Source organism: Cupriavidus sp. HE11, from assembly GCF_056097175.1.
In genome coordinates this window covers 57,672-287,062 of the sequence record NZ_CP184464.1, presented here as the reverse complement: position 1 = coordinate 287,062, position 229,391 = coordinate 57,672, and the positions used below count along the sequence as shown (strand labels likewise).

The following is a 229,391-nucleotide window of genomic DNA, read 5'->3' as shown; positions in this document are numbered from 1 at the left end:
GGCTCGCTGCAATGCAAGAATCCATGCCGAAGTCTGTCATAATCCGATATCTTATAGCTTTTGCCTCCCGGTCTGCCACGCTCGACTGCTGCCCAGCGACGCGCGCCGCCAGACGTCCAGGTCAATCCAGAAGATTCCCAAGACCGCTGCCGCAGAGACCGGCAGCTTGCCCTGACATCGCCGAAATCGCCGTGAAACCCATCCAGAAATCGAACAAGCTCCAGAACGTTTGCTATGACATCCGCGGCCCGGTGCTGGAAAAGGCCAAGCAGATGGAGGAAGAGGGGCACAAGATCATCAAGCTGAACATCGGCAACCTGGCCGTGTTCGGGTTCGATGCGCCGGAGGAAATCCAGCAGGACATGATGCGCAACCTGCCGAATTCGGCAGGTTATTCCGATTCCAAGGGCATCTTCGCCGCGCGCAAGGCGATCATGCACTACACCCAGGAAAAGAAGATCCAGGGCGTGGAGCTGGACGACATCTACGTGGGCAACGGCGCGTCCGAGCTGATCGTGATGTCGATGAACGCACTGCTGAACAGCGGCGACGAAGTGCTGGTGCCGGCGCCCGACTATCCGCTCTGGACGGCTGCGGTGAGCCTGTCCGGCGGCACGCCCGTCCACTATGTGTGCGACGAGGCCAACGAGTGGATGCCCGACCTGGACGACATCCGCCGCAAGATCACCCCCAATACGCGGGCCATCGTCGTCATCAACCCGAACAACCCGACCGGCGCGCTGTATTCGGACGAGCTGCTGCAGTCGATCGTCACCATCGCGCGCGAGCACGGGCTGATCATCTTCGCCGACGAGATCTACGACAAGGTCCTGTACGACGGCAACGAGCACACGTCGATCGGCTCGCTGTCCACCGACGTGCTGACCGTGACCTTCAACGGCCTGTCCAAGAACTACCGCTCCTGCGGCTACCGTGCCGGCTGGATGGTGGTGTCGGGCGACAAGCGCCCGGCGCAGGACTATATCGAAGGCCTGAACATGCTGTCGTCGATGCGCCTGTGCGCCAACGTGCCGGGCCAGTGGGCGATCCAGACCGCGCTGGGCGGCTACCAGAGCATCAACGACCTGGTGGCCGAAGGCGGCCGCCTGCGTCGCCAGCGCGACCTGGCCCACGAGCTGATCACGCAGATTCCCGGCATTACCTGCGTGAAGCCCAAGGCGGCGTTGTACCTGTTCCCGAAGCTCGACCTGTCGATGTATCCGATCCAGGACGACCAGGAATTCATCTACGAACTGCTGCAGGAATCCAAGGTGCTGCTGGTGCAGGGCACCGGTTTCAACTGGGACGCGCCGGACCATTTCCGGATCGTGTTCCTGCCGCACGAGGAAGACCTGCGCGAGGCCATCAGCCGCGTGGCGCGCTTCCTTGAGAACTATCGCAAACGTCACGGCACGGCCTGAGCCGCCGGGGCGCCCCCCATTTTCGTATCAAGCAACCCAGAGTCAGACGTCCATGAATCCCATCAAAGTCGGCCTTCTCGGCATCGGTACCGTCGGTAGCGGCACGTTCAACGTGCTCAAGCGCAATCAGGAGGAAATTCGCCGCCGTGCAGGCCGCGGCATCGAGATTGCGGTGGTGGCCGACCTCAACACCGAACGCGCCCGCGAACTGACCGGGGGTGCCGTGGACGTGGTCAGCGACGCCAACGACGTGGTGACGCGCCCGGACATCGACATCGTCGTCGAGCTGATCGGCGGCTATGGCATCGCGCGCGAGCTGGTGCTCAAGGCCATCGAGAACGGCAAGCACGTGGTCACCGCCAACAAGGCGCTGCTAGCCGTGCATGGCAACGAAATCTTCGAAGCCGCCCGCAAGAAGGGCGTGATCGTGGCGTTCGAGGCGGCCGTGGCCGGTGGCATCCCCATCATCAAGGCGCTGCGCGAAGGCCTGACGGCCAACCGCATCCAGTGGATCGCCGGCATCATCAACGGCACCACGAACTTCATCCTGTCCGAGATGCGCGACAAGGGCCTGGACTTCGGCGCCGTGCTCAAGGAAGCGCAGCAGCTGGGCTATGCCGAAGCCGATCCGACCTTCGATATCGAGGGTATCGACGCCGCGCACAAGGTGACGCTGATGAGCGCGATTGCGTTCGGCATGCCGGTGCAGTTCGACAAGGCCCACGTGGAAGGCATCACCAAGCTGGCCGCCATCGACATCAAGTACGCCGAGGAACTGGGCTACCGCATCAAGCTGCTGGGCATCACGCGCCGCCGCGACGAAGGCGTGGAACTGCGCGTGCATCCGACCCTGGTGCCGGCCTCGCGCCTGATCGCCAATGTGGAAGGCGCGATGAACGCCGTGCTGGTGCAGGGCGACGCCGTGGGCGCCACGCTGTACTACGGCAAGGGTGCCGGCGCCGAGCCGACCGCGTCGGCCGTGATCGCCGACCTGGTCGACGTGACCCGCCTGCACACCGCCGATCCGAACCATCGCGTGCCGCACCTGGCGTTCCAGCCGGACGAACTGTCGAGCGTGCCGGTGCTGCCGATCGACGAAGTCACCAGCTCGTACTACCTGCGCATGCGCGTGGCCGACCAGACTGGCGTGCTGGCCGAGATCACCCGCATCCTGGCCGAAGCCGGCATCAGCATCGACGCGATGCTGCAGAAGGAATCGCGCGAGGGCGAGCCGCAGACCGACATCATCATCCTGACGCACCTGACGCGCGAAAAGCACGTCAATGCGGCCATCCGCAGCATCGAAGGCTTGCAGACCGTGCTGTCGCCGGTCACGCGCCTGCGCATGGAAGAACTGAACTAAGACGCCGAAACTGGACGAATTGCCATGAAATACCAGTCGACGCGCGGCCATGACATGCCGCAATCGTTCTCCGAGATCCTGCTCGGGGGCCTGGCTCCGGACGGCGGCCTGTACCTGCCGAAGCAGTATCCGCAAGTCACGGCCGACGAACTCGAAGCCTGGCGCAAGCTGCCGTACGCCGACCTGGCGTTCGAGGTGCTGTCGCGCTTCTGTGACGATATCCCGGCCGAGGACCTGCGTGCGCTGACGCGCAAGACCTATACCCCCGAGGTGTACTGCAACGCGCGCCCGGGCGACAACACCGCCGATATCACGCCGCTGCGCACGCTGGGCGAAGAGGGCGGCACGAAGCTGCAATTGCTGGGGCTGTCCAACGGCCCGACGCTGGCCTTCAAGGACATGGCGATGCAGCTGCTGGGCAACCTGTTCGAGTACGCGCTCAAGCGTGCCGGGCTGAAGCTCAACATCCTGGGCGCGACCTCGGGTGACACCGGCAGCGCCGCCGAGTACGCGATGCGCGGCAAGGAAGGCATCCGCGTGTTCATGCTGAGCCCGCACCGCAAGATGAGCGCGTTCCAGACCGCGCAGATGTTCAGCCTGCAGGACCCGAACATCTTCAATATCGCCATCGAAGGCGTGTTCGACGACGCGCAGGACATCGTCAAGGCCGTATCGAACGATCACGCGTTCAAGGCGCGCCAGTGCATCGGCACCGTGAACTCGATCAACTGGGCGCGTGTGGTGGCCCAGGTGGTTTACTACTTCAAGGGCTGGCTGCTGGCGACCGACGGCCCTGGCCAGAAGGTGTCGTTCTGCGTGCCGTCGGGTAACTTCGGCAATGTCTGCGCCGGCCATATCGCGCGCATGATGGGCCTGCCGATCGACAAGCTGGTGGTGGCCACCAACGAAAACGACGTGCTGGACGAGTTCTTCCGCACCGGTACGTACCGCGTACGCACATCGGCGCAGACGTACCACACGTCGAGCCCGAGCATGGATATCTCGAAGGCGTCGAACTTCGAGCGCTTCATCTTCGACCTGCTGGGCCAGGACGGCGGCAAGCTGGCCGCGCTGTTCCGCGACGTGGATACCAAGGGTGGGTTCGACCTGTCCGGCACGCCGGAATTCGACCGCATCCGTCAGTTCGGCTTTGTCTCGGGCCGCAGCACGCACGATGACCGCGTGGCTACGATCCGCGACGTCAAGCAGCGCTACGACGTGACGATCGACACCCATACCGCCGATGGCGTGAAGGTGGCGCGCGAGCACCTGTCGGCTGGCGTGCCGATGGTGGTGCTGGAAACCGCGCTGCCGGCCAAGTTTGCGGACACGATCCGCGAGGCGCTGGGCCACGAGCCCGAGCGTCCGTCGGCATTCGACGGCATCGAGAAGCTGCCCCAGCGCTTCGAGGTCATGCCGGCCGATACCGACACGGTCAAGGCGTACATCGTGCAGCACACGGGTCTGTAATAAGGGGTATTGCCCCGGACACCTGTGGTTCCCGCGCCAACTCGCTACAATCGGGTTTGCCGGGCCCCGCTGCCACGGCCCCCGGGTGTTTCTCCCGGGGGCTGTTTTGCTTTCTGGGGCCAACCAGACCCCGAAGACCCACATGACCCAATCCGCAGCGCGTCCCCCGATGCTGACGATGGCCCAGGCGCTGGACGCCCTGATGGCCGGCGCTCGTCCCATCACCGAAACGGAAACCGTCGATACGCTCGATGCCAACGGCCGCGTGCTGGCGGCGCCGGTAACCAGTACGCTGCGCGTGCCGCCTGCCGACAACACGTCGATGGACGGCTACGCGATGCGCGCGGCCGATGTGCCGGCCGAAGGCACCCGCCTGCCGGTGTCGCAGCGCATCCCGGCTGGCCATGTCGGATCCGAACTGGTGCCGGGTACGGCCGCGCGGATCTTCACGGGCGGGCTGATTCCGCCGGGGGCCGATGCCGTGGTGATGCAGGAGCAGTGCCAGGCCGACGACGATGCGGTGATCGTCAACCACGTACCGGCGTCGGGTGAATGGATCCGCCGCGCGGGCGAGGATATCGAGGCGGGCAGCCAGATCCTGCCGGTGGGCGCGCGGCTGTCGCCGCAGGCGCTGGGACTGGCGGCGTCGGTTGGGCAGGCCCGGCTGGACGTCATTCGCCGGGTGCGCGTGGCCGTGTTCTTTACCGGCGACGAACTGGCGATGCCCGGAGAGCCGCTCAAGCCCGGCGCCATCTACAACTCGAACCGGTTCACGCTGCGCGGCCTGCTGGAAAACCTGGGCTGCGAGGTGACCGATTTCGGCATCGTGCCCGATACGCTGGCCGCCACGCGCGACACGCTGCGCCGTGCCGCCGAAGGCAACGACCTGATCATCACTTCGGGCGGGGTGTCGGTAGGCGAGGAAGACCATATCCGTCCGGCCGTGACCGCGGAAGGGCGGCTGGACCTCTGGCAGATCGCGATCAAGCCCGGCAAGCCGCTGGCGTTTGGTCAGGTCGCCAACGGCACCGATGCGCCAACCTTCTTCATCGGCCTGCCCGGCAATCCGGTGTCGAGCTTCGTCACGTTCCTGCTGTTCGTGCGGCCTTTCCTGCTGCGCCTGCAGGGTGTTGCGGACGTGACGCCGCGCCGCATTGCCATGCGCGCCGATTTCGATCTGCCGAAGGGCGACCGCCGCAACGAATTCCTGCGTGCGCGCCTGAACGATGCCGGCGGGCTCGACCTGTTCCCGAACCAAAGCTCGGGCGTGCTGACGTCCACGGTCTGGGGCGATGGCCTGATCGACAATCCGCCCAACCAGTCCATCGCGCGCGGCGACACCGTGCAGTTCATCCCGTTTGCCAGCCTGCTGGCCTAGTCTTCATGTCGATGCAACTTGAACTTCGTTATTTCGCCAGTGTGCGCGAGCAGGTCGGCCAGGCCGCCGAGCACGCCGAGGTGCCCGCCGATGTACGTACCGTAGGCGATCTGCGCGGCTGGCTGCGCGCGCGCGGCGGCGTGTGGGCCGAGGCGCTGGCCGAAGGCAAGGCCCTGCGCATGGCGGTGGATCACGCCGTGGCCCGCGCAGACACGCCGCTGGCCGATGGCTGCGAAGTGGCGTTCTTCCCGCCCGTGACCGGAGGCTGAGATGACGGTGCGCGTTCAGTTGGAGGATTTCGATCTCGGTGCCGAGGTGGCTGCGCTGCGCGCCGGCAACCCGGGCGTGGGTGCCGTGGCCAGCTTTATCGGCACCGTGCGCGATGTCAGCGACGGCTCGCGCGTCAGCACCATGGAGCTTGAGCACTATCCGGGCATGACCGAGAAGGCCCTGGCGCAGATCGAGGCTGCCGCATGCCAGCGCTGGGAACTGCTGGGCGTGACGATCGTGCATCGGGTGGGGTTGCTGCAGCCGCTGGACCAGATCGTGCTGGTGGCGGTGGCGTCCGCACATCGCGGCAATGCCTTTGCCGCCTGCGAGTTCATCATGGACTACCTGAAGTCCGAGGCGCCGTTCTGGAAGAAGGAAGCCACGCCGGAGGGCGCGCGCTGGGTTGACGCACGGGTTTCCGACGATGCGGCGCTGCGCCGCTGGGGCATCGAATCGTTCAACGCCGAAGCGGCGGGCACGAACCACAACAAATAAGTACAAAAAAGTTCGAAAGGACGAAAGGGTCGACTTGATGGGTCCGATGGGGTTTGTGGCGGTAGGCGTGGGCGCTGCCGTGGGGGCGTGGCTGCGCTGGTCGTTTTCCGTGATGTGGAATGCCGCCAATCCGGCGCTGCCGTATGGCACGCTGGCGTCGAACCTGGTCGGCGGCTATCTGATCGGCCTGGCGGTGGCGTTTTTCGATACCCATCCGTCGTTGCCGCCCGAGTGGCGCCTGCTGGCCGTGACCGGCTTCCTGGGCGGCCTGACAACGTTTTCGACCTTTTCCAGCGAGGTGATCGGCAACCTGCTGGCTGGCGACTACCGCTGGGCGCTGGCGCACCTGGCGACCCACCTGGGCGGCTCGCTACTGCTGACCGCACTGGGCATCTGGACGTACCGCACGTTGTCCTGAAGCGCCGGACCGGCCGGGAATTCCCCCGGCCCCCTGGTTCTGGGACATAGGTAACAGTCCCGATACATTTGTTGCTGTTGGTCCGTCCTGGACCGACTACTATTTCCCGCATGGGCATTGAGGTGTGCAAAGCACCTCGTGCGGTTCGCCTGTCTGCTTTCACAATCATTAGAAAGTGCAGCTACGGGCGCTTGCCGGCCCGCCGTGGCTTACAAGAATCCGGCAATTCGTGCGGCAATCAGCAGTCCTTCCAGCAGTCCTTGTCTTATCGCGGCCTTACCAGTTCCGTTCATAACAAGGAGACATCCCCATGCAGCATCGCCATGCCTCGCGGCTTGCGAGCCCCAAATTGCGGCGCCGGTTCCGGCAGACCGCTGTTGCGGTGGCCGCTTCCACCCTGTTGCTCTCGGCCTGCGGAGGCGGAGATTCGTCGGGCGGTACCGGGACCACCCCTCCCGCGACGAATCCGAACACGCGTCCGGACTTTATCGTCGGCACGATTTCGATCAAGTCGTACGACGGCAATTCCGACGACCTGCTCACCGCAGGGCTGGGCAAGGACGGGCTGGCGGGTACGGCGCCGGTCTTTGCCAATCCCAATGCGCCGACGGCGGCGGAACTGCGCCGCAATGCGATCTACGTCAATTACCGGGCCATCGTGGACATCCAGGCCGCCGGCGGCTACGGCTCGCTGTACGGGCCGAACGTCGATTCGCAGGGCAACGTCACGGCCAGCCAGGGCAAGGTGCCGGGTACCGAATACATCGCTTATGCCGATGACGGCTCCGGGCTCAAGAACGTGACGATGATGGTCCAGATTCCCGATTCGTTCGACCGGGCCAACCCATGCATCATTTCCGCCACGTCGTCGGGGTCGCGCGGCGTCTATGGCGGCATTGCGGTGGGCGAGTGGGGCCTCAAGCGTGGCTGCGCGGTGGCGTATACCGACAAGGGCACCGGCGCGGCGCCGCATGACCTTGAATCCGATACGGTGCCGCTGATCGATGGCACACGCGCCGACCGGACCACCGCAGGCAAGCTGGCCCAGTTCGCGGCCCAGCCGGGCGGGGTTTCGCTGGCGGCGTTCAACGCGTCTTTCCAGCACCGGCTTGCGTTCAAGCATGCCCATTCGCAGCAGAACCCTGAAGCCGACTGGGGCAGGAATACGCTGCAGGCCATCCAGTTCGCCATGTTTGCGCTGAACGATCGCTTCGGCACGATGGGTACGGATGGTTTGCGCCAGATCACCTTCACAAAGAGCAATGTGCTGGTCATCGCGTCGGCCATCTCGAACGGGGGCGGGGCGGCCATTGCCGCTGCAGAGCAGGACGAGGACGGGCTGATCGACGGGGTGGCGGTGGGCGAGCCCAACGTGGAAATGCCGCCGGCCCCGGTCATTACGGTGCGGCGCGGCGGCACGGCGGTGGCAGCGTCGGGCAAGTCGCTGTACGACTACACGACGACGGCAAACCTGTTCCAGCTGTGTGCGGCGCAGGTGGCCACGCTGGCGAATGCGCCACGTGTTTCCGGTTCTTCGACGCTCCCGGCGTTGCCGTCACAGACCATCGACCGCTGTACTTCGCTGGTGGCGGCAGGAAAGCTGACGGGGGCCACGACCTCGGACCAGGCCACTGCCGCGCTCGGCGCCATGCACGCGGCGGGGTGGGAACCGGAATCGGATGAGCTGCACACCAGTCTGTCGCTGTTGGAGGTGGCGAGTTCGATCTCGGTGACTTACGCAAACTCCTACTCGCGGGCCAGCGTTACCGACCGGCTGTGCAGCTACAGCTTTGCCTCGCCCGCGCCGACGACGCTGGTGCCTGCCACGATCCCGGCCATTTCGCTGGCCGGACTGTTCTCCACGGGCAATGGCATACCGCCGACCACGAGCGTGACGATCATGAACGACGACTCGCCGGGTGGCGCCACGCGTGACTTCCTGTCGAAATCGAAGTCGAACAGCGTGGCCGATGCGAACCTGGATGGCGCCCTGTGCCTGCGCAATCTCCTCGACAACCGGAACACGGCCCTGACGACGGGTATTGCCCAGACGTATCGCAACGGCGACCTGCGCGGCAAGCCGGCGATGATCGTGCATGGCCGCAGCGATGCGTTGCTGCCGGTCAATCACACGTCACGGCCCTATCTGGGGTTGAACAAGTCGGTGGAGGGCAATGCCAGCAAGCTGTCCTATATCGAAGTGACGAACGGACAGCACTTCGATGGTTTCATCGATTCAGTGGCTGGCTATGGCGCGCGGTTCATTCCGATGCATGTCTACGTGAACCGGGCCCTGGATGCGGTCTACGCCAACCTGAAGAGTGGTACGGCGCTGCCGCCATCTCAGGTGGTGCGCACCACACCGCGCGCCGGCGGCCTGACGGACATTGTCGCCCCGCAGATCCTGCCCTCGAATGTGCCGCCGATCGCGGCCACCCCGGCTGTGGGCGACAAGATCTCGGTGAGTGGTACCACCGTCGACGTGCCGAACTAGCCGCCCGGCAACCCACTGAAGGCCAGGTAACCCGCCATGCACTTGCAGTCTGTACAAGTTGTGTGGCGGGTGTCTTGAAATGTCAATGCAAAGCCCTATCTTTCGGGAGTAACGTGTCCGGCAGGGCATGCGCGAAACGGCAGCCGAGGCGCTGCAACGCCGCCGCCCCGCACCAGGACACACTCATCGACTTGAGAGAGAGGGCGCCTGATGCGAATTGACAAACTGACTACCCGGTTCCAGGAAGCGCTGGCCGAAGCGCAGAGCCTGGCCCTGGGCCACGACAACCAATATATCGAACCCCAGCACCTGCTGCGTGCGCTGCTGGCCCAGGAAGACGGCTCGGCCCGCACGCTGCTGTCGCGTGCCGGCGTGAACGTCGGCGGGCTGCAGGCCGCGCTGGACGCCGCCATCAGCCGGCTGCCGCAGGTACAGGGCACCAATGAGGTCCAGGTTGGACGCGACCTCAACAATCTGCTGAACGCCACCGAGAAAGAAGCGATCAAGCGCAACGACCAGTTCATTGCCAGCGAACTGTTCCTGCTGGCCGTGTCCGACGACAAGGGCGACACCGGCCGCATCGCGCGTGAGAACGGGCTGTCGCGCAAGTCGCTGGAAGCGGCCATTACGGCCGTGCGTGGCGGCGAGAACGTGAACAGCGCCGATGCCGAATCGCAGCGCGAAGCACTGAAGAAGTACACGGTGGACCTGACCGAGCGGGCCCGCGCGGGCAAGCTCGACCCGGTGATTGGCCGCGACGACGAAATCCGCCGCGCGATCCAGATCCTGCAGCGCCGTACCAAGAACAATCCCGTGCTGATCGGCGAACCGGGCGTGGGCAAGACCGCCATCGTCGAAGGGCTGGCGCAGCGCATCGTCAATGGCGAAGTGCCCGAGACGCTCAAGAACAAGCGCGTGCTGGTGCTCGACATGGCTGGCCTGCTGGCCGGCGCCAAGTACCGCGGCGAGTTCGAGGAACGCCTGAAGGCGGTGCTCAGCGACGTTGCCAAGGACGAAGGCCAGACCATCGTCTTTATCGACGAGATCCACACGATGGTGGGCGCGGGCAAGGCCGAAGGCGCGATCGACGCGGGCAACATGCTCAAGCCGGCGCTGGCGCGCGGCGAGCTGCACTGCATCGGCGCCACCACGCTGAACGAGTATCGCAAGTACATCGAGAAGGATGCCGCACTGGAGCGCCGCTTCCAGAAGGTGCTGGTCGACGAGCCGAGCGTGGAATCGACCATCGCCATCCTGCGCGGCCTGCAGGAAAAGTACGAACTGCACCATGGCGTGGAGATTACCGACCCGGCCATCGTGGCTGCGGCGGAACTGTCGCACCGCTACATCACCGACCGCTTCCTGCCGGACAAGGCCATCGACCTGATCGACGAGGCGGCCGCGCGCATCAAGATGGAAATCGACTCGAAGCCCGAGGCGATGGACAAGCTCGAGCGCCGCACGATCCAGCTCAAGATCGAGCGCGAGGCGGTGAAGAAGGAAACGGACGAGGCATCGCGCAAGCGCCTGGAACTGATCGAGCAGGAAATCACGCGCCTGGAGAAGGAATACGCGGACCTGGACGAAATCTGGCGCGCAGAGAAGGGCGCCGCGCAGGGTGCGGCCGCGTTGAAGGAAGAGATCGAGAAGATCAAGCTCGATATCTCGCGCCTGCAGCGTGAAGGCAAGCTCGACAAGGTGGCCGAACTCCAGTACGGCAAGCTGCCGGCGCTGGAGGGCAAGCTGCAGGCGGCCAACAAGGCCGAGGCCTCCGAGCAGAAGCAGCCCAACAAGCTGCTGCGCACGCAGGTCGGGGCCGAGGAAATTGCCGAGGTGGTCAGCCGTGCCACGGGTATCCCGGTGGCCAAGATGATGCAGGGCGAGCGCGAGAAGCTGCTGCGTATGGAAGACCGGCTGCACCAGCGCGTGGTGGGGCAGGACGAGGCCGTGCGGCTGGTGTCAGATGCGATCCGCCGTTCGCGGGCCGGGCTGTCGGACGAGAACAAGCCGTATGGCTCGTTCCTGTTCCTGGGGCCGACCGGCGTGGGCAAGACCGAACTGTGCAAGGCCCTGGCCGAGTTCATGTTCGATTCGGAAGAGCACCTGATCCGTATCGACATGAGCGAATTCATGGAGAAGCACAGCGTGAGCCGGCTGATCGGCGCGCCGCCGGGATACGTGGGCTATGACGAAGGCGGCTACCTGACCGAGGCCGTGCGCCGCAAGCCGTATGCGGTGATCCTGCTCGACGAGGTCGAGAAGGCCCACCCGGACGTGTTCAACGTGCTGCTGCAGGTGCTGGACGATGGCCGCCTGACCGACGGCCAGGGCCGTACCGTGGACTTCAAGAACACGGTGATCGTGATGACGTCGAACCTGGGTTCGCACATCATCCAGGCAATGTCCGGCGAGCCGCAGGAAGCGGTGAAGGGCGCGGTCTGGCAGGAAGTGCGCACGCATTTCCGGCCGGAGTTCCTGAACCGGATCGACGAGGTGGTGGTGTTCCATGCGCTGGACCAGAAGAACATCGAATCCATCGCAAGGATCCAGTTGCAGCGCCTGCAGTCGCGCCTGGCACGCATGGACATGACGCTGGATATCAGCGAGCGTGCCCTGGAGAAGATTGCCAGCGCGGGCTACGATCCGGTGTTCGGCGCGCGGCCGCTGAAGCGCGCGATCCAGCAGCAGATCGAGAACCCGGTGGCGAAGGCCATCCTCGAAGGCAAGTTTGCCGCCAAGGACGTGATACCGGTGGATTACGAGGACGACCACTTCACGTTTGGACGCATCGTTCACTGAGCCGGGCTGTCGACGGCACCCAAAAGGACCTCTCCGGAGGTCCTTTTTTCGTTCGATTCTTGCGCCACAATACCGGCTCTGCCTGATTCCAACCCCCTGGAGCAATCCCATGGCTCATGGCGAGCACAAGTACCAAGTCACCGTGGAATGGACCGGTAACCGCGGCACCGGCACCACCGGCTACCGCGCCTACGGACGCGACCACACGATCCGCGCCGGCGACAAGCCCGAGATCCCCGGTTCGTCGGACCCGGCCTTCCTGGGCGATGCCCGGCGCTGGAATCCGGAAGACCTGCTCGTGGCGTCGGCCAGCGCCTGCCACAAGCTCTGGTACCTGCACCTGTGCTCGGATGCCGGCATCGCCGTGCTGGCCTATGTGGACGAGGCCGAAGGCACCATGACTGACAGCCCCGCAGGCGGGCAGTTCTCGGAAATCGTGCTGCGCCCGCACGTAACGATCCGCGCCGGCGACGACGCCGGGCAGGCCGCGCACCTGCACCACGTGGCACACGAGAAATGCTATGTCGCCAACTCGGTCAACTTCCCGATCCGGTGCGAGCCGGTGATCGTGCAGGCGGCTGCGGACTGAGCCATATGTGGGGCGCATATGTCCGCTGCCTCACCAATACCGTGCGAAAGCTGCTTGTCCATCACGATCCTCATGTACTAGTGTTGACACATTGCATTGCTTGACAAGCCAACAGTCAGCACGGTCATGAATATCCGCGTTGTCCTGAGCAACACCTCATAGGGCCTGGCCCCGCGCCGCCGCGCGGGGTTGCCCGTTTCCCAGCCCGTCGCATCCGGTTGCCGAGCCCACCCGCCCGGCGGGCCTCGCTCGTCCTTGCGTACAACAAGAACACGGCAGACGCCCGATCCACGCCTTGCCACGCCTGCCTGTCCGACATTCGCAGATCGCGCCCCCCGGCGCTTCTTTGTAGTCTGGAGGAAATATGGTGTTGCCAATACGGAAGGTCCCCCTGACCCTGGCGGCCGCGGTTGCGGGCACGCTGCTGGTCGTTTCCTGCGGTGGCAGCGACGACAACTCGACGCCAACCACACCTACGACACCCACGACACCCACCACGCCGCAGGCCGACAACAGTTGCCAGGTGCTGGCGAGCAACGGCAGCACGGTGGTGGTCGGGTCGAACCAGCCCGGCGACCCCGCGTTGCCGGAGCCTGCTACCGGCTATCGCACCGGGTTGAAACCGGTCTACGCCAAGACCTATATGGTCTCCACGTCGAATGCCTATGCCAGCGCGGCGGGCTGCGCGGTGCTCAAGAACGGTGGATCGGCCGCTGACGCCGCCGTGGCCGTGCAGGCCGTACTGGGCCTGACCGTGCCCGAGGCCACCGGGATGGGGTCGGGCGGCTTCATGCTCTATTACGATGCCACCGCAAAGACGGTGCAGGCCTATGACGGCCGCGAAACCGCGCCGGCGGCCGCCACCGAGAACTACCTGCGATATGTGGACGATGCCACCGACCAGACGCTACCCAAGCCCAGCGCGCGGGCCAGTGGCAGGTCGATCGGCACCATCGGCGTGCCCAGGATGATCGAGCGCGTGCAGAAGGAGCACGGCAAGCTGGCGTGGAAGGACCTGTTTGGCGATGCCATCTCGCTGGCTACCAATGGCTTTCCGATCGGCGGCCGGCTTGCGCAGGCCATCTCGTCGAACGCCACCAGCCTGAAGCGCGACCCCGACGCGACCGCCTATTTCTTCAACGCGGACGGCACGCCCAAGGCGCTCGGCACGGTGCTCAAGAATCCGGCCTATGCCAACACGCTGACCGCCATGGCGGCGCAGGGCGCCGACGCGCTTTACAAGGGCGCCATCGCCAACGACATCATCGCCAAGATCGGCTCGACCACCGCCACGGACGGCACGCCGACCACCCCGGGCAAGACCACGCTGGCCGACCTGGCCGCGTACGAGGCCAAGTTGCGCACCCCGGTCTGCGTGACGTACCGCGCGTACTGGATCTGCGGCGCGCCGCCGCCCACATCGGGCGGCATCACCGTGGCATCGGCGATGCAGATCATCGAGAACTTCGACATGGCATCGTTCAAGCCCAGTCCCGTTGACGCCGAGGGCGGCAAGCCGACCGTGCAGGGCGTGCACCGCGTGAGCGAGGCCGAACGGCTGGCCTACGCGGATCGCGACAAGTACGTGGCCGATACGGACTTCGTGCCGTTGCCCGGCGGCACCTGGGACACGCTGCTGAACAAGCCCTACCTGCAGACGCGTGCCTCGCTGATCGATCCGAACCAGTCGATGCACACGGCCGCGCCCGGCAACTTCGGTGCGGTGCCCCTGGGCGTGGTGCCGCTGGTGGAGCACGGTACGAACCACTACTCGATCGTTGACGCGCAGGGCAATGTCGTCAGCGCCACCACTTCGGTGGAGTCGAGCATGGGATCGTTCCATATGACCAATGGCTTCCTGCTCAACAACCAGCTGACCGATTTCTCGGCGACACCCACGGATACCAACGGCGACCCGGTCGCCAACCGGGTGCAACCGGGCAAGCGGCCGCGCAGCTCGATGGCGCCGACGCTGGTGTTCCGCAAGGCTGCCGATGGGTCGATTGGCGATTTCCTGATGGCTACCGGCTCGCCGGGCGGCGGCACCATTCCGCAATATGTGGTCAAGACGCTGGTTGGCGTGCTCGACTGGGGGCTGGACGCGCAGCAGGCGTCGAACCTGGTGGACTTTGGCGCCAGCAACAGCGCCACCACGACCATCGGCGGCGAGCATCCGGACATCGATGCCAGCAATGGCGGCGCCAACGATCCGCTGATTACCGGGCTGAAGGCGCTGGGCCACACCATCTCGACCTCGGCGCAGTCCAGCGGCGTCAACACCATCCTGCGCACCCAGGCCGGCGGCGCGCCCGTGCTGCAGGGCGGCACAGACCCCCGGCGCGAGGGCGTTGTGCTGGGTAATACCTTTACGCCATGACTGCCACCCGAACTACGCCGTTCGGCAGGGTTCCTCTGTCCTGTTGGCAGGATTTTGCAGCCAACCGCCCGCGATTGTGGGGCGGTTGACCTGCGTCAACTTGCGAATGGGAACGGATGGCTAATATTTGAACCGTCATGGAGATGCGGGGGCGCTCTTCATGACTTGTCTACCCGTTTCCGGAATGGAAACTTGACCCGCAGCGCAACTCCGGTGCTGCGGGTTTTTTCTTTTGGGCCGGCGAATGCGCTGTGACAAGCCCCATCGATCGGGGTGCGGTCACCGCGCTCCAATCAGGCGAGTTGAACGTCCAGCCGCTTGCCCAGCGAGCCCAGCGCCTTCTCGATCATTTCCAGCTTGGAAGAGTGCCGCAGGTTCAGGAGTCGATCCACCTGTGGCATGTGAACATCCAGCCGCCGAGCGAGATCCGCCTTGCGTACACCTTGCGCCAGCATTTCGTTGGCGAGGAGCACCTTGGCGGTGACCAATGCGGGCAGTGTGACCGTTGGCTGGCCGCGACGGGACTTGGAGGGCAGGGGAATCGGGCGGCGCAGGTCGAAGTAGATGTCCAGCGCCGCTTCAAGGGCCTCCAGCCCTTGCTTCAGCGCATCGGTTTCGTCGACGCCGACGGCATTGGCTTCCGGGATGTCAGCAAAGGTGACTAGCAGAGTGCCATTGCTATCGGGCGTCAGCGTTACGGGGTACGAGAACATGTCGTGCGTCCTGTGGTAAGTCGGTCGATGCCAGGTATGGGATGGCGAGTCCGGGTGAAAGGAGGCCCTTTGCGGGCCTGCCCCTCACTTCAGGCCGAGCTGCTTCCTGATCCTCAATTCCAGATCCTTGCCCATTTCCTTGCTGCCATGATGGGGAAAGATCGTCGTGAAGCCATTCAGCGTGACCCGGTAGTGGCTGGAACCGCTGCGGTGCTTCTGGAAAACCGCACCCTGCTGTTCGAGCCACCGCTTGAACTCGCTGTATTTCATGCCCCTCCCTAGTCGGTTGAGAGGTCGGCATTGTGCAACATATATGTTGTGAATCGCAACCGGTAAAATGCAACATTTATGTTGCGTTGTCAAGATGGCGATGCGAGCTTTCCGGCATTCCCATATTCCCGCCCGATCTTATGCAGAAAACGTGCTTGGATCGGCGAAACCATTCGTTCCGTTCAGAAGGCCCGGCCGGTAGCCTTTCTCCCTGACAGAAACCCTGTCCGATCAAGGCGGGGGCATTTCACGACAACTCTGACGGGAGCAATTGAACATGATTCGCAAGCTGGCCCTGGGCCTCGCAGTACTGTCCGCAATTGGCGCCGCACCGGCCGCCCTGGCCAATACCAACCTGCTGAACGTTTCCTATGACCCCACGCGCGAGCTGTATGTGGACGTGAACGCCGCGTTTGCCAAGGCCTACAAGGCGCAGGGCGGCGATACGGTGCAGATTCGGCAGTCGCATGGCGGCTCGGGCAAGCAGGCACGTTCGGTGATCGATGGCCTGGACGCCGATGTGGTCACGCTGGCGCTGGGATACGACATCGACGCCATTGCCGAGAAGGGCCTGTTGAAGCCCGACTGGCAGAAGCGCCTGCCGCACAACGCGTCGCCGTACACGTCGACCATCGTGTTCCTGGTGCGCAAGGGCAACCCGAAACATATCAAGGACTGGAACGACCTGGTGAAGCCGGGCGTGCAGGTCATCACCCCGAACCCGAAGACGTCGGGCGGTGCGCGCTGGAACTACCTGGCGGCCTGGGGTTATGCGCTGCGTCAGCCGGGCGGCAATGAGGCCAAGGCGAAGGAATTCGTCGGCCAGCTGCTCAAGAACGTGCCGGTGCTGGATTCCGGCGCGCGCGGCGCCACGACCACGTTCGTGGAGCGCGGCCTGGGCGACGTGCTGATCGCATGGGAAAACGAGGCCATCCTGGCGATCAAGGAACTGGGGCCGGACAAGTTCGACATCGTGGCGCCGTCGGTCTCGATCCTGGCCGAGCCGCCGGTGGCCGTGGTGGACAAGGTGGTGGACAAGAAGGGCACGCGCAAGGCCGCCGAGGCCTACCTGCAGTTCCTGTACACCGACGAAGGCCAGGAGATCGCAGCCAAGAACTACTATCGTCCGATCTCGGAAAAGGTGGCCGCCAAGTACGCCGCCAACTTCCCGAAGGTAAAGCTGTTCACGATCGACGAAGTGTTCGGCGGCTGGGCCAAGGCCCAGAAGGCGCACTTTGCCGATGGCGGTTCGTTTGACCAGGTGTACCAGCCCGGCAAGCGGTAATCACAGCGCCGGGGCGGCCCCCGGCACGATCGCGCCCGCGACCGTGCCAGCCGTCCCGGAGCGCCTGACGAAGGAGCCCGAGATGTCCGCTGTTCGCGCTGTCCTGCCATCCCGCGTCGCCATGGGGCGATGTCCCGCCTGACCTGAAGTTTCCCAACGCATGACCTTCCTGCATGCCGTGCGATGCGCCGGCAGGGCGTCGTGCCGCCATCGATTTCGAACTTCACCTCTTCAGGAATTCCGTCATGACATCGTTCAAACCGCTTTCCCTGCGCCGGCGCCTGCTGCTGGGCGCGCTCGTGGTAGCTACCGGCCTGTCCTACGGCCTGCTGGCCAAGCCGGCCCAGGCGCAATCGCAGACCGTGAATCCGAAGCAGCTGCGCATCGGTTATCAGAAGTACGGCACGCTGACGCTGCTCAAGGCGCGCGGCACGCTGGAAAAGCGCCTGGCGCAGCAGGGCATCACCGTCAAATGGACCGAATTCCCGGCCGGCCCGCAGTTGCTGGAAGGCCTGAACGTCGGCGCCATCGATTTCGGCACCGTGGGCGAGGCGCCGCCGATCTTTGCGCAGGCAGCCGGGGCGCAGCTGGCCTATATCGGCAACGAGCCGCCGGCCCCCACGTCCGAGGCCATCGTCGTGCCGAAGGCATCGGCGCTGAAGTCGGTGGCCGACCTGCGCGGCAAGCGCGTGGCGCTGAACAAGGGTTCGAACGTCCACTACCTGCTGGTGCGTCAGCTGGAAAAGGCCGGCATCGCCTGGAGCGAGATCCAGCCCGTGTACCTGCCGCCCGCCGACGCCCGCGCGGCCTTCGAGCGCGGCGCCGTGGACGCCTGGGTGATCTGGGACCCGTTCCTGGCGGCCGCCGAAAAGCAGCTCGATGCCCGCGTACTGGCCGATGGCCGTGGCGCCGATGGCAAGAACGTGGTCAGCAACCATCAGTTCTACCTGGCATCGCGCCCCTATGCGAATGCGCGCCCGGACGTGGTGAACGCGATCCTCGACGAACTCGCGCAACTGGGCCAGTGGGCCGAGAAGAACCCCAGGGACGCCACGCAGTTCCTGGCAAAGGAAACCGGACTCGATCCCGGCGTGCTTGAACTCGCAGTTTCAAGGTTTTCCTATGGCGCGAAGCCGGTCACGGCCGGTGTGCTGGCCGAACAGCAACGCATTGCCGACGCGTTCGTGACGCTGAAGCTGATTCCGAAGCCGATCAAGGTGGCCGATGCCGCCTGGCAACCACCGGCCGCCACGGCGCAACGCTGAATAGCGGAATCGCCAGGCCGTGCATCGCAACCGATAAAAAGAGGCTCGACATGCAAGTTTTCTGGTTCATCCCCACCCACGGCGACAGCCGCTACCTGGGCACGTCCGAAGGGGCGCGCGAAGTCAGTTTCAACTACCTGAAGCAGATTGCGGTGGCCGCCGATACGCTGGGCTACGAAGGGGTGCTGATTCCCACCGGCCGTTCGTGCGAAGACCCGTGGGTGGCCGCCTCGGCACTGGCCGCGGTGACGCGCCAGCTCAAGTTCCTGGTGGCCGTGCGGCCGGGTCTGATGACGCCGACGCTGGCCGCGCGCATGGCCGCCACCTTCGACCGCGTGTCGGGCGGGCGCCTGCTGGTGAACCTGGTGACCGGCGGCGACGTGGCCGAACTGGAAGGCGACGGGCTGTTCCTGGACCACGCCGCGCGCTACGAGGCGTCGTCCGAGTTCATCCGGGTCTGGCGCGACGTGCTCGCGGCCAGCCACGACAACGGCGACATCAGCTTCGAAGGCAAGCACATCAACGTGAAGGGCGCGCGCGTGCTGTACCCGCCGGTGCAGCGCCCGCATCCGCCGGTGTATTTCGGCGGATCGTCGGCGGCCGCGCATGACCTGGCCGCCGAACAGGTGGAAGCCTACCTGACCTGGGGCGAGCCGCCCGCCGAGGTGGCGAAGAAGATTGCCGATGTGCGCGCCCGTGCCGCGAAGCATGGACGCACGGTGCGCTTCGGCATCCGCCTGCACGTGATCGTGCGCGAAACCGAAGCGGCCGCATGGGCCGCCGCCGACGACCTGATCAGCCGCCTTGACGACGAAACCGTGGCGCGCGCCCAGGCCGTCTTTGCGAAGATGGATTCCGAAGGCCAGCGCCGCATGGCGGCCCTGCACGCTGGCGGTGCCAGGCGCACCCGCGAGGCACTGGAAATCAGTCCGAACCTGTGGGCCGGCGTGGGCCTGGTGCGCGGGGGCGCGGGCACGGCGCTGGTGGGCGATCCGCAGACCGTGGCGGCCCGCATCAAGGAATACGCGGCGCTGGGCATCGACACGTTCATCTTCTCGGGCTATCCCCATCTGGAAGAGGCGTACCGGTTTGCCGAGCTGGTCTTCCCGCTGCTGCCGCGCTCGGTGCGCGACAAGCTGCCCGGCCAGGTGCTGTCGGGTCCGTTTGGCGAAGTGATGGCCACCGGCATCGTGCCGCGGGCTTCGCAAAGCTGAGGAGGGCGCCACCATGTCGACACCCTCATCGAACAAGGCATCAAACAAGGCCGCCAGCAAGGCTGCAAGGAAATCCGCGGCCCAGGCCATCGCGCCGTGGATCGTGCCGGTGCTGCTGATTGTGGCCTGGCAGGCCGCGTCGCAACTGGGTTGGCTGTCGAACCGCGTATTGCCGGCGCCGCTGGCCGTGGTGGAGGCGGCGTGGTCGTTGGCCGTCTCGGGCGAGCTATGGCGCCACGTCTGGGTCAGCACCTGGCGGGCGCTGATCGGCCTGGCCGTGGGTGGCGGGCTGGGGCTGTTGCTGGGCCTGCTCACCGGCACGTTCCGCACGGCGGCCACGCTGCTCGACAGCACGCTGCAGATGGTGCGCAACATCCCCACGCTGGCGCTGATCCCGCTGGTGATCCTGTGGTTTGGCATCGACGAGACGGCCAAGCTGTTCCTGGTGGCGCTGGGGGTGTTCTTCCCGGTGTACCTGAACACGTACCACGGCATCCGCGCGGTGGACCCGGGTCTGGTCGAGATGGCGCGCAGCTACGGCCTGTCGGGCTGGCGCCTGTATCGCGAGGTCATCCTGCCCGGCGCGTTGCCGAACATCCTCGTGGGCGTGCGTTTTTCGCTGGGCCTGATGTGGGTGATCCTGATCGTGGCCGAGACCATTTCGGCGCAGTCGGGCATTGGCTATATGACGATGAATGCTCGCGAATTCCTGCAGACCGACGTGGTGCTGGTCGGCATCCTGCTCTATGCGCTGCTGGGCAAGCTGGCCGATGTGCTGTCGCGCGCGCTGGAGCGGTTCTGGCTGCGCTGGCATCCGGGCTACCAGACCAACTGACAAGGAGATCTCCTCATGCAAACGCTATTTCCCGTGGAGCAGGCCGCGCTGGCGTGGGCCGAGCGCGATCTGGCCCGGCGTGACCTGGCACGGCGCGAGGCGGCTGCCGAAGAGCGCCAGGCGCCGGCCACCGGTGGCATCGCGCTGCGCGTGCAGCAGGTGGTCAAGCGCTACAACGGCCGCGAGGTGCTGCACGGCATCGACCTCGACGTGACACCGGGCGAGTTCGTCGCCATCGTCGGGCGCAGCGGCTGCGGCAAGAGCACGCTGCTGCGGCTGGTGGCGGGGCTGGAGCCGGCCGACGAGGGCGCCGTGCTGCTCGACCATCAGCAGGAGCCGCAGCTTGATCGCCAGCAAAGCCGAACCTTGCAGGACAGTATCCGCGTGATGTTCCAGGACGCACGGCTGTTGCCTTGGAAGCGTGTACTCGATAACGTCGCGCTGGGACTGCCGCGCGAGCGCCGCGCCGACGCGGCTGCCGTGCTGGCGCAGGTGGGGCTGGCCGAGCGGGCCGACGAATGGCCGGCACGCCTGTCGGGCGGCCAGCGCCAGCGCGTGGCCCTGGCACGTGCGCTGGTTCACCATCCGCGCCTGCTGCTGCTGGACGAGCCGCTGGGCGCGCTCGATGCGCTGACCCGCATCGACATGCAGGCGCTGATCGAATCGCTGTGGCGCCGGCTCGGTTTCACGGCGCTACTCGTCACACACGATGTATCGGAGGCCATTGCGCTGGCCGATCGCGTGGTGCTGATCGAGGATGGCCGCATCGCGCTGGACCAGCGCGTGGCGCTTGAGCGTCCGCGCCAGCGCGGATCGGCGGCGTTTGCGCAACTCGAAGACACCGTCCTGCGCCGCGTGATGCGGCAGTCATCGACAGTCTCTGCATCATCAACGAATCTTCACGCATGGCCCGCCGAGGAGCTTCTATCATGAGCAATCAGGCGAACCGCGCGTACCGACATGGACCTCACCATGACCAACGCTTCCGCACTTGAACGCTACCTTGAAACGCTCCCGCGCGAGCCCGTGCCCGGCCGCGAGCTGTGGCGCGACGCGCGCGGCCAGGTGCAGGGCCAGTACTTCAACTGCTCGCTGACCAGCGCGTTCGAACCCCTGGTGACCCTGGCCGACCGCGAGGTGGTGGCCCACGAGGGCTCCATCCGCACCTATGCCGACGACGGCGTGGGGCTGGCGGCCTGGAAGCTGTTCGCGATGGCCGCCGACGATGCGTCGCTGGTGTCGCTGGACCGCCTGTCGCGGCTGGTGCATGCGATGAACTACTTCGCCGCCCATGGCGAGCAGAAGCTCGTGCTCAACGTGCATAACCGCCTGCTGGCCGCCGTGGCCGACGACCACGGCGCCGCGTTCCGGCGCGCGCTGGAATCGCTGGGCCTGCCCGTCGACCGTTTCGTGATCCAGGTGCCTGCCAGCGCCAATGACGACCTGCCGCTGCTGCTGCACGTGGTGGGCAACTATCGCCGCAACGGGTTTGCCGTCAGCCTGCAGGCGTCGGACCCGGCCGAGGCTGGCGCGCTGATGGCGCATGCGCTGCCCGACTGGCTCAAGCTGGACATGCGCCGCCTCTGGACCGACCGCCAGCTCGCCGGCCTGCGTGCCAGCGCCGAGGGCGCCGGCGTCACCCTGATCGGCCGTCGGCTGCAGAACGACGAAGCCGTGGAGCGGCTGCAGAACGCGGGCATCGCGCTGGGGCAGGGCGAGGCGGTGGCGGGTGGCCCGGTACCGGCACGGCAATTGCGTGAACCGCTGCAGACCGGCAGTGCTTCGTAGGCGGCATCGAGCCGGCATCGCGTGCGGCAGTAACAGCAAGGCAACAAAACGCAATACCCAGGCAGTTCCTATAAGACTTGAACAACGAAGCAGAGAAGGAGAGCGTATGGCGGCATCGACTCTATCGGGTGGTGTCGCGCGGCTGGAAGTGCCGCGCGGCCTGCAGATCCTGACCGTTCCGGGCCTGCATGGCAGCGGCCCCGCGCACTGGCAGAGCCGTTGGGAAGGACTGTATCCGGACTGGCAGCGCATCGAGCAGCACGACTGGGGACGCCCCAGCCTGCCGCTGTGGGCCGAGCGGGTCTCGGAAGGGGTGTCGCGTGCCTTGCGCGTCGCATCGCGCGGCGCGGTGCTGGTGGCGCACAGTTTTGGCTGCCTGGCCACGTTGCGCCAGGCGTCGCTGGACCCGGTGGGCATTGCCGGTGCGCTGCTGGTGGCGCCGGCCGATCCCGACAAGTTCGGTGTGGGTGCCTTGCTGCCCACCTGGCGCCTGCCGTTCCCGACCGTGCTGGTGGCGAGTACCAACGATCCGTGGATGTCGCAGCGCACCGCGTTCAGCTGGGGCACGCTCTGGGGCAGCGAACTGGTCGATGCCGGTGCGCTCGGTCATATCAATGCCGATTCCCGGCTCGACGAATGGCCGGCCGGGCAGGCCTTGCTTGCCACGTTGCTGCAGCGGATCGACTCGAAGGGACGTATTCTGCACCTGGGGGACGGTTCCGACACCTGGGAAGCGTCCGCGGACGTCGCGCAGGCATCGCCTTATATCTAAACCGTCTAAGAAAATTCGGAAAGATTCGTTCTGTTTATAAGGACGCATCTGCAAAATTTGTCTCGTACGCCGGCGCCTTATGCGCCGGTTTCATAAGACGAGACACGCATGCCTTCCTCGATTTCCCTGGCGGACGCGCCCCCGCCGACGGCCACGGCCGCGCCCCTGCGCGCGGCGCCGGCCCAGCGCTTTACCGTGTTGCCGGGCTTTGGGCTGTCGCTTGGCTTCACCATCTTCTACCTGACGCTGATCGTCCTGATCCCGCTGTCGGCGGTATTCCTGAAGACCTTCACGCTGGCCTGGGACGGTTTCTGGACCACGGTGAGCAACCCGCGCGTGGTGGCGTCGCTGGAACTGAGCTTTGGCGCATCGTTGATCGCGGCCATCGTCAACACGGCGTTCGGCCTGATCGTGGCCTGGGTGCTGGTGCGCTATCGCTTCTTCGGCAAGCGCTTTATCGATGCGCTGGTGGACCTGCCGTTTGCGCTGCCTACCGCCGTGGCCGGCATTGCACTGACCGCGCTGTTTGCCGGGAACGGCTGGATCGGCCGCTGGCTGGAGCCGCATGGCATCAAGGTGGCGTTCACGCCGCTGGGTGTGGTGGTGGCGCTGACCTTCATCGGCCTGCCGTTCGTGGTGCGCACGGTGCAGCCGGTGCTGGAAGACGTGGAGCGCGAACTGGAGGAAGCGGCGGCCAGCCTGGGCGCGTCGCGTCTGCAGACGTTCGGGCGCGTGATCCTGCCGGCCATCCTGCCGGCGCTGCTCACCGGCTTTGCGCTGTCGTTCGCACGCGCCACCGGCGAGTACGGATCGGTGGTCTTTATCTCCGGCAACATGCCGATGGTGTCCGAGATTGCCCCGCTGATGATCTATTCGAAGCTGGAGCAGTACGACTATGCCGGCGCCACGGCGGTGGCCGTGGTGATGCTGGTGATCTCGTTCGTGCTGCTGCTGCTGATCAACCTGCTGCAGGCCTGGACGCGCCGTCACCAGACCGGTGCCCGCGCAGCCGCGCTGCCTGACGGCAACCCGGAGGCGAACTGACATGGCCGGCGCTGTATCCCGACTGGGCGGCACGGCTGCCGCCCACCATCCGCACGACGCCACGGGCGAATCGCCGTGGGTGCGCTATACGCTGATTACCGTGGCGGTGCTGTTCCTGGCGCTGTTCCTGTTCGTGCCGCTGGCTTCGGTGTTCTACGAGGCGCTGCGCAAGGGCGTGGACACCTACCTGGCCGCCCTGATCGAGCCCGATGCCGTGGAGGCCATCAAGCTCACGCTGACCGTGGCGGCCATTGCCGTGCCGCTCAACGTGGTGTTCGGCGTGGCGGCGGCCTGGGCCATCGCCAAGTTCGATTTCCGGGGCAAGAACCTGCTGATCACGCTGATCGACCTGCCGTTCTCGGTGTCGCCCGTGATCTCGGGCCTGATCTACGTGCTGATGTTCGGCGCGCAGGGCTGGTTCGGCCCCTGGCTCGAAGCGCACGACATCAAGATCATGTTCGCCGTGCCGGGCATCGTGCTGGCAACGATCTTCGTGACCTTCCCGTTCGTGGCGCGCGAGCTGATCCCGCTGATGCAGTCGCAGGGCAGCGAGGAGGAAGAGGCGGCCATCGTGCTGGGCGCCTCGGGCTGGCAGACGTTCTGGCACGTGACGCTGCCGAACATCCGCTGGGGCCTGCTGTACGGCGTGATCCTGTGCAACGCACGGGCGATGGGCGAGTTTGGCGCCGTGTCCGTGGTGTCGGGCCATATCCGCGGCCTGACCAACACCATGCCGCTGCACGTGGAAATTCTTTACAACGAATACAACTTCGCGGCCGCGTTCGCGGTGGCGTCCCTGCTGACGCTGCTGGCGCTGGTCACACTCGGAATCAAGACGCTGGTGGAAGTGCGCGCCAGCCGTGAACACGCATCGGAAGGGCAGCCATCATGAGCATTCAGGTCAGGAACGTGCAGAAGCGCTTTGGCGACTTCGTGGCGCTCAACGACGTCTCGCTGGACTTTGCCGAAGGGGAACTGACGGCGCTGCTGGGCCCGTCCGGCTGCGGCAAGACCACGCTGCTGCGCATCATCGCCGGCCTGGAACGCGCCGATGCGGGCCAGGTGGTGCTGGCCGGGCAGGATGCCTCGTCGCAGCACGTGCGCCAGCGCAACGTGGGTTTCGTGTTCCAGCACTACGCGCTGTTCAAGCACATGACCGTGTTCGAGAACGTGGCCTTCGGTCTGCGCGTGAAGCCGCGCGCCGAGCGTCCGTCCGAGGCGAAGATCCGCGAGAAGGTGAAGTCGCTGCTGGAACTGGTGCAGCTGGACTGGCTGGGCGACCGCTACCCGGCGCAGCTGTCGGGCGGCCAGCGCCAGCGTATCGCGCTGGCCCGCGCGCTGGCCGTGGAGCCGCGCGTGCTGCTGCTCGACGAGCCGTTTGGCGCGCTCGATGCCAAGGTGCGCAAGGAACTGCGCCGCTGGCTGCGCCGCCTGCATGACGAACTGCATGTGACCAGCGTGTTCGTGACCCACGACCAGGAAGAGGCGCTCGAAGTGGCTGACCAGGTGGTGCTGATGAACCGCGGCAGCGTGGAGCAGTTCGGCACGCCCGAAGCGGTCTATAACCATCCGGCCACGCCGTTCGTGTTCGGCTTCCTGGGCAACGTGAACCTGTTCCACGGACGCCTGGAAGTGGGCGACAGCGGCGGCCTGCTGCACACCGGCGAGGCCGTGCTGCCGGTGGTGGGCAGCGGCTACGAGACGGCCGGCGATGCAGTGGCCTATGTGCGTCCGCACGACCTGGAACTGGAGCGCTATGCGCCGGGCACCGACGGCATCGCCGTGACGCTGCGCCGCGCGCTGACGCTGGGCCCGGTGGCCCAGCTGGAACTGGAACGCGAGGACAACCAGGACGTGATCGAGGTGGCGCTGCCGCTGGAACGCTTCCGGCACCAGGGCTTCCGCGAGGGCGAGCTGCTGGCGGTGCGTCCGCGCCAGCTGCGCGTCTTCAACCGCAACCAGACAACAACACAGGAACAAGGGGCGGCACGATGAACTTCCAGCAACTGCGATCGATTCGCGAGGCGGTGCGCCGCCAGTTCAACCTGACCGAAGTGGCCAACGCGCTGTACACGTCGCAGCCGGGCGTGTCGCGCCAGATCCGCGAGCTTGAAGAAGAGCTTGGCGTGGAGATCTTCGAGCGCTACGGCAAGCGCCTGACCGGCCTGACCGAGCCGGGCCGCGAGATCGTGCGCATTGTCGAACGGCTGCTGCTCGAAGCCGAGAACCTGCGCCAGGCCGGCGACGAATTCGCCGGCCGCCATACGGGCCGCCTGACCGTGGCCACCACCCACACCCAGGCGCGCTACGCGCTGCCCAAGGTGGTGCAGAGCTTCCGGCGCGAATATCCGCACGTGACGCTGGCGCTGCAGGAAGCGTCGCCGTCGCATATCGTGGAACTGCTGCTGACGGGGCAGGCCGATATCGGTATCGCCACCGAAGCCGTGGCCAGCGAGGCGGGTCTGACGTCGTTCGAAGCCTACAGCTGGCAGCACGTGATCGTGGTGTCGCCAGAACATCCGCTGACGCGCCTGCCCGAGCCCACGCTCGAAGACCTGAGTAATTTCCCGATCATCACGTACGACGCGGGCTTCACCGGGCGCCGCAAGATCGACGGCGCGTTTGCCGCGGCCGGGCTGCAGCCGGAAATCGTGCTGACCGCCATGGATGCCGACGTGATCAAGACCTATGCCGAGCTGGAGCTGGGCGTGGGCATCATCGCGTCAATGGCCTACGACTCGCGCAAGGACGCCGGCCTGACGCAGATTTCGGCCGATCACCTGTTCGAGCCGAACACCACCAGCGTGGCCGTGCGGCGCGGTGCCTACCTGCGCGGCTACGCCCATGCGTTCATCAACATGTTCGCGCCGCACCTGTCGCGCGACACCGTGTCCACCGCGATGGCCGAGGCGACCAGTCGGCTGGCAGTGGCGGCCTGAGACCGGCCCGCGGCCGGCAATCCGCTTGCTACCCTGCACCGCCAGGCGGGCCGTCCCATGCCTGCCTGGCGGCCGCGCGCCGTCAAACGCGCGTACGACCCACCGGTCGAATCCCTGAACCTCTCGCGCCGTCTGCCGCCAGTTCGTCGCACGGCGCTTTTCTCCCGTCGCGCTCCGGCGTAAAGTGCCCTTCATCGCAGTGCCCGGAACCCGCCGAATGCCCGGGTCGCTGCCTATGCTGCAGTGCATCACAGATTTGCACGCGGTTTGTGGAGGAGAAGGAGGGAGAGAAATATGCGCATGTCATGCGCGGTGCCGTCACGGCTCAATATTCTTGCGCGAGACCTGCTGTTCGTGCTCTGCATGAACACCGTCATCGCGGTCAGCCTCAACTATGGCTTCCAGACCGGCGGCACGCTGGTGCAGAACTTTGTCTACAGCCAGCTGATCGGCCTGTCGATCTGGGTGTTGATCGACGTGCCGCGCGTGCTGATCTGGTGGAACGACCGCCCGCGCCGCTGGCCGTTCATGTGCCTGGCCGTGGTGGCCGTGCCGATGGGCGTGGTGCTGGGCAGCTGGGCCACGCGCGAACTGCTGCAGCTTCCCGTCAAGTCTGCCGCCGCCACGGGCGACATGCTGCGCATGTGCCTGATCGTCGGCATGCTGGCATCGGCCAGCATGATCTATTTCTACTGGTCGCGCGAAAAGCTGGCCTATCTGGAACGCCAGGCGGCACTGGACGCACTGCAGCGCGAGGAGGCCGAGAAGCAGCTGGTGCGTGCCCAGCTGATGGCGCTGCAGGCGCAGATCGAGCCGCACTTCCTGTTCAATTCGCTGGCCAACCTTGACGGCCTGATCGCCACCGATCCGCGCGCCGCGCGCCAGTTGCTGCAGCGGCTGATCGGCTTCCTGCGCATGTCGCTGTCGCACACGCGCGCCGAGCATTGCACGCTGGCGCAGGAATTCGAACTGCTGCGCAGCTACCTCGACATCCAGGGCATGCGCTTCGGTGCCCGGCTCGACTACGAGGTGGACCTGCCGCCAGCGCTGGCCGATGCCGAGATTCCGCCCATGCTGATCCAGCCGCTGGTGGAGAATGCCGTCACGCACGGCATCGAACCGTGCATGCGCGGCGGCAAGATCATGCTGTCTGCGCGCCAGGCCGGCGACGGCAGCCTGCAGGTGCTGATCACCGATACCGGCGTGGGCTTCTGCCAGAGCAGCAAGGGGGGCTCCGGCCTGGGGCTGACCCACGTGCGCGAGCGGCTGGCCCGCATTTTTGGCGCGGCGGCCACGATGCAGATGGAAGAGAACGCGCCGCGCGGTGTGGTGGTGCGGCTGACGCTGCCGCTTACGCGCAGCACCGAGCCCACCTTTGTGCCGATGCGCGCCGCACCGGATGCGCGCCCCGCGGCGCCCGCCACCGTGGCACCGGCCATTTCCCGGACCTGATGCGGCTTCGCCCCGCCGCGACGGTGTCCGGGCGAACCCCCTTGAACCATTCCGTTTCTGACCTTTGTCCTGCATGTCTCCGACCCTGCTGATTGCCGACGACGAGGCGCTGCTCGCCCGCGTGCTCGAAGCCGAACTGAAAGCCCTGTGGCCCGAAGCCACGATCGCGTCCGTGGTGCATGACGGCATGGCCGCGCTGGAGGCCGCGCGCACGCACCAGCCAGACGTGGCGTTCCTGGATATCCGCATGCCCGGCATGAGCGGCATGGATGTGGCGCGCGAGCTGATCGAGTTCGATCGCCCGCCGCTGGTGGTGTTCGTCACCGCCTACGACCAGTTTGCGCTGGAAGCCTTCGAACGCGCGGCCGTGGACTACGTGCTCAAGCCCGTGCAGCACGAACGCCTGGAGGCCACGGTAGGGCGCCTGAAGGCCCGCCTGAGCGCCAAGGCGGCAGAGTCTGCCGAGTCTGCGGAGGACGATGCCGGCGCAGACAGCGATGAAGCCGCCACCGACATCGGCACCATGGTCGACACCGACCGGCTGGCACAACTGCTGCAGCGGCTGGAGTCGCTGGAGCAGCCGGCAGCCGCCCCGCGCGGCCACTACCTGCGCTTTATCAAGGCGCTGGTGGGGCAGGAGGTGCGCATCATCCCGGTCGATGAGGTGGTGTACCTCGAAGCCACCGACAAGTATGTGAACGTGGTGTCCACCAGCGGCGAGGCGCTGATCCGCACCAGCCTGCGCGAACTGACCCAGCAACTGGACCCCGACCGCTTCTGGCAGATCCATCGCGGCACGGTGGTCAATATCGACTGCGTGGCCAGCGCCGTGAACCAGTCGCTGGGCCGCCTGTCGCTGAAGCTGCGCGACCGGCCCGAATCGCTGCCGGTTGCCAGGCAGTACGCGCACCTGTTCAAGCAGATGTAGGGGCGGCCGAGGCTGGTATCGGGGCGGGATGCACCATGGCGGGGAAACGCGGTGCCGTGGTTCCGTCGCCGCACGGCTTCCTCTACCATGGGCTTTTCCGTCAACAAAGGATTGCGCCATGCAGCGTGTGTTTGTCTACGGCACTCTTCGTGCCGGCGAGGTCAACGATCTGAACCAGGCTGCCGTGCGGCATGGCATCGGCGCGGCGACGCTGGTCGGCACGGCCAGCATTGCAGGGCGCCTCTATGACTTCGGCACCTATCCGGGCCTGGTGCTCGATGCATCGGCCGGCCCGGTGCTGGGCGACGTGTACGACATTCCCGATGCGTTGCTGCCGGTGCTGGACGAGATCGAGGAGGTCTATCCGGGGCAGGCCACGCTGTTTATCCGGGAAACCCGGCCCGTGGTGCTGAACGGCGCGCCCACGGATTGCCTGCTATACCCGGTGGCCGATGCTGCAGTCGCCGGCCTGGCCCGCATTGACGGCGGCGACTGGGTGGCCCATCGCCAGGCACGCGATACTGCCGCGGCCGCCTGAGGTCGCTTAAAACTCACCAGGACGAAACACTTCAAACGCCGTCACGCGGCACGCGACGGCGTTAGCATGGCTGGCGATGACATCCATATTGTCAACGTACCGCGCCCGCCGATGACCCTGCCGCCGCCTGACCGCTCCGCAAGTTCTCCCGCCGGTTCTCCGCTCCGCTTCCATATCCAGTCCGGCCGCGTCCGCCTGACCGCCTCGGCCTGGGGCGATCCCGCGCATCCCGTGGTGGTGCTGGTGCATGGTTATCCCGACAACAGCGAGGTATGGCACGGTGTGGCACAGGCGCTGGCGGCACGGTTCCATGTCATCGCCTACGACGTGCGCGGGGCAGGGCAGTCCGATGCGCCGCCCGACGTGGCCGACTATCGCCTGGAACGGCTGGCCGACGACTTCATTGCGGTTCTCGACGCCGTGTCGGCGGATCGGCCGGTGCATCTGGTGGGCCACGACTGGGGATCAATACAGGGCTGGGAATTCGTGACCGATCCGCGCCTGTATGGCCGTATCGCGTCGTTCACATCGTGTTCGGGACCGTGCCTGGACCACGCGGCCAGTGCGTTGCGCGCCGGCGGGCGCCGCAGCCTGAAGCAATGGGGCGCTACGTTGCGTCAGGCCCTGGCGTCCTGGTACATCGTGTTCTTTCATATTCCGCTGCTGCCCGAATGGAACTGGAAGCTCTGGCTCGGACGCGGCTGGCCGTTCTGGCTGCGCCGCACCGAAGGGCTGCACGTGCCGGCCAGTCCCACCCAGACGGCCGACGGCATCCACGGGCTGCGGCTGTATCGCGCCAACATCCGCGCGCGGCTGCAGGCGCCGCGCGAGCGCCGGGCCCATGCGCCGGTGCAGATCATCGTGCCGACGCGCGACCGCTACGTGCGTCCGGCCGTGACCGAAGGCCTGGGCCGCTGGGTGGCCCGGCTGTGGCGCCGACAGGTGGAGGCGCACCACTGGCTGCCGCTGTCCCATCCGCAGCGCATGGCGGCCATGGTGTGCGAATTTGTCGACCATCTCGATGGCGCGCCCGCGTCACCCGCGCTGGAGGCGGCCCGTGTCGACCCGGAGGCTGCCAAAATTTCATGATGCGAAATGATGTTTTGGTCCGCAAAAATGCGCACCCCGTATCGGCGCTTGCGTTTCTCATCATGAAAGATTTCATGCCGTATCGTGGAAAGACGGTCGTAACACATTGATTTTTATAAAATAAAAAACTGTGTCCTGGTTACGGTCGCCGCTTGTTGCAACGCGGGAAGTTTCCCTACACTCTTATATAAGACACATGACTTGAGACGCCGGCGGCACAGGCGGCCCGAGTCCCCCGCAGGCGGCAGACGGGGAGCAGTCACCGATTTCCATGCCATCTCGAAATCGTTACAGGAGAGTGAACATGACGACCCGCCAACAACAGATCGACGCCCTTCAAAAGGACTGGGATACCAACCCGCGCTGGAAGGGCGTGCAACGTCATTACACGGCCGAGGATGTGGTCAAGCTGCGGGGTTCGGTCCAGATCGAGCATACGCTGGCCCGCCGCGGTGCCGAAAAGCTCTGGCACCTGCTGAACACCGAGCCGTTCGTCAACACGCTGGGCGCGCTGACCGGCAACCAGGCCATGCAGCAGGTCAAGGCCGGCCTGAAGGCCATCTACCTGTCGGGCTGGCAAGTGGCCGGCGACGCCAACCTGGCCGGCGAAATGTACCCGGACCAGTCGCTGTACCCGGCCAACTCGGTGCCGATGGTCGTCAAGCGCATCAACAACACGTTCCAGCGCGCCGACCAGATCCAGTGGAGCGAAGGCAAGGGCGACACCGACTTCTTCGCGCCGATCGTGGCTGACGCCGAGGCCGGTTTCGGCGGCGTGCTGAACGCGTTCGAACTGATGAAGTCGATGATCGAGGCGGGCGCCGCCGGCGTTCACTTCGAAGACCAGCTGGCCTCGGTGAAGAAGTGCGGCCACATGGGCGGCAAGGTGCTGGTGCCGACCCGCGAAGCAGTGGCCAAGCTGACCGCCGCGCGCCTGGCCGCCGACGTGTCGGGCGTGCCGACGCTGGTGATCGCCCGAACCGATGCCGAAGCCGCCGACCTGGTGACCTCGGACGTGGACGAGCGCGACCAGCCGTTCCTGACCGGCGAGCGCACCGTGGAAGGCTTCTTCCGTTCGAAGGCCGGGATCGACCAGTCGATCGCCCGCGCGCTGGCCTACGCCGAAGTGGCCGACCTGGTGTGGTGCGAAACCGGCAAGCCGGACCTGGAATTCGCGAAGAAATTTGCCGAGGCGGTGCATGCCAGGTTCCCGGGCAAGCTGCTGGCCTACAACTGCTCGCCGTCGTTCAACTGGAAGAAGAACCTCGACGACGCCACTATCGCCAAGTTCCAGCGCGAACTGGGCGCCATGGGCTACAAGTTCCAGTTCATCACGCTGGCCGGCTTCCACTCGCTGAACTACTCGATGTTCAACCTGGCCTACGGTTACGCCCGCAACCAGATGTCGGCCTTCGTGGAGTTGCAGGAAGCCGAGTTCGCGGCGGCCGAGAAGGGCTTCACCGCCGTCAAGCACCAGCGCGAAGTGGGCACCGGGTACTTCGACGCCGTGACGCAGACCATCGAAGGCGGGCAGTCGTCGACGACCGCGCTCAAGGGATCGACCGAAGACGAACAGTTCTTCGACAAGAAGGTGGCCTGAGCCTTCTGAACGGAAAGGGGATTCGGGGACGGCGCGCGACCATCGCGCCGTCAGTTTGGCTCCGCGCCGTGCGAACCACGGCGCGGCTTTTTTGAAGGACCGCAGAGTTCAAGGGCGCTGGCAAAACGAAGCGCAGCGGTTCTGGCCAAAGCGCGCGGCCGCAGACAGTAGTGGATCGGCCAAGACCGCGCAATGACGCCAGAATCGTTTTGCTAGTGCCTACCTGTAAACAATGACTGGAATATCCGTATGCGTGAGCACCTTCTGCGTCTCGCTGCCGAGCAGCAGGCCTGACAGCCCGCGCCGGCCGTGCGAGGCCATGAAGATCACGTCGCAACCATGGCGCTCCGCGGCGTCGATGATGCCCAGGTAGGGCACCGCGAAGGTGGTCATGTCGGCGTCGAAGGGCAGGCCGGCAGCCGCGGCGGCGCTTTCGATTTCCTTCAGGTACAGCCTGGCCTGGTTCTCGATGCGTTCCTTGAACGCCTGCGGGGCCTCGACCACGATCTCGCTGAAGGGCGTATACGGATATTCCTCGAGACAGACGTAGGCGGTGACGCGGGCATTGATGACCTTGGCCAGTTCCAGGCCGCCGTCTATGGCCTTCTTGGACAGCTCCGAACCGTCGGTGGGCAGCAGGATGTGCTTGAACATACCGGGACCTCCTTTCACGAGTGGGAACGGGTGCAGGCCAGCGGGGCGCCTGTCTGAATCGATTGTAGTCAGTGTGCAGTGTTCGTCATTGTGAAATATCAAGATTCTGCGATTGACAACGAACGGACGGTGTCAGGCGACGACCGCGTGGACTTCGGCGGCGGCGCTGCTGGGCGCCTGTTCGGCGCGGCGCCAGTAGGCCGGGTTGCCATAGGTGTTCTTGAGATGGTCGATAAACAGCCGGACGCGCAGGGGCAGGTGCTTGCGCTGGGGAAAGACGGCGTGGATGCCGATGGGCGGCGCCTGGAATTCGTCGAGCACGGTCACCAGCCGGCCGCTGACGATTTCCTGGCCGACCTCCCACCAGGAGCGCCAAGCCAGGCCGTGGCCCTGCAGGCACCAGGCATGGAGTACGGCACCGTCGGTGCATTCCATGTTGCCACCCACCTTGACGGTGACGGCACGGCCATCCTGCTGGAACACCCAGCCGCGCTGCACGTTGGCGCTGGCGCCGAAGTGCAGGCAATTGTGGCGTGCCAGGTCTTCAGGCAGGGCGGGGGTGCCGGCGCGCGCCAGGTATTCGGGCGACGCCACGACCACGCGGCGGTTTTCGGCCAGGCGGATCGATACCAGGCTCGAATCGGGCAGGTCGCCCAGGCGGATGGCGCAGTCGAAGCCTTCGTTGACCAGGTCGACCACGCGGTCGGACAGGTCGAGCGTGAGCGTGACGTCGGGGTGGGATTCGATAAACAGCGGCACCAGCGGCGCCACGTGCTTGCGGCCAAAGCCGGCCGGCGCGGTGATGCGCAGGTGGCCGCTGGCCTTGACCCCGCCGGCGGAGACGCTGGCTTCGGCATTGTGGAGATCGTTGAGGATGCGCTGGCAGTCTTCCAGGAACGCGGAGCCTTCGAACGTCAGCGTGATCTTGCGGGTGGTGCGCACCAGCAGTTTCACGCCGAGCCGTTCTTCCAGGGCATCGATGCGGCGGCCGATGATGGCCGGCGCCACGCCTTCGGCGGCTGCGGCAGCGGAGAGGCTGCCACGTGACGCCACCGATACAAAAGTCTCCAGTTGCTTGAAGTGGTCCACGAATGTTAGCTCGGTTGTACACGAGTCTTGATGGGGATGGCAAAGATTAGTAGTGCAAAAGTAAAAGATCAAGTGACAGCGAGCCTATTTGCCGCACTGCAGCGCATCACTAGAATTCCATGCATTCAATCGTGTACAGGTCCATTCAGTCCCTGGCGTTTTGAGAGATGAACAAAATCCGCGCGGTAGTTTTCGATGCTTACGGCACGCTGTTCGACGTGTATTCGGTCACGGCGCGCGCCGAGCAGCTGTTTCCGGGCAAGGGCGAGGCACTGGCCCTGCTCTGGCGCGAGCGTCAGATCGACTACACCCGGCTGCGTTCGCTGGCCGCGCCGGACGGCGCGCGCTACAAGCCGTTCTGGGACATCACGATCGATGCGCTGCGCTATGCCGCCGACCGTCTCGAACTGAAGCTCGATGACACCGCGCAGGCGCAGCTGCTCAAGGAATACGCGTGCCTGTCGGCGTTCCCCGAGAACCTGGCGGCACTCAAGCGGCTGAAGCGCGCCAACCTGCCGCTGGGCATCCTGTCCAACGGCAACCCGGAAATGCTTGATATCGCGGTCAAGAGCGCCGGCATGCACGGGCTGTTCGACCATGTGCTGTCGGTCGATGCCGTGAAGCAGTACAAGACCGCGCCGGCTGCCTACGCGCTGGGCCCGAAGGCCTTCGACCTGCCAGCCGGCGAGATCCTGTTTGTCTCGTCGAACTGCTGGGATGCCTGCGGCGCCACGTGGTTTGGCTACACCACCTACTGGATCAACCGTGCCGGCCACCCGGCGGAGCGCCTGGACGTGGCGCCCACCGGCACCGGGCACGACATGAACGACCTGCTTGCCTTCGTTGCCGCCTCGGGCGCAACGGTCTGACAGGCAGGGCCCCCTAAATACACCATCGCACCTACAGGAGAAGACTGATGGCTATCACGCTGCCCGCGGGCATGAAGATTACCGGCGAGATCCTGCCGGCCTACGAAGACATCCTCACGCCGGAAGCCCTGGCCCTGGTCGACAAGCTGCACCGCGCCTTCGAGCCGCGCCGCCAGGAACTGCTGGCTGCACGCGTGGAACGCGCCAAGCGCCTGGACGCCGGCGAGATCCCCGATTTCCTGCCGGAAACGAAGAACGTGCGCGAAGGCGACTGGAAGGTTGCCCCGGTGCCCAAGGCACTGGAATGCCGCCGCGTGGAAATCACCGGCCCGGTCGAAGCCAAGATGGTGATCAACGCCTTCAACTCGGGCGCTGACAGCTACATGACCGACTTCGAGGACTCCAACACCCCGAACTGGCACAACCAGATGCAGGGTCAGGTGAACCTGAAGGCCGCCGTGCGCCGCACGCTGACGCTGGACAGCAACGGCAAGCACTACAAGCTCAACGACAAGATCGCCACGCTGCAGGTGCGTCCGCGCGGCTGGCACCTGGACGAAAAGCACGTCACGATCGACGGCAAGCGCGTCTCGGGCGGCATCTTCGACTTCGCGCTGTTCCTGTTCCACAACGCCCGCGAACAGATCGCCCGCGGCGACGGCCCGTTCTTCTACCTGCCGAAGATGGAAAGCCATCTGGAAGCGCGCCTGTGGAACGATGTCTTCGTGATGGCCCAGAAGGAAGTTGGCCTGCCGCAAGGCACGGTCAAGGCCACGGTGCTGATCGAGACGATCCTGGCCGCGTTCGAAATGGAAGAAATCCTGTACGAACTGCGCGACCACAGCGCTGGCCTGAACGCCGGCCGCTGGGACTACATCTTCTCGTGCATCAAGAAGTTCAAGGTGGACAAGAACTTCTGCCTGGCCGACCGCGCCAAGGTGACGATGACCGCGCCGTTCATGCGTTCGTACGCACTGCTGCTGCTGAAGACCTGCCACAAGCGCGGTGCGCCCGCCATCGGCGGCATGAGCGCGCTGATCCCGATCAAGAACGATCCGGAAAAGAACGCCATCGCCATGGAAGGCATCATCAGCGACAAGCGTCGTGACGCCACCGACGGCTACGACGGCGGCTGGGTGGCCCACCCGGGCCTGGTCGAGCCGGCAATGAAGGAATTCGTGGCCGTGCTGGGCGACAAGCCGAACCAGTTCGAGAAGCAGCGCATGGACGTGGAAGTGAAGGGCGCCGACCTGCTGAACTTCCAGCCGGAAACGCCGATCACCGAACACGGCCTGCGCATGAACATCAACGTCGGCATCCACTACCTGGGTGCCTGGCTGGCCGGGAACGGCTGCGTGCCGATCCACAACCTGATGGAAGACGCCGCCACGGCCGAGATCTCGCGTTCGCAGGTCTGGCAGTGGATCCGCTCGCCGAAGGGCAAGCTCGAGGACGGCCGCAAGGTCACCGCCGAGCTGGTGCGCGCGCTGATTCCGGAAGAACTGGCCAAGGTCAAGGAAGTGGCCGGCACGGGCCCGACCTATGACCGCGCCGCAAAGATCTTCGAGGAAATGTCGACGTCGGAAGACTTTGCCGAATTCCTGACGCTGCCGCTGTACGAGGAAGTCTGAGGTCAGCCCTGGTGATGGCGGTTTCGCCAGAAAGCCAACAGAAAAACCCCACGGTGCGAGCCGTGGGGTTTTTTGTTGGGCGGGTGAGGGCGCCGGGCAATGGCGGCGGCCATGCCGGCGGATGCGCTATCGGCGGGGTGTTACCGGCGGGGCGCTATTTTCGGGGTCCGATTGCCGGGTGGGCCATCTATGGCGCGCCCCCGGCCCCGTATCCCTGGCCCTTCCATTCGATAAAACACAGTCCATGCCCGAACGGGTCGGACAGCATCGCCTGGCGGCCCCAGTCGAATTCCCGTGGCCAGTCCTCGATTTCCGCGCCGGCGCTGAGCGCCCGCTCGATGGCCGGTTCCAGCGATTCGACCACGAAGTCCAGATGCACCGGGGTCCAGTGCCGGACGTAATCGCGCCGGGTATCGGCCCGTGTGGTCGCCACGGTGCCGGGCGCCTTGGCCAGCAGGTACACGGGCGCGCAGGCACCGTGCAACTCGGCCACCGTGCCGTCGAACAGCCTGCGGTTGAGCCGCAATCCCAATCCTGCCTCATAGAAGCCGATGCCGCGTTCGAGGTCATCGACGTCGATGTTGATCAACAACTCCATGCCTGCCTCCTGAGCGTTCTCCCGATGCGCGGCGCCGGGCAGCCGCTCCTGACGACTCCTGACGCTTGCTTGAACCGGGCGAGCATTGTGCGCCCGGGCTCCTGACACCAGCTGTCAGGAGTGATGCGCAGGCCGTCACCCCGGACTGGTGGTCCTGGGGGCGGACAGCGGCGCGCGGGAAGCCCCATAATACGGAAATCTACGATCTGGAGATTCAAGTTGCGCTTCGAACACCTGGTGGAAATCAATGACCCAGGCAATCCCACGCTGGAGCCGCTGACGCCGGACCAGCTTTGGCAGGGCCTTGTACTGCGGGCGGAATCGCCGGAACTGTTCATGCTCGGGCTGGACAGCGCCGAGATCGTCGGGCGGGGCGATGGCTGGATCGAACGCGTGCTGCATTTCGGCAAGGCCAGCGTGAGCGACCGCGTGGCCTACGAACCGCGCCGCGCCGTACGGTACGAGTCGGCCCCGACCGCCGAACATGCGGGCGGCACGCTGGAGATGATTATCGAGACCCCGGCGCCTGGCGCACTGCTGGTCCGCTTCATCTATCAGACCACCATGCCCAACGTGGACGCGAGCGGCGACAACCGCTACGCCGAGATCGTCAAGTCGGCCTATCACGAGGCCGACCTCGATACGGTTCGCAAGATCCGGGAAATCGCCGCGACAGGACGGCTCGGGTGAGCCGCCCATCCACTGCGCCGGCAAGTACCGGCAGCGGGGATGCCCACGGAGGAGGCGCTGGCGGATCGCAGGCACCCGGGGAGCCAGGCGAGCCGGACCCGTCGGCGGGCCGCCGTGGCGGCCCCACGCGTGCCGACCTGCGCGCCCGCTACGGCGACCGCCTGCGCTGGCTGATCCTGGTCACGCTGATGCTGGGCACGATGTCGTCGATCGTGTCGTCGACCATCGTCAATGTCGCCATTCCCGACCTGAGCCGCCATTTTGACCTGGGCCAGGAGCGTGCCCAATGGGTGGCCGCCAGCTTCATGATCGCCATGACGCTGTCGATGCTGCTGACCCCGTGGCTGCTCAACCGCTACGGCCTGCGCCGCACGTTCATCGGTACGCTGGTGCTGCTGGGCGGGGGCGGGCTGATCGGCGGGTTCTCGCCCACGTTCGGCGTCATGCTGGCCATGCGCGTGGCCGAAGGCATTGCCGCCGGCATCATGCAGCCGCTGCCCAATATCTTCATCCTGCGCGTCTTCGATGAACGCGAACAGGGCAAGGCGTTGTCGCTGTTCGGGTTTGGCGTGGTGCTGGCGCCGGCCATCGGCCCCAGCGTGGGTGGCTTCCTGGTGGAGCTGTTCGGCTGGCGCTCCATCTTCTTCGTGGTGGTGCCGCTGACGCTGGCCGGCTTGTGGATGGCGCGGCGCTACATGGCCGTGGACTCGGCGATGATGGGCGAGCGCAAGCCGCTGGACTGGCGCGGCCTGGCCCTGGTGGGCGTCGCCACGGTGAGCCTGCTCAACGGACTGGTGGAAATGCGCTCCAGTGCCGGGGAAGGCCTCGGGCTGGCCGTGTTCGGCGTGTTGATGCTGGCGGCCTTTGTTGCCTGGCAGCTGCGCGCACCAGATCCGCTGATGAACATGCGGCTGTACAGCTACCGCCAGTTCTCGGCCGGTGCCGTGGTGGCCTTCATCTATGGCGCGGGCCTGTTCGGTTCCACCTACCTGCTGCCGGTCTACATGCAGATGGCGCTGGCCTACACGCCGTCGGCGGCTGGCCTGGTGCTGATGCCGGCCGGGATTGCGCTGGCGGTGACGATCGCGGTGGCGGGGCGGCTGACCAGCCGCATCCTGCCGCACCGCCAGGTGTCGTTCGGGCTGGCGCTGCTGGCGGGGTCGTTCCTGCTGATGGCTACCGGATCGATGGCCACGCCGTACGTGCTGCTGGTGCTGTACGCGGTGATTGGCCGTATCGGCCTGGGGTGCATTCTGCCGTCGCTGACGCTGGGGTCGATGCGGGGCGTCGATTTCTCGATGATTCCGCAGGGGTCGAGCTGCATCAACTTCCTGCGGCAGCTCGGTGGCGCGATTGGTGTCAGCCTGGCCGGGGTGGGCCTGCAGTGGCGCCTGGCCGAGCATGGCGCGGTGCTGGGCAAGGGCGGCGATGCAGCGGCACAGGCCGCGCGCATCCAGGCCTTCGATGAAACGTTCCTGGCCGTGGGGATCGTGATCGCCACGGCCATCCTGGCCGCATGGCGCATCCGCCCGCGGCCGGTGCCCGAGGGCTGACGCCGCCTAGCGGTTGGCTGCCAGGGCCTCGCGGTGTTGCGTCAGGAACGCTTCGACACCGCCTGGCTCGCGCCCGGTCATCCGCCGGAAGTCGGGGCTGACCACCTGCATCGCCCCCTGCGCCATGCCGCGCTCCAGATAGACGAGCATTCCCGCCACCGGGTCTGGCAGGCCGCCGGCAACCAGGCTGGTGCGCAACACATCCTCCGATACCTCGTCCACCTTTACCTCGATGCCCAGGCAGGCGTGGATTGCCCGCGCGAGCATGATCGGCGTGACCGCCTGCGGGCCGGTGATGTCGACGGAGGCACCCGATGCCCCGACATCGGCGCGCAGCGCGCAAGCCCCAGCCAGCGCGCAATCGGCACGGGCGACATATGCCACCCCGGCGTGGGCGTTCAGCGTCCGCAGTACGCCCGACGCGATGGCCTGGCGGGCCGTGGCGAGCACCATTTCCATATAGAACGCGTGGCGCAGCACGGTATGGCCGATGCCGGCGGCGCGCAATGCCTGTTCGGTGGCCACATGGTCTGCGGCCAGCGCGGCCAGCGGCGAATCGGCCGAGGCCATGAACGAGGCATAGACGATATGCCCGACGCCGGCTTTCCGCGCGGCCGCGATCGCGTGCCGATGCTGCTGCACGCGGCGCGCCCCGGCATATCCCGCAGCCGTGCTGGTCAGCAGCAGGCGATCTGCGCCGGCAAATGCGTCGTTCAGGCTCGATGGCTGGTCGAAATCCGCCGGGCGCACATCGACCCCTCTGCGAGCCAGATCCCGAGCCTGCGAAGGCGTACGGGTGGTGCCGATCAGGGTGGTGGTGCCACGCCATCCGGCGGGGCGGGATTCAACGAGATGGGTGGCCGCGAGGCGGCCGTAGTGCCCGGATACACCGGTCACCAGAAGGTTCTGCGTCTGCATGACATTTCCTTGCGACATGGCGCGGCGCCAATGATCCGGCCGGGCCGGTCACTGGCACGCGTAGCCGGCACGCGTGACAGGGCAGGCGTGCCGGGCGGAATGGCTTGGGATCCCTAGCGGGAAGCAAGGAAGGCAGATGTCATGGCGTGCATGGTAGCGCGACTGTCACGCTATCGATACAGGTGCTTCACGTGCGTGACACATGCACGCCACACGCTATGCGTCGAGGCGTGCAGCAACGATTCCGGCAATGCGGTGAAGGGCATCGCATTGGCACACCTGCTTCGTCGCTCGCGCTTCGTCCATCCCACTTAGCGAGCGACAAAAAATGAAACAAATGATGAACGGCTCCCCGGCCCGCGTGGCGTACCTGCTGGCGGCGCTGGCCGGCAGCCTGGCACTGGCCGCATGCGGCGGCGACGACAACAACGGCTCAACCACCCCAGCCGCCCAGACGCCGACCACGCCGACCACGCCTGCCACCCCCACCGCGCTCAAGACGCTCGACGGCAATCCGCCGCTGGTGATCGGCCATCGCGGGCTGCCGGGCCTGTATCCGGAGGAAACGCAGGTGTCGTACGAAGGCGCCGCCGATGCGGGCGCCGATTCGCTCGAGGAAGACGTCCACCTGAGCAAGGACTGCATGCTCGTGGTGCGCCACAACCCCTGGCTCAGCGACAACACCAACGTTGCCGCGGTCGCCGCGACCAACGCCACGGTGGCCGCGCGCAAGCGCACCGTGCCCGGCGTGCGCGTGCCGGTGTCGTGGCCGACCACGCCCACCAGCGGTCCGTCAACCTATCTGACCGACCTGACCAATCCGGCCGATCCCACGTCGGTGCTGCGCTCGCTGGTCGTCGACGGCGAGGACCACACCAATGACTGGTCGATCACCGATTTCACGGTGGCCGAGCTGAAGCAGTGGATCCGGGGCACCACCTACGACGCCAAGGATGTGCGCCCCACGGCGCTGAATGGCCAGTTCCCGATCCTGACGCTGCAGGAGGTCTACGACATCGCGCGCGCCAAGTCGGCGGTGACCGGCAAGACCTTCACGATCTATCCGGAAGCCAAGAACCCGTACTGGAACAACGCGCAGGCCATCGCCAACGGCTGCGGCGCGGCGGGCTCGCGGCCGCTCGAAGACGCGCTGATCCAGTTCCTGAACGCCAACAACCTGAACAGCAAGACCGCGCCGATCTTCCTGCAGAGCTTTGATCCGGCCAGCCTCAAGTACATGCGTTCGAAGGGCGTGCTGGCGCGCATGGTGCAGCTGGTGGACGGCAACGCGGTCAACTACCAGACTGGCGAGATGATCTACCAGACCAACGACGACTACGCGTTTGTCGACGGCCGGCCGTACAGCTGGACGATCACCGGCGACTCGCGCTGGTTTGGCGAAATGCTGACGCCGGCCGGCCTGGCCGAGATCAAGACCTATGCCGACGGCATCGGCCCGTGGAAGCCGCAGGTCTTTGCCTGGAAGGTCACGCCGTGGAAGGCCACCAACGCCGATGGCACGCCCTACACGGGGTCGCTGGCCGACGTGAACTCGGTGGAACCCACCAGCCTGATCGCCGATGCGCACAAGGCCGGGCTCTTCGTGCATCCGTACACGTTCCGCAACGAGGCGCGCTATCTGCCCGGCAAGTACAAGGGCGATCCGGTGGGCGAGTACCTGGACGCGTTCCGGGCCGGCGTGGACGGCGTGTTCTCGGACTTCGCCAATACGGCCGTGGCGGCGCGGGCGCAGTACCTGAAGGAAACCGGACGCTAGGCCGGCCGGACGGCTGGATGAGGGAAGGGACGCCCGCGCCTGCGGGCGTTTTCGTTTCCCGGCGCTTATTGCAGCGTGGGCAGTTCGTTGCGCTGGTAGCAGACGCCGGCCAGGAAGCCGCTCAGCACCGACGCGGCTTCGCGGCCGCCTGCCGGGCGGGCCTGGATGGCCGATGCAGCGAACTCGGTCAGCGCCACCATGGGGGCCGAGGGCGGGTTGCCGCCTTCGAACAGGGCGCGCTTGGCGCTGTAGCCATGGGTGCGCATGTCGACCGCGGCGGACATCGCCGTCGCGGCGTAGACGGTGCAGGACTTGTAGCGGACGGGATCGTAGGCCGGGGCTGCAGGTTCGGCGGGGCGGGACGACGCGCGCGGGGCGGCCATCAGCGCCGTCGACATCATCAGCGCGCAGACGCCGAACAGCACTCGGTAGGTCTTCATGTCTTCCAGAATCACGACACTGTTGCCAGATACATTGCGGATAGTCTGGTTATCGGCAGGAAAGACAAGGTGCTGAATGGCGGCGGACGGCGCCAGGCCGTCCGCAGGGCGGGAGGGTCAGCTGGCGCGGCCGGCCAGCAGGTCGCCCACCAGTTCGATGTACTTCTGCCTGGCTTCGTCCTGGGTGGTGCCCTTGAGCGCTTCCCAGGCCTCGAACTTGTAGCGGCCGACGAAATCGGTCATGCCGGGCTTGTCGCCGTGGGCATCACCTTCGGCGCCTTGCTTGTACAGCGCGTACAGGCGCAGCAGCGTCATGTTGTTGGGGCGCTCCGACAGCGTCTTGACGTCGATTTGGGCCTGGTCGAATTGGGCTTGCAGGTCGCTCATGGGGTCTCCGTGTGGCAATGCGTTGGACAGGGGCGATGATAAGCGCCGCCGGCGTCTGTTTCGGTGCAAAAAAGTCGAGGAAGCTCTCGGTTGCCGGCCTGGCGGCCGGGGCGGGAGCGTGCCGTTGCCAATACTGCTTTGCCCCGCCAGCGGATACAATCGCTGCCATGTCCTGGATTCTTGCTGTCGAGACCTCCACAGAGTGGTGTTCCGTCGCACTCGGGCGCGCCGCCGCGAATGGCGCCGCCGAGTGTTTCTCACGTCATGAGCACACCGGCGCGCGTTCGTCGTCGCGGGTGCTGCCTGCCGCCGGCGAGGTGCTGGCCGAGGCCGGCATCCGCCTGGCCGACTGTGCCGCCATTGCCTTTGGCGCGGGCCCAGGGTCCTTTACCGGCCTGCGCACGGCCTGCGGCGTGGTGCAGGGCCTGGCCTTCGGCGCGGACCTGCCCGTCATTCCCGTCAACGTGCTGATGGCGTGCGCGGAAAGCGTCCGTAACGTCACGCATGACGGCGCAGCGCTGCCTGCTGGCACGGCCGTGCTGGTTGCCATCGACGCACGCATGGACCAGGCCTATGCCGCCACGTTCCGCTGGGACGATGGCGCGGGGGACTGGGCGATGGACGGCGCCATGCAGGTGGGCGCGCCGGAGTCGATCGCGGCGCCCGAGGGCGATTTCTGGCTGGCCGGCAATGCGCTGACCGTCTTTGGCGACCGCCTGGCGGCGGCGGCCCGTGCCGCGCGCACGGTGCCCGAAGCCATGCCCGACGCCCGCGCCCTGGTGTCGATCGCGCAGCGTGCACTGGCGCGCGGCGAGACCATTGCCGCCGCGGACGCCATGCCGATCTATGTGCGCGACAAGGTTGCCCAGACCATTGCCGAGCGCGAGGCCGTGGCCGCCGCCAAGGCCGCCGCGCTGGCTGGACAGGGAGCGGGCCGATGAGTGCCGCGCTGCTGCCCCCCGAGCGCCCCGAGCAACCGGAGTGGCCCGCCGTGCCGGTCATGCCGGCGCTGGCACCGGGCTGGGCGCTGGATCACATGAGCGCCCGCGACCTGCCGGCCGTTGCCGATATCGAGCAGCGCGCCTACAGCCATCCCTGGACGCGCGGCAATTTTGAGAACTCGCTCAAGGCCGGACATTTCGGCCTGACGCTGCGCGATCCGTCGACGGCGCTGATTGGCTACGCGATGCTGATGCCGGTGGTCGACGAGATGCACCTGCTCAATATCACGATCGATCCGATCCACCAGCGGCAAGGCTACGGGCGCCTGCTGCTGGCGATTGCGCTGGCGACGTCGCACGCGCACCGGCTGCACACGATGCTGCTGGAGGTACGGCCGTCGAATATCGGGGCGCTGGCGCTGTACCTGGAAGCCGGGTTTGCCGAGATCGGCCGCCGCAAGGGCTACTACCCGGCCACGGCGCTGGGGCGCGAGGATGCACTGGTGCTGCGCCGCGTCTGGCCCGCCAGCATTGATGGGGATCCGGCATGAACCGCCGTGCGATGTTCCTGGAAGCCATGGGCATTTCCGCCGAGTGGGTGCCCCGCCGGGCGCCGGACGCCGAAATGGCCGTGGATGAACTGGTGGTGGCGGAAGCTGCCGTCATCGACACGGCAGTCGAATCGGCCGTGCAGATGGTGGCAGGGACGGTGGCAGGGACGGTGGCAGGAAAGGCCGCGGCACCTGCAACAGCGGCCCCGCAGGAAGCCCCTGAAGCTTCTGGTGCTCCTGAAGTCCGGTCCATCCGGTCGCCCGGGCCGGTCAGCGTGCTGGCAGATGTTCCGGGCGACACCGATCATGTCGTCGACGACGCCATGGACGACACCATGGACGACGCCATCGACAATGCCGTCGAACTGGCCGCGACCGTCGAGGCGTTCGACGCACCGAACCCCGATCGGCCGGCTGCGCCGCACGTAGCGCAGCCGCTGGTGCGCCTGCCCGAGCAGGCGGGCCGCGAGGCGGCCATCGCCGGCATGCCCTGGCCGGAGCTGGCCGGCAGCGTGGCGGGCTGCACTGCATGTGGCCTGTGCGACACCCGTACCAACACCGTGTTCGGCGTGGGCGATACCCAGGCCGAATGGATGCTGGTGGGCGAGGCGCCGGGCGAGAACGAGGATTTGCAAGGCGAGCCGTTTGTCGGCCAGGCCGGCAAGCTGCTGGACAACATGCTGGGAGCGCTGGGCCTGGCGCGCGGTCAGAACGTCTATATCGCCAACGTGCTCAAGTGCCGTCCGCCGGGCAACCGGAATCCGGAGCCCGACGAGGTGGCCCAGTGCGAACCCTACCTGAAGCGCCAGATTGCGCTGATCAAGCCGAAGGTCATCGTGGTGCTGGGCCGCTTTGCGGCGCAGTCGCTGCTGCGGTCGAGCACGCCGATCGGCAAGCTGCGCGGCACGGTGCATACCTACGAGGGCATTCCCGTGGTGGTGACCTATCACCCTGCCTACCTGTTGCGCACGCTGACCGACAAGGCGCGTGCCTGGGAAGACCTGTGCCTGGCGCGCGAGGTCCACGATCGTGCGGGAGCTGAAGCCTGATCTCGCGCAGGTGACGCCACCGGGCGGCTGTGCGCCGGCCGGCGCAGACTTGCCGTTGCCGTTATGGTGCCGCGCGGCCTCTCAGCGCACGCGCGACCTGGCGTGGTGCTCGCTGTCCCCGGCGCTGCTGTCGCATCTGCCCGATGGCTACCTCGACGGCCCGGCCCGGCTGGCCCAATGGCCGCCTGGAGCCCGGGCAGGGTGGCAGGCGTGGCTGTCCGAGGCCGATCCGGCCATCCTGCCCGAAACCATCTCCGAACTGAGCCAGCATCCCGACCCAACGGGCAGTCGCAGCCTGCGGCTGGGCCGTCATGCCGAACGGCTGCTGCACTTCGCGCTGCGGCACACACAAGGCGTGGATCTGCTGGCCGCCAATGTGCCGATCCGGCGCGCCAACGGTCATGGCGTGCAGACGCTGGGTGAGCTCGACGTGGTCTGGCGCGACCCGTCCAGCGCGGCTGTCGTCCACTGGGAGATGGCGGCCAAGTTCTATCTGATGGTGAAGGGCGTTGCCGGGCATCGGGCCTTTGTCGGGCCGAATCTTGTCGACCGGCTGGGCGACAAGCTCGATCACATCGTGCGGCGGCAACTGCCGCTGGGTCGCACGGCCGAGGCCCAGGCGCTGGTCGGGCATCCCGTGGATCGCAGCGAAGTCTATCTGCTGGGGTGGCTGTTCTATCGCGACGGCGTCGTGCCGGCCGGCCTGGAAACCCTTGGCATTGCCCCCGATCACCTGAGCGGGTGGTGGGCGCCGCTTGCCGCCTGGCATGCCCGGGCGTCGGACCCGGCCCGGAGCCATGTGCGCTGGTACCGGCTGTCCCGGTCCGACTGGCTGTCGGGTGCCCGGGTGGCCGACGACGCCACCGATACGGCGGCGGTGATGCACGACGCGCTGGCCGAACGCTTTGCCGACCCGCTGCATGCGTGGCGCCGCGAGGCTCCGGTGATGGTCTGTGAACTGGTGCAGGATCAGGATGCGCCCGGCATCTGGCGCGAGTGCTCGCGCGGATTCGTGGTGCCGGACGACTGGGAGGCGCGGGCCGCGCTGCGGGCCGCGGCGCCCTGAAGGGCGCCAGGGGGCAGGGACGCCGAAAGGACGCCCCGCGTGTGACTAGTGGTGCTTGTCCTCGCCGATCATCGCCAGCGAGTTGTACACCTTCACGTTGTGCTTGTGCAGGCGCATCACCAGCGCCATGGTGGCCACGATGAACAGGCCCAGCGCGACGATCACAAAGCCGATCGGCACGTTCAGCTTGATCAGCAGCGCGTACAGGCACAACATCAGCAGCACCGATACGTTCTCGTTGAAGTTCTGTACCGCGATCGAGTGACCGGCCGAAAGCAGCACATGCCCACGGTGTTGCAGCAGGGCATTCATCGGCACCACGAAGTAGCCCGACATGGCGCCCACGATCATCAGGAACACGTAGGCGATAGCCATGTAGAGCGGCATCGCCATGCCCAGCACATCAAGCGTGACGGCCGGCATGGTGTCCTTGGTGTAGAACGCCATCAGGATCACGGTGGCACCCATTGCCACGCCGAAAGGCAGCACCGACAGCGATTTGCGCAGCGGAATGCGCGCGGCGGCGGCGATGGCGCCCACCGCCACACCCACGGCCACCACGGCCTGGAGCAGCGCGCCTTGCGACAGGTTCAGCCCGAGCGACTTCTCGGCCCACTTGAGCACGATGAACTGCAACGTGGCGCCCACGCCCCAGAACAGCGTGGTCACGGCCAGCGAGATCTGGCCCAGCTTGTCGCGCCACAGCGCGATGAAGCAGTCGCCAAACTCGGCAATCAGCTTGATCGGGTTCTTTTCCTGCTGGGGATAGCGTGCGCCGGTGTCCGGAATGAACAGGTTGAAGACGCCGGCGACGAAGTAGAACAGCATGATCACCACCATCGCCGCTTCGGCGGGGGTGTTGATGCCGGTGTCGACGTAGGGCAGGTCGAAGCGCAGCAGGATCGTCGACAGATGCACCGAGATCAGTGCGCCGCCCACCACCGTGCCCAGGATGATCGAGCCGACCGTCAGGCCCTCGATCCAGCCATTGGCCATTACCAGTTTCTCGGGGGGCAGCAGCTCGGTCAGGATGCCGTACTTGGCCGGCGAATAGGCCGCCGCGCCAAAGCCGACGACGCCATAGGCCAGCAGAGGGTGCAGCCCGAACATCATGATGGCGCAGCCCACGATCTTGATGGCATTGGTGATCAGCATCACCTTGCCCTTGGGCATGGAGTCGGCAAAGGCGCCCACGAATGCCGCCAGCACCACATAGGACAGCACGAAGAACAGCTTGAGCAGCGGGGTCATCCACTGCGGGGAATGCAATTCGGTAAGAAGGGCAATGGCTGCGATGAGCAGGGCATTGTCGGCCAGCGACGAAAAGAACTGCGCGGCCATGATCGTGTAGAAACCCTTCTTCATACCTTGGACTTTGTCTCCATCGCGGGCGTCCATGTGGACGGGCAAAAGCGGACCGGCCGGGAGTGCCGTTGCTTGCAGGGAACCTGTTGCACCTGCCTTGTCAAAGTGGGGCGGCGACGCTACTTTCGCGCGCCTTGCGGCTTGCCTGACCGTCATTGACATATTGCTTCTCTTTTAAAACATGGCCGGAGCGTCCGGCTTTATATCACGAATCCGCGACATTTCAGCACACCGGCGGACGCGCATTGGACAGTACTTGCCCGGATGGATTCCCGGAATCGACCTGCGGATGTGGTCAAATATCGCCTGCGCAAGGTGGCGCGGGTGCATCCGCAAAGACCGTCCGGTCCCAAAGGCCTGTTACCGCACAGTGTGTGCCACCTCAACGCCCGAATCCAGTGGCCTGCCGACCGGGTCTTCCCGAATCTGGTGCAGAACATCGTTCGACAGCCCACGCAAGCAGTCATATCCATGCCAAGACCCATTCACGCTGTCATCCACCAGCCTGCGCTGGCCAACAACCTGGAAGTGGTGCGCCGCCATGCCCCGGATTCCCGCGTCTGGGCGGTCGTCAAGGCCAATGCCTACGGCCACGGCATCCGCCGCGCCTTTGCCGGCCTGAAGGGTGCCGACGGCTTCGGCCTGCTGGACCTCAACGAAGCCGTGCTGCTGCGCGAACTGGGCTGGCAGGGTCCGATCCTGCTGCTGGAGGGATTCTTCCAGCCCCAGGATGTTCCCGTGATCGAGCAATATCGCCTGACCACCGCCATTCATTGCGAGGAACAGCTGCGCATGCTGGAGCAGGCCCGCCCCAAGGGTCCGCTCGCCATCCAGCTCAAGCTCAACACCGGCATGAACCGGCTGGGCTTCCGGCCCGCCCAGTACCGGGCGGCCTGGGAGCGGGCCCGCACCATGTCGTGGGTGGGCAGTATCGTCCATATGACCCATTTCTCCGATGCCGACAGCGCGCGCGGCATCGCGCACCAGATCGAGGCGTTCGAGACCGCCACGGCCAACCTGCCCGGCGAGGTCAGCCTGTCGAATTCGGCGGCCGTGCTCTGGCATCCGTCGGCCCATCGCAACTGGGTGCGCCCGGGCGTGATCCTGTACGGCGGCTCGCCCACGGGCCTGTCGGCCGACATCGCCGACACCGGCCTGCAGCCGGCAATGTCGCTGCACAGCGAACTGATCGGCATCCAGGACCTGCAGCCGGGCGACACCGTCGGCTATGGCTCGATGTTTACGGCTGACCGGGCAATGCGCATCGGCGTGGTGGCCTGCGGCTATGCCGACGGCTACCCGCGCCACGCGTCCGGCTGGGGCGACAAGCGCGCCCCGGTACTGGTCGACGGCGTGCGCACCGACCTGGTGGGCCGTGTGTCGATGGACATGATCTGCGTGGACCTGACCCCGTGCCCCAAGGCCAAGGTGGGTTCGCCGGTCACGCTCTGGGGCCACGGGCTGCCGATCGACGACGTTGCCGCCGCCAGCGGCACGGTGGGCTACGAGCTGATGTGCGCGCTGGCGCCGCGCGTACCGACCACGGTGGCGATGCTGACCACGGCCGATTCGGCCGCCTGAAGACAGCCTGCGCCCCATCCAGCCCTAGTCCGGATTTTTCGATGGCCAAGACCAAGACTGTCTATACCTGTACCGAATGCGGCGGTACCACACCGCGCTGGGCAGGCCAGTGCCCGCAATGCAATGCCTGGAACACGCTCGTGGAGACCGTGGCGGATTCGGGGTCGTCGGCCACGCGCCGTTTCCAGCCGCTGGCGGCGTCGGCCGTGGTCCGCAAGCTCAGCGACATCGAGGCCGCCGATGTGCCGCGCTTTACCACGGGCATCGATGAATTCGACCGGGTGCTCGGTGGCGGGCTGGTGTCGGGCGGGGTGGTGCTGATTGGCGGCGACCCCGGCATCGGCAAGTCGACGCTGCTGTTGCAGACGCTGGCGAACCTGTCGGCCAGCCGGCGGGTGCTCTATGTCAGTGGCGAAGAGTCTGGCGCCCAGATCGCGTTGCGGGCGCAGCGGCTGGGGGTGGAGGCCGCCACGCTGGGGCTGCTGCCCGAGATCCAGCTGGAAAAGATCCAGGCAGCGCTGGAGGCCGACAAGCCCGAAGTGGCGGTGATCGACTCGATCCAGACGCTGTATTCCGAGGCGCTGACCTCGGCGCCGGGGTCGGTGGCCCAGGTGCGCGAATGCGCGGCGCAGCTGACGCGCATTGCCAAGAGCAGCGATATCACGATCATCCTGGTGGGCCACGTGACCAAGGAAGGCAGCCTGGCGGGCCCGCGCGTGCTGGAGCATATCGTCGATACGGTGCTGTATTTCGAGGGCGACACCCATTCGTCGCACCGGCTGATCCGCGCGTTCAAGAACCGCTTTGGTGCAGTCAACGAACTTGGCGTTTTTGCGATGACCGAGCGCGGCCTGCGCGGTATCAGCAATCCGTCGGCGCTGTTCCTGTCGCAGCATGAGGAGCAGGTGGCCGGATCGTGCGTGCTGGTGACGCAGGAGGGCACGCGCCCGCTGCTGGTGGAAGTGCAGGCGCTGGTCGACACCGCCAACGTGCCCAACCCGCGCCGGCTGGCCGTGGGCCTGGAGCAGAACCGGCTGGCGATGCTGCTGGCCGTGCTGCACCGGCACGCCGGCATTGCGTGTTTCGACCAGGACGTGTTCCTGAACGCGGTAGGCGGGGTCAAGATCACCGAGCCGGCCGCGGATCTGGCGGTTTTGCTATCGATTCATTCGTCGATGCGCAACAAGCCGCTGCCACGTGGGCTGGTGGTATTTGGCGAGGTGGGTCTGGCCGGCGAGATTCGCCCCAGCCCGCGCGGGCAGGAGCGGCTCAAGGAAGCCGCCAAGCTTGGCTTCACGATGGCCGTGATCCCCAAGGCCAACGCGCCGAAGCAGCCCATCGACGGGCTGGAAGTGATCGCGGTGGACCGCCTGGAACAGGCGATCGACCGCGTACGGCACCTGGACTGACGCCATGACCGGCGCTGCCGTGGATGCCGAAGGCGCAGCGTCGCGATCCGTGGCGCGCGCCAAGCGTTCGCAGGCGGCCTACCAGTCGCTGCGTGACGACATCTTTGCGTTCCGGCTGCTGCCGGGCGACCGCTTCACCGAAAACGACGTGGCCGAACGGCTGGGCATCTCGCGCACGCCAGTGCGCGAGGCGCTGCAGCGCCTGCAGGGCGATGGCCTGGTGCGGGGCTACTACCGCAACGGCTGGGAAGTGGTGCCGCTGGACCTGGGTCGTTTCGAGGCGTTGTATGAACTGCGCACGCTGCTGGAAACCCATGCCGTCACGCGGCTGTGCCAGCCATCGCACGCCGCGCGGCGTGCCGGACTGATTGCCATGCTTGACGCGACCTGGCGCGTGCCCCCTGGCCAGCGCCTGGCCGACGGCAACGTCGTGGCGCAGCTCGACGAGGCGTTTCACCTGGCCATCGTCGATGCGGCGGGCAACCCCGAAGCGGCCGCCGTGCACCAGCAGGTGACCGACCGCATCCGCATCATCCGCCGGCTCGACTTCGCGTTCGGGGAGCGGATCTCGCTGACTTACGACGAGCATGGCGCGATCCTGGCTGCGCTGGCCGAAGCCGACGCCGCGCGCACGGTGGCGCTGCTGTCCACGCACATCGAGGATGGCCGCGCCGAAGTCAGCCGCCTGACGATGGCCCGGCTTGAGGAAGCCCGCACCAGCTTCGTGCCGTCGACCGAATCCGGTGCACCGGCGCGCCGCCGCCGGTTCGGCTGAGCGCGGCCGTTTCTTCGCCTGTTTCTCCGCTCGCGGCATCCCGTCGCGACGCTTTATCACCCGCTATCCCTCACGCCAGGCGGCATAGGCCGCCGTATGCCTCTCTGGCACAGGCACCCCCTCGCCAGTAGGGGTGTCCATGGCATGCCTATTGCGATCGTCTCACGCAGGAGATTTATGTATACATAAATCGCGGAACTGTCGTGACCTTTCATTTGAATCCGATCCGGGGCAGCCGGGGCATGGCCGTGGCGCCGCACGCGCTGGCATCGCAGAGCGCGCTGGCCGTATTGCGCGACGGCGGTAACGCTGTCGAGGCGATGGTCGCGGCCGCGGCCACCATCGCCGTGGTCTATCCGCATATGAACAGTCTCGGCGGCGACAGCTTCTGGTTGATCGCGCGTCCGGGCGAGGTGCCGCTGGCGCTCGATGCCTGCGGCGCGGCAGCGGGGGCGGCGACCATCGCGTGCTATCGCGAAGCCGGCTTTGCCGCGATTCCCACGCGCGGTGGCATGGCGGCGAACACGGTGGCCGGCACGGTGTCGGGCTGGCAGGCGGCGCTTGACTGGCAGCGCGACGCGCTGGGCGGACGCCTGCCGCTGGCGCGCCTGCTGGCCGATGCCATCGACCATGCGCGTGACGGCGTGCCGGTGACCGATAGCCAGTCGGCCTGCGTGGCGGCCAAGGCCGGCGAACTGCAGGATGTGCCGGGGTTTGCACAGACCTTTCTGGTGGATGGGGCGGCGCCCGCGCCGGGCAGCCGTTTCCGTCATCCGCGCCTGGCCGGCACGCTCGAACAGCTGGCGCGCGCCGGGCTCGACGATTTCTATCACGGCGACCTGGCCCGGCTGCTGGCGCACGAACTGCAGCAAGTGGGCAGCCCGCTGACGGCCGCAGACCTGCACGCCCATCGCGCCACCTGGAAGGCGCCGCTGGCGCTGGCCCACTCGCAAGGCACGGTCTACAACATGCCACCGCCCACGCAGGGGCTGGTGTCGCTGCTGATCCTGGGGCAGCTCGACCGGATTCTCACGCCTGGCATGGACCCGCTTGGTGCGGCGTTCGTGCATGCCTGCGTGGAATCGACCAAGCAGGCGTTCCACGTGCGCGACCGCCATATCACCGATCCCGCCTATATGGAGATCGATCCGCGCGACCTGCTGGCGCCGCCGTGGCTGGACGCGGCCGCCGCGCGCATCCGTGCCGATGACGTGCTGCCGTGGGGGCAGGGCATCGGGCCGGCCGATACGGTGTGGATGGGCGTGGTCGACGGCAATGGCGTGGCCGTCAGCTTTATCCAGAGCATTTATCACGAGTTCGGCAGCGGCATCGTGCTGCCGCAATCGGGCGTGAACTGGCAGAACCGCGGGTGCAGCTTTGCGCTGGACCCCGCCGCGCGCAACCCGCTGATGCCGGGCCGCAAGCCGTTCCACACGCTGAACCCGGCGATGGCGCGCCTGAACGATGGCCGCACGCTGGTCTACGGAAACATGGGTGGCGACGGCCAGCCGCAGTCGCAGGCGGCGGTGTTCTCGCGGATCGTCCATTTCGGCATGAACCCGCAGGCGGCCATCGACGCGCCGCGCTGGCTGCTGGGACGCACCTGGGGCCAGACCACCGACACGCTGAAGCTCGAAGCGCGCTTTCCGTCCACGGTGCAGCAAGCGTTGCGCACGCTGGGCCACAACGTGGAGGTGCTGCGTCCCTACGACGAAGCGATGGGCCACGCAGGCGCCATCGTGCTGCAACCGGATGGCCTGTACCAGGGCGGCAGCGATCCGCGCAGCGACGGCGCGGTGGCTGCGTGGTGATCGCGCCGTGAGGCAGGCGCCGGCCTGTACCGGATTCCAACAAGGCGTGGCGCCGCATGGCCACGCGTCTCTCTCGAAGTCTGTCTGAAGGAGTGGTTCGATGCGTACCGTTGCTGATAACGCGGCCCTGGGTGTGCCGCAGGCCATGCCGCTGGCGCGCACGCGCTGGCTGCAGTTGCTGCTGGGGCTCGTGTGCATGATGGCGATTTCCAGTCCGCAGTATGTCTGGACGCTGTTTACCAAGCCGTTGTCCGCCAAACTGGGCGTGCCGCTGTCGGAGCTGCAGGTCACGTTTTCGTTGCTGATCGTGTTGCAGACATTCTTCTCGCCGTTCCAGGGCGCGATGATCGAACGGTTCGGCCCGCGCCGGCTGATCGCGCTGGGCACGGTGCTGTCGGGCCTGTCGTGGGTGCTGGCGGCGTCGGCGCAAAGCGTGAGCATGCTGTACCTGACCTACGGCGTGGTGGGCGGGCTCGGCACGGGTATTGTCTACGTTGGCGTGGTGGGGCAGATGGTGCGCTGGTTTCCGGATCGGCGCGGCTTTGCCGTGGGCATGGTGGCGGCCGGCTACGGCATGGGTGCCATCCTGACCACGTTCCCGATTGCCGCCGCGCTGGCCGGCAAGGGGCTGGAATCCACGCTGTGGCAGTTTGGCCTGATCTTCGCGGTGATCGGCTTCCTGGCATCGCAGGGGCTGCGCGCGCCGGCCGCCGGCGAGCAGCTGGCGGTGCGGCCTGCCTACACGCCGTCGAACGTGGCCGACGTGCCGACCCGCAAGATGCTCAAGACGCCGCTGTTCTGGCTGCTGTTCGCGATGATGACGATGATGTCGACTTCGGGCCTGATGGTCACGTCTCAGATGGCCGCGTTTGCCAAGGATTTCGGGGTGTCCAACGCCGTGGTGTTCGGCATGGCCGCGCTGCCGCTGGCGCTGACCATCGACCGCCTGACCAACGGCCTGACGCGGCCGATGTTCGGCTGGATCTCGGATCGCTGGGGTTGTGAAAATACGATGTGCTTCGCCTTTGCGCTGGAAGCGGTGGCGATGACGCTGTGGCTGCTGACACGCGAGAACGCGGTGCTGTTCGTGCTGCTGTCCGGCGTGGTGTTTCTGGGCTGGGGCGAGATCTTCTCGCTGTTCCCGTCGACGCTGACCGACACGTTCGGGACGAAATTCGCCACCACCAACTACGGCTGGCTCTATATCTCGCAAGGCATCGGCTCGATCTTCGGCGGCCCGCTGGCGGCGCTCATGCATGAGCGGATGGGCAGCTGGATGCCGGTCTTCGGCGTGGCCATCACGCTGGATATCGTGACGGCGGTGCTGGCCATTGCCGTGCTGAAGCCCTGGCGCAAGCGGTATCTGGGCGCACCCGCGGCGGGCTGACCGATTGGGGTCGTGCGGATGCAGGGGCGAGGGCGATGCCGGGGGCGGGGTGTAGAGGTGCGTCAATCCGCCACAGTGCCGGTTGTGGCGGATTGCGCGGGCGCCCCGGTGCCCGAGCGGAAAATGGGTAATAATTCGCGTCGAAGCAATTCTTGCCCTCGACACACATGCAAGCCAACTCTCGCGCCTATTTCCTGCTGATCGCCATTGTCTCGTTCGCGTTGCTCGGCGCCGCGCTGTACATGCAGTACGTGGAAGGCTATCAGCCGTGCCCGCTCTGCATCATGCAGCGCTTTGCGTTCCTGGGCATCGGCCTGTTCTCGCTGCTGGCGGCCATTGCGCAGAACACGCGCACGCTGTGGCAGGGGCTGGGCATGCTGTCCGGCGTGGCCGGTATCGCGGTGGCCGGCTACCACGTGTCGCTGCTGCTGAATCCCAAGGCCTCGTGCGGCATCGATCCGCTGGAGAACTGGGTCAACGCGCTGCCCACGGCCAAGCTGCTGCCGCAGGTGTTCTATTCGGACGGCCTGTGCACGGCGCCGCTGCCGCCGCTGTTCGGCCTGTCCATCCCGGCCTGGTCGCTGATCTGGCTCGTGATCCTGACGCTGACGCTGGCGGTGGGGCTGATCCGCCGCGAGAAGAACTATCGGTAATCGCTTTTCCCCTCTCTCGCGTGCGGGAGAGGGGAGCAGATCCAGGCGGGTGATATGCCTCAGGCGATCTGCTCGATCTGCTCCTGCAGTTCCAGCCAGCGTTCCTCCAGCTGGTCCAGTTCGCCAGTGACCTCGCCCTGGCGCTTCAGCATTTCCATCAGCCTGGCCTTGTTGGCTTCCTCATAGCTCGAAGATTCGGCCATGAAGGCGTCGATTACGGTCTTGTCGGCCTGCAGCACCGACATGCGCTTTTCCACCTTTTCCAGTTCCTTGGTCAGCGGCTTGCGCAGCACCGACAGCCGTTGGCGTTCGTCGGCCTCGGCGCGGCGCTGGTCTTTGCGATTGACGGCCGGCGTGGCCTCGGCGGCGTGGGCGGCCGTGGCGGCATTGCGCTTGGCGGCCGCCTGTTGCAGCAGCCAGTCGCGATAGTCGTCCAGGTCGCCGTCGAACGGGCGGATCGTGCCGTCGGCCACCAGCATGAACTGGTCGGACGTGGCGCGCAGCAGGTGCCGGTCGTGCGAGACCAGGATCAGCGTGCCTTCGAACTGCGCCAGGGCCATGGTCAGCGCTTCGCGGGTGTCCAGGTCCAGGTGGTTGGTCGGTTCGTCCAGCAGCAGCAGGTTGGGCTTTTGCCAGACGATCAGCGACAGGGCCAGCCGCGCTTTCTCGCCGCCCGAGAACGGCTCGATTGGCGAAGTTGCCATGTCGCCGCGGAAATTGAAGCTGCCCAGGAAGTCGCGCAGTTCCTGCTCGCGCACGTCGGGGGCCAGCCGCGCCAGGTGCTGCAGCGGCGAATCGTGGTCGCGCAGCGTTTCCAGCTGGTGCTGCGCGAAGTAGCCGATGACCAGGCCCTTGCCCAGCCGCACCGTGCCGTTGAGCGGGGGCTGCGTGCCGGCCAGCGTCTTGACCAGCGTCGACTTGCCCTGGCCATTGGCCCCGAGCAGGCCAATGCGCTGGCCGTTCTGGATCGACAGCATGAGCCGGTGCAGGATGGTGATGGGCGGGTCCGCTTCGGCGTAACCGCAGTCGACGTTGTCGAGCACCATCATCGGGTTGGGCGCCGAATCGGGCTCGCGGAATTCGAACGCGAAGCCGGCTGCCACGTGCACGGGCGCCAGCCGCTCCATCTTTTCCAGCGCCTTGACGCGGCTTTGCGCCTGGCGTGCCTTGGTGGCCTTGGCCTTGAAGCGCGTGATGAACGATTCCAGGTGCGCGATTTCCTTCTGCTGACGCGTGTAGGCGGACTGCTGCTGGGCCATCTGCTGCAGCCGCATCGTTTCGAACAGCGTGTAGTTGCCGCCGTAGCGCTTGAGCTGCTGGTTCTCGATATGCACCGTGACGTTGCAGATCGCGTCCAGGAATTCGCGGTCGTGCGAAATCATGACCAGCGTGCCCGGATAGCGGGCCAGCCAGTCTTCGAGCCAGACGATGGCGTCCAGATCCAGGTGGTTGGTCGGTTCGTCGAGCAGCAGCAGGTCTGACGGGCACATCAGCGCCTGCGCCAGGTTCAGGCGCATGCGCCAGCCGCCCGAGAACGACGCCACCGGCTGCGTCACCTGCGGCAACGTGAAACCCAGGCCCAGCAGCAACGCCTCGGCGCGGGCCGCGGCCGTATAGCCATCGGCATCGGCATAGGCGGCATGGGCCTCGGCTTCGGCCGAGCCATCGCCGCTGGCCTGGGCGGCGGCAATGCGCGATTCGATCTCGCGCAGGCGCGTGTCGCCGTCAATCACGTATTCCACGGCCGTACGCTCGACTGCGGGTGTCTCTTGCGCCACATGTGCGATGCGCCACTGCGTGGGCACGGTCACGTCGCCGCCATCGGGATGCAGTTCGCCCCGCAGCATCGCGAACAGGGTGGACTTGCCGCTGCCGTTGGCGCCGACAAGGCCCACGCGCTCGCCCGGATTGAGCGTGACGCTGGTGTGGTCGAACAGCACCTTGGTGCCGCGCTGGAGGACAAGCTGGTCGATTCGTATCACGTGGAGGGCTTCAGGGCTGGGTAAGGCTCGATCGGCTGGGCGGCCGATCATTCGGCAGGCCGGCATTGTAGCGCGCCGGGGGCCACTGGCCCGCCGCCGGCCCCGCCGGCTTTCAGTCGCCTTGCATGTCCGCTTCCATGTATTGAGGGATTTCCCGTATTCGATCACTTAGGTCATTGCGGGCACGCCATTTGCGTGTAAATTTATTTACATTGATTGCTGCACTGCGAAAGTGCCTTTTCATCGCCGGACCCGCGCCAATGCGCCCGGCGATGCTTCAAGGCGGTGCCAACCCCACACCCGACGTCCTGACATGCCCATCGGCCAGACGATTTCCGAACGCATCGCTCGCGCCTTGCCCACACTGACGCCCGCGCACCAGCGCATGGCGAACTATGTGCTGGACAACCTGTTTCGCGCGGCCACGATGCGGATCGACGAATTCGCCACGGCGGTGGAGGTGTCGGTGGCCACGGCCAACCGCTTTGCCAAGGCGCTGGGCTTCGAAGGCTATCCGCAATTCCGCGCCGAACTGGTGCGCGGGTTCGAAGCCACGCTGGCGCCGGTGGAGCGCCTGCGCGACGAACTGGCGCGCCCGAGCACGGTGGCCGAGGTCTTTGCCGCGTCGCTGGAAGATGGCGCCCGCAACCTGGAATCCACGCGCCGCAATCTCGATCCCGAATCGATCGAGCGGGCCGTCGACGCCATCCTGCAGGCCGAGCGCGTCTATGTGATGGGCTTCGGCGCCAGCGGCTACCTGGCGGGCCTGATGCAGCACGGGCTGGAAATGCACTGCCGGATGGTGACGTCGGTGTCGACGGTGGGCGGTGCCTCGCACGCGGCGCGGCAGTTGTTCAAGCTGACGCCGAAGGACCTTGTGGTCTGCATCGCGTTTCCGCGTTACGTGACCGATTCGATGAAGCTGGCCCAACGCGTGAAGGCGCACGGCGGCCGGCTGCTGGCGCTGACCGACGGGCCGACCTCGCCGCTGGCGCCGCTGGCCGATATTTCGCTCTATGCGAACGCCGGCAACCGCCTGTCCGCCAACTCCGAAGCCACGGTGCTGGCGCTGATCGAGGCGCTGTGCGGCGCGGTGTCCTACCGCTCGGTGCGCGCGGTAAAGGCGGCGGCCGAGATGACCGAATTCCTGTTGCCGTGGCTGTACGGCGCGCCCGGTGCGCGCGACGACCGCGGCGCGCAGAAATCCTCAGACTGAAGTCAAGAAGGGAAGTAGAAGGACCTATGCCTCAAGCTGTTATCGCCATCCACGGCGGCGCCGGCACGATCACCCGTGCGGCCATGGACGCCAACCGCGAACGCGAATACACCATCGCGCTGGAACAGGTGCTGCTGGCCGGCCAGCGCGTGCTGGCCGAAGGCGGCAGCGCGCTCGACGCTGTGACCGAAGCCGTGCGCCTGCTCGAAGAATGCCCGCTGTTCAACGCCGGCAAGGGCGCCGTGCTGACGCACGCGGGCACCTACGAGCTCGATGCATCGGTCATGGACGGCGCCACGCTCAATGCCGGCGCCGTGGCCTGCGTCAAGCGCGTGCGCAATCCGGTGCTGGCCGCCCGTGCCGTGCTGGAAAAGAGCGAGCACGTGCTGTTTGCCGGCGAAGGTGCCGAGGCATTTGCCGAAGCGCAAGGACTGGAACTGGTGGCGCCGGAATACTACTTCACGCAGGCCCGCTACGACCAATGGCAGCGCGCCCAGGGCACCACCGGTATGGCGCTGCTGGATCACGATGCCGCTGCGCTGGCTGCCAGGGCGGCGCAGGAAGGCAAGGCCGATCCGCTCGATGCGGACAAGAAGTTCGGCACGGTGGGCGCCGTGGCCTGCGATGCCAATGGCAACCTGGCCGCCGCGACGTCGACCGGTGGCGTCACCAACAAGCGGGTGGGCCGCGTGGGCGATACGCCGGTGCTGGGCGCTGGCTGCTATGCCGATGACGTGGCTGCCGTATCGGCCACGGGCACCGGCGAGATGTTCATCCGTACGGCGGCCGCGTTCGACGTGTCGGCGCAGATGCGCTACGCGGGCTTGTCGCTGGAGGAATCGGCACGTCGCGTGGTGATGGAAAAGCTGCCGGCCATCCACGGCCGGGGCGGCCTGATTGCGGTGGATCGCGCGGGCAACGTGACGTTGCCGTTCAACACCGAAGGCATGTATCGCGGCGTGGCCCGCGTCGGCGAACCGGTCAACGTCTGGATTTACGGCTGATATGCAGAAAACTGTTTCCAAGCATGGCATCGTGCTGCCGCCCGAGCGCGCGGTAGCGGTGGACAACCTGACCGTGCGCTTTTCCACGTCGGAACGTACGGTCGAGGCGGTGCGCAACCTGTCCTTCCACGTGGATCGCGGCGAAACGCTGGCCGTGGTGGGTGAATCGGGCTCGGGCAAGTCGGTCACTTCGCTGGCGCTGATGCGCCTGGTGGAGCACGGCGGCGGCAAGATCGCCAACGGCAACATGCTGCTGCGCCGCCGTTCGGGCGAAGTGGTGGATCTGGTCAACTCGACGGAATCGACGCTGCGCAGCGTGCGCGGTGCCGACGTGGCGATGATCTTCCAGGAGCCGATGACGTCGCTGAACCCGGTGTTCCCGGTGGGCGAGCAAATTGCCGAATCGATCCGCCTGCACCAGGGCAAGGGCAAGGCCGCCGCACGCGCCGAGGCGCTGCGCATGCTGGAACTGGTACGCATTCCCGAGGCGCGCCGCGTGCTGGACCGCTTCCCGCACCAGCTGTCGGGCGGCATGCGCCAGCGCGTGATGATCGCCATGGCGCTGTCGTGCAAGCCGGCGCTGCTGATTGCCGACGAACCGACCACGGCGCTGGACGTGACGATCCAGGCCGAAATCCTGCAGCTGATCCGCAACCTGCAGGCCGAGATGGACATGGGCGTGGTCTTCATCACCCACGACATGGGTGTGGTGGCCGAGGTGGCCGACCGCGTGCTGGTGATGTACCGCGGCGAAAAGGTGGAAGAGGGCACGTCCGACGACGTGTTCCATGCGCCGGCCCATCCGTACACGCGCGCGCTGCTGTCGGCCGTGCCCAAGCTTGGCGCGATGTCGGGCACGGACCTGCCGGCCCGCTTCCCGCTGGTGCAGATGAGCGACACCGACGCCGCGGTCAGGGAACTGCCGCAGGACACCGTGCCGGCCGGCGCCGAGCCGATCCTGCGCGTGCGCGACCTGGTCACGCGCTTTGACGTGCCGGGCGGCCTGTTCGGCAAGGTCACGCGCCGCGTGCATGCGGTGGAGCAGGTCAGCTTCGACCTCTACCCCGGCGAGACGCTGGCGCTGGTGGGCGAATCGGGCTGCGGCAAATCCACCACCGGCCGTTCGCTGCTGCGCCTGGTCGATGCCCAGAGCGGCACGATCGAGTTCGCAGGCCAGAACATCAGCAAGATGCAGGGCCCGGCCCTGCAGGCACTGCGCCGCAATATCCAGTTCATCTTCCAGGACCCGTTCGCGTCGCTCGATCCGCGCGTGCCGGTGGGTTACTCGATCATGGAACCGCTGCTGGTACACAAGGTGGCCAGCGGCAAGGAAGCCGAGGCCCGCGTGGCCTGGCTGCTGGAGAAGGTAGGCCTGACGGCGGCGCACGCGTCGCGCTATCCGCACGAGTTCTCGGGCGGCCAGCGGCAGCGTGTCTGCATCGCCCGGGCGCTGGCGCTGAACCCCAAGGTGGTGGTGGCCGACGAGTCGGTGTCCGCGCTGGACGTGTCGATCCAGGCCCAGATCGTCAACCTGATGCTCGACCTGCAGCGCGAACTGGGCGTGGCCTTCCTGTTCATCTCGCACGACATGGCCGTGGTGGAGCGCGTGAGCCACCGCGTGGCGGTGATGTACCTGGGCCAGATCGTCGAGATCGGCCCGCGCCGCGCCATCTTCGAGAACCCGCAACACCCCTACACGAAGAAGCTGATGTCGGCGGTGCCGATTGCCGACCCCGCGCGCCGGCATCTGAAGCGCGAACCGCTCTCCGACGAGATTCCGAGCCCGATCCGCATGGTCGGCGACGAACCCGTGGTGCAGCCGCTGGTGGCCGTGGCCGGCAGTGGCGCGCATGGGCACTTTGTGGCACGGCACGCCATTGGCGGCGCCTATTGACCGATTCCGTAGTACCGAAGTCGCTGTATCCCCTGTATTCCTGCTTTCCCGATAGAGGAGAAGAGATGTCCAAGGTTTCTTTCCGGCTGATGGCCGGTGCTGCCGCAGTCGGCGCCATGGGTATGCTGGCCGCCGCCCCGGCCTTTGCCGCCAAGGATGCGGTGATGGCCGTGTATTCGACGTTCACCACGCTCGATCCGTACGACGCCAACGACACGCTGTCGCAGGCGGCCACCAAGTCGTTCTACCAGGGCCTGTTCGGCTTCGACAAGGACCTGAAGCTGGTCAACGTGCTGGCCGAAAGCTATGACGTCAGCAAGGACGGCCTGGTCTACACGTTCAAGCTCAAGAAGAACATCAAGTTCCACGACGGCACCACGTTCGACGCCACGGCCGTCAAGGCCAACCTGGACCGCGTGACCGACCCGGCCAACAAGCTCAAGCGCTACACGCTGTTCAACCGCGTGGCCAAGACCGAGGTGGTGGACCCGTACACGGCCCGCGTGACGCTCAAGGAGCCGTTCTCGCCGTTCATCAACGTGCTGGCCCACCCGTCGGCCGTGATGATCAGTCCCACCGCGCTGAAGAAGTACGGCAAGGAGATTGCCTTCCACCCGGTGGGCACCGGCCCGTTCGAATTCGTCGAATGGAAGCAGACCGACTACCTGAAGGGCAAGAAGTTTGCCGGCTACTGGAAGACCGGCTACCCGAAGATCGACACGATCACGTGGAAGCCCGTGGTGGACAACAACACGCGCTCGGCCGTGATGCAGACCGGCGAGGCTGACTTCGCGTTCAGCATTCCGTTCGAGCAGGCTGCCGTGCTCAAGGCCAGCCCGAAGGTGGACCTGATCGATTCGCCGTCGATCATCCAGCGTTACCTGTCGCTGAACACGATGGTGAAGCCGTTCAACGACCCGAAGGTGCGCCAGGCCATCAACTACGCCATCAACAAGGAAGCGCTTGCCAAGGTGGCCTTCGCCGGCCATGCCGTGCCGGCCGACGGCGTGGTGCCGCATGGCGTGGACTACGCCGAGAAGCTGGGCCCGTGGCCGTACAACCCGGCCAAGGCGCGCGAACTGCTGAAGGAAGCCGGCTACCCGAACGGCTTCGAGACCACGCTGTGGTCGGCCTATAACCACACCACCGCGCAGAAGGTGATCCAGTTCGTGCAGCAGCAGCTGCAGCAGGTGGGCATCAAGGCGCAGGTGCTGGCCCTGGAAGCCGGCCAGCGCGTGGAGCGCGTGGAATCGGTGCAGAAGCCGGAAGAAGCCGGCGTGCGCATGTACTACGTGGGCTGGTCGTCGTCGACCGGTGAGTCGGACTGGGCACTGCGTCCGCTGCTGGCGTCGGAATCGATGCCGCCGAAGCTGCTGAACACGGCGTACTACAAGAACGACCAGGTGGATGCCGACATCGCCGGCGCGCTGCGTACGACCGATCGTGCCGAGAAGGCCAAGCTGTACAAGGATGCCCAGCAACGTATCTGGAACGACGCTCCCTGGGCCTTCCTGGTGACCGAGAAGATCCTGTACGCCCGTGCGAAGCGCCTGACCGGTGCCTACGTGATGCCGGACGGCTCGTTCAACTTCGACGAGATCGATATCAAGCAGTAAGCCGAATCGGCGTGGCCGGTTTTCTCCCCTATCCCGCCTGGCGGGAGAGGGGAGCGGGGGAGAGGGCCCAGCGGTTCGGGTTGCGTACGTCGCATCCTGGCAAGCCACGCCCTCGCCCCCAACCCCTCTCCACACGTGGGAGCGGGGAGCAGTGAAGCTGTGAAGCTGCAGCAGTAGTAGATATGAAGTGGTAGCAGTCGCGGTAAGCAGTGCATAACAAGCTGTTTATAAATGCGGTAAGCCGAGAGGCCGCCTGCCCGTGTATGCGGGGTGAAAGGGCGGGCGGCCACCGGTCTCAAATTTCTGGTTTTCTGGTGTCAGGATGCTGAATTACTTCCTCAAACGATTTCTGGGCGTAATACCGACGATGCTGCTCGTGGCAGTGTTGGTGTTCCTGTTCGTCCACCTGCTGCCTGGCGATCCGGCGCGGCTGGCCGCGGGCCCGGAAGCCGATCAGGCCACCGTCGAGCTGGTCCGCAAGGATCTTGGGCTCGACCGCCCGATGCACGAGCAGTTCGTGCGCTTCTTCACGAATGCCCTGCAGGGAGAGTTCGGTACGTCGCTGCGTTCCAAGCGCCCGGTTTCGCAGGAAATCGGCGAGCGCTTCCTGCCGACGCTGTACCTGACCCTCACGTCGATGGTCTGGGCGGTGATCTTCGGCATGACCATCGGCATCAGCTCGGCCGTGTGGCGCAACAAATGGCCCGACCGCCTGGGCATGACGCTGGCCGTATCGGGCATTTCGTTCCCGGCCTTCGCGCTGGGCATGCTGCTGATGGAGATTTTCTCGGTGCAGCTGGGCTGGCTGCCGTCGATCGGCGCCGATAGCTGGAAACACTACATCCTGCCGTCGCTGACGCTGGGCGCCGCGGTGGCCGCCGTGATGGCGCGCTTTACGCGGGCGTCGTTCATCGAGGTGCTGCAGGAAGACTTCGTGCGCACCGCGCGCGCCAAGGGCGTGCGCGAGACCGTGGTGGTCATCAAGCACGCGCTGCGCAACGCGATGATTCCGGTGGTGACGATGATGGGCCTGCAGTTCGGCTTCCTGCTGGGCGGCTCGATCCTGGTGGAGATGGTGTTCAACTGGCCGGGCCTTGGCCGCCTGCTGGTGGATGCCGTGGAGATGCGCGACTACCCCGTGATCCAGGCCGAAGTGCTGCTGTTCTCGCTGGAATTCATCCTGATCAATCTGGTGGTGGACCTGCTGTACACCGTGATCAACCCCACCATCCGCTACAAGTAAGGAGGCTGACATGACCGAGCTTTCCACGTCCGCCACCGCCACGCCGGCTTCGGCCCCCGAAGCCGTCCGCACGCCCTGGACCGAGTTCTGGCGCAAGTTCCGCAAGCAGCACCTGGCGCTGGTCGCCGGCGTCTTCGTGCTGCTGCTGGTGGTGATCGCCATCCTGGCGCCCCATATCGTGCCGTACGACCCGGAGAACTACTTCGACTACGACGCGCTGAACGCCGGCCCGTCGGCTGCCCACTGGATGGGGGTCGACTCGCTGGGCCGCGATATTTTCAGCCGCATCCTGGCCGGCACGCGGATCTCGCTGGCCGCCGGCGTGTTCTCGGTGGTCATCGGCGCCATCATCGGCACGCTGCTGGGGCTGCTGGCAGGCTATTACGAAGGCTGGTGGGACCGCATCGTCACGCGTATCTGCGACGTGCTGTTTGCCTTCCCCGGCATCCTGCTGGCCATCGCCATCGTCGCCATCCTCGGCAACGGCATGGTCAACGTGATCATGGCCGTGGCCGTGTTCAGCGTGCCGGCGTTTGCCCGCCTGGTGCGCGGCAACACGCTGATGCTCAAGCGCCTGACCTATGTGGAAGCGGCGCGCAGCATCGGGGCGTCCGACTGGACCATCCTGATGCGCCACATCCTGCCGGGCACCGTGTCGTCGATCGTGGTCTATTTCTCGATGCGGATCGGCACGTCGATCATCACGGCCGCCGGCCTGTCGTTCATCGGTCTCGGCGCGCAGCCGCCTACACCCGAGTGGGGCGCGATGCTGAGCCAGGCGCGCGCCGACATGGTTACCGCGCCACACGTGGCTATCTTCCCGAGCCTGGCGATTTTCCTGACCGTGCTGGCGTTCAACCTGCTGGGCGACGGCCTGCGCGACGCGCTGGACCCGAAGATCGACCGTCGCTGATTCCATGGCTAACGCTCCCCTCGTCGGCCGCCTGCCTGCCGGCCTGCGTAACGCCATTACCGACGTGGCCGGCGTCACGGTCGGCCACTGCACGCTGGCCGACGGTGCCTGCCAGACCGGCGCGACCGTGATCCGCCCGCACGCGGGCAATGTCTACACCGACAAGGTGCCGGCCGCCGCCACGGTCTTCAATGGCTTCGGCAAGAGCATCGGGCTGGTGCAGGTGGACGAACTCGGCGTGCTGGAAACGCCCATCGCGCTGACCAATACGTTCTCGGTAGGCGCACTCGCGCAGGCGCAGATCCGTCACGCGATTGCGGAGAATCCCGAGATTGGCCGCAAGTGGCCGACCGTCAATCCGCTGGTGTTCGAATGCAATGATGGCTATCTGAACGATATCCAGGCGATGGCCGTGCAGGGTCAGCACTACGACGCGGCGCTGGCCGCAGCGGGGCTGGACGTCGCGCAAGGTGCGATCGGCGCCGGGCGCGGCATGTCGTCGTTCGGGGCAAAGGGCGGTATCGGCACGGCGTCGCGCATGGCGGGCGCCTATACGGTCGGGGCCCTGGTGCTGTCGAACTTCGGCACGGCCGAATCTCTGATACTGGCGGGACGCCCGCTGGGCGCCGCACTCGACGCCCGGTTGAAGCAGATGGCCGAGCCCGAGAAGGGCTCGATCATCATGATCGTGGCGACCGACGCCCCGCTCGATGCACGCCAGCTGCGCCGCCTGTCGATGCGCGCCGGCACCGGACTGGCCCGGACCGGTTCCATCTACGGCCATGGCTCGGGCGACATCGCGCTGGCCTTTTCGACGGCCTATACCGTGCCCCACCTGGCGGACGCGCCGATGCCGGCCGTGCCCTTGTTGCATGAGTCGAAGCTGGACCCGCTGTTCCGCGCCGCGGCCGACAGCGTCGAGCAGGCCATCGTCCATGCGCTCTGGCACGCCGAGACCGTTCAGGGCCGCGACGGCCACACCCGCCGCGCGCTGCGTGAACTGCTGCAAGACCTGCTGTAGAGCCTGAATCCATGAAGATCCTGATTTCCGCTGATATCGAGGGCGTGGCCGGCGTATTCCACGCCGAGCAGACGCGTGCCGGCAATGGCGAATACGAGCGCGCCCGCGCCTGGATGACCGCCGAGGCCAACGCGGCCGTACAAGGTGCGTTCGCCGGCGGCGCCACCGAAGTGCTGGTCAACGATTCGCACGGCGGCTTTCGGAACCTGCTGCCCGACCAGATCGACCCGCGCGCCCAGCTGGTGCTGGGCAAGCCCCGCTACCTGAGCATGATGGCCGGCGTCGAGCAGGAATGCGACGGCGTGTTCATGATCGGGTACCACGGTCGCGCCCAGAGCCGAGGCGTGCTGGCCCATACCATCAACAGCGGCGCGTTCGCACGGGTGTGGTTCAACGGGCTGGAACTGGGCGAAGCCGGCATCTACGCCGCGCTGGCTGGTGAATTCGACGTCCCCGTGCTGATGGCAAGCGGCGACGACGTCTTCATCGCCGAAACCCGGCCGCTGATGCCGTGGGTGCGCTACGTACAGACCAAAACCGCAGGCGGGCAGGGTAGCGGTACGACCCTGTCACCGGCCGCCGCCCGCGAGGCCATCGCCACGGCGGCGGAAGCCGTCACCCGCCAGGCCATCGCCCACCCCGAAGCCCGCTGCTTCGAGCTGTCCGGGCCGGTGACCTGCCGCCTGCAGACCCAAACCACGGCGCACGCCGACCTGTTCTGCCAATGGCCAACCTTCGAGCGTGTGGACGGCGTAACGCTGTCGTTCACGGCCCCAACCGTGCAGGCGGCGGTGCGGATGTTGAATTGCTGTTCGGCCATGGCGTTCATGTTGAAGTAAGGGATGAGGAAAGTGGGACAATAGCGCCCGATTTCCCCACCAGTACTGCCTCATGACCCCAACCCTGCCCGGGAGCTGGATTCCCGTTCGCAAGGATTTTGTCGATCCGTCCGCCACCCGCTGCCACGCGCGCAGCGCCCTGGGTGGCCGGCATCATGGCTTTCCGGACGGCCATGCCTGGATCCTGCGCGGTCCGGATGGTCACGAATACCCGTTTGGCCTGGAATGTGCGCGCGCCGCGCTGGCCGTGCCCGGCATGCTCGACCAGGTGCCCGACTACACCGAGCGCGATGCGGTCAAGCGCGTGGATGCCGCGTTTGCCGATCTGCCGCGCCGCAAGCCCACGGCAGCCGAGCTGGAACTGCAGCGCCGCAATTTCGCCACGCGATATGTGGTGCTGCGCATGGAGAAGGTGGCCGGCGTGCCGCGCGTACAGCCGACCGTGCGGTTTCCCGCGCTGGAAGGGCTGTATCAGCAGATCGTGGCCGGACGGCCACTGTCGCACGCGCAGGTGCAGCGCGTGCTGGCAATCGAGCGTGGCGCGGCCACGCCGCCAAAGCTCAAGGCGCTGAACCTGCTCGATGTCTACACGGCGCACGTCAAGCTGCAATGGTTGACGGCCAGCGCCAATCGCGAAGATCGCATACGTTTTCTGCGCAGCCTGCATGACTGGCTGGCCAGACATCTGGTGCTGTCGGCCGCGCAGATCGAGGCGGCGGGCATTGTCATGCATCCGCACGCGTTCCGTTCCGCCTGGCCGAAGGAAGGCGAACCGGGCGGCCCTGGCGAACTGTTCTGAAGCGGTTCGGCGCGCATCGCGCATGACGCTGGCATCGGACGGGCGATTGGCGTTACATTGGGCGTACCTTCACCCGGCCCAGGCCTACTCCCCGCCATGCCTGCCAGTCCGACGTCGGCCGTTGCGCGCCAGTTCGCGCGCAGCTATGCCGAAGCCCGCCAGAAGTTCATCGATGCCGCTCATGGTTGCGGCGCCACCCTGACCGAGTTTCCCCACCCGACCGAAGTTGGGCGTGACGGCGAGACGCTGGCCATCGACGTCGCCTGGCTCGGGGCATCCGACACGACACGCGTGCTGATGGTGACATCGGGCACCCACGGCGCCGAGGGCTTCTGCGGATCGGGCGCCCAGGTAGCCATGCTGCACGATACCGGACTGCATGCCGATTGCCGCCGCGCCGGTTGGGCACTGATGCTCGTGCATGCGGTGAACCCCTACGGGTTCTCGCACTTGCGCCGCGTCAACGAGGACAACGTCGACCTGAATCGTAATTTCATGGATTTCGACCGGCCGCTGCCGTTGAATCCGGCCTATGCCGAAGTGGCGCCGCTGCTGCTGCCGGTGCAATGGCCGCCGTCCTGCGACGAACACACCGCGCTGATGAAGGCCGTGGCCCAGAAGGGGATGGACTGGTATCAGGCCGCCGTCAGCGCCGGCCAGTACCAGGATGCCGCCGGCATGTTCTTTGGCGGCCAGAAGTCCACGTGGAGCAACTACACGCTGCGGCGCATCCTGGCCCGGTTCGGCGCGGGCCGCACCGTGCTGCGCTGGATCGACGTGCATACGGGCCTGGGCCCGTGGGGCTATGGCGAACCGATCTACATGGGGCCGGACGCACCGGAGCAACTGGGCAAGGCGCGGGCGATCTGGGGCGGCAGCGTCACATCGATCTACGACGGGTCGTCCACGTCGGCCAATCTCACCGGCCTGGCCTGGCAGGCAGTGCCGCAGACCCTGCCATCGATCGACTATGCTGGCATAGCACTCGAATTCGGCACGTTGCCGCTGGCCGAAGTGCTGGATGCCTTGCGCGGCGATCACTGGCTGCATGTGCATCCGGAGGCGGACGAAAACCAGCGGGCGCTGATCAAGCAGACGGTATGGAAAGCGTTCTACGGCGATACCGACGACTGGCGCGAGGGCGTGGTGGCACAGGTGACCGAAGCCGTGCGCAAGGCCCTGGTCACTGCGGTGTAGGCACCCCCTCTAGCCGCCGCATCTTTCACCCACCTTTCAGCGTCCATTCGCTGGCGCTGATACCCGGTATTGCCGTTACCCGGTTGAAGCCACCGCCGCTGTCGCCCGACAATCGCACGCGGCGCGCGCTGTCGTTCCGTGGTTGCCATGTGCCTGCGACCGCGCGCCCAGACAGTACAGCAAAAACAAAAGGCATCGTTGCCCAGCCCCACATCCTCATCCGCCCCCGGCCGCAGCGGGCGGGCAGTTTCCGTGTGGTCCACATCGTGGTCCGGCCAGACTGGCCGGCTGGCAGCGTTCGCCTGTCCTGAGAAATTCCCATGCCCAGCTTCAACCCTTCGCGCCGTACGTTCCTGAAGACGAGCGTCGTGGCCGGGGTATCGGTTTGCATCGTGCCGCTTGCGGACAAGGCGGCCCTGGCCGCGCTGTTCGAAGACAGGCACCTGACGCCGGTGCAAACCGATCCCGCCACCGGCGCGCCGCGATTCCGTATCGACGGCATCGCCAAGGTCACCGGACAAAAGGTCTTTGCGCGCGATATCCGCGCCAAGGACATGCCACACTGGCCCGCCCAGCAATCGCACGCGTTTATCGTGCGCGCCACCCGGGCCGACCGCACCTTCGACGGCATCGACCTGAGCCTGCTCGGCGATGACCTGAAGCCCGACGTGGTCGTGACCGCCGCCGAACTGGAACGTGACGGTGTGAGCTTTCCGAAGTTCTATGGCGACGACATGCTGCTGCCCGCCGGCAAGACTCCGGCCTATCTGGGCCATGCCGTGGCGATCCTGATCTACCACGATTTCGCGCGCTTCCGTTTTGCCAAGGACAAGCTCAAGTTCCAGGACGGCATCGTGCGCTACGGCGCCCAGACCGGTGCGCTGGAACGCGATCCATGGGGCACGTTCCGCTTCGTGCGCGTGGGCGGTGCCACGCCGTTCGACGACGATGTGTTTTCCAGCCTCAAGAACGCGCCGGTCTTCCCGAGCGGCATGCGCAAGCACCTGCCGGTCTGGCCCGATGGCAAGGACCACGGCCAGCTGGGCGAGCAGGGCATGGCCCACGCCGGCAACATCCGCGATGAACTCGCCAGGCCGCCGGCCAACTGGCTGGTGCTCGACCGCGAGTACCACACGCAGTCCATCGACACCGCTGCGCTGGAGGCCGACAACGCCAACTGCTGGTACGACCGCGACAGCCAGACGCTGCATCTGGTGGTGCCAACCCAGTCGCCATCCGAAGTGGGCGAGTCGGCGGCTGAATTGCTGGCGCGCTGCAAGGCGGCCTTTCCTGTTGCAAAAGTGATCCTTCATCCTACCTACACGGTGGGCTACGGTTCGAAGGACCACTACAACTTCCCGTTCTACGGCCTGGTCACGGCGCTGTATGCGGGCGGAAAGCCGGTGCGGCTGGCGAACGACCGGTACGAGCAGTTCCAGACCTCGATCAAGCGCCACGCGTTCACGATGCGCTATCGCATCGGCGTGGACCGCCAGACGGGGCTGTTCCAGTCGTTCCAGGGCGACCTGGAGTGCAACGGCGGCGGCCGGATGAACTTCTCGCCGTCGGTTGCCATGGTGGGTGCCACGGCGGCGCAGTCGATCTATTACTTCCCGAAGAACGACCTGACGTCGGTGGCGATTGCCTCGCGCGCCATCGATGCGGGGTCCGCGCGCGGCTACGGCACGCTGCAGAGCATGGCCGCCACCGAAATGATGGTCGACGAGTTTGCCGAGCAGCTCAAGCTCGACCCGATCGACTTCCGCCTGAAGAACGCGCTGCGCTCGGGCATGAAGAACACGCAGGGTGCGATTCCGGCCGGCGCCATCCGCGTGGACGAGGTGCTGGAAGCGGCGCGTAAGCATCCGCTGTGGACGGGCCGTGCCACGAAAAAGGTTGCGTACGAGGCCGCCAATCCGGGCCATCGCTACGGGGTGGGCTTTGCCTGCGTGCAGAAGGATTTCGGCACTGGCGCCGACCATCGTTCGCTCGCGTGGAGATCGACGCGGACGGCAGGATTTCGCTGCATCACTCGGGCGCCGAAATCGGCACGGGCATGTCGACGTCGCAGGCGGTGGCGGTGGCGCGCTGGCTGGGCCATGCCGCCACGCAGGTCAATACGTCGGTCACGGACTGGCCCGAGTTACCCGTGGTGACCAGCGGCGACCCGTATCTGATGAGCCAGGCCGACCAGGACAAGCTGTCGCAGAACCCGCGCTGGTCGCCGGGCTATGCGTCGCCGGCCAGCGCCACGAATTCGGCGTATTACTTCACCCACAGCACGCGAGAAGCGGCGCGCGTGGTGTTCATGCACGGCCTGTGGCCGGCCGCGATGGCGATCTGGAGCCAGGGCATCGGCGGCGGCCAGGTCACGTCGCTGGTGGTGCGCGTGGAAGATGCGCGCTGGGTGGACGGCAAGCTCAGCGCCGGCGGCCTGCAGGCGCTGCCGTTCGCGCAGATCGTCAGGAAGGCGCACGAACTGGGCCTGGTGACCGGCGCCACGGTACACGTGTTCAACCGCTGGCAGTGGACCGAGGCCGATTTCGTGGTCAACGGCCAGGCCGTGCGGCTGCCCGTGGACGGGCTGTCGGTGCGGCTGGGCAACGGCAACGCCGGCGGCAAGGCGGCTACGAAGGAGACCACGAAGGAGGCCACCAACGGCTACGACGTGCTTGATCGCCGCAAGGTGTACATCGCCCCGGTGCAGCGCAACAACGCGGCAGTCACGTACTACAGCGCGGTGGGCACGCTGGTGGAACTGTCCGTGCACGAGGCCAGCGGCAAGGTCAGCATCCTGAAGCACCACTCGATCATGGAGTGCGGCACGCAGATTTCGCCTGACCTGGTGTCGGGGCAGCTGCAGGGCGGCCTGGCGATGGGCATCGGCCACGCGCTGCACGAATACCTGCCGCTGTACGAGGACGGGCCGGGTAACGGCACGTGGAATTTCAACCGCTACCACTTGCCGCGCGCCAGCGACGTGGCCGTGTGGGCCCAGACCGGCACCGTGCTGCCGCCGGTCAGCGAGACCGACCCGCCCAAGGGCATCGCCGAGGTGGTGATGATTCCGGTGGTGGGCGCCATCGTCAACGGCATCGCGCACGCGATTGGCCATCGATTCACCGATCTGCCGGTGACACCCGCAAAGATTCAGGAGGTACTGGCATGATCGCCACGCAACCGTTGTCTCTCCATCTCAACGGCAAGGATGTCGGCCCGGTCGACGTGCCGGTCGGTCTGATGATGATCGACTTCCTTCACGAATACATGAACCTGACCGGCTCGCGGCTGGGCTGCGGCCAGGGCGTCTGCCACGCGTGCGTGGCTATCCTGGACCATCCGGACGGCACCAGCGAGACGATCCGCACCTGCATCACGGGCGCGCATTTCTTCCAGGGCAAGAAGGTGCGCACCGTGGAAGCCCACGGCAAGCGCAACGAGCAGGGCGAGGTGGTGGAAGTCACCCCGGTCCAGCAGGCCTACCTGGACCATTTCAGCTTCCAGTGCGGCTACTGCACGCCGGGCTTCGTCAATGGCGCCACGGTGCTGGTGGAAAGCCTCAAGCGCAAGCCGGTAGCCGAAGCCAAAGTCGAGGAAACCATCACCAGGGCGCTGGACGGGCACATCTGCCGATGCACGGGCTATGTGCGCTACTACGAGGCGGTCAAGGACGTGGTGATGAACACGCCCGGCTGTGTCGTGAAGGGGCGCGCGGCATGATGACGCATCCACGATGGTTTGCCGCGCTGGCGGCATCGGCCACGCTGACGCTGGCCGGATGTGGCGCGGGCACGCCCGATATTCCGCCGGCCGCCGACCAGGCGCCGACGACCAAGCTGTCTGCCGCCGAGCAGATCGAACGCGGCCGCTACCTGGTGCGGGCGGCCGACTGCGCGGCCTGCCACACGGCGCCCAATGGCGCGCCGTTTGCCGGGGGCTACGAACTGGCCTCGCCGTTCGGCAAGTTCTACGGCACCAATATCACGCCGGACAAGGACCACGGCATCGGCAAGTGGAGCGCCGAAGACTTCTACAAGGCGCTGCACGATGGCGTGTCGCCGGACAAGCATCTGTATCCGTCCATGCCGTATACGTCGTATCGCGGCCTGTCGCGCGCCGATACCGATGCCATGTACGCGTACCTGATGCAGCAGGTGAAGCCGGCCGCGGTGCCCAATCGCCCGCATGACCTCAGCTTCCCGTACAACATCCGGCTGGCGATGATCGGCTGGAACCTGCTGTTCCGGGACGACAAGCTGCCCGATGCGTCGCAGGGCGAGTCGCCGGCATGGATCCGCGGCCGCTACCTGAGCAATGCGCTCGGCCACTGCGCCGAATGCCATACCCCACGGGGCAAGTTCGGCCAGATGGATGGCGCGCGGCCGCTCAAGGGCGAGGTGCTGGCGCGTATCGGCGCACCCGATATCTCGCCGCAGGGGCTGGCTGCGCGCGGCTGGACCGATGCCGACCTGCAGACGTTCTTCCGCACCGGTATCGCACCACAGGGCTCGGCATTCGGCGAGATGTACCCGGTTGTCCATCTCAGCAGCCAGTACCTGAAGCCGGCCGATGTGGCCGCCATGACCACCTACCTGCTGGGCGACAAGCCGCTGGCGCCGGTGCCGCTCAAGCCCGTCAATGCCGATGCGCAGGTGATGGCAGCGGGCCGCCAGCATTACCTGGCGGTCTGCGCCGGCTGCCATGGCCGCGAGGGAGAGGGCAAGCCGCATGTGGCGGTGGCGATGCTCGGCAATTCGTCGGTGCGTAACGCGGACCCGCGCAACCTGATCGTGTCGATGCTCGACGGCATCGAGCGCCAGGACTTCCCGGGGCTGGAGAGCATGCAGGAGATGCCGGGGTTTGCCGCGCGCCTCACCGATGCCGACATGGCGGCACTGACCAACTACCTGCGGGCAACCTATGGCGGCCAGCCGGCCGACGTCACGCCCGACAAGGTCAAGGCGCTGCGTGCCAGCGACCCGGCGCACGCGCACTGACCGGCAGCCACCAGGGCCGCCTCCGCGTCCGGCCTAAATGTCGGCGCCGCTTTCCTCGATCAGCCATTGACGGAACGCGCGCGCCGCCGCCGGTTCGGCGCGGTCGCGCGGCCAGACCACGTAGTACCCACCGCCCAGCGACGCACTGGCGTCGCAGGCGCGCACCAGCAGGCCCGCCGCCAGGCAGCGGTCGATCATATGGCGCCACGCCAGCACGATGCCCTGGCCTTCGATAGCCATCTGCACCAGCACGGGATAGGTATTGGCAACCAGCTCGCGTTCGAAGCGGGTTTCGCGCAGGCCATTGCGCGCGAACCAGGCCGGCCACGACATCCAGATGCGCTGGGCATCCTCCAGCACCAGCAGCGATTCCTTCGGCAGATCCGAGACCTTCAGCGCGCGGCCGCCCAGGTACGACGGCGCGCAGACCGGAAAGACTTCCTCGTCGTAGAGCCGTTGCGCGGCAATGCCGCTGGGCGCGCCTTCGCGCAGGTAATACAGGCCGACATCGAAATCGGTGCCGGACAGCGACGCCAGGCTGTCGTTGACCACCAATCGCACATGGAAGTCCGGATGCCGGGCCCGGAACGCCGCCAGTCGCGGCGTGAGCCAGAGCACCGCCACGCCGGACGAGCAGGCCACGGTCAGCTCGACCTGGCCCTTGCGTTTCATCACGTCCTCGGTGGCTTCGGCGCAGCGCACCAGCAGCCGCTGCACCTGCTCGGCGTATTGCTGGCCGCTGACGGTCAGCCGCAGCGCGCGCGGCTCTCGCACGAACAGCTTCTTGCCCAGGAATCGCTCAAGCTGGGCCACCTGGCGGCTGATGGCGCTTTGCGTGAGATGGAGTTCGGCCGCGGCCTTGGTGAAGCTGCCATGGCGCATCGCGGATTCGAACGCGACCAGGCAGGGCAATGGGGGCAGGGGGGTGATGCGCATGGGGGCAGGCGTCTTGTTGGCAGGTGTTGCTGCCAATAATAGACGCAAGCCTTATGCCAGAGGGGATGTGGGTTGTTTCCGCTCTCCGTTCATGGGCGCGGGAGGAGGAGAGGGCCAGCGTCTCAAGACGCGAGGGCCTCGATTTGAACGGCCGTGCCCTCTCCCCCAACCCCTCTCCCGCAGGCGGGAGAGGGGAGCAAACCGCTGGCGGCTGTTTGGCCTATGGTCGTCTCCACTGTCCCATCCATCGGAAAGGGTGAGCAAGCCGTGGGGGGCTGATTGGCCTGTGGTTGTCTCCGCTCTCTGGTCCATGCGAGAGGGGAGCAAACCGTTGGCGGCTGATTTGCCCATGGTCGTCTCCACTCTCCCATCCATCGGAAAGGGTGAGCAAGCCGTGGGGAGCTGATTGGCCTGTGGTTGTCTCCGCGCTCTGGTCCATGCGAGAAGGGAGCAAACCGTTGGCGGCTGATTTGCCCATGGTCGTCTCCCCTCTCCCATTTATGGGAGAGGGGCGGGGGAGAGGGCGAGCCTGTCGTGGCCTTACGCCGTGTGGATCTTGCCCGCCTGCATCACCAGTTCGATGCGCGATGCCGGCCCGGCCAGTACTTCGATGTCCTGCAGCGGGTTGCCGTTGACCACCAGAACGTCGGCAATTGCGCCGGCCTTGATCACGCCAAGCTCGTCGTCGCGCTGCAGGATTTCCGCGGCGATCGACGTGGCGGAGCGCACCGCTTCCGCGTTGCCCAGCAGTTCGGCGCGGATGCGGAACTCCTCGGACTGGTACTGGTGCATCTCGCCCAGCAGGTCGGACCCGAAGCCCATCGGCACGCCGGCTTCGGCGTAGATCGCCAGCGAATCGCGCCCGGCCTGGCGCACGGTTTCGATCTTGGCGACGGAGTCGGCCGGCAGGCCAAGGCGGGCACCATCGCGGGCCAGGGCGTCGTAGGTGATCAGCGTCGGCACCACATAGGCGCCGTGCTCGCGCATCACGCGGGCGGCTGCCGCATCCACGAGGTTGCCGTGCTCGATGGTACGCACGCCGCAGCGGATGGCGCGGGTGATCGCCCGGCCCGTGTAGGCGTGGGCCATCACGTAGGTCTGCGCGGCCTCGGCCTCGGCCACGATGGCGCGGATCTCGTCCTCGCTGTACTGGGTGTTGCCGATCGGGTCGGTGGGCGACGCCACGCCACCCGATGCCATGATCTTGATCTGCGTGGCGCCTTTCTGGATTTCCTCGCGCACGGCCAGGCGCACCGCGTCCACGCCGTCGGCCACGCGGGCGATGGCACCGGCCCGGAATGCGCACGAGCATGGCTCCAGCGTGTCGGAGCGTGGCCGGAAGTCGCCATGTCCGCCGGTCTGCGACAGTGCCTTGCCCGACGGGAAGATGCGCGGCCCCGGGATCAGACCCGTAGCCACGGCCTGCGACAGGCCCCAGTCGGCGCCACCGGCATCGCGCACCGTGGTGAAGCCACGTTCGAGCATGCCGCGCATGATGGGCATGGCGCGGAAGGCCACCAGCACGTTGGGCTGCACCGCGTTCAGGCCCAGGTTTGCCAGCGATGCCAGCACGTGCACGTGCAGGTCGATCAGGCCCGGCATCACGGTCTTGCCGGTCACGTCGATGACCTTGGCCTGTGGCGCGTGGATCGGAGAGGCGCTGACGTCGACGATACGCTCGCCGTCGATCAGCACATCATGGCGCGGCAGCAGGGCGCCGCGAACGGGGTCGAGGACGTTGCCGCCCTGGAGCAGAATCTGGGTCATCGTGGGGTACGTCTGGACGACGGGTTACTTCGATTGCAGGTAGGCGGGTTCGCGCACCAGGCGCGTGCCGCAGAAGCTGATGGCGGCCGCGATCATCACGTAGATGGCCGGGGCCATGGTGCTGCCCGTGCTGGCGATCAGCCACGTGATAAAGAACGACGCAAAGCCGCCGAAGATCGTCACGGCCAGGTTGTAGGCCACCGACAGGCCGGTGGACAGCACCTTGGCCGGGAACAGTTCGGCAAACGCGGCCAGGATCGGGCCCGTGTAGGCGGCGATCAGCACGCCGAACACGATCTGGAACACCAGCAGCGAGCCCAGGCCCGGCGCGTGGTTGATATAGGCGAACATCGGCCAGGCCAGCACGAAGATCAGCGCGGCGGCGCCCGACAGCAGGCCACGGCGGCCCATGCGGTCGGCCATCCTGCCGACGATGGGGGCGAACACCATGATCGCCAGGCCACCGGCCATGCCGGCGACAAAGCCGGTGGATTGCGGCACCTTGAGCACCTTGACGGCGTAGGTCGGCATGTAGAACAGCAGCACGTAGGTGCAGACCGTCCATAGGATCACCATCGAGAAGCTGGCGGCGGTCTGGCGCGGGTAGTCGCGCAGCACTTCCTTGAGCGGCGAGTCGGTCTTGTCGGTGGTGGCCTGGAAGGTTGGGGTCTCGTCGAGGTTGTGACGGATATAGAAGCCGACCGGGCCGATGATCATGCCGATCAGGAACGGCAGGCGCCAGCCCCAGCTATTGAGCGCCTCGGGGCTCAGCGTGGCGGTGACGAAGGTGCCCACGGCGGCGCCCAGCAGCACGGCCACGCCGATACTGGCCTGGATCCAGCTCGAATAGTAGGCACGCTGGCGCTCGGGTGCGTATTCGGTCAGGAACGCGGTGGCGCCGCCCATTTCGCCGCCGGCGGAAAAGCCTTGCATCAGGCGCGCGATCACGATCAGCATCGGGGCAAACACGCCGATCTGGTCGTAGGTGGGCGCGATGCCGATCAGCGTGGTGCCGGCGGCCATCAGCAGGATGGTCAGCGACAGCGCCGCCTTGCGGCCCACGCGGTCGGCGTAGACGCCCAGGATGATGCCGCCCACGGGCCGCATGAAGAAGCCCACGCCGAACGTGGCCACGGCCAGCAGCAGCGAAGACAGGTCGTTTCCGGTGGGGAAGAACAGTTTGGCGATGATCACGGCGAAGAAGCTGTACACCGTGAAGTCGAACCATTCGAGGCCGTTGCCGATCACCGTGGCGATGATGGCGCGGCGGCGTTGACTGGCCCCGATCTGGGGCGCGGTCTCCGCAAAGGCGGGGGCGCTGGCTTGCATGTCTCTCTCTCCCTGTTTGGCAGAACGCTGGGAAGCCCTTTTATGACAGGCTCTGGCCGATGGTAGGGGCGTCGCGGTGACCGGAGAAACGAAATCTGCGCATGCAGGCATGACGCCAGCGCATGCGTGGCCTGCGCTGGCGTCGGGCTTGCCATGGTTTATGCCGTGCTGTTGACGCGTGTCAGCGCCCCCGTCACGCCGTGCGCGCACAGCAATTCCAGCTGTGCGGCCACTGTATCGATGAAGATCGTCGATTGCGCCAGGTCGCCAAACACGGGCGCAAAGCCGGCGACGGTCCGCACGCGGGCCTGTTCGCGTGTGCGGGCATCGAACAGTTTTTCGGTCTGGCGCGCGGCATCGGCCATCACGGCGGCCAGCGGCTGCGCCAGCGGGTCTTCGATCGGGAAGGCATTGCCGGCCTCGTCGTAGCCGCGCAGGAAGTGCAGCCAGGCGGCCACGCCCAGCGCCAGGCGCGCAAATGGCTGGCCGGCCGCAAGGCGGTCGCGGATCGGCGCCAGCAGGCGCTGTGGAATCTTCTGGGACCCGTCCATGGCGATCTGGCGCGTGCGATGCCCCAGCGCCGGATTGGTAAAACGCGGCAGCAGGCTGGCCCGATAGGCATCCACGTCGAGCCCCGGCAGCGGTGGCAGCGTGGGCTGCGTCTCGCGTTCCATGGTCTCCGAGATAAACGCATGCACGGCGGGCTGGGCGATCACGCGGTCGGTGGTGGGCCACCCCGCCAGCACGCCCATGTACGCCATCATCGACTGGCTGCCGTTGACCAGCCGGTGCTTGAGCACCTCGAACGGCCGGGCCTCGGCCACGAACTGCGCGCCGCCGGCCTCCCAGCGGGGGCGGCCCGCCGCGAAGCGATCCTCGATCACCCACTGGAAGAACGGCTCGCCCACCACGGGCCATGCGTCGTACAGGCCCAGCGCCGCCGACACATGCGCCACATCGTCGATGGTGGTCTTGGGCACGATGCGGTCCACCATCGTGTTTGGAAAGGTGCAGCGCGCCGCCACCCAGTCGTGCAGGGCCGGATCGATCTCGGCGCAGTACGCCAGCAGCACGCGGCGCAGCGTATCGCCGTTGCTGGCCAGGTTGTCGCAGGACAGCAGCGTGACCGGCCCCAGGCCGCGCTCCATGCGCCGCTGCAGGCCCAGCGCCAGGTAGCCGATGGCGGTGACGGGGTGCGACACGCCGGACAGGTCCTCGACGATGTCGCGGTCGGCCCGGTTCAGTTCGCCCGTGGCCGGATCGTGGCAGTAGCCCTTTTCGGTGACGGTCAGGCTGATGATGTGGGTGTCGCGATGGGCGATGCGGTCGAGCACGATCTCGGGATCTTCCTCGGCCACCAGCACACCCAGCACGGCGCCGATCACCTGCAGCGTTTCAGCGGTGGCGCTGCGCAGGGCCAGCGTGTACAGGCTTTCCTGCGGCTTGAGGGCATCGCGCGTGTCGGGCCGGCGCAGCGACACGCCGATGATGCCCCAGCGCTGCCCCTCGTCGCCCATGGCCTCGATGGCGGCTTCGGTGATCTCGGCCTGGTGGCCGCGATGGAAGGCGCCGATCCCCAGGTGAACAATGCCCGCGCGCAGGGTGTCGCGCGCGTACCCGGGACGCCGCACATGGGGCGGCAACGCGCCAAGCCGGGCAGGATGCAGACGCGGCAACTGTTCGATATCGCTCATCGTGGTCTCCTTGTCAGGCCTTCCCGTCAACGCTCAAAGCCCTGCGGCCGATCGCCACGGCCGCGCTCCCCCTGGCTACCAGTGCCACAGCGTGCCATCGTGCGCCAGCCGGTTCACCGGCAGGTAGGCGCGCTGGTACGGGTACTTCGCGGCCAGCGTTTCGTCGATATCCACGCCATGGCCCGGCGCATCGCCCGGGTACATCATGCCGTCCCGGAACGTGTACGCGTGCGGAAACACGGCGTCGGTCTCCTCGGTGTGGCGCATGTACTCCTGGATGCCGAAGTTGGGCACCCAGAGATCGAAATGCAGCGCCGCGCCCATGCAGGCTGGCGACAGGTCCGTGGCGCCGTGGCAGCCGGTGCGCACCTGGTACATCGCGGCAAAGTCGGCTATGCGCCGCAAATGGGTAATGCCGCCCGCATGGACCACCGTGGCACGAATATAGTCGATCAGCTGTTCCTCAAGCAGGGTCTTGCAGTCCCAGATGCTGTTGAAGATCTCGCCCACGGCCAGCGGCGTGACCGTGTGCTGGCGGATCAGGCGGAAGGCGCGCTGGTCTTCGGCGGGCGTGGCATCTTCCATCCAGAACAGCCGGAACGGCTCCAGCGACCTGCCCAGCCGCCCGGCCTCGATGGGCGTCAGCCGGTGATGCACATCGTGCAGCAGGTGGATGTCGGGGCCCACGGCGTCGCGCACCTTGTCGAACAGCTTCGGGGTGTGGTCCAGGTAGCGTTCGGTGCTCCAGTCGTGCTCGGACGGCAGGTTGGCATCGGCCGGCTCGTAGAACAGCCGGTCGCGCGACACGCCGTACACCTTGTTCAGACCCGGCACGCCAGACTGCGCGCGGATCGCCTTGTAGCCCATTTCCTTGTAGCGCAGCACTTCTTCCACGGTGTGGCCGATGTCGCTGCCGTTGGCGTGGCCGTAGACCATCACCCCGGTACGGCTCTTGCCGCCCAGCAGCTGGTACAGCGGCAGGTTGGCGGCCTTGGCCTTGATGTCCCACAGCGCCGTGTCCACGGCGGCAATCGCGCTCATGGTCACCGGGCCGCGCCGCCAGTAGGCGCCGCGGTACAGGTATTGCCAGATGTCCTCGATCTGGTGCGCGTCGCGCCCGATCAGGCACGGGATGACGTGATCCTCCAGATAACTGACCACGGACAGCTCGCGGCCATTGAGCGTGGCGTCGCCGATACCGGTCAGTCCTTCGTCGGTCTCGATCTTCAGCGTGACGAAGTTGCGTCCCGGGCAGCAGACGATAACGCGTGCGTTGGTGATCTTCATGCAGGTCTCCGGCTGTGCTGCGGTGGGTTACATCACGGCGCCAAGCGCCCAGGGCACGAATTCGTTCTGGCCGTAGCCGTGCTGTTCGCTGCGCGTGCGGCGGCCCGAGGCGGTGTCCAGCATCAGCCGGAAGATGGCCGCGCCCTTGTCGGCAATGGTCGATTCGCCGTCGAGGATGTCGCCGCAGTTGATGTCGATGTCCTCGGACTGGCGCTGCCACAGCGCGTTGTTGGTGGACAGCTTCAGCGACGGCGACGGCGCGCAGCCATAGGCCGAGCCCCGGCCCGTGGTAAAGCAGATCAGGTTGGCGCCGCCCGCCACCTGGCCGGTGGCCGACACGGGGTCGTAGCCCGGGGTGTCCATGAAGACCAGCCCGTGGGCGCGTACGGTTTCGGCAAACTCGTAGACGTCCACCAGATTGGTGGTGCCGCTCTTGGCAACCGCGCCCAGCGACTTTTCCAGGATGGTGGTCAGCCCCCCAGCCTTGTTGCCGGCGGACGGGTTGTTGTCCATGCTGCCGGCATTGCGCGCGGTGTAGGCCTCCCACCAGCGGATGCGGGCGATCAGCCGGTCGGCCACCGCCGCCGAAACGGCGCGGCGCGTCAGCAGGTGTTCGGCACCGTAGATCTCGGGCGTTTCCGACAGGATCGCCGTGCCGCCCTGTGCCACAAGCAGGTCCACCGCGGCGCCCAGCGCCGGATTGGCGGTGATACCCGAGTAGCCGTCGGAGCCGCCGCATTGCAGGCCCACGGTCAGATGGCTGGCCGGCACCGGCTGGCGCGTGACGCGGTTGGCATCGTCCAGCAGCGCCTTCACGACGCCCACGCCGCGTGCCACGGTCCTGGCCGTGCCGCCGGTGTCCTGGATATTGAAGCTGTGGAAGCGCGGCCCGTCGGCCAGCGCCGACAGGCCGGGCTCGGCCAGCAGCGCGTCGATCTGGTTGGTCTCGCAGCCCAGGCCCACCACCAGCACCGCGGCGAAGTTCGGATGCCGGGCGTAGCCGGCCAGCGTGCGGCGCAGCACGCGCAGGTTCTCGCCGTCGCTGTCGGTGGCGCAGCCCGCGCCGTGCGTCAACGCCACCACGCCATCCACGTTGGGATAGGGCGCCAGCGCCTCCGGGTGGATCTCGCGCCGGAAATGATCGGCAATGGCACGCGCCACGGTGGCCGAGCAGTTCACCGAGGTCAGGATGCCGATGTAGTTGCGCGTGGCGACGCGGCCATCGGCACGCACGATGCCGTCGAAGGTGGCCAGGGCGGTGGCTGGCGCGGTGTCGCGGACATCGCTGCCCGCCGCATAGTCGCGTGCAAAGTCGCCCATCGCCAGGTTGTGGGTATGCACATGCTGGCCCGGCGCGATGGCCTGGCGCGCGAACCCGATGATCTGGTTGTAGCGCCGCACCGGCGCGCCTTCGGCAATGGCACGTACGGCCACCTTGTGGCCCGGCGGTACCAGGCTGGCTACGGTGACGCCTTCCTGGTGCAGCACCGTGCCGGGCAGCAGCTGGCGGCATGCGATGACGATATCGTCGGCGGGATGGATCCGGATGACAGCCGGTGCGGACATGCGTGACCCTCCAGTGGCTTAGTTGGACCAGCCGCCGTCGATGACCTGGGCGGTGCCGGTGGTGAAGGCCGATTCGTCCGACGCCAGGTACACGGCCAGTGCGGCGATCTCGGCGGCCGTGCCGATGCGGCCCATCGGCTGGCGGGCGATGAAGTCGGCCTCCACCTGCGCCAGCGTGCGGCCGCTGGCCGTGGCCTGGTTGCCGATGCGCTGGCGCAGCGATGGCGACTCCACGGTGCCCGGGCAGATCGCGTTGCAGCGGATGCCGCGCGTGATGTAGTCGGCGGCCACGGCCTTGGTCATGCCGATCACGGCGGCCTTGCTGGCGCCATAGACAAAGCGGTTCGGCGCACCCTTGATGCTGCCGGCCACCGATGCCATGTTGATGATCGACCCGCTGCCGGCGTCGAGCATGGCGGGCAGGAACGCGCGCATCATGCGATACATGGCACGCACGTTCAGGTTCATCGAAAAATCAAAGGCCGCCTCGTCGCAATCGAGGATGGTGCCGTGGTGGACGAAACCGGCCCCGTTGAACAGCACGTGGATGCGGCCGATCTCGCGCGCCGCGCTATCGACGGCCGCGCCATCGGTCACGTCGAGCCGCCGCGTGGTGCAGCCGGGCAGGGCGGACAGCGCCGCCAGGGTTTCGGGGTTGATATCGGCGGCGATGACCTGGGCGCCTTCGCGCAGGAACGCTTCGGCCGTGGCACGGCCAATGCCCTGGCCGGCGGCCGTGACCAGCGCAATCTTGCCGGCGAGTCGTTGCGACATGGATGGCTCCTTATCGGTTCAAGCGGGTTTGTCTTGTCAGGAAACGGTGGCGCGCGCCGTGGCGCGGCGGTCGATGGCGGCCCAGTCCCAGTCGATGCCGAGCCCTGGCGAGTCAGGCGGCACGGCGTGGCCATCGGCAAATGCCACGCGGCTGTGCGTGATGGCATCGAGCTGCGGGATGTACTCGACCCACGGGGCGTTGGGCACCGCCGCACAGAGCGACACATGCAGCTCCATCAGGAAATGGGGGCAGACGGGCACGTTGCAGGCTTCGGCCAGGTGCGCCACCTTGAGCCACGGCGTGATGCCGCCCACGCGGGCCACATCGGCCTGCACGATCGAACAGGCGCCCTGGCGCAGGTAGTCGGCGAACTGGCCGATCGAGTAGAGCGATTCGCCCACGGCAACCGGCAGCGGGGTGGAGGCGGCCAGCCGGACATGGCCGGACAGGTCGTCGGCCGGCAGCGGTTCCTCGAACCACGACAGGCCCAGGCCTTCATAGTGGGACGCCCGCCGGATTGCCTCGGCCGACGTGAAGCACTGGTTGGCGTCGACCATCAGCGCGAAATGGTTGCCTACCGCCTCGCGCACGGCGTAGAGCCGGTCGAGATCCTCGGCCAGGTGCAGCTTGCCGACCTTGACCTTGGCGCCATGGAACCCGGCCTGTTTGGCCGACAGCGTGGCGTGGACCAGTTCGGTGCGCGACAGGTGCAGCCAGCCGCCTTCGGTGGAGTACATCGGCACGCGGTGCTGCGCCCCGCCTGCGGCCAGCCACAGCGGCTGGCCGTCGCGGCGGCAGCGCCAGTCCCACAGGGCCGTGTCGATGGCCGCCAGCGCCAGGCTCGTGATGGCGCCTACCGATGTGGCATGGGTGCTGAACATCAGGTCGTGCCAGATCTGCTCGATGCGGGCCGGGTCGCGGCCAATCAGCTGCGGCGCCAGGTGGTCGCGCAGCAGCGCCATGACCGACGAGCCGCCCGTGCCGATCGTATAGCTGTAGCCCGTGCCCTCGCCGCCGTCGTCGCAGCGGATGCGCACCATCGGCGTTTCCTGGGTAACGAACGACTGGATCGCATCGGAGCGTGCAACGGGAGGCTGGAGATCGACCTGCAGCAGTTCAACGTGCGTGATCGTCGTCATTTGCTGCCTACCAGGTTGGGCAGCCACAGCGTGATTTCGGGCACGTAGGTAATGGCGATCAGCGTCAGGAACAGCGGGATCAGCCACGGCAGGATAGCCACCGTGGTACGTTCCACCGACAGCCGCGCCACGCGCGCCAGCACGAACAGCACCATGCCAAGCGGCGGGTGCAGCAGGCCGATCATCAGGTTCAGCGTCATGATCAGGCCAAAGTGGATGGGGTCGATGCCGAGCTTGAGCACGATGGGCAGCAGGATCGGCACCAGGATCGTGATGGCCGCCGTGGTGTCGATAAAGCAGCCCACGATCAGGATCAGCACGTTCGCCAGCAGCAGGAACACCCACTTGTTGTGCGTGAAGCCCAGGATGGCGTCGGTCAGCGCCTGCGCGGCCTGGCTGGTGGTCAGCAGCCAGGCGAAGATCGACGCCGCCGTGACGATGAACAGCACCGAGGCGGTGGTTTCCACCGTATCGAGCGTGGCTTTTGCCAGCGCCCGCAGCGTCATCGACCGGTAGCGCACCAGCCCCAGGAACAGCGCCCAGATCACCGCGGCCACGGCGGCCTCGGTGGGCGTGAACCAGCCCAGCGTCATGCCGCCGATCAGGATCACGGGCGCCATCAGTGCCATCACGGCCGAAAAGTCGAAGTACCAGTCCAGCGCCAGCAGCACCACCAGCGCGATCATGGCCGCCATGTTGGTCGACATGCCGGCCGACACGGCCAGCCAGATCGCCATCGGGAAGGCCAGCACCACGATGATTTCCACCGTGGCCGAGCCGAGCAGCTTCCACGAGAACGCGGTGTCGCCGCCCCAGCCGCGCCGGTGCGCGATCCACGCCACGGTCGCCATCATGAACAGCGTCAGCACCAGTCCCGGCACGATGCCGGCCAGGAACAGCGAGCCGATCGACACATTGGCCATCATGCCGTAGATCACGAACGGCAGCGACGGCGGGATGATCGGGCCCAGCGTGGCCGATGCCGCTGTTACGCCCACGGCGAACTCGGTCTCGTAGCCATGGTCCTTCATCGCCTTGATCTCGATGGTGCCCAGGCCGGCCGCGTCGGCAATGGCCGTGCCGCTCATGCCCGAGAAGATCACCGAGCCGATGATGTTGACGTGGCCCAGCCCGCCGCGCATCCAGCCCACCAACGCCACCGCGAAGTTGTAGATGCGGCCGGTAATGCCGGCTACGTTCATCAGGTTGCCGGCCAGGATGAAGAACGGCACGGCCAGCAGCGGAAAGCTCTCCACGCCGGCGATCATGCGCTGGGCCAGGATCACGTCGGGCACGGTGCCGCTGGCCCAGATATAGAACAGCGACGCCAGCGCCATCGACACGGCCACCGGCATGCCTACCAGCATCAGCAGCAGGAACGAAGCAATCAGGATCCACATGCCGGGGCTCCTTAGTCGTCAAACGATTCGAAGGCTTCCGGGCGCTCCAGAATCGAATAGCCGTTACGCCAGTTTTGCCAGGTCACCTGGATCGATTGCCCCAGCATCAGCACAAAGCCGAGCAGGGCTGCCCAGTACACATAGTTCTTGTTCCATTCGATGGTGGTCATCGGCTCCTCGCCCACAATGCCGATGTACTTCCAGACCAGCCAGGCGGCGTAGCCCAGGAATGCCGTGCGCAGCACGTCGACCAGCGTGGACAGCACGCGCGCCGGGCCATGGGGCAGGTAGCGGTACAACAAGTCGACCTGGATATGGCGGCTCTTGCGCACGCACATCGATGCGCCGATGAAGACCACGCCGATCAGGCAGTAGGTGGCGAGTTCCTCGGTCCAGGCCAGAGAATCGTTCATCACGTAGCGCGTGAAGAACTGCATGAAGACCAGCAGCGTCATGACCCAGAACAGGCCCACGGTGAACCAGTCCTCGGCGGCGTAGCCGGAAAGGTCCACCGGCTGCGCATCGGCGGCCTCGAAGGTGTGGACGATTTCCTCGACGGAAGTCATGTGCGGGGCGCCTTCGGGCGGCGGCGCTTCGGTGCCCCGCTCAGGCATGGCTTGGGAACGCATTTCCATTGGATGTCTCCGTTCCTGCAGGTTGTCTCCCCGTTCCCGCAGGCGGGAGCCGGGAGCGGGGAGAGGGTGTCGGGGTTCTGCTGCCGACGCGTCGAAACTGGAACCGCCGGGCACTCTCCACCAACCCCTCTCCCACGTTGCGGGAGAGGGGAGACAACCCACAGACAAGCAAAACTTGTTACTTCACTGCCTGGATCTTTTCCCAGTCGGCCTTGCGATAGCCCTGCGACTCGACGCTGACGTTCTTGAGCACGGCATCGCGATACTCGGGGATGCTGACCTCCGTCACGGTGATGCCTTTCTGCTTGAACACGGCCACCAGCTCCTTCTCGCGCGCCACCACGTCGGCGGTGGCGCGGGCGGCGGCTTCCTGCGCCACGTCCAGGAACATCTTGCGTTCCGGCTCGGACAGCTTCTTCCAGAGCGCGCCCGAGACGATCGTGTTCAGGTGGTCGACGATATGGCCGGTCAGCACGATGTACTTCTGCACCTCGTAGAATTTCTTTGCCTCGATGGTGGTCAGCGGGTTTTCCTGCGCTTCGACGGTGCCGTTCTGCAGCGCCAGGTAGACCTCGGCGAAGGCAATCGGCGACGTGTTCACGCCGCAGGCCCGGGGCATTGCCAGGTACGCCGGCACGTCAGGCACGCGCATCTTCAGGCCCTTCATCTCGGTGCAGTGCGAGAACGGCTTGTTCGACGTGGACTGGCGCGTGCCGTAGTACGTGGTGGCCACGATATGGTTGCCGGTCTTCTGCTCGTAGCCGGCCGTCAGTTCCTTGTAGATGTCGCTCCTGGTGTAGGCCAGCAGGTGGTCGGGATTGCGGAAGATATACGGGTAGTACGTCACGCCGATGCGCGGGAACGACTTCGCCGCGAAGCTGGAGCCCGAGATAATGATGTCCACCGTGCCCATCGCCAGGCCCTGGTTGATATCGTTTTCCTTGCCCAGTTGCGACGCCGGGAACACGTCGATCTGGTACTTGCCGTTGCTGCGCTTTTTGATCTCGTCGGCGGCCCACACCGACCACTTGTGGAACGGCTCCGAAGTCTCATAGACATGGGCCCACTTGAGCTTGATCGGGGCAGCCTGCTGGGCCAGGGCGGGGGTGGTCAGGGTGGCGGCGAGCAGCAGGGCCGCACCGAGCATGGACGAAAACTGCCGGCGACGAAGCGTCATGGTTGTCTCCTTTTTCGGTGAAAGATCCGCCGGTCTTATTGGGGTGACCAGTCGGCATGCGAGGGCAAAACCTCACCCGGTCAACTGCACCTTGGTACTGCGGGATTTGTCTGCCGCCAGCCGGAACGCCTCGACGGCCTGCGCCAGCGGCAACTGCGCGGACAGCAGTGGCCGCACGTCGAGCCGCCGGGTGGTCAGGTACTGCACCGCCCAGTCGAACTCGCGGCCAAAGCGGAACGCGCCCACATAGTCGAGTTCGCGCGCCATGATGCTGTTGGCCGGAAAGTGCAAGCCTTCGGCGGGCAGGGTGCCTACCTGCACGATGCGCCCGCCCCGGCGCGTGGCCGTCAGGCACGTGCCCAGCGCCGCGGCGCTGCCGGCGGCCTCCAGGCTCACGTCGGCAATGTCCTGCAGTTCGCTGGCGGCCACCTGCGTGGTCAGGATGGTGTGGTCCGCGCCCACCGTGGCGGCCACGTCGAGGGGCCGCTGTGCGATATCGCACACGATGATGCGCGCCGCGCCGGCCAGTCGCGCGGCCATCACGGTCAGGCTGCCGATGGTGCCGCCGCCCGTGACCAGCACGGTCTTGCCGAGCAGTTCGCCGGCCCGGTTCACGCCGTGCAGCGCCACCGACAGCGGTTCGGCAAACGCCAGTTCGCCCAGCGAGATATCGGCATCGACGGGCGTGAGCTGCCTTTCGTGCATCAGGAAGTGCTGCCGGAACATGCCCTGCACGTGCGGAAACACGCTGGCGCTGCCCAGGAAACGCATGTTGCGGCAAAGGTTGTCGCGGCCGGCGCGGCAGTAGTCGCACTGGCCGCAGGCATGCGACGGATTGATCGCCACCTTCATGCCCGGCGCCACGCGCGTCACGGCGCTGCCCACCGCCTCGACGATGCCGGAGGCTTCGTGCCCCGGCGTCAGCGGTTCCTTGATGACGAACGCGCCGACCTTGCCGTGGAAGTAATAGTGCAGGTCCGACCCGCAGATGCCGGCCGCGCCCAGGCGCACCAGCACGTCATGCGCGCCCGGCGTGGCCGGGTCCACTTCGGTAAAGCGCAGGTCTTCGCTGGCGTGGATATGGCAGGTCAGGGACATCACGACTCCTCGCTGTGGACTTTCACGTCTTTGCCATGGCCCGGCCAGGCTGCGTAGAAGCGGTTGTGCGACAGTTCCAGGTGGTCGCACATCGCTGCGCGCGCCGCGTCGGGCGCGCCGGAGGCAATGGCCTTCACCACGGCACGGTGTTCGGCGATGGCGGCGGTCCAGCTTTCGGCGTTCTCGAAGTGGTTGCCGAACTGCGCGAACAGCGGGTTATGGCGCTCGTCGAACAACTCGGCCACCAGGCGCAGCAGCACGGCGTTCTCCGAGACCTCGGCGATGCGCAGATGGAACATGCGGTCGCCGCGCACGGGGATGTTGCCGCCGCCGGCTTCTTCTTCCATCAGCGCGATCGATTCGGCCAGTGCTTCCAGCAGCGCGGGCGAGCAGTGTCGCGCGGCACCGGCCGCCATTTCCCCCTCGATCACCTGGCGGGCCCGGATCACGTCCAGCGGCGTAGCGGCCACGATGCCGCCAGCGTGCGAGGCCGGTGGCGTGGCATCGGCCGCGCAGGCATAGATGCCCGATCCCATGCGGACTTCGACCAGGCCTTCCACCTCCAGCGCGATCAGCGCCTCGCGCACCGACGGGCGCGACACGCCCAGTTGCACCGCCAGATCGCGCTCGGGCGGCAGCCGCGCGCCTACGGGAAACTCGCCGCTTTCGATCAGCCGACGCAGCTGGTCGGCAATCTGGCGGTACAGACGACGCGGTTCGATCTGCTGAAGCGGCATGGGATATCCCGGGCAGGCAGCGGACAAATGGTCAAGCGGTCAGACCAATTTCTAGGAGACTTTGCGCGGTGCTTCAAGAAAAAGTTATGGCGCGCCGCAGCAGGGAACGCCGGTCTGGCGCGGCGCGGCGTATGGCGACGGACATTGAAGGGAGCAGGGAAGATATGACACCGCTGCATGCCAAAACTACCGCAAACAACGCCCATCTTCGCGATTTCTTCAATTTGGGCGTGTACGGCACATGCTTTGCAAGTGGCTGAAATCATTGAGGAAAGCTGGTCAAAGAGAAGCCGGAAGGACATCCGGCCATCATGCGGGCCCCGCATTTGCTACTAAGCTTCCTTGGGATTGCCCTGATTCTGGGGCAGTCTGACGTGTTCCATCTGTGAGGAGATCACGATGCAAACGAAGACGTTAATACCAGCCGTCCTGGTCGCCGCCGGCCTGCTGGCCGTACCACTCGCACAGGCCCAGCAGCAACAACCGATGCCGGGCCAGACCCAGCCGTCGGGTCCGACCCCCATGCCGTCCCCGGGCCAGGCAGGCGCCATGCCCCCGTCCGCGACACCCATGCCGCCGGCTACCAGCGGCAAGCATGGCATGTCGCACAAGGGACAGAGCTCCGGCTCGCAAGGCGGCATGTCCTCTGGCGGCATGTCGCAGGACTCGATGTCCGGTCAGTCGGGCTCGATGCCGATGGGCGCGCAGTCGCCTTACTCGCCCAAGAAATGGAACAAGGGCGACAAGCTGCCGACCGAATTCCGCGACCGGCAGTACGTGATCGACAAGTACAAGGACTACAACCTGCCCGCGCCCAAGAAGGGCTACCACTGGGTGGGCGTCGGCGCCGACTACTATCAGGTGTCGTCGAACGGCACGATCTATTCGGTGGGGCCGGGAGGCTGAGCCGGGTAGGCGTGCTACCAAGAAAAACGCCGCGATTTCCGCGGCGTTTTTTATGGTGTGCGACCAGCGCCGTACATCAGATACAAGACGTGGCGCTGGTTCGATGCCCAGGGATCAATCCGGCAACGCGTCGTACGTCACCAGGAATACCTGGTCATCACCCGCGCTGACCGACAGCCAGACGATGTCCAGATCCGGGAAGGCGGCTTCCACGTTGTCATGCTCGTTGCCGATTTCCACCACAAGCACGCCGCCCGGGTTCAGGCGTTTCTTGGCGCCGGCAATGATCCGGCGCACCACGTCCATGCCATCGTCGCCGCCGGCCAGCGCCAGGCGCGGCTCGGCCAGGTACTCGGCCGGCAGTTCGCGCATCGACTGCTCGTTGACGTAGGGCGGGTTCGTCAGGATCACGTCGTACGTGGCGCCCGAGGGCAGCGGGCCGTAGAGGTCGCCTTCGAATAGCGCGATGCGCTCTTCCATCTTGTAGTCCGCCACATTGCGGCGGGCCACGGCCAGGGCGTCGGAGGAGATGTCCACGGCGTCGATGCGGGCGTTCGGCCAGACATGCGCGGCGATGATCGGCAGGCAGCCCGAGCCAGTGCAGAGTTCCAGCACCGGTCCGATCTGCCCGATATCGCCCAGCCACGGCTCCAGGCCGTCTTGTAGCAGTTCGCCGATAAAGCTGCGCGGCACGATCACGCGCGAATCCACGTAGAAGCGCAGGCCATGCATGAACGCTTCATGGGTGATGTACGCAGCCGGCACGCGTTCGGTAACGCGGCGGTCGATCACCTTCAGCACCGCGTCGACTTCCTCGGGCAGCAGGCGGGCGTCCAGGAACGGGTCGAGCGTGTCGAGCGGCAGGTTCAGCGTATGCAGCACCAGGTAGGCCGCTTCGTCGTACGCGTTGGCGCTGCCGTGGCCGAATGACAGCCGGGCGGCGGTAAATCGGGAAACGGCCAGGCGCAGCAGGTCGCGGACGGTCTTCAGGGGAGATGGGGTAGCCATGGTGGTTGGTCGCTCCAATAGTCAGTCGATCAGGCGATCAGGCAATCAGGCGTTCCAGCACGCCACGGTAAACATTCTTGAGCGGCTCGATGAAGCGCACTTCCACGTGTTCGTCGATCTTGTGGATGCTGGCGTTCGGCGGGCCGAATTCAATCACCTGCGGGCAGATCCTGGCAATGAAGCGGCCATCGGACGTGCCGCCCGTGGTCGACAGCTCGGTCGTCACGCCGCATTCGGCGGCAATGGCGGCCGACAGCGCTTCGGACAGATCGCCGCGCGGCGTCAGGAACGGCTCGCCGCCCAGCGTCCAGTCCAGTGTGTATTCCAGGCCGTGCTGGTCCAGGATGGCATGGACGCGCTGCTTCAGGCCGTCCGGCGTGCTGGCCGTCGAGAAGCGGAAGTTGAAATCGATGGTCACGTGGCCCGGAATCACGTTGGTGGCGCCGGTGCCCGCGTGGATATTCGACATCTGCCACGTGGTGGGCGGGAAGTACTCGTTGCCCTGGTCCCACGTCTCGGCCACCAGCGCGGTCAGCGCCGGTGTGGCCAGGTGGATCGGGTTGCGTGCCAGGTGCGGGTAGGCGATATGGCCCTGCACGCCCTTGACCGTAAGCTTGCCCGACAGCGATCCACGGCGGCCGTTCTTGACCATGTCGCCCAGCGTGTCGACCGAAGTGGGCTCGCCCACCACGCAGTAGTCCAGGCGTTCGCCACGGGCCTTCAGCGCTTCCACCACCTTCACGGTGCCGTCGTGCGCGGGGCCTTCCTCGTCGCTGGTGATCAGGAACGCGATCGAACCGGCGTGGTCGGGGTGCTGGGCGATGAATTCCTCGCAGGCCACCACGAAACCGGCAATCGACGTCTTCATGTCGGCCGCGCCACGGCCGTAGAGCTTGCCGTCGCGGTGCGTGGGCTCGAATGGGTCAGACGACCATTGCTCCAGCGGGCCGGTCGGCACCACGTCGGTGTGGCCGGCAAAGGCCAGCAGCTTGCCCGCCGTGCCCTGCGTGCCGCGCTTGACCGCCCACAGGTTGGTCACGCGGAAGGTGTCAGGGCCGCTGACGATGTTCTCGCAGGTAAAGCCAATCGCGGACAGGCGCGCTTCCAGCACGGACTGGCAGCCTTCGTCGGCAGGGGTGACCGAGCGGCGGCGCATCAGGTCTTCGGTCAGGGCAAGGGTCGGGTTCATGGTGCGGGGTGGTGCGAAATTCGTTTCTTCAGAACAGCGAGGCGTATGTGTCGGCGGAAAAACCCACGCTGACATTGCCATCGCGATCCAGTACCGGGCGCTTGATCAGCGACGGGCTGGTCTGCATCAGGGCCACGGCGCCGGCCTCGCTTTCCGCCTTCGACTTGTCGGCGTCGGAAAGCGCGCGGTACGTCGTGCCTTTCTTGTTCAGCAGCGTGGTCAGCGGCACGTGCTTGAGCCAGGCGCGCAACATCTTTTCGTCGACGCCTTGCTTCTTGAAATCGTGGAACGTGTAGTCGACGCCGTTCGATTCCAGCCACGTGCGGGCCTTCTTGACGGTGTCGCAGTTGGGAATGCCGTAGAGCAGGACGGTCATGGTGCGTGCAATCGGAACGAGGTTAACGGAACAGCAGGTTGATCGCGATGATCAGCCCGCCCAGGCCGAATGCCACGCCGGCCATGGCCACGGCCGTCATCAGGCGCAGCCGGCGGTCCAGGCGCGCGGCCTCGCGGCGCAGGGCCTCGATGGTGATCGCATGCTGCTCGGCCAGCAGCTTGACCGCCTCGGCCTGCTGCACGGCGGCCGCTTCCAGTTCCGCGATGCGTGCGGCCGGGTCGCGCGGCGGCTCGGCGTCGGCCGCCTGCGCGCCTTCATCCTTGCGCTTGCCTTTCTTGAGCTTCTCGATGGTCTTGTTGGCCTGTTCGAGAATGGTGGGCAGCAGGGATAGCACGGTACTGACGGTGGCGGGGTCGAGGGCCATGAGTCGCTTGCGGAGGGATGGCATCGGCGGGATGTTGGACCGCCGCCGGGGCGGCCCGGCGGCAGGGTGCGGCTTGAAGGATCCGTTGGATCAGTCGCGCAGCAGGTCGTTCAGGCTGGTCTTGGCGCGGGTTTGCGCGTCCACCTTCTTCACGATCACGGCGCAGTACAGGCTGTACTTGCCATCCTTGGACGGCAGGTTGCCGGCCACCACGACCGAACCGGCCGGCACGCGGCCGTAGTGGATCTCGCCCGTTTCGCGGTCGTAGATCTTGGTCGACTGGCCCAGGTACACGCCCATCGAGATCACCGAGTTTTCTTCGACGATCACGCCTTCCACGACTTCCGAGCGGGCGCCAATGAAGCAGTTGTCTTCGATGATCACCGGGTTGGCCTGCAGCGGCTCCAGCACGCCGCCGATGCCCACGCCACCCGACAGGTGAACGTTCTTGCCGATCTGTGCGCACGAACCGACGGTGGCCCAGGTGTCGACCATCGTGCCTTCGTCCACATAGGCGCCGATGTTCACGTACGACGGCATCAGCACGGCGTTCTTGGCGATGAACGAACCACGGCGGGCCACGGCTGGCGGCACCACGCGGAAGCCGGCCTTGGCGAAGTCGTCCTGGCTCCAGTTGGCGAACTTGGTCGGCACCTTGTCGTAGAACTGGGCAAAGCCGCCGGCGCTCATCGGCGCGTTGTCTTCCAGGCGGAACGACAGCAGCACGGCCTTCTTGACCCACTGGTTGACGATCCAGTCCTGGCCTTGCTTCTCGGCCACACGCAGCGTACCGGCGTCCAGTTGCGAGATCACGTTGGCCACGGCTTCGCGGATATCGTTCGGCGCGGACTTCGGCGACAGGCTGGTGCGGTCTTCCCAGGCCTGGTCGATCAGGGCTTGCAGAGCTTGCGTCATGATGGTGTTCTCAGTGGTGATTTGTGTGAGAGAGGCGGCGCCGGTGGCAGGGGCCCCGGCGTCAGGGCATTCGATCGGTGAAGCAGGGTGAAGCGTCGGCGCCAGGTCTGTCAGCCCAGCGACTTGCAGAATTCGACAATCCGGCGCGCACCTTCCAGGCACTCGTCGGGCGTGGCTACCAGCGCCATCCGTACGCGGTTGGTGCCCGGGTTCGCCCCGTGGGCATCGCGCGCCAGGTAGCTGCCCGGCAGCACGGCCACGTTCTGCTCGGCCAGCAGGCGCACGGCAAACTCGGTGTCGCTCAGGCCCGTGCGCGACACATCGGCCCACAGGTAGAACGCCGCGTCGGGCAGCGCCACGTCCAGCACTTCGGCCAGCAGCGGCGTGACTTCGGCAAACTTGCGCACATAGGCAGCACGGTTGTCGCGCACGTGTGCCTCGTCGTTCCAGGCGGCAGCGCTGGCAGCCTGCACGGCCGGATTCAGCGCGGCACCGTGGTAGGTGCGGTACAGCAGGAATTTCTTCAGGATTGCGGCGTCGCCGGCCACGAAGCCCGAGCGCAGGCCCGGCACGTTCGAGCGCTTGGACAGGCTCGAGAACATCACCAGGCGCTCGAATCCGCGGCCCAGCCTGTGGGCGGCTTCCAGCGCGCCCAGCGGCGGCGTGGCTTCGTCGAAATAGATCTCGGAATAGCACTCGTCCGAGGCGATCACGAATCCGTAGCGATCCGACAGCTCGAACAGCTGCTTCCAGTCTTCCAGCGACAGCACGGCGCCCGTGGGGTTGCCCGGCGAGCAGACATAGAGCAGCTGGACGTTCGGCCAGACATCGGCATCGATCTGGTCGAAGGCCGGGGCGAAGTTGCGCGCCGGGTCGCTGTTGGCGAAGACCGGGCGGGCACCGGCCAGCAGGGCCGCGCCTTCATAGATCTGGTAGAACGGATTCGGGCACAGCACCAGCGGATTGGGCTGGCTCGCGTCGATCACGGTCTGGGCGAACGCAAACAGCGCCTCGCGCGACCCGCTGACCGGCAGCACCTCGGTTGCGGCATCGACCTTCGGCAGGTGGTACCGGCGCTCCAGCCAGCCGGCAATGGTCTGGCGCAGCGCGTCGGTGCCAGCCGTGGCCGGATAGACGGCCAGTCCGGACAGCGACGCGGTCATCGCGTCCTTGATGAACTGCGGCGTCGGATGCTTGGGTTCGCCAATGCCAAAACTGATGGCCGGCTTGTCGGCCGGTTTCACATCGGCCACCAGCACGCGCAGTTTCTCGAAAGGGTAGGTCTGGAGCAGGTCGAGGCGCGGATTCACGGTGGCAGGCGGCGGGGCGGTTGAAACGCAGCAGTATATCGCGCCGGGCACATGACCGGAAAGCGAGGGGCGGGAACAGCTACCCCCTCGATGGGCCAGGCAACCGTCACGCGGGGCAAGGCCGTCCGATATCCGTGCTGTTTCAGACACGTCTCATTTCCATCGCTCGTCCGAGCGGCCAGACTGGGCGCTCCATCAATACTCTGGGCAATGTGGAAATGACGCCATGGAAGGGTGACTGGCGGCTGCAGGATCACGCGATGCGGATTTTCTGGGCGGTGTCGTGCAGCCTGTTGATTATCGTGACCTATTCCGGTTACGAACGTGTACTGGCGCTGCGGCGAAATTTCGATATTTTCTCGTATGCGGGCACGGTGGCGACACTGGTAGGCTTGATTATCGCGGTCTGCGAAGTACTCAATGGGCTAAGGGTTTCGAGGTCGATTCAACATGAGGCCCGGGCTGTGTTGTCGCAGGCAAATCGCGTCGACACCGCGGCAGGCATCGGTCACTGTGTCTCGGCGCTGAATGAAGTCATATCGTACGTCAACCAGAATGATTATCGATTTGCGTGGCGCTGTTTTGTTTTCTTCAGGAAGACGTACGTCAGGATATTTTCGAAGGCGTCTGGCGATGAAAATCCGGATGGGCTGAACGTACTGGGACAAATCGAGGAGGTATTTGCCTATGCGTTGAACCGCGGGGTGCCTGGCCACCTGTCGAGGGTGCAGAAGAATGAACTGCTCAAGAAATTACTGCAGGTGAAGCAGGAAATCGAGGTGAACAATCCGGGTGGAGGGAAAATCGATGTTGCCCTGTAGTGTTTCGAATATGCTCATTCGTTTGCGCGAGAAAACCGAAAGCGGCGATATGGCTTGGGATTTCGATGAAATGGAATCTGCAGTGCAGGCGGAGCTGCCGAAATTCGGGATCCAGTTGCGGTACAACTACAGTCTGACCGAGCACGTTCCCGAATTCAGGGTCGTATTTACCAGGAAGTTGACGGGCAAGGATTATTTTTTCTGGACCGACGAGCGATGCGGGGATTACCAGGTGGTACGTCGCCTTTATGATTGCGCACTGGCGTCGGAGCTGGAAGCCGATTTCGACGTGGACTGAATCTCCGAATCGCATTCGACTTGCCGGCGGGGAAAGCCGACCACGCCCGCCCGCACCGCCTGTCCGTTCAATACAGCATCACCCGCGACACCATTGCTACGATGGGCCGGCGCACCAGGTCTTCGAGCCGCGAATGCAGGTGCAGGGGGCGCAGCAGCATCTTGACCGTCATCTCGATCGGCAGGTGGCGCCGGACCACCGCGCTGCAGCGCGAATTCAGGGCGCGGACTTCGCGATCCGGCACGTCTTCGCGGTTCTGCTCGATGCGCAGCACGTTCCGCAGGGCGATTTCGGCGTCTTCGTTCTTGATTTCCAGCAACCGGCGCGCAAGGGCGGCCAGCACCTTGGCCCGGCCTAGCTGCTCGCGGTCGCTCAAGTCGTTGAAATAACGGAAGAAGTGCTTGTAGTGACGGACTTCGTCATTGGCGATGCGGCGCGTCAGGTTGCGCAGCACGGGCTCGTCGCTGGCCTGTTCCAGCGCCCGGTAATAGGTGGCAGTCCCGGTTTCCACCACGCAGCGCGCGGCCATTTCCAGGGCCTGGGTGCGCTCGAAATTGTCGACGGAGCAGGTCTTGCTGTATTCGTCGAAGAACCGCTGGTAGCCACGCTTCCAGTCGAATTCGGGCCAGACATGCTCGACATAGCGGCGCAGCGCCAGGCCGTGCTGCAGTTCCTCGGATTCCCAGTGCTCCGACAGCCATTCGGCCGCGTCGGGCACGTCGGCATAGTACTGGGCCAGGTTGCCGGCGTAGGTGTCGGACCCGCTCTCGATGAACGAGGCGCCGGTCAGCAGGTAGAAGAGTGTGCGGTCGTCGCGTACCCGTGCGACGTCGATGGCGTCGTAGTCGATCTCGGACACGGACCACGGCAGGTCACCCGGCATCGCGGCCGGTGGCGTTGGGGTCATGCTCAGTCCTCCAAACTGCTGCGCTGCAGGCGATCAAGCTTCAGACTGGCCGCGGGCGCCATGCGACAACACCTGGCATGGCGGAGCGACGGGCGCGGCGCATTCGGGAGGGGCCCCGGGATCACGCCGGCATCTCCAGAGACTAGCACTAACCCTGAGAAGTTTCCGGCGGATTTGCCGACGTGACGTTTTCATGAAACAACGCCGCCGCCTAGAAAGTGCTTGCAGCAACGCCTGCAAGCCACGGAAATACAAAGCTTTTTCAAGTCAGCTCATGACCCCTTCGTGATGGGTGCAACGGTGGCGAAAACGGCCGGTCAATGGATTGGCGATGGTATGATTAGCGCCAATCTATCGGGCACCGGGGGCAGTTTGCGGCGCAGGCGTCACGCCTTGCCGTGTGCTCCGGCGTGGGCCCGGCGTTTCCAATTTCGTATCGCCCAAACCACACGACAACCGTGCGACTGTCCTCGATCAAACTGGCGGGCTTCAAGTCCTTCGTCGATCCCACCAATTTTCAAGTGCCGGGCCAGCTGGTCGGCATCGTAGGTCCCAACGGCTGCGGTAAATCCAACATCATCGACGCGGTGCGCTGGGTGCTTGGCGAATCACGCGCGTCGGAACTGCGTGGCGAATCCATGCAGGACGTGATCTTCAACGGATCCACCGCGCGCAAGCAGGCGGGCCGCGCCAGCGTGGAACTGGTGTTCGACAACGCCGAGGGCCGCGCCGCCGGCCAGTGGAGCCAGTACGCCGAAGTGGCGGTCAAGCGCGTGCTGACCCGCGACGGCACGTCTTCGTACTACATCAACAACCAGGCGGTGCGCCGCAAGGACATCCAGGACATCTTCCTGGGCACCGGCCTGGGGCCGCGCGCCTACGCCATCATCGGGCAGGGCATGATCTCGCGGATCATCGAGGCCAAGCCCGACGACATGCGGATCTTCCTGGAGGAAGCCGCAGGCGTATCGAAGTACAAGGAACGCCGCCGCGAGACCGAGAACCGGCTGGGCGACACGCGCGAAAACCTGACCCGCGTGGAAGATATCCTGCGCGAACTGGGCAACAACCTCGAAAAGCTTGAAGGCCAGGCCGAGGTGGCGCAACGCTTCCGCCAACTGCAGTCCGAAGGCGAGGAAAAGCAGCACCTGCTGTGGCTGCTGCGCAAGCGCGAAGCCCTGGCCGAGCAGGAACGCCATGCGCGCGCCATCGACCAGGCACAGATCGACCTCGAAGCCCAGACCGCGCAATTGCGCCATGTCGAGGCGGAACTCGAAACGATGCGCGCCGCGCACTACGCCGCATCCGATGGCATGCACGTCGCGCAGGGTGCGCTGTACGAGGCCAATGCCGAAGTCAGCAAGCTCGAGGCCGAGATCCGCTATGTGGTGGAGTCGCGCAACCGCCTGCAGGCGCAGATCGCGGCGCTGACCGCCCAGCGCGAGCAGTGGCAGGGCAAGGCCGACCAGGCCAATGACGATATCGCGCAGGCCGAGGAAGACCTGGCGCTGTCCGAAGCCCGCACGATCGAGGCCCAGGACGCCGTGGCGCAGAAGAGCGATGAACTGCCGACCCTGGAAGGCCAGTGGCGCGACGCCCAGCAGAAGCTCAACGACCAGCGCAGCGGCATCATGCAGGCCGAACAGGCGCTGAAGCTGGAGGCCGCCCACCAGCGCAATGCCAACCAGATGCTGCAGCAGCTGGAGCAGCGCAAGGAACGCCTGAAGGGCGAGGAGCAAGGGCTGGACCGTCCCGACGAGGTGCGGCTCGAAGAGCTGCGCATGGACCTGGCCGAGCAGGAAGCGACGCTCGAGGAGGCCCAGGCGTCGCTGATGGACGCCGAGGAATCGGTGCCGCGCCTGGACACCGAGCGCCGTGCGGCGCAGGAGCGCGTGCAGAGCGAGACGGCCGCGATTGCATCGCTGGACGCCCGCCTGACGGCGCTGCGCCAGCTGCAGGAAAGCGTGCAGACCGACGGCAAGGTCCAGCCGTGGCTGGAACGTCATGGCCTGGCTGAACTGCCGCGCCTGTGGAAGAAGGTCCATATCGAAGCGGGCTGGGAAAACGCGCTCGAATCGGTGCTGCGCGAAAAGCTCGCCGCACTGGAAGTGTCGAACCTGGACTGGGTCAAGGGCTTCCTGTCCGACGCCCCGCCGTCCAAGCTTGCCTTCTATACGCCGCCGCCCGCCGCGCGCCCGGTAGAAGCCCCGGCGGGCCTGCGTCCGCTGATGGCCCTGGTGCAGATCACCGAGCCCGGCATCCGTGCCGTGATGCAGGACTGGCTGGCCGACATCTACACGGCCACCGACATGTCGCAGGCGCTGTCGGCACGTGGCACGCTGCCCGAGGGTGCGCAGTTCGTGGTGGCCGAAGGCCATCTGGTGGGCCGCAATGCGATCCAGATCTACGCCGCCGATTCCGAGCAGGCCGGCATGCTGGCCCGCGAGCAGGAGATCGAGAACCTGCAGAAGCAGTCGCGCGCGCAGATGCTGCTGTCCGACGAGGCCAGGTCCAATGCCGTGCGCGCCGAAACGGCGTACACGCATGCCAGCACGACGCTCATCGAGGCGCGTGCGCGCGCCGAGCAGGCCACGCGCCGCGTGCATGCGCTGCAAATGGACGTGCTGAAGCTGTCGCAGGCCATGGAGCGCTTTTCGGCGCGTAGCAACCAGATCCGCGAGGAACTGGGCGAGATCGACGCGCAGATCGACGAGCAGCGCGCCATCCGTGCCGAATCCGAGGCCAGCTTCGAGCAGCACGACACCAGCCTGGCCGAACTGCAGGCATCGCACGAAGACCAGCAGATGGCTTTCGATGCACTGGATACCAGGCTGACCAACGCGCGCCAGCAGCTGCGCGACATGGAACGTGGCGCCCAGGAAGCGGTGTTTGCCGAACGCAACCTGGCCGGCCGTATCGACGAACTGCGCCGCAATATCCAGATGGCCGCCGACCAGAGCGAACGCGTGGCGGAATCGCTGGAAAACGCCCGCGCCGAACTGGAAACGATCAACGAGCAGACCGCCAACACCGGCCTGCAGGAAGCGCTGGAAGTGCGCGCCGAGAAGGAGCAGAAGCTGTCTGCCGCGCGCATCGAGCTGGACGCGCTGTCGGCCCAGCTGCGCCAGTTCGACGAGCAGCGCCTGGCGGCCGAGCGCAGCCTGCAGCCGCTGCGCGACCGCATCACCGAATGCCAGCTCAAGGAACAGGCCGCCCGCCTGAACCAGGAGCAGTTCTCCGAGCAGCTGACCACGGCCGAGGTTGACGAAGCCGCGCTGGCCGAAAAGCTGACCGGCGACATGAAACCGGCGTACCTGCAGGGCGAAGTCACGCGCCTGAACAATTCCATCAACGCGCTGGGCCCCGTCAACATGGCCGCGCTGGACGAACTGGCCGCTGCGCGCGAGCGCAAGACGTTCCTCGATGCGCAGTCGGCCGACCTGACCGACGCCATCAATACGCTCGAAGACGCGATCAACAAGATCGACCAGGAAACCCGGGCGCTGCTGCAAGGCACGTTCGACCAGGTCAATCATCACTTCGGCGAGCTGTTCCCGGCGCTGTTCGGCGGTGGCCAGGCCAGGCTGATCATGACCGGCGAGGAAATCCTCGATGCCGGCGTGCAGGTGATGGCGCAGCCGCCCGGCAAGAAGAACTCGACGATTCACCTGCTGTCCGGTGGCGAAAAGGCGCTGACGGCCATTGCGCTGGTGTTCGCGATGTTCCAGCTGAACCCGGCACCGTTCTGCCTGCTGGACGAGGTGGACGCCCCGCTGGACGACGCCAACACCGAGCGCTACGCCAACATGGTGGCGCGTATGTCTGACAAGACGCAGTTCGTATTTATTTCTCACAACAAGATTGCGATGGAGATGGCCCACCAACTGATTGGCGTGACGATGCAGGAGCAGGGGGTCTCGCGGATCGTGGCGGTGGACATGGATGCAGCCGTATCGATGGCGGAGGCCGCTTAAGATGGAACTGCAGAACGCACTGATCATCGCGGGTGTTGTATTGCTGTTGCTGCTGGTGGCCTATAACCGCTGGCAGATCCACAAGGCGCGCCGCGTGCGGCCGCTGATGCCCGAGGACGACCTGCCGCCGATGCGCGAGCCGGTGGTGGGCAAGACTACGCAACCCGAAACCCAGGCCAGGCTCAAGGAAACGCCGCCCGAACACGTGAGCCGGCGCGAGCCGACGCTGGGCGAGGCCGGCAAGGGCCTGAAGCCCGATGTCCACGCCGATGCCGCGAGCGACGTTGCCACGGCCACTGCCGCTGCGCATGCGGCCGCCAGTTCGGCCGATGCCGACGAGATCGTGGCCGATGAGGTTGCCGTGGCGGCCGCGCCGGCTGCCGGGCATGCCGAAGCGCGTGCCACCGCCGATGTCCATGCCGATGTGCTGGCCGACGCCGAGGTGGATGCCGATGACACGGTCGCCGAACCGGTCGCCAAGGCGGCCCCGGCGGCCCCGGTTGCCCCGGTTGCCCCGGTTGCCCCGGTGGCCGAACCGGTGCCGGACGGCCAGCCTGCCGCCGCCGTGATCGATCCGCTGATCGACTGCATCGTGCCGATGCATCTGGAGCGCAAGGCCTCCGGCGACCGCATCCTGCCGCTGACCGGCCGTCTGCGCCGCGCGGGCACGAAGCAGGTGCATATCGAAGGGCTGCGCGTCGAAGCCAATGCCTGGGAGCCGGTGACCGCCGGCCACCAGTACGAAGACCTGCAGGTGGCCGTGCAACTGGCGAATCGCAGCGGCCCGCTCAATGCGCTGGAGTTCTCCGAATTCGTCAATGCCGTGGAGGCACTGGCCGAGGCCCTGGATGCATCGGCCGACCTGCCCGACATGACGGAGACGGTTGCCAACGCGCGCGAACTGGACGGTTTCGCGGCTGGTGCCGATGTGCAGCTGGGTGTCAACGTGATTTCCGACGGCGCGCCGTGGTCGGCCGCCTATGTGCAGACCGTGGCGACGCAGGACGGCCTGGTGCTGTCGCGCGACGGCACGCGGTTTATCCGCTACGAACCGGGCGCCGATGGCGTGCAGAAGCCGCTGTTCACGCTGCAGTTCGGCGACACGAACTTCCTGCGCGATGACCTGACGCTGAACGCGGGCCGCCAGATCACGCTGCTGCTGGATGTGCCGCAGGGGGCGCAGACGATCAAGCCGTTCAAGACGGTCTGCGAGTACGGCTACAGCCTGGCGCAGCGCATGGGCGCCCAGCTGGTGGACGACAATATGCGTCCGCTGAGCGAAGCATCGTTCGTGGCGATCTTCAACCAGCTCGAAAAGCTCTACGAAAAGCTGGAAGCGCGTGGCATGCCGGCCGGATCGCCGGTGGCGCAGCGCCTGTTCAGCGTATAACGACGGAGCCCCCATGACCGCCAAGCATCCAGGCGCGCGGGCTCCGGCCCCCGCGCCCGCCGGCCCTTTGCCGGCCAGTGCATCTCCCGCCGAGCGCGTGCAGTGGCTGCGCGCCGAGCTGGAACGCCACAGCTACCAGTATTACGTGCTCGACGCGCCGACGATTCCCGATGCGGAATATGACGCGCTGTTCAGCGAACTCCAGGCGCTGGAAACCGAACATCCCGATCTGCTGACCGACGATTCGCCGACGCAACGCGTGGGCGGGGCGCCGCTGGCCGCCTTCGATTCGGTACGCCACCGCGTGCCGATGCTGTCGCTGAACAACGGCTTCGAAGACGAGGACGTGGTCAATTTCGACCGCCGCTGCGCGCAGGGGCTGGGCAAGGCCGCGGTCGCGGCACCCGCCGACGACCTGTTCAGCGCAGCCGAGGCGGCCGACAGCGCCGTCGAATACTCGTGCGAACTGAAGTTCGACGGTCTGGCCATGTCGCTGCGCTACGAAGACGGCAAGCTAGCGCAGGCCGCCACGCGCGGCGATGGTGAAACCGGCGAGGACGTGACCGTCAATGTGCGCACGATCAAGGCCATTCCGCTGAAGCTGCGCGGCGAGGCACCGGCCGTGCTGGAAGTGCGCGGCGAGGTGTTCATGTATCGCGCGGACTTCGACAAGCTCAACGCGCGCCAGGCCGAGGCCGGCGAGAAGACCTTCGTCAACCCGCGCAATGCCGCGGCCGGCAGCCTGCGCCAGCTTGATCCGCGGATCACGGCCAGGCGGCCGTTGTCGTTCTTTGCCTATGGCCTGGGCGAGTTGCAGGGTGCCGAGCGTCCGGCCACGCACAGCGTGATGCTGGACGGGTTTGCCGCACTGGGTCTGCCGGTCTGCGACGAGCGCCGCGTGGTCAAGGGCGCGCAGGGGCTGCTGTCGTTCTATCGCGATATCGGCGAGCGTCGCGACCAGTTGCCGTACGACATCGACGGCGTGGTCTACAAGGTCAACGCCATCCCCGAGCAGGAACAACTGGGCTTTGTCTCGCGCGCCCCCCGCTTTGCGCTGGCGCACAAGTTCCCGGCCCAGGAGATGACCACCACGGTGGAGGACATCGAGGTGCAGGTGGGCCGTACCGGCGCCATCACGCCTGTGGCGCGGCTGGCGCCGGTGTTCGTCGGCGGCGTGACCGTGACCAACGCCACACTGCACAACGAGGACGAGATCCGCCGCAAGGATGTGCATATTGGCGATACGGTGATTGTTCGCCGTGCGGGCGACGTGATCCCCGAGGTGGTGGCCGTGGTGCTGGAGCGCCGGCCCGCAGACGCCCGCGCCTTTGTCATGCCGACTGCCTGCCCGGTGTGCGGGTCGCATGTGGAGAAGCTCGAAGGCGAAGCCGTGGCCCGCTGCACGGGCGGCCTGATCTGCGCGGCGCAGCGCAAGCAGGCGCTGATCCATTTTGCGCAACGACGTGCGATGGATGTCGATGGCCTGGGCGACAAGATCGTCGAACAGCTAGTGGACATGGGCATCGTCCGCACGCCGGCCGATCTCTACAAGCTTGGCGTTGCCAAGCTGGCCGCGCTGGACCGCATGGCCGACAAGTCCGCCACGAACCTGGTGGCGGCGATCGACAAGTCGCGCGAGACCACGCTGAACCGGTTCATCTTTGCGCTGGGCATCCGCCATGTGGGTGAGGCCACGGCCAAGGACCTCGCCAAGCATTTCGGCAAGCTCGACAACCTGCTGGCGGCCGACGAGGCAGCATTGCTCGAAGTCAACGACGTGGGCCCGGTGGTGGCGCAATCGATTGCCAATTTCCTGGCCGAGGCGCACAACGTGGAGGTGATCGAGCAGTTGCGTGCCGCAGGCGTACACTGGGTTGAATCGGAACCGACGGCGCGGGCACCGCTGCCGCTGGTCGGCAAGACCATCGTGCTGACCGGCACGCTGCCGACGCTGTCGCGCGAGGACGCCAAGGAAAAGCTGGAAGCCGCAGGCGCCAAGGTGGCCGGCTCGGTGTCGAAGAAGACCGACTACGTGGTGGCCGGCGCCGAAGCTGGCAGCAAGCTGGAAAAGGCGCAGGCGCTTGGTGTGCCGGTGCTGGACGAGGACGGCATGCTCAGGCTGCTGGCCGACGCTGGCGCCGAGGCCACCGACAACGGAGAACCGCAATGATCCGCGACATTCTGAAGATGGGCGATGCCCGCCTGCTGCAGCAGGCGCGGCCGGTGATGGAATTCAACACGCCGGAACTGAGGCTGCTGGTCGACGACATGTTCGACACCATGGAGCACGCCAATGGCGCCGGCCTGGCCGCGCCGCAGATCGGCGTGGACCTGCAGGTGGTGATCTTCGGCTTCGATCGCAATCCGCGCTATCCCGATGCGCCGACGGTGCCTAAGACCGTGCTGATCAATCCGGTGCTGGAGCCACTGTCCGACGAGATGGAAGACGGCTGGGAAGGCTGCCTGTCGGTGCCGGGCCTGCGCGGCGTGGTGCCGCGCCACACCCGCCTGAAGTACTCGGGTTTCGACATGCTTGGCAACCCGATCGAGCGCGTGGCCGACGGCTTCCACGCGCGCGTGGTGCAGCACGAGTGCGATCACCTGATCGGCGTGCTGTATCCGATGCGGATCAAGGACTTCACGCGTTTCGGCTTCACGGAAATCCTGTTTCCCGAACTGCCAGCCAACTACGACGACTGAGCGGGTACCGGGCCGGGCCGGAACGGCCCTGACCCCTGAGCTGTAACCGGTGGCTGGTTATGCCGCGCCAGCCGCCAGCACCGGCTGGCCGTGGCGCGCATGATAGATCGCCGCCGCCACCACCAGCATCGTCATCAGGACCAACTCGGCCGCCAGGCTCGTCAGCGTGGCATCAAGGTAGTTGCCGCCGTGATGGATCCGCTGGGCGAACACCGTGCCCAGCAGTGCCGATCCCAGCCCCAGCGAAGCCTGCTGGACAGTGGCCAGCGCCGCGCTGCCCGCCCCGGCGTGATCGGGCGGAATATCGGCCAGTCCGATCCGGTAGAAGCAGCCCACCACCAGTGCATTGCCAATGCCGATCAGCATGGTCGGCGCTGCCAGCGTGACAAGATCGGGATGCGGCCAGACATGGCGCAGCGTCCAGGCCAGTGCCGCCATGCCTGCCATCTGGATCAGGCAGCCGACCAGCAGCACGCGCGTACGACCCCACAGCCCCACTACCCGCGGGCTCAGCAGCGATGCCACCGAGAACGCGACGCCCAGCGGAATGAACGCATTGCCGGCCATCGTCGGTGTCATGCCGCCGCCACCCTGCAGGGCCAGCGCCAGCACGAACATGAAGCCGCTCCAGCACGCGTAGAACAGGATTGCCACCACAAAGCCGAAGCGCACGCTTGGCAGCCGCACCAGCGAGGGCGGCAGCAGCGGATGCATGCCGCGCTGCTCCTGGCGCTTTTCAACCTGCCACAGCCACAGGGTCAGCGGGGCGGCGGCCGCCAGCGTCGCCAGCACGGGCCACGACCAGTGGAACATCGGACCCATCGCCACGGGCAGCAGGACGGAGAGGATCACCATCGCCAGCAGCGCCGTGCCGGGGATATCCACGCCTGCGGGGTTGTCGCGGCGCGTTTCCGGGATGACGCGCGGTGACAGCCACAGGATGACGGCGCACACCGGCAGATTGATCAGGAACGCATTGCGCCAGCCCAGGCCACCGATATCGGCATCCACCAGAAATCCACCCAGCACCTGCCCGATGATGAAGGCCACGCCGCCCACCGACGCGAAGAGCGCCAGCGCGCGGGAGTGCGCATGGCCGCGCAGCCCCACGTGGATGGTGGCAAGGATCTGCGGCACCAGCAGTGCGGCTGCCGCGCCTTGCAGTAGCCGGGCACCGAGCAGCACCAGCATCGATCCGGCCACGCCGCACAGCAGCGAGGCGATGCCGAACAGCAGCACACCGGCATTGAAGACACGGCGGCGGCCGAAGTTGTCGCCCAGCCGGCCGCCCATTGCCAGGCAGACGGCAAACGCCACGCCATAGACGGCCACCATCAACTCCAGTTCGGCTGGCGTGGCGCCCAGCGAGTGCTCGATGGGGTGCAGCGCCACGTTGACGATGGAGAAATCGATCTGCGGCAGCAACTGGCCGGCCAGCAGCACGTACAGGCCGGTGCGGCCCAGTGAGGGGGCGGAATTTGTGGTTGCAGTTGGGGAAGGAGATGCGGGGGCTTTCATGGAATGCTGACCTCGACAAGGCTTGAGGCTGGGAGTATGGTCATGCAATCAGACTGGTACAAGAGTCCAGTTAGACTGGTATAAACAGTGTCAGGCTACGCAGGAGTGATGCATCATGAACGCCCGTCAGGAACCGAGTGCGCTTTCGCGCCCGGGAACAAGTCTGGAGTCGGACACCGACCCGCTGGAAGCTGGCAGCCACGCCAGTACCGGCCGGGAGACCGAACTGGGCGCCTTTCTGCGCGCCCGCCGGGAAAACCTGGACCCGGCGCGCATCGGGTTGTCGCGCGTGGGCCGGCGCCGTACCCCGGGACTGCGGCGCGAGGAAGTAGCCGCCATGGCCGATATCGGCATTACCTGGTACACCAAGCTGGAGCAGGGCAGGCCGATCCGTGTCTCGCCGAAGGTGCTCAATGCGGTGGCGGCCGCGCTGCAGTGCTCGCCGACGGAGACCGAGCACCTGTTCACGCTGGCGGGCCTGCAGCGGCCGGCGGCCTTGGCTGGCACGTCGGTTTGCGAAACGGTGTCCGTGACCACCCAGCGCCTGCTTGACCAGCTCGACCCGATTCCGGCACTGGTACAGAACGCCCGCTTCGACATCGTGGCGCACAACGACGCATATTGCCGGCTGCTTGGCATGAATGTTCCGAGCCTGCCACCCGAAGACCGCAACTGCATCTACCTGGCGCTGACGCACCCGGGCTGGCGCAAGGCCGTGCCCGACTGGGAAGGCATGGTCTGCAACATGGTGGCGATGTATCGCGCGGCGATGGCCGAGCACGTCGACGATCCGCTGTGGGAGGCACAACTGGCGCGCTATATGGCCGTGTCCGAGAAATTCCAGCAACTCTGGCAGCGATACCAGGTGCGAGGCATCCAGAACCACGTCAAGCGCTTCACGAACCCGGAAACGGGAGAGTTTCAGCTGACCCAGACCAATTTCTGGACCGCGCCGCGCAATGGCGCGCGGCTGCTGGTATATGTGCCGGCCGACGAGCAGGCCGAGGCGGCGTTGCGAATGCTGCCGCCGGTGCAGATGTGATGCGGTTTTCCCCTCTCCCGCAAGGCGGGAGAGGGGCGCTGACATCAACTGGACAGCCGCCTCAGAACTTCTCGAACTGTCCCAGGAAGCGCCACTGGCCCGGGGGCAGGTCGCCCAGGGCGATGCGGCCCATGCGCACGCGCTTCAGGCCCACCACCTTCAGTCCCACCTGTTCGCACATCCGGCGAATCTGGCGCTTGCGGCCTTCACGCAGAACAAAGCGCAGTTGCTCCTCGTTCTGCCAGCTCACCTTGGCGGGCTTCAGCGCCACGCCATCCAGCGACAGGCCAAAGCGCAGACGCTCAAGCTGGTCTTCGGGGAAGACGGCGCTGATATTGCGGTCGACCACGCCTTGCGGCGATTCCCACTCCACGCGCACCAGGTATTCCTTTTCGACGGTCGAGTCGTCGCCGATCAGCGCGCGTGCGATGCGGCCGTCCTGCGTCAGCACCAGCAGGCCCGTGGAGTCGATATCGAGCCGGCCCGCCGGGGCCAGGTTCTTGCGCTGCCACGGCGCGAAGCGCTTGCGCGTGGGGTCTTCTTCCCACTGGTTTTCGGCCGTGAACAGCACGGCGGCGGGCTCGTAACCATCTTCGGCCTGCCCCGAGACATAGCCGACCGGCTTGTTCAGCAGCACCGTCACGCGCTCGCCTTGCTCCGAGCGCGCTTCCTGGCGGATTTCGATCTCGGCGTCGGGGCGGATACGGGTGCCCAGTTCGGTCACGGGCTCGCCGTCGACCAGCACCCAGCCGCGCGGGATCCATTCGTCGGCTTCGCGGCGCGAGCACAGGCCCAGTTCGGACATGCGCTTGGACAGACGGACCAGGCCGTCTTCGCGCGGCTCTGCCGGAGCCTGCGGGGCAGGGCGCTCGGCACGTTCAAAGCGTTCTCCACGTTCAAAGCGTTCTCCACGTTCGCTACGCTCGGCGCGCACCGGACGCGCGCGGTCGGACGTATCGCTGAAGCGGCGTGCCGGCGCATCGCCACGGCGCGGCGCGCCGTCATCGCGGCGCGGACGATCTACACGCTCGTCATCGCCAAAACGGCGCGGGCGGTCGGCACCCTGGCCTTCGAAACGACGCGGGCGGTCGCCGCCCTGGCCTTCGAAGCGACGGGGGCGATCCGAGCCTTCGCCTTCGAAGCGACGCGGGCGATCAGTACCTTGGCCTTCGAAACGACGAGGACGGTCGCCGCCCTGGCCTTCGAAGCGACGGGGGCGATCCAAGCCTTCGCCTTCGAAGCGACGCGGGCGATCAGTACCTTGGCCTTCGAAGCGGCGGGGACGGTCAGTGCCTTGGCCTTCGAAGCGACGGGGACGGTCGCCGCCCTGGCCTTCGAAGCGACGCGGACGATCCGAGCCTTCGCCTTCGAAGCGACGCGGGCGATCAGTGCCTTGGCCTTCGAAGCGACGCGGACGATCCGAGCCTTCGCCTTCGAAGCGGCGGGGACGGTCAGTACCCTGGCCTTCGAAGCGACGCGGACGATCCGAGCCTTCGCCTTCGAAGCGGCGGGGACGGTCAGTACCCTGGCCTTCGAAGCGACGCGGACGATCCGAGCCTTCGCCTTCGAAGCGACGCGGGCGATCAGTACCTTGGCCTTCGAAGCGGCGCGGACGATCCGAGCCTTCGCCTTCAAAACGGCGAGGGCGATCAGCACCTTGGCCTTCGAAACGACGCGGACGGTCGCCACCCTGGCCTTCGAAGCGACGCGGACGATCCGAGCCTTCGCCTTCAAAACGGCGAGGGCGATCAGCACCTTGGCCTTCGAAACGACGCGGACGGTCGCCGCCCTGGCCTTCGAAGCGTCGCGGGCGATCCGAGCCTTCGCCTTCAAAACGGCGAGGGCGATCAGTACCCTGGCCTTCGAAGCGACGCGGGCGATCCGAGCCTTCGCCCTCAAAGCGGCGCGGCCGGTCGGTGCCTTGACCCTCGAAGCGACGCGGACGCTCGCCACCTTCACCCTCGAAACGGCGCGGGCGTTCGCTGCGCTCGCCTTCAAAACGGCGGGGCCGGTCAGTGCCCTGGCCCTCGAAGCGGCGGGGACGTTCGGTGCGCTCGCCCTCGGCCGGTGCGGCCTTGCGTTTGTCCTTCTCGGCCGCGCGGTCCTTGGCCTGCTTGATGCCGGTGACGACGTCCTGCACGCGCTTGCGGTTCAGGTCCGACACGCGCACCGGGCGGCTCGCCTTGCGCGGTGCGCCCGTCGTGGAGGTCTTGATGCCCAGCGTCTTGCGACCGGGTTTGTTGCTGTCTGTCATATCTTTCCAAGCGCTCGCGCGCTGGCCATCGGAGGATCAGATGGCCAGCGCGTCGAGCAAATCCTGTTCCACTTGAATCTGCAATCGGTTGTCGGCGGCCAGCGGCGAGCCGTCGACCAGGAACACGTCTTCCACGCGTTCGCCGAGCGTGTTGATGCGTGCCGAATGGACGGACACGCGATATTTGGCCAGTACGCGGGCCAGCGCGTAAAGCAGCCCGGTGCGGTCGTTGGCCGACACCGACAGCAGGTAGTACTGGCCGCGTTCGTCGGGGCGCAAGTCCACGCGCGGCTTGATCGGGAAGCTGCGCGACTGGCGCGACAGCCGGCCCTGCGTGGGCTCGGGCAGCGGGCATTCCAGCCGTACGCGTTCGGTCAGTTCATGCTCCACCAGCGCGAGGATGTCGCGGTAGTCGCCGTCCAGGCCGGGATCGGTAATCTGGAAGGTGTCCAGCGCATAGCCGTCGCGCGTGGTCTCGATCTTGGCGTCCTGGATCGAGAACGCCTTGCGCTCGAAATAGCCGCAAATGCGCGCGAACAGGTCTGGCTGGTCCTTCACGTACACCACCACCTGCAGCCCTTCGCCGGCGGGCGACACGCGCGCCTTGACCACGGGGTCGACGCTGTTCACCTTGTTGAACAGGTGCCGTGTCACCCAGGCGATGTCGCGGGCATCGTGCCGCATGAAGAACGACATGTCGAGCCGGCTCCAGAGCGGCTTTGCCAGCTCGGGATCGAACGCCTTCAGACGCAGCTGCGCGATGGTGTCGTCGCGCTTCTGCGCCCATAGCGAATGCTGGTCGATATGGGCGCCGCCCAGCACGCGCAGCGTGATGCGGTACAGGTCTTCCAGCAGCTTGCCCTTCCAGGCGTTCCACACCTTGGGGCTGGTGCCGCGGATATCGGCCACGGTCAGCAGGTACAGCGCCGTCAGGTAACGCTCGTTGCCTACCACCTGGGCGAATGCCTTCACCACGTCGGGGTCGGTCAGGTCCTGCTTCTGCGCCACATGGCTCATCGTCAGGTGGTTTTCCACCAGCCACGCGATCAGGTCGGCGTCTTCACGCGAAATGCCATGCTGCTTGCAGAAGCGGCGCGCGTCGACGGTGCCGAGCTTCGAATGGTCGCCGCCGCGGCCCTTGGCGATGTCGTGGAACAGCGCCGCCACCCACAGCACCCACGGCCGGTCGAAGCCGGCCATCAGCTGGCTGCAGAACGGGAATTCGTGCGTGTGCTCGACGATGGCGAAGCGGCGCATGTTGCGCACCACCATCAGGATGTGCTGGTCCACGGTGTACACGTGGAACAGGTCGTGCTGCATCTGGCCCACGATGCGGCGGAAGTTGATCAGGTAGCGGCCCAGCACGCTGGTCTGGTTCATCAGCCGTAGCGCGTGCGTGATGCCCTGCGGCTCCTGCACGATGGCCAGGAACAGCCTGCGGTTGACGGGGTCGTTGCGCCAGCTGGCATCCATCACCGTGCGCGCGTTGTACAGCCCGCGCAGCGTGCGCGGCGACAGCCCCTTCACGCCCGGGGTGCGCTCGTACAGCAGGAATGTTTCCAGGATCGCGTGCGGGTTCCGCTCGTACAGGTCGTCGCTGGTGATCTCCAGCATGCCCTGACGCTCCACGAAGTGATCGTTGATCACGCGCGTGACCTTGGACTCGCTCGGGAACAGCATCGCCTCGATATTCAGCAGCAGCACGCTGTTCAGTTGCGTGACGGCCTTGGCCGCCCAGTAGTACCGGCGCATCAGCTGCTCGCTGGCGCGCTTGTTGTTCGTCTGGCGATAGCCGAACGACTCGGCCAGCGCGGTCTGCAGATCGAACACCAGCACGTCCTGGCGGCGGCCGGCCAGCAGGTGCAGGCGGGCGCGGATGGTGCGCAGCAGACGCTCGTTGCGGGCCAGTTCCTGCGATTCGCGCTCGGTCAGCAGCCCGCGCTCGAACAGTTCCTTCCAGCTGTCGCCCAGGCCCGCCGCCTTGGTCATCCACAGGATCACCTGCAGGTCGCGCAGGCCGCCGGGGCTTTCCTTGCAGTTCGGCTCCAGCGCGTATGGCGTGTCCTGGTACTTGGCATGGCGCTGGCGCAGTTCCAGCAGCTTGGCCTGGAAGAAGTCGGCCGCGTCCATGCCTGCCTGGTAGCGCGTCTGCAGCGACTGGAGCAGCGTCCTGCTGCCCGTCAGCAGGCGCGCTTCGAGCAGCGCCGTGCGGATGGTGATGTCGGCGGCCGATTCGCGGATACAGTCGTCCACGGTGCGCACCGACGAGCCGATCTCCAGCCCGAGGTCCCAGCACAGGCCGATAAAGCGTTCGAGCCTGGCGGCCGTGTCGCTGTCGGGCTCGCCAGGCAGCAGCAACAGCACATCGACATCGGAATGCGGGAACAGTTCGCCGCGGCCATACCCGCCAACGGCGACCAGCGCGGCGGACGCGGGCAGCTCCAGGCCGGTCCAGGCCTCGATCAGCGCGGCGTCGACGGCGCGGCGCAGCTTCGTTACCAGCGGCGTTACCTGGTTGTTGGCGTCGAATTCGGCAAACAGCGCCTGCTTGTCGGCCTTGAGCCTGTCGCGAATGCGCTGGCAGAGCAACAGTTCCGGCGTGGTGTCCATAGGCGGCGGGTCGAGGGTGGGCGTGGGCACGGCTGGAAGAAGAAAGGGCGCCTTGGTGGGCGCCCTGGCGTTCGGTGCGGGATCAGGCCGCCACGGTATCGGTGATGAACGCGGGCGGTACGGGCGAACCCGCCGACAGCGTCAGCACTTCGTAGCCGGTATCCGTCACCAGCACCGTGTGCTCCCACTGGGCCGACAGGCTGCGGTCGCGCGTCTTGACCGTCCAGTGGTCAGGCATCGTGCGGATATCGCGCTTGCCGGCGTTGATCATCGGCTCGACCGTGAAGATCATGCCCGACTTGATTTCCATCCCGGTATTCGGGCGGCCGTAGTGCAGGATCTGCGGGTCCGAGTGGAACACCTTGCCGATGCCGTGGCCGCAGTACTCGCGCACCACGGTGTAACCGGCGCCTTCGGCGTGGGTCTGGATGGCGTGGCCGATATCCCCCAGGCGTGCGCCATTGCGCACTTGCTGGATGCCCTTCCACATGCATTCGTAGGTAATCTGCGCCAGGCGCTTGGCCAGGATCGATGCCTCGCCCACCACGAACATGCGGCTGGTATCGCCGTAGTAGCCTTCCTTGGTGATGACGGTAATGTCCAGGTTGACCACGTCGCCGCCCTTGAGCACCCGGTCGCCGGGAATGCCGTGGCAGATCACGTCGTTGACCGATGTGCAGATCGCGCCGGGGAAGGGCGGATATCCCGGCGGCGCGTAGTTCAGGGGCGCCGGCACGGTGCCTTGCACGTCACGCATGTAGGCGTGGCAAAGGCGGTCGAGTTCACCGGTGGTGACGCCAGCCTTGACGAAGGGAGTGATGTAGTCGAGGACTTCGGAGGCAAGGCGGCAAGCCACGCGCATTTGGGCGATGTCTTCGGCGGTATTGATATGGATGCTCATGCTGCTTCGCCTGAAATGTGATGGCCCAGTCTCAGACCGCGCCTTTACTGTTCGCAAAGCGGGATTATCTCACCTTCGTGACGAGAAAGCAGGGAAATACAGGAGGAGGCCGGCGTGGCGGGCGCGGGCGGCGGCGTTTCCGTGCCTTGCGAGGGGGCTTGAGGGAAGGGGTGCTTTGTTGCTACAATCGTGGGCTGACTTGCTGACGGCCTGGAAACGGGCGCCGCGGGTCGGAGATTATCGCTGCTTTTTGTAAATCGCTTGTCCGCCCATCCGGGGTGTTCCTTTTCAGGAATGTCGGGGCGGACTTCAGACCCAACCCTTTTGGAGTAATTCACATGTCCGTGACCATGCGCGAAATGCTGGAAGCCGGTTGCCACTTTGGCCACCAGACCCGCTTCTGGAACCCGAAGATGGCCCCCTTCATCTTCGGTCATCGCAACAAGATCCACATTATCAACCTCGAAAAGACCCTGCCGATGTTCCAGGACGCGCTGAAGTACGTGCGTCAGCTGGCAGCAAACCGCGGCACCGTGCTTTTCGTGGGTACCAAGCGTCAATCGCGCGAGATCCTGGCTGAGGAAGCTGGCCGCGCTGGCATGCCCTACGTCGACGCCCGCTGGCTCGGCGGTATGCTGACGAACTTCAAGACCGTCAAGATCTCGATCAAGCGCCTGAAGGACATGGAAGCCGCCAAGGAAGCCGGCGCGCTGGAAACCATGAGCAAGAAGGAAGCGCTGATGTTCGAGCGCGAGATGGAAAAGCTGGAAAAGTCCATCGGCGGCATCAAGGATATGGGCGGCGTTCCTGACGCCATCTTCGTGGTGGACGTCGGCTACCACAAGATCGCCGTGACCGAAGCCAACAAGCTGGGCATCCCCGTGATCGGCGTGGTCGACACGAACCACTCGCCGGAAGGCATCGACTACGTGATCCCGGGTAACGACGACTCGAGCAAGGCTGTTGCCCTGTACGTGCGCGGCGTGGCCGACGCCATCCTGGAAGGCCGCGCGAACGCGGTGCAGGAAGTGGTGGAAGCCGTGCGTGGCGACGACGAATTCGTCGAAGTCCAGGAAGGCTGATTGCCCGCTGGCGCCTGAGGCCGGGATACACCGGCCACCGGCGCCCGCCTTGCGGCAACCAAGAAAGGGGGCACTTCTGGCGCCCCCTTTTTGCAAACAGATTCAGTTGTCATCCGCCGTGGATATGATTTGCCGCGGATGAGGCCAACCAATCAAGGAGTGACAAATGGCGGCAATTACCGCAAGCATGGTTGCAGAACTGCGCGCGAAGACCGACGCGCCGATGATGGAATGCAAGAAGGCCCTGACGGAAGCCGACGGCGACCTGGACAAGGCTGAAGAGCTGCTGCGCGTCAAGCTGGGCAACAAGGCCAGCAAGGCTGCGTCGCGCGTGACCGCCGAAGGCATCGTGGCTACGTACATCGACGGCACCACGGGCTCGCTGGTCGAACTGAACTGCGAAACCGACTTCGTGTCGAAGAACGACGACTTCCTGGGCTTCGCCGCCAAGGTTGCCGAACTGATCGCCAAGCAGGCTCCGGCCGACGTGGCAGCCCTGTCGGCCCTGGAAATGGACGGTTCGACGGTTGACGCCGTGCGCTCGGCCCTGATCGGCAAGATCGGCGAGAACATGACGATCCGCCGCTTCGTGCGCTACGCCAACGGTGGCAAGCTGGCTTCGTACCTGCACGGCACCCGCATCGGCGTGATGGTTGAGTTCGACGGCGACGAAACCGCCGCCAAGGACGTCGCCATGCACGTGGCCGCCATGAAGCCGGTGTCGCTGTCGTCGGAACAAGTGCCCGCCGAGCTGATCGCCAAGGAGCGCAGCATCGCCGAGCAGAAGGCTGCCGAGTCGGGCAAGCCGGCCGAGATCGCCGCCAAGATGGTGGAAGGTTCGGTCCAGAAGTACCTGAAGGAAGTGTCGCTGCTGAACCAGCCGTTCGTGAAGAACGACAAGCAGACCGTCGAGCAGATGCTGAAGGCCGTCAACACCAACGTGAAGGGTTTCACCCTGTACGTGGTGGGCGAAGGCATCGAGAAGAAGCAGGACGATTTCGCTGCTGAAGTGGCTGCCCAGGTGGCCGCCGCCCAGAAGGGTTGATGTCCGGGTGGCAGGACGGGTTTCCCTGGCGGGATGCCCGGTCTGCCACCGTATAATGCCGAGGGGCGCCGCAAGGTGCCCCTCTGCACAAGTACGGTTGCCATGTGCGCCGTGCCAGTCAGTTTTCGCAGTCACCTGCAATAAGCGCGCCTTTAGTGGGGCGATGCCGGCAGATGACGGCGAAAACCGGCTTTCCAGCTGTCAAGCAGTCCAAATTCATGCGCGGCCGGTGCGCAGTTGCGTTGTGCCGCCCGCGCCCATCCATCCGTTCAAACGAGCGACTAGAACCTGCCCGAGGGTGAACATGCCAGCCTACAAGCGCGTCCTTCTGAAACTGTCCGGCGAAGCCCTTATGGGCGACGATGCCTTCGGCATCAACCGGGCGACCATCGAAGGCATGGTCAACGACATTGCCGAAATCGTGAAGCTGGGAGTCCAGGTTGCGGTTGTCATCGGCGGTGGCAACATTTTCCGCGGCGTCGCCGGCGGTGCGGCCGGCATGGACCGTGCCACGGCCGACTACATGGGCATGCTGGCCACGATGATGAACGCGCTGGCCCTGCAGGACGCCATGCGCCACGCCAATATCGAAGGCCGCGTGCAATCCGCGCTGCGCATGGACCAGGTGGTGGAGCCGTACATCCGCCCCCGCGCCATCCGCCAGCTCGAGGAAGGCAAGGTCGTGATCTTTGCCGCCGGCACCGGCAACCCGTTCTTCACCACCGACACGGCCGCCGCGCTGCGCGGCTCGGAAATTGGCGCGGAGATCGTGCTGAAGGCCACCAAGGTGGACGGCGTCTACACGGCCGACCCCAAGAAGGACCCGAGCGCCACGCGCTATACGACGATTACGTTCGACGAAGCCATTTCCCGCAACCTGCAGGTCATGGACGCTACCGCGTTCGCGCTGTGCCGCGACCAGAAGCTGCCGATCAAGGTGTTCTCGATCGTCAAGCCGGGCGCCCTGAAGCGCGTGATCCTGGGTGAGGACGAAGGTACGCTAGTGCACGTTTAAGCAGTCCGGACCGCATCAAAATGCTGATTCGGTCTGGCCTGAGAGTAGAATGTTTCATTTTCGATCCCGCCCGGCGGGATCCTGTCTGGCTGTTTTCCGGAGGTAATCATGACCGTCGCCGACACTAAGAAGAGCGCCGAGCAGAAGATGCAGAAGTCGATCGAAGCCTTCAGGGCCGATCTGGCGAAAATTCGTACCGGCCGTGCGCACACTGGCCTGCTCGACCACGTTCAGGTGGATTACTACGGTTCGCCGGTGCCGATCAGCCAGGTGGCCAACGTTGGCCTGGGCGATGCCCGCACGATTACCGTGCAACCGTGGGAAAAGAAGATGGTGCAGGCCGTGGAAAAGGCAATCCGCGACGCCGACCTGGGCCTGAACCCCGCCACGATGGGCGACGTGATCCGCGTGCCGATGCCTCCGCTGACCGAAGAGCGCCGCAAGGAGCTGATCAAGGTGGTGAAGAGCGAGGCCGAGGGCGCCAAGGTGGCCGTGCGCAACCTGCGCCGCGACGCCAACGAGCAGTTCAAGAAGCTGGTCAAGGACAAGACCATCTCGGAAGACGATGAGCGCCGTGGCACGGACGATGTCCAGAAGCTGACGGACAAGTATGTCGGCGAGATCGACAAGCTCGTCGCCGAGAAAGAGAAGGAGATCTTGACGGTGTAAGGCCGTCCCGGCGGCCTGTCCGCCGGGGTTGTCCCAGACCGTCTGCGAATCCATGCAGCATATCAGTTCGACGCTCGGCGTTCCCGATACCACCTATGTGCCACGACACGTTGCCATCATCATGGATGGCAACGGCCGCTGGGCGACAAAGCGTCACCTGCCGCGCGTGGCTGGCCACACGCGGGGTCTGGATACCGTGCGCGAAATCGTGCAGGCCTGCGCCGCACGCGGCGTGCAGTACCTGACCCTGTTCGCATTCAGTTCCGAGAACTGGCGCCGTCCTGCGGACGAGGTGTCGTTCCTGATGCGCCTGTTCATGACCGCCCTGCGTCGCGAGGTGGTGCGGATGCATGCCAACAACATCCGCCTGCGCGTGGTGGGCGATCTGGCGCGCTTCAGTCCGCGTATCCAGCAGATGATCAAGGACGCCGAGGCGCGTACTGCCGGCAACACGGGCCTGACCGTGACCATCGCCGCCAACTACGGCGGCCGCTGGGACCTGCTGCAGGCCATGCGCAAGATGCTGGCCCGCTCGCCGATGCTCGAAGGGGAGTCGATCGACGAGTCGTTGCTGGCCCCGCACCTTGCCATGGCCTATGCACCGGAGCCGGACCTGTTCATCCGGACCGGGGGCGAGCAGCGCATCAGCAATTTCCTGCTTTGGCAGCTCGCCTATACCGAGCTGTATTTCACCGATACCTTCTGGCCCGATTTCGACGCCGCGGAACTTGACAAGGCGTTTGCGTCGTACCGCCAGCGAGAGCGCCGTTTTGGCCGGACCAGCGCCCAGGTCGTGGCGCCGGGCCTGTCGGGAACGGCCTGAGGCCGGCCGTACCTTCATACCAACGGAACCGCAGCCGCATGCTTCTGACCCGCGTTATCACCGCCGTATGCCTGTTGCTGTTGATCCTGCCGATCCTGTTCCTGGCGCCGCCCACGGCGCTGGCGGTCCTGGTGGCGGTCATCGTGCTGCTGGGCGGTTGGGAATTCGGCCGCCTGATCGGCCTGCCACGTCCGTGGCCCTATGTCTATGCCGTGGCATGCCTGGTGGCGCTGCTGGCCTGGCACCTCGCACCGTCCGGATTCGCCATCGACTGGCTGCTTGAGGCATCGCTCGTTGCCTGGGGCGTGGCGCTGGTATTGCTGGCGCGCGGCGTACGCAAGGCGACCCCCGGATTTACCGTGCTGGGTGCCGTGCTTGGGCTGATCATGCTGCCGGCCTTTGGCCATGCGGTCATGGCGCTGCGTGTCGCCGGGGTTGGCGTGCTGCTGACCGCCGCCGTGCTGGTCTGGGCTGCCGACATCGGCGCCTATTTCGTCGGCAAGGCGATCGGCAAGCGCAAGCTGGCTCCGGCCATCAGCCCGGGCAAGTCCTGGGAGGGCGCGATTGGCGGCTGGCTGCTGGCGATGATCGTGGCGCTGGGCCTGGCCGCAAGCCACGCCTTCGCGCCCACCTGGTACTCGCTGGTTGCCGACAAGGTCGGCCTGGGCGTGCTGGCCGTGCTGACGACGCTGCTGGTGGCAGCCAGCGTGGTCGGCGATCTGTTCGAATCGCTGCTCAAGCGTCAGGTTGGCATCAAGGACAGCAGCCGGCTGCTGCCTGGCCACGGCGGCGTTCTGGACCGCATCGATGCGCTGATCCCGGTATTCCCGCTGGCGGCGCTGCTGCTGTCGTGGGTCTGATCACAACTGAATTCGTCTGGTTATATGCAACGCATTACGATTCTGGGCGCCACGGGTTCCATCGGCGAAAGCACGTTGGACGTGGTGCGCCGTCATCCCGACCGCTATACGGTGCATGCGCTGAGCGCCCATCGCCAGGTGGACAAGCTGGCAGCGGCCTGCGCCGAGTTCCGCCCCGCGCGGGCGGTGGTGGGATCGGCCGAGGCCGCGAGCGAGCTTGAGGGCAAGCTGCGTGCGGCAGGCGTGGCGACTGAAGTCGGCTACGGCCCGGAAGCGCTGGAATCGATCGCCGCGGATGCGGAAACCGATGCCGTGATGGCCGCCATCGTTGGTGCGGCCGGCCTGCGTTCGTCGCTGGCGGCGGCGCGTGCGGGCAAGCGCGTGCTGCTCGCCAACAAGGAATCGCTGGTGATGTCCGGCAGCATCTTCATGGATGCGGTGCATCATCACGGCGCCACGCTGCTGCCGATCGACAGCGAGCACAACGCGATTTTCCAGTGCCTGCCGACCAGTGACCCGCGTTATGGCGCGGGGGTGTCGAAGGTGCTGCTGACGGCGTCGGGCGGCCCGTTCCGGACCCGTGACCCGTCCACGCTGCATGACATCACGCCGGATCAGGCCTGCGCGCACCCCAAGTGGGTGATGGGCCGCAAGATCTCGGTGGATTCTGCCACGATGATGAACAAGGGGCTTGAGGTCATCGAGGCGCACTGGCTGTTTGGTGCCCCGGCCGACAAGATCGAGGTGCTGATTCACCCGCAAAGCATCGTGCATTCGATGGTGGCCTATGCCGACGGGTCGGTGCTGGCGCAGTTGGGCAACCCCGACATGCGTACGCCGATTGCCTATGGCATGGCATACCCTGAGCGGATCGATTCGGGTGTAACGCCGCTGGACCTGACCGTGGCGGGCGGCCTCCATTTCGAGACGCCGGATCTTGAGCGCTTCCCGTGCCTGGGGCTGGCCTTCGATGCGCTGCGCGCCGGTGGTGTGGCGCCGGCCGTGCTCAATGCCGCAAACGAGGTGGCGGTGGAGGCGTTCCTGGCGGGTAATATCCGGTTCACGGATATCGCCCGCGTCGTGGCCAGTGTGCTGGAGCAGCCGGCCGAAGGCGAAGCCGGGTCGCTCGAAGGCGTGCTTGCTGCCGATGCCGCGGCTCGCGAGGCTGCCCAGGCACTGCTGAAACAACTGGTCGGCCGCTGATCGGCATCACGATCGCGGCGAGGCCCGGATCTGGAAAGAGGTGATTTGCCATGCAAACCGTTATCGCGTTCGTTGTCGCCCTCTGTATCCTGATCTTCGTTCACGAGATGGGGCACTATCTGGCCGCGCGTGCGTGCGGGGTCAAGGTTCTGCGGTTTTCGATCGGCTTCGGCCGCCCGCTGGCCCGCTGGGTCAGCAAGGGGCGCGACCGCACCGAGTGGACGCTGGCGGCCATCCCGCTGGGTGGCTACGTCAAGATGCTGGACGAGCGGGAGCGTGATCCGGAAGTCGACCCGCCTATTGATGCAGCCGATCTTCCGCGTGCATTCAATCGCCAGCCCGTAGGCAAGCGCTTTGTCATCGTGGCCGCCGGCCCGCTGGCCAATTTCGCGCTGGCTATCGCCCTGTATCTGGTGCTGTTCGCCGGCGGCATGCGCGAACCCGTGCCCGTGCTGGCCGCGCCGGCAGCCAGTACGGCGGCGGCGCAGGCCGGGGTGCGGGACGGCGACCGCGTGCTGTCGCTGAGCGCGAATGGCCAGACCGAGCCCGTACGATCCTGGAACGACCTGCGCATGGCCGTGTTCGCGCAGGGTTTTGGCGATACGAGCGCGGTCATGCACGTTCGTGGTGCCGATGGCGCCGAACGCGATATCCCGCTGGGAAGGCTGCCCGATACGGGCGGCAATCCTGACCAGGATCCGCTGGCGACGCTGGGTCTGGCACTGAAGGGCGGTCCGGTCACCATTACCGAGATCGTTGCCGATTCGGCGGCGCAACGGGCGGGTCTGCGCGCCGGCGACAAGGTGGTGGCCTGGGAGGGCAAGCCGCTGACCCAGGCCGGCGAGCTGATTCGCGGGGTCCGGGCGAGACCCGGCCAGGGCGTCACGCTGGGGATCGAGCGCGCGGGTCAGCGCCTGGACGTGGCCGTCAAGCTCGATGCCGCCCCGGGCGGCAAGGCCGGTGCCGAAGGCGAGCCGGCGCCGATGGTGGGCAAGCTGGGCGCCGCGCTGAACCAGGCCGTGCAGACCGAAACCGTCCGCTATCCGTTTACCCAGGCGCTGGCTCGCGCTGCGGACCAGGTCTGGAGCACCAGCACGCTGTCCCTGAAGCTGCTAGGGAAGATGCTCGTGGGCCAGGCATCGCTGCAGAACCTGAGCGGGCCGCTGACAGTGGCTGACTATGCCGGACGGGCCGCCAACATGGGCTGGCAGCCGTTCGTGAGCTTCCTTGCGCTGGTCAGCGTCAGCCTCGGTGTACTGAATTTGTTACCTATTCCGGTGCTGGATGGGGGGCATTTGCTGTATTATTGCGTGGAATTTTTGACTGGCAGGCCTGTACCAGACCACTGGCAAGCGATGCTGCAGAAGGTCGGCATCGCATGCATCTTGCTCCTGACCTCACTCGCTTTGTTCAATGACGTCAGCCGACTGTTTCTTGCGCGCGGCTAGTTTCGCGCAGCCGGAAACGCCAGTCGGACGGGGGCGGTCGTATCCCGGGGGGATATTCCCCGTCGGGAAGGATCAGTCGTGCCGGTATTGTCAGGCGTAGCTGCAATCGGTGCTGGAGCCAACACCCTGCATGAAATCGATGAGGAAGAGGGGATCGACTTTGATCAGAAATAAGCGCATCTCGCTGGGCTTGCTGACGAGTGCCATTATTGCGGCATGGAGCCCGGCGGGCTGGGCCGCAGATCCGTTTGTGGTCAAGGATATTCGCGTTGAAGGCCTGCAGCGCGTGGAACCGGGTACCGTCTTTGGCTACCTGCCCGTGCGTGTCGGCGAAACCTTCACCGATGACAAGGGCGCCGACGCCATCCGTGCGCTCTACAATACCGGGTTTTTCAAGGACGTGCAGATCCGCGCCGAAGACGGCGTGCTGGTCGTGCAGGTCGAGGAACGCCCGGCGATTTCCCAGCTTGAATTCGTCGGCATCAAGGAATTCGACAAGGACACGCTGCGCCGCTCGCTGCGGGCAGTGGGCGTGGCCGAAGCGCGCTACTACGACAAGGCGCTGATCGACAAGGCCGAGCAGGAACTGAAGCGCCAGTATGTGGCCCGTGGCTACTACGCCGCCGAAGTCCAGACCACGGTAACGCCGGTGGACCGCAACCGCGTGTCCGTGGTGTTCAACGTGGAAGAAGGCCCGGTCGCGAAGATCCGCCAGATCAATATCGTCGGCAACAAGGCTTTCAAGGAAGGCACGCTGCGCGATGAAATGCAGCTGTCCACGCCGAACTGGCTGTCGTGGTACACCAAGAACGATCTGTATTCGAAGCAGAAGCTCACCGCCGACCTGGAAGCGCTGCGCTCGTTCTACCTGAATCGCGGCTATCTGGAATTCCAGATCGAGTCCACGCAGGTATCGATCACGCCTGACAAGAAGGATATCTACCTGACCCTGAACATCGCCGAAGGCGAGCAGTTCAAGGTGTCGGATATCCATTTGGCCGGCGAACTGCTGGGCAAGCAGGAAGAAATGCAGAAGCTGCTGCAGCTGAAGAAGGGCGATATTTTCTCGTCCGAAAAGCTGACGGCCAGCACGAAGGCCATTACCGATCTGCTCGGTACGTACGGCTACGCATTCACGACGATCAACCCGCAACCGCAGATCGACAAGGAAAAGCGCGAAGTGGCGCTGACCCTGATGGTCGATCCGGGCCGCCGCGTCTATGTGCGCCGCGTGAACGTCGTGGGCAACAGCAAGACGCGCGACGAAGTGGTGCGCCGTGAAATGCGCCAGATGGAAAGCTCGTGGTTCGATAGCGAGAAGCTCCAGCAGTCGCAGGCACGTATCAACCGTACCGGCTACTTCACGGATACGAACATCACGACCGAGGACGTGCCCGGCGCGCCCGATCAGGTGGATGTGAACGTAAATGTGACGGAAAAGCCGACTGGTCAGATCAGCCTCGGTCTGGGCTTCTCGTCGACCGACAAGCTCGTGCTGCAGGCCGGCCTGCGTCAGGACAACGTGTTCGGTTCCGGTACCAGCCTGGGCCTGGATGTGAACACGGCCAAGTCGTTCCGTACGATCGCGCTGACGCAATACGATCCGTACTTCACGGTGGACGGTATCAGCCGTTCGACCGATATTTACTACCGTACGTCCCGCCCGCTGTACTACACGGGTGACCAGGACTACAAGATCGTGTCGGCCGGTGGCGGTTTCAAGTTCGGTGTGCCGTTCTCTGAAAACGACACCGTGTTCTTCGGTATCGGCTACGAACGTACCCAGGTCTATACCTCGGTCAACACGCCGAGCCAGTACACGGCCTGGCTGCAGAAGATTGGCAAGACCAGCGGCGATCCGATCAACAACTTCCCGTTCACGGTCGGCTGGGCGCGCGACCGCCGGGACAGTGCGCTGATCCCGACCAAGGGTCCGTACACCCAGGCCAACCTGGAAATCGGCGTGCCGGGCGGCGATACGCAGTACTATCGCGCCAGCTTCCAGCAGCAGTACTTCTATCCGATCTCGAAGGCCTTCACGCTGGCATTCAACGGTGAGGTGGCCTACGGTCACGGTTACGGCAATACGCCGTTCCCGGTGTTCAAGTACTTCTATGCCGGTGGTATCGGTTCGGTCCGCGGCTACCAGACCAGCACGCTGGGTCCGAAGGACCAGAACGGCAACCCGGTGGGCGGTGCCTCGAAGATGATCGGTAACGTGGAATTCGTGTTCCCGCTGCCAGGCTCGGGTGTTGACCGTACGCTGCGTCTGTTCACGTTCTTCGACTTCGGTAACGTCTACCAGGAAGGTGCGCCGATCACCGTCAGCGACCTGAAGTATTCGACCGGTTTCGGTATGTCGTGGCTGTCGCCGATCGGCCCGCTGAAGGTCAGCATGGGTTTCCCGCTGAAGAAGGACGAGAACGACAAGGTTCAGCGGTTCCAGTTCCAGATTGGTACCGCGTTCTGATCCCCAAAAGGATTTGTTTGATGAAACTCCACACTCCACTGATCAAATCCCTGAGCGCGGCCGCGCTGGCCGCTGCGGCCCTTTGCGCGGCAGCCCCGGCGATGGCTCAGGAGGCGCGCATTGCCGCGGTGAATTCGGAGCGTATCCTGCGTGACTCGCAGCCGGCCAAGGCCGCGCAGGTCAAGCTCGAGCAGGAATTCTCCAAGCGCGACCGCGAACTGCAGGACATGGCCCAGAAGATCAAGGCCATGGCTGACAAGCTCGACAAGGACACGGCCGTGCTGGCCGACGCCGATCGCCAGCGCCGCCAGCGCGAGGTGGCCGACCTCGATCGCGAATTCCAGCGCAAGCAGCGCGAGTTCCGCGAGGACCTGAATCAGCGTCGTAACGAAGAACTGGCCCAGGTCCTGGAGCGCGCCAACCGCGTGATCCGTCAACTGGCCGAGCAGCGCAAGTACGACCTGATCGTGCAGGAAGCGGTCTACGTCAATCCGCGCATCGACATCACGGACGACGTGATGAAGGCGCTGAACGCCGGCTCGGGCAAGTAAGCGGCGGGCGCTCGCGCGCCGCTTTTCGCTTTTTATCAAGGAAGTACCGCCATGCAGACACCCACACTGGGTCAGCTCGCCACCGAGAACGGCGCGCAGGTTGTGGGTGATCCCGACCTGGCCGTGGGCGGTCTGGCGCCGCTTGACCAGGCCGGTCCCGGCGATCTGTCGTTTCTTTCCAATCCGCTCTACCTGGCGCAGGCATTGGCCTCGAAGGCCGGTGCCGTGATCGTGTCGCCGGCAGACCTGGAGCGCATTCGCGCGGACGGGCAGGCTGACGGCCGCAACTGGCTGGTGGCGCGGAATCCGTACGTCTGCTTTGCGCGCGTGGCACAGCGCTTCGATCGCATTGCCAATGCCGATTCTCGTGTTGGCATCGACCCGCGAGCCACGGTGGCAGCCGATGCCGTCGTTCCGGCGTCGTGCTTCATCGGTCCAAACGTGGTGATCGAAGCCGGGGCGCGTTTGGGCGAGCGGGTTCGTGTCCTGGCAAATGCCTTTATCGGCGCAGGCGCGCAGATCGGCGAAGATACCCTCATCTACGCCAATGTTTCTGTCTATCATCGTTGCGTGGTAGGCGCGCGCAACATCCTGCACAGCGGCGCCGTGATCGGTGCCGACGGCTTTGGATTTGCACCCGATATCGGCCCGGCCGGGGTCGAGTACGTCAAGATCCCCCAGGTGGGACGGGCGGTGCTGGGCAACGATGTGGAGATCGGCGCCAATACCTGCGTGGACCGCGGGGCGATGGCCGACACGGTGATCGAGGACGGCTGCAAGATCGATAACCAGGTGCAGATCGCGCATAACGTCCATGTCGGCGCGCATACCGTGATCGCCGGCACGGCCGCGGTTTCGGGCAGTACGAAGATCGGCAGGTTCTGCGTGATTGGCGGCGCGGCCAATTTTTCCGGCCATTTGAATATCGCCGACCGGACCACAGTGTCTGGCGGTACCTCGATTACCAAATCGATTACAAAACCCGGTGGGCATTTCACCAGCGTGTTCCCGTTCACATCGCATGGCGAGTGGGAACGCAACGCGGCCATCGTGCGCGGCCTGTCGAAGCTGCGCGAGCGAGTGGTGCAACTGGAACGCCGGCTGCGCGGCGCGTCCGCCGGGGTCAATAGCAAACAAGACGAAGAGAAATCATCATGACAGCCTCCGACATCGACATCCGCAAGATCCTGAAGCTGCTGCCGCATCGGTATCCGATCCTGCTGGTCGACCGCGTGCTCGAGTTCGAACCGCAAAAGCGGATCAAGACCCTGAAGAACGTGACGATCAACGAGCCGTACTTCATGGGCCACTTCCCGGAACAACCGGTGATGCCGGGTGTCATGATTCTTGAAGCGCTGGCGCAATCGGCCGGCCTGCTGACCTTTGGCGCCGACATGGAGCGCAAGGAAGGCGCGCTGTACTACTTCGTCGGCATCGACGGCGCCCGCTTCAAGCGCGTGGTGTATCCCGGTGACCAGCTGCATCTGAACGTGACCGTGGAACGCTACATCCGCGGTATCTGGAAATTCAAGGCCAGCGCCACCGTTGATGGCGAGGTTGCCTGCGAAGCCGAGCTGATGTGCACGGTCAAGCAGGCCGAGGCTTGATCCTCCTGATACCGAGCAGAACTGAAAGCACAGGACAGTACGTATGACGCAAATCCATCCCACCGCACTGGTCGACCCGAAGGCTGAACTTGGCGCCGATGTAGAAGTCGGCCCGTTCTCGATCGTCGGTCCGAACGTGCGCATTGGCAGTGGCACGCGGATCGGCTCGCATACCACGGTCGAGGGACATACCACGATCGGCGAAGGGAACCGCATCGGGCCTTATGCCTCGGTGGGCGGGGTGCCGCAGGACATGAAGTACGCCAACGAGCCGACCCGGCTCGAGATCGGCGATCGCAACACGATTCGCGAATTCACCACGATTCACACGGGTACCGTGCAGGATCGCGGCGTGACCAGCATCGGCAGCGATAACTGGATCATGGCGTACGTGCATATCGCGCACGACTGCAGCGTGGGGAACCACACGGTGTTCTCGAGCAATGCGCAGATTGCGGGCCACGTGGAAGTGGGCGACTGGGCGATTCTTGGCGGTATGAGCGGTGTGCATCAGTTCGTGCGTATCGGCGCGCATGCCATGCTTGGCGGTGCTTCGGCGCTGGTCCAGGATGTACCGCCGTTCGTGATCGCTGCCAGCGACAAGAGCGGCAACAAGGCTACGCCGCACGGTATCAATGTCGAGGGCCTGCGTCGCCGCGGCTTCGATGCGGCCCAGATCGCGGCGCTGCGTCAGGCTTACAAGCTGCTGTACAAGTCCGACCTGAGCTTCGACGATGCCCGCAACGAGATTTCGGCCATGCTTGGTCAGTCGGACGCCACCACGGGAACGCCGCTGAAGGCCTTTGTCGAATTCCTCGCCGCGACCCAACGCGGCATCGTGCGCTAGACGTCAGCCGGACATGGTCGAGGCAGCCATGCAGGCCGTGCTTCCCGCTGACGCGGAGGCTCATGTAAACAAGCGTGGCACGATTGCCATGGTCGCCGGCGAGGCATCCGGCGATCTGCTGGCTTCGCTGTTGCTGGAGGGGTTGTACGCACGGCTTGGCGAGTCGGTCGACTACGCCGGCATCGGCGGCCGCCGCATGATGGCGCAAGGGTTCGTCTCGCATTGGCCGATGGAAACCCTTTCCGTCAACGGCTATGTGGAAGTTCTGGGGTCTTTGCGCGAGATCCTGGCCACGCGGCGCGCCATCCGCGACCAGTTGCTGGCCCAACCGCCGCTGTGCTTTATCGGTGTCGATGCGCCGGATTTCAATTTCGGCCTCGAAATTCCGCTGCGCCGCGCCGGCATTCCCGTCGTGCATTTTGTCAGCCCCTCGATCTGGGCCTGGCGGGCCGGTCGCATTCGCACGATTGCCCGGGCGGTCGACCACATCCTTTGCCTGTTCCCGTTCGAGCCGGAGATCTACGCCAAGGCAGGTATTCCGGCCACATATGTTGGCCACCCCCTTGCCGATGTGATTCCCATGGTGCCCGATGTGGCAGGGGCTCGCGCGAAGCTCGGGTTGCCGGAAGGCAAGCGCATCGTGGCCGTGCTGCCCGGCAGCCGACAGTCTGAAGTACGCAATCTAGGCGCCACATTTTTCGAGGCCATGTCGCGCATGCATCGCATGGACGGCAATCTGGCATTTGTGTTGCCGGCTGCCTCTCCGGCGCTGCATGCGATTGTCGAGGGACTGCACGCGCAACACCCGGAAATCGACCTGACGATTGTGGATGGTCAATCACATCTGGCGATGGAGTCGGCGGACGTCATCCTGCTGGCCAGCGGCACGGCCACGCTGGAAGCCGCGCTGTACAAGAAGCCGATGGTGATCTCGTACAAAGTGCCCTGGCTGACCGCACAAATCATGAAGCGGCAGGGATATCTGCCGTACGTGGGACTGCCTAATATTCTGTCGGGGCGCTTCGTGGTGCCCGAACTGCTGCAGGACGACGCCACGCCAGAGGCCCTCGCGCGTGAAACGCTGCTGCAACTCAATGATGAAGGCAATATTGCGTTCCTGCGCGAACATTTCACGACCATGCATGAAACGCTGAAGCGTGACACATCCCGGCTGGCAGCCGGTGTCGTGGCGGATCTGCTCCACACTCGGGGAGCCGTGTGATGCCGCGCGTCAAGGCTGTCAACGTCGGCCAGATGGGGCTTGAGCTGACGCAAACGGTCGCCGTGGTCCAACGCCTTTGTGGCGTGGACGAGGCCGGGCGGGGCCCACTGGCTGGGCCCGTGTACGCCGCCGCTGTCGTGTTGAATCCGGATCGACAGATTCGGGGGCTTGCCGACTCGAAGATCCTGACTGCGGCAAAGCGCGAAGTCCTGTTCGAGCGAATTTGCGAGCGTGCGCTTGGCTGGCACATCGCCTATGCCACGGTCGAGGAAATCGATTCGATCAATATCCTCCATGCATCAATGCTTGCCATGCAGCGAGCCGTCCAGGGGCTCGCCGCCAAGGGTGTGATTCCCGATCTGGTGCAGGTCGACGGCAACCGCTGCCCGCAAGTGGCCTATCCTGTGGAGGCGATCGTCAAGGGAGACGCCAAGGTGCGAGCCATTTCGGCAGCATCGATCCTCGCGAAGGTATCGCGTGACCGCAATCTCGTGGAGTTGCACGCGCAGTACCCCGACTACGGCTTTGACTCGCATTTCGGCTATCCCACGCCGCAACATTTCGCAGCGCTGGACCGGCACGGTCCCACACCGCATCACCGGCGGTCGTTCGCGCCAGTCCGTCTGGCCCTGGAACGCGTCAACGCACTGACCCAGGCTCAGGAAACTCCGCCTTTCTAAGACACCTCCTTGAAGCACGTCACTTCGCGCGATAACGCGCTGTTCAAGCACCTGAAGGCCCTGACGGGCTCTACGCATCAACGTCGAAAGGCCGGGCAATCCGTGCTGGACGGCGTGCATCTGGCACAGGCCTACGTCGCTGCATTGGGGCAACCAGCCTCGTGTGTCGTGAGCGAGCGTCATTATGACCATGCCGAAGTGCGGCCGTTGCTGGATCAGGTCGAACCCGAGCGCGTCGTCGTGCTGGCCGATGCACTGTTCAGCCAGATCAGCAACGTGGCTAACGGTATCGATCTGCTGTTCGTGATCGACACGCCGGCCGGCCATTTGCCCGCGCAGATCGATACGGACTGCATCATCCTCGACGGGGTCCAGGATGCCGGCAACGTCGGGTCGATCCTTCGCAGCGCCGCGGCGGCGGGAATCCCCCATGCATTCCTGACCACGGGCTGTGCGTTCGCCTGGTCGGTCAAGACGCTGCGTGCCGGCATGGGCGCGAACTTCCACCTGAATATCGTCGAGCACTGCACGCTCGAAATGCTCGCGGCCCGGCTGGCTGTGCCGCTGCTCGCGACGTCCTCGCATGCCGACGCCACTGTGTTCGATACGGACCTCCGCCAGCCGGTAGGCTGGGTGGTCGGCAACGAGGGTGCAGGCGTCAGCCCGGAGTGGATGGCACGCGTATCGCGCAAGGTTGGCATTCCGCAGCCTGGTGGCCTGGAATCGCTGAACGTCGCCGCAGCCACCGCCGTCTGCCTGTTTGAAACCGTGCGTCAGCGGCGGGCGGGTTAAACGCATAGGCCGCTAGCGCGGGCGATTGCCCCGTGCCTGGCCGGAAGCCGCGGTACCGGACGAAGCCTTCTGGTCGATCAGTGTCTGCAGGACACCCCTCAGCTGGTCGAACTTCTTGTCGACTTTCGCCTCAAGCTTGTCGAAGCGCTCGTCAACCTTGGCAAGACGCTCGTCCACCCTGGCGAAGCCCTCGTCCACCTTTACTTCCAGCCTTTCGATACGGCGATCGATGCCATCGAATCGGCGGTCGATTCGGTCGAATCGCTTGTCTGCGGCCTGGAATTGGCGATTCATCACACCAAGCCGTTCATCCACCATATTGAACCGGTAGTAGATGTTCTCGTTCGTCTTGTCGGTTCGGCGGGCGGAGTATTCGAGGATGGCGAATACGCCCCCGAGAGCGACGAAAACGGCGGTGAAGATGGTGGCGGCTATGCGCCAGTCATGACGGGGCGCATGACGCTGCGGTTGCGCGTGGTCTGGATCGGCAGGGTCGGGGAGACTGGAAAACCGGTCTGCTGTCATGGTGATGGGCATGGTTCGCGAAAGAAAACGTCGATGACGTCATCTTTCACCTCCAGCCATCACCCGCCAAGAAGACGATTCTCAAAAATCACGCTCAATAGTTGTCGCGGTCGACCTTGATTTCCTGAAGTATCGTCGTTGCAATTTCCTCGATCGACTTGTGCGTGGACGACAGCCACTTGATGCCCTCGCGACGCATCATCGCTTCGGCCTCGTTGACCTCGTAGCGGCAGTTCTCGACTGCCGCGTACTTGCTGCCCGGCCGGCGTTCGTTGCGGATTTCCGTCAGCCGCTGCGGATCGATCGACAGCCCGAAAATCTTCGGCTTGAACGCGTATAGCGCCGAGGGCAGGCGGCCACGCTCGAAGTCGTCGGGGATCAGCGGATAGTTGGCCGCCTTGAGGCCGTACTGCATCGCCAGGTACAGACTGGTCGGTGTCTTGCCGCTGCGCGACACGCCAACCAGGATCACATCGGCTTCCTCGAGGTTCTTGTGTGACTGCCCGTCATCATGCGCCAGCGAAAAGTTGATGGCCTCGATCCGGTTCTTGTAGGCCTCGGTATCTGCATTCTGGTGGAACCGGCCGATGGCGTGCGTGGACTTCAGTCCCAGTTCCTTCTCCAGCGGCTCGATAAATGTCTGGAACATGTCCAGGATCATGGCCTTGGCGCGGCGCATCGCCTTGTTGGACTCGGCGTTGACCAGCGTGGTGAAGACGATGGGCGGCACGCCCTCGTTGTAGAACGCCTCGTTGATCTTGCTGACGGCCACATGTGCCTTTTCCGGCGTGTCGACGAACGGCATGCGCACCTTGCGAAAGCGCATTTCGAACTGGGCCAGGATCGAATGGCTGAACGTCTCGGCGGTGATGCCTGTGCCATCCGACACAATAAAAACCGTACGCACGGCAGGGCGATCGGCAGGAGCCGCCGCGGCCGCTGGCTGGGAGCCGGCCGGGGAGGAAGAAGGCTGGGAAGTCAGGGCCGGCGCAGGTTGCGACGCGTCAGGCGCTTCGGGCAAGGACATGTCTGAACAATTATTTTTGGAGCAGCCGCTGAGCGAAAGTGCGGTGCGGCACGGTAGAATAGCGGCGATCTTTTGGCTAAGCAATTCCGCCAATTCCGGTCACGCAACGATTTGCGGCCGGATTGTCGACAATGTGCATTGCAGTATCGGAAACGTCCGATACCACACGGAATTGTTCAGCCAAGCGATCCGCCGGGGACAGAACGCCAACAACATACCGGTCGGTGCAAAAGATTTCTTACTTTGTTTTGAGGCTTTTATGACCAACCAGGTAGATAACGGCGCCTACGTGCTGCCGTTCGAAGAACTGCGCATGCAGGACGTGGAGACCGTCGGCGGCAAGAACTCGTCGCTCGGCGAGATGATCTCGCAGCTGGCGGGTGCCGGTGTGCGCGTTCCCGGCGGTTTTGCCACCACCGCACTGGCATTCCGCGACTTCCTCGAACACAACAACCTGACCGCCCGCATTTCCGAACGCCTGAAGACGCTCGACGTCGACGACGTGAAGGCCCTGGCCGAGGCTGGTGGCGAGATCCGCAACTGGGTGGCCGCCGCGCCGTTCCAGCCGCGACTCGAAGCGGAAATCCGCGAGCACTATGCTCGTGTGTCGGCGCGCGAAGGCGCCGAGGCATCGTTCGCCGTGCGCTCGTCGGCCACCGCCGAAGATCTGCCGGACGCATCGTTCGCCGGCCAGCAGGAGTCCTACCTCAACGTCAGCGGCATCGACGACGTGCTCGACAAGATCAAGCATGTGTTCGCGTCGCTGTACAACGACCGCGCCATTTCCTACCGCGTTCACAAGGGCTTTGCCCATGACGTGGTGGCATTGTCGGCCGGTGTGCAGCGCATGGTCCGTTCGGATCTGGCTGCCTCGGGCGTGATGTTCACGATCGATACCGAATCGGGCTTCCCGGACGTGGTGTTCATCACCTCGAGCTACGGCCTGGGCGAGACGGTCGTGCAGGGCGCCGTGAACCCGGACGAGTTCTACGTCTTCAAGCCGACGCTGCAGGCCGGCAAGTACCCGATCATCCGCCGTTCGATCGGCTCGAAGCTGATCAAGATGGAATTCACCAAGCCGGGCGAAGCTGGCCGCGTGAAGACCGTGGACGTGCCGCCCGAGCTGCGCAACCGCTATTCGATCAGCGATGACGATGTGAACGAGCTGGCCCGCTACGCGATGATCATCGAGAAGCACTATGGCCGCCCGATGGACATCGAGTGGGGCAAGGACGGCAAGGACGGCAAGATCTATATCCTCCAGGCACGTCCGGAGACCGTGAAGAGCCAGTCGGCTGGCAAGGCCGAGCAGCGCTTCAAGCTGAAGGGCACCTCGGCAGTGCTGACCAGCGGCCGCGCCATTGGCCAGAAGATCGGTACGGGGCCGGTTCGCGTGATCAACGATCCGTCCGAGATGGAGCGCGTGCAGCCGGGCGACGTCCTGGTGGCCGACATGACCGACCCGAACTGGGAACCGGTGATGAAGCGTGCCGCGGCCATCGTCACGAACCGTGGCGGCCGTACCTGCCACGCCGCGATCATCGCGCGTGAACTGGGTGTGCCGGCAGTGGTCGGTTGCAGCGATGCCACCGACCTGCTGAAGGATGGCACGCTGGTGACGGTGTCGTGCGCCGAGGGCGACGAAGGCCGTATCTACGACGGTCTGCTCGAAACGGAAGTCACCGAGGTCACGCGCGGCGAAATGCCGGAGATCGAGACCAAGATCATGATGAACGTTGGCAATCCGCAGCTGGCGTTTGATTTTGCGCAGATCCCGAACCACGGCGTCGGCCTGGCCCGCCTGGAATTCATCATCAACAACAACATCGGCGTTCACCCGAAGGCGATTCTGGACTACCCGCAGGTCGATGCCGACCTGAAGAAGGCCGTGGAATCGGTGGCCCGTGGTCACGCCAGTCCGCGTGCGTTCTACGTGGACAAGCTGGCCGAAGGCATAGCCACGATCGGTGCCGCGTTCTATCCGAAGCCCGTGATCGTGCGCCTGTCCGACTTCAAGTCGAACGAGTACAAGAAGCTGATCGGCGGTTCGCGCTACGAGCCGGACGAAGAAAACCCGATGCTGGGCTTCCGTGGCGCTTCGCGCTACATCGCGGACGACTTCGCCGAGGCGTTCGAGATGGAATGCAAGGCCATGAAGCGCGTGCGCGACGAGATGGGCCTGACCAACGTCGAGATCATGGTGCCGTTCGTACGTACGCTGGGCCAGGCCGAGCGCGTGATCGAACTGCTGGCCAAGCATGGCCTGAAGCGCGGCGAAAACGGCCTGCGCATCATCATGATGTGCGAAGTGCCGTCGAACGCGATTCTGGCCGAGGAATTCCTGCAGTTCTTCGACGGTTTCTCGATCGGTTCGAACGACCTGACGCAGCTGACGCTGGGCCTGGACCGCGATTCGGGCATGGAACTGCTGGCAAAGGACTTCGACGAGCGCGATCCGGCCGTGCGCTTCATGCTGCAGCGCGCCATTTCCACGGCACTGCGCCTGGACAAGTACGTCGGTATCTGCGGCCAGGGTCCTTCGGACCATCCGGACTTTGCGGCATGGCTGGCCAAGGAAGGCATCAAGTCGATCTCGCTGAATCCTGATTCGGTGGTGGAAACCTGGCAGCAACTGGCTTCCTAAGGCATTTCGCGTCACAATAGCGACGTACCCGAACTAACGGCGCCCGGCCTGCTTGGCTGGCGCGCCGTGTGGCACCGGCCCTGCGGTCAGGTGTTCCAACTGCCCCCGCAGACGCCGCAGGCGTTTGGCGGGGGTTTTGTTTTTTCGGGCTGGTGTTTTGCTGGCTGGAAAGGAACGGGATGACGTCGTACTACTTTTGGTTTGCCGCGTCCGTGGTGCTGGTGATCGCGGAGATGGCTACCGGCACGTTTTACCTGTTGATGGTCGCCTGCGGGGTGACGGCCGGGGGCATTGCTGCGCTACTCGGTGCCGAGGTGCCCATGCAGACGGTCACGGCGGCGGTGGTCGCCATCGCGGCCATCGCAGGGCTGCGGCGTACGCGTTTCGGCAAGCTGCGTCGCAGCGATGCCGCGTCCAATCCCGACGTGAACCTCGATATCGGACAGGAAGTCGAAGTGTCCGCCTGGGATGCCTTCCGGCGCGCCCGCGTGCCATATCGTGGCGCCGACTGGACGGTGGAACTGGCGCCGGGCACCGATCCCGCGCCGGGTCGCTACAGGATTGTCGAGGTCCGTGGCGCCACGCTCATCGTGTCGCCGCGCTAGCCTGGTGCCGCCGACGTACCGCTGTTCTTCGCCTTGTAGTTTTCTCTTTGACGGGAGTCGTACATGCTTGCCTATCAGCTTGGTCTGTTTCCGCTGATTCTGCTTATTGCCGCCATCGTACTGATCGCGAAGTCCATCAAGATCGTGCCGCAGCAGCATGCCTGGGTGCTGGAGCGCCTGGGCCGCTACCATGCGACGCTGACGCCCGGGTTGTCGATTGTGGTGCCGTTTATCGACCGCGTCGCCTACAAGCACATTCTCAAGGAAATTCCGCTTGATGTGCCGAGCCAGGTTTGTATTACCAAGGACAACACGCAGTTGCAGGTCGACGGCGTGCTGTACTTCCAGGTGACCGATCCGATGAAGGCTTCGTACGGTTCGAGCAATTTCGTGGTGGCGATCACGCAGCTATCGCAGACCACGCTGCGGTCGGTCATCGGCAAGCTGGAACTGGACAAGACGTTCGAGGAGCGCGAGTTCATCAATCACAGCGTGGTCAACGCGCTGGACGAAGCGGCGGCCAACTGGGGCGTGAAGGTGTTGCGCTACGAGATCAAGGACCTGACGCCTCCGAAGGAGATCCTGCACGCGATGCAGGCGCAGATTACGGCCGAGCGCGAGAAGCGCGCCCTGATCGCCGCGTCCGAGGGCAAGCGCCAGGAGCAGATCAACCTGGCGTCGGGCGCACGGGAAGCGGCCATCCAGAAGTCCGAAGGCGAAAAACAGGCGGCCATCAACAGGGCCCAGGGCGAGGCCGCCGCGATTCTGGCGGTTGCCGAGGCCAATGCTCAGGCGATCGAGAAGATCGGCCACGCCATTCGCGGCGAGGGCGGGTCGGAGGCGGTCAACCTGAAGGTGGCCGAGGAATATGTGGCGGCCTTCGGCAACCTGGCCAAACAGGGTAATACGCTGATCGTGCCGGGCAATCTGGGCGAAATGAGCTCGATGATTGCCTCGGCGCTGCAGATCGTGAAGGGCCAGACGGCCGAGAAGGTGCTTTGATCCCACTGTGAATCAGCGGAAACAGGAACGGAGGCCGAGGCCTCCGTTTTTCATTCCTTTTCGCTTTTCATCAGCCGCGCTTTTTCGCGCTGCCAGTCGCGATTCTTTTCGGTCTCGCGCTTGTCGAACTGCTTCTTGCCCTTGCCCAGGCCGATTTCGCACTTTATGCGGCCTCGGGTGTAGTGCAGGTTCAGCGGCACCAGTGTATAGCCGCGCTGCTCGACCTTGCCGATCAGTTTCTTGATTTCGTCGGCCTTGAGCAGCAGCTTGCGGGTACGCACCGGGTCGGGCGTGACGTGCGTGGAGGCGCTTTGCAGCGGGCTGATATGCGCGCCGATCAGGAACATCTCGGCATTGCGCACCACCACGTAACCTTCCTTGATCTGCACGCGGTTGGCGCGGATCGCCTTGACTTCCCAGCCTTCCAGCACGATCCCGGCCTCATAGCGCTCTTCGATGAAGTAGTCGAAAAAGGCCTTCTTGTTGTCAGCGATCGTCATGCGGGAGGTGATTTCCTAAATATGGGCCGGCGCGGCCTGGCAGGGCGGCGGCGGTGAGGGTGCGCAGCAACATGGCTGCGGCCGAGCACACCAGGGCGTGCCGTGTTCGCGGCTGTCGGCTAAAATCCTGATTTTAGCAAACCGCTCCGGCCCGGCCCAGCCCCGAGGCGCCCGCAATCCGTATACATGGCAGACGTCCATAAATCCGTCCTGCTCGGCTTTTCGGCCGAACAGATGTACGACCTGGTCACGCGCGTGGAGGACTATCCCAAGTTCCTGCCATGGTGTGGTGGCGTGGAGGTCTTCGAGCAGACCGACACGCTGCTCGATGCCAAGATCCATATCCACTTCAGCGGCATCAAGCAGTACTTTCATACGCGCAATACCCAGGAACGTCCGACACGTATCGATATGACGTTCGCCGACGGTCCTTTCAAGACCTTCAATGGGTCCTGGCGGTTCACGCCGCTGCGTGCCGATGCCTGCAAGATCGAATTTCACCTGCACTACGAGTTTTCGAGTGTCATTCTCGAAAAAATCATCGGTCCGGCGTTCAGCGTGATCGCCAATACGTTTGTCGATGCCTTTGTGAAACGGGCCGAGGTGGTCTATGCAAAGCAGGGCTGAGGCACCCGCAACCGTGCATGTTTCGGTCTGCTATGCATGCCCGGATGCTGTTTTCCTGAAGGAAATCGCCGTCCCGGCGGGCACGACCATTGTCGCTGCGATCCAGTCCAGCGGGTTGACAGATGCGCACCATGAAGTGGATCCCACGACGATGCGCGTGGGGATCTACGGCAAGCTCAAGACGCTGGAAACCGTAGTGCGCGAAGGCGATCGGGTGGAGGTCTACCGTGTCCTGACGGCCGATCCGAAGACGGCGCGGCGCAAACGCGTGCAGAAAACCCGGGCGTCCGGGATGCGCGAGGGCCAGAAATGGCTGCGGGGCGGAGGCGGGCAGGGCGCCTGAAAAACGACGGCAACCCTGCCTTCAGGGTATCAGCCTGTCAGCTGCTGCACTGCTGGTTGATCGAATCGTTGGTGCGCGCCAGTTCGGCCGAGCGCTCGTCTTCGTTCAGGCGCACCGGGGCGCCGTCCGCACCAGACCGCGACACCCGCACGCCGGCGCTCAGGCCGGTGGCGTAATTGCGCAGCTGCTGGCACCTTTCGTCGCGCGCCAGCTGGTCGCGTTCCTTGGTGGCGGCTTCCAGATCGGCCTTGATCCGGGCGTCCCGGCGCTCGCGGAATGCCGCGTCGGCGTCCGCAGGCTTGTCGGACCGGGTCTTGGCGCTGACCGCCTGCATGCGCGGGCCACCGGCCGGGCCGGTCTTTGCGTCTGCCTTGATGTTTTCCGTTTCCAGCGGGCGGTAGGCGCCGGCCACGCGGCCCGGGGCGGCCAGGATGGCCCGTTCCGGGATGGACGGCGGCGGCGGAACATCGCTATAGACCGTGCGGCCGTTGGCGTCCTTCCATTGCCACTGGGAGAAGGCGGTGCCCGGAATGGCCAGGCTGGCGGTAATCAGCAGGTACAGCGCGGACGATCGTTTCATGGCGAAGGCGTGAACGGGTCGAGCGGGTTGTGTGGGCATCAGACGCCAGTGGGGTTGACTTTCGAAGTGACCCACCCGGCATTGGCCGCTAGTCTACTGAGACTTGTCCGTCGCATGCAAGCGGACGGACCAGGCCACGCCGGCCATCAGCAATACGATTGCGGCGATTTCCAGTGGCCGTGGCCAGCGGTGATCGAACACAAACCCGTATGCCAGCGCGAACAGCGTCTCGAAGACGATCATCTGACCGGACAGCGTCAGCGGCAATCGGCGGCTCGAAATGTTCCAGAGATTGTTGCCAATAAGCGACGCTCCGAGCGCCACCGCGGCATTGACGGTCCAGTACCACTGCCAGTCCCGGGTGCTGCCCGGGGCAGTCAGCAGGTCGCCGAACACGAGCCAGCCGGCAATCGCCAGCACCAGCGACACCAGGCCGGTGGAAAGCCCATAGAGCGCCGACCACTCGTTGCCGCTGAAGTGCGGGTGGCGCTGCAGGTAGCGCGCGTTGTCCACGGCGTAGAGCGTCCAGCAGACCAGCGCCCCGGCCGCACACAGCACGCCGGCAATCTTCTGCCACACGGAACGGATCGCCGCATCCGCCACGGCCGCGCCGTGCGCACCGCCGCCGCCACCGAAGAGGTCGACGTTGATGCACGCAATCCCGGCCGCCACCACCAGCAGCGGCAGTGCCAGACGGCGCAACGGCACCGCGCCATGGTCGCGCCGGCCCATCAGTGTGACCGAGATCGGCAGGATGCCGATAATCAGCGACGTGGGGCCCACGCCGGCCAGTTGCACGCCAAACGCCAGCAGCACGTAATAGAGCAGGTTGCCGGTAAAGGCCTGCCGCAGCAGCGCCACGCAGTCGGCCCGCGTGAGCTTGCGGGCGATGCGGCGCATCAGCGGCAGGGCTGCGATCAGGGCGACCATGCCGTACGCCAGGTATCGGCCAATCGCCAGTTCCCACGGGGAGAATGCCGGCAGCAGCTTGGGCGCGATAAACACCATCCCCCAGAACGCGCCCGCCAGCAGGCCGCACAGTACGCCGATTCCCATGGTCTCCAGATGCCTTGCTTGAAAAAGGTGGCCGAGAATAGCAAACGGCTTGCAACAACGCATCAGCAAATCCTGCATTCCTGTATAATCTGCTTTTGCGCCTAGAGGATTCGCTATGCGTCTTGTCCAGAAAGCACTCACATTCGATGACGTGCTGCTCGTCCCGGCCTATTCGGCCGTCCTGCCCCGGGATGTTTCCCTCCGCACCCGACTGACCCGTTCGATCGAACTCAACATTCCGCTGCTGTCCGCCGCCATGGATACGGTGACGGAAGCGCGCCTTGCCATTGCCATGGCACAGGCCGGCGGTATCGGTATCGTTCACAAGAACCTGAAGCCCGCCGACCAGGCCCGTGAAGTGGCGCGCGTCAAGCGCTACGAATCGGGTGTGCTGCGTGATCCGATCACCATTTCGCCGGACATGAAGGTTCGCGATGTGATCGCGCTGTCGCAGCAGCACGGCATTTCGGGTTTCCCGGTGCTCGAGGGCAAGACCGTAGTTGGCATCATCACGAACCGCGACCTGCGTTTCGAGGAAGAACTGGACGCACCCGTGCGTGCCAAGATGACCCCGCGCGAGAAGCTCGTGACGGTGGCCGAAGGCGCGCCGCTGGACGAAGCCAAGCGCCTGATGAACCGCCACCGCCTGGAGCGTGTGCTGGTGGTCAACGGCGCATTCGAACTGCGCGGCCTGATCACCGTGAAGGATATCCAGAAGGCCGTGGACAACCCGCTGGCCAGCAAGGATGCGCACGGCCAGCTGCGCGTAGGTGCTGCAGTGGGCGTGGGCCCGGATAACGACGAACGCGTGGAACTGCTGGTCAAGGCCGGCGTCGACGTGATCGTGGTGGACACCGCGCACGGCCACAGCCAGGGCGTGCTGGACCGCGTGCGCTGGGTCAAGCAGAACTTCCCGCAGGTGCAGGTGGTGGGCGGCAATATCGCCACCGGCGCCGCCGCGCTGGCACTGGTCGAGCATGGCGCCGATGGCGTCAAGGTCGGTATCGGCCCGGGCTCGATCTGCACGACGCGCATCGTGGCAGGCGTGGGTGTGCCGCAGATCACCGCCGTGTCGAACGTGGCCGAAGCGCTCAAGGGCACGGGCGTGCCGCTGATCGCCGATGGTGGCGTACGCTACTCGGGTGACGTGGCGAAGGCCCTGGCGGCCGGCGCCCACACCGTGATGATGGGCGGCATGTTCTCGGGTACCGAGGAAGCCCCGGGCGAGGTGTTCCTGTTCCAGGGCCGCTCGTTCAAGAGCTACCGCGGCATGGGTTCGGTTGGCGCGATGAAGGACGGCGCCGCTGACCGCTACTTCCAGGAAGACAACACCGCCAACGTCGACAAGCTGGTGCCGGAAGGCATCGAAGGCCGCGTCGCGTACAAGGGCCCGGTGCAGGCAATCATCCATCAGCTGACCGGCGGCATCCGCGCGTCGATGGGTTATTGCGGCGCCAGCTCGATTCCGCAGTGGCACGAATCGGCCGAGTTCGTGCAGATCACTGCGGCGGGCATGCGCGAATCGCACGTCCACGACGTGCAGATCACCAAGGAAGCGCCGAACTACCATATCGATTGATGTCGATCTGGCCTGCCCTGACGGGCACCACGGCCGCGCCGGTTCTGTCGAGGTTGACGGGGCCTGCGCGGCCGCGCCGCAATAAGGAGCACCCATGAAAGTATTGCTGCGAGCCGTGCTGTTCTTCGACGCGCTGCTCGACTTGCTGCTTGGCCTGCTGCTGCTGATGTCGCCGTTCACCACGCTGTACGCCGCGCTGCAACTGCCGGTGCCGGAGCCGGCCCTGTTCGGGCAGCTGCTTGGCGTGGCAACGCTCGGCATGTCGTGGCTGCTGTTCACGGCCACATTCAATGGACATATGACGGTGCCCGTGGCGCGCGTCGCCGGGTTGATCAATCTGGCCAGCGCAATACTGGTTGCCGCGTGGACGCTGTTCCTGGACATGCCCGTCCAGCCCGCCGGCAAGGTCTGGCTGCTGACAATGGCGGCCATGCTGCTGTTCTTCGCCATCGTGCAGATCCCGGCGGCCAAGAAGGTGCGCCTGCGCGAACGGGCGCTGGCCGATCAGGCAAAGGCTGACCGCGATGCGCGTGTGGCCGGTGCCAGCTATCCGAACGACGTAACTGACGTAACAGACGTAGGCGACGTGACCGACGTTGCCGGGAGCGGCATGGGCCGTCCCGCGCGCCCGGCAACATCCGCCGCGTCCCCCGCATCCCCCGAATACCGGCGCGAGCCGGTCATCACGCCGCCGCCCGGCTATGGCCCGGGCACCGAAGTCATGACCGAACCCGATCCGGACGCACTGCCCACTGCCAATCATGCACGACAAAATCCTCATTCTTGATTTCGGTTCGCAAGTCACGCAGCTGATCGCCCGCCGCGTTCGCGAGGCGCATGTCTATTGCGAAATCCACCCGAACGACGTTACCGACGAATTCGTCCGCGAGTTCGCACCGAAGGGCGTGATCCTGTCCGGCAGCCACGCCAGCACCTACGAAGACCACCAGCTGCGCGCGCCGCAGGCCGTGTGGGACCTGGGCGTGCCGGTGCTGGGCATCTGCTACGGCATGCAGACCATGGCCGTGCAGTTGGGCGGCAAGGTGGAATGGAGCGATTCGCGCGAGTTCGGCTATGCCGAAGTGCGCGCCCATGGCCACACGAACCTGCTCAAGGGCATCGAGGATTTCAGCACGCCGGAAGGCCACGGCATGCTGAAGGTCTGGATGAGCCACGGCGACAAGGTGACCACGCTGCCCGACGGCTTCAAGCTGATGGCATCGACGCCGAGCTGCCCGATCGCCGGCATGGCCGACGAGGCACGCGGCTACTACGCCGTGCAGTTCCACCCCGAAGTGACGCATACGCCGAAGGGCCGCGAGATGCTCGAGCGCTTCGTGCTGCAGATCTGCGGCACCAAGGCCGACTGGGTCATGCACGACCATATCGCCGAGGCCGTTGCAAAGATCCGCGAGCAGGTGGGCGATGAAGAGGTGATCCTGGGCCTGTCCGGTGGCGTCGATTCGTCGGTGGCCGCCGCGCTGATCCATCGCGCCATCGGCGACCAGCTGACGTGCGTGTTTGTCGACCACGGCCTGCTGCGCCTGGACGAAGGCAAGATGGTGATGGACATGTTCGCCGGCCGCCTGCATGCGAAGGTGATCCACGTGGATGCTTCGGAGCAGTTCCTGGGCCATCTGGCCGGCGTGACCGACCCCGAGCAGAAGCGCAAGATCATCGGCCGCGAGTTCGTGGAAGTGTTCCAGGCCGAAGCGAAGAAGCTGAGCAATGCCAAGTGGCTGGCGCAGGGCACGATCTACCCGGACGTGGTGGAATCGGGCGGCACCAAGACCAAGAAGGCGACCACCATCAAGAGCCACCACAACGTGGGCGGCCTGCCGGAGACGCTGGGCCTGAAGCTGCTGGAGCCGCTGCGCGACCTGTTCAAGGACGAAGTGCGCGAGCTGGGCGTGGCGCTGGGGCTGCCGCCGGAGATGGTCTACCGCCATCCGTTCCCGGGCCCGGGCCTGGGCGTGCGGATCCTGGGCGAAGTCAAGCGCGATTACGCGGATCTGCTGCGCCGCGCCGACGCGATCTTCATCGAGGAACTGCGCAAGACCATCGCCACGGAACAGGATGCAGCCGCTGGCCTGTGCGAGCCGCACCAGGTGGGCAAGAGCTGGTACGACCTGACCAGCCAGGCCTTTGCCGTGTTCCTGCCGGTGAAGTCGGTGGGCGTGATGGGCGATGGCCGCACGTATGACTACGTGGTAGCGCTACGCGCCGTGCAGACCACGGACTTCATGACCGCACACTGGGCGCACCTGCCGTACGCGCTGCTGGGCCGCTGCTCGAACCGCATCATCAACGAGGTGCGCGGGTTGAACCGTGTGGTGTACGACGTATCGGGCAAGCCGCCTGCAACGATCGAGTGGGAATAATCCGGGGATACAGGCCATCTGGCGCGTAGGGCGGCCGGATGCGCCGGTTCCTGTCTCCGGTCGGGCGGATACCTGCTGGTCTCCGCCCCTATGACCTGTCTCACACCCCGCCTCACGCCCTCACGCGGCCTCCACGGCCCCTCCAGGGCTCCCTTACGTCGCAGCCGACCGCTCCTCGATCCGCGCGATCTCCAGACGATTTCCTCCCAAGGCCTTGGCCCGGTACAACGCCTGGTCCGCGGCGACAAGTGCGTCACTGAGCACTGGTGTTTCTTCTTCGAACTGAGCCAGTCCGATGCTGACGGTAGCCGGGATGCTCATACCCCCGATCCGGCCGGCGATATTCTCGGCAAACTGCGCCGCTACGGTCTCGCCGAGCGTTCTGGCGCGGTGCGCGTCGGTGCCGTATAGCAACGCAGCGAATTCCTCGCCGCCAATGCGCGCCAGCAGGATGTCCGGCCCCATCACGCCGCGGGCGATCTCCGCAAACGATTTCAGTACCTCGTCGCCGGCCTGATGGCCGTAGCGGTCGTTGATGGCCTTGAACTGATCCAGGTCGAAGGCCAGTACCGCTACCGGCCTGCGCAGGTCTTCGGCAGCCAAAATGTGTTTGCCCTGTTCGAAAAACCATCGACGATTGCCCAGTCGGGTCAGGTAATCGGTCTGAGACTCCTTCAGCAACAGGGTGTGGCTGTCTTCGCGGATCAGCTTCAGGATCGTCATGGGCAGGATCACCGAATACAGGACGCCCTCGTACATGGTGATCTTGCTGGCGATGGCCTGCATGGCAGGCCCGTACGCCGACACGAGCCAGGGCAGCGCAAAGCACCGTCCGGCGTAGATCACGGCATGGATGCCCGCCACGGCAACGACGATGTGTCGCGCGAAGAACGGCTTCATCGCCTCACAGCGCTGCATTTCCCGCGCCGTCATGGCGCTGATGATGGCAATCGGCAAGGCGCTGCCGTAGTTCCACATCGCGTCCATCCACCGCGTGCCTGAAACGGCCCATACCAAAGCCATGACGATCAGCACGACGCCGATGGTAATGCGATAGCGCCGTCCACTTAACGCTGCGACACCATTGAGAATCAGCAGGTAGCCGCAAAGCATGACCAGGTTGGCGAGTGCTGAACCAAGCACTCCTGGGGCGGCGCGCCGGAAGAGTACGGCCGTGCAGCCGATGGCGAGCGTGGTGAATCCCGCCGACAGAATGCGCAGGGCCTTGCTGTGCCGAGGGTTGGCCAGATGCTCCCAGAACATCATGCCCGCGCTGGCGAGCAGTGTTCCAATTGCCAGAAGATAAAGGGTAAGGAGATCGACGTACATCCAGATGTAAAGACATTGCGCCGATGCTGGGCGCCGGCTGTCGAATTCTACGTTGGAATTACGGCAGGCCGTGGATGGTTCCGAAGATCTCCGGATGGAGTTTCGACGTTTCCGGTATTTCGGCCGAAGCGGCTGAGGGGCTGAGGCGGCGCCCTCAGCCCGGCAGGTCGAGATCGCCGAACCGGTAGATCCGTCCGCCTCGCATGACAAAGTCCACCTGAGCCGTGGCGGCGATATCGGCCAGAGGGTCGCCAGGCATCGCCACGATATCGGCCTGGCGTCCGACTTCCAGTGCCCCAATGTCCGGGCGTTGCAGCAGTGCGGCTGCCACGCTGGTGCCGGCGCGCAGCGCCCTGGCCGGTGTCAGGCCGGCTGCCACCATGGCCTGGAATTCCAGAATACCGCGCGAGAACGGGAACATGCCGCAGTCGGTGCCCAGCGCGATATTGGCGTGGCTGTCGGCCATGCGGCGCTGGGCCCGCTCGATCTCGGGCAGGTCGCGCGTGAACTTCCAGACCGCCTGCGGCGGCAGCGTGTTGGCGGCCAGCATGGCCTTGTCTTCCAGCGTCATCTGCATGGTCGGCACCAGGAACGCGCCCGAAGCCTCGGCCATCGAAATGCCCTCATCGTCGATCAGATAGCAATGCTCCAGGCTGCGTGCGCCGGCGCGCAGGGCCTGCTTGCAGCCTTCGGCGGCGCCGGTGTGTACCGAAACCGGAATGCCGAGCTGATGGGCGGCGGCCGCCGCGGCCTCCATTTCCTCTTCGAACCACGTTACGCGCGCCGGGTCGTCGCCAAAGCTCATGTAGCCGCCAGTGTTCATGGTCTTGATCCAGTCGGCGCCATGCGCCGCCTGGCAACGCACCTGCTTGCGGATTTCCGCTGGCGAATCGGCCGTCTTCGACAGCCCCAGATGACAACGGCAGGGCAGCGCGCCCTGCATGTCGGCATGGCCGCCCGATCCGCTGATCATATGCGGCGCCACGAACAGGCGGGGCCCGGCCAGGCGCCCCGCGTTGATGGCGTTACGCAGTTCCAGGCCCGGCCAGTCATCGTCGAACGTGCCCAGGTCGCGCAGGGTGGTGAAGCCATGACGCATGTACTCGCGGGCCAGGCTCAGACCGGCCAGCGCCTTGCCGGCGCTGGACTGCAGGATCTGCTGCTTCAGGTTCATCCCGTCCAGGAACAGGTGGACATGCGTGTCGATGAAGCCGGGTGCGACCGTACGATGGGACAGGTCGATCACGCGGGCATCGCGCGGCCGCGCGACCGATGGGCCGATGGCGGCAATCGTGTCGTGTTCGATCAGTATTTCGGCGGGCCCCTGCAAGGTGTCGCCGAGGCCGTCGAACAGGTTGCCGCAAATGAGAACGATAGATGCAGACATGGAACAGGCCTCCTTGTTGAAGACACAAAATCCGAAGATGCAGCACTGAAGCTGCGGCAGTGCCGGCCCATCACCGGGCTGGCTGGCTGGGTTTGGCGCGCGGGATGGTCGCCATGATCGAAATGGCCGCCACCACGACCATGCAAAGGTTGAATGTCAGTGCCAGGATGGCTGCCGTCCGCACGGCTACCTGGTCTTGGGCGCCCTGGAACTGGATCAGGCCTTCCAGCATCGACCCACCTTCGGGGTGGGTGCGCACAGCAGTGAAGATGGCCGCCGAAATGGCCACGCCAAAGGCGCCGCCCAGCGACGATGCCATCTTGTAGATGCCGGCACCCGCGCCTGCCTGGTCCTCTGGCAGGGCAGACAGCGCGGCATCGGTGGACGGGGTGGCATAGAAGGCCAGGCCGATGCCCTGCAGCGCAAAACCGATCGTGGCGACGATCCGGTAGTCGGCGAGCGTCAGCTGTGTCATCGCCAGGCAGACCACCGACGCGGCGGTCAGCGCGCAGCCCCACAGCATCGGCTTGCGGGCGCCAAAGCGCTGCAGCAGCTTTTCGCCCACGCGGATAAACGCAATGATCGTGATGGCAAAGCCGATGGTCAGTACGCCGGCCTGCTGCGCACTCATCTTGCCGCCCAGTTGCGCCAACTGCATGACCACGATCAAGGTGCCGGCCACGCCGTTGAGCATGAAGTTCGAGATCGTCGCGCCGGTGTAGATGCGGCTGCGGAACAGCTTGAAGTCGATGAACGGGTCTGCCGCGCGGGCTTCGTGGCGCAGGAAGATGAAGCCGAAGATCAGCACGGCGGCCGCCAGCAACAGCGTGTTGACGCTGGTCCAGCCGAACCGGGCACCCTGCGTGACCACCACCTGCAGCGCGATCATCGTGATCATGAACGTGAAGATGCCCTTGCGGTCCACCTTCGCGTCGCGCCGATCCTCGGCCCGGCTTTCAGGCGTGCCCCGGATCATCAACAGGCCGGCCACGGCCGCCACTACCGACAGGAAGAAGATGGCCCGCCAGCCGAACTGCGCCGAGACCATGCCGCCGAAGATGGCGCAAACGCCCGAGCCGCCCCACGAACCGATCGACCAGATGCTGATGGCGCGCTGACGTGCCGCGCCGGCCCAGTACGTCTTGATCAGCGCCAGGCTCGACGGCATGATGCACGCCGCCGACAGCCCCTGCAGCGCGCGACCGGCCAGCAGGCAGGGTATCGCCAGCGCGCCCGCAGGGGCCAGCGCCACCAGCAGCGAACCCGCGATGCTCAGGCAAAAGCCGAGTTGCAGGATGCGGTAGCGCCCCACGCGGTCGGCAATGCCACCCATGAAGACGATGAAGATGCCCGAGAACAACGCGGTGATGGCGACGGCGATGTTCATCGTGGTGGGCGACAGGCCAAGCGCGTCGCCCATGTCCGGCGCAATGTTCAGCGTGGTCTGGGCGAATAGCCAGAACGTCAGTACGCCCAGGACGATGCCGAACAGAACCCGGTCATTGCCGGCGAAGTTTGGCGGTTGCGCGGGCTTGGATGCTGGCGATCGCCCAGCTTCAGGATTTCCTGCGGTACTACCAGTGGCATGGTTCATGTCGTCTGTCCCTTGATGGTCGTTGCGTAGTCAACGGTGCGAGCCATCGTATTTCCGGGGGGATGCAGAGGCGTTGACGCGGATCATGGGTGCCGGTGCGGCATCGTAGTCCGCTGGAATTCGCGGCATCCAGCAGCAGGATTGATGCAGGCCAATGCAGGTAGTACTTGTGGCGCTGACGATGGCCGGCTCTCAACGTGGCGCCGCCCGATGACCCACTACGACTTCATTGCCGACATCGCCGACGCACGTGCGCGCGCCCGCACCATCGAGGGCCTGACGCGGTTGCGCCGGGCGCTGGCGGACGACATCCCCGCGCGCACGGCCACCGATACGCTGCTGCTGGCGACGTGGAATATCCGGGAGTTCGACAGCGGCAAGTACGGTTACCGCTCGGACGAGTCCTACCTCTATATCGCCGAAGTGCTGAGCCGCTTCGACCTGATTGCCATCCAGGAAGTCAGGGATGGCCTGTACCCGCTGCAGCGGCTGAAGCGCATGCTTGGGCCGTGGTGGGGCTACCTGGTGACCGATGTCACGCTGGGCAGGTCTGGCAATGCCGAGCGCATGGCCTACCTGTACGACCGCCGCAAGGTGCGCTTCACCGGGCTGGCTGCCGAACTGGTGCTGCCCAGGACGGGCAGGGCGGGGCCGGCGCCGGTACAGCTGGCGCGCTCGCCTTACCTGGCGGGGTTCCAGGCCGGATGGGCATACCTGACGCTTGCCACGGTCCATATTTACTACGGTACCGGCAAGCCCGACGACGCGCGCCGGCTGGCGGAGATCACAGCCTTCAGCCAGACCATTGCAAGGGCGGCCGGCAAGCTGTCGGCTGCGCCGCAGCCGGCGCCCGGCGTGAAGGCTGATCCGGGTAATCTGATCCTGCTGGGTGACTTCAACATCTTCAACCGGCGCGACGTGACGATGGAAGCGATCACGCGGGCAGGGTTTGTCGTGCCCGAGTCGCTGCAGACCGTGCCCGGATCGAATGTGGACAAGAACCGGCACTACGACCAGATCGCCTATCTCCGGCGGCTGTCGCGCATGGCGCCCACCGGCCGTGCCGGCGTGTTCGACGTGTACGAGCACGTCTATCGTCTGGCCGATGCCGACGCCTACGCGTCCGAACGGCAGACACGCCCCGGGCGCAGCTTCAAGGACTGGCGTACCTATCGCATCAGCGACCACCTGCCGATGTGGATCGAGTTCGGTATCGACGATGCGGATGCATGGCTCGCGGGGCTTGGTGGCTAGCCCGAGCAGACCCGGCGGTTCCGGTCTATGCTCTCGCCTGCGACACCGGCAGGCGCCCGCCAGCAGCGCACGTTGCGCCACGCGCCGTCGGACTACGCACATGCCACGACGTCCCACGATTCTTCCCACGACCATCCAAGGAGCCCCCATGGCCCTCTCGATGTACGACGTATCGATCCCGGTGTTTATCCGGGCCCTGACGAACCTGTCCGCCATCCTCGAAAAAGGCGCGGCCCATGCGCAGGCGCAGGGCATGGACGCGGCCGAACTGATTCAGACGCGTCTGATTGCCGACATGGATGCGCTGCCGGCGCAGGTGCAACGGGCCAGCGATTCGGCCAAGGGCTGCGCGGCACGGCTGGCAGGTATCGACATCCCGTCGTATCCGGACAACGAGGCCACGTTCCCTGAACTGCAGGAGCGCATTGCCAAGACGGTAGGCTTCCTGAAGTCGATCCGTCCGGAGCAGCTCGATGGCAGCGAAACGCGTGTGGTCGAACTGAAGCTGCGCGGCGGCCCGGTGACCTTCGATGGCAAGAGCTACACGCTCGGGTTTGCGCTGCCGAACTTCTACTTTCATGTGACCACGGCGTACGATCTGCTGCGTCACAAGGGCGTGCAGATCGGCAAGATGGATTTCCTGGGCGCGCCGCGCTGATCCTGATTGCCACGGAAAAACGGGCCCGCGAGGCCCGTTTTTCTGGTGCGCGTCCAGCGCGTTCGACGTTCTGTCTCAGTGCTGCAGGGCTCCGGCAGGCATGTCGCCGGCGCGCACGTCGATGCCCGCGGCGCGGTCGAGCCGGCCGCTGACTTCCGTCAGCGCCCAGGCAACCAGCACCACCAGCGCGCCGATCCACGGCGTATGCATCAGGCCAAAGTGCTCGACGACCAGGCCGCCCGCCCATGCCGCACCGGCAATGCCCAGGTTGAACGCGGCGATGTTGAGTCCCGACGCCACGTCCACTGCCTGCGGCGTGTGGTGTTCCGCCTGCTTGACCACATAGACCTGCAGGCCCGGCACATTGCCGAAGGCAACGGCGCCCCAGGCCAGTACCGTGGCCAGCACCAGCCAGCGATGCGGCGCAGTGAAGGTCAGTACGAACAGCACGGCAGCGAGTAGCAGAAATACGATGCGCAGCGCTGCAATCGGGCCGTGGCGGTCGGCCAGGCGGCCGCCCCAGATGTTGCCGATGGCGACCGAGATGCCGTACACCAGCATGACCAGGCCCACGGCGCCGGCGCTGAATCCCGAAACATCCTGCAGGATCGACGCCAGGAACGTGAACGGGATGAACGATCCGCCGTAACCGATGGCTGTCTTGGCATAGACCAGCAGCAGGCGTGGTTCGGCGAGCACGCGCGCTTGCTGCAGCAGCGATGCCGGCGCGGCATGGCGAATGGTTGATGGGACGAACAGCAGGCTGCCCACAAACGCGATCACACCGAGTGCGGAGACTGCCAGGAATGTCTCGCGCCACCCGAAGTGCTGGCCGATGAACGTACCTAGCGGCACGCCGGTAACGAGTGCGACCGTCAGGCCCGTGAACATGATGGCAATGGCGCTGGCGGCCTTCTCGCGGGGCACCAGGCTGGTGGCGATGGTCGATCCGATCGAAAAGAACACACCGTGCGCCAGGCCGGTCAGCACGCGGGCGGCCACCAGCGATTCGTAGCTTGGCGCCTGCCAGGCCAGCAGGTTGCCGGCGGTGAACAGCGCCATCAGCGAGAGCAGCAGCGCCTTGCGCGGCAGGCGCCCGGTCAGCGCGGTCAGCACCGGGGCGCCCACGGCCACGCCTAGTGCATAGAGGCTGACCAGCAGGCCCGCCGACGGCACGCTGATATGCAGGTCGGCGGCGATGGTGGGAATCAGGCCGACAATCACGAATTCGGTGGTTCCAATGGCAAAGGCGCTGATTGTCAGCGCCAGCAGGGCAACGGGCATGGCAAGCTCCGGGATTCAAGGTTGGAGCGCAGTGTGCCAGCGCCTTTGTTGCAGAAAAAGCCGCCGATCCGAAGAAGATATTTGATCTGAAATCAATAAAGTGGCGCCAGACCGAGCCGACGCGGCAATTTACGATGGACTTAGCAGAAACCCTATGTTCTTGATACAATCACCGGTTGCTCGCGCCTCGGCTTTTGCCTAATTTTTGAGCAGGAACTCCCCACGCACTACAACCGTCGCATACGCATGACATACGCCGTCAAGGAAATCTTCTATACGCTGCAGGGCGAGGGCGCCAACGCCGGCCGTGCGGCAGTGTTCTGCCGATTCTCGGGTTGCAACCTGTGGACCGGCCGCGAGGAAGATCGCGCCCGCGCCGTATGCCAGTTCTGCGATACCGACTTCGTGGGCACCGACGGCACGCGCGGCGGCAAGTACAAGACGGCCGAGGAACTGGCGGCCGTGGTGGCATCGGAATGGCCGCAGGGCGCTGGCGGCCAGCCGCTGGTGGTATGCACGGGCGGCGAGCCGCTGCTGCAACTTGACACGCCGCTGATCGCCGCGCTGCACGCACAGGGCTTCGAGATCGCCATCGAGACCAATGGCACGATCGAAGTGCCCGAGGGCATCGACTGGGTCTGCGTCAGCCCGAAGATGGGTTCGGAACTGGTGGTGAAGAAGGGCGACGAACTCAAGGTGGTGATGCCGCAGGCGGGTCAGGACTTCGCGGCATACGAGCAACTGGATTTCCGCTATTTCCTGGTGCAGGCCATGGATGGCCCGCTGGCCCGGCAGAATACGGCCGCCGCGGTCGACTTCTGCCAGCGTCATCCTCGCTGGCGCCTGTCGCTGCAGACCCACAAGCTGCTGGGCATTCGCTGACACATGAGCAAACAAGTTTCCATCACACGCCGGCTCGAATTCGACGCCGGCCACCGCATCCCGAGCCACGGCGGCCAGTGCCGCAATATCCACGGCCATCGCTATCGGCTGGACCTGACGCTATCCGGCGAAGTGCTTCGCCAGGAAGGCGCCTCCGACGACGGCATGATCCTGGACTTCGGCGATATCAAGACGCTGGCAAACGAGCACCTGGTGTCGAAGTGGGATCATGCGTTTTTGATCTATCGGGGTGACACCGCGCTGCTGAACTTCCTGCAGTCGATGGACAACCACAAGACCGTGGTCATCGACAGCATCCCGACGGTCGAAAACCTGGCGCAGGAAGCATTCGACATTCTGGCGCCGGTGTTCAAGGACTGCTTTGGTCACCACCTGCAGCTGACCAAGCTGGTGCTGTTCGAGACGCCGAACTGCTGGGCTGAAGTCAGCGCGCCGTTCGCGCTGCCGGCGCAGGACTGATCTGTCCATGTCCGGCGCGCCCCAGTTCCAGGACGAAGCCACGCGCGACCGCTTCTACATGACGGCGGCGCTGGAAGAGGCGCGTCTGGCCGAGGCGGCCGGCGAGGTGCCGGTGGGCGCGGTGGTGGTGTGGAACGACCAGATCATCGCGCGCGGCCATAACCTGCCGATCCGGTCGGTGGACCCATCGGCCCATGCCGAAATGCAGGCGCTGCGTGCCGCCGCCAAGGTGCTGGGCAACTACCGCATGCCCGAGTGCGAGCTGTACGTGACGCTGGAGCCATGCGCGATGTGCAGCGGCGCCATTCTCCATGCGCGGCTCAAGCACGTGGTGTTTGGCGCCACCGACCCGAAGACCGGCGCGGCCGGCAGCGTTGTCGACCTGTTCGCGCAGGCCACGCTGAACCACCAGACCACGCTGGCGCGCGGGGTGATGGCCGACGAGTGCGGCCAGATGCTGCGCGATTTCTTTGGCGCCCGGCGCCGCGCGCAGAAGGCGGCGCAACTGGCCGCACGGGCCGGCGAGGCAGGGCCGGCGGACCAAGGGCAGGCCACGCCACCCTCGCCATTGGCGGCCGATTAGGCGAAAATTCCTGCTTCCGAGCGTCGTACCGTCACCATCCGAAGCATGAGCCAATCCATCGAAGTCCGACTGATCGCATCTTCCGGCTACCCGCACGACGTGGCCATTGCCGCGCGCGGCTGCGCCTGGCTCAAGCACCACGGGTACCACGTCAACAATCCCGACATCCTCGCGCGCCGCTACCTGCGGTTTGGCGGCACGGACGCCGAACGGCTGGCCGACCTGCACGCCATCGGTACCGGTGCGCCAGGTGAACTGACCCTGGCGGTGCGCGGCGGCTATGGCCTGGCGCGGCTGCTGGCAAGGATCGACTTCGCGCGTATTGCGGAACAGGCACGCGCCAGCGGCACGCCGATCGTTGGTCACAGCGATTTCACGGCCTTCCAGCTTGCCTACCTGGCAGCGACCGGCGGCGTCACGTTTGCCGGCCCGATGCTGCTGGCCGATTTTGGCGAGGAGCACGTCGATCCGTTCATGTGGACGCACTTCGAGACCATCCTGCGCGACCCGGCCTACCGGATCGAGGTGGCGGCCCCGCAGGTGGCGGCGGCCGGTACCGTGGAAGGCACGCTGTGGGGTGGCAACCTCGCCATGCTGTGCAGCCTGCTGGGCACGCCCTACATGCCGAAGGTACCGGGCGGCATCCTGTTCCTGGAAGACATCAACGAACCGCCATACCGCGTGGAGCGCATGCTGTTGCAACTGCTGCAGGCGGGGGTGCTCGGCACGCAGCGGGCCATCGTGATGGGTGACTTCTCGAACTACCGCACCACCGACTACGACAACGGCTACAACATGGACGCCGTGTTCGACTATGTGCGCGAACAGCTCGATATCCCGGTGCTGACCGGCCTGCCGTTCGGGCACTGCCCGCGCAAGCTCACGCTGCCCGTGGGCGCCCAGGCGCGGCTGGAAGCCAGTGGCGACGGCTTCACCCTGGCCCTGACGGGATACCCGACGCTGTAACGGCGGCCAGCCGGTGGCCGGTCGGCGTCGGAGCCGTGGCGAATGGCTGACGGATGCCCCCCGGAAGTGGTAAAATCACCGGTTATTTCCTCATTTTCGCTGCGCCGGGCACGCCAATCGGGTGCGTGCCGTCAGAAACCGGTTGCCAGCAGGTAGCGCCCACGGGGCATACCCACATCCAGACAAGGTTCAGACGTGCTTTCTACCGCAAACATCACCATGCAGTTCGGCCCCAAGCCGTTGTTCGAGAACATCTCGGTCAAGTTCGGCGAGGGCAACCGCTACGGCCTGATTGGCGCGAACGGTTGCGGCAAGTCCACGTTCATGAAGATCCTGGGCGCCGACCTGGAACAGTCGGCGGGCACCGTGATGCTGGAACCGGGCATCCGCCTGGGCAAGCTGCGTCAGGACCAGTTCGCCTATGAAGACAACCGCGTGCTCGACGTGGTGATGATGGGCCACGTGGAAATGTGGGCCGCCGCCAGCGAGCGCGACGCGATCTACGCCAACCCCGAGGCTACCGACGAAGACTACATGCGCGCCGCCGAACTGGAGGCCAAGTACTCCGAATACGACGGCTACACGGCCGAGGCGCGTGCCGGCGAACTGCTGCTGGGCGTGGGCATCCCGACCGACCAGCACCAGGGCCCGATGAGCGACATCGCCCCCGGCTGGAAACTGCGCGTGCTGCTGGCCCAGGCGCTGTTCTCGAACCCGGACGTCCTGTTGCTCGACGAACCGACCAACAACCTGGACATCAACACGATCCGATGGCTGGAAGACGTGCTCAACGAGCGCAACTCCACCATGATCATCATTTCGCACGATCGCCACTTCCTGAACTCGGTGTGCACGCACATGGCCGACATGGACTACGGCACGCTGAAGGTCTACCCGGGCAACTACGACGACTACATGCAGGCGTCGATGCAGGCGCGCGAGCGCCAGGTGGCGGCCAATGCCCGCGCCAAGGAACGCATCACCGAACTGCAGGACTTCGTGCGCCGGTTCTCGGCCAACAAGTCGAAGGCCCGCCAGGCCACGTCGCGCGCCAAGCAGATCGAAAAGATCAAGGTCGAGGATATCAAGCCGTCGTCGCGCCAGAACCCGTTCGTGCGCTTCGAATTCGAAAAGAAGCTGCACAACCTGGCCGTGGAAGTCGAGGACATCACCAAGACGTACGACCGCAAGATCATCAACAACCTGTCGATGGCAGTCCAGGCCGGCGAGCGGGTTGCCATCATCGGCGAGAACGGCGCGGGCAAGACCACGCTGCTGCGCAGCCTGCTGAACAGCGTGGTGGAAACCGGCGTGCAGCGCGGCGTGGAAGTGGACCGTGGCACGGTCAAGTGGGCCGAGAACGCCAATGTGGGCTACATGCCGCAGGACACGTACGAGGAATTCCCGAACGACGTGAACGTGATGGACTGGATGAGTCAGTGGACCCAGGCCGGCGACGACGACCAGTCGCTGCGCGGCACGCTGGGCCGCCTGCTGTTCTCGGCCGACGACATCAAGAAGAACGTCAAGGTGCTGTCCGGTGGCGAGAAGGGCCGCATGATCTGGGGCAAGCTGATGCTGGGCCGCCACAACGTGCTGGCCATGGACGAGCCGACCAACCACATGGACATGGAGTCGATCGAATCGCTGCAGATCGCGCTGGACAAGTTCACGGGCACGCTGATCTTCGTGTCGCACGACCGCGAACTGATCAACGGCCTGGCCACGCGCGTGATCGAGGTTCGCCCCGACGGCACGATCACCGACTACCTGGGTACGTACGACGAGTACCTGCAGTCGCAAGGTATCGAGGCGTAATTTCCGCGGCATCGCCGCATCGTCATTTCGCCAGAAAAGCCGGCCCGCCATCAGGCGCGCCGGCTTTTTTCAACCTGTCGCGGTTGGGGCGTCCCGACACAACCTCTACCTCGCCAATCGACGAGCCCCTTCCGTTAGTGGTTCACGTCGATTTGCCGGCTTCCACTTCACCCCCGCCTCACCGTGTCTTCACCTGCCGCCACGACACTGGCTGCTCCAATCCCCACCGGAGCCCGCCATGCACCGCCGCCGCCAGATCGACATCCCTGCATTCCTTAGCCGGCTTCGCCAGTTGCTGGGCGTGCCGGAGCGGTCGACCGTTGCCCCGCACGATGGCGGATAATACACACCGCCCATCTTGCCGCGCCCGCCCATGAAACAACCGTCCATTCTGGTGGTGGAAGACGAATCCGCCATCGCCGATACCATCCTGTACGCGCTGCGCACGGACGGCATGCAGGCCGACCATTGCATGCTGGGCGGCGACGCGCTGGCCCGGTTGCGCACGCAGAGACCCGATCTGGTGGTGCTCGACATCGGCCTGCCCGATATCAACGGTTTCGAGGTCTGCCGCACGCTGCGCACGTTTTCGGACGTGCCGGTGATCTTCCTGACGGCGCGCCATGAGGAAATCGACCGTATCGTCGGGCTGGAGATTGGTGCCGACGACTATGTGGTCAAGCCGTTCTCGCCACGGGAACTGGCGGCCAGGGTGCGCGTGATCCTGCGTCGCGCCCGGCCGCAGGCCGAGGCGGTGGTGCCGGCCACGCCAGCCCCCGCAGCGCGCCCGACAGGTTTTCAGCACGACGTCGAAGGCGCCCGGGTGGCCTACCGGGGCCAGTGGCTGGATCTCACGCGTTACGAATACGGGTTGCTGGCCGTCCTGCTGCAGCATCCGGGCCGTATCTATACCCGCGCCCAGTTGATGGACCTGGTCTGGCACGACGCGATCGACACGGTCGACCGCACCGTCGATACCCACATCAAGACCCTGCGCGCCAAGCTGCGCGAGGTGGACCCGGCCGGCGACCCGATCCGCACCCATCGCGGCATGGGCTATTCGCTCGAAGTGCTCGACGCCTGAATCCCCGATCCGCCCATGCATATCGGCCTGCGTATCTTCTTCGGCTTTTTCCTGGTGGTTGGCCTGGCGACATTTCTGACGCTGCGGGTGTTCGTGCAGGAGGTCAAGCCAGGGGTGCGCCAGGCCATGGAAGACACGCTGGTGGACACCGCGCATGTGCTGGCCGTGCTGGCGGCCGACGACCTCAAGGCCGGCCAGATTGCCGAGGGTGCCTTTGCCCGGCGCCTGGCGCAACTGCGCGAGCAGCCCGTGGACGCCAGCGTCTGGGGCATGCACAAGGACGCGGTGGGCTACCGCATCTACATCACCGATGAACACGGCATCGTCCGCTTCGATACGGCGGGCCAGGCGATCGGCGCCGACTATTCGCGCTGGAATGACGTTTACCTGACCCTGCAGGGCAAGTATGGCGCGCGCAGTACGCGGTCGGATCCCGCCGACGAAGGCAGTTCGGTGATGTATGTGGCGGCGCCGATCCGCGACGGCGCGCGCATCATTGGCGCGTTGACCGTGGCAAAGCCGAACCGGGCCGTGGCGCCATTTATCGCGCGTAGCCAGGGTGTGATCCTGACCTATGGCCTGCTGCTGATCGGCGGGGCGGCGGCGATTGGCGTGCTGTGTACGCTCTGGCTTGTGTTCGGCCTGCGCAAGCTGCAGCGCTACGCCCGGGCGGTGGCCGCCGGCGAGCGTGCCGAGATGCCGTTGCGGGGCGCGAGCGAGCTTGCCGAGCTGGGCCGGGCCGTGGAGACCATGCGCTTGCGGCTGGAAGACAAGCAGTATGTGGAGCACTACATCCACACGCTCACGCACGAAATGAAGAGCCCGCTCGCGGCCATCGGCGGCGCGGCCGAACTGCTGCAGGAGGACATGCCGGCCGCCGACCGCCAGCGCTTTGTCGGCAATATCCGCGGCCAGGCGCAACGGCTGGATTTGCTGATCCGCAAGCTGCTGACGCTGGCCGAAGTCGAGCAGCGGCAGCATCTGGAAAAGCGCGAGCCGGTGGACCTGGCGCTGGAGATCGGCCAGATCGTACAGTCGCTGGAGCCCAGGGCGCGCCAGCGGGTCGTGCAACTGCGCTGGCAGACGCCCGACGCGGGGCCGGTGGTCAGCGGCGATGTGTTCCTGCTGCGGCAGGCCATCGTCAATCTGCTTGAGAACGCGCTTGATTTTGCGCCGGCGGGAACCGCCATCGATGTATCGCTGCTGCGGTCGGCCAGGCCGGACCAGATCGTGCTCAGGATCGACGATCGCGGGCCCGGCATCCCCGACTATGCGATGGACCGGCTGTTCGAACGCTTCTATTCGCTGCCGCGCCCTGATGGCCGCGAGCGCGGCACCGGCCTGGGCCTGTGCCTGGTGCGCGAGGTGGCGCTGCTGCACCAGGGGGCGGTAGCCGTCACCAACCGCGAGGGCGGCGGGGCGCGTGCCGAGCTGGCGCTGCCGGTGGCGGACTGACGCGCCAGCCGGCCAGCGGCATGCACGGGCGCTGCGGGCAACCTCCTGACTTCACACGCTTCACGCCGGCCCCCCGCCGGCCACATCTTGCGCCCCCAGGCGCTGGCTAGTCTTGCGGCATCTCCACTCGCAAGACTCCCATGAACAAGGCCCTGTTTTACCGAATCGCGATTATTGCCGGCGTGATCCTGCTGTTGTGGATCGCGCTGCAGATGGTGCTTGGCATCGTGCGCGAGCGCAGCCAGTACCGCGACGCCGCCGAACAAAGCATCTGGCAGAGCTACGCTGGCCCCCAGACCCTGACGGGTCCCATCATCGTGGTGCCATACAAGGAGGTGGTGGCCGTTGCGGTAGCTGGCACCGCCCCGCAGCAGAATCGCGAGGAAAGCCGGCGGATGCTGGTGTTTCCGAAGACGCTGCAGGTGCGCGCCGACGTGACGCCCGGCGAGCGCTATCGCGGCATTCACAAAACCATCGTCCATGAGACCGCCACCCAATGGGAAGGCACGATCGTGCTGCCAGACCTGACGTCCGACGATGACCTGCCGAAGTCCGTCGGCCACATCCGCTTCGAGATGGGCCAGCCTTATGTAGTGCTGGGCGTCGGCGACATGCGCGGACTGATCGCGCAGCCGGTGCTGCAACTCGAAGGCAAGCCCGTGCGGCTCCAGCAGGGTGCCCGGCTCGAAAGCCTGCCGCAGGGCCTGCACGCGCGGATCGATGTCGGTGGGGCATCCGGCAAGTCGCTCGACGCCCGCACGGTACCGTTCAGCCTGAAGCTGTCGGTGCTGGGCGCGCGCTCGATGGCGCTGGTGCCCGTGGCCGATCACAACCAGTTCACGATGCGCTCCCCGTGGCCGCATCCGAGCTTTGACGGCGATTTCCTGCCGCGCCAGCGCACTGTGACCGACGATGGGTTCAACGCGGAATGGTCCGTCACGGCCTTCAATACCCATGTGCGCGACCAGCTGGCCGGAAATCCCGGGCCGAACAACCCGATGTCGCTGCAGGCCGCGTCCGTCACGCTGATGGAGCCGGTCAATATCTACGTCAAGGCCGAGCGGGCCGTGAAGTACGGGCTGTTGTTCGTGCTGCTGACCTTTGCCGGGCTGTACATGTTCGAGCTGGTCAAGGCGCTGCGCATCCATCCGATCCAGTACCTGCTGGCCGGGCTGGCGCTGGCGATGTTCTTCCTGCTGCTGGTCAGCCTGTCGGAGCATTCGCCGTTCCTGGTGGCCTATCTGTCGGCCAGCGCGGCCTGCATCGGGCTGCTGGGCTTCTATCTCACCTTCGTGCTGCGCAGCTGGCAACGCGGCGCGGGGTTTGCGGGCCTGCTGACCGCGCTGTATGGCGCGCTGTACGGGCTGCTGGTGTCCGAGGACAACGCGCTGGTGCTGGGCTCGCTGCTGCTGTTCGTGATGCTGGCAGGCATCATGGCGATCACGCGGAAGGTGGACTGGTATTCGGTGGGGAACCCGGCGCCCACATCCAGTCAGGAGGGCGGCGCGTAGCCGGGGCACCGCCGCGCCTTGTGGGGCCGCTCAATCCGTCCAGCGATATTGCACGGTCAACGAGATCGCCTTGTAGTCGCCGCCAGCCCGCGTGAACCAGCCTTTGGAGGCGGCCACCTTGCCTGACCAGTTCCTGGTCAGCGGGACGGACAGGGTCAGGCCGTAGCGCGTGTTGGTGCGCCGGTCATCGTTCCGGACGCCGTCCACGGTGGTGCTGCCTCCGCCATAGAACCCTGCATCGGCGGCAAGCCAGAGGCCGGGCCGGAACTGGTACCCGCCATGCAGTTGCACGACGGCCAGCGGGCTCTGCTGGCGCTGCTGGCCGCGCAGGAAATCGTCGTTGGCCGTAAAGAACCACACGCCGAACGAGCCTTCGGCAAACCAGTTGCCGAATGGCGCTGAGACGCCAAGCTCGGGTTTGAAGGCCCAGCGATTGGCGCCAATGTTGATGAGCCGGTCCGGATGGTATTGGCCGCTGGGTGTGATCATGGTGAGGCTGGCGCCCAGCAGTGTCCCAGGCGGATGCCTTGCGAATTCGGCAGACGTCTGCGCGGGGCCGCCCAGCAGGTTGACCGCGAAGCGCAGCGTTGCGTCGCCAAGGCCGGCGCGATAGACGCTGTTCGGTGCGTCGAACACATTCCCTGCCACGTTGGCGCGCGAGTACGGCAGCACCACGCCGATCGAGGCCGTGCGGCCGAGCAGGTCGAAAACCTGCAGATAGCCCAGGCCAAGAACGTCGATCTTCGCCTTGACGTCCGTAATGGGCAGGGATGGGTCGGTGAGTACATCGCCAGCCAGCCGGGCATATGTGGCAAGCACGAAACGCGTGCCGATCGGCGCTGCGGAATAGGCGCGCGGTTCCAGCTCCTGGGCCATCGCGCAACGGGCAATGGCGCCAAGGCAGGGCAGCAGGCACCGGACCCATCGCGTGCGTGACGCTGGCCTGTCCGGTGTCTGCATGGCTCGTGTCCCGGGGAAGGCTACCGCGCTGGCGCCACCCCCATCTCGGCGAGCAGGTCGTCGAGCTGGTCGATGATCGCGTGTGCGGTGATCTCGCCCTTGGACTTCTGCAGCGCCGTGCCCAGCGTGTCGCGCAGCGCCGCCAGTTCCACCACCGTGGCGGCCTTTTCCACCTTCACCTGCAGCACGTAGCCGCGCAGGCCCAGGTGGTTGCCGATCACGTCGGTATAGAAGTGGTAGAGGCGCTTGTAGCCGTCGGCGCCGGCCATGGCGCCGGCAGCTACCGGCGCCATGGCCGGTGCGATGGTGGTGTCGGCCAGTACGTCGCGGTCGTCCACGCGGTCGTCGATGCCCTTGCCGTCTGCCGTATTGAAGCCCGAATACGCGGCAAACAGATTGGTGTCGGCGGGTTTGCGCGGCGCCGACTGCCTGGCGGGGCGCGCGGCGGGTGCCGATGCGTGGACAGCGGGCGCGGATTCCGGTTCGATCAGGCCCAGCGCCAGCAAGGTATCGAATGCCTCCTCGGCCACACCCATGCCGCCAACTTGCGCCAACAGCTCTGATTTGGCGCGTTCTCCGTTCACGATCAGCAGTAGCGCGCGCAGTTTCTGGTCCAGCTTGCGTGCGCGCGTGCGGATTTCCTCCTGACCAGCCTCCGTCTTGTGATAGATCGGGTCGACCATGTCTCGCTCCTTTGTTATGGATCGGCCGCCCGCGGCGAGAGCCCTCGGATCGAGTGTCTGCGCGGCCGATTATCGCCATCTTGTTGTCCGAACCGGCCTGCGGCGATGAAAATTCGAATCCGCAAACCGGCCTACAATGTGGTGCTCCATAAAAGTAACAAAAATTTTGCAATCGCCGATCCACCTGATGAGGGCTGTGGCCATGCAACAACGAGACAAACTGTTTATCAACGGCAAGTGGGTGGCTCCCCACGGCACCGGCAGTATTGAAGTGATCCATTCCGCCACCGAGGCGGTCATGGGCAAGATCCCCGAAGGACACGCCCGCGACGCCGAGGACGCCATCGCGGCCGCCCGTGCCGCATTCGATGGCTGGGCCACCACGCCGCCAGCCGAGCGCGCCCGCTATATCCGCAAGATTGCCGAAGGCCTGAAGGACCGTGCCGAAGAACTGGCGCAGATGATTGCCGGCGAAGTGGGCATGCCGATCAAGCTGGCGCGCGCCATCCAGGTGGGTGGCCCGGTATACAACTGGGGCCAGGCTGCCGCGCTGCTGGAAGGCTTCGCCTTTGAAGAGCAGGTGGGCAATTCGCTGGTGGTGCGCGAGCCCGTGGGCGTGGTGGCGGCAATCACCCCGTGGAACTACCCATTGAACCAGATCACCCTGAAGGTGGCGCCGGCGCTGGCGGCTGGCTGCACCGTGGTGCTCAAGCCGTCGGAAGTGGCGCCGCTCAATGCCTTCGTGCTGGCCGAGGTGATCGAGGCAGCCGGCCTGCCGCCGGGCGTCTTCAACCTGGTGACCGGCTTTGGCCCGGTGGTGGGCGAGGTGCTGGCAAGCCATCCGGACGTCGACATGGTGTCGTTTACCGGTTCCACGCGGGCCGGCAAGCGGGTGTCCGAGCTGGCCGCGCACACGGTGAAGCGCGTGGCGCTGGAACTGGGCGGCAAGTCTGCGTCGGTGATCCTGGACGATGCGGACCTGCCGGTGGCCGTCAAGGGCACCATCAGCGCCTGCTTCCTGAATTCGGGCCAGACCTGCTCGGCGCACACCCGCATGCTGGTGCCGCGCAGCCGCTATGACGAGGTCAAGGCCATCGCCGCCAAGGTGGTGGAAGGCTTTGCCGTGGGCGATCCGCTGGCCGATACCACGCGCCTCGGACCGTTGATTTCCGCCGTGCAGAAGGAGCGCGTGACCGGCTATATCCGTCGCGGGCTGGAAGAGGGCGCGGAGCTGGTGGCGGGCGGTCCCGACAACCCGGCCGGCTTCGACCGTGGCTTCTTCGTCAAGCCAACCGTACTGGGCAATGTCGACCCGAAGGCGACCGTCGCCCAGGAAGAGATTTTTGGCCCGGTGCTGTCGGTGATCTGCTATGACACCGAAGACGACGCCATCCGTATCGCCAACGACAGCGTCTATGGCCTGGGCGGTGGCGTCTGGTCTGGCGACGAAGCCCGCGCCATCAAGGTGGCGCGGCGCATCCGTACCGGACAGGTGGATATCAACGGCGGCCCGTTCAACATGAACGCCCCGTTCGGAGGCTTCAAGCAGTCCGGCAACGGCCGTGAAGGCGGCAAGTTCGGGCTGGAGGAATTCCTCGAATACAAGTCTCTGCAACTGAAGAAGCCCGCCTGACGGGCCTTCCGACCGACGCAACTGCAATGCCCGGCGAGTCCGGGCATTCTTGTCTGCGCGGAAATCTGCGATGCTTGCGTCTTTCCACGGGGAGAAACGTCGAATGCGCTGGTTCAAACGGCTGGGCTGGATACTGTCCGGCGTCTTGGTGATCGGACTGACGGGCGCCATCGGCGGCTATATCTGGTATCGCCAGGCCTCGCAGCCCGATACGGCCGGCACGATGCACCTGCCCGCGCTGCGCGATCGTGTGGTGGTGGTGCGCGACCGCAATGCCGTGCCCCATATCCAGGCCACCAACGCGCTGGATGCCTACTATGCGCTGGGCTATGTCCACGCCCAGGACCGGCTCTGGCAGATGCAGATGAACAAGCGCATCGTGGCCGGCCGGCTGGCCGAAATACTGGGGCCGAGCGCGCTCGATACCGACCGCTTCCTGCGCACGATGGGCGTGCGCCGCAACGCCGAAGCCGTGCTGGCCCAGACCCCGCCGGAGACGCGCGCCGTCCTGCAGGCCTATGCCGACGGCGTCAATGCCTATATCGATACCCGCAAGGCGGCGCTGCCGCCCGAATTCCTGATCCTCGGTACGAAGCCCGAGCACTGGGAGCCGGCCGACACACTGGGCTGGCAGACCATGATGGCCTGGGACCTGGGCGGCAACTGGCGGCAGGAAGTGCTGCGCATGGGGCTGGCCCAGCAACTGCCCACGGCGCGCATCGCCGAGATCCTGGCACCGTATCCCGGTGACAAGCCGCTGCGGACGATGGACTACGCCAGCTTCTATCGCAAGCTGGCCCCCGTGGCGACCGCCATGGCGCAGCTGTCGGAACGCGCGCCGGCCGGGTATGTCGACGGGATGGGGTCGAACAACTGGGTGGTGTCGGGCGCGCACACGCGCAGCGGCAAGCCGTTGCTGGCCAACGATCCGCACCTGGGGCTGCAGGCGCCCGGGCTCTGGTATTTCGCGCACCTGCAGGCACCGGGGCTGGACCTGACCGGCGCCACGCTGCCTGGTGCGCCGCTGGTGGTGCTGGGCCATAACAAACGCATTGCCTGGGGCTTTACCAATACGGCGCCCGATGTACAAGACCTGTATATCGAACGGATCGATCCGGCGAACCCGAACCGCTACCAGACGCCCGATGGCTGGGCCGAGTTCGAGACCCGCAAGGAAATCATCAGGATCAAGGGGCAGGACGACCTGACGCTCAATGTCCGGACAACGCGACATGGGCCGGTCATGTCGGACGTGGCCGAGCCGATCAGCGCGGCGGCCAGGCCGTTGGGCGCGCAGTATGTGGTGTCGTTCCAGTGGACGGCGCTACGGCCGGACGACCGGACCTTCCAGGCCAGCCTGAAGATGGGCATGGCCACGGACTGGAAGAGCTTTGTTGCCGCGTTGCGGGAATTCCATTCCCCGCAGCAGAACATGGTCTACGCCGATGTGGACGGCAATATCGGTTATATCGCGCCGGGGCTGGTGCCGATTCGCCGCGCCGACAACGACCTGATGGGGCTGGCGCCCGCGCCGGGCTGGGACGCCCGCTACGACTGGCAGGGCTTCATCCCGTTCGACAAGCTGCCGCAACGCTTCAATCCGCCGTCGGGGATGATCGTCACGGCCAACCAGAAGATTGTCGACAACGACTATCCGTTCTATATCACCAGCGAATGGAGCGTGCCGTATCGCGCCCAGCGCATCCAGACGCTGCTGGAAGCCGAACCGCGCCATACGCCGGAAACCTTCGGCACCATCCAAAAGGACGTGGTATCGCTGGCCGTGCGCGACGCCTTGCCGCTGCTGCTGGCCGCGCCCGTGGCCAGCGATGCCGCGCGCCCCGAACGCGAACGCCGGCTGTTCGACGCGCTGCGCAAGTGGGACGGCACCATGGCTGCCGATCGGGCCGAGCCGCTGGTGGTGACGGCCTGGCTGCGCGAGCTGTCGCGCCTGCTGTTCGAGGACAAGGTCGGCGATCCGATGTTCAACAGCCTCTGGGATCAACGCAACGTGCAGCTGCCGATGCTCAATGCGATGCGCGATCCGCAGGGGCTCGGCGCGTTCTGGTGCGATAACGCGCGAACCACCGGGCGCGAAACCTGCGCGGTCACCATCGGGCTGGCCTGGCAGCGTGCCATTGCCGACCTGGACCAGCGCTACGGCGACGATCCGGCCAAATGGCGCTGGGGCAAGGCCCATGCGGCGCGCTCGGAGCACAAGCCGTTCGGCAAGGTGCCGTACCTGGCCAACCTGTTCAATATTCGCGTGCGTACCGGCGGCGACACCTACACCGTGGACGTTGGCCGGCATAACCTGCGCGACGAGGCGGCGCCGTTCGAGAGCACCCATGCGGCCAGCCTGCGTGCGATCTACGACCTGTCCGACCTGTCCGATTCACGCTTCATGTCGTCGACCGGGCAATCGGGCATTGCGCTGTCGCCGCACTACCGCGACTGGACCGACAAATGGGCGGCCGTGCAGTACATCACGATTGGCGCGCACCGGCGAAACCCGGGGGGCGACACCTTCGACACGCTGGTCCTGCAGCCTGCGAAAGACAAGTAATGATGCAGTGCGGTATCGTATGGGGCCGAATTCAAATCCGAGCCACATTTTCCAGCAGGAGTGTCAGTCGATGAGCGAACCCAGGCGCCAGTTACGGACCGATGTCATCCAGCACGTTGCCTTCGAGCATGCGGGTGTGATTGCCGATGTGGCGCGCGATCGCGGCCATGACATCCGCATCTATCAGGCTGGCGTGGACGACCTGACGCTGGTGCAGACCGACCCGGCCGACCTGCTGGTGGTGCTGGGCGGCCCCATCGGCGTCTACGAGACCGAGGCCTACCCGTGGCTGGAGGCCGAGATCGGCGTGATCCGCCAGCGTCTGGAAGACGAGCTTCCGATGATTGGCGCCTGCCTGGGCGCCCAGCTGATTGCCGCGGCTTCGGGCGCGCGCGTCTATCCGGGCACGCGTGAAATCGGCTGGGGACAGATCCAGGCGACCGATGCCGGCCGGCGCTCGCCGCTGGCGCTGCTCGCCAATGCCGACTGGGAAGTCCTGCACTGGCACGGCGATACTTTCGACCTGCCCGAGGGCGCCGAACTGCTGGCCTCCACCGCGGCCACGCCGAACCAGGCCTACGCCATCGGCAAGCACGTGCTGGCACTGCAGTTTCACCCCGAAGTGAAACCCGGCGACATCGAGACCTGGCTGATTGGCCATACCGTGGAACTGGCCAAGTCCGGCATCGATCCCCGCACGATTCGCCGCCGTACGGCAGAGATTGGCGCCACCGTCGCCAGTGCCGGCGAGCTGATGTTTGCACGATGGATGGAGGAGGCGGGGTTGTGAGCGTCAGTGGGATGCCTCACGTCGACGTGGGGATTGATACGCTGCTGGCAGGCCGGGTCCGTCCATTCGGGCCCAAGGGTGTGCCGAGCGGCATCGACAAGGCGGCGGTTGACGGGCCGGTGCGTGTCACCACCGTCGGACTCGACATCGACGAACAGGGCGACCCGAAGCACCACGGCGGCCCCGAAAAGGCAATCCACCACTATCCGCGTGACCACTATGCCGGCTGGCGCAGTGAACTGGCCGGGCAGGGCGGCCATCCCGGCGTGCTCGACCATGCCGGGGCGTTTGGCGAAAACCTGAGCACGACGGGTTTGACGGAAGCCGATGTCTGCATCGGCGACCGCTTCCGGTTGGGCACGGCACTGGTGGAGGTGTCGCAGGCACGCCAGCCTTGCTGGAAACTGAATCACCGCTTCGGGTTTGCGGGCATGTCGCGCGCCGTGCAGGGCAGTGGCCGCACGGGCTGGTATTACCGCGTGATCGAGGAAGGCGAGGTCGCTGCCGGCGACCACCTGGTGCTGGTGGCCCGGCCTTATCCGAACTGGAGCCTGCAGCGGCTGCTGCACGTGCTCTACGTGGACCGGCTCAATATGGATGCGCTGGCCGACATGGCCGAACTGCCAGTCCTGGCGGAAAGCTGGCGCAAGCTGGCCCGCCAGCGCCTGGCGAACCATGTCGTCGAGGATATGGATAGGCGCCTGGCCGGAGGCTGAGGCGCCTGCGCGCTATTCCTGGCGGAATCGCCACGCCGTGGCTTCGCGCGTGATGCGCTCCCAGATCACCTGCTTTTCTTCCTCGCTATAGAACACCCAGTTGCTGACTTCGGCGGCGGTACGGCCGCAGCCCTGGCAAACCTCGTCGAACAGCGTCGAGCAGATGCCGATACAAGGGCTGTCCGGACGGTCGCTCAGGCGCGTCTGGGCCTCGTCCTCGGCGGAGTTGGCAGGCGAAGTGAGCGAATCGGGGGTGTTGGCGGACATGAAGCGGGGGCTGCGGAAAAGCGCCGACTTGTCGGCTGGCCGCACATTATAAACGCCCGGCACCGGCGCTTTCGGCACTTGGGAATTACCCCTGAAGTCATTGTGGACCCCTTGACTGGCATCTACCCTTGACGGGTCATGATTCCAGTCCAGCTAATGCCAGGGAGGCCGTCCATGTCCACGAAGTCTGTCGATCCCCGTAATGTCGCCATGCTCGAATCGGTGCTGGGCGGGTCGCCCGTTGCGCGTGCGCTGGGGATTCGCTTCGATGTGGTGGAGCCCGATCACGTGGAGTTGCTGTTGCCATTCAGCATGAACAACATCACGGTGGGCGACATGGTCCACGGCGGGGTCATTGCCACGCTGATCGATGTGGCTGGCGCGGCGGCGGCGTTCAGCGCGGTGGATCTGGAGGTGGTGAAGGGCGGGGCGACCGGATCGCTGTCGATCCAGTACCTGGCGCCGGCAAAGTCGGCGGCGCTGCGTGCCGTGGCCGACGTGGTGCGCCGGGGCAAGCGCCAGGTGGTGACCGAGGTGTCGGTCTTTGCCGAAAGCCAGGGAGAAGCCGTGCTCGCTGCCAAGGCGTTGATGAGCACGGCCTTGCTGTAGGCGGTTGATGCAGGCCCCGGAGGGCCCGGGGCCTGCATCAACCGGTCAACATCAATACTTCCAGAAGATTTGCTGCAGTGCCTTCGGGTCGTTGGTCTTGGTCAGTGCCAGCGCCATCAGGATGCGCGCCTTCTGCGGCAACTGGTCGTCGGTGACGATCCAGTTGTACTTGTCGTCCGGCTGCTCGGCGTTGCGCACCACGATGCCGCTGCCGGTGCGCGAGGCGCGCACCACCTGCACGCCCTTGGCCTGCGCGGCCTTGAGCGACTCGACCATGTAGTCGCCCACGCTGCCGTTGCCGGTGGCGGCGTACACGATGGCCTTGGCGCCGTTCTTCACGGCCGCGTCGATGCTGGCCGGATTCACGTTACCGTAGGCGTAGACCACGGCCACTTCAGGCAGCTTGTCGATCTTGTCGATATCGAACTCGGTCTGCAGCGTGTGCGGGCGGGCCAGCGTGCGGTAGTACAGCGTACGGCCTTCCACCACGTAGCCCAGCGGGCCGAACGGCGAGCGGAACGTCTCGGTCTTGAACGTGTTGCTCTTGGTCACGTCGCGGCCGGTGTGGATTTCATCGTTGAGTACCACCAGCGTGCCCTTGCCCTTCGAGGCCGGGTTCGATGCCACCAGCACGGCGTCGTACAGGTTCAGCGCGCCGTCGGCGCCCAGCGCCGTGCCCGGACGCATCGAGCCAACCACCACCACGGGCTTGTCGCTCTTGAGCGTCAGGTTCAGGAAGTACGCGGTTTCCTCGATCGTGTCGGTGCCATGGGTGATGACGATGCCGTCCACGTCGGGCTGCTTGAGCAATTCCGACACGCGCTTGCCCAGCTTCAGCAGGCGCTCGTTGTTGAAGCTCTCGGAGCCGATCTGGAAGATCTGCTCGCCCTTGACGTTGGCGACCTTCGAGATTTCGGGGACCGAGGCAATGATCTTGTCGACGGGTACCACGGCGGACTGGTAGGCCGCGGTGTTGGTGGCCGATGCACCCGCGCCGGCAATGGTGCCGCCGGTGCCGATGATGACGATATTGGCCTTGCGCGCTTCGGCCGTGGTGCCGGCGGTCGCGGTGGCGCTGGCTGAAGGGGCCAGTTGCGCGTGCGCGGTGCCGGTCAGCAGCGCGGCCGACAGCAGCAGGGTGGCAAGGGTGGTGAGCTTGGCAGGTCGTTGCATGATTCTCCTCTTGTCGGCGCGGTGCTGATTCTTGTGGACGCAGCATGGGCCGTTTTTGATTGGTCCGTGGAGCCGCCGCGAGCCGCAATGGTTCGCCAACGGAGCGAGAACTATAACCACGCGTCGATGTTGCGTCGACAACTACAACAGAATCCTTGCAACCCGGAAACGTATGCCAGATAAGACAAAGCGGCATTCTTCAGCGAGGAAGAATGCCGCCCGGTGACGACAATTCAAGAGAAGTCTGAGAGCAACCCAAGGTCATCCCAAGGTCATCCCAAGGTCATCCCATGGCCACCCCAGGGCGACCCTCAGACAGGTCTGACAGCAGCGCGTCCGTTCAGAACGCATCTCCCGGCACGCGCACCCAGCCTTCCATCAGCACGCGCGCGCTGCGGCTCATGATGGCCTTCTGCACGGTCCACTGGCCGTCGACCAGCGCGGCCTGGGCACCCACGCGCAGCGTGCCCGACGGATGCCCGAAGCGCACGGCTTCACGCTCGCCGCCGCCGGCCGCCAGGTTCACCAGCGTGCCCGGCACCGCGGCTGCCGTGCCAATGGCCACCGCCGCCGTGCCCATCATCGCGTGGTGCAGCTTGCCCATCGACAGCGCGCGTACCAGCAGGTCCACGCCGCCGGCCTCCACGGTCTTGCCGCTCGACGCGGTATAGGTGGCGGGCCTGGCTACGAACGCCACCTTGGGCGTGTGCTGGCGCTTCTTGGCCTCGTCGATATCCTTGATCAGGCCCATGCGCCTGGCGCCGTAGGCCCGGATCGTCTCGAACATTGCCAGCGCCTTCGGGTCGCCGTTGATGGCGTCCTGCAGTTCGGTGCCGGTGTAGCCGATGGCCTCGGCCTCGACAAAGATCGTCGGAATGCCGGCATTGATCATGGTCGCCTTGAGCGTACCCACGCCCGGTACTTCCAGGTCGTCGATGAGGTTGCCGGTCGGGAACATCGCGCCGCCGCCATCGTCGCCTTCCTCGGCGGCAGGGTCCATGAATTCGAGCTGGACCTCGGCGGCCGGGAAGGTTACGCCATCCAGTTCGAAATCACCGGTTTCCTGCACCGCGCCGTTGGTGATCGGCACGTGCGAGATGATCGTCTTGCCGATATTGGCCTGCCAGATCTTCACGGTCACGGTGCCGTTTTCAGGAATTCGCGATGCCTCGATAAAGCCGTTGCTGACCGCGAACGGGCCCACGGCCGCCGACAGGTTGCCGCAGTTGCCGCTCCAGTCAACGAACGGCTGGTCGATCGATACCTGGCCGAACAGATAGTCCACGTCGTGGTCAGGGCGCGAGCTTTTCGAGATGATCACCGTCTTGCTGGTGCTCGATGTGGCGGCGCCCATGCCGTCGATCTGCTTGCCGTACGGATCGGGGCTGCCGATCACGCGCATCAGCAGGCGGTCGCGCGCGTCGCCGGGCTTCTGCGCCGATTCGGGCAGGTCCTGCAGCCGGAAAAACACACCCTTGCTGGTGCCGCCACGCAGGTACGTGGCGGGAATCTTGATTTGAGGTACGTGAGCCATCGTAGTTTTCCTAATCACCGGTCAGGCTGCCGCGCGCGACGATTCCAGGAAATCCTGGGCAAAGCGTTGCAGCACGCCGCCGGCCTCATAGATCGACACTTCCTCGTCGCTGTCCAGGCGGCACAGCACCGGCACTTCCACCTTGTCGCCGTTCTTGCGATGGATGACCAGCGTCAGTTCGGTGCGCGGGCGGCGCTCGCCGACCACGTCGAACGTCTCGGTGCCGTCGATGCCCAGCGTCAGGCGGTTGGTGCCGGGCAGAAACTCCACCGGCAGCACGCCCATGCCGATCAGGTTGGTGCGGTGGATGCGCTCGAAGCCTTCGGCCACGATGGCTTCCACGCCAGCCAGGCGCACGCCCTTGGCGGCCCAGTCGCGCGACGAGCCCTGGCCGTAATCGGCCCCGGCCACCACGATCAGCGGCTGCTTGCGGTCCATGTAGGTCTCGATGGCTTCCCACATGCGCACCACCTTGCCTTCCGGCTCGATGCGCGCCAGCGAACCCTTCTTGACCGCGCCGTCGACCACGGCCATTTCGTTGATCAGCGTCGGGTTGGCGAACGTGGCGCGCTGGGCGGTCAGGTGGTCGCCGCGGTGCGTGGCGTACGAGTTGAAGTCTTCCTCGGGCAGGCCCATCTTCGCCAGGTACTCGCCCGCCGCGCTGTTGCGCAGGATGGCGTTCGACGGCGACAGGTGGTCGGTGGTGATGTTGTCACCCAGCACCGCCAGCGCGCGCATGCCGCGCAGCGTGCGCTCGCCGGCCAGTGCGCCTTCCCAGTACGGCGGACGGCGGATATACGTGCTCTGCGGGCGCCAGTCGTACAGCGGGTCGATCGACGTATCGTTCTCGGCGTGCAGCGCGAACATCGGCTCGTAGACCTTGCGGAACTGCTCGGGCTTCACGCTCTGCCTGACGATCGCGTCGATTTCCTCGTCGCTCGGCCAGATGTCCTTCAGGTACACCGGCTTGCCGCTGGCGTCCGTGCCCAGCACGTCCTGTTCGATATCGAAGCGGATCGTGCCGGCGATGGCGTAGGCCACCACCAGCGGGGGCGATGCCAGGAACGCCTGCTTGGCGTACGGGTGGATCCGGCCGTCGAAGTTGCGGTTGCCGGACAGCACGGCCGTCGCGTACAGGTCGCGGTCGATGATCTCCTGCTGGATCTTCGGGTCCAGTGCGCCCGACATGCCGTTGCAGGTCGTGCACGCGAACGCCACGATGCCGAAGCCGAGCTTTTCCAGGTCGGGCAGCAGGTTGGCTTCTTCCAGGTACAGCTCCACGGCCTTCGATCCCGGCGCCAGCGACGACTTGACCCACGGCTTGCGCGTCAGGCCGCGTGCATTGGCATTGCGGGCCAGCAGCGCGGCGGCAATCACGTTGCGCGGGTTGCTGGTGTTGGTGCAGCTCGTGATGGCGGCGATGATGACCGCGCCGTCGGGCATCTGGCCCGGCGTTTCTTCCCACTTGCCGGCAATGCCGCGCGCGGCCAGGTCCGACGTGGGCAGACGCTTGTGCGGGTTCGACGGGCCGGCCATGTTGCGGACCACCGACGACAGGTCGAACGACAGCACGCGCTCGTATTCGGCCGTCTTCAGCGCATCGGCCCACAGGCCGGCGGTCTTCGCGTACGTTTCCACCAGTTGCACCTGGGCTTCGTCGCGGCCGGTCAGGCGCAGGTATTCGGTGGTCTGCTCGTCGATGAAGAACATCGCGGCCGTGGCGCCGTACTCGGGGGCCATGTTCGAGATCGTGGCGCGGTCGCCCAGCGTCAGGCTCGACGCGCCTTCGCCGCGGAATTCCAGGTAGGCGCCAACGACCTTTTCCTTGCGCAGGAATTCGGTCAGGGCCAGCACGATGTCGGTGGCCGTGATGCCGGGTTGGCGGCGGCCGGTCAGTTCCACGCCGACGATGTCCGGCAGGCGCATCCACGACGCGCGGCCCAGCATCACGTTCTCGGCCTCCAGGCCGCCCACGCCGATGGCGATCACGCCCAGCGCGTCAACGTGCGGCGTGTGGCTGTCGGTGCCCACGCAGGTATCGGGGTAGGCCACGCCGTGGTCGGCATGGATCACGGGTGACATCTTCTCCAGATTGATCTGGTGCATGATGCCGTTGCCCGGCGGGATCACGTCGACGTTGCGGAACGCCTTCTTGGTCCAGTTGATGAAGTCGAAACGGTCTTCGTTGCGGCGATCCTCGATGGCGCGGTTCTTCTTGAACGCGTCGGGATCGAAGCCGCCACATTCCACGGCCAGCGAGTGGTCGACGATCAGCTGCACCGGCACCACCGGATTGACCTTGGCGGGGTCGCCGCCCTGGTCGGCAATGGCGTCGCGCAGGCCGGCCAGGTCTACCAGCGCGGTCTGGCCCAGGATGTCGTGGCAGACCACACGGGCCGGGAACCACGGGAAATCGAGGTCACGCTTGCGTTCGACAAGCTGCTTGAGCGAATCGGTCAGCGTGGCGGGGTCACAGCGGCGCACCAGGTTTTCGGCCAGCACGCGCGACGTGTACGGCAGTTTGTCCCAGGCGCCCGGGGAGATGTCATTGACGGCGGCGCGGGCGTCGAAGTAATCGAGCCTGGTCCCGGGCAGCGGCTTGCGGAAGGCAGTGTTCATGGCGACTTGAGGACTTTGCGTGCCTGCCACCGCCCGGCGGATGGCCGGGCCGGGTGGCGGCACTGTTGTTGTTGCGGTAAATCAGGCGCGCTTTTCGATCGGCACGAACTTCAGGTTCTCCGGGCCGGTGTAGTTGGCCGTCGGACGGATGATCTTGTTGTCGATCCGTTGCTCGATCACATGCGCGGCCCAGCCCGACGTGCGGGCGATCACGAACAGCGGCGTGAACATCGCGGTGGGCACGCCCATCATGTGGTAGCTCACGGCGCTGAACCAGTCCAGGTTCGGGAACATCTTCTTGGCGTCGGCCATGACCGTTTCCAGGCGCTCGGCGATGTTGAACATCTTCATCGAACCGGCGTCCTTCGACAGCTTGCGGGCCACTTCCTTGATCACCACGTTGCGCGGGTCGGAGATCGTGTACACCGGGTGGCCGAAACCGATCACCACTTCCTTGTTTTCCACGCGACGGCGGATGTCCGCCTCGGCCTCGTCAGGGGTGTCGTAGCGCTTCTGGATCTCGAACGCCACTTCATTGGCACCGCCGTGCTTCGGGCCGCGCAGCGCGCCGATGCCGCCGCAGATGGCCGAGTACATATCCGAGCCGGTGCCGGCCACCACGCGGCAGGCAAACGTCGACGCGTTGAATTCGTGCTCTGCGTACAGGATCAGCGACGTCTGCATGGCGCGCTCCCACAGCTTGCTGGGGGCTTCGCCGTGCAGCAGGTGCAGGAAGTGCGCGGCAATCGATTCGTCGTCGGTTTCCACCTCGATGCGGCGGCCGTTGTGGCTGTAGTGGTACCAGTACAGCAGCATCGAACCCAGGCTCGCCATCAGGCGGTCGGCGATATCGCGCGCGCCCGGGGTGTTGTGGTCGTCCTTCTCGGGCAGCACCGTGCCCAGCACCGACACGCCGGTGCGCATCACGTCCATCGGGTGGGCGCTGGCCGGTACCCATTCCAGGGCGGCCTTGACGTTGGCCGGCAGGCCGCGCAGGGCCTTCAGCTTGATCTTGTATGCGGCCAGTTCGGCCTTGGTCGGCAGCTTGCCATGCACCAGCAGGTGGGCGATTTCCTCGAATTCGCACGTATCGGCAATGTCGAGGATGTCGTAGCCGCGATAGTGGAGATCGTTCCCGCTACGGCCAACCGTGCACAGGGCGGTGTTGCCGGCGGCAACGCCCGACAGGGCAACGGACTTCTTGGGCTTCGGCGTGGCCAGCGGTTGAGCTTCGGACATCTGGGTCTCCTTGATTCGATTTCGAGTGTTTTGGGTGCGAGCAGCCATGGTGGGGTGTCCTATTGCAGCGCAACAGACCGCATCGCAAAGAATAACGCGAACGTGTGCGTGATCGTTACCGGGCCTTGCCTTGCGCGAACAGCGCGTCGAGCTTCTGCTCGTAGGCATGGTAGTCGATCCGCTCGTAGAGTTCGGCACGCGTTTGCATGGTGTCGACCACGTTTTTCTGCGTACCGTCGCGGCGGATGGCCGCAAAGACGTTTTCGGCGGCCTTGTTGGCGGCGCGGAACGCCGACAGCGGGTACAGCGCCATGGCAACGCCCACGCTGCGCAGGTCGTCGAGCGTGAAATACGGGGTGGCGCCGAACTCGGTCAGGTTGGCCAGCACCGGCACCTTCACGGCGTCGACGAACTTGGCATACATGTTCAGGTCGGTCATGGCTTCCGGGAAGATGGCGTCGGCGCCGGCTTCGGCGCAGGCCACGGCGCGCTCGATGGCGGCGTCCAGGCCTTCGACGGCCAGCGCATCGGTGCGGGCCATGATGACGAAGTTCTCGTCGGTACGTGCGTCGACGGCGGCCTTGATGCGGTCCACCATCTCGTCGCGGCCGACGATTTCCTTGTTCGGGCGATGGCCGCAGCGCTTGGCGCCAACCTGGTCCTCGATATGCATGGCAGCGGCGCCAAACTTGATCAGCGAGCGCGTGGTGCGTGCCACGTTGAAGGCCGACGAGCCGAACCCGGTGTCAACGTCCACCAGCAGTGGCGTGTCGCAGACATCGGTAATGCGGCGGATATCGGTCAGCACATCGTCAAGGTTCGAGATGCCCAGGTCGGGCAGGCCCAGCGAGCCTGCGGCCACGCCGCCACCCGACAGATAGATCGCGCGATACCCGGCGCGCTTAGCCAGCAGCGCATGGTTGGCGTTGATCGTGCCCGGGATCTGCAGCGGGGTCTCGTCGATCAGGGCCTGGCGGAAGCGGGCACCCGCGGAGCGGGCAAGTTCGTTGGCGGAAAAAGTCATGGCTGGAATCTCTTGTTGGTTCAAACCTGCTTCGGGGGCAGGGGCGGCTCTATAGCGCAAGGGGTGTGCCAGCGGGCCTGAACCGGGTGCCGGCGTAACCGGTGCGTCATTCCGATAGGCAGAAACCCTTACGCGTCAGGGGGTTAGGTGACGCCGATGCACGTTTGACGCGTGGGTCGCAAGCATCCGGCATCACAAAGTGGGTGAAGTGGGTTGCAGTCGTGCAATGCATGCATTTCAAAGTTGAAATGCACCGGCCATGCGCGCACAATCGGCGGATCGCTACATCGTGCCCGCCGCCATGTCATCGCTGCCCACCCCGATCCCGCTCAATCCGGCTTCCCCGGCCGTTCCCGGCGCCCGCCCGCGCATCTGGGCGATGGGTATCAGCCGCCTGTCACGCGCCTTTGCCGATCTGATTCCGGCCTACGCGGCCCGCGCGGAATTCCGCATCGTCGGCCGGGCGTTCGAGTCGGCGGCCAGCGCCATCAATCGCGAGGCCCGCGAGAACCGTGTCGACGTGGTGGTGGCCGGCGGCTCCAACGGTGCGTACCTGCGCCAGCATGTGGACGTGCCGGTGGTGCTGGTCAAGGTCACCGGCTTCGACGTCATGAGCGCGCTGGCGACGGCGCGCCGTATTTCGCCCAAGGTGGCGCTGGTCACGCATGCCTCCACCTATGCCGAGGTGGATGAGTTCGTGGGCGCGTTCGGGCTAGATATCCCGCGCTATACCTACCTGACCGAAGACGACGCCATGGCGCGTGTACGGGCGCTCAAGGAGGAAGGCATCCGCGTGGTGGTGGGGCCCGGCATGGTGACCGATCTGGCCGACAAGTATGGGCTGATGGGTGTGTTCCTGTATTCGGGCAATGCCGTGCGCCTGGCGCTGGAAGATGCGATCGAGGCCGCGCGGCTGCGCCGTATCGAATCCACGCGGCGCGACTACGTCAACGCAATCCTGGCCCATCTGAACGAAGGGGTGGCGGCTGTCGACGCCGAGGGGCGGGTCCAGGCGTTCAATCCGGCCATGGAGAGATTTCTGGGCACGCCGGCCGGCGCGGCCGTGGGGCGCAAGCTGTCGACGCTGGCGCCGGGCCTGTCGCTGGATGGCGTGATGCAGAGCGGGGCACGCGAACTGGAGGCGATTCACCGGCTGGGCGACCGGATGGTGGTGGTCAACCGCATTCCGATCGTGGGCGAGGCCGGTACGTCCGGCGCGGTGCTGACGATCCAGGATGCCAATGCCATTCATCGCGCCGACCGCAACCTGCGCTCGCGTACGCGGGCGCGTGCGGCAGGCGTGCGCTACAGCCTGGACGACCTGGCCGGCGATTCCCCGGCCATGAGCGACCTACGGGCGCTGGCGCGCCGCTACGCGCTGGTGGATTCGACCGTACTGGTCAGCGGTGAAAGCGGCACCGGCAAGGAGGTGCTGGCGCAGGGCATGCACGATGCCAGCCCGCGTCGCGCGTTCCCGTTTGTTGCCGTCAATTGCGCGGCGTTTCCGGAGGCGCTGCTCGAATCCGAACTGTTCGGCTACGAGGAGGGCGCGTTCACGGGTGCCCGGCGCGGCGGCAAGGCCGGCCTGTTCGAATCGGCCCACAACGGCACGCTGTTCCTGGACGAAGTGGGCGACATGCCGCCGGCGCTGCAAACGCGGCTGCTCCGCGTGTTGCAGGAAAAGCAGGTGCTGCCGATTGGCGGTCTGGAAGCCGTGCCGGTCAACGTCCGCGTGATCGCCGCCACACACCGCGACCTGGCCGCGCTGGTGCGCGAAGGGACGTTCCGCCAGGACCTGTACTACCGGCTCAATATCCTTCGCATCGAAATGCCGCCACTGCGCGAGCGCGCGGCCGACCTGGCAGCGCTTGCCACGCTGCTGTACCGGCGTGCCCAGGAACGGCTGGGCATCGACGCGCCGCAGCCATTGCCCGACGTGGTGCGCGGACGCCTGGCGCGCTACGTCTGGCCCGGCAATATCCGCGAACTGGAAAATGTGACGGAGCGCATCGCCGTGCTCGTCGCTGGAACCGACCTGGCCCCGGCGGCCCTGCAGCGCGAATTGCAGGCGGCTGTGCCGGAACTGTTTTCCGGGAACGACATGGCTGTCCTGCCGCCAGCCGCCACGGACACCCTTGAGCCGGGTGGAGCAGGGCTGCCCGGTGCCGCGGGTTCACAGTCCCTGGCCGGGGTGGCCAAGGCAAGCCAGGCCGAGCACATCCGCCGTGTGCTGGCCGAATGCGGCGGCAACCGTGCCGCTGCCTGCGCGCACCTGGGCATCAGCGCCACCACGCTCTGGCGGCGACTACGGGATGGGTGAATGCTGGCGTGACTTACGCGATACGGACTTGTCGACGATCTAGTAACGCAATTAACGGCCAAGACATACGGCTAACTTCGAGGGCCGTTCCGGCCAATGCAACCACGCTTCGTCCGTAGATCCAGCTCGGCAAGTGGTGCGAACTAGCGGTGCGCTGCGCAAGTCGCCTGGTGGCGGACGAAGCACGAGCTACGCGTTGAACGACGCGCCGCACGGCCGCTAACGGCCGCGAAATCGATTGAATTTGGAGGGGTGGCCGGCCAAGGCCCAGCCACCCCTCAGACGTCATCGGCCAGGCGTACGCCGGTGAACTGCCAGCGCTGGTGCGGATAGAAGAAGTTGCGGTACGTGGCGCGGATATGGGATTCGGGCGTGACGCACGACCCGCCGCGCAGCACCATCTGGCTGCTCATGAACTTGCCGTTGTATTCGCCCACCGCGCCGGCGCTTGGCCGGAAGCCCGGGTAGGGCAGGAAGGCGCTGGCCGTCCATTCCCAGACATCGCCGAACATCTGCCGCAGCACGCCCGACGTGTTCTGCCGGTCTGGCAGCGGCCGCAGCGTGCGGCCTTCGATGAAATTGCCGGTCGCCGGCAGGTTGCGGGCTGCGTGTTCCCATTCCGCCTCGGTCGGCAGGCGACGCTCGGCCCAGCGCGCGAACGCGTCGGCTTCGAAGAAACTCACATGGGTGACCGGGCTTTCCGGGTCCACGGGCTGCATGCCGCGCAGCGTCATGTGCCACCACGTACCTTCGCGGTCTTCCCAGTACAGCGGCGCCTCGATGCGATTGTCACAGACCCAGCGCCAGCCATCGGACAGCCACAGTCCGGCGGTCTGGTAACCACCATCCTCGATGAACTCAAACCACTGGCGGTTGTTTACCGGGTGCGAACACAGCGCATACGGTTGCAGCAGCACCTGATGGCGTGGCGTTTCGCAATCGAAGGCAAAACCGTCGTCGCCATGGCCGATGGTGACGATGCCGCCGGGCATGGAGATCCATTCAGGCGCCGGGCGCGGATCGGCCACCACCGGCACCGTCATCGCCGGCACGTAGGCCGGGCGCAGCGGATTCTGGGCGAACAGGTGCAGGATGTCGGTCAGCAGCAGCTCCTGGTGCTGCTGTTCGTGATGCAGGCCCAGCGTGATCAGCGCGGCTTCGTCGTCGGTCTGGGCGGACATCAGCAGTGTCAGCATGCTGTCGTCCACCGCTTCACGATAGGCCAGCACTTCGTCGAGCGACGGCCGGGTCAGCAGCCCGCGCCGCGGCCGGGGATGGCGTGCGCCGACCGCTTCGTAATAGGAATTGAACAGGTACCGATACTGCGGATCCACCGGCTCGTAGTCGGGGATGCGCGCACCGAGCACGAATTCCTCGAAGAACCACGTGGTATGGGCCAGGTGCCATTTGGCGGGGCTGGCGTCGTCCATCGACTGCACGGTGGCGTCGGCATCGGACAGGTCGGCGACCAGTGCCTCGGTGGCGGCGCGGACATGGCGATACTGGCTCAACAGGGCGGGTTCGTGCGGCGGATGACTGGCGGTGGCAGGCAGCAGGGCTGAGGCGGCGGCGGTCATGCAGGCTCCCGGATGGCGGCGGACGCAGGGGGTGTCTGGCAGGTTGTCCAGACGGTCGAACCATCATAGACCCATCCGCGCCGGGGGGCGAGCCGGGTGCCTTCCGCGATCCTTGTAGGCCAACGCCTACAGGGGCCCGGGTCCGGCACACAGGCAAAAAAAGCAAAAAAAGACAGGTACCCCTGGTGGGGATACCTGTCTCAGACAGCAACCGGCGTCAAGGGGAAGCGGCGCCGGGTACTTCACGGAGGCGGGGTTACGGCTCCAGTCGAAAACCAGTTCGAATCAGTCAACCGGTCAGTCGGCCGGTTCAGGCGGCGGCGCGCAGGGCGTCGTTCAGGGCGGCGATCTCGGTCTTGGCCGTGGTCAGGCCGGCCTCGCGGGCTTCCGCGCCCATTGCCAGGCCGTGGGCACGGACGAACGAGATATCGGTGATGCCCAGGAAGCGCAGCACCACGTCGACGGTCACTTCATGCAGATCCAGTGCCGCGCCGTCCTGGCGCACGCCGCCACGCGACGACACCACGATGGCCTTCTTGCCCTTTGCCAGGCCTTCCGGGCCGTTCTCGGTATAGCGGAACGTACGGCCGGCTTGTGCGATGCGGTCGATCCAGGCCTTGAGCTGGCTCGGGATGCCGAAGTTGTACTGCGGCGCGCCAATCACGAGCACGTCGGCCGCCAGGAATTCGGCCAGGTATGCCTCGGTAATGTCCAGTTCGGTCTGCTGGGCGGCATTCAGGCCGTCCTTCGGGCCGCCCAGCACGGGCAGCAGGTGGTTGCCAAGGTGGGCCGGGGCTTCGCGGTCCAGGTCGCGCACGGTGACCTTGGCGCTGGGGTTCTTGGCGACCAGGTCAGCCACGATGCTGGCGGTCAGGTTGCGCGAGACGGAGTTGTCGCCCAGTACGCTCGAATCGATCTGCAGGATGTTCATTGTCTGGCTCCACTAAGTTCGGTTGGGATGGCTGAAAGATATAGGCTGGCCATTGATGCCGGTAGTGAGGCAAAATGCAAATGATTGTTCTATTGATGCAACGGAGCGCTGACCATGCAGGATCTCAACGATTTGTCGCTGTTTGCCCAGGTGGTGCAGCACGGCAGCTTTTCGGCCGCCAGCCGTGCCAGCGGGGTGCCGAAGTCGCGCCTGTCCCGGCGAATCGCCCAGCTGGAGCGCGACCTGGGTGTGCAGCTGCTGCGCCGGACCACGCGCCAGGTGCGCGTGACGCCGCTTGGAGAGTCGTATTACGCCCATTGCCGCGACATGCTCCAGGCCGCCGAAGCGGCGCGCGAAGTGATTGAGCAGTCGCGCGAACAGCCGGGCGGATGCCTGCGGGTCAGTTGCCCGGTGGCGATCGTGCAGATCCTGCTGGCGCCGAATATCGGGCATTTCATGCGCGCCAATCCGGGTATCCAGCTCGAAATCGATGCCACCAACCGCCGCGTCGACGTGATTGGGGAGGGCTATGACCTGGCCCTGCGCGTGCGCAATGTGCTGGACGATTCCAGCCTGGCCGTGCGCACCTTTGGCAAGAGCGACCTGAAGCTGGTCGCCAGCCCAGCGCTGCTGGACAGCATCGGCCGGCCGCGCACGCCGCAGGCGCTGGAAGGCATGCCGGGGGTGGGGCAGAAGCCGCACGAAGGCCGCCATGTCTGGACGCTGTTCGACAAGGCCGGCGAGCCCGTCAATATTGGCTACGATCCGCGCCTGGTGTCAGACGAATTCGCAATCCTGCGCGAGGCCGCCATTGCCGGCGTGGGCGTCGCCATGCTGCCGCGCATGTATTGCCGCGACGATATCGAGCGCGGCGACCTCGAAGTGGTACTGCCCCAGTGGGACTTGCCGATGGGCGTGCTGCACGCGGTGTTTCCGTCCCGGCAGGGCGTCACCCCCGCATTGCGCCGCTTTCTCGATTTCCTGGCCGAAGTCCTGCCGGAACATGCGCGCAAGGTGGGCATGATGACGATGCCCGGCGTGCCCATGCATGCTGCGCCGCCCACCGAGCCGCCGCCGCGATCCAGCACCCAGAAGGCCGACGCCGACTGATTCGCAACCGGCGCATGCACCGCGACGCTGCGCCTTTACCTTCACGCTGGCACGATCTAAGGTAGTTGTGCAGGTCACATGCGCCTGCATCAAACCGCAAGGAGCCAACGCGATGAGTCGTACGCAAGGAACGCAGGACCTGGGCAAAGCCGTTCTCCGCATCGTGCTGGGCGTGCTGATCCTGTTGCACGGCATTTCGAAGCTGATGTCCGGGCCTGGCTTTGTCACCCAGGTGGTGACCCAGGCGGGCCTGCCTGCCGCGCTGGCCTACGGTGTCTATATCGGCGAGATCGTTGCGCCCATCCTGCTGATCATCGGTCTCTGGTCGCGCCTGGCCGGGCTGATCGTGGTCATCAACATGCTGTTCGCGTTCGGGCTGGTGCATACGAAGCAGCTTGGCGAGATGGCCCCCACGGGGGGCTGGGCGCTGGAGCTCCAGGCGATGTACCTGGCCGCCGCGCTGGCGGTGGCCCTGCTGGGGGCAGGGCGGCTGAGCGTGGGCGGTATCGACGGCAAATGGAATTAGGGAAGCAGGGAAGCAGGGAAGCAGGAAAGCAGGAAAGCAGGAAAGCAGGAAAGCAGGGAAACGGCGACTGACAACGGCAACTGACAACCCGGAACCAGGGAGACTGCCATGGCTGGCCTGATGATGACTCGCGTACCGGCTGCCCTCGGTGCGGTGCTGGCGGCCGCGCTGGCAGGCTGCGCCACCGGGCCCGACATCCGTACCGACTACAACCACAGCACCGACTTTTCCCAATATCACACCTTTGCCTTCCTGCCGCGCCTGGGCACGGACCGGCAGGGGTATGAAAGCCTGACGACGCAATATCTGAAGGACGCGGTCCACAAGGAGATGACCGCGCGCGGCTATGAATATGCGCCGCGCCAGCCCGACCTGATGGTCAACTTCAACATGCAGTTCCAGCAGAAGGTGGTCAGCAGTCCGGCGCCGATGCCGCCGCCCGGCTACATGGGCTACTACGCCTACCGGGGCGGGCTCTATGCGCCGTGGCCCGGCTATGGCTTCTACAGTGACACCTACACCTATACCGAGGGCACGCTGAACATCGACCTGGTCGACGCAAGCAAGAACCAGCTCGTGTGGGAAGGGGTGGCCCAGGGCGATGCCAGCGAGCCGGAGCGGCAGACCAGCCAGCTGATGATCGAACAGGTGGTGGGGCAGATCTTCGCCCGATACCCGTTCCGGGCCGGCATCGGGGCGCCGAGTCAATAAGGCGTGGCAAAGTCGTAAGTTTTTCCGCGCCGGGCCCGTCCCGTCCAGCCAGACCCGCTACAATCGCTGCCCGTGGTTTTGAACGTGTCATATCAAAAATGGGTCTGGGCTGGTTCGGATTGTCGACCTTCTGGCTGTTGCCGCTTGTCTGGCGAACGGTGGGCCGTGTGCTTGCCGGCGATCGCCGCCTGTTCGGCCGTGGCTCGCTGCGTATATGGATGGGTACGGTGCTGGTGCTGGGCGCCAGTGCCACGCTGGAAGCGCTGACTGGCGGCGAAGGCGCCACGGCCGGTGGTGCCGTGGGGCATGCGTTGGCCGGCATGGTGTCCGGCATGCTTGGCTGGACCGGCGCGCTGCTGATGATGCTGGCCGTGCTGGGCCTGGCCGCACCGATGGTGTTCGGCGAAACCTGGCGCAGCCTGTTCCTGTTGCGCCGGCCGCGCACGGATGCTGATGAGGCACCGGCCCCGTCGCCCGTGCGCAATGAATCGCGCGTGGATACGCGCGCCGACTTCCGCACCGATTTCCGCTCCGAGTTCCGCAACGATGCGCGCACCGAGACCGCACCCTCGCAGGCCGCGTCGCGCGAATCCGTCGACCGCTGGGAAACGACGTCGATGCCGGGCCAGAACCGGCAGGCGCCGCGCCACAAGGGCATCGAAGCGGTATCCGCACGCCGCCAGCCGGCCTGGCAACCGCCGCCGCGCACGCGTGAGTCGCCACCGCAACCGGGCGAGATCTGGTTGCATCAGGCCGGCGCTCCGGGCGCCGTGAAGACCGAGCCGGTGGCCGCACCGGCCCGCGCGGCATCGAGGCCCGAGACGGCCACGCCGCCGGCGTCTCAGCCGAAAGCGCAGCAGCAGACTCAGCCCAAACCGCAGCCGCAACCTCAACCGAAACTGCAACCGAAGCCGGAAAGCAGGCCCGCCGCGCCCCAGGCCACCGTGGTCAGCAGTCCGTTCCGCAATCCGCAGCTTGGCTTGCGCTCGGCAATTACGACGCTGCCCGAAGCCATGGCAAAGCCCGCTGCGGTGGCGGCAAGCACCGCTGCAGTCGTGGCGGCGTCGGCCGACTCGGATGTGGCGGTTGCCGAAGCCCCGGTCCAGGCCGATACGCTGGCGGGATCATTGGCCGATACGCAATCCGTATCGCGTGCCACCGAAATCGCGGCCGATATTGCCATGATCGCGGCGGCTGCCGATGTGGCCGACGATGCGGCACCGGAGCAAGCCGACGAGCCAGTCACGCTGGCGTCGATTCGCGATGAAGCGATGACGCTGCTGGCCGAACTGCGCGCGCTGGCCGGCAAGCCAATCGACGCGCCCGACATCCCTGTGCCGGCGACGGTGGAACCGCTGGCGACGGAGGTGGAAACGGCGCCGATTCAGGAGACGGTCGAGCCGATGGCTGCCGTGGAGGCGGTGGCGTTGGATCAGGACGCAGAAACGGCGGTGGAACCTGCTGCAGCGTTGCTCGTCGCCGAACCGGCCATGGAGGCTGTCTGGGCTGTCGAGGCTGTCGAGCAAATCTCGCCGGTCGAGTCCACCGAGCCCATCGAGCCCATAGAACCCATCGAGTCCACCGAGTCCACCGAGTCCACCGAGTCCACCGAGTCCGTCGAGCCGCAATCCGAAGCCCCGGCAGCCCCGGTGCAGTCGGCCTCGGAGGCCATCGAAGCCGCCGTCGCCGCATCGATTTCGGAGGCCGAGGCCGAGGCCGAGGCGGAAGCTGACATCGAACGGGCCGCAGAAGCAGAAGCCGAAATCGCTGCAACAGACGTTACGGCCGCCGAGGTTACGGCCGCCGAGGTTACGGCAGCACATACGGCAGCGGATCCGCAAGCCGCCATCGATGCCACGGAACCCGACCAGGCAACGGATTGGGCGGAGCCGTCCGAGGCCGTGACGGCGGAAGACCCGGCGCCGGTGGAGGATGCAAACGTCTTTGTCCAGCCCACGCCAAAGCCGCGCATCGTGCTGCCGGCCGTGGTGGGTAATACCGTGCCGCTTACCCCGGTGCAGTCCACTACCGCTCAGACTTCATTCGCGGTGGCGCCTGCGCCACTTTCGACGCCGCCGGCTCCCCGCGTGGTGGTCGACTACCGCCTGCCCGGTACGGATCTGCTCGAAGCCGCCGCCGAGAGTGGCGAGAATGCCGAACAGATTTCCGAGGAGCGCCTGCAGCAAACCAGCGAACTGATCGCGCAGCGACTGGCCGAGTTCAAGGTGCCGGTGTCCGTGGTGGGCGCCAGCGCTGGGCCGGTCATCACCCGTTTCGAGGTCGACCCGGCCGTGGGCGTGCGCGGTGCGCAGGTAGTCGGGCTGATGAAGGATCTGGCGCGCGCGCTGGGCGTGACGTCGATCCGCGTGGTCGAAACCATTCCGGGCAAGACCTGCATGGGGCTGGAACTGCCCAATGCGAAGCGGCAGATGATCCGGCTGTCGGAGATCGTCAGCGGCAGCGCGTTCGATGCCCATGCGTCGAAGCTGGTGCTGGCGATGGGCAAGGACATCACGGGCAATCCCGTGGTGACCGACCTGGCCCGCGCGCCGCACCTGCTGGTGGCTGGCACGACCGGCTCGGGCAAGTCGGTGGCGGTCAATGCCATGATTCTGTCGATGCTGTACAAGGCCACGCCGGAAGACGTGCGCCTGATCATGATCGACCCGAAGATGCTGGAGCTGTCGGTCTACGAGGGCATTCCGCACCTGCTGGCGCCGGTGGTGACCGATATGAAGCAGGCCGCGCACGCGCTGAACTGGTGCGTGGGCGAGATGGAAAAGCGCTACCGGCTGATGTCGGCGCTGGGCGTGCGCAACCTGGCCGGCTACAACCAGAAGATTCGCGCGGCCGAAGCCGCCGAACAGAAGGTGCCGAATCCGTTCTCGCTGACGCCCGACGCGCCGGAGCCGCTGTCCACGCTGCCGCTGATCGTGGTGGTGATCGACGAACTGGCCGACCTGATGATGGTGGCGGGCAAGAAGATCGAGGAACTGATCGCCCGCCTGGCGCAGAAGGCGCGTGCGGCGGGCATCCACCTGATCCTGGCCACGCAGCGGCCGTCGGTGGACGTGATTACCGGTCTGATCAAGGCCAATATCCCGACGCGCGTGGCGTTCCAGGTATCTTCCAAGATCGACTCGCGCACGATCCTGGACCAGATGGGTGCCGAAAGCCTGCTGGGGCAGGGCGACATGCTGTTCCTGCCGCCGGGCACCGGCTATCCGCAGCGCGTGCATGGCGCTTTCGTGGCCGACGAGGAAGTGCACCGCGTGGTGGAGCACTGGAAGCAGTTCGGCGAGCCGGACTATGACGAGGCCATCCTGGCCGGCGACGCGCCCGAAGGCGCCGCCGACCTGTTCGGCGAAGGCGGCGGCGATGGCGAGGCCGATCCGCTCTACGACGAGGCCGCGCAATTCGTGCTGACGTCGCGCCGGGCATCGATCTCCGCCGTGCAGCGGCAGCTGCGCATCGGCTACAACCGGGCGGCGCGCCTGATCGAACAGATGGAGGTGGCCGGGCTGGTGTCGCCGATGGGCCGCAACGGCACGCGCGAAGTCATCGCGCCCGGCGGCCCGGGCGACTGATCCAACGCGTCGGAAGAGGCCATCGACATGCGCGCCATCCAGGGCAATTTGCTGCACGACATCCCGGTCCACGCCGACGGCGAGGTCTTCACGGACCTGCTGTCCTGGCAGGCCACGGGCCGGGTCCGGATCGAGCGGATCGTCTCGAACGGCCAGGCCAGCCCGCCGGATTTCTGGTACGACAGCGCCGACGACGAGTGGGTGCTGGTCATCAGCGGCAGCGCCAGCGTGGAAATCGACGATGGCACGAGCCATATGCTGGGCGCCGGGGACTGGCTCCAGCTGCCCGCCCATTGCCGTCATCGGGTGGCCTGGACCGATGCGGCGCAGCCGACGGTCTGGCTGGCTGTCCACGTGAGTCCCGATCCGTCGCAGGCTTCCTAGCTCCCCCGCTCCCGCAGGCGGGGGCGGGGAGCAAAGCCTGGCTGGGGCGGTGCCAACGTCTGGGGGCAGGCTTCGTACAGCCCAGCTTGTATGGCTCTCGTATGGCTTTATGATGTCGGGACAACTCACCCGGAGACTCCGGCTTGTCCCCCATGCCCCGGCTGCTCGTCGTCTGGTTTTCGCTTGCCTGCCTGCTCGGTCCGGCCGCTCATGCTGCCCAGCCGGACGCCCTGCGCATTGGGTCCAAGCGCTTCACCGAGTCGTACATCCTTGGCGAAATCCTGACGCAGGCCGCGGCGCCCCATGCCGGGGCGCGTCACCTGCCAGGCCTGGGCAACACGGCCATCGTGTTCGAGGCGCTCAAGGCCGGCAACATCGATGCCTATCCCGACTACACCGGCACGCTCGCCAGCGAAATCCTGAAGCTGCCCGGCCACGCCACGCTGGAGCAGATCAACACCGCGCTGGCGCCGATGGGCCTGGGCGCGGCGATTCCCCTTGGTTTCGAGAATACCTACGCCATCGCGGTATCCGATGCCCGCGCGGGCAGCCTGCGTACGCTGGCTGACCTGGCGCGCCAGCCCGCCCTCCGCCTCGGGTTGTCCCACGAATTCATGGGCCGCGCCGACGGCTGGCCGGCGCTGGTGCACGCCTATGGCCTGCCGCAGAAGCCGGTCGGCATCGACCACGGCATCGCCTACGAGGCCCTGCGCGACGGCCAGATCGACGGCACCGACATCTACTCGACCGACGCCAAGATCCACAGGTTTCATCTGCGCGTGCTCGAAGACAACCTCCACGTGTTTCCCGGCTATGAGGCCGTGGTGGTCTACCGGCTGGACGTGCCGCAACGCTTTCCGGCCGCCTGGCAGGCGCTGCGGCAACTGGCGGGGCGCATCACCGTGGCGGACATGATCGACATGAACGCTGCGGCGGAGATCGGCGGGGAATCGTTCGCGGCCATCGGGCAGCGGTTTCTGTCGGGGCGTCCGGCCAAGGGTGCCAGTGCGGCCAGTGCGGCCAGCGTGCAGGCTGGCGGCGGCACCAGGGACGGTGGCCGGCGCCTGTTCGGCGTGCTGGCTGGCGCGGATACCTGGCGTCTGACGGTGCGCCACCTGGCACTGGTAGGCGGCGCGGTGGGCGCGGCCACGCTGGTGGGGGTGCCGCTGGGCATCGTTGCGGCACGGCGTCGCCGGCTTGGGCAGGTGCTGCTGGCGCTGGTGGGCATGCTGCAGACGGTGCCGTCGCTGGCGCTGCTGGCGATGCTGATTCCGCTGCTGGGTCGTATCGGCGTCTGGCCGGCGATGATCGCGCTGTTCCTGTATGCGCTGCTGCCGATCGTACGCAATGCCTGCACGGGTCTTCAGGAAATCTCGCAGGGCATGCGCGATGCGGCGCGGGCGCTCGGTTTCCGGCCCATGCAGGTGCTGCGCTACGTGGAGATTCCACTTGCCATGCCCGTGGTGCTGGCCGGGGTGAAGACCGCAGCCATTATCAGTGTCGGCACGGCCACGATTGCCGCCTTCGTGGGGGCCGGCGGTTACGGCGAGCGCATCGTCACCGGCCTTGCGCTCAATGATTCGACGCTGCTGCTGGCCGGCGCCATTCCGGCCGCGCTGCTGGCGCTGCTGGTGCAGGGGGCGTTTGGTGGCGTGGAATGGTGGACGCGCCGCCGGCGCATGTCCTGAGGCCAACCTGTCAGTGATGCCCATGCGTGGATTGAAGATATTCCGATACTGGCTACTGGCGATGACCCTGGCATCGACGGCCAGCTTCGCCCTCGGCGCAGCGCCCGCGCCGGCCGATCAGGTTGCGCGCGGGCGCTACCTGGCCCGCATCGCCAACTGCGTGGCATGCCACACGGCAAAGGACGGCGTCCCCATGGCCGGCGGCCTGCCATTGCAGACCGCCGTCGGCACGGTGTACTCGACCAATATCACGCCCGATGCCGAGACCGGTCTGGGCCGCTATTCGCTGGACGATTTCGACCGGGCCGTGCGCCACGGGCAGGCGCGCGACGGCAAGCGGCTGTATCCGGCCATGCCGTACACGTCGTACGCGAAGATGACGCGCGACGACGTGGCGGCGCTCTATGCCTGGCTGCACAGCGAAGTGAAGCCGGTGCGCCAGGCGAATCGCGAAACCAGGCTGCAGTGGCCCTACAGCATGCGCTGGCTGCTGGTGCCGTGGAACTGGCTGAACCTGCGTGGCGATCCGGTGCGGGTTGACGCGAAGCAGGGCGATACGTGGCAACGCGGCGCCTATATCGTCCAGGCCGTGGCCCATTGCGGCGCCTGCCATACGCCGCGCGGCGTGCTGTATGGCGAGAAGGGCATCGACGAACGCAGTCGGCATTTCCTGTCCGGCGCGACGGTCGAGGGCTGGTCGGCCACCAATCTCACCGGTGATGCCTTGACCGGCCTGGGGGCCTGGTCGAAAGCGGATCTGGTGGAGTACCTGCACACGGGCCGCAATGCGCATGCCACATCGTTCGGCCCCATGTCCACCGTCATCGCCACTTCCACGCAATATATGAGCGCCGCCGATCTCGATGCGGTAGCCACCTATCTGAAGTCGATTGCCGGCGTGCGGGGCGAAATGCAGCCGTTCCGCTACGACGCATCGGCCGCCATGCAACTGGAGCAGGGCCGCTTCGACACACCGGGTGCGCGCCAGTACGCCACGTTCTGCATGCCTTGCCACCAGAGCACCGGCAAGGGCTTTGCGCGGGTGTTCCCGCCACTGGCCGGCAATCCCACCGTTGTGGATCCCAATCCGGCATCGCTGGTCAACCTGCTGCTCGACGGTGCCGTGACGGCGCGCGTGGATACGGCGCCAACCGACTATCACATGCCCGGCTATGGCTGGACCCTGGACGATCAGGAACTGGCCAATCTGCTGACGTTTATCCGGGGCAGCTGGGGCAACCGCGCCGCGCCCGTGTCCCCCGATGCCGTGGCCGAGCGCCGCCGCGCAATGGGCGTGCGCGCCCCCGAGACTCCATGACGCCATGACCATTACCCGCAGAGACTTCCTGAACGGCACTGCCCTGGCCGTGACGGCAGGGCTGGCGCCAGGCCGGTTGCTGGCGGCCCCGGGTTCGGCCACGGGCAGCTACCCGCCCGCGCTGACGGGGCTGCGCGGCAATCATGCCGGCACCTATACGCTGGCGCACAGCCTGGCGCGCGAAGGCGCCACGTATCCCGGTGTGCTGGCGCGGGAGGCCTATGACCTGGTGGTGGTGGGCGGAGGCATCAGTGGCCTGGCGGCGGCGTGGTTTTATCAGCGCAGGTTTGGCGCCTCGCGGCGCATCCTGATCCTCGACAATCACGACGATTTCGGCGGCCATGCCAAGCGCAACGAATTTACCGTGCGTGGCCGCACGCTGGTCACCTACGGCGGCAGCGCAGACATGCCGCCCTCGGCTAACGACAATGCCGCCGTGCGAACCTTGCTGGCTGGGCTGGGGCTGGCGCCTACCGCGCAGGCGCGTGCCTTGCCGGGCGAAGATTACGAACGGCGGGGCCTGGGGCGCGCCGTGTTCTTCGATGCGGGGCATTTCGGCCGCGATCAGTGGCTGGCTGGCGATCCATATGCCGCCGTCGTCGATGCACGCGTGCGCGGCGCGGTGGTATCGAGCGAAGCCACCGACATATTGCGCGGATTTCTGGCGAAAGCGCCATTACCGCCCGCCGATCGCGATGCGCTGCTTCGGCTGGCACAAGGCGCGACCGACTTCCTGGCCGGCATGCCGGCCGAGAACAGGCGCGTCTATCTGCAATCCACGCGATACGCGGCATTCCTGCGCGACAAGGCGGGCGTCGGGCTGGCCGGCCTGCGCTTCCTGCGCAGCCGCAGCCAGGATGCATATGCGCTGGATGCCGATGGGATATCGGTCGCGCAGGCCATCGCCATCGGCCTGCCGGCTGGGGCGGGCATGCCCGATCCCGCCCTGGACGTCAGGCTGGGCAAGTCGCCGGCATCGCGCCAATGGTTTGCGGATGGCAACGCCACGCTGGCTCGCGCGCTGGTGGCGCAACTGGTGCCCTCCGTGCTGCCGGCCGGTGCCAAGGCAGTCGGAGACGCCCGCATCGACTATGGCAAGCTCGACCAGGACGGCAGCAGCGTGCGCATCCGGCTGAACAGCACTGCCATTTCGGTCGAGCCCGATGTGCGCATCACGCGTGTTACCTATGGCTGGCAGGGCAACCTGCAGCGTGTAGAGGCGCAGCACGTGATCGTCGCCGGATACGGCATGATGGTGCCGTTCATCGTGCCGACGCTCCCGGCAGCGGCAAAGACGGCGCTGCGGTCCGACGTCAAGGCACCGCTGGTCTACACGAAGGTGGCGCTCGACAACTGGCGGGCCTTCGACACCTTGAAGGCATGGCGCGTCCATGCGCCGACGATGGCCTATTCCGATCTCTGGCTGGAGCCTGCCGCCGGCGGGCCCGACGATCCGGTAGTGCTGCACATGCTGTATGTGCCCACGGTGCCCGACAGCGGCATGCAGGCGCGCGAGCGCTTCCGCGCAGGGCGGGCGTTCCTGCTGGGCACACCGTTCGACGTGCTGGAGCGCGACATACGCGCACAACTGGATCGCATGCTGGCGCCAGGCAGTTTCCGCGCCGAGCGGGATATCCGGGGCATCACTGTCAATCGCTGGGCCCACGGCTACAGCTACATGCCATCCTCGCTGGCCCCCGACGATGCGGGTCTGCAGGTGGCGCTGGAGCAGGCAGGGCTGGGCATCGGCAATATCCGCATTGCCGGCGCCGATGTGGCAGGAAGCCCGTCCGTTACCGCCGCCATTGACCAGGCGCAGCGTGCGGTGCTGTCGTTGCGGGCGGACACTTGAACCGGGCGCGCCGGGCGGGCGCCATCGAAACCGTTATTCAGCCGCCGGTGACGAATTTCTGCAGCAGCCGGCGGAATTCATCGAATTCCTCAACGGAAAATCCCTGCAGCCGTTGATTCAATACCTCCGGTGCAATAGTCGGGATTTCCGAGGCAATACTCCGGCCTTTCGGCGTCAGGGTCAAATTCACCACGCGCCGGTCGTCGATGCTGCGACTCCGTTCGAGCAGGCATTTTTCCTCGAGTTTGTCGAGCATGCGGGTCATCAGGCCGCTATCGATGCCGAGCAGCTTGCTGATTTCGAATGGCGTGCTGGCCATCCCCCGGTTGAGTGAAAGCAGGATGCCCATTTGCTGGCCGTTGATGTCCAGCGGACGCAACGCCGAGTCCATTTCCATCAGCAGGCTGTTGCGGGCCTTGTTCAGATGGAAGCCAATGCTTTGCGTCAGCTGGAAATTGTCAGGTGTGTAGTGCTTCACGACGGTTTCCTTTGCGTTGCACTGATCGAAAGTTGATCGGTCAGCAACCGATCTACGCCTCAGGCGAATGCTGGCTGGCAGGTATTCGCCGGATCGTAGTCTGGCAAAATCGCTGCGGTATGGGAATTCAATTTTATTGTGTCTCGAATTAGATGAAATGGAATACGCGAAACTGCATCGACGAGATTTTCGGCGATGCAGTTTGAGAGAAATGAATAATCCCCCGTACGGGTTATAGAATGACTCGACATTACGGCAATGTGTGACGCCGGAAATGGTGCACCTGCAATATCCCGGCCCAAATTTCCCGAAAGTACTTAACGCGGGGCGCAAGAAAGTTCATCACGGCGCGACGCGCATCTGACGGGGTGCTCCGGTACATTGCCCGGCAGGGGCTTGATATGCCACACCAGCCCACGTCGAACGTTGCCTCCGGAGTTCACTCGATGCGAGTGTCATTTGGAAGAAAATCCGCGCCGAAATGCCTAAGGAAATTCGCAGGCCAGCTTGTTTTCGGGAGTCTCTGCCTCGCGGCTGGCGCCTTGTCCGGCACGGCCAGCGCGCAATCGAGCGCCGAACTGGCTAACAAGAGCAACAACCCGCTGAATCTGGCGCCATCGTTCAATATCCAGAATTTCTATTCGCCGCGCCTGTATGGCAGCAATGCCCATACCAATGACCTGCTATTGCGGCCGACCATTCCCGTGGCGCCGGGCAGCCTGATCGGCGTGCCGCAGATATTTCGCGGCACCGTGCCGGTCAGCACACGTCCGAAGGCCGATGGATCGTACGAAACCGGCCTGGGCGATATCAACCTGTTCGATATCTTCCTGTTGCGCAGCGAAGGGATGCAGATCGGCGCCGGGCCATTGCTGACGATGCCGACTGCCACCGATCCCAGCCTGGGCACGGGCAAGTGGCAGGCCGGGGTGGCCGCGGTGGTGGTGGATCCGACCCCTGCGCGGCTGCTGGGCATGCTGGTGCAGTGGCAGCATTCGTTTGCCGGGCAAAGCAGCCGTCCGGACGTGCAGTCGCTGACGGCCCAGCCGTTCATGATCTTCAACCTGCCGCATGGGTGGTATGTGCGGTCCACGGGTACCTGGACCTTTGATTTGCAGCATGGCACGTACTACGTGCCGATTGGCCTGGGTGCGGGCAAGGCGTGGAAAGAGGGGCACACCATTTTCAACGCCTTTGTCGAACCGCAGTATTCGGTGCTGCATGACGGCAGCGGGGTTCCGCAATGGACGATATTCGCCGGTCTCAACATGACCTTCGGCAAATGAAACGCACCTGCGCAGTGTTTGCGGTGATGGCATCGGCGTGGCTCGCCGGCGCGCCGGCACCGGTGCGCGCCGAGCCCGATCCGCCGGAAGGCGTGGCGTCATCGCCAGCGCCGGCTCCGGCCCCGGCTGACAAGGCCGCCGCATCCAAACCGAAGCTGTCGATGTTCGATCCCGAGGACGGGATGTTCGATATGAGCGATTTCCTGCTCCACCACAAGGGCGCGCTGCCCGTGCCGACGATCATCACCGAGCCGGCGGTGGGCTATGGCTTCGGGCTGGCGCTGGCGTTCTTCTCGCAGTCGATGGCCGAAGCCGCGGAGGAGGCAAGGGCGTCGGGCAAGGGGCCGGCGCCACCGAACATCACCGTCGTCGGCGGCGCATATACCGAAAACGGCACCTGGGCGGCCGGCGCCGCGCATTTCCACACCTGGAACGGCGACCGTATCCGTTACCTGGCCGCCGTGGGCAAGGTCAATGCCAACCTGGAGTATTTCGGTGTGCAGAACCAGGCGCGTGCCTATTCGCTGGACGGCTTCATGCTGCTGCAGCAGCTGCTGTTCCGCGTGGCCGATTCCCATTGGTATATCGGGCCCCGCTACGTGTATGCGGATAGCACGGCCAGCTTCAAATTTGGGTCTTCGCCCAACGAACTGGGGCCGATCGACAAGAGCCAGCGCATCGGCAAGGGCGGCCTGGTCATCGACTACGATTCGCGCGACAACATCTTCTTCCCGAACAAGGGCAGCTACGCGGAATTCGAGGCCCAGTTCGCGCGTGGCGGCCTGGGCAGCACGCAGGACTTCAACATGTTCAATGCGCGCGGCTTCACCTGGCTGCCGCTGGCGCGCACGTGGATCCTGGGCCTGCGGGCCGATTCCAAATTCTCGTCGGGAGACGTGCCGTTCTACGCGCAGCCGTACGTGGACCTGCGCGGCGTGCAGAAGGGCCGCTACCAGGATCGCAACGCGCTGGTGGCCGAAGTCGAGCTGCGCTGGGACGTGACGCCGCGCTGGTCGGTGCTGGCGTTTTCGGGCACGGGCAAGGCCTATGGCCGCTGGCACGATTTCTCGGACGCCTCCACCGTCGTCAGCGTCGGCGGCGGCTTCCGCTACATGATCGCGCGCAAGCTGGGCCTGTCGATGGGTATCGACGTGGCGCACAGCAAGAACCAGAACGCGTTTTACCTCCAGGTGGGCAGCGCCTGGCACTAGGCGCCGCCCGGCCTTCGGTGCATGGCCGCGTCAGACCACGGCCGGGAAATCCAGCGTGGTGTCGTTGACGCGGTTGATCATGTTGGTGAACAGGATCGCACTGATGGCCTGGATGGCTTCCACGATCTGCGCGTCGCTGTAGCCGGCGGCGCGTACGGCCTCGACGCTGGCGGCCGGCACGGTACCGCTGGTGCCCACCAGTTCCACGGCAAAGCGCGTCAGCGCGTCGATCTTCGCGTCTTCCGGAAAGCTGCCCCGGCGCAACTGTTGCGTTTGTTCCACGCTGAAACCGGCCATTTTCGTTGCTGTCAGCGTATGGGCGGCCAGACAGTAATCACAACCGCTGTGCTCGCTGACGGACAGGTTGATCGCTTCCAGTTCCTTGGCCGACAGGCTGCCTTGCTTCAGCACGGCGTTGGTCTGCAGCGCCTGGGCCAGCACGGCCGGTGCATTGGTGCCGATGGTGGCGTAGGCGTTCGGCACCTTGCCGACAGCCTTGCGGATGGCGCCGAACAACTCGGCGGTCTGGCCCGTGGCGTCCTGGGCGGCGATGGTGTGCAGGCGTGTGGTCATGATGTGGTTCCTTGGGATGCGGTGGTATTCGGGTTGCGTGTCAGGTTTCGGGCGCCGCCCCGGCCTTGCATCCGGCCGGGTTGCTGCGCTGCCTTGGACTCAATGGTAGGTGCGGCAGCGATCCGGATGGATTAGAATCCACTCAACTTTTTGCTTGATCGTCTCACGTCCTCGCATATACCCATGGACAGCCTTAGCGAACTGGTGCGCCTGCTGGCGCCGTCGGGCACGGTCGACCTGCATTGCCGGGTGGCGGGGGCCTGGTCCGCCCACAATGCGCAGGCGGCGCCAGGGCACGTGCCGTATCACGCCATCCTGGATGGGCAGGCCGATGTGTCGATGGGCACCGAGCCGCTGCGCGTGGCGGCGGGCGATGTGTTGTTGTTCCCACACGGGGCGGCGCACACGCTGTCTGGCGTGCATGGCGGCAGCAAAACCCGCGTGGCGGGCGTCCGGCAGGAAGCCGGCCCGGAATCGCGCCGCTTCAACGGCGTGGTGACCGAGGTCACGGTGCCGGGCGCGGCCGAACCGCTCGATATCCTCTGCGGCACGTTTGTGCTCGGCAGCGCAGCCGATGTACTGCTGCGCGCGCTGCCCGAGATGCTGTGCGTCAAGACGGGTGGGGCCGGTGAGACTGGTGGCAACGGCGACGCTGGGCTGGGCTGGCTGCGCGGCCTGATCGGCATGATGCATGTGGAGGCCGACGCGCCGGGACCGGGCAGTGCGGCGATCATCGCCGACCTGTCGACGGCGCTTTTCACGGTGCTGCTGCGCACGCTGATTGCTCAGGGGGCGGTGTCGCACGGCGTGATGGCGCTGATGGCCGACGCGCGCATGGCACGAGCTGTGGACGCGGTGGTCCGGCACCCAGAACGGCCGTGGACCGTGGACAGCCTGGCCGAAGTCTGCAGTGTGTCGCGGGCCACGCTGGCCCGGCGCTTCGCCCAGCTTGGCATCACGCCGCTGGAACTGGTGACCACGCTGCGCATGGAGCGGGCCGCGCGGTTGCTGCGTCGGGACGGACTGTCCGCGGCGGCGGTAGCCGAACAGTGCGGCTACGCTTCGCAGGCCGCATTCGGCCGGGTATTCACCCAGCATTTCGGAGTGGGCCCGGGCGCCTATCGCCGCCAGCATCGCGCGCTTCGCAGCGTTCGCGCGACGGCCCAGTCGCCGGAGGCTGCCGCATGAGCACGGGTGGCACCACAAGGACATCCGGCCGGGCCGGAGACAACTGGGACGACTATCGCTACTTTCTGGCTGTGGCGCGCGGCGGCACATTGTCGGCGGCGGCCGCGCAGCTTGGCACCGAGCACACGACGGTGGCGCGCCACATCCAGGCGCTGGAACGGGTGCTGAATACGCGGCTGTTCCACAAGAGCCATGTCGGCTACGCGCTGACGGCTGCGGGCGAACGGCTGCTGGCCACGGCGGAGGCCATCGAGAGTGCGCTGCTGGCGTCAAAGGCGGCTGCGGCGGGCGAACAGGATATCGCCGGCATTGTGCGGGTGGGTGCGCCGGACGGCTTCGGCAGCATGTTCCTGGCGCCACGCATCCATACGCTGACGGCCCAGCATCCACGGCTGGAGGTGGAAATCTTTGCCGCCGCGCGCCTGTTCAGCCTGACCCGGCGCGAAGCGGACATCGCCATCGGCCTTTCCGGTGCCGACCACCTGCGCGTGGCGTCACGCCGCCTGACCGACTACCGGATGTACGTCTACGGCGCCAGGTCGTACCTGAAGCGCGCGGCGAAGATCCATACCAGGCAGGACCTGCTGGCTCATCCGTTCGTCGGTTACGTGGAGGAGCACCTGTTCTCGCCGGAACTGAGCTTTGCCGGGGCGACAGGCGTGGACTATCACGCCCGCGTGCGCAGCACGAACCTGCTCACCCAGGTACATGCCACGCTGGCGGGGCAGTGCCTGTGCATCATCCCGGCCTACGTGGCGGCGGCGTTTCCGCAACTGGTGGCGGTGCTGCCGGACCAGGTGGAGGTGACCCGCACCTTCCATATGCACGTGCACGAAGACCATTGGAAGGCGGCCCATGTGCGCGCAGTGGCGAACTTCATTGCCGAGCAGGTCGATGCCAGCGTGTCGCTGTTCATGACTGGCGAGTGATCGGGCGTGGCCGGGGAGGTTGTGCATTCCTGCACAACCGATGCGGATTTTAGGGCTGTCGTTGTGCGGAAACCCGGCCAATAATGGTGGCGTTTTCATCACTGATGGTTCCGCCCGCTGTGTCCGCCGCCCCCGCTGCCCCCGCTGCCCCCGCTGCCCCCGCTGCCTCTGCAACCGCTCCGTTGCCGTCCCGTTCCCGCCGCCTCGTGCGCACCGCCGCGCAGGTGGCCGCCTTGCTGGGTATCTGGTTCGCCGCCGACTGGCTCACGCGCACGCTGGGCTGGTCGATGTCGCCCGGCGTAGTGGGCCTGCTTGCCGTGCTGGGCCTGCTGCTGTCGGGCAAGGCCGATGTGGGCTGGGTCAAGGACGGTGCCGACTGGCTGCTGGGCGAACTGGTGCTGTTCTTCATCCCCTGCGTGGTGGCCGTGGTCAATTACCTGCCGCTGTTCCGTTCCGAAGGCGTGCAACTGACCATTGCCGTTGCGGTGGGCACGGTCCTGGTCATGGCCGCCACCGCGCTGGCCGTGCATGCCGGATGCCGCCTGGAACGGAAAATCCGGCGCATGCGTGGTCAGCCGGACGCGGAGTGATGCCATGATGTCCTTCCTGTGCCTGGCGTGGACCATCGCGCTCTATTTCGCCATCAAGCCGTTGTATCGCCGGAATCCGCGGATCTGGTACTCGCCAGCGATCGTGGTGCCGTTGCTGTCCATCGCCGTGCTGCTGATGGCCGATATCCCGTACACGGCCTACGTGGCCGATACGCGCTGGATGGTCTGGCTGCTGGGCCCCGCCACGATTGCCTTTGCGGTGCCGATCTACGAGCACCGCGGCATCGTGCGGCGCCACTGGCTGGCGCTGGCCCTGGGCGTGGTGGCGGGCATGCTGGTGGCGATGGTCAGCGCCCGCCTGCTGGCCGAAGCGTTCCATTTCAACAACGAGGTGTCGCGCAGCCTGATGGCCCGCTCGGTGTCCACGCCGTTCGCGGTCGCCGTGGTGTCGCACACGGGCGGATCGGCCGATCTCGTTTCGCTGTTCACTGTCATGACGGGGCTGGTGGGCATGCTGGTGGGCGATACCGTTCTGGCGTTGCTCAAACTGCGCTCGCCGGTGGCGCAGGGTGCATCGCTGGGCGCCGCCGCGCATGGCTTCGGCACTGCGCGGGCGCGCCAGCGTCACACCGAGGAGGGCGTGGTGGCGAGCCTGACCATGGTGCTGGCCGGCGTGCTGATGGTGATCGCCGGGCCCGCACTGACCGGATGGGTCACCGCCGTGGTCGGCTGACCTCGGGCGGGCGCGTAGGACGCGTCTGACACCGCACACCGGTCCTGCTCACTGGCAGGGCCCGTGTCTCGCGGACTAGACTGGCTGGACGATGACCAGTTCCTTCGGGCGGGAGGATGTCGCCATGGCCGCACGTTCCATTGCTTCGCTGTCGATCAGCTTCGGGCTGGTTTCCATCCCCGTGAAGGTCTACTCGGCCACCGAAAGCAAGTCGGCCGTCAGCTTCAACCTGCTGCACAAGGGTTGCGGGTCGCGGCTGCGCCAGCAATACATCTGCCTGAAGGAAGACGTGGTCGTGGAGCGGGCCGATATGGTCAAGGGCTACGAGTTCGAAAAGGACCGCTATGTGACCTTTACGCCGGAGGAGCTCAAGGCGCTGGAGGACGCGGCCGAGCAGACCATCGATATCGTTTCGTTCATGCCGCTGGGCGCTATCGACCCGATCTACTACGACAAGGCCTACTACCTGGGCCCGGACAAGCGCGGCGGCAAGCCCTACAACCTGCTGGCCGAAGCCATGCGCGAAACCGGCACCTGTGCGCTGGCAAAGTGGGCCTGGAAGGGCAAGCAATACATGGTGCAGATCCGCGTGGGCGGCGACGGCCTGATCCTGCAGCAGCTGCTCTATGCCGACGAAGTGCGCGACATGGCCGACCTGCATGTGGAGCGCACCGACGTGGCGCCCGCCGAACTCAAGCTGGCCCAGCAGCTGATCGAGCAGAACGCGGTGGATGGCTACGACGCCAGCGCCTATGTGGACGAGGAAAAGCAGCGCATCCTGGAGCAGATCGACAAGAAGATCGCCGGCAAGAAGATCACGGTAGCGGCCGAGACGCCGGCGCCGGCGGGTGGTGAGGTAATCGACCTGATGGAGGCGCTGCGCAAGAGCATCGACAACAACAAGCGCCAGCCCGCAGCGAAGACGGCTGGCAAGGCTGGCGCCGCCAAGGTGGCGGCCCCCGAGGCCCCGGCGCGCAAGACCGCCCGGCGGGCCACGGCGGCCCCGGCGGAAGCGCCGAAGCGCGCCGCGCGCAAGTAGGGCGCCTGGGGCGGCGATGCAAACCTATTCGATGCGTGACGTGCAGGCGCTGCTGGGCATCTCGCGCAGCGTCATCACGGCATTGATGACTGCCGGCGTGATCTCGCCCAGACGCGGCGCGCGCCAGGAGTTCCGGTTCAGCTTCCAGGACGTGGTGCTGCTGCGCACAGCGCAGTCGCTGCGCGAGGCGGGTATTCCGACGCGCCAGGTCACGCGGTCGCTGCGGCACCTGCAGGGGCTGGGCGAAGAAGGCCGGCCGCCCACCGGCCTGCGTGTGACGGCCGTTGGTGGCGATGTTGCCGTACAGGACCGCCGCGGGCGCTGGCATGTGGAATCGGGGCAGTTCGTGCTGGATCTTGATGATGCCGACAACCGGCAAACCGGGGCCGAGGTCGTCGAGATGCGCCACCGTGCCACGCGGCAGACGCCGGCCCCGACGCAGGACGAAATTGGTGCGTCCGACTGGTTCGAGCGGGGCGTCTCGTTGGAGCACCTGGCCCCAGGTGATGCCGAAGCCGCGTATCGCCATGCACTGGCGCAGGCGCCCGATTACCTTGATGCGTGGCTCAATCTGGGATGCCTGCTTTGCGACCAGGGGCGCCTGGCCGAAGCGGCGGCCGAGTACCGTTCGGCCCTAAGTTATCTGCCGTATCAACCGTTAATCCATTTCAATCTTGGCGTCGCACTCGAGGATGCCGGTGCGAGGCGTGAGGCGCTGGAGAGCTATCACGCCTGCATCGAGCTGGCGCCCGACTTTGCCGACGCCCATTACAACGCCGCGCGGCTGCACGAGGCGCTTGGCGACCCACATCGGGCCATCCGGCACTACAACCAGTACCGCAAGCTCGAACCGGTGGTCTAGCCGGCACAATGTCGGTGTCAAATCCTCCGTGTAGGCGCACAGCCGACAGCATTCACGCGCCCATCCGCTTCACAATCGGCGGAAACGGGCACACGACGACAACGAGGGGACTTTGGCTTTGACTTTCTGGCAGGAGCGCTTTGGCGGCTGGCATGTGTCGCCGCTGACGCTGCTGGGGTGGCTGTGTACCTGCCTGTGCTTTGTTGCGGTGGCGGTCTGGCTTGGCCGGCAGCATGCCGATCATCTTGTCACGCAGCGCGAGGCCGGCATCGGCACCGAGATCGTGGCAAGCCTGGAGCGCGTGGCCGAAACGGTCGAGGCGCAGGGCCGCCAGCACGTGGCGCCGCACGTTGGCAAGCCGTGCGCCGACGTCAACCGGGCGCTCGCCACCTCGCACAGCTTCATCCCGTACATCCGCACCGCCGCCATCGTCGAGCGGGGAGTCATCTATTGCTCGGGCACGCGAGGTCCGGTCAATGTGCCGCTCAGCTACTACTTTGCCGATCCGCATCCGGGTGTGGCGCACCGGCTGATGCTTGTGCAGGGCACGCCGTTCCGCGAGTATGCGCCGGCGCTGGCGTTGTTCCTGCCGCAGCCAGGCCAGCCCGACGGCGGCAGCTTCCTGCTGATCGAAGGGCGCTATGTCACCGATACGCTGTCGCACGGTCTGGGGTTCGGCGCGTCGGAGATCGTGCTGACCGTGGGGCAGGCGTCGATATATCAAGATGGGACATATCTGCCAGCGCCGATCGCGGTGACCGGGGGCGTGGCTACGCTGTCGAAGACATGGCCGATGCAGGTCAATGTGCTGGCGTCCTTCGAATACGTCACGGCGATGCACCGCAAGTATGACTTGCTGTATGGCGCCATCGGCCTGCTGGCCGGGCTGCTTGTGGTGGCGGTGTTCCTGCTGGTGGCCGCGCCGCGCCGGCTGTTGCTGCAAGCCGTGCGGCAGGCGCTGAAGCGTGGCGAATTCCACCTGGTGTACCAGCCGATCGTCGAGGTGCATTCGCGGCAGTGGATGGGTGCCGAGGCGCTACTGCGCTGGCAGCATCCGCGCTGGGGCAGCATTCCGCCCGGGTCGTATATCGAGACGGTGGAGTCGACGCCGCTGATCGACGACATCACGCATTTCGTGCTGCGCCGCGTGGTGGAGGACATCAACCGCTATGGTCCGTCGGCACCGCTGCACGTGGCGGTCAACGCGGCGCCGCTAAGCTTGCGGCGGCGCACCTTCCTGGGTGACCTGGATGCCTTGCAGCGGGCCATGCCGGACGGGTCGGGCCTGGTGCTCGAAATCACCGAGCGCCATCTGCTGGCGGACAGCGGGGCCACGCGCGAGGCGTTCGACCGGCTGCACCAGGCCGGCATCCGCCTGGCCGTGGACGACTTCGGTACACGCAACAGCAACCTGGACCTGATCAAGAGCTTTCCGTTCGACTACCTGAAAATCGACCGCCAGTTTACGCAGGACGTGGACGCCAACGCCCAGGCGCTGCTGCGCGGCATTGTCAGCATGGCGCATCACTTCCATCTGGTGGTGATCGCCGAAGGGATCGAGACCGAGGCCCAGCACGCGCTGATCGTCGAAGCGGGAGTGGACTGGGCGCAGGGCTACCTCTACCAGCGGCCCGCCGCGCCGGCCAGCATCCTGGCGCGCCGCGGAATCTGGGTCAACGAGCGCGACGACATCAGCGAAACAGAAGCGGTGTAGGCGCAGCCAGGCCCGCGTCTAGCTCAGGGCCGTCTGCCACAGCAGGGCCACGTTGAGCAGGATGATGACGGCGGCCGACGCGCCTGCCAGCGCGAGCGGGATGCCGCGTACGCGCCAGGTACCCATCAGGCGGCGGTCGGCACCAAACAGGATCAGCGGCACCACGGCCAGCGGCAGCGTCAGGCTCAGCACGACCTGGCTTGCCACCAGCAGACTGGCGGAGCCGTGCTCGCCAAATACCCAGACGGCGGCCAGCGCTGGCACGATGGCGACGGCCCGCGTCAGCAGCGCGCGCCGCATGCGCGACATGCGCAGGTCGAGAAATCCCTCCATGACGGCCTGGCCGGCCACCGTGCCGGTCAGCGTCGAATTGAGGCCGCACGCCAGCAGCGCCACGGCGAACAGCAGGCTGGCAAGATCGGAATGCAGCAGCGGCGCGAGCAGCCGGTGGGCGTCCGCCAGGTCTTCCACATCGGTCAGCCCGTTCGCGTGGAACACCGAGGCGGCCAGGATCAGCAGCGCCGCATTGATCAGGAAGGCAAAACCGAGCGAGCCGAATGTATCGAGGCTCATGCCGCGCAGGATTTCGGCGAAAGACCGGCGTCGTGCCACGCGGCTGCCAGGTGGCGGCGTGAAGCGGCGCACCAGCGAGGAATGCAGATAGAGGTTGTGCGGCATCACCGTGGCGCCCACGATGCCGGCCGCCAGCCACAGCATGCCCGCATCGCGCACCAGATCGGCGGACGGCGCCATGCCGCCCAGCACGGCTGCCCACTCTGGCTGGGCCATCGCCAACTGGGCCACGAAGCACAGCGCCACCAGCAGGATCAGCCCGGCGACCATGGCTTCCATGGTGCGCTGTCCATAGCGCTGCACGGCAAGCATGACGAGCGTCACCACCGCGGCAATCAGCACGCCTACCCAGAGGTTGACGTGGAACAGCAACTGCAGCGCCACGGCGCTGCCAACCACCTCGGCCACATCGCACGCAATGATCGCGATCTCGCTGGCAATCCACAGGCCAATGGTGACGCGCCGCGGAAAGCGATCACGGCACAGCTGCGCCAGATCCCGGCCGGTGACCACCCCTACACGCGCGGCAATCCATTGCAGCAGCATCGCCACCAGGCTCGACAACGCAATCACGATGAGCAGGCTGTAGCCGTACCTGGCGCCGCCCGCAATGGCCGTGGCCCAGTTGCCAGGGTCCATGTAGCCCACGGCCACCAGCGCGCCGGCGCCCAGGAAAGCCAGGCGCGACCGCTGCGGCGGCTGCGCAACGGGCAAGGTGGCGGTGTCTACAGGTGGTGGCGGCATGGTGTCGGGGTCCGATCACGTGGGGCCGGGTGACCCCCATGCTGCATTCTAGGACGTTGTTGAGAATTATTCCCAATTGGCTTTGCCTAATTGGGGGATTGTTTTCGTCTTTGCCCGAAGGAATTTGCGGTGGGGTCTCAGCGGCTCCACCCGCCGCCGCTGGCGCGCCCTGCCAGCTTGACCGGGCCGCAGCACGCGCACGATGCGCCGTGGCTCGCGCCGCCGTCCGTGCTGCCGCCGGCCAGGCCGGGGGCGGCCACCAAAGCGCGCGCGGCGCTCTGGCCGCAGCCGGGGCAGATGGCGGGGTCATCTCGGCGGGCTATCGGACGCAGTTCAGAGAAGTCGCCGCAGGTGGGGCAACGGTAGTCGTAGGTCGGCATTGCCGCTCCAGGGACAGGGCCAGATTCAGGGTCAGCTTCGGGCCAGCTTCGGGGCCCGGGTTGGCGACCAGCTTAGCTCAATCCATGGCCGCGTGGGCAAGGTTGTCGTCATCGGCGTGCTTGCGGCCGGGCCGGATCAGCAGGATCAGCGGCACCACCACCAGCGTGGCGATGAACATCGCCTTGAAGTCGTTCAGGTAGGCAATCATGGCCGCCTGCTGGTTGATGGTCTGGTTCAGCAACGCGATGTCGACGCGCGAGCCGTGCAATAGCATCGACTGCAGGGCCGGGTTGTATGGATTGACGTGCGACACCAGATCGCTGTGCGCAATCTGCGAATTGCGCGTCATCAAGGTCTGGATCAGCGAAATGCCGATGCTGCTGCCGATATTGCGCATCAGGCTGTAGGTAGCCGTGCCATCGGCCCGCAGGGCGGGTTCCAATGTGGAAAAGGTCAGCGCGGACAGCGGCACGAACACCAGCCCCAGCCCAAAGCCCTGGATCACGCCGGGCCAGACGATGTCCGAGACCGACAGCACGATCGTGTAGCCCATCATCTGCCAGAGCGCGAATGCCGACACCAGGAAGCCCGCCAGCAACAGCAGCCGGGCATCCACGCGGCGCAGCAGGCGGCCGGCCAGCATCATCGCGACCATGGTGCCGATGCCGGACGGTGCGGTGACCAGCCCCGTGGTGGCAACCGGGTAGCCCATCAGGTTTTGCAGCATCGGCGGCAGCAACGCGCGGGTGGCGTACATCACCGCGCCGATCACGAAGATAAAGCACGCGCCGGTGACGAAGTTGCGATCCTTGAGCAGCGCCGAGCGGAAGAACGACCGCGACCCGGCCGTGGCCGTATGCACCACGAAATAGGCAAAGGCGATGATGCAGACCAGTGCCTCGATGCGGATTTCCAGCGAACTGAACCAGTCGAGCTGCTCGCCACGGTCCAGCATGGCCTGCAGCGCGCCAATTGCCAGGCTCAGCGTGGCAAAGCCGAAGGCGTCGAAGCGCATGCTGCGGGTGGGCGCCCGATTGGGCAGGGTGCTCAGCACGCCAAATAGCGCAAAAGCACCAATCGGCACATTGATAAAGAACACCCAGCGCCAGTTGTAGCTGTCGGTCAGCCAGCCGCCCAGCGTCGGACCCAGGATCGGCCCGACCATCACGCCCATGCCCCAGACCGCCATGGCCTGCCCCTGGCGCGACGGCGGATTGATATCGAGCAGGATCGATTGAGACAGCGGCACCAGCGCGGCCCCGAAAATGCCCTGCAATAGCCGGGCGGCCACGATCTGCGTTAGCGAATCGGCCATGCCGCAGAGCGCCGACGCTATCGTAAAACCGCCAATCGATATCGCCAGCAGCCGTTTGACGCCGAGTTGGTCAGACAGCCAGCCGGTCAGCGGCGTGGCGATGGCGGCGGCCACGATGTACGAGGTCAGCACCCAGGTGATTTCGTCCTGCGAGGCCGACAGCGTGCCCTGCATATGGGGCAACGCCACGTTGGCGATGGTGCTGTCAAGGGTCTGGATCAGCGTGGCAAGCATGATCGACAACGTGATCATGGGCCGGTTGATCGGCTGGCCGGCCGCTGCGGCAGGCGCGGAAACCACGGAAGACATGGGGAGCGGGGGAAAGTGGGGGCGTCTAATTGATAAGCGTGCTTATTATATGTCGATGGGGCGAGGAGTGGGGCGGTGTGCGATTCAGGGTTTTCGACACCAAACCGAACCGCGCGACTCCCTATAATCCCGCGCATGGAAAAGAATCTCGAAAAGCGCTTCGGCTTTCTGGTGTCGGACGTGGGCCGCTTGTCCGGCAAGCGGTTCGACGACCTGTCGCGCTCCACGCTCGATCTCACGCGCGCCCAGTACCGGGCGCTGGCCTACCTGTCGTATCACGGCGAAATGAACCAGGCGGCGCTGGCCGACCTGATGGAAGTGGCGCCGATTTCCGCCGGCCGGCTGCTCGACCGCATGGAAGAGGGAGGCTGGATCGCGCGCCGACCCAACCCGGAAGACCGCCGCGAGCGGATGGTGCGCATGACGGAAAAGGCCGACCAGGCCCTGGACGCCGCCCAGCACGTGGGCGATGTGGTCACCGGCCTGGCCCTGGACGGCTTTACCGAAGCCGAGTCCGAGCAATTCGTCGAATTCCTGCGGCGCGCCCGCGCCAATTTGTCGAAGCCGCAGCAGGGCTAACGTCCGCTCACCCCGGAAAATCCACCACCACCGTCAACCCGCCGCCCTGAGTGTCGGCGAGTGTGACGGTGGCGCCATGCAGCCGCGCGATTTCGCGGACGATGGACAGGCCCAGGCCGCTGCCTTCGCGGCTGGCGCTGGCTTCGCCGCGATAGAAGCGCTTGAAGACCGATTCGCGCTCGAACGGCGCCACGCCGGGGCCGTTGTCTTCCACCAGCAGCCTGCGCCCGGCCACGCGCACCGTCACCATGGCGCGAGGCCCCGCATAGCGCACGGCGTTGTCGATCAGGTTGCCTATCAGTTCCTGGAGCAGCTCCGGCTGCCCATTGAATTCGGCGCCGATGTCGCTGTCGCCATCGAAACCCAGATCGACACCCTGCTGGCGGGCCAGCGGCGCCCAGTCCAGTGCCACCTGTTGCGCAAGCGGGCCCAGGCGCAGCGGACGCAGCGTCGGCGCGTAGCCGCTGTCGGTTTCGAGTCGCGACAGCGATAGCAATTGCGCCACTTCCTTCGCCGCCTGCCGGACCGATCCATTGAGTCGCGACACGTGCCCGCGCACGCCGGCCAGGTCCGTTTCGCGCAGCGCCAGTTCCGATTCGGCCTGGATCACCGCCAGCGGGGTCTTCAACTGATGGGCGGCATCGGCAAAGAAGCGTTTGCGTCCCTGCACCATGCGGTGCAGACGCGCCACATACTGGTTCACGGCGGTCACGAGCGGCCGGATTTCCACCGGCAGCGTGGTATCGCCGATGGGAGCCAGGTCATCGGGCCCGCGCGCGGCCACGGTGTCGGACAGGCGCTGAAGTGGCCGCAGGCCACGCCGCACGCCAAACCAGACGATAACCAGGGCGAGGCTGACCAGCATCAGTTCCTGCAGCAGCGATCCCACCAGGATCTCGTTGGCGAGATTCTCGCGTGGCTCAGTGGATTCGGCTATCAGCACCCAGACCATCTGGGTGCGCGCAGAGCGCACATCGTGCAGCGGCAGGGCCATCGCGGCCATGCGCACGGGCGTACCACGGAACTCGGCGTCGTAGAACTGTGTGCGGTACAGCGAGCGCACCGGCCCGGATGGCATCGGCAGGTCGTCATAACCGGTGATCGTGGCGCCGTGCTCGTCGCGAATCCTGTAGTAAACGCGCGAACCCGCTTCGGCATCGAAGACTTCCAGCGCCAGATACGGCACCTCTACCTCGACGCGGCCGTCGCGCAGCTTGATGCCCTCGCGCATGGCCTTCAGCGATGCCGCCAGGGTGCGGTCGAATGCCTGATGCGCCGCGGCCATGGCGCGGCGGTCGGTCAGCCACGCGTCGAGCGCCAGCAGTACCAGCAGGGGCAGCAGCAGCCAGAGTGTCAGTTGCAGCCGCAGGCTGCCGGTCTTCATGTGCGCGCGTGCGCGCCGACGGCCGCAGCGTGGTTCTGCGCTTCGAGTAGATAGCCCAGGCCGCGCAGCGTGACGATGCTGACGCCGGAGCCTTCCAGCTTCTTGCGCAGGCGGTACACGTAGATCTCGATGGCATCGGCGTTGACCGATTCATCGATACCGAAAATCTTCTCGGACAGGGCGGCCTTGTTGACCGCGCGGCCGTCTCGCAATAGCAGAATCTCCAACACGGCCCGTTCGCGGCCGGTCAGTTGCAGCAGCTCGCCATTGAGCGTGAAGGCCCGGCTCACGCTGTCGTAGTGCAGCGGGCCGCACGACAGTTCTGTGCGGTCGTGCCCGTGGCTGCGCCGGATCAGCGCGCGGGCACGGGCTTCGAGTTCGGTCAGCGCGAAGGGCTTTGCCAGGTAGTCGTCGGCGCCCAGGTTGAGGCCGCGTACGCGGTCTTCCACCGATCCATGTGCGGTCAGGATCAATACGGGCAGCGGATTGCGGCGGGCGCGCAGGCGGCGCAGCACTTCCAGGCCGTCCAGGCGCGGCATGCCGATGTCAAGAATGGCCAGGGCGTAGTCCTGCGTGGTCAACAGGTGGTCGGCGCTGGCGCCGTCATGCATGCAGTCGACCGTGAATCCGCTCTGGCTCAGGGATTCCGTCAGGGAAGCGGCCAGTTTGAGGTTGTCTTCGGCAAGCAGGATACGCATGGGGGGCTACGGCAACAGGGGTCTACGGATATCGCGCTGGAGTGATACCTGTAAGCGGCGCCGGTGCCTAGATGGGGAAACTCCCAATCGTGGTGCATTCCCCACGGCAAAAATCGCGAGCGCTTCGAAAGCGAACTGAAAGTGAGGCCCCCATACCATCCGCTCCGTTCAAGACGAACCAGAACAACAAAGGAGACTGAGGATGAAACGGAAGGCAGTGGCCCTGGCCGCGTTGGGTTGCGTGGTATCTGGCGGCGCCGCGGCGCAATCGAGCGTGACGCTGTATGGCCTGGTGGATTCGGGCATCGAGTACGTGAACCATGCCAGCGCCAACGGCAATTCGCTGGTGAAAATGACCTCGGGCGGCAAGAACACGTCGCGCTGGGGCCTGCGCGGCACCGAAGACCTGGGCGGCGGCCTGAAGGCCATCTTCACGCTGGAATCGGGCATCGCCGTCGATACCGGCAAGCTCGATACCGACAACACGCTGTTCGACCGTCGCGCCTGGGTGGGCCTGCAGGACAAGAACCTCGGCAGCATCCGTATGGGTCGTGACTTCACCACGACCTATGACTTCATGCTGCCGTTCGACCCGATGGGTTACGCGCCGAACTACTCGTGGGCGACGTCGTCGACGGCCACGGGCGGCCGCAAGGATGGCATGTTCTCGCGTTCGACCAACATCGTGCGCTACGACGGCCAGTTCGGCCCGGTAAAGGTTGGCGGCACGATGGCGTTCGGCGAAGTGCCGGGTAGCTTCAAGAGTTCGTCGAAATACGATCTGGGTCTGGGCTACAACGCCGGGAAATTTGCCGCGGCCGTGACCTGGGACCGCCAGATGGGCGCGGGCACCAGCACCACGCCGGCCGACAACACCGATTACATCCAGGGCATCCACGCTGGCGCCAGCTACGATTTTGGCGCGCTGTCGGTGTACGCCGGCTATCGCAATTACCGCAAGACGTTCACCACGACGGCTGCCAAGCAGCTGAGCGACATGTACTGGGTGGGCGCCGCGTACGACTTCACGCCGGCTTTCACGCTGTACGGCGCGGTCTACAAGCAGAACATCAAGGGCGACACGGATGGGGATCCGATCATGATCTCGATGCGCGCCCAATACAATCTTTCCAAACGCACCTCAGCGTACCTGTCCGCAGCGTATGCCAAGGCGCGCAACGGTCAGAACGTGAGTGTCTCGCGTGATTTCGTTGGCTATGCCAACAATCAGGTCGGTGTGACGGCGGGCCTGCAGCACCGCTTCTGATCGTTGTTTCCAGGCTGCCGTGGTGGGCGGCCTTCCGGCGGTGCGAGGGGCTCGCGCCGCCGGTTTTTCGTTTCTGGCGCTGCATGATGCCTTGAATCGATGCCGCGCATGCGGTGGATCAAAAGGGCATGTGAAAGCGCGCCCTCGTGGCGGCACCTGACCTCATGCTTCACGTCCAAGCAGGAACGTGAAAGGAGGTCTCGCAATGAAGCGCAAGGTAGTGGTACTGGCCGCAACCGGCCTGGTTTCGGCAGCAGCAGAGGCGCAGTCCGGCATCACGCTGTATGGGCTGCTCGACGTCGGCATCGAGTACATCAGCAATGCCGGTCCCGATGGCAAATCGAAGGTGGGGCTGGTCTCGGGCGGCAAGAACATTTCCCGTTGGGGCCTGCGCGGCGCCGAGCCGCTCGGAGACGGACTGACGGCCATCTTCAGGCTGGAATCGGGGTTCGAAGCCGACACGGGGCAGTTCTATGGCAACCGCCCCCTGTTCAACCGCCGCGCGTGGGTTGGCCTGGCGCACGAAACGCTTGGCAGCATCCGGATGGGCGCGGACTACTCCACGACGTTCGACTACATGGCGGCATTCGACCCCATGGATTACGCGCAAAACTATTCCTGGGTCATGGCCTCGACAGGCTCCGGCGACCGGCAGGACCCCATGTTCGTGCGATCGTCAAATGTCGTGCGCTATGACGGTCAGTTCGGGCCCGTGAAGCTGGGCACTACGCTTGCGTTTGGCGAAGACCCCGGCACCTTCAAATCCTCGTTGAAATCCGATGTGGCGATTGGCTACACGGCGGGCGGCTTCTCGGCGGTGGTTGCGTGGGATCGCGTCAACGGGGCGGCGGGGCAGCCAACCGACTACGCCCAGGGCCTCAATGCCGGCGCCAACTATGACTTTGGCGCGCTGACGCTCTACGCGGGCTATCGCAATTACCGCAAGACCTTCAACACGACGGCGCCCAATCAGTTGAGCGACATGTACTGGGTGGGCGCCGCGTACGATTTCACGCCCGCCTTCGCCCTGTACGGCGCCGTTTACAAGCAGAACATCAAGGGCGACACCAACGCCGACCCGATCATGGTCGCGCTGCGCGCCCAATACAGCTTTTCCAAACGCACCCTGGCGTACCTGTCAGCGGCGTATGCCAGCGCGCGCAATGGTCAGAGCGTAAGTGTCTCGCGTGATTTCGCTGGCTATGCCGACAATCAGGTCGGTGTGCTGGCGGGACTGCAGCACCGCTTCTGATCGTTTTTATCGGGCTGCCATGACGGGTGGCCTTCCGGCGGCGCGAGAGATCGTGCCGCCGGTTTTCGTTTGTGCCGCCCACGCGTCTGGTATTTCCCTCTGTTTTTCCGCCATGCGGCCACTCGCCGGGCCAGCGGCTACCTGGCCCCGCTCACGCGCCAGACCACATTGCCGACATCGTCGGCAACCAGCAGCCCGCCAGTCTTGTCTACCGCCACGCCCACCGGGCGCCCCTGTGCGTTGCCGTTCTGGTCCAGGAAGCCGGTCAGCACGTCGATCGGCGCCCCGCGTGGCTGGCCGTGGTCGAACGGCACGAAGATGACCTTGTAGCCCGAGCGCGGCTTGCGGTTCCACGATCCATGCTGGCTGACGAACATGCCGTCGTGGAACTGCGGCAGCAGGCTGTTGCCCGACGCGCCGGTCATGCCCAGCGACGCCGTATGCGCGCCCACCGCGTAGTCGGGCACGATGGCCTTGGCCACCATGTCCGGGGCGGGAGGTTTCACGCGGTCGTCCACATGCTGGCCGTAGTAGCTGAACGGCCATCCATAGAATCCGCCGTCGCGCACGGACGTGATGTAGTCGGGCACCAGGTCGCTGCCGATTTCGTCGCGCTCATTGACCGATGTCCACAGCGCCTTGGTGGTCGGCTCCCACGCCATGCCGTTTGGATTGCGCAAGCCGCTGGCGAAAATGCGATGTTGCCCCGTCTGTCGATCGACCTCCCAGATGGCGGCGCGGCCGGCTTCCTTGTCGATGCCGTTCTCGCCGGCGTTGCTGTTCGATCCCACCGTGACATATAGCTTGCTGCCGTCGGGGCTGGCGATGATGTTCTTGGTCCAGTGGTGGTTGATCGGGCCGGCCGGCAGGTCCACCAGCTTCTGCCCCGGCGCGGTGATGCTGGTCTGGCCCGGCGTATACGGGAAGCGCAGTACGGCATCGGTATCGGCCACGTAGAAGTCGTTGCCCACCAGCACCATGCCGAACGGCGAATGCAGATTTTGAAGAAATATCGATCTCTTATCGGCCACGCCATCGCCATTGGTGTCGCGCAGCAGCGTGATGCGGTTGGCGCTGGGCGTAGCCGCACCGGCGCGCTCCTGCGTCTTCATCATGACCCACCCCCGGATGCCCTTGTGGTCGTCGGGCTTTGGCGGCGCGTTGGTTTCTGCCACCAGCACATCGCCATTCGGCAGCACGTAGATCCAGCGCGGATGGTCCAGCTTGTCGGCAAAGGCCGCCACGCGCATACCGTCGGCGGCCACTGGCGTCTTGCCGTCTTTCCAGCCTTCGGCCGGGGCGACATGGATGGTCGGAATCAACGTCTTGTGCGGCGCCGGCAGTTGCGGGCTTGGGCCGATGCCCGCTGTGTCGGGCAGCTTGGCCGATTCGCCACAGCCGACCAGCAGCGTCACCGCCACGATCGCGAACAGCGATGCCATCGGATAGATCAGATATTGGCGATATTCGCGCATGGCGGTCTCCTGATGCCTTTGATCAGAGCATAGGAGGGCACTTGCGCGATGTATGTCAGCGCGGATGCAAGACCCTGTCGGGGGCCGTCCGACCACTTCCGGGCCACCTTTGCAATTGCCGCTTCGCCAACCCTGGCAACCTCTGGCGACCCCTTCGACGCTACTTCAGCAGGTTATGCCGCGCGTGCCATTCGTGCAGCGATTCGTGTGGCCAGGTGCCCACGTGGCGGTGGCCCTTGCCGCGCGGCACATCGACCCACGGCGCCACATATTCGAGCCCGGCTTCCACCACTTCGGGAGGCCTGGGCAGCGGGGTATCGATGGCGCCCGCGTAGGGATGCACCAGGTCGGGCCAGCGCGGGTCCCACATCCACAGTGGACTGCCGCACAGCTTGCAGAAGTGCCGATACCCCCTGGAGCGCTTTGGGCGTTGGCCGGGCTCGCGGATCACGGCATGGAAATGCGCCACGTGCTGCTGTCCGGCCACGCGCAGCGTGTGGGCATCGCCGCCGAGATTGATGCCGTAGCCGCCGCTGCCGCCGGTCTTGCGGCAGATCGAGCAATGGCAGTGCATGTAGGGGTAGGGTGAATCGGACTCCAGGCTGAACTGCACGGCGCCGCATTGGCACGAACCGTCGAGATGCATGGTGGCTCCTCGGAATCGTTGATCGATGCGGTCCAGTGTGGTCGACGTGCGGGCGTCAATCAAGCGCCGGAAATCGCAAAACCTGCCAGAAACTGTGGTGTTGTCGGGCGTTGTCTGTCAGTGCGCGCGAGGTTTTGTAAGGAGATGTGTGAATGCGGCACGCGGGGCACCATGTGACTTCTAAACTGGGCACGCGGTGGGAAACAACGCACCCGTCGTTTTCGATAACAACCACCTGAGAGGTCTCATATGTCCAAGCAACGCACCCTTCGCACCACGTCCCTGATTGGCGCACTGGCAGCCGGCATGATCTCTGTCACCGCCTTTGCACAGACCGGTCAGGCCCCGGTCGCACCGGCCGATACTGCGACTGCGGCGCCGCCGGTCACGACCCAGATCCAGCCGCCGAAGGACCCGCTCGTGGAGCGCCGCGAGTCCCGCAAAGCCGCCAATGACCAGTACAAGGCCGAGAAGAAGGCCGCCAAGGGCGAGTACAACAAGGACGTGAATGCCGCCAAGTCGGAACGCAAGGACGCCAAGAAGGCCGCCGACGAGACGGCCAAGGCGGAACTGCAGAACGGTACGACGAACGGTACGACCAAGCAGTAAAGGCCCCTGACAGGGCTATGGTCCCGTTCTCATTCAGGGGGCGGGGCAGGGGAGAGCGCCGGTGGCTCGATCTGAGGCAGGTCGTGAATTTAGCTGCCGTACCGGTCTCCCCCAACCCTTCTCCCGCATGCGGGAGAGGGGCGTAAAAACAACCGGGAACCGGCGTCTACACCAACCGGGCCCCCGGCCACGCTCCGGACATCACGATATTGCGGACCGATTGCCGCACCGTCTGCATGATGTCCCAAAGCTCCGGCACCACCGGGCGGTTGCGCGCGGTGGTCATCGCTACCTGACGTGTCACCACCGGGTCAACCAGCCGCGCCGAATGCAGCCGGCCCTGGGCCACGCGGTCTGCCACGGCAGCAAACGGCAGCAGCGTGGCGCCACAGCCGTCTTCCACCAGCCGCATGGCGACCGTATTCGATGCATCGCACTCCATCGCCATGTTCAGCGTGGTACCAACGCGCGCGGCCAGCGATTCGGCCAGCACGCGCAGCCCATGCGATGTGCTGGGCAGGATCAGCGGCACCTCGCCCAGGCGCCGGGCCTGGAACGCGGGGCCAAGGTGGCTCCATGATGTGGGCGTGACCAGCGTCAGGTCTTCTTCCAGCAGCACGTCCACCTTGAGCGCACCCTGCTGTTCGGGCAGGTAGAGCAGGGCAACATCGATATCGCCGGCCGCCAGCCAGGCTAGCACCGGGTTGGCCAGGCCTTCCACAAAACGGATCTTTGTCGCCGGAAAGCGTGCCTTGAGCGCCGTGCCGATGGCCGCGAACGCGGTGTTGGCGATGGTCGGCTGCGCCGCGATGACCAGTTGCGCCGGGCCTTGCGCGGTGGACGCCCGCACTGCGGCGCGGGCCTCGGTCAGCGTGGCGGCCACCTGCCGCGCGTAACCGAGCAGCGTGCTGCCGGCCTCGGTCAGCACGACGCCACGTCCGCTGCGGTGAAACAGTCGCGTATCGAGCGCGGCCTCCAGCCGCGCGATCTGGCGGCTGACGGTCGACTGGTCTGCACCAAGCTCCAACGCGGCGCGCGAAATGCTCTGCGTGTTCGCCACGCAGACAAAGCACGCCAGGTCGTCGGAATTCAGCGCGGCCGACATGGCGGTTATCAGGCCTGCTTTGGCGTGTCGCCGATGGCGAACGACGACATGTGCTCGATGGCCTTGACCAGCCCCGAATGATCCCAGCCAGCGCCGCCCTGGGCCACGCAGACGTTGAACAGCTGCTGCGTCGATGCCGTATTGGGCAGGCCCAGTCCCAGCTGCCTTGCCGTGGACAGCGCCAGGTTCAGGTCCTTCTGGTGCAGTTCGATGCGGAAGCCCGGGTTGAACGTGCGCTTGATCATGCGTTCGCCGTGGACTTCGAGGATCTTGGAACTGGCAAAACCCCCCATCAGCGCCTGGCGCACGCGTGCCGGGTCGGCGCCGGCCTTGGCGGCCAGCACCAGCGCCTCGCTGACGGCCTCGATGGTCAGCGCCACGATCACCTGGTTGGCGACCTTGGCCACCTGACCATCACCGACATTGCCCACCAGCGTGATGTTCTTCCCCATCAGCTCCAGCAGCGGCAGTACCTTGTCGAACACCGGCTGCTTGCCGCCGGCCATGATCGACAGCGTGGCAGCCTTGGCGCCGACCTCGCCGCCGGACACCGGCGCATCCACGTAGTCGCAGCCAAGCTTCTCGATCCTGGCCGCGAACTCGCGCGTGTCGATGGGCGAGATCGAGCTCATGTCCACCACGACCTTGCCCTTGGTCAGCCCGGCGGCCACGCCGTTGTCGCCGAACAGCACGCGCTCCACGTCAGGCGTATCGGGCAGCATCAGGAAGATGATGTCGGCCTGCTTTGCCACATCGGTGGCGCTGGCGCATTGCTGCATGCCGCGGTCCAGCAAGTCCTGCGGCACGCCGCTGCGCGTATGCGCGTAGACGGTATGGCCGCCAGCCTGCAGGTGTTCGGCCATGGGCTTGCCCATGACCCCCAATCCGATAAATCCGAGCTTGCTCATGATTCCTTCCTGTTGAAAATGGCTTCAGGACGCGAAGCGGTCGCGCAGTGAGCGTGCCGCATCGCGCAGCAATACGTGATCGATGCCGACCGCCACGAAGTGCGCGCCCATGTCCAGATAGCGGCGCGCGTCGGCTTCCACCGGGGTCAGCGTGCCGATGGCCTTGCCGGCGCGGTTGGCCGCATCGTAGATCTGCTTGACCGCCGCCTGCACATCCGGATGGTTCGGGTTGCCCAGGTGCCCGTAGGCCGCGGCCAGGTCGTTCGGGCCGATGAAGATGCCGTCCACGCCCGGTTCCGCGCAGATCTCGTCGATCGCTTCCACGCCCTTGCGGCTTTCGACCTGCACCAGCACGCAGATATTGTCGTTGATGGTCTTGAAGAAGTCGGGCACCGTGCCATAGCGGTTCTGCCGCTGCACGCCCGACACGCCACGGATGCCGTCGGGCGGATAGCGCGTGGCGCGTACCGCGCGGCGGGCTTCCTCGGCCGATTCCACGAACGGAATCAGGAAGTTGTAGAAACCAATGTCGAGCAGGCGCTTGAGCATCACCGGGTCGTTCCAAGGCGGACGCACCACGGGCGCGCTGGTGCTGTCCTTGAGTGCCATCAGCTGCGGCGCGAAGGTCAGCACGTCGTTGGGCGAATGCTCGCCGTCCAGCAGCAGCCAGTCGAAGCCGGCCAGGCCGACAATCTCGCTGGTCACCGGCTGGCCCAGCGAACTCCACAGGCCGATCAGGCGCTTGCGCGCAAGCACGTCGGCCCGGAACTTGTTGGGCAGCGGGTTGATCTGGGGCAGGTGAGGGGTGGTGGACATCGTAAGTCTCCTGGATCAGTCGGCCGCCAGCGCGGAAAGCGGGCCCGGCGATTTGCCGCGGGCCTGCAGCACGCGTGCGGCGGCGTCGTCAAGCTGGGCCAGCGTGCTGCTATCCACGGGAATGTATTCGGCGCGGGCACGGCGCCAGGCGCGTTCGGGGTCGCCGGGCAGCCGGATGGCGTCATTGCCCGGCTGCAGGCGCGACGCCTTCATCCATTCGACAAAAGACTCCACCTCGTGGCCAAACGTTGTGCTGCTGCCCAGCCGCGCCGGATCGAAGATGATCGCCAGCATGTTGTTCCACACCGCATGCTCGTGCGTGAGCGTTTCGGGGCGGATGGTATGGCCGCCGGTCACGGCCGCGCCCAGCAGTTCGCACATCACGGCCAGCACGTAGCCCTTGTGTTCGCCGAACGTGCGCAGCGCGCCCTGCGGCGTGCCCGGGTGCGGGAACATCACGGCGGGGTCGTCGGTGGGGTGGCCCTGCGGGTCCATCAGGCAGCCTGGCGGCACCGGCACACCCTTGTTATTGGCAACGCGCACCTTGCCCAGCGCGATGGCGCTGGTGGCAAAGTCCAGCACCAGCGGCGGTTGTCCCGCCACCGGCACGCCAATCGTGAACGGATTGGTGCCAAAGCGCGGATCGTAGCCACCATGCGGTGCGACGATCGGCTTGGATAGCACATTCACGAAGTGAATCGAGATCATGCCGGCCGCCGTGGCCTGCTCGGCCCAGTGGCCCACGCGGCCCAGATGGTGCGAACGGCGCAGGCCCAGCACGCACACGCCGTGTTCCCTGGCGCGTTCGATGCCCAGGCCCATCGCCTGTTCGGTCACGGCCTGGCCCATGCCACGGTTGCCGTCCAGGCTCAGGATGCCGCCCGATTCGTGCACCACGCTGACCTGCTGGTTCAGCTGGAGCTGGTCGGCCTGCCACGACATCACGTACTTGGGAATCATGCCCACGCCATGCGAGTCGTGGCCGGACAGGTTGGCGCCCACCAGGTGATCGGCGGTCAGTGTGGCCTCGCGGGCGTCGGAGCCCGCCGCCAGCCAAAGGTCTGTCACCCATTGGTGCAGGCCGGCAGTCGGGATACGGTGATCACTCATGCTTACTCCAGGTGAATATTGGCGACCTTGATCAGGTTTGCCCATTTGGCAACTTCGCTCTTCTGGAAATTGCCCAGTTCGGTCGGGCCGGCGCCCGAGGGCTCCACGCCCATCGACGCCAGTTTGGCGCGCACGTCGGGCTGGCGGATGATCTTGCCGATTTCGGTCGACAGCTTGTCGACAATGGGCTTGGGCGTGCCGGCCGGCGCGAAGATGGCCTGCCACGACACGATCTCGTAGCCGTTCAGGCCAGACTCCGCCATGGTCGGGACGTCGGGCAGCTCGGCTGCGCGCTTGGCGCCGGTGGTAGCCAGCGCGCGGAACTTGCCGGACTGGATCATCGGCATGGCGGCCACGCTGTTCTCGAATACCAGGTCCACCTGGTTGCCCAGCAGCGCCTGCACGGCCTGGCTGCTGCCCTTGTATGGCACGTGGGTCATGCGCAGGCCGGCCATGTTGGCGAACAGTTCGGCGGCCAGGTGCTGCGACGTGCCGTTGCCTGACGAGCCGAAGTTGACCGTGCCCGGCTTGGCCTTGGCAGCGGCAATCACGTCCTGGACGCTCTTCCACGGGCTGCTGGCGTTCACCACCAGCACGTTCGGCAGCGTGCCGATCAGCGCGATGGGCTGGAAGTTCTTGATCGGGTCATACGGCATCTTCGGATACAGGCTCACGTTGATGGCGTGCGAACTGATCGTGCCGCCCAGCAGCGTGTAGCCATCGGCCGGGGCCTTGGCGACGTAGTCGGAGCCGATATTGCCGCCGGCGCCGGCGCGGTTTTCCACCACCACGGACTGGCCCAGCACCTGCGACAGCCGCTGGCCGATCAGGCGGCCCAGCAGGTCGGTGGTGCCCCCGGCAGCAAACGGCACCACATAGGTGATGGGCTTGGTCGGGTAGTGATCGGCGCCCTGGGCGCCGGCCTGCGAGGCGACGGCCATGCATCCGGTACAAAGCACGGCCAGCATCGGCCGCATCAGGCGATGGGGAAAATTCATATCATGTCTCCTGTAGCGCGAACGTTCGTGTGCGACAGTCCCTTGGCGGGCTGCCGTTCTGCCTGACGGTTTCCGGATGGAAACCCAAGCCAGGCGGGGCGTCTTGTGCTGCGCCTCGTCCGCAAATCTACACGGACCCACGCCGTGCCGACTTGCAGAATTCGCATAACAGAAATGCACGATAGGCCGCGCAGCCGCGCACGTCAAACGGAACAATTGCAGACATTGCGATAAACAAGCCGATAACGCGCCCAACGCCCAACATGACCTCCAACGCTTCCCAGACGGCCCGCACCGGCGGCCGCGTCCTTGTCGACCAACTGCGCATCCATGGCACCGAACGCATTTTCTGCGTGCCAGGCGAGAGCTTCCTTGACGTTCTGGACGCGCTGCATGACCAGCCGGCCATCGACCTGGTGGTGTGCAAGCACGAAGGCGCAGCCGCCAACATGGCCGAGGCCGACGGCAAGCTGACGGGCCGTCCCGGCATCTGCTTCGTGACGCGCGGCCCCGGCGCCACGCATGGCAGCATCGGCGTGCATATCGCCCAGCAGGACTCCACGCCGATGATCCTGTTCGTTGGCCAGATCGCCCGCGAGCACAAGGGCCGCGAGGCGTTCCAGGAAGTCGACTACGCGGCGGTATTCGGGTCGATGTGCAAGTGGGCGGCCGAGATCGACGATCCGGCGCGTATCCCGGAAATGGTGGCGCGTGCCTTCCAGGTGGCGACGTCGGGCCGTCCGGGCCCGGTGGTGCTGGCGCTGCCCGAGGATGTGCTCGATGGCCTGGTGGAAGTGGCCGACGCCGCGCCGTACCGTGCCGTGGCCGCCGCCCCGCGCCCCGAGGACGCCCAGGCGCTGGCGGCCGCGCTGGCCGCCGCCCAGCGCCCGCTGGTGATTGCCGGTGGCGCCAACTGGACCGACCGGGCCGTGCGCGACTTCGCCGCATTCGTCAAGGCCTGGGATCTGCCCGTGGCCTGCGCTTTCCGCCGCCAGGACGTGATCGACAACCGCGACCCGCACTATGTAGGCCACCTGAGCCTGGGCGTCAGTCCCAAGCTGGCCGAACGCGTGAAGACGGCCGACCTGATCGTTGCCTTCGGCACGCGACTTGGCGATATCGCCACCGACAGCTACTCGCTGCTGGAAGTGCCGCAACCGAAGCAGAAGCTTGTGCATATTCATGCCGACAGCTTCGAGCTGGGCCGTGTCTACCAGGCCGCGCTGCCGATCCATGCAGGTGTGGAGCCCGGCGCCGCAATGCTCGCAACGCTGGCTGCGCCCGCCACGGTGGCCTGGAAGGACTGGACCGCGGGCGCGCGCGCCGACCACGAGGCCTTTGTCACGCCCCCGAAGCCGCATGCGGAACTGACCGGCGTGGACATGGCCGCCGCCATGGCGCACCTGAACCAGGTGCTGCCCGAGGACGCCATGCTGTCGAACGGCGCCGGCAACTACACGGTATGGCTGCACCGCTTCTATGCCTACAGGAAGCCCCGTACCGAACTGGCGCCAACCTGCGGCGCAATGGGCTACGGCCTGCCGGCTGCCATCGCCGCCAAGCTGCGTTTTCCGGAGAAGACCGTGGTGTGCTTTGCCGGTGACGGCTGCTACCTGATGTATCCGCAGGAAATCGCCACGGCCGCCGCTCATGGCGCGAACCTGATCGTGATCCTGGTGAACAACCGCATGTACGGCACGATCCGGATGCACCAGGAACGCCGCTATCCGGGCCGCCAGAGCGGCACGACCATCGTCAATCCCGATTTCGTGGAGATGGCGAAGGCCTGCGGCGCCTGGGCCGAGCGCGTGGAACGGACCGAGGATTTCGCCGCGGCCTTCGAGCGGGCGCAGCAGGCTGGCAAGCCTGCCGTGCTGGAGTTGATGACCGACCCGCTGCAGATCACGCCCGCGATGCGTGTCAGCGAACTGCCGAGGTAAGGCAGGCAGGTAAGGGCGGCAAAAGTAAGTGACGTGAAAGACGTTTAGTCCAAATTATGGAAATTCAATAATTCGGACTAAACGTCGGCCGGTTCCGAAAGGGCACGGAAGATACCTAGAAAAGAGAACCCTGCGGCCGGGCTTCATGCCCGGTGGTTTCCCGTTGGGAATATTGCGCAAGTTGCGGATGTTGCCCGCCTTGGGCAACCGGTTTTGCCAGGATCTGGCGGATCTGCGCCAGATAGCGCTCGCCCACCGCGCGATGGGTCTTGCGGGCCTCGTCGGCAAAGCTGCGCCGCGACGGCGGCCGAATGTTCAGCAGCCGGCAAATCGTTGACAGATAAGGCTTTTTTCCATCCGCAGCGGTGCGGCGCGCGGCCGACACCAAGGCTGCATCACCAATGCGTCCGCGCAGCCAGACCAGTACCTGGCGGTCATATTCGTTCTGCACACGGATCAGGTGTTCCATTTCAGGGCTCCGAAGGTTCCGACACTGTTCAATCCATCCCGATACATCTCTTGGTACTGTCTATCCATACAGTACACTGTAAATATATACAGTAGTTCGGAAATTTCAAGCCCGCAGTCGGTCGCCGCGCGAGACGCCGGTGGGGCGCCAATGCCACAATGACGGCCCCACCGCCGGACTCCCACGCCATGGCCGCGCCCGTCCCAGATTCCACCCAGACTTTCGACCAGCTTCGGCCGCGTCTTCAGGCCATTGCATACCGCATGCTCGGTGCCGTGGCAGAGGCCGAGGATGTGGTGCAGGACGCCTGGCTGCGCTGGCACGGCACCGATCGCACCGTGATCGACAGCCCGGAGGCCTGGCTGGTGTCCGTCACCACACGGCTGGCCATCGACCATCTGCGCGCGGCCAAGCTCCAGCGCGAGCACTACGCCGGTATCTGGCTGCCCGAGCCGCTGCTGGGCGAGAGTGCCGATACGCCCGAAGCCATTCACGAACGTGCCGACGATGTGTCGGTGGCGTTCCTGTTCCTGCTGGAACGCCTGACGCCCGAAGCGCGCGCGGCGTTTCTGCTGCGCGAAGTCTTCGACGCCGACTATGCCGAGGTGGCGGCGGTCATCGGCAAGAGCGAGACGGCCTGCCGTCAGCTGGTAAGCCGTGCCAAGGTTCAGTTGCGCGACGCCCGGCCACGCCAGCCCGTGCGCAAGGACATGCACCTGAACCTGGTGCGCCGGTTTGCCCAGGCGCTGGAGCAGGGCAGTTTCGATGCAATACGCGGCCTGCTGGCCGACGAGGCCACGCTGATTGGCGATGGCGGCGGCAAGGTGTCCAGCTTTCCGAAGCCGCTGGTCGGCGGCGGCAAGATCGCGCAGGTCTTTTTCGCGGCCCAGCGGCGCGGCCTGGCGGTGCACGTGCGGATGGTGGTGCTTAACGGCCAGTGGGCGCTGCTGCGCTTCGTGGACGGGCAGCTCGAATCGGCCCAGAGCATCGAGACCGATGGCGAGCGCATCGTCGGCATCCACGCACAACGCAACCCCGACAAGCTCAAGCGCATCCTGGCCGCTATCGCGCATCCCTGATTTTCCGTATCCGATGTCCTTTTCGATTGCCTTCTTGATTGCCTGTCCCTGACCATGCGCCTGCCCAGCCTGATCGCGCTCCAGATGCTTGAGTGCGCTGCCCGACTAGGCAGCTTCACGCGCGCCGCGGCGGAACTGAACGTCACCGAAAGCGCAATTTCCCGGCAGATCCAGACACTGGAGGAACGGCTAGGCGTGCGCTTCTTCGAACGGGTGCGCCAGCGCGTGGTGCTGACGCCCGACGGCGACCGCTATGTGCGTGAAATCCGCGCCGAACTGAAGGCCATCGAGCGCGCCACCAAGGACCTGGCCTCGCGCGCGGGCGGCATGGAGGTGCTTGAACTGGCCGTGGTGCCCACCTTCGCCACGCAATGGCTGATTCCGCGCCTGGCGGCGTTCCGCGCCGAGCATCCGCGCATCGTCGTCAATATTCACGCGCGGCCCGAGCCGTTCCACTTTGCCGATTCGCTGTTCGATGCGGCCATCTACTTTGGCGACGACGCGTGGGACGGGCATCCGTCCGCCAAGCTGCTGGAAGAGGGCCCGTCGATCCCGGTGTGCAGCCCGCAATTGCTGCAGGGCGCGCCCCTGCGCAAGCGTGAAGACCTGCTGAAACTGCCGCTGCTGCACCTGGCGAGCCGGCCCGACGCCTGGCCGGACTGGTTCGGGGGCGATGACGAGACGATCCGGCGCCAGGCCCGTCTGGGGCCGCGTTACGACCTGTTCACAATGGTCACGGGCGCCGCCATCTGCGGACTCGGCATCGCCGTTCTGCCAGAAATGATGGTGCGCACGGAAATCGAAAGCGGCCGGCTCGCGGCGCTGCCGTTTGCCGAAGCGCGGGGCTCTGGCCAAAGCGGCGCCTATTTCCTGACCTACCGGCAGGCCAAACCCGGCGATGGCAGCGATCGCGACAAGGCAGCACTGTTTGCCGACTGGCTGCTGCGGCAATGCGAAAGGACGTGATGCGAAGGGACAAAGGCTGATGCAGCCTGGCTGGGCATCAAGTTGATGCGAAAACCGCATCAAGTCGGCCGGAAAAATCGCTTGTCGGGCCGCACCTGGCCCACCACACTTGGCGGCTCTTTTCAGTCACTTGAGTCGTCCCCGGAACAACATGTCTGCCGCCTTCACGTCCCCCAGCCAGATCCGCGCCCAGTTCTCGCGCGCCATGTCCGATATGTACCGTGCCGAGGTGCCGCAGTACGGCACGCTGATGTCGCTGGTATCGGACGTCAACGCCGAGGTGCTGGCGAGCGTCGGCGCCGCTGCCGCTGGCGCGGCCGGCCAGGAATCGCGCATCGAGGTAGAGCGCCACGGCGCCATCCGCGTGGGCACGCCGGCCGAACTGGCTACGATCCGTCGCCTGTTCGGCGTGATGGGCATGTTCCCGGTGGGCTACTACGACCTGTCGGTGGCTGGCGTGCCGGTCCACTCCACGGCCTTCCGGCCCAGGGACACTGCCGGCCTGGCCGAGAACCCGTTCCGCGTGTTCACGTCGCTGCTGCGCCTTGACTTGATCCAGGACGCCGCGCTGCGCGACGCCGCCGCATCGGTGCTGGCTACCCGGTCGATCTTCACGCCGGGCTGCCTGGCAATGATCGAGCGTGCCGAGCAGCAGGGCGGGCTGGCTGCCGAAGACGCCGCCCGCTTCGTGGCCGAGGCGCTGGAGACGTTCCGCTGGCACGGCAAGTCCACGGTCGATGCCGACCTGTACTGGAAGCTGCGCAAGACGCATCCGCTGATCGCCGACATCGTGTGCTTTCCCGGGCCGCATATCAACCACCTGACGCCGCGCACGCTGGACATCGACATCGTCCAGCAGCAGATGCCCTCGCGTGGCATCCAGCCCAAGGCCGTGGTGGAGGGCCCGCCCACGCGCCGTTGCCCGATCCTGCTGCGCCAGACCAGCTTCCTGGCCCTGAGCGAACCGGTCACCTTCCGCGATGGCGGCGAGGCCGGTACCCATACGGCCCGCTTCGGCGAGATCGAGCAGCGCGGCGTGGCGCTGACGCCCAAGGGCCGCCAGCTCTACGACGAGCTGCTCAACGAGGTGCGCAAGGTCATCACCCCGGCCGGTGACGGTTCGAACGCCGATGCCTATCGCAAGACGCTGGGCGACGTGTTCCAGGCCTTTCCGGACGATCATCAGTCGCTGCGCCAGCAAGGCCTGGCGTACTACCGGTACGCGGTTGGCAATGCAGCGGCCGATGGCGGCGATGTCGACGCGCTGATCGCTGCTGGCGCGCTGGTGGCCGAACCGATTACCTACGAAGACTTCCTGCCGGTCAGCGCCGCCGGCATCTTCCAGTCGAACCTTGGCGACGAGAACCGCGACGATCTGCAGGCATCGCCCAATCGCGCCGCCTTCGAGCAGGCGCTGGGCGCAACGGTCAGCGACGAACTGGCGCTGTACGCAGCCGAGCAGCAGGCATCGCTGGATGCCGCGCTGAAGTCGCTGGGACTGGCCGGCTGAGCCCGCAAACAGCCATCAAAAAGAAAGAGGCCCGCACAGGCAAACACCTGCGCGGGCCCATAGAAAGACGAAGGGAAAGTCTTCGCCGTGGAGCCTGGACGCTTTACGCGTTCAGATGAAGATCAATCGCGACGATCAGAAGCGGTGGCGCACGCCGATGATGGCGCCGAACTGGCTCTGGCCGGCACCCACCTGCTCGCTGGTGGCGGTCAGCGTGGTGGCGCTGCCGTTCAGCGACGGACCAAAGCCCGACAGGCCCATTGCCGAACCGTTGCGGTTCTGTGCGTAGGCGGTGATCGCGTAGAGGTCGGTGCGCTTGGACAGCGCATAGGTGCCCGACAGCACGAAGCTGTACGGATCGGCGTTGCTGTTGCGCACGTCGGTGTAGTAGGCGGCGCCGGTCACCGCGATGGCCGGGGTCACCTGGTAGGTGGCGCCCACCCAGTACAGGTTGGTGCGCAGCGAGCTGCTGGCGAAGTCGCCGTAGTACCAGCGATAGCCGGCAAACGCGCGGCCACGGCCAAAGTTGTAGCTGGCGCCGATGGTGGCGCGGCGCTCGCGGTTGTCGTCGGTGGCGATGGTGCTGCCGCGCACTTCGTCATAGACCACGCGGGCCGACACCGGGCCGGCATCGTAGCCACCGGACACCGACCAGTTGCGGCCAGCCTTGTAGTCGCCCGGCACTTCGCCGCCGGCGCTGCTGTCATAGCCGGTGCTGTAGAACAGGCCGTAGTAGAACGCGCCGGTCTGGCCCGTGAACTTCAGCGAGTTGTCGGCACGGCCCGACATCCACTTGTCGTGCATCAGCACCGAGTAGCGCGTGGCGATGGCCATCGGATCATAGGCCAGCGAGAAATCGTAGAGCACCGTCTGGTGACGACCCAGCGACAGCGTGCCGTACTGGTTCTGCAGACCCACGAACGCCTGACGGCCGAACAGGCGGCCGCCCTGGTTCAGGCTGCCGGTGTCCAGGTCAAAGCCGCTTTCCAGCGTGAAGACCGCCTTCAGGCCCCCACCCAGGTCTTCGGCGCCACGCAGGCCCCAGCGCGACGTCGACAGGTTGCCGGCCGACATGCGCACCACGTTGTTGCTGCCGCCGGTGGCGGTGTTCGGGGCGTGAGTCAGGAACTCCACGCCGGCATCCACCACGCCATACAGCGTGATGCTCGATTGGGCCTGCGCCGCAGCGGGCAGGGCAGGCAGAACGGCCATGGCGGCCAGGCAGGCGAGACGGGTCTTCATGCTTCGTTATCCTTGTAGTGAGACGCGCGCACGCGCACCTCCGTAAGGGCTCAGGCGCGATGCGGCGCCTGAAATGTAACGATTGATGTCGAAGCAAAGAAGAGCGAATCGCCTGACAGTTTGTCTTAAGGTGTGGACAATCAGCGCGGGGTCAGCCGGCCGCCACTTCCATCAACCCATCCACCACCACAGCACCGTCGGCCCCCAGCATCACCGGATTCAGATCCACCGAGCGGATCTGGCCTTGTGCCCGGTGCACGAGATTGCCGACCTTCGCGGCGACGTCGCATAGCGCGGCCACGTTCATCGGGGCATCGCCGCGTACGCCGTCGAGCAGCGGCGCCATGCGCAGGCTGCGCACGGCGCGTTCGATGGCGGCCGGGCTGGCGGGGGCCAGCAGCACCGCCGTATCGTGCACGACTTCCACATACTTGCCGCCGTCGCCCACCAGCAGCACCGCGCCAAAGACCGGGTCCCAGTGGGCGCCGACCATGCATTCGCGCTGGCCACGCGACATGCGGGCAACGATCACGCCTTCGCACGGGGCGTGCATGGTGTCGAGTGTCTGCGTTTGCCTGGTGAAGGCTTCGACAATTGCCTCGCGGCTGTTGCAGTTCAGGGCCACCAGGCCGTGTTCGCTCTTGTGCGGCACTGCAGGGGAACTGGCCTTGATTGCCACCGGGGCGCCGATACGTTGCCAGGCAGCCACGGCCTCTTCCGCGGTCTGGCACAGGTAGTGTTCGACCACCGGTACCCCGGCTTCGGCCAGCCGTGCCAGGCTGGCGGCCTCGCTGAGCGTGTGCGATGGCGAGGTCTCGTCGGCTTGCATGACGGGGCGCCCGGCACGTGGAACGGCGGGTTCGCCGGCCACGTCGCGCAGTAATTGCTGGTGCGCGGTCAACTGATGGAAGGCGGCCAGTGCGTCGGTTGCGTGGACGAAAGTCGGCACGTTGGCCGCGCGGAATTCGCTGACCACCGCGTCCTGCCAGGCTGCCACGGCAATCGGCTTGCCGGCCTGATCCGCAAACTGGGCCGCATCGCGCGCGAAGCGCGGCACGTCGTAGCCCATGCCGGCAACCGGGATGTCGAGCAGGACCAGGTCGGCCGAAGGATCGGCACCCACCACGGGCAGCACGTCGCCAAACAGGCCGCTGTTGGTCAGCAGGGCGGCTGTGACGTCCACCGGGTTGGCAGTGGCCGCAAAGCCGGGCAGCCGTTCGGCCAGCGCGGCTTGCGTGGCGGCCGACAGCGGGGCCATCGAAATGCCCAGCGTTTCGGCCGTATCGGTCGCCATCACGCAACTCGCGCCCGAGTTGCTGACGACTACCAGCCGGCGGCCGGCGGGCTGCCAGCCGCGCAGGTAGAGCGGCGCACAGCGCGCCAGTGCGTGGGCGTCGTCGACGCGCCAGATGCCGTGGCGGGCCAGGAAGGCGTCGACAGCGCGGTCCTCGTTGGCCATGGCGCCCGTGTGCGAGGCCGCGGCGCGGGCGCCTGCCTGCGAGCGGCCCGATTTCACCGCCACCACGGGGATGCCGCGCGCGCGCGCCACGGCGGCCGCTTCGGCCAGCACTTCGGGGTCGGACAGCGTTTCAAGATACAGCAGCAGCAGGCGCACATCGGGATCGTGGGCCACGGCCAGCGCCAGTTCGCTGACGGTGACATCGGCCTGATTGCCGGTGGCATGCACATGCCGCACGCCAATGCCCTGGTTGCGCAGCAGGCCATAGACCAGCGCCGCCGTGCCGCCGCTCTGGCTGACCACGGCCACGGGCCCATCCTGCGGCGGAATCTCGATAAACATTGTCGAAAAACTGGCGATAGTGCCATTGCCAAAGTTGGCCAGCCCCTGGCTGTTGGGGCCGACGATACGCAGCCCGCCTTCGCGGGCGAGGCGCACCATTTCGTCCTGCTGGCGCTTGCCGGCTTCGCCCGCCTCGCCGAATCCCGAAGCGATCACGATGGCGGCACCCACCCCCAGCCGCGCGCAATCGGCCACGGCCTGCACGGCGGCGTCGCCGGCGACGACGATGATCGCCAGTTCGGGCGCCTCGGGCAGTGCATCGAGCGACGGGTATGCGCGCAGCCCCTGCAGCGATTCGCGCTGGGGGTTGACCGGGTAGATGGTGCCGGCGTAGCCCATCGTCTGCATGTAGTGGATCGGTCTTCCGCCAATCTTGTGGATGTTGTCGGAGGCACCGACGATGGCAACGGAACGGGGCGAGAGCAGGGCGGAGAGGGTGGAGGACATTGTTCTGGAAGCCTGTTGGCGTTGTGGGGCGAAAGTAGGCGAAAAAGGGGGCGAAAGTTCGGGCGGCCTCGGAACCAGGCACAGCTGGGCACGGCTGGAGGCCAGGTCAGGAACACGGCCGCGCTCAGCGCGCGGCTCAACGCCGCGTGAACCGCAGCAGCGGCTGCCCGTCGTGGTGGAACACGCTGGCAAGTACGCGGTCGCCGATGGCGACGCCGGGGTCGGCATGGCCCATTACGCGCGGGCCTTCGTCCAGCGTGGCGAGCACCAGCGTATAAGGCACCAGCGCCTGGAAGGCTTCGGTGGGCGCGCGGAATACCTGTGTCACGGCGTACACGGTGGCGTGGCCGCCGCCATCGCGCCAGGCCAGTTGCCGGCTGCCGCAGGCGCGGCAGGCGTGGCGCTGCAACGGCTGCCACGCGCCACAGCTTTCGCAGGCCTGGTAGCGCACCACGCCGGCGGCGAGGCCCTCGGTATAGGGCGGGATGGCGGGGATTAGCGGCTCGCTCATGCGGTCTCCAGGATCAGGCTCACGTGTGACGACAGCACGCCGCCATCGGCATGAAACAAGGCGCGACGGCGGCTCCCCGACAACTGCCGGGCACCGGCCCGGCCGGCCAGCTGGCGGGCGGCTTCGGCCAGGTGCATCAGTCCGCCGGCCACGCCGGAATGTCCAAACGCCAGCAGCCCGCCGTGTGTGTTGAGCGGCAGTGCGCCATCGGTCTCGAAATCGCCAGCACGCAGACGGGCCACGGCCTGGCCGCGCGGGGCGATGCCGATTTCCTCCAGCAGCATGACCAGCGTGATCGTGAACGAGTCGTAGATCGCCAGGTAGTCGATATCGGCCAGCGCGCAGCCGGCTTCGGCAAAGGCGCGGCCAGCGGCATCCGACGCGCCGCTGCGCATCACGTCGTCCAGTGCGCCAAGGTGCTGGTGCCGATGCGCCTGGCCGGCACCAGCGATGCGTACCGGCGTGCCGTCGCCGGGCTCGGCGGAAACCACCAGCGCCACGGCGCCGTCCGAGATCGGGCAGCAGTCGGACAGCCGCAGTGGCGACGCGATGGGGCGCGCCTGGCGGGCGGTGTCCAGCGTCAGCGGATCGCGCAGATGGGCGTCGGGATGCCCGGCGGCGTGGCGCCGCATCAGCACCGCGA

Annotated in this window: 199 protein-coding genes and 2 pseudogenes (1 of these 201 only partly in view); 129 read left to right on the top strand and 72 right to left on the bottom strand. The window is 65.8% G+C overall.

The genetic code is table 11. The annotated features are described in order from the left end of the window. Positions 1–191: 191 nt before the first annotated feature. From ACOABP_RS01305 to ACOABP_RS01255, 11 genes are all read left to right on the top strand, one after another. On the top strand, positions 192–1,421 hold the full coding sequence (locus tag ACOABP_RS01305) for a pyridoxal phosphate-dependent aminotransferase (protein ID WP_066733484.1): 1,230 nt from the start codon (positions 192–194) through the stop codon (positions 1,419–1,421). Between the two features lie 52 nt (positions 1,422–1,473). Next, positions 1,474–2,784, top strand: coding sequence for a homoserine dehydrogenase (locus ACOABP_RS01300; RefSeq protein WP_066733479.1), 1,311 nt, complete (start codon positions 1,474–1,476; stop codon positions 2,782–2,784). A gap of 24 nt (positions 2,785–2,808) precedes the next feature. After that, the gene (gene thrC / locus ACOABP_RS01295) at positions 2,809–4,254 is read left to right on the top strand and encodes a threonine synthase (protein WP_474226636.1); all 1,446 of its coding nucleotides are present in this window, start codon (positions 2,809–2,811) and stop codon (positions 4,252–4,254) included. A 142-nt stretch (positions 4,255–4,396) separates the two neighbouring features. Further along, positions 4,397–5,632 (top strand): molybdopterin molybdotransferase MoeA, encoded by a 1,236-nt coding sequence (locus ACOABP_RS01290; protein ID WP_474226635.1) that lies wholly within the window; start codon positions 4,397–4,399, stop codon positions 5,630–5,632. An 11-nt stretch (positions 5,633–5,643) separates the two neighbouring features. Further along, positions 5,644–5,901: a molybdopterin converting factor subunit 1 gene (gene moaD / locus ACOABP_RS01285; protein WP_474227884.1), complete on the top strand. Its 258-nt coding sequence runs from the start codon at positions 5,644–5,646 to the stop codon at positions 5,899–5,901. Between the two features lies 1 nt (position 5,902). Then, positions 5,903–6,397 (top strand): molybdenum cofactor biosynthesis protein MoaE, encoded by a 495-nt coding sequence (locus tag ACOABP_RS01280; RefSeq protein ID WP_474226634.1) that lies wholly within the window; start codon positions 5,903–5,905, stop codon positions 6,395–6,397. A gap of 37 nt (positions 6,398–6,434) precedes the next feature. Next, positions 6,435–6,815: a fluoride efflux transporter CrcB gene (gene crcB, locus ACOABP_RS01275; RefSeq protein WP_474227883.1), complete on the top strand. Its 381-nt coding sequence runs from the start codon at positions 6,435–6,437 to the stop codon at positions 6,813–6,815. A 310-nt stretch (positions 6,816–7,125) separates the two neighbouring features. After that, positions 7,126–9,309 (top strand): D-(-)-3-hydroxybutyrate oligomer hydrolase, encoded by a 2,184-nt coding sequence (locus tag ACOABP_RS01270; protein ID WP_474226633.1) that lies wholly within the window; start codon positions 7,126–7,128, stop codon positions 9,307–9,309. 210 nt (positions 9,310–9,519) lie between these two features. After that, on the top strand, positions 9,520–12,108 hold the full coding sequence (gene clpB, locus ACOABP_RS01265; protein ID WP_474226632.1) for an ATP-dependent chaperone ClpB: 2,589 nt from the start codon (positions 9,520–9,522) through the stop codon (positions 12,106–12,108). 109 nt (positions 12,109–12,217) lie between these two features. Next, on the top strand, positions 12,218–12,697 hold the full coding sequence (locus ACOABP_RS01260; RefSeq protein WP_474226631.1) for an OsmC family protein: 480 nt from the start codon (positions 12,218–12,220) through the stop codon (positions 12,695–12,697). 376 nt (positions 12,698–13,073) lie between these two features. Next, complete coding sequence (locus ACOABP_RS01255) at positions 13,074–15,074, top strand: gamma-glutamyltransferase family protein (protein WP_474227882.1); 2,001 nt, start codon at positions 13,074–13,076, stop codon at positions 15,072–15,074. A gap of 293 nt (positions 15,075–15,367) precedes the next feature. Here ACOABP_RS01255 and ACOABP_RS01250 read toward each other — a convergent pair whose 3' ends face one another. Both ACOABP_RS01250 and ACOABP_RS01245 read right to left on the bottom strand, forming a co-directional pair. After that, a complete protein-coding gene (locus tag ACOABP_RS01250) occupies positions 15,368–15,787 on the bottom strand; it encodes a type II toxin-antitoxin system HicB family antitoxin (RefSeq protein ID WP_066733464.1) in 420 nt (139 codons plus the stop codon). 84 nt (positions 15,788–15,871) lie between these two features. Then, the gene (locus ACOABP_RS01245) at positions 15,872–16,057 is read right to left on the bottom strand and encodes a type II toxin-antitoxin system HicA family toxin (protein WP_066733459.1); all 186 of its coding nucleotides are present in this window, start codon (positions 16,055–16,057) and stop codon (positions 15,872–15,874) included. 277 nt (positions 16,058–16,334) lie between these two features. Here ACOABP_RS01245 and ACOABP_RS01240 point away from each other — a divergent pair, with 277 nt between their 5' ends. From ACOABP_RS01240 to aceA, 16 genes are all read left to right on the top strand, one after another. Continuing rightward, complete coding sequence (locus ACOABP_RS01240; RefSeq protein WP_066733457.1) at positions 16,335–17,342, top strand: sulfate ABC transporter substrate-binding protein; 1,008 nt, start codon at positions 16,335–16,337, stop codon at positions 17,340–17,342. Positions 17,343–17,587: 245 nt separating this feature from the next. Continuing rightward, a complete protein-coding gene (locus ACOABP_RS01235) occupies positions 17,588–18,607 on the top strand; it encodes a sulfonate ABC transporter substrate-binding protein (protein ID WP_474226630.1) in 1,020 nt (339 codons plus the stop codon). 50 nt (positions 18,608–18,657) lie between these two features. After that, a complete protein-coding gene (gene ssuD / locus ACOABP_RS01230; RefSeq protein ID WP_474226629.1) occupies positions 18,658–19,821 on the top strand; it encodes an FMNH2-dependent alkanesulfonate monooxygenase in 1,164 nt (387 codons plus the stop codon). A gap of 13 nt (positions 19,822–19,834) precedes the next feature. Then, on the top strand, positions 19,835–20,656 hold the full coding sequence (gene ssuC / locus ACOABP_RS01225) for an aliphatic sulfonate ABC transporter permease SsuC (protein WP_474226628.1): 822 nt from the start codon (positions 19,835–19,837) through the stop codon (positions 20,654–20,656). A 15-nt stretch (positions 20,657–20,671) separates the two neighbouring features. Continuing rightward, positions 20,672–21,589, top strand: coding sequence for an ATP-binding cassette domain-containing protein (locus ACOABP_RS01220; RefSeq protein WP_474226627.1), 918 nt, complete (start codon positions 20,672–20,674; stop codon positions 21,587–21,589). Between the two features lie 39 nt (positions 21,590–21,628). After that, positions 21,629–22,444, top strand: a complete 816-nt coding sequence (locus tag ACOABP_RS01215; protein ID WP_474226626.1) for an EAL domain-containing protein — start codon at positions 21,629–21,631, stop codon at positions 22,442–22,444. Between the two features lie 106 nt (positions 22,445–22,550). Next, positions 22,551–23,216, top strand: a complete 666-nt coding sequence (locus tag ACOABP_RS01210; protein WP_474226625.1) for an RBBP9/YdeN family alpha/beta hydrolase — start codon at positions 22,551–22,553, stop codon at positions 23,214–23,216. A gap of 108 nt (positions 23,217–23,324) precedes the next feature. Next, entirely contained in the window at positions 23,325–24,260 is a 936-nt protein-coding gene (gene cysT / locus ACOABP_RS01205; RefSeq protein WP_474226624.1) for a sulfate ABC transporter permease subunit CysT, read from the top strand. A 1-nt stretch (position 24,261) separates the two neighbouring features. After that, positions 24,262–25,152 carry a sulfate ABC transporter permease subunit CysW gene (gene cysW, locus ACOABP_RS01200; protein WP_066733445.1) on the top strand — a complete coding sequence of 297 codons (891 nt, stop codon included), beginning with the start codon at positions 24,262–24,264 and terminating at the stop codon, positions 25,150–25,152. Then, a complete protein-coding gene (locus ACOABP_RS01195) occupies positions 25,149–26,255 on the top strand; it encodes a sulfate/molybdate ABC transporter ATP-binding protein (protein ID WP_474226623.1) in 1,107 nt (368 codons plus the stop codon). The genes cysW and ACOABP_RS01195 overlap by 4 nt, the downstream gene beginning before the upstream one ends. Then, positions 26,252–27,199 carry a CysB family HTH-type transcriptional regulator gene (locus ACOABP_RS01190; protein WP_066733443.1) on the top strand — a complete coding sequence of 316 codons (948 nt, stop codon included), beginning with the start codon at positions 26,252–26,254 and terminating at the stop codon, positions 27,197–27,199. Before ACOABP_RS01195 ends, ACOABP_RS01190 begins: the two co-directional genes overlap by 4 nt. 294 nt (positions 27,200–27,493) lie before the next feature. Further along, entirely contained in the window at positions 27,494–28,651 is a 1,158-nt protein-coding gene (locus ACOABP_RS01185; RefSeq protein ID WP_474226622.1) for a sensor histidine kinase, read from the top strand. A 73-nt stretch (positions 28,652–28,724) separates the two neighbouring features. Next, complete coding sequence (locus tag ACOABP_RS01180) at positions 28,725–29,579, top strand: LytR/AlgR family response regulator transcription factor (RefSeq protein WP_474226621.1); 855 nt, start codon at positions 28,725–28,727, stop codon at positions 29,577–29,579. A 118-nt stretch (positions 29,580–29,697) separates the two neighbouring features. After that, entirely contained in the window at positions 29,698–30,117 is a 420-nt protein-coding gene (locus ACOABP_RS01175; RefSeq protein WP_474226620.1) for a gamma-glutamylcyclotransferase family protein, read from the top strand. Between the two features lie 66 nt (positions 30,118–30,183). Further along, positions 30,184–31,206 carry an alpha/beta fold hydrolase gene (locus tag ACOABP_RS01170; protein WP_474226619.1) on the top strand — a complete coding sequence of 341 codons (1,023 nt, stop codon included), beginning with the start codon at positions 30,184–30,186 and terminating at the stop codon, positions 31,204–31,206. A 304-nt stretch (positions 31,207–31,510) separates the two neighbouring features. Continuing rightward, a complete protein-coding gene (gene aceA, locus ACOABP_RS01165) occupies positions 31,511–32,806 on the top strand; it encodes an isocitrate lyase (RefSeq protein WP_066733434.1) in 1,296 nt (431 codons plus the stop codon). A gap of 219 nt (positions 32,807–33,025) precedes the next feature. On the opposite strand, the gene ACOABP_RS01160 is transcribed toward aceA, so the two are convergent. Beyond that, positions 33,026–33,460, bottom strand: a complete 435-nt coding sequence (locus ACOABP_RS01160; protein ID WP_474226618.1) for a universal stress protein — start codon at positions 33,458–33,460, stop codon at positions 33,026–33,028. 132 nt (positions 33,461–33,592) lie between these two features. Further along, positions 33,593–34,549: a LysR family transcriptional regulator gene (locus ACOABP_RS01155; RefSeq protein WP_092594026.1), complete on the bottom strand. Its 957-nt coding sequence runs from the start codon at positions 34,547–34,549 to the stop codon at positions 33,593–33,595. Positions 34,550–34,716: 167 nt separating this feature from the next. On the opposite strand from ACOABP_RS01155, the gene ACOABP_RS01150 reads away from it, so the two are divergent. Continuing rightward, positions 34,717–35,418: a haloacid dehalogenase type II gene (locus tag ACOABP_RS01150; RefSeq protein WP_474226617.1), complete on the top strand. Its 702-nt coding sequence runs from the start codon at positions 34,717–34,719 to the stop codon at positions 35,416–35,418. Positions 35,419–35,465: 47 nt separating this feature from the next. Next, a complete protein-coding gene (aceB, locus tag ACOABP_RS01145) occupies positions 35,466–37,049 on the top strand; it encodes a malate synthase A (protein ID WP_474226616.1) in 1,584 nt (527 codons plus the stop codon). 187 nt (positions 37,050–37,236) lie between these two features. On the opposite strand, the gene ACOABP_RS01140 is transcribed toward aceB, so the two are convergent. Further along, positions 37,237–37,647 (bottom strand): VOC family protein, encoded by a 411-nt coding sequence (locus tag ACOABP_RS01140; protein ID WP_474226615.1) that lies wholly within the window; start codon positions 37,645–37,647, stop codon positions 37,237–37,239. Between the two features lie 219 nt (positions 37,648–37,866). Between ACOABP_RS01140 and ACOABP_RS01135 the strand changes: the two genes are divergently transcribed. Both ACOABP_RS01135 and ACOABP_RS01130 read left to right on the top strand, forming a co-directional pair. After that, on the top strand, positions 37,867–38,337 hold the full coding sequence (locus tag ACOABP_RS01135) for an SRPBCC family protein (protein WP_066733424.1): 471 nt from the start codon (positions 37,867–37,869) through the stop codon (positions 38,335–38,337). A 137-nt stretch (positions 38,338–38,474) separates the two neighbouring features. Next, on the top strand, positions 38,475–39,890 hold the full coding sequence (locus ACOABP_RS01130) for a DHA2 family efflux MFS transporter permease subunit (RefSeq protein ID WP_474227881.1): 1,416 nt from the start codon (positions 38,475–38,477) through the stop codon (positions 39,888–39,890). A 6-nt stretch (positions 39,891–39,896) separates the two neighbouring features. On the opposite strand, the gene ACOABP_RS01125 is transcribed toward ACOABP_RS01130, so the two are convergent. After that, positions 39,897–40,808, bottom strand: a complete 912-nt coding sequence (locus ACOABP_RS01125; RefSeq protein WP_474226614.1) for an NAD(P)H-binding protein — start codon at positions 40,806–40,808, stop codon at positions 39,897–39,899. 337 nt (positions 40,809–41,145) lie between these two features. On the opposite strand from ACOABP_RS01125, the gene ACOABP_RS01120 reads away from it, so the two are divergent. Next, a complete protein-coding gene (locus ACOABP_RS01120; RefSeq protein ID WP_474226613.1) occupies positions 41,146–42,585 on the top strand; it encodes a glycerophosphodiester phosphodiesterase family protein in 1,440 nt (479 codons plus the stop codon). A gap of 65 nt (positions 42,586–42,650) precedes the next feature. On the opposite strand, the gene ACOABP_RS01115 is transcribed toward ACOABP_RS01120, so the two are convergent. Together ACOABP_RS01115 and ACOABP_RS01110 are read right to left on the bottom strand one after the other, a co-directional pair. Beyond that, positions 42,651–43,025, bottom strand: coding sequence for a hypothetical protein (locus tag ACOABP_RS01115; protein ID WP_474226612.1), 375 nt, complete (start codon positions 43,023–43,025; stop codon positions 42,651–42,653). Positions 43,026–43,142: 117 nt separating this feature from the next. After that, entirely contained in the window at positions 43,143–43,412 is a 270-nt protein-coding gene (locus ACOABP_RS01110; protein ID WP_474226611.1) for an acyl-CoA-binding protein, read from the bottom strand. A gap of 167 nt (positions 43,413–43,579) precedes the next feature. Between ACOABP_RS01110 and tsaB the strand changes: the two genes are divergently transcribed. The 4 genes from tsaB to ACOABP_RS01090 are packed head-to-tail and all read left to right on the top strand — an operon-like array spanning position 43,580 to position 47,019. Continuing rightward, positions 43,580–44,353, top strand: coding sequence for a tRNA (adenosine(37)-N6)-threonylcarbamoyltransferase complex dimerization subunit type 1 TsaB (gene tsaB / locus ACOABP_RS01105; protein WP_474226610.1), 774 nt, complete (start codon positions 43,580–43,582; stop codon positions 44,351–44,353). Beyond that, entirely contained in the window at positions 44,350–44,904 is a 555-nt protein-coding gene (gene rimI / locus ACOABP_RS01100; RefSeq protein WP_474226609.1) for a ribosomal protein S18-alanine N-acetyltransferase, read from the top strand. Before tsaB ends, rimI begins: the two co-directional genes overlap by 4 nt. Continuing rightward, positions 44,901–45,953 carry a uracil-DNA glycosylase gene (locus tag ACOABP_RS01095; protein ID WP_474226608.1) on the top strand — a complete coding sequence of 351 codons (1,053 nt, stop codon included), beginning with the start codon at positions 44,901–44,903 and terminating at the stop codon, positions 45,951–45,953. Before rimI ends, ACOABP_RS01095 begins: the two co-directional genes overlap by 4 nt. After that, positions 45,934–47,019: a DUF1853 family protein gene (locus ACOABP_RS01090; RefSeq protein ID WP_474226607.1), complete on the top strand. Its 1,086-nt coding sequence runs from the start codon at positions 45,934–45,936 to the stop codon at positions 47,017–47,019. Before ACOABP_RS01095 ends, ACOABP_RS01090 begins: the two co-directional genes overlap by 20 nt. 45 nt (positions 47,020–47,064) lie before the next feature. Here the strand turns inward: ACOABP_RS01090 and lplT are convergent, their stop codons facing one another. Beyond that, positions 47,065–48,384: a lysophospholipid transporter LplT gene (gene lplT / locus ACOABP_RS01085; RefSeq protein ID WP_474226606.1), complete on the bottom strand. Its 1,320-nt coding sequence runs from the start codon at positions 48,382–48,384 to the stop codon at positions 47,065–47,067. A gap of 471 nt (positions 48,385–48,855) precedes the next feature. On the opposite strand from lplT, the gene alr reads away from it, so the two are divergent. From alr to ACOABP_RS01055, 6 genes are all read left to right on the top strand, one after another. Continuing rightward, positions 48,856–49,965, top strand: a complete 1,110-nt coding sequence (alr, locus tag ACOABP_RS01080; RefSeq protein ID WP_474226605.1) for an alanine racemase — start codon at positions 48,856–48,858, stop codon at positions 49,963–49,965. A 41-nt stretch (positions 49,966–50,006) separates the two neighbouring features. After that, positions 50,007–51,374 carry a DNA repair protein RadA gene (gene radA / locus ACOABP_RS01075; protein ID WP_474226604.1) on the top strand — a complete coding sequence of 456 codons (1,368 nt, stop codon included), beginning with the start codon at positions 50,007–50,009 and terminating at the stop codon, positions 51,372–51,374. A 4-nt stretch (positions 51,375–51,378) separates the two neighbouring features. Next, a complete protein-coding gene (locus tag ACOABP_RS01070) occupies positions 51,379–52,149 on the top strand; it encodes a GntR family transcriptional regulator (protein WP_474226603.1) in 771 nt (256 codons plus the stop codon). A 242-nt stretch (positions 52,150–52,391) separates the two neighbouring features. Continuing rightward, positions 52,392–53,960 (top strand): gamma-glutamyltransferase family protein, encoded by a 1,569-nt coding sequence (locus ACOABP_RS01065; protein ID WP_474227880.1) that lies wholly within the window; start codon positions 52,392–52,394, stop codon positions 53,958–53,960. A 100-nt stretch (positions 53,961–54,060) separates the two neighbouring features. Then, a complete protein-coding gene (gene oxlT, locus ACOABP_RS01060) occupies positions 54,061–55,347 on the top strand; it encodes an oxalate/formate MFS antiporter (protein WP_474226602.1) in 1,287 nt (428 codons plus the stop codon). Between the two features lie 167 nt (positions 55,348–55,514). Further along, a complete protein-coding gene (locus ACOABP_RS01055; RefSeq protein ID WP_066733396.1) occupies positions 55,515–56,000 on the top strand; it encodes a disulfide bond formation protein B in 486 nt (161 codons plus the stop codon). Positions 56,001–56,059: 59 nt separating this feature from the next. Here ACOABP_RS01055 and ACOABP_RS01050 read toward each other — a convergent pair whose 3' ends face one another. Then, positions 56,060–57,982, bottom strand: coding sequence for an ATP-binding cassette domain-containing protein (locus ACOABP_RS01050; protein ID WP_474226601.1), 1,923 nt, complete (start codon positions 57,980–57,982; stop codon positions 56,060–56,062). Positions 57,983–58,295: 313 nt separating this feature from the next. Here ACOABP_RS01050 and ACOABP_RS01045 point away from each other — a divergent pair, with 313 nt between their 5' ends. The 13 genes and pseudogenes from ACOABP_RS01045 (at position 58,296) to ACOABP_RS00985 (ending at position 74,721) form a co-directional block, all read left to right on the top strand. Further along, positions 58,296–59,198: a MurR/RpiR family transcriptional regulator gene (locus tag ACOABP_RS01045; RefSeq protein ID WP_474226600.1), complete on the top strand. Its 903-nt coding sequence runs from the start codon at positions 58,296–58,298 to the stop codon at positions 59,196–59,198. Between the two features lie 26 nt (positions 59,199–59,224). Then, positions 59,225–60,202 (top strand): isoaspartyl peptidase/L-asparaginase family protein, encoded by a 978-nt coding sequence (locus ACOABP_RS01040; RefSeq protein ID WP_474226599.1) that lies wholly within the window; start codon positions 59,225–59,227, stop codon positions 60,200–60,202. A 1-nt stretch (position 60,203) separates the two neighbouring features. Continuing rightward, on the top strand, positions 60,204–62,096 hold the full coding sequence (locus tag ACOABP_RS01035) for a dipeptide ABC transporter ATP-binding protein (RefSeq protein ID WP_474226598.1): 1,893 nt from the start codon (positions 60,204–60,206) through the stop codon (positions 62,094–62,096). Between the two features lie 65 nt (positions 62,097–62,161). Further along, a complete protein-coding gene (gsiB, locus tag ACOABP_RS01030) occupies positions 62,162–63,712 on the top strand; it encodes a glutathione ABC transporter substrate-binding protein GsiB (RefSeq protein WP_474226597.1) in 1,551 nt (516 codons plus the stop codon). 322 nt (positions 63,713–64,034) lie between these two features. Next, positions 64,035–64,955 (top strand): glutathione ABC transporter permease GsiC, encoded by a 921-nt coding sequence (gsiC, locus tag ACOABP_RS01025; protein WP_474226596.1) that lies wholly within the window; start codon positions 64,035–64,037, stop codon positions 64,953–64,955. A gap of 10 nt (positions 64,956–64,965) precedes the next feature. Beyond that, entirely contained in the window at positions 64,966–65,868 is a 903-nt protein-coding gene (gsiD, locus tag ACOABP_RS01020) for a glutathione ABC transporter permease GsiD (protein ID WP_474226595.1), read from the top strand. A gap of 4 nt (positions 65,869–65,872) precedes the next feature. Beyond that, positions 65,873–66,889 (top strand): DmpA family aminopeptidase, encoded by a 1,017-nt coding sequence (locus ACOABP_RS01015; protein WP_474226594.1) that lies wholly within the window; start codon positions 65,873–65,875, stop codon positions 66,887–66,889. Positions 66,890–66,900: 11 nt separating this feature from the next. After that, positions 66,901–67,728 carry a M55 family metallopeptidase gene (locus tag ACOABP_RS01010; protein WP_474226593.1) on the top strand — a complete coding sequence of 276 codons (828 nt, stop codon included), beginning with the start codon at positions 66,901–66,903 and terminating at the stop codon, positions 67,726–67,728. A gap of 52 nt (positions 67,729–67,780) precedes the next feature. Further along, positions 67,781–68,527, top strand: a complete 747-nt coding sequence (locus ACOABP_RS01005) for a hypothetical protein (protein WP_474226592.1) — start codon at positions 67,781–67,783, stop codon at positions 68,525–68,527. Between the two features lie 96 nt (positions 68,528–68,623). After that, positions 68,624–69,724 (top strand): M14 family metallopeptidase, encoded by a 1,101-nt coding sequence (locus ACOABP_RS01000; protein WP_474226591.1) that lies wholly within the window; start codon positions 68,624–68,626, stop codon positions 69,722–69,724. Between the two features lie 320 nt (positions 69,725–70,044). Next, positions 70,045–72,893 (top strand): annotated as a pseudogene (locus ACOABP_RS00995) (xanthine dehydrogenase family protein molybdopterin-binding subunit). Continuing rightward, on the top strand, positions 72,890–73,444 hold the full coding sequence (locus ACOABP_RS00990) for a (2Fe-2S)-binding protein (protein ID WP_474226590.1): 555 nt from the start codon (positions 72,890–72,892) through the stop codon (positions 73,442–73,444). Before ACOABP_RS00995 ends, ACOABP_RS00990 begins: the two are co-directional and overlap by 4 nt. Next, positions 73,444–74,721, top strand: coding sequence for a c-type cytochrome (locus tag ACOABP_RS00985; RefSeq protein WP_474227879.1), 1,278 nt, complete (start codon positions 73,444–73,446; stop codon positions 74,719–74,721). The genes ACOABP_RS00990 and ACOABP_RS00985 overlap by 1 nt, the downstream gene beginning before the upstream one ends. Positions 74,722–74,754: 33 nt before the next feature. Here ACOABP_RS00985 and ACOABP_RS00980 read toward each other — a convergent pair whose 3' ends face one another. The 13 genes from ACOABP_RS00980 to ACOABP_RS00920 all read right to left on the bottom strand — a co-directional run bounded on the left by ACOABP_RS00980 (position 74,755) and on the right by ACOABP_RS00920 (position 90,261). After that, positions 74,755–75,657: a LysR substrate-binding domain-containing protein gene (locus tag ACOABP_RS00980; RefSeq protein WP_474226589.1), complete on the bottom strand. Its 903-nt coding sequence runs from the start codon at positions 75,655–75,657 to the stop codon at positions 74,755–74,757. 540 nt (positions 75,658–76,197) lie between these two features. After that, on the bottom strand, positions 76,198–77,424 hold the full coding sequence (locus ACOABP_RS00975; RefSeq protein WP_474226588.1) for a metal-dependent hydrolase family protein: 1,227 nt from the start codon (positions 77,422–77,424) through the stop codon (positions 76,198–76,200). 24 nt (positions 77,425–77,448) lie between these two features. Then, positions 77,449–78,753: an MFS transporter gene (locus ACOABP_RS00970; RefSeq protein WP_474226587.1), complete on the bottom strand. Its 1,305-nt coding sequence runs from the start codon at positions 78,751–78,753 to the stop codon at positions 77,449–77,451. 158 nt (positions 78,754–78,911) lie between these two features. Then, a complete protein-coding gene (locus ACOABP_RS00965) occupies positions 78,912–80,447 on the bottom strand; it encodes a mannitol dehydrogenase family protein (RefSeq protein WP_474226586.1) in 1,536 nt (511 codons plus the stop codon). Positions 80,448–80,522: 75 nt separating this feature from the next. Continuing rightward, the gene (manD, locus tag ACOABP_RS00960; protein ID WP_474226585.1) at positions 80,523–81,734 is read right to left on the bottom strand and encodes a D-mannonate dehydratase ManD; all 1,212 of its coding nucleotides are present in this window, start codon (positions 81,732–81,734) and stop codon (positions 80,523–80,525) included. A 27-nt stretch (positions 81,735–81,761) separates the two neighbouring features. Then, the gene (locus ACOABP_RS00955; RefSeq protein WP_474226584.1) at positions 81,762–83,300 is read right to left on the bottom strand and encodes a UxaA family hydrolase; all 1,539 of its coding nucleotides are present in this window, start codon (positions 83,298–83,300) and stop codon (positions 81,762–81,764) included. Positions 83,301–83,318: 18 nt separating this feature from the next. Continuing rightward, on the bottom strand, positions 83,319–84,074 hold the full coding sequence (locus ACOABP_RS00950) for an SDR family oxidoreductase (protein WP_474226583.1): 756 nt from the start codon (positions 84,072–84,074) through the stop codon (positions 83,319–83,321). A gap of 36 nt (positions 84,075–84,110) precedes the next feature. Further along, entirely contained in the window at positions 84,111–85,214 is a 1,104-nt protein-coding gene (locus ACOABP_RS00945) for a mandelate racemase/muconate lactonizing enzyme family protein (RefSeq protein ID WP_474226582.1), read from the bottom strand. Beyond that, positions 85,211–86,614 carry a TRAP transporter large permease gene (locus tag ACOABP_RS00940; protein WP_066735126.1) on the bottom strand — a complete coding sequence of 468 codons (1,404 nt, stop codon included), beginning with the start codon at positions 86,612–86,614 and terminating at the stop codon, positions 85,211–85,213. The genes ACOABP_RS00945 and ACOABP_RS00940 overlap by 4 nt, the downstream gene beginning before the upstream one ends. An 11-nt stretch (positions 86,615–86,625) precedes the next feature. Beyond that, positions 86,626–87,249: a TRAP transporter small permease gene (locus tag ACOABP_RS00935; RefSeq protein ID WP_474226581.1), complete on the bottom strand. Its 624-nt coding sequence runs from the start codon at positions 87,247–87,249 to the stop codon at positions 86,626–86,628. Between the two features lie 178 nt (positions 87,250–87,427). Next, positions 87,428–88,426 carry a sialic acid TRAP transporter substrate-binding protein SiaP gene (locus ACOABP_RS00930; protein WP_474226580.1) on the bottom strand — a complete coding sequence of 333 codons (999 nt, stop codon included), beginning with the start codon at positions 88,424–88,426 and terminating at the stop codon, positions 87,428–87,430. A 72-nt stretch (positions 88,427–88,498) separates the two neighbouring features. Then, complete coding sequence (locus tag ACOABP_RS00925; RefSeq protein ID WP_474226579.1) at positions 88,499–89,524, bottom strand: L-idonate 5-dehydrogenase; 1,026 nt, start codon at positions 89,522–89,524, stop codon at positions 88,499–88,501. After that, positions 89,524–90,261, bottom strand: coding sequence for a FadR/GntR family transcriptional regulator (locus tag ACOABP_RS00920; RefSeq protein ID WP_474226578.1), 738 nt, complete (start codon positions 90,259–90,261; stop codon positions 89,524–89,526). Before ACOABP_RS00920 ends, ACOABP_RS00925 begins: the two co-directional genes overlap by 1 nt. A 399-nt stretch (positions 90,262–90,660) precedes the next feature. Here ACOABP_RS00920 and ACOABP_RS00915 point away from each other — a divergent pair, with 399 nt between their 5' ends. Then, positions 90,661–91,167 carry an RcnB family protein gene (locus tag ACOABP_RS00915; RefSeq protein ID WP_474226577.1) on the top strand — a complete coding sequence of 169 codons (507 nt, stop codon included), beginning with the start codon at positions 90,661–90,663 and terminating at the stop codon, positions 91,165–91,167. Positions 91,168–91,281: 114 nt separating this feature from the next. On the opposite strand, the gene prmB is transcribed toward ACOABP_RS00915, so the two are convergent. From prmB to dapC, 6 genes are all read right to left on the bottom strand, one after another. Next, positions 91,282–92,175 carry a 50S ribosomal protein L3 N(5)-glutamine methyltransferase gene (gene prmB / locus ACOABP_RS00910; RefSeq protein WP_474226576.1) on the bottom strand — a complete coding sequence of 298 codons (894 nt, stop codon included), beginning with the start codon at positions 92,173–92,175 and terminating at the stop codon, positions 91,282–91,284. Between the two features lie 37 nt (positions 92,176–92,212). Then, positions 92,213–93,364 carry a succinyl-diaminopimelate desuccinylase gene (gene dapE / locus ACOABP_RS00905; protein WP_474226575.1) on the bottom strand — a complete coding sequence of 384 codons (1,152 nt, stop codon included), beginning with the start codon at positions 93,362–93,364 and terminating at the stop codon, positions 92,213–92,215. Positions 93,365–93,392: 28 nt separating this feature from the next. After that, complete coding sequence (locus tag ACOABP_RS00900) at positions 93,393–93,740, bottom strand: arsenate reductase (RefSeq protein ID WP_474226574.1); 348 nt, start codon at positions 93,738–93,740, stop codon at positions 93,393–93,395. Positions 93,741–93,762: 22 nt separating this feature from the next. Then, the gene (locus ACOABP_RS00895; protein ID WP_066735145.1) at positions 93,763–94,149 is read right to left on the bottom strand and encodes a hypothetical protein; all 387 of its coding nucleotides are present in this window, start codon (positions 94,147–94,149) and stop codon (positions 93,763–93,765) included. Positions 94,150–94,215: 66 nt separating this feature from the next. Further along, positions 94,216–95,040 (bottom strand): 2,3,4,5-tetrahydropyridine-2,6-dicarboxylate N-succinyltransferase, encoded by an 825-nt coding sequence (gene dapD / locus ACOABP_RS00890; protein ID WP_474226573.1) that lies wholly within the window; start codon positions 95,038–95,040, stop codon positions 94,216–94,218. Between the two features lie 110 nt (positions 95,041–95,150). Further along, on the bottom strand, positions 95,151–96,350 hold the full coding sequence (gene dapC, locus ACOABP_RS00885; protein WP_474226572.1) for a succinyldiaminopimelate transaminase: 1,200 nt from the start codon (positions 96,348–96,350) through the stop codon (positions 95,151–95,153). Between the two features lie 134 nt (positions 96,351–96,484). On the opposite strand from dapC, the gene ACOABP_RS00880 reads away from it, so the two are divergent. After that, positions 96,485–97,171 (top strand): hypothetical protein, encoded by a 687-nt coding sequence (locus ACOABP_RS00880; RefSeq protein ID WP_474226571.1) that lies wholly within the window; start codon positions 96,485–96,487, stop codon positions 97,169–97,171. A gap of 10 nt (positions 97,172–97,181) precedes the next feature. After that, positions 97,182–97,469 carry a hypothetical protein gene (locus ACOABP_RS00875; RefSeq protein WP_474226570.1) on the top strand — a complete coding sequence of 96 codons (288 nt, stop codon included), beginning with the start codon at positions 97,182–97,184 and terminating at the stop codon, positions 97,467–97,469. A gap of 67 nt (positions 97,470–97,536) precedes the next feature. On the opposite strand, the gene ACOABP_RS00870 is transcribed toward ACOABP_RS00875, so the two are convergent. Continuing rightward, on the bottom strand, positions 97,537–98,376 hold the full coding sequence (locus tag ACOABP_RS00870) for a ferritin-like domain-containing protein (RefSeq protein ID WP_474226569.1): 840 nt from the start codon (positions 98,374–98,376) through the stop codon (positions 97,537–97,539). Between the two features lie 458 nt (positions 98,377–98,834). On the opposite strand from ACOABP_RS00870, the gene smc reads away from it, so the two are divergent. Genes smc through def form a run of 4 tightly spaced genes read left to right on the top strand, consistent with a single transcriptional unit; the run spans position 98,835 to position 106,440 of the window. Next, entirely contained in the window at positions 98,835–102,350 is a 3,516-nt protein-coding gene (gene smc, locus ACOABP_RS00865) for a chromosome segregation protein SMC (protein ID WP_474226568.1), read from the top strand. A 1-nt stretch (position 102,351) separates the two neighbouring features. Further along, positions 102,352–103,740, top strand: a complete 1,389-nt coding sequence (locus tag ACOABP_RS00860) for a cell division protein ZipA C-terminal FtsZ-binding domain-containing protein (protein WP_474226567.1) — start codon at positions 102,352–102,354, stop codon at positions 103,738–103,740. A 13-nt stretch (positions 103,741–103,753) separates the two neighbouring features. Continuing rightward, the gene (gene ligA, locus ACOABP_RS00855) at positions 103,754–105,910 is read left to right on the top strand and encodes an NAD-dependent DNA ligase LigA (protein WP_474226566.1); all 2,157 of its coding nucleotides are present in this window, start codon (positions 103,754–103,756) and stop codon (positions 105,908–105,910) included. Next, positions 105,907–106,440, top strand: coding sequence for a peptide deformylase (gene def, locus ACOABP_RS00850; protein ID WP_066735182.1), 534 nt, complete (start codon positions 105,907–105,909; stop codon positions 106,438–106,440). Before ligA ends, def begins: the two co-directional genes overlap by 4 nt. Positions 106,441–106,497: 57 nt before the next feature. Here the strand turns inward: def and ACOABP_RS00845 are convergent, their stop codons facing one another. After that, a complete protein-coding gene (locus tag ACOABP_RS00845; RefSeq protein WP_474226565.1) occupies positions 106,498–107,958 on the bottom strand; it encodes an MFS transporter in 1,461 nt (486 codons plus the stop codon). 115 nt (positions 107,959–108,073) lie between these two features. Here ACOABP_RS00845 and ACOABP_RS00840 point away from each other — a divergent pair, with 115 nt between their 5' ends. Further along, entirely contained in the window at positions 108,074–109,000 is a 927-nt protein-coding gene (locus ACOABP_RS00840) for a helix-turn-helix transcriptional regulator (protein ID WP_474226564.1), read from the top strand. A 61-nt stretch (positions 109,001–109,061) separates the two neighbouring features. Here the strand turns inward: ACOABP_RS00840 and ACOABP_RS00835 are convergent, their stop codons facing one another. Continuing rightward, the gene (locus ACOABP_RS00835) at positions 109,062–109,805 is read right to left on the bottom strand and encodes a pseudouridine synthase (protein ID WP_474227878.1); all 744 of its coding nucleotides are present in this window, start codon (positions 109,803–109,805) and stop codon (positions 109,062–109,064) included. 357 nt (positions 109,806–110,162) lie between these two features. Between ACOABP_RS00835 and ACOABP_RS00830 the strand changes: the two are divergent. After that, positions 110,163–110,582: pseudogene (locus ACOABP_RS00830) on the top strand (hypothetical protein); the annotation flags it as partial. A gap of 708 nt (positions 110,583–111,290) precedes the next feature. On the opposite strand, the gene ACOABP_RS00825 reads toward ACOABP_RS00830, so the two are convergent. Together ACOABP_RS00825 and map are read right to left on the bottom strand one after the other, a co-directional pair. Further along, entirely contained in the window at positions 111,291–113,864 is a 2,574-nt protein-coding gene (locus tag ACOABP_RS00825; protein WP_474226563.1) for a [protein-PII] uridylyltransferase, read from the bottom strand. A gap of 82 nt (positions 113,865–113,946) precedes the next feature. Further along, entirely contained in the window at positions 113,947–114,765 is an 819-nt protein-coding gene (gene map, locus ACOABP_RS00820; RefSeq protein ID WP_474226562.1) for a type I methionyl aminopeptidase, read from the bottom strand. Positions 114,766–115,103: 338 nt separating this feature from the next. Here map and rpsB point away from each other — a divergent pair, with 338 nt between their 5' ends. The 16 genes from rpsB to ACOABP_RS00740 all read left to right on the top strand — a co-directional run bounded on the left by rpsB (position 115,104) and on the right by ACOABP_RS00740 (position 131,079). Further along, the gene (rpsB, locus tag ACOABP_RS00815; RefSeq protein ID WP_066735210.1) at positions 115,104–115,847 is read left to right on the top strand and encodes a 30S ribosomal protein S2; all 744 of its coding nucleotides are present in this window, start codon (positions 115,104–115,106) and stop codon (positions 115,845–115,847) included. 166 nt (positions 115,848–116,013) lie between these two features. Further along, a complete protein-coding gene (gene tsf / locus ACOABP_RS00810) occupies positions 116,014–116,892 on the top strand; it encodes a translation elongation factor Ts (protein ID WP_066735213.1) in 879 nt (292 codons plus the stop codon). 304 nt (positions 116,893–117,196) lie between these two features. After that, positions 117,197–117,907, top strand: a complete 711-nt coding sequence (pyrH, locus tag ACOABP_RS00805; RefSeq protein ID WP_066735314.1) for a UMP kinase — start codon at positions 117,197–117,199, stop codon at positions 117,905–117,907. A gap of 108 nt (positions 117,908–118,015) precedes the next feature. Next, a complete protein-coding gene (frr, locus tag ACOABP_RS00800; protein ID WP_066735216.1) occupies positions 118,016–118,576 on the top strand; it encodes a ribosome recycling factor in 561 nt (186 codons plus the stop codon). Positions 118,577–118,628: 52 nt separating this feature from the next. Then, positions 118,629–119,399 (top strand): isoprenyl transferase, encoded by a 771-nt coding sequence (locus tag ACOABP_RS00795; protein ID WP_474226561.1) that lies wholly within the window; start codon positions 118,629–118,631, stop codon positions 119,397–119,399. 38 nt (positions 119,400–119,437) lie between these two features. Further along, positions 119,438–120,259, top strand: coding sequence for a phosphatidate cytidylyltransferase (locus ACOABP_RS00790; RefSeq protein ID WP_474226560.1), 822 nt, complete (start codon positions 119,438–119,440; stop codon positions 120,257–120,259). Between the two features lie 24 nt (positions 120,260–120,283). Beyond that, positions 120,284–121,462, top strand: coding sequence for a 1-deoxy-D-xylulose-5-phosphate reductoisomerase (ispC, locus tag ACOABP_RS00785; RefSeq protein WP_474226559.1), 1,179 nt, complete (start codon positions 120,284–120,286; stop codon positions 121,460–121,462). A gap of 50 nt (positions 121,463–121,512) precedes the next feature. Continuing rightward, complete coding sequence (rseP, locus tag ACOABP_RS00780) at positions 121,513–122,910, top strand: RIP metalloprotease RseP (protein ID WP_474226558.1); 1,398 nt, start codon at positions 121,513–121,515, stop codon at positions 122,908–122,910. Between the two features lie 139 nt (positions 122,911–123,049). Continuing rightward, entirely contained in the window at positions 123,050–125,380 is a 2,331-nt protein-coding gene (gene bamA, locus ACOABP_RS00775; RefSeq protein WP_474227877.1) for an outer membrane protein assembly factor BamA, read from the top strand. Positions 125,381–125,400: 20 nt separating this feature from the next. Beyond that, positions 125,401–125,931, top strand: a complete 531-nt coding sequence (locus ACOABP_RS00770) for an OmpH/Skp family outer membrane protein (RefSeq protein WP_066735238.1) — start codon at positions 125,401–125,403, stop codon at positions 125,929–125,931. A gap of 51 nt (positions 125,932–125,982) precedes the next feature. Next, positions 125,983–127,089: a UDP-3-O-(3-hydroxymyristoyl)glucosamine N-acyltransferase gene (lpxD, locus tag ACOABP_RS00765; RefSeq protein ID WP_474226557.1), complete on the top strand. Its 1,107-nt coding sequence runs from the start codon at positions 125,983–125,985 to the stop codon at positions 127,087–127,089. After that, on the top strand, positions 127,086–127,538 hold the full coding sequence (gene fabZ, locus ACOABP_RS00760; RefSeq protein WP_061958372.1) for a 3-hydroxyacyl-ACP dehydratase FabZ: 453 nt from the start codon (positions 127,086–127,088) through the stop codon (positions 127,536–127,538). Before lpxD ends, fabZ begins: the two co-directional genes overlap by 4 nt. Before the next feature lie 43 nt (positions 127,539–127,581). Then, positions 127,582–128,385, top strand: coding sequence for an acyl-ACP--UDP-N-acetylglucosamine O-acyltransferase (gene lpxA / locus ACOABP_RS00755; RefSeq protein WP_474226556.1), 804 nt, complete (start codon positions 127,582–127,584; stop codon positions 128,383–128,385). A 13-nt stretch (positions 128,386–128,398) separates the two neighbouring features. Further along, positions 128,399–129,607: a lipid-A-disaccharide synthase gene (gene lpxB / locus ACOABP_RS00750; protein ID WP_474226555.1), complete on the top strand. Its 1,209-nt coding sequence runs from the start codon at positions 128,399–128,401 to the stop codon at positions 129,605–129,607. Continuing rightward, positions 129,607–130,287, top strand: coding sequence for a ribonuclease HII (rnhB, locus tag ACOABP_RS00745; RefSeq protein WP_474226554.1), 681 nt, complete (start codon positions 129,607–129,609; stop codon positions 130,285–130,287). Before lpxB ends, rnhB begins: the two co-directional genes overlap by 1 nt. 9 nt (positions 130,288–130,296) lie before the next feature. Continuing rightward, positions 130,297–131,079, top strand: a complete 783-nt coding sequence (locus ACOABP_RS00740) for a TrmH family RNA methyltransferase (protein WP_474226553.1) — start codon at positions 130,297–130,299, stop codon at positions 131,077–131,079. Between the two features lie 12 nt (positions 131,080–131,091). Here the strand turns inward: ACOABP_RS00740 and ACOABP_RS00735 are convergent, their stop codons facing one another. Together ACOABP_RS00735 and ppsR are read right to left on the bottom strand one after the other, a co-directional pair. Continuing rightward, positions 131,092–131,616: an ABC transporter C-terminal domain-containing protein gene (locus tag ACOABP_RS00735; RefSeq protein WP_474226552.1), complete on the bottom strand. Its 525-nt coding sequence runs from the start codon at positions 131,614–131,616 to the stop codon at positions 131,092–131,094. Positions 131,617–131,698: 82 nt separating this feature from the next. Beyond that, positions 131,699–132,511, bottom strand: a complete 813-nt coding sequence (gene ppsR / locus ACOABP_RS00730) for a posphoenolpyruvate synthetase regulatory kinase/phosphorylase PpsR (RefSeq protein ID WP_066735263.1) — start codon at positions 132,509–132,511, stop codon at positions 131,699–131,701. A 379-nt stretch (positions 132,512–132,890) separates the two neighbouring features. Here ppsR and ppsA point away from each other — a divergent pair, with 379 nt between their 5' ends. The 3 genes from ppsA (at position 132,891) to ACOABP_RS00715 (ending at position 136,882) form a co-directional block, all read left to right on the top strand. Continuing rightward, on the top strand, positions 132,891–135,275 hold the full coding sequence (ppsA, locus tag ACOABP_RS00725; RefSeq protein ID WP_474226551.1) for a phosphoenolpyruvate synthase: 2,385 nt from the start codon (positions 132,891–132,893) through the stop codon (positions 135,273–135,275). A gap of 179 nt (positions 135,276–135,454) precedes the next feature. Continuing rightward, positions 135,455–135,880: an NfeD family protein gene (locus tag ACOABP_RS00720; RefSeq protein WP_474226550.1), complete on the top strand. Its 426-nt coding sequence runs from the start codon at positions 135,455–135,457 to the stop codon at positions 135,878–135,880. A 63-nt stretch (positions 135,881–135,943) separates the two neighbouring features. Further along, the gene (locus tag ACOABP_RS00715; RefSeq protein ID WP_474226549.1) at positions 135,944–136,882 is read left to right on the top strand and encodes an SPFH domain-containing protein; all 939 of its coding nucleotides are present in this window, start codon (positions 135,944–135,946) and stop codon (positions 136,880–136,882) included. A 50-nt stretch (positions 136,883–136,932) separates the two neighbouring features. Here the strand turns inward: ACOABP_RS00715 and smpB are convergent, their stop codons facing one another. Beyond that, positions 136,933–137,382, bottom strand: coding sequence for an SsrA-binding protein SmpB (smpB, locus tag ACOABP_RS00710; protein WP_066735282.1), 450 nt, complete (start codon positions 137,380–137,382; stop codon positions 136,933–136,935). 186 nt (positions 137,383–137,568) lie between these two features. Here smpB and ACOABP_RS00705 point away from each other — a divergent pair, with 186 nt between their 5' ends. Together ACOABP_RS00705 and ACOABP_RS00700 are read left to right on the top strand one after the other, a co-directional pair. Then, complete coding sequence (locus ACOABP_RS00705; protein ID WP_066735285.1) at positions 137,569–138,009, top strand: type II toxin-antitoxin system RatA family toxin; 441 nt, start codon at positions 137,569–137,571, stop codon at positions 138,007–138,009. Then, a complete protein-coding gene (locus ACOABP_RS00700) occupies positions 137,993–138,352 on the top strand; it encodes an RnfH family protein (RefSeq protein ID WP_474226548.1) in 360 nt (119 codons plus the stop codon). Before ACOABP_RS00705 ends, ACOABP_RS00700 begins: the two co-directional genes overlap by 17 nt. Positions 138,353–138,389: 37 nt before the next feature. Here ACOABP_RS00700 and ACOABP_RS00695 read toward each other — a convergent pair whose 3' ends face one another. Both ACOABP_RS00695 and ACOABP_RS00690 read right to left on the bottom strand, forming a co-directional pair. Beyond that, positions 138,390–138,932, bottom strand: coding sequence for a DUF4124 domain-containing protein (locus ACOABP_RS00695; RefSeq protein ID WP_474226547.1), 543 nt, complete (start codon positions 138,930–138,932; stop codon positions 138,390–138,392). 93 nt (positions 138,933–139,025) lie between these two features. Then, positions 139,026–139,988, bottom strand: coding sequence for a DMT family transporter (locus ACOABP_RS00690; protein WP_474226546.1), 963 nt, complete (start codon positions 139,986–139,988; stop codon positions 139,026–139,028). A 115-nt stretch (positions 139,989–140,103) separates the two neighbouring features. Here ACOABP_RS00690 and guaB point away from each other — a divergent pair, with 115 nt between their 5' ends. The 3 genes from guaB to guaA all read left to right on the top strand — a co-directional run bounded on the left by guaB (position 140,104) and on the right by guaA (position 143,948). After that, positions 140,104–141,567 carry an IMP dehydrogenase gene (gene guaB, locus ACOABP_RS00685; protein ID WP_066735295.1) on the top strand — a complete coding sequence of 488 codons (1,464 nt, stop codon included), beginning with the start codon at positions 140,104–140,106 and terminating at the stop codon, positions 141,565–141,567. A gap of 94 nt (positions 141,568–141,661) precedes the next feature. After that, the gene (locus ACOABP_RS00680; protein ID WP_474226545.1) at positions 141,662–142,354 is read left to right on the top strand and encodes a hypothetical protein; all 693 of its coding nucleotides are present in this window, start codon (positions 141,662–141,664) and stop codon (positions 142,352–142,354) included. Further along, positions 142,329–143,948, top strand: a complete 1,620-nt coding sequence (gene guaA, locus ACOABP_RS00675; protein ID WP_474226544.1) for a glutamine-hydrolyzing GMP synthase — start codon at positions 142,329–142,331, stop codon at positions 143,946–143,948. Before ACOABP_RS00680 ends, guaA begins: the two co-directional genes overlap by 26 nt. A gap of 153 nt (positions 143,949–144,101) precedes the next feature. Here the strand turns inward: guaA and ACOABP_RS00670 are convergent, their stop codons facing one another. The 3 genes from ACOABP_RS00670 to ACOABP_RS00660 form a co-directional block, all read right to left on the bottom strand. Next, a complete protein-coding gene (locus tag ACOABP_RS00670) occupies positions 144,102–145,277 on the bottom strand; it encodes a GGDEF domain-containing protein (protein WP_474226543.1) in 1,176 nt (391 codons plus the stop codon). Between the two features lie 154 nt (positions 145,278–145,431). Beyond that, complete coding sequence (locus ACOABP_RS00665) at positions 145,432–146,664, bottom strand: amidohydrolase family protein (RefSeq protein ID WP_474226542.1); 1,233 nt, start codon at positions 146,662–146,664, stop codon at positions 145,432–145,434. Between the two features lie 70 nt (positions 146,665–146,734). Further along, positions 146,735–148,258: an MFS transporter gene (locus ACOABP_RS00660; protein ID WP_474226541.1), complete on the bottom strand. Its 1,524-nt coding sequence runs from the start codon at positions 148,256–148,258 to the stop codon at positions 146,735–146,737. A gap of 210 nt (positions 148,259–148,468) precedes the next feature. Here ACOABP_RS00660 and ACOABP_RS00655 point away from each other — a divergent pair, with 210 nt between their 5' ends. Together ACOABP_RS00655 and ACOABP_RS00650 are read left to right on the top strand one after the other, a co-directional pair. After that, complete coding sequence (locus ACOABP_RS00655) at positions 148,469–149,512, top strand: endonuclease/exonuclease/phosphatase family protein (RefSeq protein WP_474226540.1); 1,044 nt, start codon at positions 148,469–148,471, stop codon at positions 149,510–149,512. Between the two features lie 148 nt (positions 149,513–149,660). Then, a complete protein-coding gene (locus ACOABP_RS00650; RefSeq protein ID WP_474226539.1) occupies positions 149,661–150,170 on the top strand; it encodes a DUF1993 domain-containing protein in 510 nt (169 codons plus the stop codon). A 75-nt stretch (positions 150,171–150,245) separates the two neighbouring features. Here ACOABP_RS00650 and ACOABP_RS00645 read toward each other — a convergent pair whose 3' ends face one another. Continuing rightward, entirely contained in the window at positions 150,246–151,454 is a 1,209-nt protein-coding gene (locus ACOABP_RS00645) for an MFS transporter (RefSeq protein WP_474226538.1), read from the bottom strand. A 246-nt stretch (positions 151,455–151,700) separates the two neighbouring features. Between ACOABP_RS00645 and queE the strand changes: the two genes are divergently transcribed. From queE to creD, 8 genes are all read left to right on the top strand, one after another. Further along, complete coding sequence (gene queE, locus ACOABP_RS00640) at positions 151,701–152,336, top strand: 7-carboxy-7-deazaguanine synthase (RefSeq protein ID WP_474226537.1); 636 nt, start codon at positions 151,701–151,703, stop codon at positions 152,334–152,336. A gap of 3 nt (positions 152,337–152,339) precedes the next feature. Beyond that, on the top strand, positions 152,340–152,816 hold the full coding sequence (locus tag ACOABP_RS00635) for a 6-pyruvoyl trahydropterin synthase family protein (protein ID WP_092599951.1): 477 nt from the start codon (positions 152,340–152,342) through the stop codon (positions 152,814–152,816). Positions 152,817–152,823: 7 nt separating this feature from the next. Then, on the top strand, positions 152,824–153,399 hold the full coding sequence (gene tadA, locus ACOABP_RS00630; protein ID WP_474226536.1) for a tRNA adenosine(34) deaminase TadA: 576 nt from the start codon (positions 152,824–152,826) through the stop codon (positions 153,397–153,399). A gap of 45 nt (positions 153,400–153,444) precedes the next feature. After that, positions 153,445–154,365, top strand: a complete 921-nt coding sequence (gene ldcA / locus ACOABP_RS00625; RefSeq protein WP_474226535.1) for a muramoyltetrapeptide carboxypeptidase — start codon at positions 153,445–153,447, stop codon at positions 154,363–154,365. Positions 154,366–154,560: 195 nt separating this feature from the next. Next, a complete protein-coding gene (locus tag ACOABP_RS00620; RefSeq protein WP_474226534.1) occupies positions 154,561–156,183 on the top strand; it encodes an ABC-F family ATPase in 1,623 nt (540 codons plus the stop codon). A 373-nt stretch (positions 156,184–156,556) separates the two neighbouring features. Further along, positions 156,557–157,267 carry a two-component system response regulator CreB gene (gene creB, locus ACOABP_RS00615; RefSeq protein ID WP_474226533.1) on the top strand — a complete coding sequence of 237 codons (711 nt, stop codon included), beginning with the start codon at positions 156,557–156,559 and terminating at the stop codon, positions 157,265–157,267. Between the two features lie 15 nt (positions 157,268–157,282). After that, a complete protein-coding gene (creC, locus tag ACOABP_RS00610; protein WP_474226532.1) occupies positions 157,283–158,722 on the top strand; it encodes a two-component system sensor histidine kinase CreC in 1,440 nt (479 codons plus the stop codon). Between the two features lie 140 nt (positions 158,723–158,862). Continuing rightward, a complete protein-coding gene (gene creD / locus ACOABP_RS00605) occupies positions 158,863–160,233 on the top strand; it encodes a cell envelope integrity protein CreD (protein WP_474226531.1) in 1,371 nt (456 codons plus the stop codon). A 30-nt stretch (positions 160,234–160,263) separates the two neighbouring features. Here the strand turns inward: creD and ACOABP_RS00600 are convergent, their stop codons facing one another. Then, positions 160,264–161,193, bottom strand: coding sequence for a transporter (locus tag ACOABP_RS00600; RefSeq protein ID WP_474226530.1), 930 nt, complete (start codon positions 161,191–161,193; stop codon positions 160,264–160,266). Positions 161,194–161,213: 20 nt separating this feature from the next. Then, the gene (locus tag ACOABP_RS00595; protein ID WP_474226529.1) at positions 161,214–161,876 is read right to left on the bottom strand and encodes a hypothetical protein; all 663 of its coding nucleotides are present in this window, start codon (positions 161,874–161,876) and stop codon (positions 161,214–161,216) included. 202 nt (positions 161,877–162,078) lie between these two features. Between ACOABP_RS00595 and ACOABP_RS00590 the strand changes: the two genes are divergently transcribed. From ACOABP_RS00590 to ACOABP_RS00575, 4 genes are all read left to right on the top strand, one after another. Continuing rightward, on the top strand, positions 162,079–163,509 hold the full coding sequence (locus ACOABP_RS00590) for an aldehyde dehydrogenase family protein (protein WP_474226528.1): 1,431 nt from the start codon (positions 162,079–162,081) through the stop codon (positions 163,507–163,509). 103 nt (positions 163,510–163,612) lie between these two features. Next, positions 163,613–166,075: a penicillin acylase family protein gene (locus tag ACOABP_RS00585; RefSeq protein ID WP_474226527.1), complete on the top strand. Its 2,463-nt coding sequence runs from the start codon at positions 163,613–163,615 to the stop codon at positions 166,073–166,075. Positions 166,076–166,145: 70 nt separating this feature from the next. After that, a complete protein-coding gene (locus ACOABP_RS00580) occupies positions 166,146–166,865 on the top strand; it encodes a glutamine amidotransferase (RefSeq protein ID WP_474226526.1) in 720 nt (239 codons plus the stop codon). 11 nt (positions 166,866–166,876) lie between these two features. Beyond that, complete coding sequence (locus tag ACOABP_RS00575; protein ID WP_474226525.1) at positions 166,877–167,581, top strand: MOSC domain-containing protein; 705 nt, start codon at positions 166,877–166,879, stop codon at positions 167,579–167,581. Between the two features lie 12 nt (positions 167,582–167,593). Here ACOABP_RS00575 and ACOABP_RS00570 read toward each other — a convergent pair whose 3' ends face one another. Next, the gene (locus tag ACOABP_RS00570) at positions 167,594–167,848 is read right to left on the bottom strand and encodes a DUF1289 domain-containing protein (protein WP_474226524.1); all 255 of its coding nucleotides are present in this window, start codon (positions 167,846–167,848) and stop codon (positions 167,594–167,596) included. Between the two features lie 174 nt (positions 167,849–168,022). On the opposite strand from ACOABP_RS00570, the gene ACOABP_RS00565 reads away from it, so the two are divergent. After that, positions 168,023–168,457: a PaaI family thioesterase gene (locus ACOABP_RS00565; protein WP_474226523.1), complete on the top strand. Its 435-nt coding sequence runs from the start codon at positions 168,023–168,025 to the stop codon at positions 168,455–168,457. Between the two features lie 51 nt (positions 168,458–168,508). Here ACOABP_RS00565 and ACOABP_RS00560 read toward each other — a convergent pair whose 3' ends face one another. The 5 genes from ACOABP_RS00560 to prpB form a co-directional block, all read right to left on the bottom strand. Continuing rightward, entirely contained in the window at positions 168,509–169,630 is a 1,122-nt protein-coding gene (locus ACOABP_RS00560; protein ID WP_474226522.1) for an asparaginase, read from the bottom strand. A gap of 340 nt (positions 169,631–169,970) precedes the next feature. Beyond that, entirely contained in the window at positions 169,971–171,164 is a 1,194-nt protein-coding gene (gene prpF / locus ACOABP_RS00555; protein ID WP_474226521.1) for a 2-methylaconitate cis-trans isomerase PrpF, read from the bottom strand. A 21-nt stretch (positions 171,165–171,185) separates the two neighbouring features. Beyond that, on the bottom strand, positions 171,186–173,783 hold the full coding sequence (gene acnD / locus ACOABP_RS00550) for a Fe/S-dependent 2-methylisocitrate dehydratase AcnD (protein WP_474226520.1): 2,598 nt from the start codon (positions 173,781–173,783) through the stop codon (positions 171,186–171,188). Between the two features lie 81 nt (positions 173,784–173,864). Then, positions 173,865–175,022 (bottom strand): bifunctional 2-methylcitrate synthase/citrate synthase, encoded by a 1,158-nt coding sequence (prpC, locus tag ACOABP_RS00545; protein ID WP_474226519.1) that lies wholly within the window; start codon positions 175,020–175,022, stop codon positions 173,865–173,867. 115 nt (positions 175,023–175,137) lie between these two features. Continuing rightward, a complete protein-coding gene (gene prpB / locus ACOABP_RS00540) occupies positions 175,138–176,046 on the bottom strand; it encodes a methylisocitrate lyase (protein WP_066735362.1) in 909 nt (302 codons plus the stop codon). A gap of 379 nt (positions 176,047–176,425) precedes the next feature. Between prpB and prpR the strand changes: the two genes are divergently transcribed. Beyond that, entirely contained in the window at positions 176,426–178,366 is a 1,941-nt protein-coding gene (prpR, locus tag ACOABP_RS00535; RefSeq protein WP_474227876.1) for a propionate catabolism operon regulatory protein PrpR, read from the top strand. A 278-nt stretch (positions 178,367–178,644) separates the two neighbouring features. Here prpR and egtB read toward each other — a convergent pair whose 3' ends face one another. Further along, positions 178,645–179,943, bottom strand: coding sequence for an ergothioneine biosynthesis protein EgtB (gene egtB / locus ACOABP_RS00530; protein WP_474226518.1), 1,299 nt, complete (start codon positions 179,941–179,943; stop codon positions 178,645–178,647). Between the two features lie 310 nt (positions 179,944–180,253). Then, on the bottom strand, positions 180,254–180,874 hold the full coding sequence (locus tag ACOABP_RS00525) for an FMN-dependent NADH-azoreductase (protein ID WP_474226517.1): 621 nt from the start codon (positions 180,872–180,874) through the stop codon (positions 180,254–180,256). Between the two features lie 114 nt (positions 180,875–180,988). On the opposite strand from ACOABP_RS00525, the gene ACOABP_RS00520 reads away from it, so the two are divergent. The 8 genes from ACOABP_RS00520 to ACOABP_RS00485 all read left to right on the top strand — a co-directional run bounded on the left by ACOABP_RS00520 (position 180,989) and on the right by ACOABP_RS00485 (position 192,050). After that, entirely contained in the window at positions 180,989–181,984 is a 996-nt protein-coding gene (locus ACOABP_RS00520) for a LysR substrate-binding domain-containing protein (RefSeq protein ID WP_474226516.1), read from the top strand. A 112-nt stretch (positions 181,985–182,096) separates the two neighbouring features. Then, positions 182,097–182,510 carry a DoxX family protein gene (locus ACOABP_RS00515; protein ID WP_474226515.1) on the top strand — a complete coding sequence of 138 codons (414 nt, stop codon included), beginning with the start codon at positions 182,097–182,099 and terminating at the stop codon, positions 182,508–182,510. Between the two features lie 108 nt (positions 182,511–182,618). Next, on the top strand, positions 182,619–183,221 hold the full coding sequence (locus ACOABP_RS00510) for a DUF4136 domain-containing protein (protein WP_474226514.1): 603 nt from the start codon (positions 182,619–182,621) through the stop codon (positions 183,219–183,221). Between the two features lie 98 nt (positions 183,222–183,319). Continuing rightward, positions 183,320–186,808, top strand: coding sequence for an FtsK/SpoIIIE family DNA translocase (locus ACOABP_RS00505; protein ID WP_474226513.1), 3,489 nt, complete (start codon positions 183,320–183,322; stop codon positions 186,806–186,808). Between the two features lie 27 nt (positions 186,809–186,835). Continuing rightward, the gene (locus tag ACOABP_RS00500) at positions 186,836–187,192 is read left to right on the top strand and encodes a cupin domain-containing protein (RefSeq protein ID WP_474226512.1); all 357 of its coding nucleotides are present in this window, start codon (positions 186,836–186,838) and stop codon (positions 187,190–187,192) included. Between the two features lie 152 nt (positions 187,193–187,344). Then, positions 187,345–188,880: a glycine betaine ABC transporter substrate-binding protein gene (locus ACOABP_RS00495; RefSeq protein WP_474227875.1), complete on the top strand. Its 1,536-nt coding sequence runs from the start codon at positions 187,345–187,347 to the stop codon at positions 188,878–188,880. Positions 188,881–188,941: 61 nt separating this feature from the next. Continuing rightward, entirely contained in the window at positions 188,942–190,198 is a 1,257-nt protein-coding gene (locus tag ACOABP_RS00490) for a c-type cytochrome (protein WP_474226511.1), read from the top strand. A 4-nt stretch (positions 190,199–190,202) separates the two neighbouring features. Next, a complete protein-coding gene (locus ACOABP_RS00485; RefSeq protein WP_474226510.1) occupies positions 190,203–192,050 on the top strand; it encodes an NAD(P)/FAD-dependent oxidoreductase in 1,848 nt (615 codons plus the stop codon). A gap of 37 nt (positions 192,051–192,087) precedes the next feature. Here the strand turns inward: ACOABP_RS00485 and ACOABP_RS00480 are convergent, their stop codons facing one another. Next, positions 192,088–192,528: a MarR family winged helix-turn-helix transcriptional regulator gene (locus ACOABP_RS00480; protein ID WP_474226509.1), complete on the bottom strand. Its 441-nt coding sequence runs from the start codon at positions 192,526–192,528 to the stop codon at positions 192,088–192,090. A 542-nt stretch (positions 192,529–193,070) separates the two neighbouring features. Here ACOABP_RS00480 and ACOABP_RS00475 point away from each other — a divergent pair. Then, positions 193,071–193,814 (top strand): hypothetical protein, encoded by a 744-nt coding sequence (locus ACOABP_RS00475; protein ID WP_474226508.1) that lies wholly within the window; start codon positions 193,071–193,073, stop codon positions 193,812–193,814. 161 nt (positions 193,815–193,975) lie between these two features. Further along, the gene (locus ACOABP_RS00470) at positions 193,976–195,025 is read left to right on the top strand and encodes a BamA/TamA family outer membrane protein (RefSeq protein ID WP_474227874.1); all 1,050 of its coding nucleotides are present in this window, start codon (positions 193,976–193,978) and stop codon (positions 195,023–195,025) included. A gap of 30 nt (positions 195,026–195,055) precedes the next feature. Here the strand turns inward: ACOABP_RS00470 and ACOABP_RS00465 are convergent, their stop codons facing one another. Continuing rightward, positions 195,056–195,598: a carboxymuconolactone decarboxylase family protein gene (locus ACOABP_RS00465; RefSeq protein ID WP_474226507.1), complete on the bottom strand. Its 543-nt coding sequence runs from the start codon at positions 195,596–195,598 to the stop codon at positions 195,056–195,058. A gap of 183 nt (positions 195,599–195,781) precedes the next feature. Between ACOABP_RS00465 and ACOABP_RS00460 the strand changes: the two genes are divergently transcribed. From ACOABP_RS00460 to ACOABP_RS00430, 7 genes are all read left to right on the top strand, one after another. Beyond that, positions 195,782–196,786 carry a cupin domain-containing protein gene (locus ACOABP_RS00460; RefSeq protein WP_474226506.1) on the top strand — a complete coding sequence of 335 codons (1,005 nt, stop codon included), beginning with the start codon at positions 195,782–195,784 and terminating at the stop codon, positions 196,784–196,786. Beyond that, positions 196,783–197,715: a LysR family transcriptional regulator gene (locus ACOABP_RS00455; protein ID WP_474226505.1), complete on the top strand. Its 933-nt coding sequence runs from the start codon at positions 196,783–196,785 to the stop codon at positions 197,713–197,715. The genes ACOABP_RS00460 and ACOABP_RS00455 overlap by 4 nt, the downstream gene beginning before the upstream one ends. A 182-nt stretch (positions 197,716–197,897) precedes the next feature. Beyond that, on the top strand, positions 197,898–198,305 hold the full coding sequence (locus tag ACOABP_RS00450; RefSeq protein WP_474226504.1) for a CidA/LrgA family protein: 408 nt from the start codon (positions 197,898–197,900) through the stop codon (positions 198,303–198,305). 4 nt (positions 198,306–198,309) lie between these two features. Further along, on the top strand, positions 198,310–198,999 hold the full coding sequence (locus ACOABP_RS00445; protein ID WP_474226503.1) for an LrgB family protein: 690 nt from the start codon (positions 198,310–198,312) through the stop codon (positions 198,997–198,999). Between the two features lie 124 nt (positions 199,000–199,123). After that, a complete protein-coding gene (gene ku / locus ACOABP_RS00440) occupies positions 199,124–200,038 on the top strand; it encodes a non-homologous end joining protein Ku (RefSeq protein WP_474226502.1) in 915 nt (304 codons plus the stop codon). Positions 200,039–200,054: 16 nt separating this feature from the next. Then, on the top strand, positions 200,055–200,900 hold the full coding sequence (locus ACOABP_RS00435; RefSeq protein WP_474226501.1) for a tetratricopeptide repeat protein: 846 nt from the start codon (positions 200,055–200,057) through the stop codon (positions 200,898–200,900). 118 nt (positions 200,901–201,018) lie between these two features. Further along, positions 201,019–202,614: an EAL domain-containing protein gene (locus ACOABP_RS00430; RefSeq protein WP_474226500.1), complete on the top strand. Its 1,596-nt coding sequence runs from the start codon at positions 201,019–201,021 to the stop codon at positions 202,612–202,614. 18 nt (positions 202,615–202,632) lie between these two features. On the opposite strand, the gene ACOABP_RS00425 is transcribed toward ACOABP_RS00430, so the two are convergent. The 3 genes from ACOABP_RS00425 to ACOABP_RS00415 form a co-directional block, all read right to left on the bottom strand. Then, positions 202,633–203,931 carry an Nramp family divalent metal transporter gene (locus ACOABP_RS00425; RefSeq protein WP_474226499.1) on the bottom strand — a complete coding sequence of 433 codons (1,299 nt, stop codon included), beginning with the start codon at positions 203,929–203,931 and terminating at the stop codon, positions 202,633–202,635. A 137-nt stretch (positions 203,932–204,068) separates the two neighbouring features. Further along, complete coding sequence (locus ACOABP_RS00420) at positions 204,069–204,311, bottom strand: FmdB family zinc ribbon protein (protein ID WP_474226498.1); 243 nt, start codon at positions 204,309–204,311, stop codon at positions 204,069–204,071. A gap of 77 nt (positions 204,312–204,388) precedes the next feature. Continuing rightward, on the bottom strand, positions 204,389–205,936 hold the full coding sequence (locus ACOABP_RS00415; RefSeq protein ID WP_474226497.1) for a DHA2 family efflux MFS transporter permease subunit: 1,548 nt from the start codon (positions 205,934–205,936) through the stop codon (positions 204,389–204,391). 135 nt (positions 205,937–206,071) lie between these two features. Between ACOABP_RS00415 and ACOABP_RS00410 the strand changes: the two genes are divergently transcribed. Next, positions 206,072–206,515 carry a MarR family winged helix-turn-helix transcriptional regulator gene (locus ACOABP_RS00410; protein ID WP_474226496.1) on the top strand — a complete coding sequence of 148 codons (444 nt, stop codon included), beginning with the start codon at positions 206,072–206,074 and terminating at the stop codon, positions 206,513–206,515. Positions 206,516–206,522: 7 nt separating this feature from the next. On the opposite strand, the gene ACOABP_RS00405 is transcribed toward ACOABP_RS00410, so the two are convergent. Continuing rightward, positions 206,523–207,899, bottom strand: a complete 1,377-nt coding sequence (locus ACOABP_RS00405) for a sensor histidine kinase N-terminal domain-containing protein (protein ID WP_474226495.1) — start codon at positions 207,897–207,899, stop codon at positions 206,523–206,525. Continuing rightward, a complete protein-coding gene (locus ACOABP_RS00400; protein WP_474226494.1) occupies positions 207,896–208,597 on the bottom strand; it encodes a response regulator in 702 nt (233 codons plus the stop codon). Before ACOABP_RS00400 ends, ACOABP_RS00405 begins: the two co-directional genes overlap by 4 nt. Before the next feature lie 202 nt (positions 208,598–208,799). Between ACOABP_RS00400 and ACOABP_RS00395 the strand changes: the two genes are divergently transcribed. Together ACOABP_RS00395 and ACOABP_RS00390 are read left to right on the top strand one after the other, a co-directional pair. Continuing rightward, on the top strand, positions 208,800–209,864 hold the full coding sequence (locus tag ACOABP_RS00395) for a porin (RefSeq protein ID WP_066735458.1): 1,065 nt from the start codon (positions 208,800–208,802) through the stop codon (positions 209,862–209,864). 205 nt (positions 209,865–210,069) lie between these two features. Then, positions 210,070–211,116 carry a porin gene (locus ACOABP_RS00390; RefSeq protein WP_474226493.1) on the top strand — a complete coding sequence of 349 codons (1,047 nt, stop codon included), beginning with the start codon at positions 210,070–210,072 and terminating at the stop codon, positions 211,114–211,116. A 137-nt stretch (positions 211,117–211,253) separates the two neighbouring features. Here ACOABP_RS00390 and ACOABP_RS00385 read toward each other — a convergent pair whose 3' ends face one another. After that, entirely contained in the window at positions 211,254–212,558 is a 1,305-nt protein-coding gene (locus ACOABP_RS00385; RefSeq protein WP_474227873.1) for a PQQ-dependent sugar dehydrogenase, read from the bottom strand. Between the two features lie 193 nt (positions 212,559–212,751). Then, complete coding sequence (locus ACOABP_RS00380) at positions 212,752–213,237, bottom strand: GFA family protein (protein ID WP_474226492.1); 486 nt, start codon at positions 213,235–213,237, stop codon at positions 212,752–212,754. A gap of 249 nt (positions 213,238–213,486) precedes the next feature. On the opposite strand from ACOABP_RS00380, the gene ACOABP_RS00375 reads away from it, so the two are divergent. Next, entirely contained in the window at positions 213,487–213,846 is a 360-nt protein-coding gene (locus tag ACOABP_RS00375) for a hypothetical protein (RefSeq protein WP_474226491.1), read from the top strand. A gap of 166 nt (positions 213,847–214,012) precedes the next feature. Here ACOABP_RS00375 and ACOABP_RS00370 read toward each other — a convergent pair whose 3' ends face one another. The 5 genes from ACOABP_RS00370 to ACOABP_RS00350 are packed head-to-tail and all read right to left on the bottom strand — an operon-like array spanning position 214,013 to position 218,783. Continuing rightward, on the bottom strand, positions 214,013–214,951 hold the full coding sequence (locus ACOABP_RS00370) for a LysR family transcriptional regulator (protein WP_066735611.1): 939 nt from the start codon (positions 214,949–214,951) through the stop codon (positions 214,013–214,015). 8 nt (positions 214,952–214,959) lie between these two features. Further along, complete coding sequence (locus ACOABP_RS00365; RefSeq protein ID WP_066735472.1) at positions 214,960–215,859, bottom strand: 2-hydroxy-3-oxopropionate reductase; 900 nt, start codon at positions 215,857–215,859, stop codon at positions 214,960–214,962. Positions 215,860–215,883: 24 nt separating this feature from the next. Next, the gene (gene garL, locus ACOABP_RS00360; protein WP_474226490.1) at positions 215,884–216,675 is read right to left on the bottom strand and encodes a 2-dehydro-3-deoxyglucarate aldolase; all 792 of its coding nucleotides are present in this window, start codon (positions 216,673–216,675) and stop codon (positions 215,884–215,886) included. Positions 216,676–216,690: 15 nt separating this feature from the next. Next, positions 216,691–217,785 carry a malate/lactate/ureidoglycolate dehydrogenase gene (locus ACOABP_RS00355; protein ID WP_474226489.1) on the bottom strand — a complete coding sequence of 365 codons (1,095 nt, stop codon included), beginning with the start codon at positions 217,783–217,785 and terminating at the stop codon, positions 216,691–216,693. Positions 217,786–217,787: 2 nt separating this feature from the next. Then, entirely contained in the window at positions 217,788–218,783 is a 996-nt protein-coding gene (locus ACOABP_RS00350; RefSeq protein WP_474226488.1) for a Bug family tripartite tricarboxylate transporter substrate binding protein, read from the bottom strand. 263 nt (positions 218,784–219,046) lie between these two features. Here ACOABP_RS00350 and ACOABP_RS00345 point away from each other — a divergent pair, with 263 nt between their 5' ends. After that, the gene (locus ACOABP_RS00345; RefSeq protein WP_474226487.1) at positions 219,047–220,723 is read left to right on the top strand and encodes a thiamine pyrophosphate-binding protein; all 1,677 of its coding nucleotides are present in this window, start codon (positions 219,047–219,049) and stop codon (positions 220,721–220,723) included. A gap of 115 nt (positions 220,724–220,838) precedes the next feature. Here the strand turns inward: ACOABP_RS00345 and ACOABP_RS00340 are convergent, their stop codons facing one another. Beyond that, positions 220,839–221,192, bottom strand: coding sequence for a CppA family protein (locus ACOABP_RS00340; RefSeq protein ID WP_474226486.1), 354 nt, complete (start codon positions 221,190–221,192; stop codon positions 220,839–220,841). 188 nt (positions 221,193–221,380) lie between these two features. On the opposite strand from ACOABP_RS00340, the gene ACOABP_RS00335 reads away from it, so the two are divergent. The 3 genes from ACOABP_RS00335 (at position 221,381) to hglS (ending at position 224,747) form a co-directional block, all read left to right on the top strand. Continuing rightward, the gene (locus tag ACOABP_RS00335) at positions 221,381–222,271 is read left to right on the top strand and encodes an RNA polymerase sigma-70 factor (protein WP_474226485.1); all 891 of its coding nucleotides are present in this window, start codon (positions 221,381–221,383) and stop codon (positions 222,269–222,271) included. A gap of 54 nt (positions 222,272–222,325) precedes the next feature. After that, positions 222,326–223,237 (top strand): LysR substrate-binding domain-containing protein, encoded by a 912-nt coding sequence (locus ACOABP_RS00330; protein ID WP_474226484.1) that lies wholly within the window; start codon positions 222,326–222,328, stop codon positions 223,235–223,237. A 151-nt stretch (positions 223,238–223,388) separates the two neighbouring features. Beyond that, positions 223,389–224,747 (top strand): 2-oxoadipate dioxygenase/decarboxylase HglS, encoded by a 1,359-nt coding sequence (gene hglS / locus ACOABP_RS00325; RefSeq protein WP_474226483.1) that lies wholly within the window; start codon positions 223,389–223,391, stop codon positions 224,745–224,747. A gap of 135 nt (positions 224,748–224,882) precedes the next feature. Here the strand turns inward: hglS and ACOABP_RS00320 are convergent, their stop codons facing one another. The 4 genes from ACOABP_RS00320 to ACOABP_RS00305 all read right to left on the bottom strand — a co-directional run. Continuing rightward, positions 224,883–225,989, bottom strand: a complete 1,107-nt coding sequence (locus ACOABP_RS00320) for a porin (protein ID WP_474226482.1) — start codon at positions 225,987–225,989, stop codon at positions 224,883–224,885. Positions 225,990–226,140: 151 nt separating this feature from the next. Beyond that, positions 226,141–228,237 (bottom strand): acetate--CoA ligase family protein, encoded by a 2,097-nt coding sequence (locus tag ACOABP_RS00315; RefSeq protein ID WP_474226481.1) that lies wholly within the window; start codon positions 228,235–228,237, stop codon positions 226,141–226,143. A 136-nt stretch (positions 228,238–228,373) separates the two neighbouring features. Continuing rightward, positions 228,374–228,748 (bottom strand): Zn-ribbon domain-containing OB-fold protein, encoded by a 375-nt coding sequence (locus tag ACOABP_RS00310; protein ID WP_474226480.1) that lies wholly within the window; start codon positions 228,746–228,748, stop codon positions 228,374–228,376. Continuing rightward, on the bottom strand, positions 228,745–229,391 hold the 3' portion of the coding sequence (locus tag ACOABP_RS00305; RefSeq protein WP_474226479.1) for a thiolase family protein. The gene runs 529 nt beyond the window's last position; the window shows 647 of its 1,176 coding nt (coding positions 530–1,176); its start codon lies beyond the right edge, outside the window; it ends in the stop codon at positions 228,745–228,747. Before ACOABP_RS00305 ends, ACOABP_RS00310 begins: the two co-directional genes overlap by 4 nt.

What these genes read in the sequence shown, in the direction of transcription:
- ACOABP_RS01300 (WP_066733479.1), top strand. Translation starts at nt 1,474, where the DNA reads ATGAATCCCATCAAAGTCGGCCTTCTCGGCATCGGTACCGTCGGTAGC.
- thrC (WP_474226636.1), top strand. Translation starts at nt 2,809, where the DNA reads ATGAAATACCAGTCGACGCGCGGCCATGACATGCCGCAATCGTTCTCC.
- ACOABP_RS01290 (WP_474226635.1), top strand. Translation starts at nt 4,397, where the DNA reads ATGACCCAATCCGCAGCGCGTCCCCCGATGCTGACGATGGCCCAGGCG.
- moaD (WP_474227884.1), top strand. Translation starts at nt 5,644, where the DNA reads ATGCAACTTGAACTTCGTTATTTCGCCAGTGTGCGCGAGCAGGTCGGC.
- ACOABP_RS01280 (WP_474226634.1), top strand. Translation starts at nt 5,903, where the DNA reads ATGACGGTGCGCGTTCAGTTGGAGGATTTCGATCTCGGTGCCGAGGTG.
- crcB (WP_474227883.1), top strand. Translation starts at nt 6,435, where the DNA reads ATGGGTCCGATGGGGTTTGTGGCGGTAGGCGTGGGCGCTGCCGTGGGG.
- ACOABP_RS01270 (WP_474226633.1), top strand. Translation starts at nt 7,126, where the DNA reads ATGCAGCATCGCCATGCCTCGCGGCTTGCGAGCCCCAAATTGCGGCGC.
- clpB (WP_474226632.1), top strand. Translation starts at nt 9,520, where the DNA reads ATGCGAATTGACAAACTGACTACCCGGTTCCAGGAAGCGCTGGCCGAA.
- ACOABP_RS01260 (WP_474226631.1), top strand. Translation starts at nt 12,218, where the DNA reads ATGGCTCATGGCGAGCACAAGTACCAAGTCACCGTGGAATGGACCGGT.
- ACOABP_RS01250 (WP_066733464.1), bottom strand. Translation starts at nt 15,787, where the DNA reads ATGTTCTCGTACCCCGTAACGCTGACGCCCGATAGCAATGGCACTCTG.
- ACOABP_RS01245 (WP_066733459.1), bottom strand. Translation starts at nt 16,057, where the DNA reads ATGAAATACAGCGAGTTCAAGCGGTGGCTCGAACAGCAGGGTGCGGTT.
- ACOABP_RS01240 (WP_066733457.1), top strand. Translation starts at nt 16,335, where the DNA reads ATGATTCGCAAGCTGGCCCTGGGCCTCGCAGTACTGTCCGCAATTGGC.
- ACOABP_RS01235 (WP_474226630.1), top strand. Translation starts at nt 17,588, where the DNA reads ATGACATCGTTCAAACCGCTTTCCCTGCGCCGGCGCCTGCTGCTGGGC.
- ssuD (WP_474226629.1), top strand. Translation starts at nt 18,658, where the DNA reads ATGCAAGTTTTCTGGTTCATCCCCACCCACGGCGACAGCCGCTACCTG.
- ssuC (WP_474226628.1), top strand. Translation starts at nt 19,835, where the DNA reads ATGTCGACACCCTCATCGAACAAGGCATCAAACAAGGCCGCCAGCAAG.
- ACOABP_RS01220 (WP_474226627.1), top strand. Translation starts at nt 20,672, where the DNA reads ATGCAAACGCTATTTCCCGTGGAGCAGGCCGCGCTGGCGTGGGCCGAG.
- ACOABP_RS01215 (WP_474226626.1), top strand. Translation starts at nt 21,629, where the DNA reads ATGACCAACGCTTCCGCACTTGAACGCTACCTTGAAACGCTCCCGCGC.
- ACOABP_RS01210 (WP_474226625.1), top strand. Translation starts at nt 22,551, where the DNA reads ATGGCGGCATCGACTCTATCGGGTGGTGTCGCGCGGCTGGAAGTGCCG.
- cysT (WP_474226624.1), top strand. Translation starts at nt 23,325, where the DNA reads ATGCCTTCCTCGATTTCCCTGGCGGACGCGCCCCCGCCGACGGCCACG.
- cysW (WP_066733445.1), top strand. Translation starts at nt 24,262, where the DNA reads ATGGCCGGCGCTGTATCCCGACTGGGCGGCACGGCTGCCGCCCACCAT.
- ACOABP_RS01195 (WP_474226623.1), top strand. Translation starts at nt 25,149, where the DNA reads ATGAGCATTCAGGTCAGGAACGTGCAGAAGCGCTTTGGCGACTTCGTG.
- ACOABP_RS01190 (WP_066733443.1), top strand. Translation starts at nt 26,252, where the DNA reads ATGAACTTCCAGCAACTGCGATCGATTCGCGAGGCGGTGCGCCGCCAG.
- ACOABP_RS01185 (WP_474226622.1), top strand. Translation starts at nt 27,494, where the DNA reads ATGCGCATGTCATGCGCGGTGCCGTCACGGCTCAATATTCTTGCGCGA.
- ACOABP_RS01180 (WP_474226621.1), top strand. Translation starts at nt 28,725, where the DNA reads ATGTCTCCGACCCTGCTGATTGCCGACGACGAGGCGCTGCTCGCCCGC.
- ACOABP_RS01175 (WP_474226620.1), top strand. Translation starts at nt 29,698, where the DNA reads ATGCAGCGTGTGTTTGTCTACGGCACTCTTCGTGCCGGCGAGGTCAAC.
- ACOABP_RS01170 (WP_474226619.1), top strand. Translation starts at nt 30,184, where the DNA reads ATGGCTGGCGATGACATCCATATTGTCAACGTACCGCGCCCGCCGATG.
- aceA (WP_066733434.1), top strand. Translation starts at nt 31,511, where the DNA reads ATGACGACCCGCCAACAACAGATCGACGCCCTTCAAAAGGACTGGGAT.
- ACOABP_RS01160 (WP_474226618.1), bottom strand. Translation starts at nt 33,460, where the DNA reads ATGTTCAAGCACATCCTGCTGCCCACCGACGGTTCGGAGCTGTCCAAG.
- ACOABP_RS01150 (WP_474226617.1), top strand. Translation starts at nt 34,717, where the DNA reads ATGAACAAAATCCGCGCGGTAGTTTTCGATGCTTACGGCACGCTGTTC.
- aceB (WP_474226616.1), top strand. Translation starts at nt 35,466, where the DNA reads ATGGCTATCACGCTGCCCGCGGGCATGAAGATTACCGGCGAGATCCTG.
- ACOABP_RS01140 (WP_474226615.1), bottom strand. Translation starts at nt 37,647, where the DNA reads ATGGAGTTGTTGATCAACATCGACGTCGATGACCTCGAACGCGGCATC.
- ACOABP_RS01125 (WP_474226614.1), bottom strand. Translation starts at nt 40,808, where the DNA reads ATGCAGACGCAGAACCTTCTGGTGACCGGTGTATCCGGGCACTACGGC.
- ACOABP_RS01120 (WP_474226613.1), top strand. Translation starts at nt 41,146, where the DNA reads ATGATGAACGGCTCCCCGGCCCGCGTGGCGTACCTGCTGGCGGCGCTG.
- ACOABP_RS01115 (WP_474226612.1), bottom strand. Translation starts at nt 43,025, where the DNA reads ATGAAGACCTACCGAGTGCTGTTCGGCGTCTGCGCGCTGATGATGTCG.
- ACOABP_RS01110 (WP_474226611.1), bottom strand. Translation starts at nt 43,412, where the DNA reads ATGAGCGACCTGCAAGCCCAATTCGACCAGGCCCAAATCGACGTCAAG.
- tsaB (WP_474226610.1), top strand. Translation starts at nt 43,580, where the DNA reads ATGTCCTGGATTCTTGCTGTCGAGACCTCCACAGAGTGGTGTTCCGTC.
- rimI (WP_474226609.1), top strand. Translation starts at nt 44,350, where the DNA reads ATGAGTGCCGCGCTGCTGCCCCCCGAGCGCCCCGAGCAACCGGAGTGG.
- ACOABP_RS01095 (WP_474226608.1), top strand. Translation starts at nt 44,901, where the DNA reads ATGAACCGCCGTGCGATGTTCCTGGAAGCCATGGGCATTTCCGCCGAG.
- lplT (WP_474226606.1), bottom strand. Translation starts at nt 48,384, where the DNA reads ATGAAGAAGGGTTTCTACACGATCATGGCCGCGCAGTTCTTTTCGTCG.
- alr (WP_474226605.1), top strand. Translation starts at nt 48,856, where the DNA reads ATGCCAAGACCCATTCACGCTGTCATCCACCAGCCTGCGCTGGCCAAC.
- radA (WP_474226604.1), top strand. Translation starts at nt 50,007, where the DNA reads ATGGCCAAGACCAAGACTGTCTATACCTGTACCGAATGCGGCGGTACC.
- ACOABP_RS01070 (WP_474226603.1), top strand. Translation starts at nt 51,379, where the DNA reads ATGACCGGCGCTGCCGTGGATGCCGAAGGCGCAGCGTCGCGATCCGTG.
- ACOABP_RS01065 (WP_474227880.1), top strand. Translation starts at nt 52,392, where the DNA reads ATGGCCGTGGCGCCGCACGCGCTGGCATCGCAGAGCGCGCTGGCCGTA.
- oxlT (WP_474226602.1), top strand. Translation starts at nt 54,061, where the DNA reads ATGCGTACCGTTGCTGATAACGCGGCCCTGGGTGTGCCGCAGGCCATG.
- ACOABP_RS01055 (WP_066733396.1), top strand. Translation starts at nt 55,515, where the DNA reads ATGCAAGCCAACTCTCGCGCCTATTTCCTGCTGATCGCCATTGTCTCG.
- ACOABP_RS01045 (WP_474226600.1), top strand. Translation starts at nt 58,296, where the DNA reads ATGCCCATCGGCCAGACGATTTCCGAACGCATCGCTCGCGCCTTGCCC.
- ACOABP_RS01040 (WP_474226599.1), top strand. Translation starts at nt 59,225, where the DNA reads ATGCCTCAAGCTGTTATCGCCATCCACGGCGGCGCCGGCACGATCACC.
- ACOABP_RS01035 (WP_474226598.1), top strand. Translation starts at nt 60,204, where the DNA reads ATGCAGAAAACTGTTTCCAAGCATGGCATCGTGCTGCCGCCCGAGCGC.
- gsiB (WP_474226597.1), top strand. Translation starts at nt 62,162, where the DNA reads ATGTCCAAGGTTTCTTTCCGGCTGATGGCCGGTGCTGCCGCAGTCGGC.
- gsiC (WP_474226596.1), top strand. Translation starts at nt 64,035, where the DNA reads ATGCTGAATTACTTCCTCAAACGATTTCTGGGCGTAATACCGACGATG.
- gsiD (WP_474226595.1), top strand. Translation starts at nt 64,966, where the DNA reads ATGACCGAGCTTTCCACGTCCGCCACCGCCACGCCGGCTTCGGCCCCC.
- ACOABP_RS01015 (WP_474226594.1), top strand. Translation starts at nt 65,873, where the DNA reads ATGGCTAACGCTCCCCTCGTCGGCCGCCTGCCTGCCGGCCTGCGTAAC.
- ACOABP_RS01010 (WP_474226593.1), top strand. Translation starts at nt 66,901, where the DNA reads ATGAAGATCCTGATTTCCGCTGATATCGAGGGCGTGGCCGGCGTATTC.
- ACOABP_RS01005 (WP_474226592.1), top strand. Translation starts at nt 67,781, where the DNA reads ATGACCCCAACCCTGCCCGGGAGCTGGATTCCCGTTCGCAAGGATTTT.
- ACOABP_RS01000 (WP_474226591.1), top strand. Translation starts at nt 68,624, where the DNA reads ATGCCTGCCAGTCCGACGTCGGCCGTTGCGCGCCAGTTCGCGCGCAGC.
- ACOABP_RS00990 (WP_474226590.1), top strand. Translation starts at nt 72,890, where the DNA reads ATGATCGCCACGCAACCGTTGTCTCTCCATCTCAACGGCAAGGATGTC.
- ACOABP_RS00985 (WP_474227879.1), top strand. Translation starts at nt 73,444, where the DNA reads ATGACGCATCCACGATGGTTTGCCGCGCTGGCGGCATCGGCCACGCTG.
- ACOABP_RS00980 (WP_474226589.1), bottom strand. Translation starts at nt 75,657, where the DNA reads ATGCGCATCACCCCCCTGCCCCCATTGCCCTGCCTGGTCGCGTTCGAA.
- ACOABP_RS00975 (WP_474226588.1), bottom strand. Translation starts at nt 77,424, where the DNA reads ATGACCCAGATTCTGCTCCAGGGCGGCAACGTCCTCGACCCCGTTCGC.
- ACOABP_RS00970 (WP_474226587.1), bottom strand. Translation starts at nt 78,753, where the DNA reads ATGCAAGCCAGCGCCCCCGCCTTTGCGGAGACCGCGCCCCAGATCGGG.
- ACOABP_RS00965 (WP_474226586.1), bottom strand. Translation starts at nt 80,447, where the DNA reads ATGAGCGATATCGAACAGTTGCCGCGTCTGCATCCTGCCCGGCTTGGC.
- manD (WP_474226585.1), bottom strand. Translation starts at nt 81,734, where the DNA reads ATGAAGATCACCAACGCACGCGTTATCGTCTGCTGCCCGGGACGCAAC.
- ACOABP_RS00955 (WP_474226584.1), bottom strand. Translation starts at nt 83,300, where the DNA reads ATGTCCGCACCGGCTGTCATCCGGATCCATCCCGCCGACGATATCGTC.
- ACOABP_RS00950 (WP_474226583.1), bottom strand. Translation starts at nt 84,074, where the DNA reads ATGTCGCAACGACTCGCCGGCAAGATTGCGCTGGTCACGGCCGCCGGC.
- ACOABP_RS00945 (WP_474226582.1), bottom strand. Translation starts at nt 85,214, where the DNA reads ATGACGACGATCACGCACGTTGAACTGCTGCAGGTCGATCTCCAGCCT.
- ACOABP_RS00940 (WP_066735126.1), bottom strand. Translation starts at nt 86,614, where the DNA reads ATGTGGATCCTGATTGCTTCGTTCCTGCTGCTGATGCTGGTAGGCATG.
- ACOABP_RS00935 (WP_474226581.1), bottom strand. Translation starts at nt 87,249, where the DNA reads ATGGAAATGCGTTCCCAAGCCATGCCTGAGCGGGGCACCGAAGCGCCG.
- ACOABP_RS00930 (WP_474226580.1), bottom strand. Translation starts at nt 88,426, where the DNA reads ATGACGCTTCGTCGCCGGCAGTTTTCGTCCATGCTCGGTGCGGCCCTG.
- ACOABP_RS00925 (WP_474226579.1), bottom strand. Translation starts at nt 89,524, where the DNA reads ATGTCCCTGACCTGCCATATCCACGCCAGCGAAGACCTGCGCTTTACC.
- ACOABP_RS00920 (WP_474226578.1), bottom strand. Translation starts at nt 90,261, where the DNA reads ATGCCGCTTCAGCAGATCGAACCGCGTCGTCTGTACCGCCAGATTGCC.
- ACOABP_RS00915 (WP_474226577.1), top strand. Translation starts at nt 90,661, where the DNA reads ATGCAAACGAAGACGTTAATACCAGCCGTCCTGGTCGCCGCCGGCCTG.
- prmB (WP_474226576.1), bottom strand. Translation starts at nt 92,175, where the DNA reads ATGGCTACCCCATCTCCCCTGAAGACCGTCCGCGACCTGCTGCGCCTG.
- dapE (WP_474226575.1), bottom strand. Translation starts at nt 93,364, where the DNA reads ATGAACCCGACCCTTGCCCTGACCGAAGACCTGATGCGCCGCCGCTCG.
- ACOABP_RS00900 (WP_474226574.1), bottom strand. Translation starts at nt 93,740, where the DNA reads ATGACCGTCCTGCTCTACGGCATTCCCAACTGCGACACCGTCAAGAAG.
- ACOABP_RS00895 (WP_066735145.1), bottom strand. Translation starts at nt 94,149, where the DNA reads ATGCCATCCCTCCGCAAGCGACTCATGGCCCTCGACCCCGCCACCGTC.
- dapD (WP_474226573.1), bottom strand. Translation starts at nt 95,040, where the DNA reads ATGACGCAAGCTCTGCAAGCCCTGATCGACCAGGCCTGGGAAGACCGC.
- ACOABP_RS00875 (WP_474226570.1), top strand. Translation starts at nt 97,182, where the DNA reads ATGCTCATTCGTTTGCGCGAGAAAACCGAAAGCGGCGATATGGCTTGG.
- ACOABP_RS00870 (WP_474226569.1), bottom strand. Translation starts at nt 98,376, where the DNA reads ATGACCCCAACGCCACCGGCCGCGATGCCGGGTGACCTGCCGTGGTCC.
- ACOABP_RS00860 (WP_474226567.1), top strand. Translation starts at nt 102,352, where the DNA reads ATGGAACTGCAGAACGCACTGATCATCGCGGGTGTTGTATTGCTGTTG.
- ligA (WP_474226566.1), top strand. Translation starts at nt 103,754, where the DNA reads ATGACCGCCAAGCATCCAGGCGCGCGGGCTCCGGCCCCCGCGCCCGCC.
- def (WP_066735182.1), top strand. Translation starts at nt 105,907, where the DNA reads ATGATCCGCGACATTCTGAAGATGGGCGATGCCCGCCTGCTGCAGCAG.
- ACOABP_RS00845 (WP_474226565.1), bottom strand. Translation starts at nt 107,958, where the DNA reads ATGAAAGCCCCCGCATCTCCTTCCCCAACTGCAACCACAAATTCCGCC.
- ACOABP_RS00840 (WP_474226564.1), top strand. Translation starts at nt 108,074, where the DNA reads ATGAACGCCCGTCAGGAACCGAGTGCGCTTTCGCGCCCGGGAACAAGT.
- ACOABP_RS00835 (WP_474227878.1), bottom strand. Translation starts at nt 109,805, where the DNA reads ATGTCCGAACTGGGCCTGTGCTCGCGCCGCGAAGCCGACGAATGGATC.
- ACOABP_RS00825 (WP_474226563.1), bottom strand. Translation starts at nt 113,864, where the DNA reads ATGGACACCACGCCGGAACTGTTGCTCTGCCAGCGCATTCGCGACAGG.
- map (WP_474226562.1), bottom strand. Translation starts at nt 114,765, where the DNA reads ATGAGCATCCATATCAATACCGCCGAAGACATCGCCCAAATGCGCGTG.
- rpsB (WP_066735210.1), top strand. Translation starts at nt 115,104, where the DNA reads ATGTCCGTGACCATGCGCGAAATGCTGGAAGCCGGTTGCCACTTTGGC.
- tsf (WP_066735213.1), top strand. Translation starts at nt 116,014, where the DNA reads ATGGCGGCAATTACCGCAAGCATGGTTGCAGAACTGCGCGCGAAGACC.
- pyrH (WP_066735314.1), top strand. Translation starts at nt 117,197, where the DNA reads ATGCCAGCCTACAAGCGCGTCCTTCTGAAACTGTCCGGCGAAGCCCTT.
- frr (WP_066735216.1), top strand. Translation starts at nt 118,016, where the DNA reads ATGACCGTCGCCGACACTAAGAAGAGCGCCGAGCAGAAGATGCAGAAG.
- ACOABP_RS00795 (WP_474226561.1), top strand. Translation starts at nt 118,629, where the DNA reads ATGCAGCATATCAGTTCGACGCTCGGCGTTCCCGATACCACCTATGTG.
- ACOABP_RS00790 (WP_474226560.1), top strand. Translation starts at nt 119,438, where the DNA reads ATGCTTCTGACCCGCGTTATCACCGCCGTATGCCTGTTGCTGTTGATC.
- ispC (WP_474226559.1), top strand. Translation starts at nt 120,284, where the DNA reads ATGCAACGCATTACGATTCTGGGCGCCACGGGTTCCATCGGCGAAAGC.
- rseP (WP_474226558.1), top strand. Translation starts at nt 121,513, where the DNA reads ATGCAAACCGTTATCGCGTTCGTTGTCGCCCTCTGTATCCTGATCTTC.
- bamA (WP_474227877.1), top strand. Translation starts at nt 123,050, where the DNA reads ATGAGGAAGAGGGGATCGACTTTGATCAGAAATAAGCGCATCTCGCTG.
- ACOABP_RS00770 (WP_066735238.1), top strand. Translation starts at nt 125,401, where the DNA reads ATGAAACTCCACACTCCACTGATCAAATCCCTGAGCGCGGCCGCGCTG.
- lpxD (WP_474226557.1), top strand. Translation starts at nt 125,983, where the DNA reads ATGCAGACACCCACACTGGGTCAGCTCGCCACCGAGAACGGCGCGCAG.
- fabZ (WP_061958372.1), top strand. Translation starts at nt 127,086, where the DNA reads ATGACAGCCTCCGACATCGACATCCGCAAGATCCTGAAGCTGCTGCCG.
- lpxA (WP_474226556.1), top strand. Translation starts at nt 127,582, where the DNA reads ATGACGCAAATCCATCCCACCGCACTGGTCGACCCGAAGGCTGAACTT.
- lpxB (WP_474226555.1), top strand. Translation starts at nt 128,399, where the DNA reads ATGGTCGAGGCAGCCATGCAGGCCGTGCTTCCCGCTGACGCGGAGGCT.
- rnhB (WP_474226554.1), top strand. Translation starts at nt 129,607, where the DNA reads ATGCCGCGCGTCAAGGCTGTCAACGTCGGCCAGATGGGGCTTGAGCTG.
- ACOABP_RS00735 (WP_474226552.1), bottom strand. Translation starts at nt 131,616, where the DNA reads ATGCCCATCACCATGACAGCAGACCGGTTTTCCAGTCTCCCCGACCCT.
- ppsA (WP_474226551.1), top strand. Translation starts at nt 132,891, where the DNA reads ATGACCAACCAGGTAGATAACGGCGCCTACGTGCTGCCGTTCGAAGAA.
- ACOABP_RS00720 (WP_474226550.1), top strand. Translation starts at nt 135,455, where the DNA reads ATGACGTCGTACTACTTTTGGTTTGCCGCGTCCGTGGTGCTGGTGATC.
- ACOABP_RS00715 (WP_474226549.1), top strand. Translation starts at nt 135,944, where the DNA reads ATGCTTGCCTATCAGCTTGGTCTGTTTCCGCTGATTCTGCTTATTGCC.
- smpB (WP_066735282.1), bottom strand. Translation starts at nt 137,382, where the DNA reads ATGACGATCGCTGACAACAAGAAGGCCTTTTTCGACTACTTCATCGAA.
- ACOABP_RS00705 (WP_066735285.1), top strand. Translation starts at nt 137,569, where the DNA reads ATGGCAGACGTCCATAAATCCGTCCTGCTCGGCTTTTCGGCCGAACAG.
- ACOABP_RS00700 (WP_474226548.1), top strand. Translation starts at nt 137,993, where the DNA reads ATGCAAAGCAGGGCTGAGGCACCCGCAACCGTGCATGTTTCGGTCTGC.
- ACOABP_RS00695 (WP_474226547.1), bottom strand. Translation starts at nt 138,932, where the DNA reads ATGAAACGATCGTCCGCGCTGTACCTGCTGATTACCGCCAGCCTGGCC.
- ACOABP_RS00690 (WP_474226546.1), bottom strand. Translation starts at nt 139,988, where the DNA reads ATGGGAATCGGCGTACTGTGCGGCCTGCTGGCGGGCGCGTTCTGGGGG.
- guaB (WP_066735295.1), top strand. Translation starts at nt 140,104, where the DNA reads ATGCGTCTTGTCCAGAAAGCACTCACATTCGATGACGTGCTGCTCGTC.
- ACOABP_RS00680 (WP_474226545.1), top strand. Translation starts at nt 141,662, where the DNA reads ATGAAAGTATTGCTGCGAGCCGTGCTGTTCTTCGACGCGCTGCTCGAC.
- guaA (WP_474226544.1), top strand. Translation starts at nt 142,329, where the DNA reads ATGCACGACAAAATCCTCATTCTTGATTTCGGTTCGCAAGTCACGCAG.
- ACOABP_RS00670 (WP_474226543.1), bottom strand. Translation starts at nt 145,277, where the DNA reads ATGTACGTCGATCTCCTTACCCTTTATCTTCTGGCAATTGGAACACTG.
- ACOABP_RS00665 (WP_474226542.1), bottom strand. Translation starts at nt 146,664, where the DNA reads ATGTCTGCATCTATCGTTCTCATTTGCGGCAACCTGTTCGACGGCCTC.
- ACOABP_RS00660 (WP_474226541.1), bottom strand. Translation starts at nt 148,258, where the DNA reads ATGAACCATGCCACTGGTAGTACCGCAGGAAATCCTGAAGCTGGGCGA.
- ACOABP_RS00655 (WP_474226540.1), top strand. Translation starts at nt 148,469, where the DNA reads ATGACCCACTACGACTTCATTGCCGACATCGCCGACGCACGTGCGCGC.
- ACOABP_RS00650 (WP_474226539.1), top strand. Translation starts at nt 149,661, where the DNA reads ATGGCCCTCTCGATGTACGACGTATCGATCCCGGTGTTTATCCGGGCC.
- ACOABP_RS00645 (WP_474226538.1), bottom strand. Translation starts at nt 151,454, where the DNA reads ATGCCCGTTGCCCTGCTGGCGCTGACAATCAGCGCCTTTGCCATTGGA.
- queE (WP_474226537.1), top strand. Translation starts at nt 151,701, where the DNA reads ATGACATACGCCGTCAAGGAAATCTTCTATACGCTGCAGGGCGAGGGC.
- ACOABP_RS00635 (WP_092599951.1), top strand. Translation starts at nt 152,340, where the DNA reads ATGAGCAAACAAGTTTCCATCACACGCCGGCTCGAATTCGACGCCGGC.
- tadA (WP_474226536.1), top strand. Translation starts at nt 152,824, where the DNA reads ATGTCCGGCGCGCCCCAGTTCCAGGACGAAGCCACGCGCGACCGCTTC.
- ldcA (WP_474226535.1), top strand. Translation starts at nt 153,445, where the DNA reads ATGAGCCAATCCATCGAAGTCCGACTGATCGCATCTTCCGGCTACCCG.
- creB (WP_474226533.1), top strand. Translation starts at nt 156,557, where the DNA reads ATGAAACAACCGTCCATTCTGGTGGTGGAAGACGAATCCGCCATCGCC.
- creC (WP_474226532.1), top strand. Translation starts at nt 157,283, where the DNA reads ATGCATATCGGCCTGCGTATCTTCTTCGGCTTTTTCCTGGTGGTTGGC.
- creD (WP_474226531.1), top strand. Translation starts at nt 158,863, where the DNA reads ATGAACAAGGCCCTGTTTTACCGAATCGCGATTATTGCCGGCGTGATC.
- ACOABP_RS00600 (WP_474226530.1), bottom strand. Translation starts at nt 161,193, where the DNA reads ATGCAGACACCGGACAGGCCAGCGTCACGCACGCGATGGGTCCGGTGC.
- ACOABP_RS00595 (WP_474226529.1), bottom strand. Translation starts at nt 161,876, where the DNA reads ATGGTCGACCCGATCTATCACAAGACGGAGGCTGGTCAGGAGGAAATC.
- ACOABP_RS00590 (WP_474226528.1), top strand. Translation starts at nt 162,079, where the DNA reads ATGCAACAACGAGACAAACTGTTTATCAACGGCAAGTGGGTGGCTCCC.
- ACOABP_RS00585 (WP_474226527.1), top strand. Translation starts at nt 163,613, where the DNA reads ATGCGCTGGTTCAAACGGCTGGGCTGGATACTGTCCGGCGTCTTGGTG.
- ACOABP_RS00580 (WP_474226526.1), top strand. Translation starts at nt 166,146, where the DNA reads ATGAGCGAACCCAGGCGCCAGTTACGGACCGATGTCATCCAGCACGTT.
- ACOABP_RS00575 (WP_474226525.1), top strand. Translation starts at nt 166,877, where the DNA reads ATGCCTCACGTCGACGTGGGGATTGATACGCTGCTGGCAGGCCGGGTC.
- ACOABP_RS00570 (WP_474226524.1), bottom strand. Translation starts at nt 167,848, where the DNA reads ATGTCCGCCAACACCCCCGATTCGCTCACTTCGCCTGCCAACTCCGCC.
- ACOABP_RS00565 (WP_474226523.1), top strand. Translation starts at nt 168,023, where the DNA reads ATGTCCACGAAGTCTGTCGATCCCCGTAATGTCGCCATGCTCGAATCG.
- ACOABP_RS00560 (WP_474226522.1), bottom strand. Translation starts at nt 169,630, where the DNA reads ATGCAACGACCTGCCAAGCTCACCACCCTTGCCACCCTGCTGCTGTCG.
- prpF (WP_474226521.1), bottom strand. Translation starts at nt 171,164, where the DNA reads ATGGCTCACGTACCTCAAATCAAGATTCCCGCCACGTACCTGCGTGGC.
- acnD (WP_474226520.1), bottom strand. Translation starts at nt 173,783, where the DNA reads ATGAACACTGCCTTCCGCAAGCCGCTGCCCGGGACCAGGCTCGATTAC.
- prpC (WP_474226519.1), bottom strand. Translation starts at nt 175,022, where the DNA reads ATGTCCGAAGCTCAACCGCTGGCCACGCCGAAGCCCAAGAAGTCCGTT.
- prpB (WP_066735362.1), bottom strand. Translation starts at nt 176,046, where the DNA reads ATGACTTTTTCCGCCAACGAACTTGCCCGCTCCGCGGGTGCCCGCTTC.
- prpR (WP_474227876.1), top strand. Translation starts at nt 176,426, where the DNA reads ATGGGTATCAGCCGCCTGTCACGCGCCTTTGCCGATCTGATTCCGGCC.
- egtB (WP_474226518.1), bottom strand. Translation starts at nt 179,943, where the DNA reads ATGACCGCCGCCGCCTCAGCCCTGCTGCCTGCCACCGCCAGTCATCCG.
- ACOABP_RS00525 (WP_474226517.1), bottom strand. Translation starts at nt 180,874, where the DNA reads ATGAACATCCTGCAGATCGATTCGAGCGTACTGGGCGACAACTCCGTC.
- ACOABP_RS00520 (WP_474226516.1), top strand. Translation starts at nt 180,989, where the DNA reads ATGCAGGATCTCAACGATTTGTCGCTGTTTGCCCAGGTGGTGCAGCAC.
- ACOABP_RS00515 (WP_474226515.1), top strand. Translation starts at nt 182,097, where the DNA reads ATGAGTCGTACGCAAGGAACGCAGGACCTGGGCAAAGCCGTTCTCCGC.
- ACOABP_RS00510 (WP_474226514.1), top strand. Translation starts at nt 182,619, where the DNA reads ATGGCTGGCCTGATGATGACTCGCGTACCGGCTGCCCTCGGTGCGGTG.
- ACOABP_RS00505 (WP_474226513.1), top strand. Translation starts at nt 183,320, where the DNA reads ATGGGTCTGGGCTGGTTCGGATTGTCGACCTTCTGGCTGTTGCCGCTT.
- ACOABP_RS00500 (WP_474226512.1), top strand. Translation starts at nt 186,836, where the DNA reads ATGCGCGCCATCCAGGGCAATTTGCTGCACGACATCCCGGTCCACGCC.
- ACOABP_RS00495 (WP_474227875.1), top strand. Translation starts at nt 187,345, where the DNA reads ATGCCCCGGCTGCTCGTCGTCTGGTTTTCGCTTGCCTGCCTGCTCGGT.
- ACOABP_RS00490 (WP_474226511.1), top strand. Translation starts at nt 188,942, where the DNA reads ATGACCCTGGCATCGACGGCCAGCTTCGCCCTCGGCGCAGCGCCCGCG.
- ACOABP_RS00485 (WP_474226510.1), top strand. Translation starts at nt 190,203, where the DNA reads ATGACCATTACCCGCAGAGACTTCCTGAACGGCACTGCCCTGGCCGTG.
- ACOABP_RS00470 (WP_474227874.1), top strand. Translation starts at nt 193,976, where the DNA reads ATGTTCGATCCCGAGGACGGGATGTTCGATATGAGCGATTTCCTGCTC.
- ACOABP_RS00465 (WP_474226507.1), bottom strand. Translation starts at nt 195,598, where the DNA reads ATGACCACACGCCTGCACACCATCGCCGCCCAGGACGCCACGGGCCAG.
- ACOABP_RS00460 (WP_474226506.1), top strand. Translation starts at nt 195,782, where the DNA reads ATGGACAGCCTTAGCGAACTGGTGCGCCTGCTGGCGCCGTCGGGCACG.
- ACOABP_RS00455 (WP_474226505.1), top strand. Translation starts at nt 196,783, where the DNA reads ATGAGCACGGGTGGCACCACAAGGACATCCGGCCGGGCCGGAGACAAC.
- ACOABP_RS00445 (WP_474226503.1), top strand. Translation starts at nt 198,310, where the DNA reads ATGATGTCCTTCCTGTGCCTGGCGTGGACCATCGCGCTCTATTTCGCC.
- ku (WP_474226502.1), top strand. Translation starts at nt 199,124, where the DNA reads ATGGCCGCACGTTCCATTGCTTCGCTGTCGATCAGCTTCGGGCTGGTT.
- ACOABP_RS00435 (WP_474226501.1), top strand. Translation starts at nt 200,055, where the DNA reads ATGCAAACCTATTCGATGCGTGACGTGCAGGCGCTGCTGGGCATCTCG.
- ACOABP_RS00425 (WP_474226499.1), bottom strand. Translation starts at nt 203,931, where the DNA reads ATGCCGCCACCACCTGTAGACACCGCCACCTTGCCCGTTGCGCAGCCG.
- ACOABP_RS00420 (WP_474226498.1), bottom strand. Translation starts at nt 204,311, where the DNA reads ATGCCGACCTACGACTACCGTTGCCCCACCTGCGGCGACTTCTCTGAA.
- ACOABP_RS00415 (WP_474226497.1), bottom strand. Translation starts at nt 205,936, where the DNA reads ATGTCTTCCGTGGTTTCCGCGCCTGCCGCAGCGGCCGGCCAGCCGATC.
- ACOABP_RS00410 (WP_474226496.1), top strand. Translation starts at nt 206,072, where the DNA reads ATGGAAAAGAATCTCGAAAAGCGCTTCGGCTTTCTGGTGTCGGACGTG.
- ACOABP_RS00405 (WP_474226495.1), bottom strand. Translation starts at nt 207,899, where the DNA reads ATGAAGACCGGCAGCCTGCGGCTGCAACTGACACTCTGGCTGCTGCTG.
- ACOABP_RS00400 (WP_474226494.1), bottom strand. Translation starts at nt 208,597, where the DNA reads ATGCGTATCCTGCTTGCCGAAGACAACCTCAAACTGGCCGCTTCCCTG.
- ACOABP_RS00395 (WP_066735458.1), top strand. Translation starts at nt 208,800, where the DNA reads ATGAAACGGAAGGCAGTGGCCCTGGCCGCGTTGGGTTGCGTGGTATCT.
- ACOABP_RS00390 (WP_474226493.1), top strand. Translation starts at nt 210,070, where the DNA reads ATGAAGCGCAAGGTAGTGGTACTGGCCGCAACCGGCCTGGTTTCGGCA.
- ACOABP_RS00385 (WP_474227873.1), bottom strand. Translation starts at nt 212,558, where the DNA reads ATGGCATCGCTGTTCGCGATCGTGGCGGTGACGCTGCTGGTCGGCTGT.
- ACOABP_RS00380 (WP_474226492.1), bottom strand. Translation starts at nt 213,237, where the DNA reads ATGCATCTCGACGGTTCGTGCCAATGCGGCGCCGTGCAGTTCAGCCTG.
- ACOABP_RS00375 (WP_474226491.1), top strand. Translation starts at nt 213,487, where the DNA reads ATGTCCAAGCAACGCACCCTTCGCACCACGTCCCTGATTGGCGCACTG.
- ACOABP_RS00370 (WP_066735611.1), bottom strand. Translation starts at nt 214,951, where the DNA reads ATGTCGGCCGCGCTGAATTCCGACGACCTGGCGTGCTTTGTCTGCGTG.
- ACOABP_RS00365 (WP_066735472.1), bottom strand. Translation starts at nt 215,859, where the DNA reads ATGAGCAAGCTCGGATTTATCGGATTGGGGGTCATGGGCAAGCCCATG.
- garL (WP_474226490.1), bottom strand. Translation starts at nt 216,675, where the DNA reads ATGTCCACCACCCCTCACCTGCCCCAGATCAACCCGCTGCCCAACAAG.
- ACOABP_RS00355 (WP_474226489.1), bottom strand. Translation starts at nt 217,785, where the DNA reads ATGAGTGATCACCGTATCCCGACTGCCGGCCTGCACCAATGGGTGACA.
- ACOABP_RS00350 (WP_474226488.1), bottom strand. Translation starts at nt 218,783, where the DNA reads ATGAATTTTCCCCATCGCCTGATGCGGCCGATGCTGGCCGTGCTTTGT.
- ACOABP_RS00345 (WP_474226487.1), top strand. Translation starts at nt 219,047, where the DNA reads ATGACCTCCAACGCTTCCCAGACGGCCCGCACCGGCGGCCGCGTCCTT.
- ACOABP_RS00340 (WP_474226486.1), bottom strand. Translation starts at nt 221,192, where the DNA reads ATGGAACACCTGATCCGTGTGCAGAACGAATATGACCGCCAGGTACTG.
- ACOABP_RS00335 (WP_474226485.1), top strand. Translation starts at nt 221,381, where the DNA reads ATGGCCGCGCCCGTCCCAGATTCCACCCAGACTTTCGACCAGCTTCGG.
- ACOABP_RS00330 (WP_474226484.1), top strand. Translation starts at nt 222,326, where the DNA reads ATGCGCCTGCCCAGCCTGATCGCGCTCCAGATGCTTGAGTGCGCTGCC.
- hglS (WP_474226483.1), top strand. Translation starts at nt 223,389, where the DNA reads ATGTCTGCCGCCTTCACGTCCCCCAGCCAGATCCGCGCCCAGTTCTCG.
- ACOABP_RS00320 (WP_474226482.1), bottom strand. Translation starts at nt 225,989, where the DNA reads ATGAAGACCCGTCTCGCCTGCCTGGCCGCCATGGCCGTTCTGCCTGCC.
- ACOABP_RS00315 (WP_474226481.1), bottom strand. Translation starts at nt 228,237, where the DNA reads ATGTCCTCCACCCTCTCCGCCCTGCTCTCGCCCCGTTCCGTTGCCATC.
- ACOABP_RS00310 (WP_474226480.1), bottom strand. Translation starts at nt 228,748, where the DNA reads ATGAGCGAGCCGCTAATCCCCGCCATCCCGCCCTATACCGAGGGCCTC.